Annotated in this window: 207 protein-coding genes, 4 tRNA genes, 1 pseudogene, 3 riboswitches and 1 other annotated feature; of the genes and pseudogenes, 144 read left to right on the top strand and 68 right to left on the bottom strand. The window is 41.6% G+C overall.

Annotation, left to right across the window (positions count from 1 at the left end):
- The first annotated feature begins 620 nt into the window (after positions 1-620).
- The 11 genes from rpmH to NSQ36_RS19055 all read left to right on the top strand — a co-directional run bounded on the left by rpmH (position 621) and on the right by NSQ36_RS19055 (position 10,943).
- Positions 621-755 (top strand): 50S ribosomal protein L34, encoded by a 135-nt coding sequence (gene rpmH / locus NSQ36_RS19105; protein WP_008360908.1) that lies wholly within the window; start codon positions 621-623, stop codon positions 753-755.
- Between the two features lie 78 nt (positions 756-833).
- Positions 834-1,193: a ribonuclease P protein component gene (gene rnpA / locus NSQ36_RS19100; RefSeq protein WP_003214983.1), complete on the top strand. Its 360-nt coding sequence runs from the start codon at positions 834-836 to the stop codon at positions 1,191-1,193.
- A 158-nt stretch (positions 1,194-1,351) separates the two neighbouring features.
- Positions 1,352-2,134 (top strand): YidC family membrane integrase SpoIIIJ, encoded by a 783-nt coding sequence (gene spoIIIJ, locus NSQ36_RS19095; RefSeq protein WP_095117972.1) that lies wholly within the window; start codon positions 1,352-1,354, stop codon positions 2,132-2,134.
- Positions 2,131-2,754: an RNA-binding cell elongation regulator Jag/EloR gene (jag, locus tag NSQ36_RS19090; protein ID WP_003215074.1), complete on the top strand. Its 624-nt coding sequence runs from the start codon at positions 2,131-2,133 to the stop codon at positions 2,752-2,754. Before spoIIIJ ends, jag begins: the two co-directional genes overlap by 4 nt.
- A 402-nt stretch (positions 2,755-3,156) precedes the next feature.
- Positions 3,157-4,536, top strand: coding sequence for a tRNA uridine-5-carboxymethylaminomethyl(34) synthesis GTPase MnmE (gene mnmE, locus NSQ36_RS19085; protein ID WP_253621942.1), 1,380 nt, complete (start codon positions 3,157-3,159; stop codon positions 4,534-4,536).
- 17 nt (positions 4,537-4,553) lie between these two features.
- Positions 4,554-6,440, top strand: a complete 1,887-nt coding sequence (mnmG, locus tag NSQ36_RS19080; protein ID WP_212046501.1) for a tRNA uridine-5-carboxymethylaminomethyl(34) synthesis enzyme MnmG — start codon at positions 4,554-4,556, stop codon at positions 6,438-6,440.
- A 13-nt stretch (positions 6,441-6,453) separates the two neighbouring features.
- Positions 6,454-7,173 (top strand): 16S rRNA (guanine(527)-N(7))-methyltransferase RsmG, encoded by a 720-nt coding sequence (rsmG, locus tag NSQ36_RS19075; protein WP_003215161.1) that lies wholly within the window; start codon positions 6,454-6,456, stop codon positions 7,171-7,173.
- Between the two features lie 105 nt (positions 7,174-7,278).
- The gene (gene noc / locus NSQ36_RS19070; protein ID WP_003214896.1) at positions 7,279-8,154 is read left to right on the top strand and encodes a nucleoid occlusion protein; all 876 of its coding nucleotides are present in this window, start codon (positions 7,279-7,281) and stop codon (positions 8,152-8,154) included.
- Between the two features lie 118 nt (positions 8,155-8,272).
- On the top strand, positions 8,273-9,097 hold the full coding sequence (locus NSQ36_RS19065) for an orthopoxovirus pf05708 family protein (RefSeq protein WP_253621943.1): 825 nt from the start codon (positions 8,273-8,275) through the stop codon (positions 9,095-9,097).
- A 237-nt stretch (positions 9,098-9,334) separates the two neighbouring features.
- A complete protein-coding gene (gene soj, locus NSQ36_RS19060; RefSeq protein WP_034620351.1) occupies positions 9,335-10,096 on the top strand; it encodes a sporulation initiation inhibitor protein Soj in 762 nt (253 codons plus the stop codon).
- Entirely contained in the window at positions 10,089-10,943 is an 855-nt protein-coding gene (locus tag NSQ36_RS19055) for a ParB/RepB/Spo0J family partition protein (RefSeq protein WP_253621944.1), read from the top strand. The genes soj and NSQ36_RS19055 overlap by 8 nt, the downstream gene beginning before the upstream one ends.
- Positions 10,944-10,968: 25 nt before the next feature.
- Here NSQ36_RS19055 and yyaC read toward each other — a convergent pair whose 3' ends face one another.
- Positions 10,969-11,595 carry a spore protease YyaC gene (gene yyaC / locus NSQ36_RS19050; RefSeq protein ID WP_253621945.1) on the bottom strand — a complete coding sequence of 209 codons (627 nt, stop codon included), beginning with the start codon at positions 11,593-11,595 and terminating at the stop codon, positions 10,969-10,971.
- Between the two features lie 72 nt (positions 11,596-11,667).
- Here yyaC and NSQ36_RS19045 point away from each other — a divergent pair, with 72 nt between their 5' ends.
- Entirely contained in the window at positions 11,668-12,723 is a 1,056-nt protein-coding gene (locus tag NSQ36_RS19045) for a hypothetical protein (RefSeq protein ID WP_081106482.1), read from the top strand.
- A 25-nt stretch (positions 12,724-12,748) separates the two neighbouring features.
- On the opposite strand, the gene NSQ36_RS19040 is transcribed toward NSQ36_RS19045, so the two are convergent.
- Together NSQ36_RS19040 and NSQ36_RS19035 are read right to left on the bottom strand one after the other, a co-directional pair.
- Positions 12,749-13,159 carry a hypothetical protein gene (locus NSQ36_RS19040; protein ID WP_003215287.1) on the bottom strand — a complete coding sequence of 137 codons (411 nt, stop codon included), beginning with the start codon at positions 13,157-13,159 and terminating at the stop codon, positions 12,749-12,751.
- A 15-nt stretch (positions 13,160-13,174) separates the two neighbouring features.
- Positions 13,175-14,494, bottom strand: a complete 1,320-nt coding sequence (locus NSQ36_RS19035) for a hydrolase (protein WP_050944672.1) — start codon at positions 14,492-14,494, stop codon at positions 13,175-13,177.
- A 294-nt stretch (positions 14,495-14,788) separates the two neighbouring features.
- Here NSQ36_RS19035 and NSQ36_RS19030 point away from each other — a divergent pair, with 294 nt between their 5' ends.
- From NSQ36_RS19030 to wrbA, 10 genes are all read left to right on the top strand, one after another.
- A complete protein-coding gene (locus NSQ36_RS19030; protein WP_012011910.1) occupies positions 14,789-14,995 on the top strand; it encodes a DUF951 domain-containing protein in 207 nt (68 codons plus the stop codon).
- Positions 14,996-15,211: 216 nt separating this feature from the next.
- Positions 15,212-16,312 carry a redox-regulated ATPase YchF gene (ychF, locus tag NSQ36_RS19025; RefSeq protein ID WP_003214682.1) on the top strand — a complete coding sequence of 367 codons (1,101 nt, stop codon included), beginning with the start codon at positions 15,212-15,214 and terminating at the stop codon, positions 16,310-16,312.
- Positions 16,313-16,420: 108 nt separating this feature from the next.
- Positions 16,421-16,708, top strand: a complete 288-nt coding sequence (gene rpsF / locus NSQ36_RS19020) for a 30S ribosomal protein S6 (RefSeq protein WP_003215073.1) — start codon at positions 16,421-16,423, stop codon at positions 16,706-16,708.
- A 36-nt stretch (positions 16,709-16,744) separates the two neighbouring features.
- On the top strand, positions 16,745-17,290 hold the full coding sequence (ssbA, locus tag NSQ36_RS19015; RefSeq protein WP_003215157.1) for a single-stranded DNA-binding protein SsbA: 546 nt from the start codon (positions 16,745-16,747) through the stop codon (positions 17,288-17,290).
- 40 nt (positions 17,291-17,330) lie between these two features.
- Entirely contained in the window at positions 17,331-17,570 is a 240-nt protein-coding gene (gene rpsR, locus NSQ36_RS19010) for a 30S ribosomal protein S18 (protein ID WP_008347556.1), read from the top strand.
- Positions 17,571-17,780: 210 nt separating this feature from the next.
- Positions 17,781-18,746 (top strand): ABC transporter ATP-binding protein, encoded by a 966-nt coding sequence (locus NSQ36_RS19005; protein WP_253621946.1) that lies wholly within the window; start codon positions 17,781-17,783, stop codon positions 18,744-18,746.
- A complete protein-coding gene (opuFB, locus tag NSQ36_RS19000; protein ID WP_253621947.1) occupies positions 18,739-20,256 on the top strand; it encodes an osmoprotectant update ABC transporter permease/substrate-binding subunit OpuFB in 1,518 nt (505 codons plus the stop codon). The genes NSQ36_RS19005 and opuFB overlap by 8 nt, the downstream gene beginning before the upstream one ends.
- Before the next feature lie 191 nt (positions 20,257-20,447).
- Positions 20,448-21,419, top strand: coding sequence for a ring-cleaving dioxygenase (locus NSQ36_RS18995; protein ID WP_253621948.1), 972 nt, complete (start codon positions 20,448-20,450; stop codon positions 21,417-21,419).
- A complete protein-coding gene (locus tag NSQ36_RS18990; protein ID WP_034620304.1) occupies positions 21,416-22,024 on the top strand; it encodes an alpha/beta hydrolase in 609 nt (202 codons plus the stop codon). The genes NSQ36_RS18995 and NSQ36_RS18990 overlap by 4 nt, the downstream gene beginning before the upstream one ends.
- Before the next feature lie 18 nt (positions 22,025-22,042).
- Positions 22,043-22,711, top strand: coding sequence for an NAD(P)H:quinone oxidoreductase (wrbA, locus tag NSQ36_RS18985; RefSeq protein ID WP_034620302.1), 669 nt, complete (start codon positions 22,043-22,045; stop codon positions 22,709-22,711).
- A gap of 48 nt (positions 22,712-22,759) precedes the next feature.
- Here the strand turns inward: wrbA and katX are convergent, their stop codons facing one another.
- Entirely contained in the window at positions 22,760-24,349 is a 1,590-nt protein-coding gene (katX, locus tag NSQ36_RS18980) for a catalase KatX (RefSeq protein WP_339206460.1), read from the bottom strand.
- A 104-nt stretch (positions 24,350-24,453) separates the two neighbouring features.
- On the opposite strand from katX, the gene NSQ36_RS18975 reads away from it, so the two are divergent.
- The 3 genes from NSQ36_RS18975 to NSQ36_RS18965 all read left to right on the top strand — a co-directional run bounded on the left by NSQ36_RS18975 (position 24,454) and on the right by NSQ36_RS18965 (position 26,611).
- On the top strand, positions 24,454-25,110 hold the full coding sequence (locus tag NSQ36_RS18975; RefSeq protein ID WP_137054094.1) for a hypothetical protein: 657 nt from the start codon (positions 24,454-24,456) through the stop codon (positions 25,108-25,110).
- A 148-nt stretch (positions 25,111-25,258) separates the two neighbouring features.
- A complete protein-coding gene (locus tag NSQ36_RS18970) occupies positions 25,259-25,753 on the top strand; it encodes an RNA polymerase sigma factor (protein WP_212046509.1) in 495 nt (164 codons plus the stop codon).
- On the top strand, positions 25,754-26,611 hold the full coding sequence (locus NSQ36_RS18965; protein WP_044139051.1) for a DUF3298 and DUF4163 domain-containing protein: 858 nt from the start codon (positions 25,754-25,756) through the stop codon (positions 26,609-26,611).
- 44 nt (positions 26,612-26,655) lie between these two features.
- Here NSQ36_RS18965 and NSQ36_RS18960 read toward each other — a convergent pair whose 3' ends face one another.
- Positions 26,656-27,585 (bottom strand): manganese-dependent inorganic pyrophosphatase, encoded by a 930-nt coding sequence (locus tag NSQ36_RS18960; protein WP_335353060.1) that lies wholly within the window; start codon positions 27,583-27,585, stop codon positions 26,656-26,658.
- Positions 27,586-27,887: 302 nt separating this feature from the next.
- Between NSQ36_RS18960 and NSQ36_RS18955 the strand changes: the two genes are divergently transcribed.
- The 3 genes from NSQ36_RS18955 to rplI are packed head-to-tail and all read left to right on the top strand — an operon-like array spanning position 27,888 to position 31,282.
- Positions 27,888-28,826: a YybS family protein gene (locus tag NSQ36_RS18955; RefSeq protein ID WP_335353061.1), complete on the top strand. Its 939-nt coding sequence runs from the start codon at positions 27,888-27,890 to the stop codon at positions 28,824-28,826.
- Between the two features lie 30 nt (positions 28,827-28,856).
- Positions 28,857-30,836: a DHH family phosphoesterase gene (locus NSQ36_RS18950; protein ID WP_003214961.1), complete on the top strand. Its 1,980-nt coding sequence runs from the start codon at positions 28,857-28,859 to the stop codon at positions 30,834-30,836.
- Positions 30,833-31,282, top strand: a complete 450-nt coding sequence (gene rplI / locus NSQ36_RS18945) for a 50S ribosomal protein L9 (protein WP_044139055.1) — start codon at positions 30,833-30,835, stop codon at positions 31,280-31,282. Before NSQ36_RS18950 ends, rplI begins: the two co-directional genes overlap by 4 nt.
- A gap of 40 nt (positions 31,283-31,322) precedes the next feature.
- On the opposite strand, the gene NSQ36_RS18940 is transcribed toward rplI, so the two are convergent.
- From NSQ36_RS18940 to NSQ36_RS18880, 13 genes are all read right to left on the bottom strand, one after another.
- The gene (locus tag NSQ36_RS18940; RefSeq protein ID WP_003214688.1) at positions 31,323-32,537 is read right to left on the bottom strand and encodes an MFS transporter; all 1,215 of its coding nucleotides are present in this window, start codon (positions 32,535-32,537) and stop codon (positions 31,323-31,325) included.
- Between the two features lie 22 nt (positions 32,538-32,559).
- A complete protein-coding gene (locus NSQ36_RS18935) occupies positions 32,560-32,706 on the bottom strand; it encodes a YycC family protein (protein ID WP_003214589.1) in 147 nt (48 codons plus the stop codon).
- Positions 32,707-32,778: 72 nt separating this feature from the next.
- Entirely contained in the window at positions 32,779-33,513 is a 735-nt protein-coding gene (locus tag NSQ36_RS18930) for an alpha/beta hydrolase-fold protein (protein ID WP_339206457.1), read from the bottom strand.
- A gap of 78 nt (positions 33,514-33,591) precedes the next feature.
- Positions 33,592-34,557: an ABC transporter substrate-binding protein gene (locus tag NSQ36_RS18925; RefSeq protein WP_003215121.1), complete on the bottom strand. Its 966-nt coding sequence runs from the start codon at positions 34,555-34,557 to the stop codon at positions 33,592-33,594.
- Between the two features lie 98 nt (positions 34,558-34,655).
- The gene (locus NSQ36_RS18920; protein WP_339206455.1) at positions 34,656-36,278 is read right to left on the bottom strand and encodes a helix-turn-helix domain-containing protein; all 1,623 of its coding nucleotides are present in this window, start codon (positions 36,276-36,278) and stop codon (positions 34,656-34,658) included.
- A gap of 124 nt (positions 36,279-36,402) precedes the next feature.
- Complete coding sequence (locus tag NSQ36_RS18915) at positions 36,403-36,630, bottom strand: MbtH family protein (RefSeq protein ID WP_003215360.1); 228 nt, start codon at positions 36,628-36,630, stop codon at positions 36,403-36,405.
- A gap of 20 nt (positions 36,631-36,650) precedes the next feature.
- A complete protein-coding gene (locus tag NSQ36_RS18910; RefSeq protein WP_339206453.1) occupies positions 36,651-43,799 on the bottom strand; it encodes an amino acid adenylation domain-containing protein in 7,149 nt (2,382 codons plus the stop codon).
- Between the two features lie 15 nt (positions 43,800-43,814).
- The gene (locus NSQ36_RS18905; RefSeq protein ID WP_251190551.1) at positions 43,815-44,723 is read right to left on the bottom strand and encodes an isochorismatase family protein; all 909 of its coding nucleotides are present in this window, start codon (positions 44,721-44,723) and stop codon (positions 43,815-43,817) included.
- 19 nt (positions 44,724-44,742) lie between these two features.
- Positions 44,743-46,362 (bottom strand): (2,3-dihydroxybenzoyl)adenylate synthase, encoded by a 1,620-nt coding sequence (locus NSQ36_RS18900; protein ID WP_251190552.1) that lies wholly within the window; start codon positions 46,360-46,362, stop codon positions 44,743-44,745.
- Positions 46,363-46,386: 24 nt separating this feature from the next.
- A complete protein-coding gene (gene dhbC, locus NSQ36_RS18895; RefSeq protein WP_251190553.1) occupies positions 46,387-47,568 on the bottom strand; it encodes an isochorismate synthase DhbC in 1,182 nt (393 codons plus the stop codon).
- A gap of 26 nt (positions 47,569-47,594) precedes the next feature.
- Positions 47,595-48,380, bottom strand: a complete 786-nt coding sequence (locus tag NSQ36_RS18890; RefSeq protein ID WP_003215196.1) for a 2,3-dihydro-2,3-dihydroxybenzoate dehydrogenase — start codon at positions 48,378-48,380, stop codon at positions 47,595-47,597.
- Positions 48,381-48,387: 7 nt separating this feature from the next.
- Complete coding sequence (locus NSQ36_RS18885) at positions 48,388-49,266, bottom strand: alpha/beta hydrolase-fold protein (protein WP_251190554.1); 879 nt, start codon at positions 49,264-49,266, stop codon at positions 48,388-48,390.
- A 567-nt stretch (positions 49,267-49,833) separates the two neighbouring features.
- Entirely contained in the window at positions 49,834-50,691 is an 858-nt protein-coding gene (locus NSQ36_RS18880; RefSeq protein WP_251190555.1) for a hypothetical protein, read from the bottom strand.
- A 109-nt stretch (positions 50,692-50,800) separates the two neighbouring features.
- Between NSQ36_RS18880 and NSQ36_RS18875 the strand changes: the two genes are divergently transcribed.
- The 3 genes from NSQ36_RS18875 to NSQ36_RS18865 all read left to right on the top strand — a co-directional run bounded on the left by NSQ36_RS18875 (position 50,801) and on the right by NSQ36_RS18865 (position 53,886).
- Positions 50,801-51,757 carry a DUF4885 family protein gene (locus NSQ36_RS18875; protein ID WP_050944654.1) on the top strand — a complete coding sequence of 319 codons (957 nt, stop codon included), beginning with the start codon at positions 50,801-50,803 and terminating at the stop codon, positions 51,755-51,757.
- Positions 51,758-51,978: 221 nt separating this feature from the next.
- Positions 51,979-53,343 carry a replicative DNA helicase gene (dnaB, locus tag NSQ36_RS18870; protein ID WP_003214779.1) on the top strand — a complete coding sequence of 455 codons (1,365 nt, stop codon included), beginning with the start codon at positions 51,979-51,981 and terminating at the stop codon, positions 53,341-53,343.
- 129 nt (positions 53,344-53,472) lie between these two features.
- A complete protein-coding gene (locus NSQ36_RS18865; protein ID WP_003214623.1) occupies positions 53,473-53,886 on the top strand; it encodes a VOC family protein in 414 nt (137 codons plus the stop codon).
- 32 nt (positions 53,887-53,918) lie between these two features.
- Here the strand turns inward: NSQ36_RS18865 and NSQ36_RS18860 are convergent, their stop codons facing one another.
- A complete protein-coding gene (locus tag NSQ36_RS18860) occupies positions 53,919-55,124 on the bottom strand; it encodes a cytochrome P450 (RefSeq protein ID WP_251190556.1) in 1,206 nt (401 codons plus the stop codon).
- 136 nt (positions 55,125-55,260) lie between these two features.
- Between NSQ36_RS18860 and NSQ36_RS18855 the strand changes: the two genes are divergently transcribed.
- The 4 genes from NSQ36_RS18855 to NSQ36_RS18840 all read left to right on the top strand — a co-directional run bounded on the left by NSQ36_RS18855 (position 55,261) and on the right by NSQ36_RS18840 (position 58,842).
- On the top strand, positions 55,261-55,842 hold the full coding sequence (locus NSQ36_RS18855) for a TetR/AcrR family transcriptional regulator (protein WP_251190557.1): 582 nt from the start codon (positions 55,261-55,263) through the stop codon (positions 55,840-55,842).
- A 216-nt stretch (positions 55,843-56,058) separates the two neighbouring features.
- Positions 56,059-57,348 carry an adenylosuccinate synthase gene (locus NSQ36_RS18850; RefSeq protein WP_339206447.1) on the top strand — a complete coding sequence of 430 codons (1,290 nt, stop codon included), beginning with the start codon at positions 56,059-56,061 and terminating at the stop codon, positions 57,346-57,348.
- Between the two features lie 135 nt (positions 57,349-57,483).
- Positions 57,484-58,617, top strand: coding sequence for a DUF418 domain-containing protein (locus NSQ36_RS18845; RefSeq protein WP_339206445.1), 1,134 nt, complete (start codon positions 57,484-57,486; stop codon positions 58,615-58,617).
- A 15-nt stretch (positions 58,618-58,632) separates the two neighbouring features.
- The gene (locus NSQ36_RS18840; protein WP_050944649.1) at positions 58,633-58,842 is read left to right on the top strand and encodes a hypothetical protein; all 210 of its coding nucleotides are present in this window, start codon (positions 58,633-58,635) and stop codon (positions 58,840-58,842) included.
- A gap of 29 nt (positions 58,843-58,871) precedes the next feature.
- Here NSQ36_RS18840 and NSQ36_RS18835 read toward each other — a convergent pair whose 3' ends face one another.
- A complete protein-coding gene (locus NSQ36_RS18835; RefSeq protein ID WP_012011881.1) occupies positions 58,872-59,396 on the bottom strand; it encodes a peroxiredoxin family protein in 525 nt (174 codons plus the stop codon).
- A 342-nt stretch (positions 59,397-59,738) separates the two neighbouring features.
- Here NSQ36_RS18835 and NSQ36_RS18830 point away from each other — a divergent pair.
- From NSQ36_RS18830 to NSQ36_RS18780, 11 genes are all read left to right on the top strand, one after another.
- Positions 59,739-59,814, top strand: a tRNA-Lys gene (locus NSQ36_RS18830).
- A gap of 6 nt (positions 59,815-59,820) precedes the next feature.
- Positions 59,821-59,892, top strand: a tRNA-Glu gene (locus NSQ36_RS18825).
- 81 nt (positions 59,893-59,973) lie between these two features.
- Positions 59,974-60,050 (top strand) — tRNA-Asp (locus tag NSQ36_RS18820).
- 27 nt (positions 60,051-60,077) lie between these two features.
- A tRNA-Phe gene (locus NSQ36_RS18815) sits at positions 60,078-60,150 on the top strand.
- Between the two features lie 350 nt (positions 60,151-60,500).
- Positions 60,501-61,208 (top strand): response regulator YycF, encoded by a 708-nt coding sequence (yycF, locus tag NSQ36_RS18810; RefSeq protein WP_003215017.1) that lies wholly within the window; start codon positions 60,501-60,503, stop codon positions 61,206-61,208.
- A gap of 7 nt (positions 61,209-61,215) precedes the next feature.
- Positions 61,216-63,054 carry a cell wall metabolism sensor histidine kinase WalK gene (walK, locus tag NSQ36_RS18805; RefSeq protein WP_339206443.1) on the top strand — a complete coding sequence of 613 codons (1,839 nt, stop codon included), beginning with the start codon at positions 61,216-61,218 and terminating at the stop codon, positions 63,052-63,054.
- Positions 63,044-64,423, top strand: a complete 1,380-nt coding sequence (gene yycH / locus NSQ36_RS18800; protein WP_339206441.1) for a two-component system activity regulator YycH — start codon at positions 63,044-63,046, stop codon at positions 64,421-64,423. Before walK ends, yycH begins: the two co-directional genes overlap by 11 nt.
- Positions 64,410-65,273 (top strand): two-component system regulatory protein YycI, encoded by an 864-nt coding sequence (gene yycI, locus NSQ36_RS18795; protein WP_339206439.1) that lies wholly within the window; start codon positions 64,410-64,412, stop codon positions 65,271-65,273. The genes yycH and yycI overlap by 14 nt, the downstream gene beginning before the upstream one ends.
- A gap of 6 nt (positions 65,274-65,279) precedes the next feature.
- On the top strand, positions 65,280-66,074 hold the full coding sequence (locus NSQ36_RS18790; RefSeq protein WP_044139071.1) for an MBL fold metallo-hydrolase: 795 nt from the start codon (positions 65,280-65,282) through the stop codon (positions 66,072-66,074).
- 81 nt (positions 66,075-66,155) lie between these two features.
- The gene (locus NSQ36_RS18785; RefSeq protein WP_339206437.1) at positions 66,156-67,343 is read left to right on the top strand and encodes a S1C family serine protease; all 1,188 of its coding nucleotides are present in this window, start codon (positions 66,156-66,158) and stop codon (positions 67,341-67,343) included.
- Between the two features lie 68 nt (positions 67,344-67,411).
- Positions 67,412-67,879: a GNAT family N-acetyltransferase gene (locus tag NSQ36_RS18780; RefSeq protein ID WP_226804528.1), complete on the top strand. Its 468-nt coding sequence runs from the start codon at positions 67,412-67,414 to the stop codon at positions 67,877-67,879.
- Between the two features lie 36 nt (positions 67,880-67,915).
- On the opposite strand, the gene NSQ36_RS18775 is transcribed toward NSQ36_RS18780, so the two are convergent.
- Positions 67,916-68,797 (bottom strand): ABC transporter ATP-binding protein, encoded by an 882-nt coding sequence (locus NSQ36_RS18775; protein WP_106030133.1) that lies wholly within the window; start codon positions 68,795-68,797, stop codon positions 67,916-67,918.
- Positions 68,798-69,484, bottom strand: a complete 687-nt coding sequence (locus tag NSQ36_RS18770) for an ABC transporter permease subunit (protein WP_050944642.1) — start codon at positions 69,482-69,484, stop codon at positions 68,798-68,800.
- A 192-nt stretch (positions 69,485-69,676) separates the two neighbouring features.
- Positions 69,677-69,947 (top strand) — a binding site (T-box leader).
- A 109-nt stretch (positions 69,948-70,056) separates the two neighbouring features.
- Between NSQ36_RS18770 and NSQ36_RS18765 the strand changes: the two genes are divergently transcribed.
- The 9 genes from NSQ36_RS18765 (at position 70,057) to NSQ36_RS18725 (ending at position 79,626) form a co-directional block, all read left to right on the top strand.
- Positions 70,057-70,917 (top strand): S-adenosyl-l-methionine hydroxide adenosyltransferase family protein, encoded by an 861-nt coding sequence (locus NSQ36_RS18765; protein ID WP_339206434.1) that lies wholly within the window; start codon positions 70,057-70,059, stop codon positions 70,915-70,917.
- A gap of 14 nt (positions 70,918-70,931) precedes the next feature.
- A complete protein-coding gene (locus NSQ36_RS18760) occupies positions 70,932-71,489 on the top strand; it encodes an ECF-type riboflavin transporter substrate-binding protein (protein WP_137054113.1) in 558 nt (185 codons plus the stop codon).
- A gap of 19 nt (positions 71,490-71,508) precedes the next feature.
- Positions 71,509-73,224 (top strand): ABC transporter ATP-binding protein, encoded by a 1,716-nt coding sequence (locus NSQ36_RS18755; protein ID WP_339206431.1) that lies wholly within the window; start codon positions 71,509-71,511, stop codon positions 73,222-73,224.
- Positions 73,215-74,045, top strand: a complete 831-nt coding sequence (locus NSQ36_RS18750) for an energy-coupling factor transporter transmembrane component T (protein ID WP_339206429.1) — start codon at positions 73,215-73,217, stop codon at positions 74,043-74,045. The genes NSQ36_RS18755 and NSQ36_RS18750 overlap by 10 nt, the downstream gene beginning before the upstream one ends.
- 161 nt (positions 74,046-74,206) lie before the next feature.
- Entirely contained in the window at positions 74,207-74,377 is a 171-nt protein-coding gene (locus tag NSQ36_RS18745; protein WP_008360116.1) for a CxxH/CxxC protein, read from the top strand.
- Positions 74,378-74,457: 80 nt separating this feature from the next.
- The gene (gene rlmH / locus NSQ36_RS18740; RefSeq protein WP_169056084.1) at positions 74,458-74,937 is read left to right on the top strand and encodes a 23S rRNA (pseudouridine(1915)-N(3))-methyltransferase RlmH; all 480 of its coding nucleotides are present in this window, start codon (positions 74,458-74,460) and stop codon (positions 74,935-74,937) included.
- A 230-nt stretch (positions 74,938-75,167) separates the two neighbouring features.
- The gene (locus NSQ36_RS18735; protein ID WP_339206427.1) at positions 75,168-76,448 is read left to right on the top strand and encodes a DNA methyltransferase; all 1,281 of its coding nucleotides are present in this window, start codon (positions 75,168-75,170) and stop codon (positions 76,446-76,448) included.
- Positions 76,429-78,690 (top strand): ATP-binding protein, encoded by a 2,262-nt coding sequence (locus tag NSQ36_RS18730; protein ID WP_339206426.1) that lies wholly within the window; start codon positions 76,429-76,431, stop codon positions 78,688-78,690. The genes NSQ36_RS18735 and NSQ36_RS18730 overlap by 20 nt, the downstream gene beginning before the upstream one ends.
- Positions 78,691-78,771: 81 nt before the next feature.
- Entirely contained in the window at positions 78,772-79,626 is an 855-nt protein-coding gene (locus NSQ36_RS18725; RefSeq protein ID WP_339207385.1) for an MBL fold metallo-hydrolase, read from the top strand.
- Between the two features lie 63 nt (positions 79,627-79,689).
- Here the strand turns inward: NSQ36_RS18725 and NSQ36_RS18720 are convergent, their stop codons facing one another.
- The gene (locus NSQ36_RS18720; protein ID WP_339206423.1) at positions 79,690-79,932 is read right to left on the bottom strand and encodes a hypothetical protein; all 243 of its coding nucleotides are present in this window, start codon (positions 79,930-79,932) and stop codon (positions 79,690-79,692) included.
- A gap of 14 nt (positions 79,933-79,946) precedes the next feature.
- Positions 79,947-80,195 (bottom strand): hypothetical protein, encoded by a 249-nt coding sequence (locus NSQ36_RS18715; RefSeq protein ID WP_339206421.1) that lies wholly within the window; start codon positions 80,193-80,195, stop codon positions 79,947-79,949.
- A gap of 149 nt (positions 80,196-80,344) precedes the next feature.
- Here NSQ36_RS18715 and NSQ36_RS18710 point away from each other — a divergent pair, with 149 nt between their 5' ends.
- The 3 genes from NSQ36_RS18710 to NSQ36_RS18700 are packed head-to-tail and all read left to right on the top strand — an operon-like array spanning position 80,345 to position 82,247.
- The gene (locus tag NSQ36_RS18710; protein WP_339206419.1) at positions 80,345-80,851 is read left to right on the top strand and encodes an LURP-one-related family protein; all 507 of its coding nucleotides are present in this window, start codon (positions 80,345-80,347) and stop codon (positions 80,849-80,851) included.
- Between the two features lie 17 nt (positions 80,852-80,868).
- Entirely contained in the window at positions 80,869-81,378 is a 510-nt protein-coding gene (locus NSQ36_RS18705) for a hypothetical protein (RefSeq protein WP_339206416.1), read from the top strand.
- Positions 81,375-82,247 (top strand): LysR family transcriptional regulator, encoded by an 873-nt coding sequence (locus NSQ36_RS18700; protein ID WP_339206414.1) that lies wholly within the window; start codon positions 81,375-81,377, stop codon positions 82,245-82,247. Before NSQ36_RS18705 ends, NSQ36_RS18700 begins: the two co-directional genes overlap by 4 nt.
- Before the next feature lie 40 nt (positions 82,248-82,287).
- Here NSQ36_RS18700 and NSQ36_RS18695 read toward each other — a convergent pair whose 3' ends face one another.
- Complete coding sequence (locus NSQ36_RS18695; RefSeq protein WP_050944629.1) at positions 82,288-83,184, bottom strand: PhzF family phenazine biosynthesis protein; 897 nt, start codon at positions 83,182-83,184, stop codon at positions 82,288-82,290.
- Positions 83,185-83,384: 200 nt separating this feature from the next.
- On the opposite strand from NSQ36_RS18695, the gene NSQ36_RS18690 reads away from it, so the two are divergent.
- Complete coding sequence (locus NSQ36_RS18690; RefSeq protein WP_050944628.1) at positions 83,385-83,948, top strand: Imm64 family immunity protein; 564 nt, start codon at positions 83,385-83,387, stop codon at positions 83,946-83,948.
- 46 nt (positions 83,949-83,994) lie between these two features.
- Here NSQ36_RS18690 and NSQ36_RS18685 read toward each other — a convergent pair whose 3' ends face one another.
- Entirely contained in the window at positions 83,995-84,705 is a 711-nt protein-coding gene (locus NSQ36_RS18685) for a GntR family transcriptional regulator (protein WP_050944627.1), read from the bottom strand.
- Positions 84,706-84,890: 185 nt separating this feature from the next.
- Here NSQ36_RS18685 and bglA point away from each other — a divergent pair, with 185 nt between their 5' ends.
- Together bglA and NSQ36_RS18675 are read left to right on the top strand one after the other, a co-directional pair.
- A complete protein-coding gene (gene bglA / locus NSQ36_RS18680; protein WP_339207383.1) occupies positions 84,891-86,330 on the top strand; it encodes a 6-phospho-beta-glucosidase BglA in 1,440 nt (479 codons plus the stop codon).
- Positions 86,331-86,481: 151 nt separating this feature from the next.
- Positions 86,482-87,462 (top strand): restriction endonuclease, encoded by a 981-nt coding sequence (locus tag NSQ36_RS18675; RefSeq protein ID WP_339206411.1) that lies wholly within the window; start codon positions 86,482-86,484, stop codon positions 87,460-87,462.
- A 4-nt stretch (positions 87,463-87,466) separates the two neighbouring features.
- Here NSQ36_RS18675 and NSQ36_RS18670 read toward each other — a convergent pair whose 3' ends face one another.
- Positions 87,467-87,628 (bottom strand): hypothetical protein, encoded by a 162-nt coding sequence (locus NSQ36_RS18670; protein ID WP_339207381.1) that lies wholly within the window; start codon positions 87,626-87,628, stop codon positions 87,467-87,469.
- A gap of 141 nt (positions 87,629-87,769) precedes the next feature.
- Between NSQ36_RS18670 and NSQ36_RS18665 the strand changes: the two genes are divergently transcribed.
- The 6 genes and pseudogenes from NSQ36_RS18665 (at position 87,770) to NSQ36_RS18640 (ending at position 93,757) form a co-directional block, all read left to right on the top strand.
- Positions 87,770-89,005 carry a TerD family protein gene (locus tag NSQ36_RS18665; RefSeq protein ID WP_339206409.1) on the top strand — a complete coding sequence of 412 codons (1,236 nt, stop codon included), beginning with the start codon at positions 87,770-87,772 and terminating at the stop codon, positions 89,003-89,005.
- 165 nt (positions 89,006-89,170) lie between these two features.
- Positions 89,171-90,892, top strand: a complete 1,722-nt coding sequence (locus tag NSQ36_RS18660; RefSeq protein WP_339207379.1) for a T7SS effector LXG polymorphic toxin — start codon at positions 89,171-89,173, stop codon at positions 90,890-90,892.
- 19 nt (positions 90,893-90,911) lie between these two features.
- Positions 90,912-91,238: a hypothetical protein gene (locus NSQ36_RS18655; protein ID WP_003215251.1), complete on the top strand. Its 327-nt coding sequence runs from the start codon at positions 90,912-90,914 to the stop codon at positions 91,236-91,238.
- A 51-nt stretch (positions 91,239-91,289) separates the two neighbouring features.
- A pseudogene (locus tag NSQ36_RS18650) lies at positions 91,290-91,620 on the top strand (tRNA-Val4).
- Positions 91,621-91,758: 138 nt separating this feature from the next.
- Positions 91,759-92,235, top strand: a complete 477-nt coding sequence (locus NSQ36_RS18645) for a hypothetical protein (RefSeq protein WP_339206407.1) — start codon at positions 91,759-91,761, stop codon at positions 92,233-92,235.
- Between the two features lie 328 nt (positions 92,236-92,563).
- Complete coding sequence (locus NSQ36_RS18640) at positions 92,564-93,757, top strand: MFS transporter (RefSeq protein WP_212045761.1); 1,194 nt, start codon at positions 92,564-92,566, stop codon at positions 93,755-93,757.
- Positions 93,758-93,800: 43 nt separating this feature from the next.
- On the opposite strand, the gene NSQ36_RS18635 is transcribed toward NSQ36_RS18640, so the two are convergent.
- The 3 genes from NSQ36_RS18635 to NSQ36_RS18625 all read right to left on the bottom strand — a co-directional run bounded on the left by NSQ36_RS18635 (position 93,801) and on the right by NSQ36_RS18625 (position 97,359).
- On the bottom strand, positions 93,801-94,703 hold the full coding sequence (locus NSQ36_RS18635) for a shikimate 5-dehydrogenase (protein WP_003215382.1): 903 nt from the start codon (positions 94,701-94,703) through the stop codon (positions 93,801-93,803).
- A gap of 18 nt (positions 94,704-94,721) precedes the next feature.
- Positions 94,722-95,903: an MFS transporter gene (locus NSQ36_RS18630; RefSeq protein ID WP_339206405.1), complete on the bottom strand. Its 1,182-nt coding sequence runs from the start codon at positions 95,901-95,903 to the stop codon at positions 94,722-94,724.
- A gap of 436 nt (positions 95,904-96,339) precedes the next feature.
- Positions 96,340-97,359 carry a LacI family DNA-binding transcriptional regulator gene (locus NSQ36_RS18625; protein WP_339206403.1) on the bottom strand — a complete coding sequence of 340 codons (1,020 nt, stop codon included), beginning with the start codon at positions 97,357-97,359 and terminating at the stop codon, positions 96,340-96,342.
- A 264-nt stretch (positions 97,360-97,623) separates the two neighbouring features.
- Positions 97,624-97,703: riboswitch (glycine riboswitch) on the top strand.
- 162 nt (positions 97,704-97,865) lie between these two features.
- On the opposite strand from NSQ36_RS18625, the gene NSQ36_RS18620 reads away from it, so the two are divergent.
- Complete coding sequence (locus NSQ36_RS18620) at positions 97,866-99,212, top strand: amino acid permease (protein ID WP_339206401.1); 1,347 nt, start codon at positions 97,866-97,868, stop codon at positions 99,210-99,212.
- Positions 99,213-99,258: 46 nt separating this feature from the next.
- On the opposite strand, the gene NSQ36_RS18615 is transcribed toward NSQ36_RS18620, so the two are convergent.
- Together NSQ36_RS18615 and NSQ36_RS18610 are read right to left on the bottom strand one after the other, a co-directional pair.
- Positions 99,259-99,939, bottom strand: coding sequence for a DUF3169 family protein (locus NSQ36_RS18615; RefSeq protein WP_339206399.1), 681 nt, complete (start codon positions 99,937-99,939; stop codon positions 99,259-99,261).
- Entirely contained in the window at positions 99,936-100,142 is a 207-nt protein-coding gene (locus NSQ36_RS18610; RefSeq protein WP_309216110.1) for a helix-turn-helix transcriptional regulator, read from the bottom strand. Before NSQ36_RS18610 ends, NSQ36_RS18615 begins: the two co-directional genes overlap by 4 nt.
- Before the next feature lie 171 nt (positions 100,143-100,313).
- Between NSQ36_RS18610 and NSQ36_RS18605 the strand changes: the two genes are divergently transcribed.
- Positions 100,314-100,937 (top strand): CoA pyrophosphatase, encoded by a 624-nt coding sequence (locus NSQ36_RS18605; protein WP_339206397.1) that lies wholly within the window; start codon positions 100,314-100,316, stop codon positions 100,935-100,937.
- 11 nt (positions 100,938-100,948) lie between these two features.
- Here the strand turns inward: NSQ36_RS18605 and NSQ36_RS18600 are convergent, their stop codons facing one another.
- Both NSQ36_RS18600 and NSQ36_RS18595 read right to left on the bottom strand, forming a co-directional pair.
- Positions 100,949-101,431 (bottom strand): DUF4188 domain-containing protein, encoded by a 483-nt coding sequence (locus NSQ36_RS18600; RefSeq protein ID WP_003215117.1) that lies wholly within the window; start codon positions 101,429-101,431, stop codon positions 100,949-100,951.
- Between the two features lie 4 nt (positions 101,432-101,435).
- Complete coding sequence (locus NSQ36_RS18595; RefSeq protein ID WP_251190582.1) at positions 101,436-101,987, bottom strand: PadR family transcriptional regulator; 552 nt, start codon at positions 101,985-101,987, stop codon at positions 101,436-101,438.
- A gap of 175 nt (positions 101,988-102,162) precedes the next feature.
- On the opposite strand from NSQ36_RS18595, the gene NSQ36_RS18590 reads away from it, so the two are divergent.
- From NSQ36_RS18590 to NSQ36_RS18575, 4 genes are all read left to right on the top strand, one after another.
- Entirely contained in the window at positions 102,163-103,041 is an 879-nt protein-coding gene (locus NSQ36_RS18590; protein ID WP_113387515.1) for a hypothetical protein, read from the top strand.
- Between the two features lie 344 nt (positions 103,042-103,385).
- Entirely contained in the window at positions 103,386-105,245 is a 1,860-nt protein-coding gene (locus NSQ36_RS18585; RefSeq protein ID WP_212045754.1) for a beta-glucoside-specific PTS transporter subunit IIABC, read from the top strand.
- Between the two features lie 4 nt (positions 105,246-105,249).
- A complete protein-coding gene (locus NSQ36_RS18580; RefSeq protein WP_339206394.1) occupies positions 105,250-106,716 on the top strand; it encodes a glycoside hydrolase family 1 protein in 1,467 nt (488 codons plus the stop codon).
- A gap of 30 nt (positions 106,717-106,746) precedes the next feature.
- Positions 106,747-107,595: a PRD domain-containing protein gene (locus tag NSQ36_RS18575; protein WP_137054136.1), complete on the top strand. Its 849-nt coding sequence runs from the start codon at positions 106,747-106,749 to the stop codon at positions 107,593-107,595.
- A 100-nt stretch (positions 107,596-107,695) separates the two neighbouring features.
- On the opposite strand, the gene NSQ36_RS18570 is transcribed toward NSQ36_RS18575, so the two are convergent.
- The 5 genes from NSQ36_RS18570 to NSQ36_RS18550 form a co-directional block, all read right to left on the bottom strand.
- Positions 107,696-108,874 carry a Rap family tetratricopeptide repeat protein gene (locus tag NSQ36_RS18570; RefSeq protein ID WP_226804505.1) on the bottom strand — a complete coding sequence of 393 codons (1,179 nt, stop codon included), beginning with the start codon at positions 108,872-108,874 and terminating at the stop codon, positions 107,696-107,698.
- A 641-nt stretch (positions 108,875-109,515) separates the two neighbouring features.
- Positions 109,516-110,280, bottom strand: coding sequence for an ABC transporter ATP-binding protein (locus NSQ36_RS18565; protein ID WP_339206393.1), 765 nt, complete (start codon positions 110,278-110,280; stop codon positions 109,516-109,518).
- Between the two features lie 13 nt (positions 110,281-110,293).
- On the bottom strand, positions 110,294-112,621 hold the full coding sequence (locus NSQ36_RS18560) for an ABC transporter permease (protein ID WP_339206391.1): 2,328 nt from the start codon (positions 112,619-112,621) through the stop codon (positions 110,294-110,296).
- Positions 112,618-113,871: an MFS transporter gene (locus tag NSQ36_RS18555; protein WP_310425102.1), complete on the bottom strand. Its 1,254-nt coding sequence runs from the start codon at positions 113,869-113,871 to the stop codon at positions 112,618-112,620. The genes NSQ36_RS18560 and NSQ36_RS18555 overlap by 4 nt, the downstream gene beginning before the upstream one ends.
- A 69-nt stretch (positions 113,872-113,940) precedes the next feature.
- Entirely contained in the window at positions 113,941-114,591 is a 651-nt protein-coding gene (locus tag NSQ36_RS18550) for a TetR/AcrR family transcriptional regulator (protein ID WP_050944607.1), read from the bottom strand.
- Positions 114,592-114,752: 161 nt separating this feature from the next.
- On the opposite strand from NSQ36_RS18550, the gene NSQ36_RS18545 reads away from it, so the two are divergent.
- The 7 genes from NSQ36_RS18545 to NSQ36_RS18515 all read left to right on the top strand — a co-directional run bounded on the left by NSQ36_RS18545 (position 114,753) and on the right by NSQ36_RS18515 (position 121,519).
- Positions 114,753-115,865, top strand: coding sequence for a sugar diacid recognition domain-containing protein (locus tag NSQ36_RS18545; protein WP_339206388.1), 1,113 nt, complete (start codon positions 114,753-114,755; stop codon positions 115,863-115,865).
- 117 nt (positions 115,866-115,982) lie between these two features.
- Positions 115,983-117,254: a GntP family permease gene (locus tag NSQ36_RS18540; RefSeq protein WP_339206386.1), complete on the top strand. Its 1,272-nt coding sequence runs from the start codon at positions 115,983-115,985 to the stop codon at positions 117,252-117,254.
- Positions 117,255-117,285: 31 nt separating this feature from the next.
- Positions 117,286-118,425 carry a glycerate kinase gene (locus NSQ36_RS18535; protein ID WP_339206384.1) on the top strand — a complete coding sequence of 380 codons (1,140 nt, stop codon included), beginning with the start codon at positions 117,286-117,288 and terminating at the stop codon, positions 118,423-118,425.
- A gap of 92 nt (positions 118,426-118,517) precedes the next feature.
- The gene (locus tag NSQ36_RS18530; protein ID WP_003215145.1) at positions 118,518-118,856 is read left to right on the top strand and encodes a zinc ribbon domain-containing protein YjdM; all 339 of its coding nucleotides are present in this window, start codon (positions 118,518-118,520) and stop codon (positions 118,854-118,856) included.
- A gap of 326 nt (positions 118,857-119,182) precedes the next feature.
- Positions 119,183-120,112, top strand: a complete 930-nt coding sequence (locus NSQ36_RS18525; protein ID WP_080984767.1) for an ABC transporter ATP-binding protein — start codon at positions 119,183-119,185, stop codon at positions 120,110-120,112.
- Positions 120,109-121,062 (top strand): ABC transporter permease, encoded by a 954-nt coding sequence (locus tag NSQ36_RS18520; protein WP_310026387.1) that lies wholly within the window; start codon positions 120,109-120,111, stop codon positions 121,060-121,062. Before NSQ36_RS18525 ends, NSQ36_RS18520 begins: the two co-directional genes overlap by 4 nt.
- A 28-nt stretch (positions 121,063-121,090) precedes the next feature.
- Positions 121,091-121,519, top strand: a complete 429-nt coding sequence (locus tag NSQ36_RS18515) for a DUF4064 domain-containing protein (protein WP_003214965.1) — start codon at positions 121,091-121,093, stop codon at positions 121,517-121,519.
- 45 nt (positions 121,520-121,564) lie between these two features.
- Here NSQ36_RS18515 and NSQ36_RS18510 read toward each other — a convergent pair whose 3' ends face one another.
- From NSQ36_RS18510 to NSQ36_RS18480, 7 genes are all read right to left on the bottom strand, one after another.
- Entirely contained in the window at positions 121,565-122,893 is a 1,329-nt protein-coding gene (locus NSQ36_RS18510) for a citrate:proton symporter (RefSeq protein ID WP_003214912.1), read from the bottom strand.
- Between the two features lie 298 nt (positions 122,894-123,191).
- On the bottom strand, positions 123,192-125,258 hold the full coding sequence (locus NSQ36_RS18505; protein ID WP_339206381.1) for a beta-galactosidase: 2,067 nt from the start codon (positions 125,256-125,258) through the stop codon (positions 123,192-123,194).
- A 23-nt stretch (positions 125,259-125,281) separates the two neighbouring features.
- Entirely contained in the window at positions 125,282-126,490 is a 1,209-nt protein-coding gene (locus NSQ36_RS18500) for a glycosyl hydrolase 53 family protein (RefSeq protein ID WP_137054148.1), read from the bottom strand.
- Between the two features lie 11 nt (positions 126,491-126,501).
- On the bottom strand, positions 126,502-127,344 hold the full coding sequence (locus NSQ36_RS18495) for an ABC transporter permease subunit (RefSeq protein WP_003215217.1): 843 nt from the start codon (positions 127,342-127,344) through the stop codon (positions 126,502-126,504).
- Position 127,345: 1 nt separating this feature from the next.
- Entirely contained in the window at positions 127,346-128,584 is a 1,239-nt protein-coding gene (locus NSQ36_RS18490) for a sugar ABC transporter permease (RefSeq protein WP_080984766.1), read from the bottom strand.
- Between the two features lie 138 nt (positions 128,585-128,722).
- Positions 128,723-129,988, bottom strand: coding sequence for an extracellular solute-binding protein (locus NSQ36_RS18485; RefSeq protein ID WP_310026377.1), 1,266 nt, complete (start codon positions 129,986-129,988; stop codon positions 128,723-128,725).
- Between the two features lie 172 nt (positions 129,989-130,160).
- A complete protein-coding gene (locus NSQ36_RS18480; protein ID WP_309216102.1) occupies positions 130,161-131,156 on the bottom strand; it encodes a LacI family DNA-binding transcriptional regulator in 996 nt (331 codons plus the stop codon).
- A 172-nt stretch (positions 131,157-131,328) separates the two neighbouring features.
- On the opposite strand from NSQ36_RS18480, the gene NSQ36_RS18475 reads away from it, so the two are divergent.
- Positions 131,329-132,228, top strand: coding sequence for a LysR family transcriptional regulator (locus NSQ36_RS18475; RefSeq protein WP_003214942.1), 900 nt, complete (start codon positions 131,329-131,331; stop codon positions 132,226-132,228).
- 222 nt (positions 132,229-132,450) lie between these two features.
- Here the strand turns inward: NSQ36_RS18475 and NSQ36_RS18470 are convergent, their stop codons facing one another.
- The 3 genes from NSQ36_RS18470 to NSQ36_RS18460 all read right to left on the bottom strand — a co-directional run bounded on the left by NSQ36_RS18470 (position 132,451) and on the right by NSQ36_RS18460 (position 136,117).
- Positions 132,451-134,127, bottom strand: coding sequence for a hypothetical protein (locus NSQ36_RS18470; RefSeq protein ID WP_212045741.1), 1,677 nt, complete (start codon positions 134,125-134,127; stop codon positions 132,451-132,453).
- 118 nt (positions 134,128-134,245) lie between these two features.
- The gene (locus NSQ36_RS18465; RefSeq protein WP_339206378.1) at positions 134,246-134,620 is read right to left on the bottom strand and encodes a hypothetical protein; all 375 of its coding nucleotides are present in this window, start codon (positions 134,618-134,620) and stop codon (positions 134,246-134,248) included.
- A 12-nt stretch (positions 134,621-134,632) separates the two neighbouring features.
- Complete coding sequence (locus tag NSQ36_RS18460; protein ID WP_339206376.1) at positions 134,633-136,117, bottom strand: lipase; 1,485 nt, start codon at positions 136,115-136,117, stop codon at positions 134,633-134,635.
- 108 nt (positions 136,118-136,225) lie between these two features.
- On the opposite strand from NSQ36_RS18460, the gene NSQ36_RS18455 reads away from it, so the two are divergent.
- From NSQ36_RS18455 to NSQ36_RS18420, 8 genes are all read left to right on the top strand, one after another.
- Complete coding sequence (locus NSQ36_RS18455) at positions 136,226-136,726, top strand: DUF1433 domain-containing protein (RefSeq protein ID WP_212045738.1); 501 nt, start codon at positions 136,226-136,228, stop codon at positions 136,724-136,726.
- Positions 136,727-136,810: 84 nt separating this feature from the next.
- Entirely contained in the window at positions 136,811-137,290 is a 480-nt protein-coding gene (locus tag NSQ36_RS18450) for a DUF1433 domain-containing protein (protein ID WP_212045737.1), read from the top strand.
- Positions 137,291-137,353: 63 nt separating this feature from the next.
- A complete protein-coding gene (locus tag NSQ36_RS18445; protein ID WP_212045736.1) occupies positions 137,354-137,836 on the top strand; it encodes a DUF1433 domain-containing protein in 483 nt (160 codons plus the stop codon).
- A gap of 97 nt (positions 137,837-137,933) precedes the next feature.
- Entirely contained in the window at positions 137,934-138,869 is a 936-nt protein-coding gene (locus NSQ36_RS18440) for a nucleoside hydrolase (RefSeq protein ID WP_339206374.1), read from the top strand.
- A gap of 92 nt (positions 138,870-138,961) precedes the next feature.
- Positions 138,962-139,819 carry a MurR/RpiR family transcriptional regulator gene (locus NSQ36_RS18435; protein WP_061410056.1) on the top strand — a complete coding sequence of 286 codons (858 nt, stop codon included), beginning with the start codon at positions 138,962-138,964 and terminating at the stop codon, positions 139,817-139,819.
- A gap of 184 nt (positions 139,820-140,003) precedes the next feature.
- On the top strand, positions 140,004-141,548 hold the full coding sequence (gntK, locus tag NSQ36_RS18430; RefSeq protein ID WP_339206372.1) for a gluconokinase: 1,545 nt from the start codon (positions 140,004-140,006) through the stop codon (positions 141,546-141,548).
- Between the two features lie 24 nt (positions 141,549-141,572).
- Positions 141,573-142,901, top strand: a complete 1,329-nt coding sequence (locus NSQ36_RS18425; protein ID WP_339206370.1) for a GntP family permease — start codon at positions 141,573-141,575, stop codon at positions 142,899-142,901.
- An 80-nt stretch (positions 142,902-142,981) separates the two neighbouring features.
- Complete coding sequence (locus NSQ36_RS18420; protein ID WP_339206367.1) at positions 142,982-144,088, top strand: DNA alkylation repair protein; 1,107 nt, start codon at positions 142,982-142,984, stop codon at positions 144,086-144,088.
- 31 nt (positions 144,089-144,119) lie between these two features.
- Here the strand turns inward: NSQ36_RS18420 and NSQ36_RS18415 are convergent, their stop codons facing one another.
- Positions 144,120-145,457 carry an amino acid permease gene (locus NSQ36_RS18415; protein ID WP_003215349.1) on the bottom strand — a complete coding sequence of 446 codons (1,338 nt, stop codon included), beginning with the start codon at positions 145,455-145,457 and terminating at the stop codon, positions 144,120-144,122.
- A 319-nt stretch (positions 145,458-145,776) separates the two neighbouring features.
- On the opposite strand from NSQ36_RS18415, the gene NSQ36_RS18410 reads away from it, so the two are divergent.
- A complete protein-coding gene (locus NSQ36_RS18410) occupies positions 145,777-147,291 on the top strand; it encodes a PAS domain-containing protein (RefSeq protein ID WP_137054160.1) in 1,515 nt (504 codons plus the stop codon).
- 42 nt (positions 147,292-147,333) lie between these two features.
- Here the strand turns inward: NSQ36_RS18410 and NSQ36_RS18405 are convergent, their stop codons facing one another.
- Complete coding sequence (locus NSQ36_RS18405; protein ID WP_226804475.1) at positions 147,334-148,317, bottom strand: Gfo/Idh/MocA family oxidoreductase; 984 nt, start codon at positions 148,315-148,317, stop codon at positions 147,334-147,336.
- 144 nt (positions 148,318-148,461) lie between these two features.
- Positions 148,462-148,821 (bottom strand): MerR family transcriptional regulator, encoded by a 360-nt coding sequence (locus tag NSQ36_RS18400; protein WP_003215283.1) that lies wholly within the window; start codon positions 148,819-148,821, stop codon positions 148,462-148,464.
- A 308-nt stretch (positions 148,822-149,129) separates the two neighbouring features.
- Here NSQ36_RS18400 and yidA point away from each other — a divergent pair, with 308 nt between their 5' ends.
- Positions 149,130-149,942 (top strand): sugar-phosphatase, encoded by an 813-nt coding sequence (yidA, locus tag NSQ36_RS18395; RefSeq protein WP_003215147.1) that lies wholly within the window; start codon positions 149,130-149,132, stop codon positions 149,940-149,942.
- 36 nt (positions 149,943-149,978) lie between these two features.
- Here the strand turns inward: yidA and NSQ36_RS18390 are convergent, their stop codons facing one another.
- Positions 149,979-150,986: a LuxR family transcriptional regulator gene (locus tag NSQ36_RS18390; RefSeq protein WP_212045731.1), complete on the bottom strand. Its 1,008-nt coding sequence runs from the start codon at positions 150,984-150,986 to the stop codon at positions 149,979-149,981.
- Between the two features lie 129 nt (positions 150,987-151,115).
- Between NSQ36_RS18390 and NSQ36_RS18385 the strand changes: the two genes are divergently transcribed.
- Positions 151,116-151,823, top strand: coding sequence for a class I SAM-dependent methyltransferase (locus tag NSQ36_RS18385; protein WP_327839455.1), 708 nt, complete (start codon positions 151,116-151,118; stop codon positions 151,821-151,823).
- Positions 151,820-152,917, top strand: coding sequence for a saccharopine dehydrogenase (locus NSQ36_RS18380; protein WP_339206363.1), 1,098 nt, complete (start codon positions 151,820-151,822; stop codon positions 152,915-152,917). The genes NSQ36_RS18385 and NSQ36_RS18380 overlap by 4 nt, the downstream gene beginning before the upstream one ends.
- Before the next feature lie 28 nt (positions 152,918-152,945).
- On the opposite strand, the gene NSQ36_RS18375 is transcribed toward NSQ36_RS18380, so the two are convergent.
- A complete protein-coding gene (locus NSQ36_RS18375; RefSeq protein WP_226804470.1) occupies positions 152,946-154,766 on the bottom strand; it encodes an acyltransferase family protein in 1,821 nt (606 codons plus the stop codon).
- A gap of 241 nt (positions 154,767-155,007) precedes the next feature.
- Here NSQ36_RS18375 and NSQ36_RS18370 point away from each other — a divergent pair, with 241 nt between their 5' ends.
- The 11 genes from NSQ36_RS18370 to NSQ36_RS18320 all read left to right on the top strand — a co-directional run bounded on the left by NSQ36_RS18370 (position 155,008) and on the right by NSQ36_RS18320 (position 165,325).
- Positions 155,008-155,883, top strand: coding sequence for an aldose 1-epimerase family protein (locus NSQ36_RS18370; protein ID WP_339206361.1), 876 nt, complete (start codon positions 155,008-155,010; stop codon positions 155,881-155,883).
- A 60-nt stretch (positions 155,884-155,943) separates the two neighbouring features.
- Positions 155,944-156,888: a sugar-binding transcriptional regulator gene (locus tag NSQ36_RS18365; RefSeq protein WP_003214694.1), complete on the top strand. Its 945-nt coding sequence runs from the start codon at positions 155,944-155,946 to the stop codon at positions 156,886-156,888.
- A gap of 83 nt (positions 156,889-156,971) precedes the next feature.
- Entirely contained in the window at positions 156,972-157,643 is a 672-nt protein-coding gene (deoC, locus tag NSQ36_RS18360) for a deoxyribose-phosphate aldolase (RefSeq protein WP_003215179.1), read from the top strand.
- Between the two features lie 166 nt (positions 157,644-157,809).
- Positions 157,810-158,991, top strand: a complete 1,182-nt coding sequence (locus tag NSQ36_RS18355) for a NupC/NupG family nucleoside CNT transporter (RefSeq protein ID WP_251190613.1) — start codon at positions 157,810-157,812, stop codon at positions 158,989-158,991.
- Between the two features lie 25 nt (positions 158,992-159,016).
- Positions 159,017-160,318: a pyrimidine-nucleoside phosphorylase gene (locus tag NSQ36_RS18350; RefSeq protein WP_050944579.1), complete on the top strand. Its 1,302-nt coding sequence runs from the start codon at positions 159,017-159,019 to the stop codon at positions 160,316-160,318.
- 181 nt (positions 160,319-160,499) lie between these two features.
- The gene (locus NSQ36_RS18345; RefSeq protein WP_003215380.1) at positions 160,500-160,943 is read left to right on the top strand and encodes a MarR family transcriptional regulator; all 444 of its coding nucleotides are present in this window, start codon (positions 160,500-160,502) and stop codon (positions 160,941-160,943) included.
- A 14-nt stretch (positions 160,944-160,957) separates the two neighbouring features.
- Positions 160,958-161,596, top strand: a complete 639-nt coding sequence (locus NSQ36_RS18340) for a nitroreductase family protein (RefSeq protein WP_003214802.1) — start codon at positions 160,958-160,960, stop codon at positions 161,594-161,596.
- A gap of 25 nt (positions 161,597-161,621) precedes the next feature.
- Positions 161,622-161,915, top strand: a complete 294-nt coding sequence (locus tag NSQ36_RS18335) for a putative quinol monooxygenase (RefSeq protein ID WP_339206358.1) — start codon at positions 161,622-161,624, stop codon at positions 161,913-161,915.
- 189 nt (positions 161,916-162,104) lie between these two features.
- The gene (locus tag NSQ36_RS18330; protein WP_339206356.1) at positions 162,105-164,486 is read left to right on the top strand and encodes an immune inhibitor A domain-containing protein; all 2,382 of its coding nucleotides are present in this window, start codon (positions 162,105-162,107) and stop codon (positions 164,484-164,486) included.
- 207 nt (positions 164,487-164,693) lie between these two features.
- Complete coding sequence (locus NSQ36_RS18325; protein WP_012011773.1) at positions 164,694-164,948, top strand: ORF6C domain-containing protein; 255 nt, start codon at positions 164,694-164,696, stop codon at positions 164,946-164,948.
- Between the two features lie 5 nt (positions 164,949-164,953).
- A complete protein-coding gene (locus tag NSQ36_RS18320; protein WP_050944576.1) occupies positions 164,954-165,325 on the top strand; it encodes a DUF1304 domain-containing protein in 372 nt (123 codons plus the stop codon).
- A gap of 34 nt (positions 165,326-165,359) precedes the next feature.
- On the opposite strand, the gene NSQ36_RS18315 is transcribed toward NSQ36_RS18320, so the two are convergent.
- Entirely contained in the window at positions 165,360-165,524 is a 165-nt protein-coding gene (locus tag NSQ36_RS18315; protein ID WP_003214630.1) for a hypothetical protein, read from the bottom strand.
- A 253-nt stretch (positions 165,525-165,777) separates the two neighbouring features.
- Here NSQ36_RS18315 and NSQ36_RS18310 point away from each other — a divergent pair, with 253 nt between their 5' ends.
- From NSQ36_RS18310 to NSQ36_RS18260, 11 genes are all read left to right on the top strand, one after another.
- Positions 165,778-166,434 carry a type 1 glutamine amidotransferase domain-containing protein gene (locus tag NSQ36_RS18310; RefSeq protein ID WP_251190614.1) on the top strand — a complete coding sequence of 219 codons (657 nt, stop codon included), beginning with the start codon at positions 165,778-165,780 and terminating at the stop codon, positions 166,432-166,434.
- A 140-nt stretch (positions 166,435-166,574) separates the two neighbouring features.
- Positions 166,575-167,702, top strand: coding sequence for a hypothetical protein (locus tag NSQ36_RS18305; protein WP_251190615.1), 1,128 nt, complete (start codon positions 166,575-166,577; stop codon positions 167,700-167,702).
- Between the two features lie 56 nt (positions 167,703-167,758).
- Positions 167,759-167,862, top strand: a riboswitch (TPP riboswitch).
- A gap of 87 nt (positions 167,863-167,949) precedes the next feature.
- A complete protein-coding gene (gene tenA / locus NSQ36_RS18300) occupies positions 167,950-168,636 on the top strand; it encodes a thiaminase II (protein WP_050944574.1) in 687 nt (228 codons plus the stop codon).
- Positions 168,633-169,232, top strand: coding sequence for an ECF transporter S component (locus NSQ36_RS18295; protein ID WP_251190616.1), 600 nt, complete (start codon positions 168,633-168,635; stop codon positions 169,230-169,232). The genes tenA and NSQ36_RS18295 overlap by 4 nt, the downstream gene beginning before the upstream one ends.
- A complete protein-coding gene (locus NSQ36_RS18290; RefSeq protein ID WP_251190617.1) occupies positions 169,207-170,805 on the top strand; it encodes an ABC transporter ATP-binding protein in 1,599 nt (532 codons plus the stop codon). The genes NSQ36_RS18295 and NSQ36_RS18290 overlap by 26 nt, the downstream gene beginning before the upstream one ends.
- Entirely contained in the window at positions 170,795-171,529 is a 735-nt protein-coding gene (locus NSQ36_RS18285) for an energy-coupling factor transporter transmembrane component T (protein WP_106035748.1), read from the top strand. Before NSQ36_RS18290 ends, NSQ36_RS18285 begins: the two co-directional genes overlap by 11 nt.
- 150 nt (positions 171,530-171,679) lie before the next feature.
- The gene (locus tag NSQ36_RS18280; protein WP_106032041.1) at positions 171,680-172,519 is read left to right on the top strand and encodes a methyl-accepting chemotaxis protein; all 840 of its coding nucleotides are present in this window, start codon (positions 171,680-171,682) and stop codon (positions 172,517-172,519) included.
- A 172-nt stretch (positions 172,520-172,691) separates the two neighbouring features.
- A complete protein-coding gene (locus NSQ36_RS18275; RefSeq protein WP_003215325.1) occupies positions 172,692-173,507 on the top strand; it encodes a YwqG family protein in 816 nt (271 codons plus the stop codon).
- 224 nt (positions 173,508-173,731) lie between these two features.
- Positions 173,732-174,565, top strand: a complete 834-nt coding sequence (locus NSQ36_RS18270) for a PRD domain-containing protein (protein WP_058013317.1) — start codon at positions 173,732-173,734, stop codon at positions 174,563-174,565.
- Between the two features lie 327 nt (positions 174,566-174,892).
- Entirely contained in the window at positions 174,893-176,800 is a 1,908-nt protein-coding gene (locus tag NSQ36_RS18265; protein WP_106029439.1) for a beta-glucoside-specific PTS transporter subunit IIABC, read from the top strand.
- The gene (locus NSQ36_RS18260) at positions 176,772-178,190 is read left to right on the top strand and encodes a glycoside hydrolase family 1 protein (protein WP_226804460.1); all 1,419 of its coding nucleotides are present in this window, start codon (positions 176,772-176,774) and stop codon (positions 178,188-178,190) included. Before NSQ36_RS18265 ends, NSQ36_RS18260 begins: the two co-directional genes overlap by 29 nt.
- Positions 178,191-178,244: 54 nt before the next feature.
- Here the strand turns inward: NSQ36_RS18260 and NSQ36_RS18255 are convergent, their stop codons facing one another.
- The 5 genes from NSQ36_RS18255 to NSQ36_RS18235 form a co-directional block, all read right to left on the bottom strand.
- Positions 178,245-179,369, bottom strand: coding sequence for a 5-methyltetrahydropteroyltriglutamate--homocysteine S-methyltransferase (locus tag NSQ36_RS18255; RefSeq protein ID WP_050944566.1), 1,125 nt, complete (start codon positions 179,367-179,369; stop codon positions 178,245-178,247).
- A gap of 87 nt (positions 179,370-179,456) precedes the next feature.
- A riboswitch (SAM riboswitch) is annotated at positions 179,457-179,569 on the bottom strand.
- 81 nt (positions 179,570-179,650) lie between these two features.
- Complete coding sequence (locus NSQ36_RS18250) at positions 179,651-180,970, bottom strand: gluconate:H+ symporter (RefSeq protein ID WP_251190619.1); 1,320 nt, start codon at positions 180,968-180,970, stop codon at positions 179,651-179,653.
- A gap of 51 nt (positions 180,971-181,021) precedes the next feature.
- Entirely contained in the window at positions 181,022-182,443 is a 1,422-nt protein-coding gene (locus NSQ36_RS18245; protein WP_050944717.1) for a four-carbon acid sugar kinase family protein, read from the bottom strand.
- Positions 182,444-182,450: 7 nt separating this feature from the next.
- Positions 182,451-183,344 (bottom strand): 2-hydroxy-3-oxopropionate reductase, encoded by an 894-nt coding sequence (gene garR, locus NSQ36_RS18240; RefSeq protein WP_251190620.1) that lies wholly within the window; start codon positions 183,342-183,344, stop codon positions 182,451-182,453.
- 198 nt (positions 183,345-183,542) lie between these two features.
- A complete protein-coding gene (locus NSQ36_RS18235; RefSeq protein ID WP_170965960.1) occupies positions 183,543-184,400 on the bottom strand; it encodes a MurR/RpiR family transcriptional regulator in 858 nt (285 codons plus the stop codon).
- Positions 184,401-184,561: 161 nt separating this feature from the next.
- Here NSQ36_RS18235 and NSQ36_RS18230 point away from each other — a divergent pair, with 161 nt between their 5' ends.
- Positions 184,562-185,239, top strand: coding sequence for a DUF3298 and DUF4163 domain-containing protein (locus NSQ36_RS18230; RefSeq protein ID WP_050944564.1), 678 nt, complete (start codon positions 184,562-184,564; stop codon positions 185,237-185,239).
- Between the two features lie 79 nt (positions 185,240-185,318).
- Here the strand turns inward: NSQ36_RS18230 and NSQ36_RS18225 are convergent, their stop codons facing one another.
- Positions 185,319-185,498 carry a hypothetical protein gene (locus NSQ36_RS18225; RefSeq protein WP_003215411.1) on the bottom strand — a complete coding sequence of 60 codons (180 nt, stop codon included), beginning with the start codon at positions 185,496-185,498 and terminating at the stop codon, positions 185,319-185,321.
- Positions 185,499-185,786: 288 nt separating this feature from the next.
- Positions 185,787-187,019, bottom strand: a complete 1,233-nt coding sequence (pepT, locus tag NSQ36_RS18220) for a peptidase T (protein ID WP_050944563.1) — start codon at positions 187,017-187,019, stop codon at positions 185,787-185,789.
- Between the two features lie 226 nt (positions 187,020-187,245).
- Here pepT and NSQ36_RS18215 point away from each other — a divergent pair, with 226 nt between their 5' ends.
- The 5 genes from NSQ36_RS18215 (at position 187,246) to NSQ36_RS18195 (ending at position 190,656) form a co-directional block, all read left to right on the top strand.
- The gene (locus NSQ36_RS18215; protein ID WP_034321782.1) at positions 187,246-187,569 is read left to right on the top strand and encodes a WXG100 family type VII secretion target; all 324 of its coding nucleotides are present in this window, start codon (positions 187,246-187,248) and stop codon (positions 187,567-187,569) included.
- 4 nt (positions 187,570-187,573) lie between these two features.
- Positions 187,574-188,770: a glycine zipper domain-containing protein gene (locus NSQ36_RS18210; protein ID WP_339206347.1), complete on the top strand. Its 1,197-nt coding sequence runs from the start codon at positions 187,574-187,576 to the stop codon at positions 188,768-188,770.
- A 12-nt stretch (positions 188,771-188,782) separates the two neighbouring features.
- A complete protein-coding gene (locus NSQ36_RS18205; RefSeq protein ID WP_310026312.1) occupies positions 188,783-189,541 on the top strand; it encodes a hypothetical protein in 759 nt (252 codons plus the stop codon).
- A 21-nt stretch (positions 189,542-189,562) separates the two neighbouring features.
- The gene (locus tag NSQ36_RS18200) at positions 189,563-190,090 is read left to right on the top strand and encodes a YfjD family protein (RefSeq protein ID WP_339206345.1); all 528 of its coding nucleotides are present in this window, start codon (positions 189,563-189,565) and stop codon (positions 190,088-190,090) included.
- A gap of 98 nt (positions 190,091-190,188) precedes the next feature.
- Positions 190,189-190,656, top strand: a complete 468-nt coding sequence (locus NSQ36_RS18195) for a helix-turn-helix transcriptional regulator (RefSeq protein WP_003214797.1) — start codon at positions 190,189-190,191, stop codon at positions 190,654-190,656.
- A gap of 59 nt (positions 190,657-190,715) precedes the next feature.
- Here the strand turns inward: NSQ36_RS18195 and NSQ36_RS18190 are convergent, their stop codons facing one another.
- Positions 190,716-191,063: a helix-turn-helix transcriptional regulator gene (locus NSQ36_RS18190; protein WP_003214932.1), complete on the bottom strand. Its 348-nt coding sequence runs from the start codon at positions 191,061-191,063 to the stop codon at positions 190,716-190,718.
- 207 nt (positions 191,064-191,270) lie between these two features.
- On the opposite strand from NSQ36_RS18190, the gene NSQ36_RS18185 reads away from it, so the two are divergent.
- From NSQ36_RS18185 to NSQ36_RS18160, 6 genes are all read left to right on the top strand, one after another.
- Entirely contained in the window at positions 191,271-192,260 is a 990-nt protein-coding gene (locus NSQ36_RS18185; RefSeq protein WP_106029444.1) for an asparaginase, read from the top strand.
- Between the two features lie 28 nt (positions 192,261-192,288).
- A complete protein-coding gene (gene aspA / locus NSQ36_RS18180; RefSeq protein ID WP_050944559.1) occupies positions 192,289-193,710 on the top strand; it encodes an aspartate ammonia-lyase in 1,422 nt (473 codons plus the stop codon).
- Between the two features lie 143 nt (positions 193,711-193,853).
- The gene (gene nhaC, locus NSQ36_RS18175) at positions 193,854-195,260 is read left to right on the top strand and encodes a Na+/H+ antiporter NhaC (RefSeq protein WP_044140314.1); all 1,407 of its coding nucleotides are present in this window, start codon (positions 193,854-193,856) and stop codon (positions 195,258-195,260) included.
- A gap of 297 nt (positions 195,261-195,557) precedes the next feature.
- Positions 195,558-195,983, top strand: coding sequence for a DUF5082 family protein (locus NSQ36_RS18170; RefSeq protein WP_050944558.1), 426 nt, complete (start codon positions 195,558-195,560; stop codon positions 195,981-195,983).
- Positions 195,984-196,020: 37 nt separating this feature from the next.
- Positions 196,021-196,284 carry a YwqI/YxiC family protein gene (locus NSQ36_RS18165; RefSeq protein WP_106050388.1) on the top strand — a complete coding sequence of 88 codons (264 nt, stop codon included), beginning with the start codon at positions 196,021-196,023 and terminating at the stop codon, positions 196,282-196,284.
- A 281-nt stretch (positions 196,285-196,565) separates the two neighbouring features.
- Complete coding sequence (locus NSQ36_RS18160; protein WP_003214784.1) at positions 196,566-196,991, top strand: DUF5082 family protein; 426 nt, start codon at positions 196,566-196,568, stop codon at positions 196,989-196,991.
- Between the two features lie 45 nt (positions 196,992-197,036).
- On the opposite strand, the gene NSQ36_RS18155 is transcribed toward NSQ36_RS18160, so the two are convergent.
- A complete protein-coding gene (locus tag NSQ36_RS18155) occupies positions 197,037-197,249 on the bottom strand; it encodes a hypothetical protein (RefSeq protein ID WP_223251185.1) in 213 nt (70 codons plus the stop codon).
- Positions 197,250-197,385: 136 nt separating this feature from the next.
- Between NSQ36_RS18155 and NSQ36_RS18150 the strand changes: the two genes are divergently transcribed.
- From NSQ36_RS18150 to NSQ36_RS18125, 6 genes are all read left to right on the top strand, one after another.
- Entirely contained in the window at positions 197,386-199,344 is a 1,959-nt protein-coding gene (locus NSQ36_RS18150; protein WP_251190623.1) for a BglG family transcription antiterminator, read from the top strand.
- Between the two features lie 89 nt (positions 199,345-199,433).
- Positions 199,434-200,744: a PTS transporter subunit EIIC gene (locus NSQ36_RS18145; RefSeq protein WP_339206342.1), complete on the top strand. Its 1,311-nt coding sequence runs from the start codon at positions 199,434-199,436 to the stop codon at positions 200,742-200,744.
- Between the two features lie 162 nt (positions 200,745-200,906).
- Complete coding sequence (locus NSQ36_RS18140) at positions 200,907-202,340, top strand: glycoside hydrolase family 1 protein (RefSeq protein WP_251190624.1); 1,434 nt, start codon at positions 200,907-200,909, stop codon at positions 202,338-202,340.
- A 12-nt stretch (positions 202,341-202,352) separates the two neighbouring features.
- Complete coding sequence (locus NSQ36_RS18135) at positions 202,353-202,676, top strand: PTS sugar transporter subunit IIB (protein ID WP_050944552.1); 324 nt, start codon at positions 202,353-202,355, stop codon at positions 202,674-202,676.
- 19 nt (positions 202,677-202,695) lie between these two features.
- Positions 202,696-203,025 carry a PTS lactose/cellobiose transporter subunit IIA gene (locus NSQ36_RS18130; protein ID WP_024423898.1) on the top strand — a complete coding sequence of 110 codons (330 nt, stop codon included), beginning with the start codon at positions 202,696-202,698 and terminating at the stop codon, positions 203,023-203,025.
- A gap of 65 nt (positions 203,026-203,090) precedes the next feature.
- Positions 203,091-203,945: a polysaccharide deacetylase family protein gene (locus NSQ36_RS18125; RefSeq protein WP_285859542.1), complete on the top strand. Its 855-nt coding sequence runs from the start codon at positions 203,091-203,093 to the stop codon at positions 203,943-203,945.
- Positions 203,946-204,064: 119 nt separating this feature from the next.
- Here the strand turns inward: NSQ36_RS18125 and fosM are convergent, their stop codons facing one another.
- From fosM to NSQ36_RS18105, 4 genes are all read right to left on the bottom strand, one after another.
- The gene (fosM, locus tag NSQ36_RS18120; RefSeq protein WP_226804446.1) at positions 204,065-204,490 is read right to left on the bottom strand and encodes a FosM family fosfomycin resistance protein; all 426 of its coding nucleotides are present in this window, start codon (positions 204,488-204,490) and stop codon (positions 204,065-204,067) included.
- A gap of 62 nt (positions 204,491-204,552) precedes the next feature.
- A complete protein-coding gene (gene ribD, locus NSQ36_RS18115) occupies positions 204,553-205,644 on the bottom strand; it encodes a bifunctional diaminohydroxyphosphoribosylaminopyrimidine deaminase/5-amino-6-(5-phosphoribosylamino)uracil reductase RibD (RefSeq protein ID WP_251190625.1) in 1,092 nt (363 codons plus the stop codon).
- The gene (locus tag NSQ36_RS18110) at positions 205,631-206,392 is read right to left on the bottom strand and encodes a GTP cyclohydrolase II (protein ID WP_003215082.1); all 762 of its coding nucleotides are present in this window, start codon (positions 206,390-206,392) and stop codon (positions 205,631-205,633) included. Before NSQ36_RS18110 ends, ribD begins: the two co-directional genes overlap by 14 nt.
- Positions 206,370-207,263, bottom strand: a complete 894-nt coding sequence (locus NSQ36_RS18105; protein ID WP_339206337.1) for a VOC family protein — start codon at positions 207,261-207,263, stop codon at positions 206,370-206,372. The genes NSQ36_RS18110 and NSQ36_RS18105 overlap by 23 nt, the downstream gene beginning before the upstream one ends.
- A 176-nt stretch (positions 207,264-207,439) precedes the next feature.
- On the opposite strand from NSQ36_RS18105, the gene NSQ36_RS18100 reads away from it, so the two are divergent.
- From NSQ36_RS18100 to isdG, 11 genes are all read left to right on the top strand, one after another.
- Entirely contained in the window at positions 207,440-207,772 is a 333-nt protein-coding gene (locus NSQ36_RS18100) for a helix-turn-helix domain-containing protein (RefSeq protein ID WP_050944548.1), read from the top strand.
- 370 nt (positions 207,773-208,142) lie between these two features.
- Complete coding sequence (locus NSQ36_RS18095; protein WP_137054189.1) at positions 208,143-208,601, top strand: NEAT domain-containing protein; 459 nt, start codon at positions 208,143-208,145, stop codon at positions 208,599-208,601.
- 20 nt (positions 208,602-208,621) lie between these two features.
- Positions 208,622-209,275: a heme uptake protein IsdC gene (isdC, locus tag NSQ36_RS18090; protein WP_034620342.1), complete on the top strand. Its 654-nt coding sequence runs from the start codon at positions 208,622-208,624 to the stop codon at positions 209,273-209,275.
- Between the two features lie 18 nt (positions 209,276-209,293).
- Entirely contained in the window at positions 209,294-211,111 is a 1,818-nt protein-coding gene (locus tag NSQ36_RS18085) for an NEAT domain-containing protein (RefSeq protein ID WP_339206335.1), read from the top strand.
- Between the two features lie 75 nt (positions 211,112-211,186).
- A complete protein-coding gene (gene isdE, locus NSQ36_RS18080; RefSeq protein ID WP_212045711.1) occupies positions 211,187-212,074 on the top strand; it encodes a heme ABC transporter substrate-binding protein IsdE in 888 nt (295 codons plus the stop codon).
- A 33-nt stretch (positions 212,075-212,107) separates the two neighbouring features.
- On the top strand, positions 212,108-213,094 hold the full coding sequence (locus NSQ36_RS18075) for an iron ABC transporter permease (protein WP_251190627.1): 987 nt from the start codon (positions 212,108-212,110) through the stop codon (positions 213,092-213,094).
- Positions 213,081-213,851, top strand: coding sequence for an ABC transporter ATP-binding protein (locus tag NSQ36_RS18070; protein ID WP_003214769.1), 771 nt, complete (start codon positions 213,081-213,083; stop codon positions 213,849-213,851). The genes NSQ36_RS18075 and NSQ36_RS18070 overlap by 14 nt, the downstream gene beginning before the upstream one ends.
- 26 nt (positions 213,852-213,877) lie before the next feature.
- Entirely contained in the window at positions 213,878-214,630 is a 753-nt protein-coding gene (srtB, locus tag NSQ36_RS18065; RefSeq protein WP_251190628.1) for a class B sortase, read from the top strand.
- 18 nt (positions 214,631-214,648) lie between these two features.
- Positions 214,649-215,587 (top strand): ABC transporter substrate-binding protein, encoded by a 939-nt coding sequence (locus NSQ36_RS18060; protein ID WP_251190629.1) that lies wholly within the window; start codon positions 214,649-214,651, stop codon positions 215,585-215,587.
- Positions 215,584-216,597: an iron ABC transporter permease gene (locus NSQ36_RS18055; RefSeq protein ID WP_251190630.1), complete on the top strand. Its 1,014-nt coding sequence runs from the start codon at positions 215,584-215,586 to the stop codon at positions 216,595-216,597. Before NSQ36_RS18060 ends, NSQ36_RS18055 begins: the two co-directional genes overlap by 4 nt.
- Before the next feature lies 1 nt (position 216,598).
- Entirely contained in the window at positions 216,599-217,720 is a 1,122-nt protein-coding gene (isdG, locus tag NSQ36_RS18050) for a heme oxygenase (RefSeq protein WP_106029455.1), read from the top strand.
- Positions 217,721-217,785 lie beyond the last annotated feature (65 nt).

Raw genomic sequence — 217,785 nt, 5'->3', positions numbered from 1 at the left:
AAGGCTTCTCCCCCCTCCTTTTCTTTTTAAAATGACCAGTATCAAACTGTTATAGAACACGAAAAAGAGCAAATGGTCATCACCATTCGTGCACATACATTGTTGAAAACAAATAATATAGTAGAAAAACGTCTTTTCGACAAATTACACAGCCTGTGGATAAACAATTCAACAACCTGTGTAATATCTTTCCACAGCTTATCCACAGATTGTGGATAACGCAAATAGGTCAGATAAGTAATTAAGAGTTAAAACACAAATATAATATCAAAATAAACGAGATGGTGCAATGGGTGTCACAAACTTATCCACACACTTTACATCCTGTTGAAAAATAATTATCCACATCGGTTATTTGTGTGAAAAAAATGTCGATAATGGATGTGGATAGTCTAAATATGCCGGAAAAATATCCACACCCTTGTTTTGGAGGCTTTTTAGGAGGAAAAAAAGAATAAAATGTTGGAAACTGAAAAAGAAGGTTTCTTCGTTTGATAAATTATGTTATGCTTATAAGGTTGATAATAAGAGTTTTATCATTGATATTGACAATCGATGGGTTACACAAATATAATGAGTTAGACTGTCTTAAACAGCTATTCCTCAGGGAGGTGTCATAAATGAAAAGAACGTTTCAACCAAATAACCGTAAGCGTAGTAAAGTTCATGGCTTCCGCAGCCGTATGAGTTCTAAAAACGGACGTCTAGTTTTAAAGCGACGCCGCAGCAAAGGTAGAAAAAAATTATCAGCTTAGGCCACTGAATAATGTCAGTGGTCTTTTTTACATAAAATCGTAATTGAACTGTCAGTTTTTATCGGAGTGGAAGAAAACATGAAGAAGCGAAACAGGCTAAAAAAAAATGAAGAGTTTCAAAAGGTGTTCAAAAAAGGTCAATCAATGGCGAACCGCCAATTCGTTATTTACCAGCTGGATCAACCAAATCAAGATGAACTGCGTTTAGGATTGTCTGTCAGTAAGAAGATTGGTAATGCAGTGATGAGAAATCGTATTAAACGACTGATCCGCCAGGTGTTTTTAGAGGAAGGTCATAAGTTAAAGCAAGAAAAAGACTACATTGTCATTGCAAGAAAACCAGCAAGTGAATTGACCTTTGAAGAAACAAAAAAGTCTCTCCAACATTTATTTAGAAAATCCGCTGTTTATCAACAACAACCGAAAAAGTCTTCGTAATAGAAACTTTCGTTGAATCAATTTTTAAAAGCGCTTCCTTCATCTAGTGAATTAAAATGAAACCACCACTTTGTAATGAAAAAATGTTACCATACTGATTAGGTGAGTCACTTTCGTAATCAATTCCAACTTAAATAAAGTTTGAAGTAATGGGAGGAATCTTGTTGAAAAGGCGATTATTACTAATATTTAGCTTGATTGGCGCATTGGTTCTATTGGCAGGATGTACACAGATTAATGAACCAATCACATCAGATAGTAAGGGATTCTGGAACTCATATATTGTTTACCCGCTATCTCAATTAATCACGTACATGGCAAATTTGACTGGTGAAAACTACGGGGTTGCGATCATTATTGTGACACTGTTAATCCGTTTGCTCATTTTACCATTAATGATTAAGCAGTTAAGAAGTACAAAAGCAATGCAAGCATTGCAACCTGAATTGAAAAAACTTCGTGAAAAATATAGCTCTAAAGATCAAAAAACTCAGCAGCAGCTTCAGCAGGAAACAATGGCCCTTTTCCAAAAGAATGGCGTCAATCCATTGGCTGGCTGTTTCCCAATTTTAATTCAGATGCCAATCCTAATCGGTTTTTATCATGCGATTATGAGAACAGCAGAAATTAAAAAGCATACATTCTTATGGTTTGACTTAGGCAGTCCAGATCCATTGTTCCTATTACCGATCATTGCGGGGGTAGCTACTTTCATTCAGCAAAAACTGATGATGGCTGGAAATCCTTCGGACAACCCTCAAATGGCGATCATGCTGTGGGTTATGCCGATTATGATCATTGTATTTGCTATTAGTTTCCCAGCAGCACTTTCATTGTACTGGGTTGTAGGTAACATTTTCATGATCATCCAAACATTAGTGATTAAAACTCCTCAAGTAAAATTAGATACAAAAGAAAAAGCTGGCGGGAATAAAAAATGAAGGAAATAACTGCTGTCGGTCGCACAATCGAAGAAGCAGTAGATTCCGGACTTAAACAAATGCAGCTTCTAAAAGAAGAAGTAGATATCACAATAGTTGATGAAGGAAATAAAGGGTTCTTAGGATTATTTGGCAAAAGACAAGCTGTAGTCAAATTGATAGAAAAGAGAAATGCTCTTAAATTAGCTACACAGTATTTAGATAATATTGTTAAATCAATTGATCCTAAAGCGAAGATTGTTTCCAAACAGGAACCGAAAAAGATTTCTTTCCACATTGATGGAGATAAAACGTCATTAATGATTGGAAAAAGAGGTCAAACTTTGTACTCTTTAGAAACCTTGGTACAGTTAGTGTTTAATCGCTATTCTGATCAGTATCATCATATTACCATTGATATTGGAGATTATAGGAAGAAGCGACAAGAAGCACTTGAACAATATGCCGTCAAGACAGCAAACAAAGTTTTAAAAACGAAGAGAAAGGTTCATTTAGAACCAATGCCTTCGAACGAACGAAAAGTAATTCATGATACGATCGCTGCTTTTTCTAAAGAACTAGCAACGGCATCGGAAGATACAGGCAGCAAGCGTCATGTTGTGGTGCTGTATAAAAAATAACAGAAAGGCTAGAATTCAGCAAAGCTGGATTTTAGTCTTTTTTTATTGAAAAATTGTGTTTTTATAGAAAATTCATCCTTTATTTCTAAAAAGTTAGGGTGTAATTTGAGTGGAAAATGCCATTTTCACAAGTAAACAAAGGCATCGGGGCGTTTAAATTTATTGGGTTTCGGTGTAAGATGTGAAGATAAGTTGAGAACGTCGTTATTCACATGTGGATAAGTTAAGTGTTAAAATAGATAGGATGCCAAGCTGTGGATAATTAGATGGAGGATACTTTCACTTCGCTTTCATTTATGGTATCTTTAAATTTTGGATTAAGCGTTTTTGATATAGAGATGGACAACGTCCATTTAATAGATAAAAGACTGTCTATTAAGTAGAGAAAGAGGTGATTGAGCGATGGATACAATTGCAGCCATTTCGACACCGATGGGTGAAGGAGCAATTGCGATTATTCGTTTAAGTGGGCCTGAAGCGGTACAGATCGCTGATCGGATGTATAAAGGGCCTAAGGAGAAAAAACTTGTATCAGTGGATTCTCATACCATTCATTATGGTCATATCGTGGATTCAAAGACTGATCAAGTAATAGAAGAGGTCATGGTGTCAGTACTTCGAGCGCCAAAAACATTTACGAGAGAAGACGTTATTGAGATTAACTGCCATGGCGGAATTGTAACGGTCAATAAAGTATTGCAGCTTGCTTTAAGAGAAGGAGCAAGATTAGCGGAGCCAGGTGAGTTCACAAAGCGTGCTTTCTTAAATGGAAGAATAGATCTATCGCAAGCAGAGGCTGTCATGGATTTGATTCGGGCAAAGACGGATCGTGCGATGAATGTAGCAATCACTCAAATGGAGGGACGACTCTCCGGTTTGGTTCAGCGACTGCGCGGCGAGATCCTAGAAACACTGGCGCATATTGAAGTCAATATTGACTACCCAGAGTATGACGATGTTGAAGAAATGACACATCGCGTTTTAGTGGAAAAAGCGACATCGGTCAAAAAAGAAATTGAGTCGCTGCTCTCGACCTCTCAGCAGGGGAAAATCCTTCGAGAGGGCTTATCCACTGTAATTATAGGAAGGCCGAATGTTGGTAAGTCTTCCTTGCTGAATAGTCTTGTACAGGAAACAAAGGCGATTGTCACAGATATTCCTGGAACTACGAGAGATGTCATTGAGGAATATGTGAATGTAAGAGGTGTACCTCTCCGTCTAGTCGATACTGCGGGTATACGTGAGACTGAGGACATTGTTGAGCGTATAGGGGTTGAACGATCTAGACAGGTCTTAAAAGAAGCTGACCTGATTTTACTTGTGCTCAATTATAGCGAAGAATTATCAGAAGAAGATATTAAGCTTTTTGAGGCTGTCTCAGGTATGGATATCATCGTAATTGTGAATAAGACAGACCTTGAGCCTAAGCTTGATGTAGAAAAGGTCAAGCAGTTAGCGAAGGATCGTCCGGTGGTCACTACATCATTATTACAAGAAAAGGGCATTGATGAGCTAGAAATGGCGATTCAATCACTGTTCTTCACTGGATCAATTGAAAGTGGAGATTTAACGTATGTAAGTAATACAAGGCATATTGCCTTACTTCAGGCAGCAAAACAGTCAATTGAGGATGCTCTTGAAGGAATTGCAATGGACGTACCGATCGACATTGTTCAAATAGATTTAACACGCTGCTGGGAACAGCTCGGTGAAATTATAGGAGATGCTGTTCATGAAAGCTTGATTGATCAGTTATTCTCTCAATTCTGTTTAGGAAAGTAAAGGGAGGAACATAAGAAATGGGTTATGAAGCTGGCAATTATGACGTCATCGTCGTGGGTGCCGGTCATGCTGGGGTTGAGGCTGCTCTTGCTTCTGCAAGACAGGGCGCCAAAACACTTGTATTGACTATCAACCTCGATATGGTTGCTTTTATGCCATGTAATCCGTCCGTAGGCGGTCCTGCAAAAGGGATTGTCGTTAGAGAAATTGATGCACTGGGCGGAGAAATGGCACGAAATATAGATAAGACACATATCCAAATGCGCATGCTGAATACGGGGAAAGGACCTGCTGTCCGTGCGTTAAGAGCGCAAGCAGATAAGTTCCAATATCAGCATGAAATGAAAAAAACAATGGAAAATGAACCGAACCTGACAATGCTTCAAGGGATGGTGGATCATTTAATTGTAGAAGATGATGAATGTAAAGGTGTCGTTACCCAAACAGGAGCAAACTATCATGCGAAGTCTGTTGTATTAACGACTGGGACTTTCTTAAAAGGCCGCATTATTTTAGGGGATCTATCGTATTCAAGTGGTCCAAATAACCAGCAGCCATCCATCAAATTATCGGATCACCTAGCAGAGTTAGGATTCGATTTGGTTCGCTTTAAAACAGGAACACCTCCTCGAGTGAATAGTCACTCGATTGACTATAGTAAAACAGAAATTCAACCAGGTGATGACGTTCCGCGGGCGTTTTCCTATGAAACGGTTGAATATATTACTGATCAACTGCCATGCTGGTTAACTTATACGAGTTTAGAAACACATCAAATTATTGATGAGAATCTTCACCGTTCTCCAATGTATTCAGGTATGATTAAAGGAACTGGTCCTAGATACTGCCCTTCCATTGAAGATAAAGTGGTTCGTTTCAATGACAAACCAAGACATCAAATTTTCTTAGAGCCAGAAGGTCGTAATACGCAGGAAGTGTATGTTCAAGGATTATCTACAAGTCTTCCAGAGGATGTACAGCAGCGCATGCTTTCCACCATCCCAGGGCTCGAAAATGTACAAATGATGAGAGCGGGTTATGCCATTGAGTATGATGCAATTGTGCCTACTCAGTTGTGGCCTACACTTGAGACGAAGAAAATTTCTGGATTATATACAGCCGGCCAAATTAATGGTACGTCAGGCTATGAGGAAGCAGCAGGTCAAGGGATTATGGCAGGTATTAATGCAGGAAGAAAAGCATTGGGTAAAGAAGAAGTCATTTTAAGCCGATCTGATGCATATATCGGTGTTCTCATTGATGACCTTGTCACAAAGGGAACAAATGAACCTTACCGTCTTTTGACATCCCGTGCAGAGTATCGTTTGCTTCTTCGTCATGACAATGCGGATTTAAGATTAACTGAACTTGGCTATCATATTGGATTAATTTCTCAAGAAAGATTCCAGGCATACCAGCAGAAAAAAGAAGCCATTGAAGCAGAGAAAAAACGTTTATATTCTGTCATCATTAAACCCACAGCAGAGACACAAGAATTTATTCGTTCACTTGGTGGAAGTGAGCTGAAGGACGGTATTCGTGCAAGTGATTTGATGAAGCGTCCAGAAATGAACTATGAATCAGTTGTGAAGTTAGCTCCTGCTGAAACACAGCTTCCTTCTGATGTGTGTGAGCAGGTAGAGATTCAAATTAAATACGAAGGTTATATTGAAAAGTCACTCCAACAAGTTGAAAAGCTGAAAAAGATGGAGAACAAAAAGATTCCTGATCGTATTGATTATGATGCCATCAAAGGAATTGCAACTGAAGCGAAACAAAAACTGAAAGAAGTCCGACCGCTTTCTGTTGCACAGGCTTCTCGTATTTCAGGCGTTAACCCTGCTGATATTTCTATCCTTTTAGTATATTTAGAGCAGGGACGTATTGCGAAGATAGCAGAATAGAAAGGATGTCGGCATGAACATTGAACAATTTACAGCAGCACTAGAGGAGAAAGGGATGACTCTTTCTCCTGTGCAGCTTGAACAATTTGAAACTTACTTCCGCATGCTTGTAGAATGGAACGAGAAAATGAATTTGACGTCCATTACTGAAAAGGAAGAAGTGTATTTAAAGCATTTTTATGATTCAATTTCCGCATCATTTTTCATTGATTTTCACAAAGTAACGACGATTTGCGATATAGGAGCTGGTGCTGGTTTCCCAAGCATTCCTCTTAAAATTTGCTTCCCTCATCTACATGTGACCATTGTTGATTCTCTTCAGAAACGAATTACGTTTCTCAATGAGTTAGCAAAAGGGTTAAACTTACAAGATACTACTTTTTATCATGATCGTGCGGAGACGTTTGGACAACGTAAGGAAAAGCGTGAAAGCTATGATCTTGTCACTGCTAGAGCGGTTGCGCGTTTATCCGTCTTGAGCGAACTATGTCTGCCCCTTGTAAAAAAGGAAGGATTGTTTGTGGCATTAAAAGCATCTGCTGCTGATGAAGAAATGCAAGCAGGGAAGAAAGCCGTTACTGTCCTCGGAGGAGAGGTTGTTGAAAAGCATTCCTTTGTCCTTCCTTTAGAAGAAAGCGAACGGAACATCATTGTCATTGAAAAGAAAAAGCAAACACCAAAAAAATATCCTAGAAAACCAGGAACACCTAATAAATCACCAATAGAAGGTTGATCATGTAAAAGGTCGGTTTTTCTTCAATATTTAAGATTTTACAGAAGGAAAAAACATGAGAAAATAGAATTATAAAAAGGTAGTTTTTAAAGGTGGTGTAGGTTCATGAAGCATTCACTCTCACGCTTCTTCGGGCTTGGTGACAAAGAACATCCTGAGCGTGAAACCGAAATAGAGGCAGAGATTGCTGAGCATGATACATTAAAGGAAGAGATACAGGAGCTCCCGGTCGACACAATTATGCCAAACCGTTTTCAGCCACGCACCATTTTTTCAGAAGAAAAGATACATGAGCTGGCCACGACGATTCATACCCATGGCATTATCCAACCTATTGTTGTCAGACCGACAGAAGAAGAAGGAAAATATGAACTGATCGCCGGCGAAAGACGTTGGAGAGCGGTACAGACTCTTCACTGGGAGAAAATCCCCGCTATTATAAAAGATTTTACTGATACGGAAACGGCATCTGTGGCATTGATTGAAAATTTGCAAAGAGAAGAGCTGTCTGCTATTGAAGAGGCTCATGCCTATGCACGTCTTTTAGAGCTTCATGATTTAACACAGGAAGCGCTTGCTCAGCGTCTAGGTAAGGGACAATCAACTGTTGCAAACAAATTAAGACTTTTAAAGTTGCCTGAAGAGGTACAACAGGCCATCCTAGAGAAAAAAATCTCTGAAAGGCATGCACGTTCACTTGTACCCCTAAAGCTTCCAGAATTACAAATCGCGCTATTGCAGGAAATCATCGAAAAGCAGCTGAATGTAAAACAGACTGAAGAGCGTGTAGTGAAAATGCTTGAACAAAAAACAGATCGCAAACCGAAGCCAAAACGTAAGGCGTTTAGTCGTGATACACGAATTGCGATGAATACCATTCGTCAGTCTCTCCATATGGTAGAAGACAGCGGGCTTAAAATAAATACCGAGGAAGAAGAATTTGAGGAATATATCCAATTAACAATTCGGATTCCTAAATAGAAAAAAGCTGATGAGAGCCACTCGTCAGCTTTTTTTATTGGTTCTACTTTATATTTACTTATTATTCACAAATTGGTAAAATATGATTTTCATAGAGGAAAGGAGGTGACATGACTCGATGAAAATGAAAAAGACGAATTTTGTTATTATTTGTTATTTACTATTTTCTTTTTCTCTTTTTACAAATGAAACAACCACATTTGCTGTGAATTCGCCAACGGTTCCTGCAGAAGAAAGTCCGCTGACCAAAAAAGAACTGAACGTCCTGAAGAAACAAGGTGTTGTTTCGAAGGAGATCACTTTAGATCAATTAAATCATGAGCATGAGTCTCAGGACGACACAATTGACCTGATTTCAGCTGGCGATCATTTGAAGGCTTATGGCTTACAACAAAACAAGCAGGATGAGTTTGTGACGGATGAAAAGCCGCACACCATCAAGCGCCTTTTAGGAAAGCCGTATCCTGGTACCGATATTTTGCCTAAAAAAGGGGATATATTGGTGACAAACACTGATGCTTTGAAGGGCATCGTTGGACATGCAGGTATCGTCATTAATGAGAAGAGCTTTGCTTCTATTCCAGGGTTTCGACAGCATCCTCAGCTTGATTTCATTCTTAACTGGTTTCGCTATAATGCCAATACAAAGGTCATTCGTATTAATCAAGAGAAAACAGCAGACCTAGCTGGGGAATGGGCGCGCGATTATGTGAAAGCTCATCCAAAGGCTCGATACTCCATCACCATGTCTATTCAATCACTGGACCCGACTTATTGTTCAAAGATTGTGTGGCAGGCCTATGCCAAAACAGGCGATGCTGTAGGACATGCGACATTTACCATTAAGACCCCCTATGGATTCTTAAAAAAGAGAAGCTATAAAACGGTGACCCCTAAGATTATTGTGAACGAAGGCCGTACAATTGGTGGATTACATTTTTGACAAGTGCCCCTCACTTATGATGGAAGTGAGGGTTTTTTATGCATATCTTTTTCTTCAAAAAAGATATATCGATATATTTTTTACTACGTTTAAGTTCGTCTTTTCATGTACGAAAATAGACATTTGCTGACGAATATATAATGGAGAAACAAAAAAAGCAAACGTTTCATACTTTTTTTGATAGAATAGGAAGTATGAATGAATGAGAAACTTGTTAAGTTGAAAGTGGGTGACATCGTGGGAAAAATCATAGCGATTACCAACCAGAAGGGCGGCGTTGGGAAGACGACAACTTCTGTTAATTTGAGTGCGTGTTTAGCATACATAGGTAAACGAGTGTTGTTAGTTGATATTGATCCGCAGGGCAATGCCACGAGTGGTATTGGGATTGAGAAGGCCGACGTAGAGAAGTGCGTGTACGATATTTTAGTTGATGATGCAGATGTTCTTGATGTGATTAAGACGACAGAGGTCGAAAATCTTGATGTCATTCCTGCGACAATACAGCTTGCAGGGGCTGAAATAGAGCTTGTGCCTACGATTTCACGTGAAGTGAGATTGAAGAGAGCACTTGAATCTGTTAAGCAAAATTATGATTATATGATTATTGACTGCCCGCCATCACTCGGATTACTGACGATTAATGCGTTAACAGCATCCGATTCCGTTTTAATCCCGGTACAGTGCGAATATTATGCGCTTGAAGGATTGAGCCAGTTGTTAAACACCGTTCGTCTCGTGCAGAAACATTTAAATACGGATCTCGCCATTGAAGGTGTCCTGCTGACAATGCTTGATGCACGAACAAATCTTGGGATTCAAGTCATCGAAGAAGTGAAGAAATACTTCAGAGATAAAGTCTATCAGACCGTGATTCCGCGAAATGTAAGACTGAGTGAAGCGCCTAGTCATGGGAAACCGATTATCTTGTATGATCCACGTTCAAGAGGTGCAGATGTCTATTTAGACTTAGCAAAGGAAGTGGATGCGAATGGCTAAAGGTCTTGGAAAGGGTATTAATGCACTATTTAACACTGTAGACTCAAATGAAGAAACGGTTGAAGAAATCAAAATAAAGGATTTGCGTCCAAACCCGTATCAGCCAAGGAAAACGTTTGATGAAGATGCATTGTCTGATCTCAAAGAATCCATTCAGCAGCACGGTGTTTTACAGCCAATCATTGTCCGTAAATCGATTAAAGGATATGACATTGTAGCAGGTGAACGTCGTTTCCGTGCAGCACAACAAGCTGGTCTGACAACGATTCCTGCGATCGTCAGAGAATTTTCAGAAACGCTGATGAGAGAGATTGCCCTTTTAGAAAATCTGCAACGCGAGGATTTAACTCCATTAGAAGAAGCGGAAGCCTATGCTTCCTTACTAGATCACTTAAGTGTGACGCAAGAGGAATTAGCGAAGCGATTAGGGAAGAGCAGACCGCATATTGCGAACCATCTCCGTCTTTTGACTTTACCGGATGAAGTACAAAAGCTGATTGCAGATGGAAAGTTATCGATGGGTCATGGAAGAACATTGCTTAGCTTGAAAAACAAAAATAAGCTGGCGCCATTGGTAAAGAAAATTGTGGACGAGGGGTTAAACGTACGTCAGGTTGAGAAACTTGTTCAGCAATTAAACGAAAATGTTCCACGTGAAACAAAGAAAAAAGAAGCACCAAAGGATCGAGTGTTGAAAGAAAGAGAGTCTTTCTTACAAAACTACTTTGGCACTTCAGTGTCGATCAAGAAACAGAAGAAAAAAGGAAAAATAGAGATTGAATTTCTCTCCAACGAAGATTTAGAAAGAATTCTCGAATTGCTTTCTAAGAGAGAATCATCAGAGTGACCATCTTGATACGAGATGGTCTTTTTTATATTCTCCCAGTGATATTTTGAATAGGAGCGAAGAGAGAACGGCTTTTTTCTCTTGTCCAATCCATTTGATCAATATGAGATAGACTTTCAGAAAGTGTATTGGCCATAGACATGACAAGATGAAGGCGTGTGTTTTGGAGAACGAAGTATTCCATAAAGCCGCTCACATTGACGATCCCATTAATATGAATATCTCCTACCTCTGGCAGTTCCTTTTGTACACCTGCTCCAGGCTTTAACGGTCCATCTCCAATTTGGAAGGAGCCTACACTTTTCACTCTTCCTAAACAGGCATCAATCGCTACAATAAACGGATGTTTATGAGCTTGTTCAATTTCGGCGAGCTTTTCTTTTAAATTGACCGCATGAACTGGGTCAGAGAGCGTGCCATATACATGAAGCTTTTTCAAATCAAGACCTGAAAGCTTTGTACCAACAAGTGGACCTAGAGAGTCGCCAGTTGAGCGGTCTGTTCCAATACAAACGATGGCAACGGGTCTTTTTCCTGCTTTCTGAAGATGCGAGAATAAAATACTTTTAAGCTGTTGAATGGCGTTTGTATCCGTATGGGACACGTATTCTTTCATCCTATTTCTAAAAAAAAGACCGTTCTTGCTATTCATAGGTCTCACTTCCTTGTCATAGTAGTTAGTAACAGTATACGGAAACAAGCTTAATTCTATACCTATGAGGTGATGATTGTGTGGAAGGCTGGTTCAAGGTGGACGCTTTTAATTTTAGGAAGCTTAATAGGAGCGGGGTATGCTTCCGGCCAAGAAATTTGGCAGTTTTTTGGTATTGATAGTGGACTAGCCATTCTACTGTTTACATTGATGTTCATGCTGTCTACCTATGTGGTGTTAAAAATCAGTTATGAGGTACGTGCCGATCACTTTGTGCCAGTGCTAGAGCGGCTTGTCGGTCCATGGCTGGCTAAAGTGTATGATGTTTTAATTGTCCTTTATTTATTCACGACAACGACAGTCATGATTGCCGGTGGCGGAGTGACGCTCGAGATGTATCATGTGCCATTTTGGGTGGGTATCGGTGCATTTTGTTTATTTTCATTTATGATTTTTTTCTGGGATGTGAAAGGGCTTTTATCTGTGAATGCTTTCATTATACCAATTTTGGTGGCGGGGCTCATCTATGCATTTGTTTTTTATTATATGAACCATGATCATATGTGGCGGATTGATTTTGGGCAGCAGTACAATTGGCCTGCCAGCATTGTCTTTGCTTCTTTGAATATATTATCTGTAGTCGCAGTGCTGTCTTCGGTTGGAAAAGAAATGAAGGGGCTTGGCGAGGCAAAAGTGGCGAGTATATTAAGTGGCTTGATTTTTGGGGTCATCTCGTACGTGTATAACGAAATACTGGTTGATATTTCTGGGAGCCTATCAGCAGAAGGCATTCCTTTGTTTACAGTATTAGAAGGAGCGCCGACATCATTGTTTGTGTTTATGACTGTTGTCCTTTGTCTAGCCATTTATACGACGACAGCGGCAGGTTTATTTGGTTTATCGAGCCGAATGCTCTCTTTTGTACCATTGCCCCGCTGGCTGGTTGTGTTCGTGATGCTTCTGTTGATGGCGCCTTTGACATCTCTTGGGTTTGCCGATTTAATTGCTTTCTTGTATCCGATATACAGCTTGCTGAATCTTTATTTGCTTGTCTGTTTAATGCTATATCCGATTTTAAGTAAAAAGATATTTTCTCGCCCTAAAAATTATATTGATAAAATAAAATAAGCACCTCTCTTTGTCAGAGCTGTGCTTATTTTATCCGAATAGAGTCAATGGCGTCTTTGATATCATCATAGACTGGCATTTGCTTGAGACGCTGAAGGCGTTCCTCTAATTCTGAAATGGCTTGTCCCTTTAAATGCTGGGAGATGTGTTGCTTGACAATGGTCGTCTGGTTGATCATGTCTTCGGTTTTAGACAATTGATACTCCAAGTGCACGCGAGTGTTTGCTAATTCGTCATGCAGTCGCATTTTGAGCAGCCGTTTTAGATCTTTTCGCTGTCCTTCTCTTCGTAGGGCCTGAATTGCGGCTATTTCTTCTGGGGACTGCGTTTGCGTTTGTGGTGCCGATTGATTTTCAAATACAGACATGGATCGGCGGGTACTCACATTTTGCAAGAAACGCTGGGCGTCACTAGGAGGTTTATTTTGATTGATCATGCGGCGACTCCTTTCTTAATGAATACCCATTTGCATCGCAAGGCGCCTATCTGCCTTGGCGTAATCATCACCCATTGTGTACATATGTCTTGAAAGGGAAGAAAGTTCTTGTTCGTAATCTCTCAAGGTGTACAGGGCATTCAGTTGTTTTTCGTGTGAATAAAAGGAGGAATGATGTTGTTCCATCCTCACTTCTTCTACCAATGCTTCCACATCACTTGAACTTAATAAATCATAGTGGCCAAAGCCGACGAGTCCTTTGAGCTCTTGTTTTACATGCTGGACGGCGTCTTTTACACTTTCATCGATCCCATCGATTTTATCAAATATAGTGTGTACTTCATGTTCAATCACACTTTGGAGATCGTAGGATGAATTTTTCAGTAAATGGGATTTTATGATAATTTCTAGACCGCTTTGTGCATATGCACGTCCAGAATGGATTTCTTGCAACAGCAAGGCTGTAAAACTTGTATTATGATCAAGCTGTTCATCTAAAATCCGGGCAGATCCATCTTTGTGGAATGAATACCCATTTCCTTTTAAACTCCCAGAAATAAGAGCTAAAAAGGCATTTGTATCAAAGGATTCGTTCCATTCTATATTCATAGACGCAAAAGCTGATTTTAAAAAGGTGTCAATTTCTCTTTGTTTATATTTAACGGATTCTTGGGCGTCGCCTTGCTGCCTTGGCGGTACGGTGTACTTCACTTGACCAACTCCATGATCATGGCGATTGAGTAAACCTACATAATGACTGGGTTGAATATATTCAGTCAAGATCCGTTTATATTGACCTTGCTGCGCTTTCTGCTGAATCGAAGGCGCCAAACTGCTCCATATATTTGGGCTATCAAAGGTGACGGCTTTTTTGACAGCTGGCTGTTCTGTTGCAACATAAGCACAAACAGCACCGGCAAGGGCTTGTCCAGTGAGATAGATACCTGCATTGGGATGCTTCTGGCTGACTTGCTCTATGTATTCCTTCCCTTTAAAAAAGACATGATCTTGATTGCTATCAAGGGACTTCCTTTCAATTGGATAGGCATAATCCGTTTTGAGCAATGACTGTGCCGCGGTGTGTACATCTTGTGGCGAGGTCACCGGCATTTGCTTTGGCATCGGACAGTGAAAAGCGACGATGAACTCGTCTGATTGTTCAGGCTGCATCGTTAAACCATATAATTGATGATCGACCTTGAGAAAATCATGGACAGTGAGCGTTTGCTGACCTATTTCTATCGTATGGTGCTGCTGGTAATTGTCTATGTTTCCAGCATGATCGGATATGATTTTATATTCTTTATCAGTTAATCTATCCTTTCGATTGACCATCGTACCTGCTCCCTCACATAACATTTATGCAGATATCATAAATCAAAAAATATGGAAAAACCACAGCGTTCTACCAATAAAAACCTTTTGACCTACGGTGTTTGTGACAATATTGAAAAAAAGCGGAGTTTAAGTAACTATTGGTCACAAATAAAATGATCTAAAAGAAGGGTTTTTTCTATAAAAAAGAATAGGATGAACGATTGAAAGAGGGTCTTTGCTTTGTGCATTGCTCTTCATCGCCGTTTTTTTGTACAATAGATTCAATGAAGTGAGCAAGAGAGGTGAAAGCTGATGGCAGACAAAGCGTTTGGGTTACATGACGTCGTTGAAATGAAAAAGCCCCATCCATGTGGTGTCAATCGGTGGAAAGTGATTCGGTTGGGCATGGATATTCGCATTAAATGTGAAGGCTGCGGGCATAGCGTCATGATCCCAAGAAGAGACTTTGAAAGAAAAATGAAGAAAATTCTCGTCAAGCATGAGGAGCCAACTGCTTAAGTAGGCCTCATGCTTTTTTGATGAAATTCTTCTTTTGTATAGAAGAATTAGATGCAAATTCCTGTTTTGAAGGATTGATTTATTCTTTTTGGCAATGTTTCTTCTATTGATAATGCATAACGGTTAGCTTGTCTTTTCATGTAAACCTACTTATAATTGCTCTAGGTTCATATTACGCAGTATAACGAGCACGTTTGATATAGAGGAGATGAAAGAATGGCTTTAACAGCTGGTATTGTTGGCTTACCTAACGTCGGGAAGTCAACGCTATTTAATGCAATTACACAGGCTGGAGCGGAGTCTGCTAACTATCCGTTTTGTACCATTGATCCAAACGTCGGAATTGTAGAAGTTCCAGACGAACGTTTGCAAAAACTAACAGAATTGGTGCAGCCGAAAAAGACAGTTCCGACTGCTTTTGAATTCACTGATATTGCTGGTATTGTCAAAGGGGCTTCAAAAGGTGAAGGTTTAGGGAATAAATTCCTTTCTCACATTCGTCAAGTAGATGCGATCTGTCACGTGGTGAGAGCTTTTGCAGATGATAACATCACACATGTATCAGGTAAGGTTGACCCTGTGTCAGATATCGAAACCATTAATTTAGAGTTGATTTTGGCTGATTTAGAAACAGTTGAAAAACGTTTGGCTCGTGTCAGTAAGCTTGCAAAACAAAAGGATAAGGAAGCGGTAGCTGAATTTGATATTTTGTCGAAGCTAATGAACGCATTTGAAGCTGGGAAATCGGCAAGATCTGTAGAATTTACAGATGAGCAGCAAAAGCTTGTGAAACAGCTTCATTTACTCACATCTAAACCAGTTCTTTATGTAGCAAATGTGAGTGAGGATGAAGTAGCAGATCATGACGGCAACGAATATGTGCAGCAAATCCGTGAGTTTGCTTCTAGTGAAAATGCTGAAGTCATCGTCGTATGTGCGAAGATCGAGTCTGAAATTGCAGAGCTTGAAGGAGAAGAGAAGCAGATGTTCCTTGAAGAGCTTGGCATCAAAGAGTCAGGTCTAGATCAGCTGATTCAAGCATCTTATTCACTTCTTGGTTTAGCTACTTATTTCACAGCAGGAGAGCAGGAAGTACGCGCTTGGACGTTTAAAAAGGGAATGAAGGCACCGGAATGTGCTGGAATCATTCATACGGACTTTGAACGTGGGTTTATTCGTGCTGAAACGGTTGCATATGAAGATTTACTTGCTGGTGGAAGCATGTCTGCTGCAAAAGAGGCTGGAAAAGTCCGTCTAGAAGGTAAAGAATATGTAGTGAAAGATGGAGACGTCATTCATTTCCGTTTTAATGTATAGGTTCTTGTCATAGGCCAAGTAATTTGTTATAATATACAATTGTGAGTAATATAATTTATTGCTCCTTGCCCGTATAGGGCCGCTTAGACCAAAAGGAGGTGCAATCAGATGAGAAAGTACGAAGTTATGTACATCATCCGCCCAACAGTTGACGATGAGGCTAAAAAAGCAGTTATCGAGCGTTTCAATAACGTGTTAACTTCAAACGGTGCGGAGATCACTGGAACAAAGGATTGGGGTAAACGTCGTCTTGCATACGAAATCAACGATTTCCGTGAAGGCTTCTACCAAATCGTAAACGTTCAATCTGACGCTGCAGCAGTTCAAGAATTTGACCGCTTAGCTAAGATCAGTGACGATATCATTCGCCACATTGTTGTTAAAGAAGAAGTATAAATCATTGAAATATATATTTAAAGGTGGTCTTTCAATATGCTAAACCGTGTTGTATTGGTCGGAAGACTAACAAAAGACCCTGAGCTTCGCTACACGCCTAATGGTGCGGCTGTAGCCACGTTTACTCTAGCTGTGAATCGTACGTTTACGAATCAATCTGGAGAGCGTGAAGCCGATTTCATTAACTGTGTTACTTGGAGAAGACAAGCCGAGAACGTGGCTAATTTCTTGAAAAAAGGAAGTCTTGCCGGTGTAGACGGTCGTTTGCAGACAAGAAACTATGAAAATCAGCAAGGACAGCGTGTCTTCGTGACAGAAGTTCAAGCTGAAAGTGTTCAATTTCTTGAGCCTAAGAGCGGCGGTGCTGGTTCAGGTGGATACAGCGGCGGTGGCAATAGCGGAGGCCAGTATTATGGCGGTAGCCAAAACGATCAGAATCCATTCGGAAATGAACCAAGTCAAAATCCATATGGCAATCAAAGCAACCAACAAAATCGTAATCAGGGAAATAGCTTCAATGATGACCCATTTGCGAATGATGGTAAACCGATTGACATCTCCGATGATGATTTGCCATTCTAATTGATCTGAAAAATTGACTAAAGGAAAGGTGTGAAAACAAATGGCAGGTGGACGCAGAGGCGGTCGTGCGAAACGTCGTAAGGTATGTTTCTTTACTTCTAACGGTATCACGCACATCGATTACAAAGATGTTGATCTTCTTAGAAAGTTTGTTTCTGAGCGTGGTAAAATTTTACCTCGTCGTGTAACAGGAACTAGCGCTAAGTATCAACGTAAATTGACATTAGCGATTAAAAAATCACGTCAAATGGCATTACTTCCATACGTTACTGGTGAGTAAGTCGTTGACTTAAAAGCGGAGAGCCTCGAGCTCTCCGCTTTTTTTATTGTCTCAAGAAGATCTCATCCGAACTGACTAGAGCTGTTTTTGGCGGGCTCCTTAGGGGAAGTATGTAAAAGAGAGTAAAAGTGACAGTTTGTTCTATACAAATATGGGGTCGATCTGTCATATTGGTAGTCTAGAAAATAATTGCAGTCAGGGCGTGGGAAGATGATTGAATTTAAGAAGGTATCGATGCAATTTTCAGATGAGCGTTATGCCGTTGAATCCGTTGATTTAGAGATTCAAAAGGGTGAGTTTTTTGTATTCATTGGACCTAGTGGAAGCGGGAAAACGACGACATTGAAAATGATCAATCGTCTCATTTCTTCTACAGAAGGTGAGATTTACATAAAGGGTCAAAATATAAATGATTATGATATGTATGAGCTGCGCTGGGATATTGGGTATGTTCTGCAGCAAATTGCTCTTTTTCCTCATATGACCATTGAAGAAAATATCGCTGTGGTGCCAGAGCTCAAGCAATGGAGTCGGAACGAGATTAAAAAGCGAGTGGATGAATTGATGCAGATGGTTGGGCTTGATCCTGCTATGTATCGACATCGGAAGCCGTCAGAGCTATCTGGTGGACAGCAGCAGCGTATCGGTGTGGCACGTGCACTTGCAGCTGATCCTGAGATTATTCTGATGGATGAACCATTTAGTGCGTTAGATCCACTAACGAGGGAGAAATTGCAGGATGATCTGCTTGATTTGCAGCGCCGTATTCAAAAGACCATTGTTTTCGTGACGCATGATATGCAGGAGGCGATGAGGCTTGGTGATCGAATTTGTATCATGAAGGAAGGGAAAGTGGTGCAGATTGGTCGTCCAGAGGAATTGGTTCAACACCCAGTCAATGCTTTTGTTCGGGAGTTTGTCTCCGGGGCTGCTCGCCATGTAGGACAACAAGCGTTTGAGCTAGAAGTCTTGGCTAGACCAATGGCTCACGAGGCTCTTTTAGGCTATGAAGTGATCACAGCACATACCACGCTGGATGAGGTCTTATCCCAATTGGCAAAGCATGAGGAATTGGCTGTGGAAAAGGATGGGGAGCGAATTGGACTAGTGAATCGTCAAGCGGTGATTCAGTTTTTAGCTGATTCTCCTAGAGAGAGGGGCGAGTCACATGAATGATTGGATCAGTGTGTTATTGGATCGAAAAGAACAATTGGGACACGCCTTGCTTGAGCATATTCAAATTTCGTTTATTGCTTTATTTTTAGCCATTTTGATTGCCATTCCCTTAGGTATCTATTTAACGAGGGTGCCAAAGCTTGCAGAATGGGTGATTGGGGTGACGGCGGTCTTGCAAACAATCCCGTCGCTTGCGCTGCTTGGCTTGCTGATTCCTCTCGTTGGGATTGGGCAAGTGCCTGCGATTATTGCGCTTGTCGTTTATGCCCTACTCCCTATTTTAAGAAATACATATACAGGTATTCAGGAGGTCGATCCTTCCCTGAGGGAAGCGGCGCTTGCCATGGGAATGAATCATCGTAAACGGTTATTAAAGGTGGAACTGCCTCTGGCCATGCCAGTTATCATGGCAGGTATCCGAACCGGGATGGTTCTCATTGTGGGAACTGCCACTCTTGCCGCACTGATCGGAGCTGGGGGATTAGGAAGTCTGATTTTGCTGGGAATTGACCGAAATGATATGTCACTCATTGTCATTGGCGCTATACCAGCAGCCTTACTCGCACTCTTATTTGATGTGGTGCTGCGTACATTTGAGAAAATTTCTTTTAAAAAGACTGTGATTTCTGTGACGGTTTTTGCTGTGATTGCAGGAGCTATTGTCGCGGGCCCAGCACTTTTTCAACAAGAAAAAAAAGAAATCACCATCGGTGGAAAGCTAGGATCAGAGCCTGAAATTCTGATCTCGATGTATAAGCTTTTAATTGAACAGGATACGGATATTCAAGTCAATCTTAAGCCTGGTCTTGGCAAGACGTCTTTTGTTTTTCAAGCTTTACGTTCTGGTGATATTGACATTTATCCTGAGTTTACGGGTACTGCAATTTCTGAGTTCCTTAAACAAACAGCGAAAAGCACAGATAAAGAAAAAGTGTATGAGCAAGCGCGGCGCGGTTTGGAATCATCCTTTCAGCTCCGCCTTCTTGAGCCGATGGCTTACAACAATACGTATGCTTTAGCCGTGCCTCAGTCGCTGGCTGATCAATATGATGTATCCAATATTTCTGATCTAGCTAAAATCAAGAATCGCATAAAGGCTGGATTCACCTTAGAATTTTCTGATCGACAGGACGGGTATCGAGGTATTCAAAAGACCTATCAATTTTCCTTTGATGATGTAGTGACGATGGAACCGAAGCTTCGGTATCGAGCGATTCAAAAAGGAGATATCAATTTAGTCGATGCGTATTCGACAGACAGTGAATTGAGGCAATACAAATTAAAGGTGCTTGATGATGATCAGCATGTTTTCCCGCCATATCAAGGAGCACCGCTGTTAAGGCAGGAGACATTAACGGAGTACCCTGAGATTGAGGCTTCTCTCAATAAGCTTGGTGGTCAAATCACAGACGATGAGATGAGAGAAATGAATTATGAAGTGAATGTGAATGGTAAGGATGCATATCAGGTAGCGAAAGCCTATTTAAAAAAGAAAAAATTACTGCGATAATCATGGAAGAGCAGGTCTGTTATGTAAAAGCAGACCTGCTTTTTTAAAAGGAAAAACAAAAATCGTTGACTTTTATTTAAAAACATCATATCCTTAATTCGAGATAAATATATTTTTTTGATTTAATATCTCGAATTCGAGATAATATAAAGACGTCAGTAAAGACATAATGAATAGAGGCTTGTTACTTCATGATTAGGAGGTCATTAGAAGTGAAGAAAACAGAAGGAATTCACCATATCACAGCAATTGTAGGACATCCTCAGGAGAACGTTGATTTTTATGCAGGTGTTTTAGGACTTCGTCTCGTGAAGAAGACCGTGAATTTTGATGATCCAGGTACTTACCATTTATATTTTGGAAATGAAGGAGGATCTCCGGGAACGATTATCACGTTTTTCCCTTGGCCAGGTGCACAAAAGGGACAAATTGGTGCAGGTCAAGTGGGCGTGACGACATATGTCGTACCGCCAGGCGCTTTCTCTTTCTGGAAGGAACGTCTTGAGCAATTTGATATTTCTTATGAAATGGTTGAACGCTTTGGTGAACCCTTTCTCTCACTTGAAGATCCACACGGCTTGTTGATTGAGCTTGTAGAGCGTGCGGAAGGGAAACAAAATGAGTGGACATTTAACGGAGTCACACCAGATGTCGCGATCAAAGGATTTGGCGGAGCTGTTTTGTTAACATCACAGCCTGAGCAAACGATGCAGCTGCTCGAACAAACAATGGGTTTTGAACGAGTTGGAGCAGAAGAGGACTATGTGAGATTCCGTTCGTTTGGTGAGATAGGCAATGTCATTGATGTGAACAAGACACCTGTTGCACGCGGACGTATGGGTGTTGGAGTGGTGCATCATATTGCATGGAGAGCGACAGATGATCAGGATCAATTAGATTGGCAAAGACATATTGCGCAAAGCGGGTATCAAGTGACACCTGTGCAAGATCGAAATTACTTCAATGCCATTTATTTTAGAGAGCTTGGCGGCATATTATTTGAAATTGCGACTGATCCTCCAGGGTTTGCACACGACGAATCAGTGGAAACAATGGGTGAAGCATTGAAACTGCCACCGCAATATGAGGCGCAGCGCAGTCAGATTGAACAAATTGTACTGCCTATTGAGGTAAGAGAAATCAAAGGGAAAGGAGATTTATGATGAAACATCTTTTTCGAAAAGGAAAGAATGAACAAAGACCTGTTTTGTTATTACTGCATGGTACTGGCGGGACGGAAGAAGATTTATTGCCGCTTGCCGATTTAGTAGATGCTGACGCATCCGTTCTTAGTGTGAGAGGGAATGTGTTGGAAAACGGTATGCCGCGCTTTTTCAGACGTTTAGCAGAGGGTGTTTTCGATGAGCAGGATTTAATTGAGCGGACAGAGGAACTTTATACATTTATCGGAGAAGCAGCAGATGAATATGGGTTCGATCGTCACAATGTCGTCGCTCTCGGATATTCCAATGGGGCGAACATTGCAGGAAGTCTTTTATTCCATTACGAGGATGCGTTAAAAGGAGCGATCCTGCATCATCCAATGGTTCCAAGACGCGGAGTTTCATTGCCTTCATTGGCGGGGAAACAAGTCTTTATCGCAGCTGGTGAAAATGACCCAATGTGCCGTCCAGAGGAATCACAGGAGCTTGAGCAATTGCTGCAAGGCGCAGGCGCTTCGGTCACACTACATTGGGAAAATCGCGGACATCAGCTAACGAGAGAAGAAGTCGATGCTGCGGCATTATGGTATCGTCGTCAATTTTAATGAAGGTAGGGAATATAGATGGGATTTTTACAGAAGCTTTTTGGGCAAACCAAACAAAAGGAGATGGAACAAATGGAAAACGTAAAATTAGCAATTATTTATTATAGTTCAACAGGTACAAACTATCAGATGGCAAAATGGGCAGAGGCTGGAGCGAAAGAAGCTGGCGCTGAAGTGAAAGTATTAAAGGTTGCTGAATTGGCACCAGAAGCAGTTGTAGCATCAAATCCAGCATGGAAAGCACATTTAGACGAAACAAAGGATGTCCCAGAGGTTCAATTAAGTGATTTAGAGTGGGCAGATGCCATCATCTTTAGCATGCCAACACGTTTTGGTAACCTACCGGCTCAAATGAAGCAATTCTTAGACACAACTGGCGGCTTATGGTTCCAAGGGAAATTGGCAAACAAAGCAGTGAGTGCGATGACCTCTGCACAAAACCCAAATGGTGGGCAGGAGCAGACCATTCTCAGTCTTTACACAACGATGTTCCACTGGGGAGCGATTATTGCCGCTCCTGGATACACAGATGACTCATTATACGGTGCAGGGGGCAACCCTTACGGCGTGAGTGTCACTGTTGACCAAAATGGAAAGATCCAAGAGGACGCAGAAGCTGCTGCAAAACATCAAGCAAAACGTACAGTCAATGTAGCAGAATGGATCAAAAAAGGTCAAAACGCTTAATCAATGAATACAAAAAGAATGCAGCCTAGGCGCTGCATTCTTTTTTATTTAATAAGGATCTGATGGTGTGCTGTTGTTGATCGCTTCGTCTACAGCTTGTGCGGCGCCTGTAGATCCTATAGGTCCGCTTGGCTGCTCTTGTTTAAAAGCTTTTAAGCCGTCAGCGACACGCTTTCCGTAATCAGGGTCAGCCTTTGTAAAGTTTTCGATCATTTGCTCTTGAATGTCTTTTTGACAGGTCGCAAGGGTGTTGACTAAGTTCTTAATCAATTCCTCACGTTCCCAATCATTGAAGCGGCGATACGTTTCTCCGGCTTGTCCGAAGTTGTTCGGGCGGTCAATGGCTTCCCGTTTGACGTCACCCTCTACAAAAGGCGTATGATCCTTTCCATCCTGCTTGGCTTCTTTTAATCCTCCGAGGATCGATGGTTCATAATTCACATGGGGATTTTGTCCTTTGCCTTGATCGACCTGGTATTCCATTTGCCCATCTCTTTGATTCGTGGCGACATGTTTTTTCGGTGCATTGATCGGCAGCTGTAAATAGTTCGGTCCCACACGATATCGCTGCGTATCAGAGTAAGAGAAGGTGCGCCCTTGAAGCAATTTATCATCTGAGAAATCCAAACCGTCTACGAGAACGCCAGTCCCAAAGGCAACCTGCTCAACTTCTGCGAAATAATTTTCTGGATTTTTATTTAATACCATCCGTCCGATCGGTTTCCATGGATAGTCATCCTTGTACCAAAGCTTTGTCGGATCAAGCGGATCAAAATCGAGGTGAGGGTGGGCATCATCTTCCATGATCTGCGCATAGACCTCCCATTCAGGATGATTTCCTTGCTCAATGGCTTCATATAAATCCTGTGTGGCATGATTAAAGTTTTCACCTTGTATCGCTTGAGCCTGTTCTTGCGTCAGGTTGCGAATCCCTTGCTTCGGTTCAAAGTGATATTTGACCAGCACTGCTTTTCCTTCATGGTTCACCCATTTGTACGCATGGACACCTGAGCCTTGCATGTGGCGATAGGTTGCTGGGATGCCCCAAGGTGAGAAGAGAAATGTCACCATATGCGTCGCTTCAGGAGATTGCGAAACGAAGTCGAAAATACGCTCGCCGTCCTGCCGATTGGTGACAGGATCAGGCTTAAAGGCATGAACCAAATCTGGAAACTTCAAAGCATCTCGAATAAAGAAAATTTTCAGGTTGTTTCCAACGAGGTCCCAGTTGCCTTCTTCTGTATAAAATTTAATCGCAAACCCTCTCGGATCGCGCAACGTTTCTGGCGAATGACCGCCGTGAATGACAGAAGAAAAACGGACGAAAACAGGTGTCTTTTTCCCTTTTTCCTGAAATAACTTTGCTCTTGTATAAGTAGAAATAGGTTCATCACCGAATGTGCCATAGGCTTCAAAATAACCGTGAGCTCCGGCCCCGCGCGCATGGACGACACGTTCAGGAATACGTTCGCGATCAAAATGACTGATTTTCTCTAGGAAATCGTAGTTTTCAAGCGTAGTGGGTCCTCTATTCCCAACGGTTCTCATATTTTGATTGTCTGTTACGGGATGACCTTGACGATTTGTTAAAGTGTCTTCTGACTCTGAAGATGGTTTAGGGTGTTGATCTTCTTTCAATTAAATCCCTCCTTCAATATCTCCCTAACAATATGGTCATCTTTCTCCCTATTTCATACAAGGATTGATATAATGATTGAAAACTTTCACGAGGAGCGAACCTGATGATTCGATTACACTGCCTTCATGCCCATCCGTCTAATCAGTCCTATATAGAAGAGGTGTTTGGTGATACCGATGTTGAGCTGCATCACACGGTCGATTCATCATTTATAGAACGTGCTACACAAGATCCCGATTTTAATCCTCACAAGCAGCAAACCTATGCCATCAACAAATTGATGAAAGAAGATGAAGCCGACATCATTCTGCTCACGTGTACACAATACATTGCCGCCTTGGGTGATCAGCAGCATCTCTTTAAGCAACCGATTGTTCCGATTGATGAACCGTTATTTGAACTGATTTGTCAGAGAAAAGGGCCTCTTCAACTTGTGTTTTCAAACCCGGATACAGTGGATGGGACAATGGAGCGGCTTGAATCATATGCAAAAGAGCACGGCAAACAGATTGATGCAGAGGTTATGGTGATGGAGGATATCTTTCACCTTTGCCTAAACGGTGACATGCATGCTTATGAGGAGCAAATTAAAAAGCAGCTCAGAAGATGTATGAAAAAAAGTGGAGACATTTGCGTGATGCAGCTATCGATGGTTTATGCGGCACAGCAGATGGAAAAGGAGACAGGCATTCCGATCATTCATCCGCTTTCCCCACTTAAACAGTTTGTCCATCAAACAATATCCGCTTTGAAGGAGTGAACCTGTCTGGTTCGCTCTTTTTGTATAGAAACGGAAATGGGATGACATGTTAAAAAATAATCGAGCGCAAACTATTTTCAAAAGGTGCGCGTCTATCCATTGTAAGAAATAACCGATGCGCATTTAAGATAAAGGAGCTCTTTGTAAAATGAAGAAACGAAAAATTGAGGATCAATTTGCTGATTACGTAATGGAGCATAAACACAGTTTTTATCGATTGTCCTATAGTTATGTCAAAAACCCAGAAGATGCGATGGATGTCGTTCAAGAGGCGATTCATAAAGCACTCAAATCTGTTCACCGATTAGAGGATGCGACCAAGATGCATAGCTGGTTTTATAAAATCGTGGTGAACGCAGCCCTAGACTTTTTACGAAAGAAGAAGCGGGTGCAGGTGACAGACGATGACACGCTTGAATTCTTATCACAGGGTGAATTAGATGTCTATGAAGATCAAGATGTCAGACGAGCCATAGAGGATTTGCCCGACATGTACCGGGTCATCATTATCTTGAGATTCTTTGAAGATTTAAAACTAGAGGACATCGCCCACATTCTCGAAGAAAACGAAAACACCATCAAAACAAGATTATATAAGGCGTTGCGGCTTTTAAAAGTAGAATTATCGCAGGAGGAAATATAAATGGATAAGTATTTGGAACAGTTAAAAGAGGAATATTTAGAAATCCCTATTCCGCCGGAATATGATGCTATGGTTGAACGGACATTAAAACGAAAAAACAAAAAACCTCATTTTCAGCAATGGACGATCGGACTTGTTGCTGCGGCTGCTCTATTTGTCACGACTGTGAATGTCAGTCCACAGGCGGCAAGAGCGATTTCGGAGATACCTGTCATTGGCGAGCTGGTGAAAGTCGTGACATTCACAGAATTTAAAAAGAGCGATCAAGGAACGAATATTGACCTTAAAACACCACACGTTTCAGGGCTTGGGGACGGAAAATTACAAGACAGCCTGAATCAAAAATATTTAGCTGAAAATAAAAAGCTGTATCAAGATTTTGAGAAGGAAACAAAGGGTTATAAAAATGGTCATTTAAGTGTAGAGAGCGGATATGAAGTGAGAACAAACAATGATCAAATTCTTTCACTAGGTCGATACAAGGTGACGACTCAAGCTTCTGCGGCAGAGGAAATGACGTATGATACGGTGGATAAGAAAAATCATGTACTCATTACATTACCAAGCTTGTTTAAAGATGACCGTTATATTGATGTGATTAGTGAAAATATTAAAGACCAAATGAAGAAACAGATGAAAGAGGATTCAAATAAGATTTATTGGATTACCAAGCAAGATACGGTTGATCCGTTTAAGAAGATTCAGCCAGATCAAAGCTTCTATATCAATTCAAAAGGCAAACTGGTGATTTCCTTTAATGAATATGATGTGGCGCCTGGTTACATGGGTGTAGTGGAATTTACGATTCCAACAAGTGTGTTAAAGGATGTCCTTGTAAGTGATATGTACATTCATTAAAAGAAGAAACAAGACTGCTGAACATGTCAGCAGTCTTGTTGTGTTTATGAAGAAAGTGCGTCTGTCAGTGCAGGTACGACTTGTTTCTTTCTTGATACAACACCTTTTAGTAAAGCGGTGTTGTTTTCAAGTGTGACGTTAAATGCTTTTTCTACTTTTGCAGCTTCGGCACCGAGTGCAAGTGCAAGAGAGTCATTTTCTAGGATGTCTGTGATCACTAGAACGAATAGATCAAGACCTTTCGCTGCGATGACTTCATTGATTTTCGCTTCAATATCAGCCTGTCTTGCTGTAACTTCTGCGATATCTACTGTATTGACTTGCGCAATTTCCACTTTGCTATTTCCTAGTGCGAATTCTTTTGCATCAATTGTAATTAGTTCTTGAACCGTTTTTTGGCTTAGGTCAGCGCCAGCTTTTAGCATGTCTAGGCCGTAAACTTCTGGATCTACCCCTGCGATTTTTGCGAGCTCATGCGCAGCATCAATGTCTTGTTGTGTGCATGTTGGTGATTTGAATAGCAAGGAATCAGAAATGATTGCAGATAAAAGTAAACCAGCGATTTCTTTTTCAATCTTCACTTGGTTCTCTTTGTACATTTTGTTTAAGATTGTTGCTGTACAGCCAACAGGCTCAGCGCGATAGTATAGAGGTTCACTTGTTTCAAAGTTGGCAATACGGTGATGGTCAATGACCTCAGTCACTTGTACTTGATCAATATCGCTTACACTTTGTTGGAATTCGTTATGATCGACAAGAATGACTTGCTTTGTTTCGTTTGCAGCCGTTTCAATGAAACGAGGTGCTTCTTGTTTAAAGAAATCTAATGCGAATTGTGTTTCTCCATTGATTTCTCCAAGTCTGACGGCTTCTGCTTCGACGCCGATTTTGTTTTTTAGATCAGCGTAAGCGATAGCAGAGCAAATCGTGTCTGTGTCAGGGTTTTTGTGTCCGAATACGAGTGTTTTTCCCATGTGAATTCTCCTTCTTACATTTATTGATGATGCTTCTATTCTAACAGCTTTTGACCTTGAATTCAGGGTTTATAGCTAAGAATAATCTAAAAAATTGTAACATGCTGTTTGAAAAGTTGCATGTACGAATCGAAATCAGTGTTCCACGTGAAACGCTCCTAAGATAGCCTGCATTTTACTTGCGATTTACCGCTATGGTAAAATAAAGGTTGGGGTAAGACATGGTGTAGCTTACATCGTACGTATACATAGAAGGACACATTGAGCAAGATATAGTAAAAGGATTAGATAGAGGTGAAGGTGTGAAACAAACAAAAGCGTTAGTAGAGGGCGCTATCATGATCAGTATTTTCTCTGTCATGACGCTGTTTTATTTGTATGTGCCGCTATTATCCATTATTTTCTTTCTAGCTGCTCCGATTCCGATCATCCTCTATACAATCAGGCACGGCTTGAAAAAAGGAATTGCTGCTGGCGCTATTGGGATAGTGATCAGCTTTTTAATTGGATCTATTAATGGACTCATGACGGCGCCAATTCTGATTGCTGTCGGATTAGGCATGGGTGTTTTCTACAGCAGACGGCAGCCTGGGAATGCCATCATTACAGGTGCGCTGATCTATTTATTTAGTTTTCTTATCTCCTTTGTTGTCAGTGTTCAGCTTTTTCAAGTCGATATCATGGGTATCGCGAAAGAGTCGATTGAGCAAATGATTCCGATGTTAGAGAGTGTCTTAAAGCAATCCGGCGCTTCTGAGCAGGACATTGCGAAGCAGCTGAAGCAGTTCAGAGAGATGCAGGATGCTGCATTGAGTGCTTTACCTGTCGCGCTGTTGATGTTAGTTACGCTGACGGCGTTCGTGAACCACTGGTTTGTGAAGCCTCTGATCAAACGGTTTGTCAAAGACATGCCAGCCTTGAAGAAATTTAAGGATATGCGGCTGCCAAAAAGCATGGTATGGTATTATTTACTCACACTGCTTTTGATGCTGATTCAGACGGAAAAAGGCAGCTTTTTATCGCTCGTTCAAACGAGTGCGTTTCAAATTTTATTTATACTGGTGCTTATTCAGGGATTTTCTTTTATCTTCTATTATTGCCACGAAAAAAGCATCTCAAAAGCGGTGCCCGTTTTCGCTATCGTGTTAGGGGTTCTCTATCCGCCAGTCGCTGTGATTGTGCGTATTATAGGGATTGCTGACATAGGCTTTGATTTAAGAGAAAAAGTAAAAAACAAATAATTCACTCTGAATGTTGAGGAGTTGATATCAGTGCCAAGCTTCTATAGAAAACCTGTCATCAAGTATCCGATCATCGCTTTGATTTTCCTTGCGGTGGTCACAGTCCTCCTCAACCTTTATTATAATTGGATCATAGGAGCGGTTGGTCTTTTAGTCCTTGCAGGTGTGCTCTACTTCTTAAAGTGGGCAGATACGCAAGTGCAAAAAGAGATTGATTCATATATTTCAACATTATCCTATCGAGTCAAAAAGGTTGGAGAAGAAGCATTAATGGAAATGCCAATTGGTATTATGCTGTTTAATGACCAGTATTATATCGAATGGACAAATCCATTTCTCGCCTCGTGTTTTCATGAAAGCACGCTTGTCGGCAGATCCTTGTATGATACATTCGAGTCCATTGTGCCTCTTATTAAACAAGAGGTCGAGACAGAAAATGTGACGCTGAATGACCGAAAATTCAAAGTCATTATTAAACGGTCAGAGCGCCTTTTATATTTCTTTGATGTCACAGAACAGGTACAAATTGAAAGACAGTACGAAAATGAACGAACGGTGTTATCTTATATCTTTTTAGACAATTACGATGATGTCACGCAGGGTCTTGACGATCAGGTGCGCAGCACCATTAATAGTGAAGTGACGTCTCTGTTAAACAATTGGGCACAGGAATATGGCATTTTCCTGAAGCGAATTTCGTCCGAACGATTTATGGCGGTTCTAAATGAGAGCATTTTAGCAGAGCTGGAAGCGTCGAAATTCTCTATTCTAGACGAGGTCCGTGAGAAAACAGGAGCGCATAGTGCGACGCTTACCTTGAGTATCGGGATCGGTGCATCCGTACCTTCTTTAAAAGAGCTTGGGGCACTTGCGCAGTCGAGTCTTGATCTTGCCCTCGGACGAGGCGGGGATCAGGTAGCCATTAAGCAGCCGAATGGAAAAGTGAAATTCTACGGCGGAAAAACGAATCCAATGGAGAAACGGACACGTGTACGCGCACGAGTCATTTCTCATGCTTTAAAAGAAATTGTTTCTGAAAGCGGAAATGTCATGATTATGGGGCATAAGTTCCCAGACATGGACTCAATCGGTGCATCCATTGGGATTTTAAAGGTCGCCCAGGCTAATGGGAAAGAAGGCTATATTGTCATTGATGCCAACCAGATTGGGGACAGTGTTCAACGTTTGATTAGTGAAATTAAGAATTATGAAGATCTTTGGTCACGTTTTATCACCCCAGAGGAAGCCATGGAGCTTGCGAAGGATGACACGCTGCTTGTGGTCGTGGATACACATAAACCGTCTCTCGTCATGGAAGAACGACTACTCAATAAAATTGAAAATATCGTGGTCATTGACCATCATAGACGCGGCGAGGAGTTTATCCGTGACCCATTACTTGTCTATATGGAGCCGTATGCTTCATCCACAGCAGAGCTTGTGACAGAGCTTTTAGAGTATCAGCCGAAGAAATTGCGCATTAACATGATTGAAGCTACTGCGCTTCTCGCAGGGATCATCGTTGATACGAAGAGTTTCTCGCTGAGAACGGGATCAAGAACGTTTGATGCAGCATCTTATCTTCGTGCGAAGGGGGCAGATCCTGTCCTTGTGCAAAAATTCCTAAAAGAGACCGTCGATCATTACATCAAACGGGCAAAGCTCATTCAGCATACAGATCTGTATCAAAATCAGGTGGCGATTGCTTCATTACCGTCAGACAGCTCGGAGTATTATGATCAAATCACGATTGCCCAGACGGCAGATTCCCTGTTGTCAATGAGTGAGGTAGAAGCGTCATTTGCTGTCGCTAGACGAGATGACAACACGGTGTGCATTAGTGCGAGATCATTAGGAGATATCAACGTCCAAATTATCATGGAAGCGTTAGATGGCGGCGGTCATTTAACTAACGCTGCAACCCAAATGTATGGTATAACCATTGAAGAAGCGGTAGAGCAGTTAAAAGCTGCCATTGATGAATATTTCGAAGGAGGGGTTCAAAGATGAAAGTCATCTTTCTAAAAGACGTAAAAGGCAAAGGGAAAAAAGGCGAAGTCAAGAATGTAGCTGACGGATACGCTCACAACTTTCTCATCAAACAAGGGTTAGCAGTTGAAGCAAACCCAACGAACCTAAGCGCATTGGAAGGGCAGAAGAACAAAGAGAAAAAGAATGCCATCCAAGAGCTTGAACAAGCGAAACAATTAAAAGAAACACTTGAGGCGCTAACAGTGGAACTAACAGCAAAATCAGGTGAAGGCGGCCGTCTGTTTGGATCTATTACAAGCAAACAAATTGCTGATAAATTGCAAAAAGATCATCAAATCAAAGTCGATAAGCGCAAAATCGAGCTGAATGACGCCATCCGTGCATTAGGTTACACAAATGTACCGGTGAAGCTTCATCCAGAGGTACAAGCAACATTAAAGGTACACGTGACAGAACAAGCATAAACCGAAAAGAACCCGTCTCATGAGGAGGCGGGTTCTTTTTTTATGATGGATCTGAAATATAGACGCTTCGTCCGGCTCGCATACCGGATATAAACATGAAAAATAGGATGATGATAAAGATGATAATGGATGGCGTCCATGTATGTGTGAGATCAAAAAGGATACCGATCATGAAAGGACCAACGGCGGCTAATAAATAACCGAGAGACTGCGCCATTCCGGAAAGGGCAGCGGCTTGCTCCATATTGGTCGTCCGTAATCCGATAAAAGTGAGCGCCAGACTGATGCTGGCACCTTGTCCAATGCCGATCAATAAAACAGAGATCACAAGAATAGGCGTCGATCCTCCGAGAAGAAGCCCAATCATGCCAAGTAAATACACAAGGACAAGGCCCAAGACAAGCGGTCTTTGTGTTTTTAATTTTTCCGCGAAAACAGGCGTTAAAAAGGTGGATGGCAGCCCAGCAAACTGCATAATGGACAGCATCCAGCCGGCTGTCGACAGGTTCATTCCATGTGATGTTAAAATATCAGGAAACCAGGCGATGCTGCTATAAAAAAGGAATGACTGCAAGCCCATAAAAAAGGTCACCTGCCATGCGACACGCGAACGCCATATCGGCTGCTCTGTGAGCGAAATGCTTTTGACGGCCGCTGTGTTCTGATGAAGAAGCTGCGGCGCCCAGACCATCATCGCGAGAAGTGCAAGGCCAGCCCATACGAGGAATGAAGTATTCCAGCCGCCAGGCATTGCATGGCTGAGCGGAACACTGACACCTGATGCAAGTGCCGCAAAGACGGACATCGAAGTCGTATACACGCTCGTCATCAAACCAGCATGTGCAGGAAATTTATGCTTCACAAGCCCTGGTAAAAGCACATTACATATCGCAATCCCGACACCGACAAGCGCGGTTCCCACCATTAAGAAGGTGATCGAGCCAAACGAGCGAATCACAATCCCAAATAGAAGGACAGCAAGCCCAAGCCAAAGGGTTCGTTCATTGCCAAGACGCTTTCCGATTTTAGGTGCAATTGGAGAAAGCAATGCGAATGAGAGCAGTGGTAAAGTGGTGAGAAAACCCGCAAGTCCATTTGAAAGCTGCAAATCGGAACGAATGGCGCCGATGAGAGGGCCGACGGACGTAATGGCAGGCCGCAGGTTAAATGCAATGAGTAAAATCCCAGCAATCAGCAGGATGGTTTGTCCCTTGCTGCGGGGATGTAATGTTGATTGTTCTAGTTGTTGTTCCATGAATGTAAACTCCTTTATTTCTTTAAGAAGAACGATCTTTCTTCTGTTCAAGTTCTGCTAGTTTAGCGATTAAGATATGCTGCGGCATATGCATGATTTGTTCAATGGGTACATTGAGTGATGCCGCAAGTTTTTGTGCCGTATCGGCTGAGATTTGTAATGGTCTCATACGCAAATCCCTCCTCTTTCAATCTATAGGTTCCAATATATCATATCGGCTTTGTGCCATGCAGATAAAAAATTAGAGTTCTCTTTGATAAAACCACTTTAGGGCTGATAAGAAATTTTTTTGAAATTGTTTCAGATGATGGCCCTCCCCTTGTTCGATGTGATAGTGCAGCTGCCATTCCTGCATCCCTTTCTGTAATAAAAGATCATGTAGTTGTTTATTGAATAAAGACATGTGCTGTTGAGCAGATGTTTTGCCTTTACCTTCTTCACTGCCCACAGACAAATAAATAAGGTGATCCACATACTGAATGCTTTGTTGTTTAGCAAACGGCAGAAAATCTTGATACCAAAATGACCCAGAGATAGATGCGATGTTTTTAAAAAGAGCAGGGTACATCAATAAAGTATAAATTGCAAATAGCCCACCTAATGAAGCACCTATGTGACTATGTTCATGACAGGTCTGTTTGACTGGATATTTTCTTTTGATATATGGGAGCAAGTCATTCGCTAAAAATGACATATACGTCTGTGCCTCGCCTTTAAAGTCAGGAAACCCAGAGTGCAGTGATGACGCCTTCCATGGTGTATACTCGTCAAGTCGATTGAAGGGGTGTATGCCGACAATGATGATTGGAGAGATGGTTTTGGCTTCGATCAGTCTTTCGATCTCTAGCAGGTGTGTTCTAAATAAAGAAGAGCCATCTTGTACAAAGACAGCTGGAACATTAATAGAGGTGTCATGTGGAACGTAAATATCAAGCTGACGCCCGTTAAACTCGTCATATAGAAACGTTCCGTTCATATGTATTCACTCCTCAAGATTCTCAAATAAGCTGAAAAGAAGACAAAGGGCTAAACATTAACCCTTTGTCTTCTTTTTTTAGTTGTTTTTCTCTAACCATTTGACGGCCTTATCAAGGAAGGTTGTTTTGCTTAGTGCAGTTCCTCCTTGAAGCATAGGATCAACGACATTTTCATTGATGTGCCCATTTTTCACAGCTTTTAGGCTTGTCCAAATTTTATTTTCCTCTAAGTCTTTTAATGCGTTAGGTTTCGATGAGTTTTCCTCTTTAGAGAACTGAACGAAAATATAGTCAGGATTGAGTTCGCCCAGGCGCTCCAATGAAATCAATGCTTGTGCTTTGGCTTTTTTGATATCACTTGGTGCTGTAAATCCTAAGTCCCCATATAAGGTAGAGTTGAAGTATACGTCTTCAGGGTACACGTACAGGTCGCCTTGTCTAATGCGTAAAATGACAGCTGTTTTGTTGCTGCTTTTGTCTTTCAGGGTTTCTTTCGCTTGTTTGAGGTCTTTCTGATAATCAGAAATGATGTTTTTCGCTTCTTCACTTTTTCCAGTAAGTGTACCGAGCAATAAAAGATTGCTTTCCCAGTCAGAAGAGACATGGGATACTGGGATCGTTGTTTGGACTTTATCCAATTTTTTAATTGTTGCAGGTGGAAACTTTGTTGATCCGAGTATCACGTCTGGTTTTAGTTTTAAGATTTTTTCTAGATTCGGTTCCGTTTTTTCACCGATGCCTTCTGTTTTCGCTGTGATGTCTTTAAATAATTCAGGGAATGTGCCGCCTACTGTAGAAGCACCAATAGGCTCGATATTAAGTAATTTGGCATCTTCCATTGATTCTAGGCTTCCAGCAATGACAATTCGTTTCACTGGCGTTTTGAGTTTGTACGTTTGATCTAAGTAATTGATGTTTGTTTCTGCTATTTCAGCTGACTTGCTTTTGGTTGTGTTTGAAGCAGGTTTATTTTCTGCAGCACCACAGGCAGCTGTGGTGATCGTCATGATACAAAGGATAAGCAATGCTAACCATTTTTTCATTTGTTTTCTCCTTTAACTGATAATTGTTCTCAATTAAAGATTGTATTAGGCTTTTGTCCTTTTATCCATAGACAATTCTCTGTCAAATGATGGACTTTTTACGGAAAAAAAGATAAAAGGTCCTGAATGACTCGTTTATGACTGGCTGCTGTGTATTCACGCCAAGGGTCAGATGCTAGTGGATAGACTGCTTGTTGCGCCACAGCTTTGAGATTTTGCCAATCTTCCTGTTGCTTTAACTTTTGATAAAAAGCAAGGGTTTTTGGCTCCTTATGCAAGTAGAGGAAGATGGCGTCTGGATCTAGCTGTTGTATGGAGCGAATGGTGATTTTCTTTTCTATTAGCTGTCCATCATTCTGAAAAGCTGGCAGAAGACCAATATCATGAAAAATCACTTCTGACATGGTGCGATTTACAGACAAGTAGAGTTGATCTTGAAAGATACGAAGAGGCAGGACGGTTTTTGGTGGATGATCAAAAAGGCATGTCTTTTTCGCCTGAATGACGAGCTCCTCATAATGAATCAACCATTCTTCTGCTTCCTTCGCTTCGTTTAGGAACATAGCTGTTTGTCTGAATTGAGTGCGCCAATCCAAATGGGTGAATGGAACAAAGTGAACAGGACAGATGGTTTTCAACACTTGTTTTTCTTCCTCTGTCACATGATCATTGGCAATGATCAGCTCAGGTTTTGTTTCCTTTAATTGCTGTAAATTGGCTTCAGCGTGCTCATTGATCCGATGTGCACTCAGGTGAATCGGGATTTCTTCTGCATGATGCTCAAAATCATGTGCTGTCCATTTAGGGTGAAGAGGGGCAGCATACGGGATGATATGAATGGGTGTGAGCTGACCGAGTATGGAATGGCCATAGGCTGCAATTTTCCGCTGACGGCTTTTCATATAAGTAGAAGGGGTCATGCCCGTTTTTTTCTTAAAGATGCGGCTAAAGTAATAGGGATCTTGATAGCCGATTTCCAGTGCAATGTCTTTGAGCTTTGCGTTGCCTTTTGCCATTAGCTGTTTGGCTCTAGCCATCCTTTTCTTGGTGATATAATCAGTGACACTCACATTAAAATGCTTTTTAAATAGCTCACTGTAATGATTGGCGCTGATGCCAGCCATTTGAGATAGACTTGTAAGGCTGAGGGGTTCTTCGGAATGTTGATCAATATATTGTTTTGTTTTGAAAAGGGCATGTGTCGTGTCACAAATATCTTCATTATGCAGTGTGAAAAGCTGCAGGATGAGCTGTTGAAAAAGGGATTGGCTTCTAAAAAAGCTAACGGATTCATGTCTTTTCCATTCCTCTGTCATTTCGGACAGTAAAGAATGAATTTGTTCAATTGAGCTAATATCGATAAATTGCCATACATTCAGTAAAGACCGGGCATGTTCAGTTGATACTTCTTCTATGTGTTGACCTTGCGGCGTGTACATTTGAAAGCGAAGCAGATAGAGCTCGTGTTTTTGATAAGGCTTTGTTTTTAACATAAATGTCTCATCAGACAGAATTGTATAGAGCGTTAGATTTTTCAATCGCCATTTTTGATCGTTCAGCGTGAGTAAGCCGCTGCTGCTTATGCTAACGAGGAGGCAAAATGTATCTGATAATTGCTGCTCCTTATGCGGAAGCTCTGCATTCTTTATTTTTTCAGCAAATGTCAATCGATAGATGAATTGTTCTGCCTTTGCCATTGTACGTAATTGATTATTTCCCATAAAACCACCTGATCTCTTATTGATTGATAAACATTCTCAATTAAATTGTAGCAGAAAGAGTTGGAAAGATGGTGATGTTTATTCTGTCAAAAAAGCACCCTGAGTCAGATCAGGGCGCGATGATTTAGTCTGTTTTTCCATGTGCTAGCGCAGGTTCTTTTGTTAAGCTTAATGGCCGTAAGTCCTGCCAGTGTGTCTGGATATAATCGATGCAGGCATTTCTAGTGTCTTCACCAAAGACCTTTTCCCACCCATCTGGCACTGGTGCAAATGATGGCCAAAGTGAATGCTGTCCTTGTTCATTGACAAGCACAAGAAATACACCGTCTTCACGATCAAAGGGATTTGTCATTTGTCATCTCTCCTTTATTCTTAGTGCTTTTGTTTGACCCGATGCAGAGAGTCGTCTAAGATGACACCAATTTCTGCTAGGGGTTTAGGCTGGCACATGTCTTTGTGCCGGCAATGAATGTCGTGCTGTTCAATGGTTCCGTTGATATAAGGTGCCCATGCTTCGGGATCAATTGGTGTAAACCAATCTGGGATAATGGTAGATCTAAAGAATAATATGTCCCCATGATAAGTTTTTGGCTGATATTCTCCGAGCAATCGAACTGAATTGACATAGGTTTCCTTTAGATTTCTAATGGCATCTTCATTTAAGCTTGCTAGTGCACTGCCGTCTTTCTTCAAGATGTCGACAGCACTTTTCATCGTGAGCGGTTCACCTGTTAAGGTATCTGGATCATAACCCCCGAGTGCAAGAAGAGCGATTAGTGCTTCTTCTTCATCGGGTGCTTCTTTAAGCGGTAAGAAATGGTTTGGATAGGCATCTAGCATCGCAACGAGAGCAATTTCTTCACCTTGCTGCTGGAGTTGTGTAGCCATTGCCTGTACAACGTTTCCGCCTAGTGACCAGCCAAGAAGATGATAAGGACCTTTTGGCTGAATCGTTTGGATGTGCTTGATGTAATCCGCAGCCATATCATCTAGTGTGTGCGGGTAGTCATCTTTTCTTGCGATTCCTCTTGCCTGTAATCCATAAATAGGGATGTCTTTCTCTAATGTATTCAAGAGACCTGCATAGCACCAGCTAAGACCACCAGCTGGGTGAACACAGAAGAGAGGATATCTTTCTCCATTTGTTCGTAGCGGCAGCAGGATTTCTAGTGCGTTTTCATCGCTTCCTGTTTCTAGTTTCTCTGCCAAACTTGCAACATTTGGTGCTTCAAACAACGTTCCGATGCTTAGTTTGACACCAAGTGCATCACGAATGCGGCTGATTAAACGAACCGCAAGTAAGGAATGCCCGCCAATGTCAAAAAAGCGATCGTCAATGCTGATTTTTGGCAAATCAAGCACCTCTTCAAAGAGGTGGCATAGAACTTCCTCTTTCGGGTTTCTTGGGCCGCGGCCATCCGTTTGCTGTATATGCAATTGAGGTGCCGGTAGTGATTTTTGATCAAGCTTCCCGTTTGCTGTAAGTGGCATCGTATCAATCTGTACATAAGCCGCAGGCACCATGTAATCAGGAAGACTGGCTGACGCAAAATGGCGAAGAGTCTCTGTATCGAAACGCTCTTCTTCAGTTGTGACGATGTATGCGACTAAGCGTTTGTCGCCAGGCTGATCCTCTCGCATAATGACTGCAACTTGTGCAACTGCATCGTGGCGTGATAGAACGGCTTCGATTTCTCCAAGTTCAATTCTAAACCCGCGTATTTTAATTTGATGATCAGCTCTGCCAATGTAATCAAGTGCCCCTTCTTCTGTCCAGCGAGCGAGGTCGCCAGTTCGATACATCCTTGTGCCAGGTGCTCCATAAGGATCGGCAGGGAATCGATCTGATGTCAGGTCAGGCCTGCCTAGATAACCTCTTGCCAAACCAGCTCCAGCTACATACATTTCACCTGTCGTGCCAGGTGGAACAGGTTGTAGGTATTCATCAAGTACGTACACGTGTAAATCAGGAATCGGTTCGCCTATTAAGCTGCTGGATTTCTTTGCGATCATGTCTCGATTGAGTACATTGTACGTAACGTGTACGGTGGTTTCTGTAATGCCGTACATGTTAATTAGCTTTGGCTTGCAGTCTGAGTGACGGCTGTACCAATCTTCTAATCTGCTAAGCTCTAATGCTTCACCGCCAAAGATGACATAGCGGAGTGATAATGCTTGACCAAGTGTTTGTTGTTCCTTGTCTATCTGCATGAGCTGATAGAAGGCAGAAGGTGTTTGATTAAGCACAGTCACACCTTCATCGACTAGAAGCTGCAGCATCTCTTCTGGAGAACGAGAGATGGTATGAGGAACAATGACAAGCCGACCGCCATATAAAAGGGGCCCCCATATTTCCCAAACTGAAAAGTCAAAGGCATACGAATGGAACATTGTCCAAACATCCTCTTCATCAAAATGGAACCAATGTTCAGTAGATGTCAGAAGACGGATGACATTTTGGTGTGGGATGACCACTCCTTTTGGTTTCCCTGTAGATCCGGATGTATAAATAATATAGGCCGGATGCAGAGGAGATAGCGGCTCAATTCTGTCTATATCAGCCGGATTGTGATTTGGCGTAATCTGTAATTGATCATTTGTTTCTTTTTCGTCTAACAAAATCAAATCGCAATCAGCAGGGAGATGCAATGCAGCTGCTTTTGTTGTGATGCTGCAAACTGGTTTGGCATCTTGTATCATGTATGCCAGCCTGTCTGCTGGATAATCAGGATCAAGCGGAACATAGGCTGCGCCTGCTTTATGAACGGCTAATAGGCTGACGAGCATATCGATTGATCTAGGCAGGGCAAGTGCAACGAACTGTTCTGGTCCAACGCCTCTTTCTATTAATAAATGAGCAAGACGATTGGCTTTGTTGTTTAACTCTTCATAGGTAAGCTGCCACTTGCCATCCGTTACTGCCACTCGATCAGGATATTGCTGCACCGTTTTTTCAAATAAGGTCGGGAGACGAAGTGCTTGGTCTAACTGAGCGAATGTCTTTTTGTCAGGTAGAAATGTTTGCCGCTCTTTATCTGATAAAATGTTCACTTGACCAATCGGCAGATGTGGGCGCTCAGCTATCTCTGTTAAAAAGCGCTTCATTCTGGCAGCGATTGCTTGAATGGTACTTTGTTTAAATACATCTGTGCTGAATTCAAACAATCCTGTTAATCCTGCTGCTGACCCAGTTTCAGTTCTTTGTTCTGTTAATTCGATGGTCAGATCAAATTTAGCTGATCCTACTGGTTTCACGTAAAGATCTGAATCAAGTTGTGTCAGCTTCATTTCCGCCTTCGGTGTATTTTGGAAGGCAAGCATGACCTGGAACAATGGATTGCGTGATCTGGAGCGGTTTGGATTTAGAATTTCCACTAGCCGTTCAAATGGCAGATCCTGATGCTCATAGGCTGCTAAGTCAACGTCTCGCACTCGCTTCAATAGCTCACTAAAGGTTGGATTACCAGCTGTATTTGTTCGTAATACTAGTGTATTCACAAACAATCCCACAATGTCGTCAAGTGCATCGTCATTCCGCCCAGCAATTGGACTGCCAATAGGGATATCTGTTCCCGCTCCAAGACGTGTCAGTAATGCTGCAAGTGATGCTTGAAGCACCATGAACAAGCTCACCTGATGCTGCTTTGCAAGTTCAAGGAGCAGCTGGTGTAAAGCGGGCTCAATCGCAAAGTCGATCGTAGCACCGTTGAAGCTTCCTTCCTGTGGACGCGGGTAGTCATAGGGAAGCTCCAGTTCTTCAGGCAGGTCATGTAAGGCACCTGTCCAATAGGTAAGCTGCTTGGCAAATAGACTATCCGTCTCTTCCTCACTGCCCAACAGCTTCTGCTGCCAAATAGCATAGTCAGCATATTGAACAGGTTCGGCTGGCAAGGAGATTGATTTTCCTTGTATACGGGCTTCGTAAGCAGCAGCTAAGTCTCGTGTCAATGGTGCAAGTGACCAGCCGTCACCAGCGATATGATGCAGCAATAGAAGCAGCACGGATCGATTTGCATCAAGTATGAATAATTCAGCTCGAAGTGCAGGCTCTTCTTCAATCTTAAAGCTATAGCGAATGGCTTCGTTTAACTGATTATCAATTTGTTGATCACTTGAAGCTGTGACGTGGAGTTCAGGCTGAACACTTTTCGGGTGTAAAATAACCTGTCTTGGCATGCCGTTCTTATTTGGAAAGATGGTTCTAAGGGTTTCATGTTTTTCAGTGATATCTGCTAAAGCACCACTGAGAGCTTTTTGATCTAATGTACCTGTCAGCTGAATGACAAGTGGAATATTATAAGTTGGACTTGGACCTTCAAGGCAATGAAGGAACCAGAGCCGTTTTTGGGCAAAGGATAATGGAATTTCATCTGGCTTTTTTTCTACCTGAAGCGGCGGCCGAATGTCCTTTGCTTTGTCTAAGTGCTGTGCAAGTTCAGCGACTCGAGGTGATTCAAAAATGGTGCTCATGCTTAGGTCTGCACCGAATGTATCGCGTATACGTCTAAGCAGACGAGCGGCAAGTAAAGAATGTCCGCCTAAATCAAAGAAACTATCATCTATGCCAATTTGAGATAGACCAAGGGTTTCTGCAAATAAACTACATAACATGTCTTCTTGGGGTGTTCTAGGTGTACGCTCAGAACTAACTAAAGACATATTTGGCACTGGCAATGCTTTGCGGTCGATTTTGCCGTTTGGTGTAAGTGGAAGTTCCGGCAAAAAGACAACAGCAGAAGGCACCATGTAGTCTGGAAGTAACGCAGCCACAAACTGCCTAAGCTCTGAAGGGTGAAGAGAAGAGTCGTCTGTTAGCACAACATACGCACAAAGCAGCTGTTGTCCAGGTTGATCCTCCCGAACGATAACGGATGTATGCTTTATGGCTGGGTGCTGCATAATAACTGTTTCAATTTCACCTAGTTCAATACGGAAGCCGCGAATTTTAATTTGATGATCAGCACGGCTAATATAATCAATCGAGCCATTCTCACGCCACCTGGCTAAATCACCCGTGCGATACATTCTCGTGCCTTTTGTGCCGAATGGATCAGCGACAAATCGTTCAGCCGTTAAGTCATATCGTCCAAGATATCCTCTGGATACTCCTTCACCTGCAATATAAAGTTCACCGATTGATCCTGCTGGGACTGGGTTTAGTCCTTCATCTAAAATGTAAATGCTCGTATTCCAAATGGGTTTGCCAATCGCCGGTCCACTATTCTCTCGATGTGCTGTGACATTTTCCATGGTAGACCAGATCGTCGTTTCTGTAGGTCCGTACAAATTGGTAATGTCGCATTGAAGAGATTGTAATGTGTGCAAAAGGGAGGCAGGGAGTGCTTCTCCTCCAACAAGAACACGCATACCTGTTATCACGTCAGGGTAATCATCTGCTAACGCATGCCACAACGTTGGTGTTGCCTGCATGATTGTGACATGATGAGAACGAATCATGTCTGAAAGCTTTGCTGGTTCTTGTATCGTTTCTTTTTTTGCTAATAATATAGCGGCACCATGTAAAAGCGGGAGGAACATTTCTAGCCCGGAAATATCAAAGGCAATGGTCGTTACCGCTAAAAGCTGGTCCCCTTGATCTAATAAAAATGAATCTTGCATAGACAATATAAAGTTGATCACATTTCGTTTTGTTACAACAACACCCTTAGGCTTCCCTGTCGATCCTGACGTGTAGAGGATGTAAGCCGGATGATGCGGGGAGCCTTCGTTCCAGGTCGGATTGAGATGCGGGCTGCCTGCTATCTCCTGATGAACAATTGAATCATCCAGTTGAACGATGTGCGGATGCTCCAAACCGTCTGCTGTCTCTTTGACTGTGAGCAAGCACGCCGGTTTGGCATCTTCTAGCATATAGGTGACACGATCGTTAGGGTAATCAGGGTCTAGTGGCAGATATGCGGCTCCTGTCTTGATAACGGCTAATAGACTTACGACCATATCGATGGAACGAGGCAGAGCAATTGCGACAAATTGTTCTGGTCCAATGTCGCGCTTTTTCAAATAATGAGCCAATTGATTTGCCCGCTGATTCAACTCTTCGTAGGTCAAAGTGATTTCTTCAAACTGTAATGCTTTTGCTTGTGGTGTTTTGCTGACTTGTTTTTCAAATAGTTCCCGTAAAGATTCTTTTGGTAATTCTCGTTTTGTATCATTCCAGTGCTTGAGAATGTTCTCTTTTTCTTCAGACAAAAGAAGGTTGAATTGACTGATCGTCTGATCTTGCTCTAGTCCGGTTATTTCCTCCAGCAATTGAAGAAAACGCTGCTGATGAGCATCAATTGTTTGCTCTTTGTAAACGGCAGGGTTTGCATCAAAGTCGATTTGAAATCCGTTTCCATCTGCGCGGTCGTATATGTTGATCGATATATCATCTACGGGTCCTGCTGAAAGATTATGTGCTTGACCAATGCTCTGATCGAACTTGAGATTATAATCAAATGGCATGATATTGATCTGCGGGCCGAATAATCGTTGATTTCTTCCGATGAGTTTAAAGTCTCTCCGCATGTCTTCATGACGATATCTTTGATGAGGACGAATGGCTTTCAGTTCATCAGATACTTGGCGAACAAGTGCTGAGAGCGTCATTTCTGGTTTGCATGTTAAACGAAGCGGTACCAGGTTCATGACCATTCCGGGTGTTTGCAAGGCGCACGATCCAAGGCGCATCATAACAGGTAATCCTAAAACAATATCATGTGCACCAATCATACGATGCATATATAGAGCGGATGCCGCAAGAATCATTTCATGCCACGTACCACCGAAAAATTGAGCATTTTTTTTCATTTTGCTTACCTTTTCGGCATCGAAGCTAGCCGTTTTGCGGATAAAATGATCCGACGTTCTTGGGGCAAGCTCAGCAAGGCTGACAATTTCAGGTTGATCAGCAAAGCGATTTTTCCAAAATGCTCGATCATCATCATACCGATTGGACTGTTGATAGGTGATCTCCTCTTGGACTACGTCAAGTAAGGCTCCAAATGTTTGAGGAGCCACAGGTGTCCCTTTCGATAGGGCTGAATAGACCTCAGCAACACGACGTGCAATGAGCGAAAAGGCGAATCCATCAATGGCAATGTGATGAATGCGCTGATACCAGATAAAACGGTCGTCAGCAAGTTGAAAAAGTACTTCACGGAATAATACATCTTTCTCTAAAGAGACTGGCGTTGCAAGGTCTGTCTTCATCCATGCTTTAGCCGCATCAAGCGGCTGTTTTTCATTTTGTAAATTGATAGATTGAAATGGAATCTCTTTCTTAGATATCAACCATTGCTTTGGACCGTCAGTATCCTCAACGAAGCGCATATACAAGGAATCTGCTTCTAAGACAGTCTTTCTAATGGCTGCTTCAAAGTGTACGGGATCAATAGGACCTTTAATATCTATATACTCAGCTGTATTGAAAATAGGGTTAGATGGATCAAGCTGCTGCGCATACCAAATGCCTGATTGGGCACCGGTTAGTGGGAATGAATCGACTGACTGGATCGACAAGGGTCTATACCTCCTTTACAAGTAATCGATATTTGGGATAGATGGCTGTTTTTCTGGGAAAAGAAGAGCTCGCCAAGACGTGAGCGTTGGATTAGCTGCAAGCTCAACGAAATTGACTGTCGCTCCTTGCTGTCTCCATTTTTCCGCTAGACTCATCATTCTAATAGAATCAAGTCCAAGATAGACGAGATTCTCGTCAAACGGTATTTCATTCGGCTCGATTTGGATATACTCAGCTACTTGGTGAACGATAGCATCAAAGGATAGATCATCACCGTCTGCTTCCTGTCCTGTTAAACGACGAATGATTTGGCTTGTCGTTGTGGTTACCGCACAGCGTTCAGCTGCATAGGTCATTGCCATTTTGTGATGCTTAAGTGAAAAGTCAGCGACGGCATCGGCGACAAAAAAGGTTTCAATATCGAGCATGAATGCTTCTGCGGCTGTCAGCATACAGCCAATATGTGCATATACGCCAGTAATGATCAGTTGATCACGCCCGCCTTCGTGAAGAATATCTAAAAAATTGGATTTTTTGAATGCGCTATAACGCCATTTTGTCAGCATTGTATCTGCTTCAGATGGAGCAAGCTGATCAATGATTTTTGTCAATGCTTCATCATTACCAAGTCCAGGCCCCCAAAAATCTGTTAATAAGGCACGATCCTTCGGGTCTTGGTCACCAGGTTGAGCTGTATAGACGACAGGAATGCCAAGTTCTTTGCATGTATCACGTAATTGTTCAATATGCTGCACTAACTCTGTGATCGGTGAAGTATCTTGTTGAAATGCATTTAAAAAATATTGCTGCATGTCATGTATTAGCAGGACAGCACGTTTCGGATCAGGGATCCAGTTCACTTTATTTTCGGGTAAATCTTGTATGCTTGGCATTGGATACGCAGGAATAGTAGGGATTGCCATGGTTTTCACTCCTCTTTTTTTATACGTTGGCAGTATGGATTGAAGCTAATTCTCTTAATGCTTTTTTACTGACTTTGCCTACACCTGTTTGTGGGAACGCCTCGATCCATTCAATGCGGTCGGGAATTTTATAGGCAGCGAGCCCGCGTTCTCTTAGAAATGACTTTAAGGCGTGTGGTGCTGGCTTGTTGTTTCCTTTCGCAATAACAAAGGCACATGAGCGTTCGCCAAGAAACGGATCTGGCATGGACACCATGGCGGCATCATGAATGTCAGGATGCGCAAGTAAATGATTTTCAACTTCTTCAGCGGCAACCTTTTCGCCGCCACGATTGATTTGATCCTTGTCTCTGCCTTCTACTACCACATTTCCTTCTTTTGTTAATCGCACGATGTCACCTGTTCTGTAAAAGCCATCGGCTGTAAATGCTTTCTTGTTTTGTTCATCGGCTTTATAGTAGCCGCGAATCGTATAAGGTCCTCTTGTTAAAAGGTGTCCAGCCACTTCATTCGGGACGGGCTTGTCCTCATCATCTACCACTAGTACCTCATCATATTCAGACATCGGGCGTCCTTGTGTGTGGATAATGACATGTTCAGGATCATTTAATCTGGTATAGTTGACCAGACCTTCGGCCATGCCAAAAACTTGCTGTAACTTACACCCAAGGGCAGGCATCACTCGTTTTGCTGCCTCGGCGCTTAATTTAGCACCACCGACTTGTAAAACCTCAAGACTCGATAAGTCATCTGATCGATGTGGAGCGGCTTCTAGCCAGATCAATGCAATAGGCGGAACGACTGCGGTAATTGTTGCCCGTTCTTTTTCAATGAGTGGAAAGACGACATCAGGACTTGATCCAGGTGCAAGAACGACTCTTCCACCTGCGTATAACGTCCCAAGGACTCCAGGCGAGCTTAATGGATAGTTGTGCGCAACTGGAAGTGTAGCTAAATACACACTATCTTTTGTGAGCTCGCACACCTCATTGCTTTTCCAAAGACTATACATATAGTCATCATGTGTACGAGGTATGAGCTTAGAAAGGCCTGTGCTGCCTCCTGATAACTGAAGAAATGCAATATCACTTGCCTCTACATGAATTTGAGGATCAAGTGCTGGGTCCTTGCGCAGATCATCCAAGTCAAGGAATTCCTCAGCCTTCCCTGCAACAATGACATGAGGTAATGAGGGAAGCTTTTCTTTCACTTGACGTGCGAGTGATCGATAATCAAAGCCATCATGGATATCTGGTATGACATATGCATCTGCTTCGGCAAACTCAATAAAATAAGTGATTTCGCTGCTTCTATGAGATGGCAGTGAGAAGACGGGTAAAGCACCGATTCGAAATAAAGCGAAAATGACTTCAAAAAAAGCAGGAATGTTAGGAAGCTGCACGACAACTCGACTGCCCTTTTGAATTCCAAGCTGGTGGAAACCGGCGGCAAGACTGCTGACGCGCTCATCAAGTTCTTGGTAGCTCATGTGCGTATCAGCGTATGTAATCGCAGTTTTATTCCTTAACGATATGGCGCGTTCACGAAGCATACCGCCAAAGGTTTCTCCACGCCAACAGCCGTTTTCACGGTAGCGTTTTGCAAATTCTTCTGGCCATGTAGGTGGTTGAACAAACATGTTTTTGTCATCTCCTATGTATTTTTATAGCTGGTGGATGCCCATCGCACGAAGCATCGTGTTAAATTTTGCAGATGTTTCGGCTAGCTCTTCTTCTGCCTTAGATCCTTTGACCACTCCTGCACCAGCAAAGAGGCGAAGGGATTGACCCTCAGCTTCTGCACAACGAATGGTGACAATCCAATCACCATCACCATTTGCATCTGCCCAGCCGATCATTCCTGTGAAAAATCCTCGATCGAAGGGTTCAATTGCTTGGATTGCTTCACGTGCATCTGCTGTAGGTGTTCCGCATACTGCGGGTGTTGGATGAAGGCTCAGCGCTAAATCAATTGAGGATACACTGGAATCTGCTAATTCACCTTTTACGACAGTAGATAAATGCCACATCGTTTCTGTTTGTATGACGGATGGTGATACAGGCACATCTAACTTACGACAGTAAGGAGCAAGCGCTTTAGTGACAGCGTCGACAACCACTGCATGCTCGTGTAAATCCTTCGCTGAAGTAAGGAGTTCATCGTGACGGCGCTGGTCTTCTACTGGATCTGAACTACGCGGCCGAGAACCAGCGAGTGGATTGGAAATCACAGATGAGCCCATTTTTGAAAGAAGCAGCTCAGGACTTGCCCCAAGAAGTGTGCGCTTTTGGGGAGATTTCGGATCAGCTACATTTGCAGCAAACGTATAGCCAGTCGTATTGTGACGAGCCAGCCGTTCGAGTATTGCTTTCGTATGAATGTCTTGATTTGATTTGAGATGGAGAGATCGAGAAATGACGATTTTGCTAAGCTCTCCTTTTTCAATTTTAGCTAACCCTTCGTTCACACCATTCATGTAGACTTCAGGAGAAGGGACAGGTGTCACCTCATAGGATGGCGATGTCACTTCCGATTCCTCATCACCTTGATGAAATTCGAGTGGATCACTAAACTGTACATGGATTGGCACATTTAAACGAACGGGTTGCGCCGGATCAAACGGAACAGCACCAGCAATAATTGGTGATTGAATACCAGCTTGTTTGGCAGTGTCAAATACGTGCGCTACCCTTGTGGAGAGTTCATTGAGCTGATTGGTTTCAATATACTGGAAAATCCCTTCTGCAAGTATTGTACGTTTAGGGGAAGCAAGGAAAAAAGCGCCTGGCTGATAGTCTTGAATCAACTGTACTTTTTCTTCTGACGGCAATAATGAATGTTTCATGAAAAGGCCTCCTTTTTGATGAAATGCTAGATTCCGAGTGTTGCGCCACCATCAATCGTGAGATTCTGCATCGTAATATGACTGGATTGTTCAGATGCAAAGAAGATGACTGCATCAGCGATGTTTTGAGGATCAGCGATTTTTTGTAAAGGAATACCGGTTTTATACGTCTCTAATGACCCTTTGATCACATGGTCTGCGCCTTGTTCATCAGACCATAAAGCCCATTGCATAGGTGTTGCGGTAGAGCCAGGAGAGACAACATTGCATCTGATTCCATAGTCTGCCAGCTCTAATCCAAGCGTTTTTGTAAAGGAAGTAGCTGCTGCCTTTGAAGCGGCATAGGCAGCCATATTCATTCTAGGAATGGCACCTGCGTTAGAACTGACGGTCACAATGACCCCTGCTGATCTTTTCATCATGTATTTGGAGACAGCTTGTGATACATAAAAGACACCATGTGTGTTGACTGCGAAGGTTTGTTGCCAGTCATCTGCACTAAGCTGGTCAATAGAACTGATTCGAAGAATGCCTGCTACATTGACTAGTAAATAAATGGGTCCAAGCTGTTTTTCAATTTGATTGATAATGTGCTGAACAGATGCTTGATCGGTAATGTCACCTGGATAGGCAAAGGCACGTAAGCCTTCATCATTCATTTGATGGACGGTGCTTTGAAGCTGATCCTCATTTGCGTCAACTGCTGCAATGATCGCACCTTCGTCGGCTAGTCTTTTTGCGACTGCTTGCCCGATACCTTGCCCTGCGCCTGTGACAAGGGCAATCTTTTGAGATAGACCACTATGTTTCATACGTTCACTACCTTTCTTTCATGTCTGTGGTTGTAAGATCATCATGATAGAGCGCAAAACGAAAAGCGTAATTCATCAGCACCGGTAAAACGGACGTATGTCCTTCTTCAGGGAACTCGTGATAGGCCGTATGTAAGCCATATGAGGATAAAGGCAGCATACGATTTGCTAGTGACTTTGCATGAGCATTCATTTGACATGGATGATGTTTTTCTAACTCACCTACACCTACAAGCAGCCTGACATTCATAGGCACCTGACGTATGCGGTTGGTGAATTGGTGTTCTTTTTCTAGAAATAAATTTTTGTTCCAGTGGATAGAAGGACTGCCTGCAATATATGTCTGATAAGCATCAGGGTGCTCAAATAGTGTGTGTAATACAAAAAGACCGCCAAGAGAATGCCCAAACAGTGTTTGACGACTTAGGTTGATCGGAAAGCGTTGCTCAATATAAGGCTTCACAGTCTTTTCTAAAAAAGAAAAGAAAGCAGAGGCCCCACCATATGTATGGATGGAGAAGTCTTTTCTTTTGCCCCCGATGGAAGCGTCAGGGCTGGTAAGAGTGAGATCATAATGCCTGAGCGGATGATAGGGCGCTTCTGTCTGATAGCCAATTCCAACAATGATGGCAGGTACAACACCTGTTTTTTCAGGTCTTCTTGACTGTAAACGAATGGCTTCGACCATTGTGCCAAAAAGTGAATTCCCATCAAGCACGTACATGACTGGAAAACCAGCCGCTGGAGGAGTAGTATTCGGTTTAAATATAAAAATTCTGTATGGGTGTGCTGTGATATCTAGTTGCTCCGTCCCGGGTATAAAAAAAGGACGGCTTTCTCCGAAAAAAGAATCCTCAGTACCCATTCCTTCAGGGCGTTTGGACATATGTGACAAATCTCCTTCCTCAAATTCGACTCTCATACGATGATAAAAGCAGGCTTGTAGCTATTGGATGAGTGTAGTACTTGAAGAATGGCTTCTCCAAATGAAAATGATTCTCAACTATCCGCAAGCAAAACAAATGATAATGGTTATCAATTATGAAGTCAAATGTTCATCAAGTTGTGTACTTGATTTTTTTATTATAATATTCAGAAAATAAAGGACTAACTCACTAACAAATGATTTGAAATAGGGAATATCGGACCTTGTCATTTAAAAATAGGAGAAATGTCAAAAGACCTTGACTGCCTCGGAATTTTTACCATTTTCTTCTGTTTGATACAGGAATAAATATGGGCTTTTCTTCTTGAAATGATTTTGAGGAAAAATAAGTCTATAGACTCATTTGTATTTTTAGGGACATTGAGGAGGATTTTGCGAAAAGTAGGTGATCTCATATCTCAAAACTGATTCAATAGTATGCACAGCTTTTTTAAGAGTGGCGAATGATAACAATTAAAAAAAGTAAGGGATGTACCCTTACTTTTTAATTCTGTAAACACCATTCAATTAGAATCCATCTGTGACATCATATTCGTAACGGATATCGGCTTTGACATTGCTCATAGTAGATCTCGCTGTAGCCTTTGCGTTGTACTTAAAGCTCCATTTTTGCGCGACTTTTAATTGATCTTCAAGAGAAATACGGTAAGAACCACTTGTTGCAGATGAAAAAATGGATTCGTTCCAAATCTTGTTTTCATCAGCCATCAGCTTGTGAGTAACATTTCCTTGGTTAGGCGATTGTGTACTCGTTGTTGAAATTGATTTAACGATTGCATTTATAGGGATAGAAGAATTGCTCGTTAAATCCATTGTAATGATAGAAGAATCAACTCCTAAAAAATTCAAAGAAGTGTTCCCCATGTTGGTAGCGGCTCCCGTAAAATTGAATGTTCCATTTCCAGATTTGATGCGATCTTGAATGGAGACAGTAAAATACATATTCCCCGTATATGTACCACGGGTCACTTTTACAAAATAAGTTTCTGAAGTAGAAGTAACGTCACCAGTATTTGCGAATATAAAGGGTGTTACTGAATCGGGATTAATTACTCTTGATCCTGGCTTAGAACTCTTCGAATTATACACCTCGATTTTCATCCCCGTATATTGCTTATCATATGAACTTCGCACATAAACCCTTTCACCCTTATTGATCGTGAACTGATAATACGCTTCATTTTCACCTTCAGGTAAGATTGTCGTATCTGGACGACTATATTTCCAATATCCCATTGAGCTTGCTGTGTTAGGACTGTTATTCCCCGTAATTGCTGCTTCTGCTGAATTAGGCGCAAAAAAACTAGTAACAAGCACTAATACCAATGCAGGTAATAAAAAACGTTTGAAGATAGTATTTGTCATATTTTAACCCTCCTTGTAATAATTACTATATCGGACCGAAACTAACAAATTTTAACTGAATTGCCGATATATTTAATAATCACTAATTTTTTTAAAAAGGAGAATCAAAATGAATATTAATACGTCATACATGGCAGGTGCTTCAAACAATCAGAACCGAATAGACTATAAGGGTCAATCAGCTATCAAAAGTACAAATGATGTAATGACCGAAGCTGATAGACGAATGAAAATATTAGATGAAAAATACGAAAAAATAAATGAACAAAATAAACGTTTCGAAAATCCCCATGGTCATATACACGATAAGTATCGAAATCCACGCTCTCCTTATTTCAGGAGTGATCTAACTAAAGTAGAAAGAGAAGCTGCATATACGATGGAGATTGGCTGGGCTAATTCTGGAAAAGGAGGGCAATATGACTTTAATGACGCCATCTTCCGTAACGAAAAACGGTACGATCCCACCCAAGAAAGCGTAGAAAAGAAAATATTCAATCGACAAAAGGTCAACGAACAATTGCAAGATTTATTCTCTAAAAACGGTATAACCATTCCTAAAAACACAAATTTAACTTTTACCATTGACCCAAATCATTTCAAATTAGTGGTGAGTGGATCAACAGATGAATCGCTGACCAAACAAATAGAAGACCTATTAAATACAAGCAACAATACAAGAGAATTGTTTTTCCATATTATGAAAAGTAGAAATGATGATTCTACTCAATTCACGCCTGATTCTCTTGCAAAGTTCCATCTTGTGAATCAAATCAAAACGGTCACAGGCTACAATTTAAAGGATTTAAGCATTGTAAATGGTCAATTTGTAACGGATAAAGGGACGAATATTTTTGATATATACAAAGAAGATCTCCTGAAAAACCCATACACAGCAGAACATGCACGAATTGCCGCTTCACATTACGGAGCACAGCTGTTTGATCTAGCGAAAAACGGGTTTGATTCTATTCCCGATTTGGTGTTATCAATTGGTTATCAAAACGGGTCTTTACATGACATTGGGCAAAAAGAAAATTATGGAGTGAAGAAAACGATCGATTAACAACATGTGAACGGTAACAGATACAAATCCCATTAGCGGCAATGAAGGACTCTATAACAATTGATGTTACAGGGTCTTTTCTATTGAGATGCGTTGGTTGGCTGTTCAACGAAACATCCTCATGGTAATTTTGACTATAGTCGATGTTTTTCACTTTTTTATTGATGAAAATGTTAAAATGATGAGTAGCGTATTTTTTTTATGAAAGGACGGTGCTTGGCATGACGGAACTTCTCGATGACCGGCTGCCGCCGCAAAATATAGAAGCCGAGCAGGCCGTATTAGGTGCTGTTTTTTTAGAACCATCTGCGCTCACGCTCGCTTCTGAGGTATTAATTCCAGAGGATTTCTATAGAATGTCGCATCAAAAGATTTACAATGCGATGCTTGTACTTGGTGATAGAGGGGAACCGGTCGATCTTGTTACGGTGACTTCTGAACTGGCCAATACAGATTTACTAGAAGAGGTAGGCGGGATTTCGTATTTAACCGATATTGCGAATTCTGTCCCAACTGCCGCAAACATTGAATACTATGCAAAAATTGTAGAAGAGAAATCAATTTTAAGACGTCTGATCCGCACGGCGACAACCATTGCACAGGATGGGTACACGCGTGAGGATGAAGTAGAGGATCTGTTGAGTGATGCTGAAAAGACCATTATGGAAGTGGCGCAGCGTAAAAACTCAGGAGCCTTCCAAAACATTAAGGACGTGCTTGTTCAGACATATGATAATATTGAACAGCTTCATAACCGAAAAGGCGATATCACAGGGATTCCAACAGGTTTCTCCGAGCTTGACCGGATGACAGCTGGATTCCAGCGAAATGACTTAATTATTGTAGCGGCTCGTCCATCAGTAGGGAAAACAGCCTTCGCATTGAACATCGCACAAAATGTTGCGACCAAAACGGACGAAAGTGTCGCCATCTTTAGTTTAGAGATGGGGGCTGAGCAGCTCGTCATGCGTATGCTTTGTGCAGAGGGGAATATCAATGCACAGAACCTAAGAACCGGTAATCTGACAGAAGAGGACTGGGGCAAGCTGACAATGGCGATGGGCTCGCTATCAAATAGTGGGATTTTCATAGATGATACGCCTGGAATCAGAGTAAGTGAAATTCGTTCGAAATGCCGCCGCTTGAAGCAAGAAAACGGTCTTGGCATGATCCTGATTGACTACTTACAGCTCATTCAAGGGAGCGGACGATCAAGCGATAACCGTCAGCAAGAGGTTTCTGAAATCTCTAGGGCATTAAAATCACTGGCAAGGGAGCTTGAAGTTCCAGTTATTGCCTTGTCTCAGCTTTCACGTGGAGTAGAGCAGCGTCAGGACAAACGTCCGATGATGTCTGATATTCGTGAATCAGGAAGTATTGAGCAGGATGCCGATATCGTGGCATTCCTTTATCGTGATGATTACTACGACAAAGAATCAGAGAATAAGAACATTATTGAAATCATTATTGCTAAACAACGTAACGGTCCAGTTGGTACAGTATCACTGGCGTTCGTCAAAGAATATAACAAATTCGTCAACCTGGAAAGAAGATTTGACGATGCGGGTGTTCCGCCCGGTGCTTAAAGCCCAGCTCAAGAAGCTGGGCTTTTTTTGATGGATCTACATCGAAAGAATGATTGAAAAACGGTCGAAATGAGGAGGAGAGAAAGACAGAGAAATCGTATACTAAAAGGAGAAAAGGAGTGATGACTGATGAAATTTCAACAGTTCGAAGCCGCTCAATTACGCATCGCACGCCCAACCGTCAACATGGAAGAGGTTGTGTCCTTTTATGAAGAAGGCTTAGGGCTCAAACGAATAGGCTCGTTTGATCAGCATGAAGGATATGACGGCGTCATGCTGGGACTTCCTCATCAGCATGTTCATTTAGAAATCACGAAGCATGAAGAAGAAGAAAGTCTGCCCTCCCCGCATCCAGAACAGCTTCTTGTGTTCTATATTCCAAATGCTGAGGAATTTCAGCAAATGAAAGAGAGGTTGATCTCATTTGGCGGACGGCAAGTCACCTCTACAAATCCATATTGGGAACGGGGAGGAGCAACCATTGAAGACCCAGATGGGTATCGCATTGTGCTCATGAACACAGATGGAATCACCCCCGTTTAAAAAAAGACTCCCATGCCCGGGAGTTTTTTCTGTTATGAACGAGGCGTGACGCGCAGTTTCAGCTCTTTCAGTCCATACATGCTGCTGCTTGTCATCGGAACGTAAGAAAGGAGCTCTAACGCCTCATATCGTTCGATTAAAGTCTTTATAGCTGTACATGCTTCAAGACGTGCGAGTGGTGCGCCAAGACAGAAATGGATGCCGTGCCCGAAACCAATATGAGGATTAGGGTGGCGGTGTATATCGTATTCGTGTGCGTTTGAAAATTGACGCTCATCTCGGTTGGCGGAAGCAAGAAACACAATCACATTGTCTCCCTTTTTCAACACTTTGCCTCCAAGCTCTGTATCTTTTGTGACATAACGGACGATCGTAGGAGCTGGTGCACGAAAACGGACGGCCTCCTCCACCGCGCGTGGGATGAGTTCAGGTGATTGGGCGAGCGCTTCATAGGCACCCGGCTGTTCTAACAAGCTGAAAATCATATTGGAGATCAAGTTGGTGGTTGTTTCGTTGCCGGCTAAAAGGAGAAGATTACAGAATGGTATTAGTTCATCCGCTGACAGTTTTTCTCCATTCTCCTCCGCTTGAATGATGAGGGAAATTAAATCATCACCGAGGTTGTGACGTTTCTTTTCAATGGTGTCTGCAAAAAACGCCATCATGTCAGCTTCTCCTTTGTCACGTGTTTTCTGCCATTCAGCTACATCCTCCTCATTTTCACTTTTAGGCATGCTGACGAGAATATCTGACCATTCTTTAAAGGATTGTTTATGCTCTGACGGCACACCTAAAAGCTCTGCAATGACAATGACAGGAAGCGGATAAGAAATGTCTTGCACTAGGTCAATCTCTTTTTTTCCTTCAAGTTGTGCCATGAGTTCATCCATTAATTCATGAATACGAGGCTCCCACAATTTCATGACTCGAGGGGTAAAGGCTTTGCTGACAATGGAGCGGATACGAGTGTGATTGGGAGGGTCCATCATCACCATTGTTTTCATCAGTGAATGCTTCCGCTGGTTCTTAGGAGGCTGACTCGAAAAGGTATCTTTATCGATTGTCACACGCTTTGCTTCCTCGTAGGTGAATACACTCCACGTTCGGCTGGCTTCGTCAAAATGAACAGGTGATGTCTGGCGCATGTTGGCATACCAATCAAATGGGTGATACGGGTCCTGCTTGTTTTTTCCTCTTAATAACGTTTTTTGCACGGCACTTGGGGTTGTTGTTTCCATGATCATCACTCCTTATAGGTTGTCAGATGCTTCCTTTTTTTCATTGTGTTAGATTAAAGTTAATTCATCAGCCTGGAGGATTCAACCAACAGAAAAGCGAAATCTGTTGAAGAAAATAGGAAGGGGAGAGCGCCTTGTGGCGGACTGCTACAGAGGGGATAAGCGCGCAACGGAATCAAAGCAGCAATTAAGAAAAGCATTATTTCAGTTATTAAGCGAGAAAGAATGGGGGAAGATTTCTGTACAGGATTTGACGAAAGTGGCGGGCATCCACCGCACGACCTTTTATCAGCATTATGAGGATAAATTTGATTTTGCCCAGCAGGTGATGGATGAGATGTTTGATGTGATGAAATGTGCCATTTTTGCGCCTGTACAAGAAGGTAATTTGGAAAAAGAGCATGCGGCATATGTGTATATTTTTCGATTTTATCAGCATTTGCAAGAACACGAAGAGGAGTATCAAATTCTCTTGAAGCGAGGACGAGAGCTCAATATTCATGGAACGGTTCGTGCTTTTTTTGAAGAAAGCTTTTCTTTGGGGGTAAAGGGGGTTGCAGGCTCAAAGCCTGATCCGCTTCTCGTTCCTATCGACATGCAGAAGCAATTCGTCATTTCGGCTTACGTTGGAACAGCTGAATGGTGGCTGAGGACAGGGAGACCGTACTCACCTGATTTTATGGCAAGCTCTATGATTCATTTAATTGAAAATCAATAGAAAGTAAGAATAATCAAAATTGTTGTTTTTACTCAAAATCTCCCTTTTTAAGCGCTGAAGAAGTGATTAAAGCGCTTTTTCTCATATTTAAAACGAACAAAATTTGATTTCGAGATATTAATGTTCGGATTTCGCGTTGACTTTTTCGTTTTGCATTGATAAAATAAATGTGTTTGAAAGAGATAACGTTTTGAAAGGTTAACGGAGGTGCACGATATGTCTTCAGTAGTCGTAGTAGGTACGCAGTGGGGTGACGAAGGGAAAGGGAAAATTACCGATTTCCTTTCAGAAAATGCAGAGGTGATTGCCCGTTATCAAGGGGGAAACAATGCAGGTCACACGATCAAATTTGATGGAGTGACTTACAAGCTACACCTCATTCCGTCCGGTATTTTTTATAAAGAAAAAACTTGTGTCATCGGTAATGGAATGGTGGTTGATCCTAAAGCGTTGGTCACTGAGCTTGCGTATCTTCACGAACGGAATGTGAGTACAGATAACCTCAGAATCAGCAATAGAGCCCATGTGATTTTGCCTTACCATTTAAAATTGGACGAGGTAGAAGAAGAGCGGAAAGGGGCTAACAAGATCGGTACGACGAAAAAAGGAATCGGACCAGCTTATATGGACAAAGCAGCTCGTATCGGTATCCGTGTCGCAGATCTATTAGATCGTGAAGTATTTGAAGAGAAGCTTGCACGTAATCTAGAAGAGAAAAATCGTCTTTTAGAGAAAATGTACGACGCAGAAGGCTTCAAGATTGAAGATATTTTAGACGAGTATTATGAATATGGTCAGCAAGTGAAAAAATATGTCGTGGACACATCTGTTGTCTTGAATGACGCACTAGATGAAGGCCGCCGCGTGCTATTTGAAGGAGCACAAGGTGTGATGCTTGATATCGATCAAGGGACATATCCATTTGTTACGTCATCTAATCCAGTGGCTGGAGGAGTGACGATTGGTTCTGGTGTAGGACCAACGAAGATTCAACATGTGGTCGGCGTATCAAAAGCGTACACAACACGTGTTGGAGATGGCCCATTCCCGACAGAACTCCATGATGACATTGGCGATCAAATCCGTGAGGTTGGCCGTGAATACGGTACAACAACTGGACGCCCGCGCCGTGTTGGCTGGTTTGACAGTGTGGTTGTCCGACATGCTCGTCGTGTGAGCGGGATTACAGATCTATCTCTTAACTCAATTGATGTATTGACAGGGATTGAAACATTGAAAATCTGTGTCGCTTATAAATTGAACGGAGAAATCACAGAAGAATTCCCAGCAAGTCTAAATGAACTAGCGAAATGTGAGCCTGTCTACGAAGAAATGCCAGGATGGACAGAGGATATTACAGGCGTGAAGAATTTAAGCGAACTGCCTGAAAATGCCCGTCATTATTTAGAGCGTATTTCACAATTAACAGGTATTCCACTTTCCATTTTCTCAGTCGGACCAGATCGTTCACAAACGAACGTTGTCCGCAGCGTGTACCGTCCATAATCATAGACTGATCAGACACCAGTAAAATTGCACATTTTACTGGTGTCTTTTTGTTTAAAAATTTCTTAATTTCAGTAGAACAAGCTTCGATCATTACCAAAATATGATAACTGTATAGGGGGAAGGAGCGTTCTAGTGAAAGAAAGAATAAGATTATTAGATATTTTAAGAGGTTTCGCAATATTAGGCACATTGGGAACGAACGTCTGGTTTTTTGCCTATGCAGGGGATACCTTTGCGACAGATCAGATTGCAGATGAATATGAGAATGGCAGTTTTCTAGAAAGCCTTGTTTCCATGTTCGTCTATGGGAAAATGCTCTCGCTGCTTACTATCATGTTCGGTGTAGGGCTAGAACTCAAATACCAGCAGGCCAAAAGAAAAAACACGCCTTGGCCAGGTACATATTTATGGATTCTTTTATTTTTATTTATCGAAGGCTTTGTCCATTTTGCACTTGTGATGGAATATGATGTGCTCATGAGTTACGCTGTCACCGGTTTGCTTGTGGCATTTATTGTGCGAGGAGGGAGCAAGCGTATCAAAAGAGGCATGATCTTCTCTGGAGTCATTCATCTGCTTGTTTTGTCCTGTCTGATGGTGTTCGCCCTCTCTGAAATGGAAACAGCATCGTATGATCAAAGCAGTGAACCGGCGCTGGAAGAGCAGCTACCAGAGACATGGATCTCACAGGTTCAAGAACGATTACAACACTTTTTCATGTACCGGGGGGAAGCGATCTTTATCATTCCAATGAACACATTTCTGTTTTTATTAGGTGTGCGGATGATGAGAGCCGGTGTTTTTTATGCAAACGAACGCGGGCAATCTCTACGGAAAAGATTATTCCGAATCGGTCTGTGGGTGGGTTTGCCGCTGAATGCACTTGTCTTCGTTCCGAACGAACTAGTGGAATTCGTTGTGCGCTATGCGTTTTCGCCATTCCTCTCTCTTTTCTATATTGCTGTTATTGCGAAGCTCCTAGCTCACACGGAGTCATGGTTCATGTGGAATTGGTTTGAATATGTAGGGAAAATGGCGCTCAGCTGTTACATCCTGCAAAATGTCATCTGCTCGGTTCTTTTTTATAGCTGGGGATTGGGTCTTGGCGGGCAAATCAACGCCCCTCTTATCGTATTGGCATGGCTGCTCATTTCTCTTCTGCAAATCGCCATATCAGCATGTTGTCTAAAGGTTTGGAGAATTGGTCCAATGGAATTTATTCGTTCGCGGGCACTTCGCCGGGTGACAATGAAGAAAGCAGGATAAAGGGGAATCGTTACAATGTTTTTCAAAAAAAGTACGAAAAAAGAACAAGCGAATGCACATAAAGCAGCAGGGCCGGCATTTATCTTTTATCTTCTCGCATTAGGAGGACATTCGCTTTACTCTTATTTCCAGGGTGATAAACCACCCGTCACTTTTGTGATTCTCATGTCGGGTCTTCTTGTGTTTTTCGTCGCAGACTGGATATATCATAAAAGGAATTCATAAAAGAAGCCCTCGTCATGAGGGCTTCTTTCTTATTTCACGCTTTTATATTGGCCTTTTAAGTTTTTGCGGATGTACTGAATGATTTTGCGCAGTTCGTTGGCATGCGGTCTGCCAAACGGACTTGTTTGTCTTTGCTGATAGAGGACTTGGCCCTTTTCGTTTAATAAGAAATAGGCAGGTTCCCCGTGCACTCCGTGATCTTCATAAGGAGCATCTTCTCCGTGATAGTGGACTTCATATGCTTTTAATGAAGTGAGGTCCTTGTCAGACATGATTGGGAAGGATAGTCCTTCTTTATCGGCAAATTCCTTCAAGTCATCAGAATGATCCGTTGAAATCGCCATTAAGTGGATATCCTTGTCTTGAAAGTATGACTGCTGCTGTTCGAGCTCTTTCAATTCTTCTACACATACTGGGCACCATGAGCCTCTAAAGAAGACGATGAGGTGCCAGCTTTGATGCTCCTCTAAATGTTTGTGAAAATCAATATGTTCGCCCTGAATGGTTGGAAGTGAAAAATTGGGCATTTTATCTCCTAATTTGAATGAACTCATACTGCTTCCTCCTTTTTCAATCACAATGTCACTTGTTTCATGTATAACCAATTCCGGGAGGTCTAAAACGTTTCTATGTGCTTGAATAGGTAGTGATCATGAAAAGAGGCAGCAAAAATGAAGGCGGTTGCAAGTAGAAGGGATTTGGCAGGAGATTTCAAATCCGACACTTTTTTTAAAAAAATGTCGAAAAACGTATTGCCATATGTAATTACTCTATGATATTATAAATCTCGTTGTTGCAAAGGTCTCTGAAACTTGTTAGGATGCGATGTTCCAGCTTTTTTAAAGCGATTGGTTTGACGCAATACAACTTCTTCAGAATTACTTTTCACAAACCGAGAGCCATTAGCTCAGTTGGTAGAGCATCTGACTTTTAATCAGAGGGTCGAAGGTTCGAGTCCTTCATGGCTCACCATGTATTGGCCCGTTGGTCAAGCGGTTAAGACACCGCCCTTTCACGGCGGTAACACGGGTTCGAATCCCGTACGGGTCATTGATTTACTTTAGCGTTAAGCTAATTTTTCCTCACTTGCTTGGAAGAGCACCACGATTGCTTTTTCGGGCAAGTTACTGAGGTCCGGTAGTTCAGTTGGTTAGAATGCCTGCCTGTCACGCAGGAGGTCGCGGGTTCGAGTCCCGTCCGGACCGCCATTTATACTTATTCATCTTTTTGATGATGGCTCGGTAGCTCAGTTGGTAGAGCAACGGACTGAAAATCCGTGTGTCGGCGGTTCGATTCCGTCCCGAGCCACTTCCAAACGCATCTGCAATCGCAGGTGCGTTTTTATTTTATGAAAAGAAGGCATAAAAAGGGAGAAGCCGGACCTAGGTAGGGCCCGGCTCCATAAGAAGAAGACGTTACATCTATATAGACGATCAGTGACTGGAAAAGTTTCAATAAAAAAGGAAAAAAACCATCATTTTTTTGAGTATCGTCTTCCTATCCAACGATTGCTAGAAAAGAAAGCCGTTATTATTTTTATCTTTGCCACGTAAAACGTTATAATAGACAGTGAACCTTTTTTGCTCAAATGAAAAAGGTCTGATGAGACATGCAAAAATGGAATGACATAGATGCTAAAAATGCAGGAGGAAATCACAATGGAAAAAAAGATTCTTGTCGTAGATGATGAAAAACCGATTGCTGATATATTGGAGTTTAACTTAAGAAAAGAGGGCTATGAGGTTCATTGTGCATATGACGGCAATGAAGCCCTTGAAATGGTAGAAGAAATCAAACCGGACATTATTCTGCTCGACATTATGCTACCGAACAAAGATGGCGTTGAGGTATGCCGTGAAGTGAGAAAGAAATATGACATGCCGATTATCATGCTGACAGCAAAAGACTCTGAAATTGATAAAGTCATCGGTCTTGAGCTTGGCGCAGATGATTATGTGACGAAGCCATTTAGCACGCGCGAACTGCTTGCCCGTGTGAAAGCGAATTTGAGAAGACAAATTGCTACGCCGCAGACAGAGGAAGAATCTGAATCAAATGATATTGAAATTGGATCACTTGTCATTTATCCAGATGCGTATGTGGTGTCTAAGCGCGAGGAAACGATTGAATTGACGCACCGTGAGTTCGAATTGCTTCATTACTTAGCGAAACATATCGGACAGGTTATGACACGTGAGCACTTGCTGCAAACCGTATGGGGCTACGATTACTTCGGGGATGTCCGTACAGTAGACGTCACCGTCCGCCGTCTTCGTGAGAAAATTGAAGACAACCCTAGCCACCCGAGCTGGATCGTGACAAGACGAGGCGTCGGCTACTATTTAAGAAACCCAGAGCAGGACTAAGATTCTTATGAATAAAGTAGGTTTTTTTCGCTCGATTCACTTTAAATTGACCTTAATTTACGTGCTGCTGATCATCGTCGCCATGCAGATCATTGGCGTGTACTTTGTGAAGCAGCTAGAGCAGTCCTTAATTAATTCATATGATAATTCCTTGAATCAGCGAATCTACTCGTTATCGTATTACCTAGAACAAGATTCATCGAAAAGCAAGGCAGAATTAAAAGAGGATGCTCAAAAGATATTAAACGACTTTAACAACAAAGATGAGTCTAATGAAATTTCTGAAGTCAGCTATATCGATGAAAGCAGAGAGGTGATTGCCTCTGTGAATAACGGCAGTCAGGAGATTGCCGGCAAGAAAATCACAGATCAAATCATTAGCCGGATTTTCGCAGTAGGCAAAGACTATGAAAAGAAATTCTATGACCCAGAATCCAATAAACGGGTGCGTATTTCTGCGACAGCCGTGAAAAATGAAAACCAAGAAACTGTCGGTGTGATTTATGTTGTGTCTTCGATGGAGAGCGTGTTTAACCAAATGCGAACCATTAACACCATTTTGGCAACTGGCACACTAATCGCACTTGGGACGACCGCACTACTTGGGATCTTCATCTTTAGAACAATCACTCATCCTATTTCGGATATGAGGAAGCAAGCGATCGAGCTCGCCAAAGGGAACTTTTCCAGAAAGGTTCGAAAGTATGGACATGATGAGATTGGCCAGCTTGCGACGACCTTTAACCATCTGACGAGAGAGCTGGAGGAAGCGCAGCTGATGACGGAGGGTGAGCGGAAAAAGCTTTCTTCGGTCATTGCCTATATGACGGATGGCGTCATCGCAACGAATCAAAACGGTGCGATTATTCTATTAAACAGTCCAGCATTAGAGCTGTTAAATGTTTCACGTGAAACAGCTCTAGAGATGCCGATTACGTCCTTACTGGGCCTCGAGGACACGCATACCTTTGAAGATTTAGTCGAAAATCAAGATTCCATGCTGATAGAAATCGAACGCGAAGATCAGCTGTCTGTTTTGCGTGTAAATTTCTCAGTGATTCAGAAAGAGCACGGGAAGATTGATGGTTTAATTGCGGTCATTTACGACGTCACAGAGCAGGAGAAAATTGATGCAGAACGCCGTGAATTCGTCGCAAACGTATCACATGAACTGCGCACACCGCTGACGACGATGCGAAGCTATCTTGAGGCACTGGCTGAAGGGGCAATTGGTGATAAAGAGCTTGCGCCAAGGTTCCTCAGTGTCACGCAAAATGAAACAGAGCGTATGATCCGTCTTGTTAATGACCTGCTGCAGCTGTCTAAGTTCGATAGCAAGGATTATCAATTCAACCGTGAGTGGACGAATTTTATCAGGTTTATCTCATTGGTCATTGATCGTTTTGAAATGACGAAAGAGCAGCATGTCGATTTTATCCGCAACCTTCCGCAGCGTGAAATATACGTGGAAATTGATCAAGATAAAATCACACAGGTGCTCGATAATATCATTTCCAATGCCATGAAATACTCGCCAGAGGGTGGACATATCACGTTTACCGTTGATCTGGATGAGGAGAAGGGCCTTGTGTTATTCAGCGTCACAGATGAAGGAATTGGTATTCCGAAGAAGGATATGGATAAAATCTTTGAACGTTTTTATCGAGTGGATAAGGCGAGAACAAGAAAGCTTGGCGGCACCGGCCTAGGACTTGCGATTGCAAAAGAAATGGTTCAGGCTCATGGCGGAGATATTTGGGCTGACAGCATTGAAGGAAAAGGAACAACGGTGACCTTTACCCTTCCGTACAATGAAGAACAAGAGGATGATTGGGATGAAGCGTGAGACCTTTAAAACCATAATATTGACAATCCTGATTGCGATCAGTCTTGTGTTTACGTGGAATATTTGGATGTTCCAGCCCGTCATGCAGGACCAGGCAGATGCCGGCACAAGGGTCGTGGAAACGAAGAAGATTTCAAGCGACGAGCCAAAAAGTCTTATTGATGTCGTAAAGCCGCGCGAGATGTTCATCCATTCAAATGGGGAGCATTTTAAAGTCGATCAAAAGGAACTTTTTCAAAACTTCTGGAATGATGTGAGCCTTTGGGATGTGAAAGAGATTTCGGATGTGTCAGATCAATATTCGGAGCAGAAATTTAAGAATTTCTTCTATGGAAGCGGAGGACAGGGGAAGACATTGGATCTTGTGTTCAATGACCCGATTCCGATTGATATTTTCCAAGCGTTGTTTAAATGGCCGAACAAGTCCATTGAATACAACTCGTTTGACCGGATGATTGTGCCGTTCTCCCAGCAGGACAAGGCCAATAAGAAAGTCTATTTGGTTTCATATAGCAAGGAAACGGTGCTTGAGCTGACAATAGAATCCGCTAACTATCGGAATCTAATGGACAGTATCGCAGCCGCTCAAAACGAGATGCCGCACTATGATCTCTATACATTCTCAGCGAATTCGAAACGAGATTTCCTCCTTCCGAGAAAGCAAAAGCAGCTTGAAGCAAAAATGTTCTTTATCGAAACGATTAAGACAAGCAAATTCAAGGACGCTTTGTTTACGGATCCGAGTCTAGTCGGCGAGGAGTCTAATTTAAACCGGACGGTGTACACAGATGGCACAAGCCGCCTTGAAGCCAATCAAAAAGACCACCGCATCCAATATCAGCACCGCAATATCAATTCCAGCACCGTTTTCCAAACGGGAGATTTAATCAAGCGAAGTGTGAAGTATTTCAATGATACGGGGAGCTTTACTGATGACTATCAATACTTTGGCATCAACAGCAATCAGCAGCTGTCGTTTAATATGTTTATGGATGGCCTGCCGATCGTCAACAGTACAAAGCATCCATTTGGGATGACCTCTCTTGAAGTACAATGGGCGAATGATGACATCTTGAATTACAAGCGTCCAAACTATATTTTAGGCAACAAAGCGAGTCAGAGTGAACAGGTCAAGCTGATGAATGGGACAGAGCTGAAGGACTTAATCCTCAAGCAGACGAAATATGATGATCTGGAGAAAATTGAGCAAATTTTCCCGGCGTATCAAGCCGCTTCAACCGCATCAGATCAAGATCAAGCGATGTTTGTCTGGCTAGATCCAGTATGGTGTATGAAATATAACGGCAAAACCGTGATTCTATCGCATGATTTGTTGACAGAGGGGAGCGAGAATCATGGAGTGGAATAAGACCAAAACGATCTTTATCCTAGCCTTTCTCGTTCTCGATATCTTTCTAGGATTTCAATACTTTGAAAAACGGTCAACCGATCATTTTGCGATTATCGAAAAAACGGATACGCTGGAAGAAATGAAGGCAGATGGGATCAAATATGGCAATCTATCAGATGAAGCGAAGATTGGCTACCGCATTACAGCTGAAAAGAAGCAATATACGAAAAAGGATGTTGACGAATTAGCTGATCAAAAGGCGAAAAGCACATTCCCGAAAACAGACAAAGATGATCCTGTCACGCTGCTTGAAATGACCTTCACTAAACCAGTGGCCTTGCCGAAAAAAGATATGAAAACAGCGGCGGCAAACCTTGTGAACCAGCGTTTGCTGGATGGGAAGAATTATAAGCTGTGGAGTATTGATGAAGAGACAGGGAAGATCGTCTTTTTCCAAACGTATAAAGGGAAATACATCTTCCAAGAGGGCCTTGTTGACTCCGAAACCATCGGAAAAATCACCCTAGATCTAAATGATAAAAACGAGGTCGTATCGTATCAGCAGTCGATGGTGACATCCATTAATGAAGTGAGAAAAGAAACCCTTGTGCCAGCGCTTGAAACCGTGAAGGATTTATATACGCAAAACATGCTGAGCCAAAACACGACCGTGAAAAAGGTAGAGCTAGGCTACTATACGCAATACCCAGGTGCAAGCACGCAGGTCATGGTGCCTGTATGGCGAGTCGAGCTTGAAGGCGTATCAACTGGTTCAAAGAAAAAGACAGAGGAAGAATATTTGATCAATGCCATTGATGGCTCTACACTTGATCATATAGAGAAAGATGACAAATCTTCAATGGAGTGAGAGAACATGAGCTTGCAGTTCAGTGTACTAGCGAGCGGCAGTACGGGGAACGCTTTTTATTTAGAAACAGACGAGCATGCCTTTTTAGTGGATGCTGGGTTAAGCGGCAAACAGATGGTCGAGCTGCTTGGTCAAATCGACCGCAAGCCTGAAGACTTGGACGGCATTTTTGTGACACACGAGCACTCAGATCATATTAAAGGGCTCGGTGTCATGGCAAGAAAGTACAAGCTCCCTGTCTATGCAAATGCGAAAACATGGAAGGCGATGGAGACTCATATCGGGAAGATTGACACAGAGCAAAAATTCCATTTTGATATGGAAACCGTCCAATCCTTTGGCGGTCTTGATGTTGAGTCCTTTGGTGTGTCACATGATGCAGCTGAGCCCATGTTTTACGTGTTCCATTATGGCGGGCGCAAACTTGCCCTAATGACGGATACAGGCTATGTCAGTGATCGTATGAAAGGCATCATTCAGTCAGCCAATACATTTGTATTTGAGAGCAATCATGATGTTGGTATGCTGCAAATGGGCCGATACCCGTGGAGCATTAAGCGTAGAATTCTGAGCGATGTCGGACATGTTTCAAATGAAGATGCGGCTCTTGCGATGACAGATGTCATTGGAGATGCCACCTCACGCATTTACTTGGCTCATTTGAGTCAGGACAACAACATGAAGGATTTAGCCCGTATGGCAGTCCAGCAGACGCTTGAAATGAAAGGCTTTGTTGTCGGGGATGGCTTTGATTTATATGATACGGACCCGAAAAAAGCAACCCCGCTTTGCGCCGTATGATTTTTACAATCGTATGATTAAGATAAGAGCTTCTTACCAACACTATATACATCATCTATTCACTGAAAGGAAGGAAACATAGTGGATTATCGCGATGTAGAGTGGAAGCCGAGACGAAGCAGAAAAGGATATTTCCTATCTGGTCTGATCGGTGTATTGGTAGGAGCTTTTTTAATGGGATTCTCTTTCCCCTATGTAACAGGACAGAGCGGCAGTCCCTTTGGGTGGCAGCAGAACGGAGATGGGCAAGCAGCACAGGGCCCTTTAAAGACCGTCAATGTGAACGTCAATGATGCCGTCACAAAAGTCGTATCTAATATGTCGGATACGGTTGTAGGCGTCATTAATATCCAAAAGTCGAGCTTTTGGGAAGAAGGCGGAGAGGCAGGCAGCGGGTCAGGTGTGATTTATAAGAAAAAGGGTGACACCTTTTATATTGTGACCAACCATCACGTCATCAAAGGTGCCAACCAGCTTGAAGTGAGTCTTCAGGATGGGACAAGAATTGGCGCCAATCTTGTCGGAAGCGATCAGCTCATGGATTTAGCAGTTCTCACCGTCAAAAGTGATAAGATCAAGCAAACCGCAGCCTTCGGTAATTCAGACCATGTGAAGCCCGGTGAGCCAGTGATCGCCATTGGAAATCCATTAGGGCTTGAATTCGCAGGCTCTGTCACACAAGGTGTCATTTCTGGAACGGAACGTGCCATTCCTGTGGACTCGAATGGAGACGGTCAGGCGGATTGGAATGCGGAGGTACTGCAAACAGATGCCGCCATCAATCCAGGTAACAGCGGTGGAGCCTTGATCAATATGGACGGAAAAGTGATCGGCATCAACTCAATGAAGATTGCAGAATCAGAGGTTGAAGGCATCGGGCTTTCTATCCCGGCGAATCTCGTCATCCCTGTCATAGAAGATTTAGAACGTTACGGAGAAGTGAAGCGTCCGTATCTAGGTGTTGGCATGAAATCTCTAGCAGATATTGCGAGCTATCACTGGGAGGAAACGTTGAAGCTGCCATCTAACGTCACATCAGGAGTTGTCGTGATGAGTGTCGAGTCTTTGTCTCCAGCAGGAAAAGCGGGGCTCAAAGAGCTGGATGTTGTCACCTCCTTTGATGGCAAGAGTGTACAGAATATCGTAGACCTTCGTAAGTATTTATATCAAAAGAAAGTCGGCGACAAAGTAAAGGTGCAGTTTTACCGAAGTGGAAAGAAAACATCAGTAGAAATCAAACTTTCTCAAACCGACCGATTCGGCGGCTAACCAGTTCCTTGATGGGACTGGTTTTTTTTGCATGCTCATCATATGATGGAGGAAAGGGGGCGGTATGATTGGTTACACTACAACCAATGACACAAGCGGATTACGATGCATTGATGGAGAAGTCCATTCAGCGGTACGCAGAAGAAAAGGTACTCGCAGGGACATGGGAAAAGGAAGAATCACTTGCGAACGCAGAAGAACAATTTGGTCGGCTCCTTCCTGAAGGTCTACAGACAGAGCATCATGAGCTATGGAATCTCTTGAATGGGGAAGAAGCGATTGGCTGGGTTTGGCTTTGTTATGACCCCAATCACCCGCAGAAGGAAGGATTCATTTATAACTTTTTCTTATTCGAAGCTTTTCGAGGGAAAGGCTTTGCAAAGCAGGCCATTGCTGCATTAGAGGAGCAGGCAAAGTCATTAGGCGTGCAAAAACTCTCGCTTCATGTCTTTGCTCATAATCAAATTGCCCGTTCGCTGTATGAGAAGACGGGATTTGAAGAAACCGGAATCTATATGAGTAAACCTTTATCATAAAGAAGAAGCACCGTGCGGATCGCATGCGGTGCTTTTTTATGAGGAACTCATGGCATCCTGAGCCGTAACTCTGTATAAATCAACTTTGCATTTCACGAAAGCGCGGATGATCGATGGGACTTGGGCTTCTGAACGAATCAACAATGAGGTCTCGTCATCACTGATCACAAGATCTGTTCCAACAGTTTGTAAGTACTGCGTGAGAACAGGCTTCACCTCATCATCAATCCACGCATGCTTGAAGGTTGCACGTATGTTTGAGGATGTGATGGTTTTCTCTTGAGGATGTGTATGGGGGGACACTAATTTTCCTTCAGAAATAAAAGCAGTTTTTGTACAAATACTATTTGTGAACCTTGGGTGGTCAGCCGTTAATAAGACGGTTTTCCCTTCATGTTTTAACGTGTCAATGACCTGCTGGATGTGCAAGATTGAATCTGCGTCAATATCAGCAAAAGGCTCGTCGAGTAAAATAAATTCGGGGCGATGGGCGATAGCCTGCGCCATGCCGAGCCGTTTCTTCATACCAGGTGTGAACGAACCGACCTTTTCCTGATGATAGCGATCTAAGCCGACAAATTCGAGCAGTTCTTCATAATCACTCGTTTTCTGGCGCGTCCCGGTGATTTTTGATAAGTAGGCAATATGTTCAAGTGCCGTAAGCCCTTCATATAAATCCGTATATTCAGGCAGAACACCGATATGCTGCCTCACCTTTTTTAATGAAGGCATATCCATCATCGTGAACGTCCCAGAGGTTTGCCGGGAAATTCCCGTAATGATATTGAAAAACGTCGTCTTACCAGAACCCTTCGGTCCAATGAGCCCGAAAATATCACCTTGATTGACATCAAGGGTAATGTGATCTATCGCGACTTTTGTCCGATATTTTTTTGTGAGTTCTTTTGTATGTAGCATTTAGACATCCCTCCTTTGAAATAGGAGTGCTGTTCCAATGAGTAAGATAACGGTCAATGCTGTATTCAAGAGTACATAGGTCAGCGGCTCACTCAAGCGCACATAATAATAAGGCGTCATATATTGGAACCAATGAATCAATCGTTCTGAAGAAAGAACAGATATCATACTGACGATTGGGAAAAGAAAGGAAAACAACATCCCAACAAACATTGATTTCTGTGGGGTTGGAAAGAGCATGGACAAAAATAAAGCACATGAGATACCGACACTGATAAAGGTTAAGATTTTTAACGCATCAGAGAACAGGAAACGATGTGAAATCACCATATTCAGTACGTATGTCGTCATGATACAGCTAAGCCAAAACAGCATCAGTCCAAGATATTTCCCGATAATAATGTTCAAACGAGTGGTTTTACTGACGAGAAAACGAATGGTTTTCAAATGAATTTCTCGGCTTAAAATATCGTGAGACAATAAGAAAATAAGGAAGAAACCAAATAACGACATCACCAGTTCATTCCCAATGGAATAAGGATCCTTTGCCTCCCATTTGTCCTGATGAGCAGCAATAAACGGTAGAGTTGAAACAAAAGTAGATAAAATGAAAATAATAACAATTGTTAAAATGGATTTTGTGCTTTTGAAGAGCTGCTTAAACTCATTCATACAGATGGTCCACACACGCTGTACCTCCCTTCATCTTTATTATACCGCTAGAAAGGAAAGACACCATATCTTGCTCTTTAACATTTGTTTAAATTTTATAAAAAGAAGACTCTTTCAACACCAGTTGACTCATTTTTGAAAATGTTCAGAAAAATATCTTGATTTATCAAAAAACATCATGTATGATAGCTTTAATTCAAGATAGTTAAACAGGCAATGACGAGAGAAAGTACAATCATCAATTTTTCCACAGAGAGCTTCGGCAGCTGAAAAGAAGCAAAAATAATGATTCGAAAAATGGTCTCTGAGCCTCGTGCTGAACATATCTATGATATTAGTAGGACACGACGAGAGTTGGTACTCGTTATCAAAACCACAGTATATGAGCCGGATTGGAGCTTTGTACTTGTAGAGGCTGTTTAGCGCGAGCAAACAGTAAATAAAGGTGGTACCACGAGACAAATACCTCGTCCTTATGATTCAAGATAAGGATGGGGTATTTTTTATTGTCCACTTTTTTCATACAAATGTTCAAATGTTCCACGTGAAACACCACATCCATTTTTTCAAATGAAAGGGAGATTGACATGAGTGAACATGCATTGGTTTTACAATCAGATTTCGGTATTGATGATGGGGCAGTCAGTGCCATGTACGGAGTGGCAAATACGGTTAGCAGCAGCATCCGCCTTTTTGATCTAACACACAATATTCCGCAGTATGACATTTGGGAGGCATCTTACCGCCTGCTCCAAACCGTCACATACTGGCCGGAAGAGACAGTTTTCGTTTCCGTAGTTGATCCAGGCGTAGGATCAGAAAGAAAGAGTCTTGTCGTCAAAACCACAAGCTCGCACTACATCATTACCCCAGATAACGGGACACTCACGCACGTCGCGCAGGATATTGGCATAGTAGAAGCCCGTTATTTAGATGAAACCATTAACCGGCTGCCGAAGTCGGGAAAATCACATACGTTCCATGGAAGAGACATTTACGCCTATACAGGCGCGAGAATTGCATCAGGTGTGATTTCTTTTGAAGAGGTTGGGCCAAAGGCGAATATTGATGATATTATCCATCTTCCAGTCGTACAGGCTTATGCGGAAGAAGATGTGATCACAGGGACGATTGATATTTTAGATGTGAGGTTCGGAAACCTTTGGACAAACATTCATCACACGTTATTTGAGCAGCTTTCAATCAATTATGGGGATGCAATAGAAGTTACCATTGCCAACGGGCCAAAAAATGTGTATAAAAATATCATGACCTATGGACGATCTTTTGCCGATTTAAAGGTAGGCGAACCACTCGTATATGTCAATTCACTCGATCATTTAGGCGTGGCGATCAATCAAGGGTCATTTGCAAAGGCTTATAACATCGGAACAGGCACAGGCTGGCGCCTTTCGATTCGCAAAGCTCCGCGCATTATATACGAATAAGAGGAGGATACATCATGGCAGGTAAACAACTTTCAACGAAAACTGTCGTTGCCATCGGAATTGGCGCAGCCGTCTTTGTGATTTTAGGACGCTTCGTCTCCATTCCAACTGGGATTCCGAATACACAAATTGAGACATCGTATGCATTCCTTGCATTAATGGCCGTGCTATTTGGTCCTGTTGCAGGCGCACTGATTGGATTTATTGGTCATCTTATTAAAGATGCCACCACATTCGGCCCTTGGTGGAGCTGGATTATCGTTTCAGGTGTTGTTGGTTTATTGATCGGCTTGATTTCAAACCGTTTAAAAGTAGAAGAGGGCGACTTTGGCTGGAAAAAGATCGTGTTCTTCAATGTAGTGCAAATCAGTGTGCAGGCAATTGGCTGGTTTGTTATTGCACCATTACTCGACATAGCAATTTATGCTGAGCCAGCAAAAAAGGTATTTTTCCAAGGCTTTACCGCAGGAATCTCAAACATCATCACAGTCGGTGTATTAGGAACCATCATCATTGCAGCTTATGCAAAAACGAGAAGCAAAAGCGGCAGTCTATCGAAAGAAACATCATGAAGCAAGGTGGAACACATAAATGAAGAAACCGATGATTCAATTCGAACATTTCGGATTCCAATATCGCAGTCAGGCAGAGCCGACATTGAAAGATATCAACCTGACCATCTATGAAGGCGAAAAAGTCCTCATCGCAGGCCCGTCTGGATCGGGAAAAAGCACACTAGCCCATTGCATCAATGGGCTAGTTCCTGCGTCTTATAAAGGTTCTATGGAAGGAAGTCTTCACATCGGCGGGAAAAATGCAGAAAAAGAAAACATTTTCTCTCTTTCACAGCTCGTCGGAACGGTGCTGCAGGACCCTGATGGACAATTTATCGGGCTGACCGTTGGAGAAGACATCGCATTTACACTTGAAAATGATCAAGTCACACGCGAAGAAATGAAAACACGTGTCGAGGAAGCAGCAAGATTAACAGAGGTAGACGGCAAGCTGGCATCGTCCGTGCATGAGCTCTCAGGCGGTCAAAAACAACGTGTCGCCATCGCAGGCGTACTTGTCAACGATGTCGACATTTTGCTGTTTGACGAACCACTTGCAAGCCTTGACCCCGCAACAGGTAAAGAAGTGATCGATCTCATTGATCGACTACAAAAACAAACGAAAAAAACCGTCGTGATGGTCGAGCACCGATTAGAGGACGTCCTCTTCCGCCATGTGGACCGCATCATCGTCGTCAATGACGGCACGATAGCAGCGGATATGACACCAGATGAATTGCTTGCCTCAAATGTATTAGAAGCGGCGTATTTACGTGAGCCTTTATATGTAAAAGCTATGAAATATGCAGGCATTCCGGTTGCACCGGGAGATCAGATCGCTGATTTACAGCGTCTCACCTTAGACGACGAGGCAAAAGAGAAAATCGAGCAATGGATGGAAGCATCTGAGCCGTCAGTAGAGCAGATTGCAGCACAGGATTTACTAGAAGTGCGCGAGCTGAGCTTTGACTATCCAACAAGACCAAATACGCTGAGCAACATCTCTTTTACCGTCAAAAAAGGAGAAATGATCAGCATCGCAGGAGCCAATGGCGCAGGCAAGACAACACTATCCAAGGTGCTCTGCGCGTTTGAAAAGCCAACAAAAGGGACCATTCATCTAAATGGCGATGACATCACAGGAGATACGATCAAACAGCGCTCCGAACGAATCGGCGTCGTCATGCAAAACCCAAATCAAATGATTTCAAAACAAATGATTTTTGATGAGGTGGCACTCGGTCTCGTTTTAAGAGGGGTAAAGGAAGACGAGATCAAGGAACGGGTGGAGCGGGTCCTGAAAGTGTGCGGACTGTATCCATTTCGGAATTGGCCGGTCTCAGCCCTCAGCTTTGGACAGAAAAAACGTGTCACCATCGCGTCTATTCTTGTTTTAGAGCCAGAAATCCTTATCCTAGACGAACCAACCGCAGGACAGGACTTTAGACATTACACAGAGATGATGACGTTTTTAGAGCAATTAAATCAGCAGGGTGTCACGATTTTCATGATCACCCATGATATGCACTTGATGCTCGAATACACGACAAGAACTATTGTCATTTCTGATGGAGAAAAAATCGCAGATGATACACCTGCTAAAGTGCTGACAGATCAGCTGCTTGTCCAAAAGGCGAGCTTAAAGGAAACGTCGCTGTATGAACTGGCACTGAAAGCAGACTGGCCAAATCCAAATGAGCTCGTGGATCGCTTCATTGAGGTGGACAGAAAGGAGCGAATGACATGGCTGTAGACATGCTGTCCTATATCGACCGCCCGTCGCCGATTCATCGGCTGACAGGTGCAACCAAACTCATTTGCTTTATCCTCTGGTCATCCGCAGCGATGCTCACGTACGATACAGGCGTATTATTGTTTATGTTAGTTGCCAGTATCGTGTTCTTTCAGCTATCAAACGTACGATTTCGTGATATCTCTTTCGTAGTGATTGTCTTGGCGATTTTTCTTGTCATCAATAACATCGCCATTTACGTCTTTGCGCCTCAGCAAGGTGTCGCCATCTATGGAGCGAAGCACGAGCTGTTTCACATTGCAGGTTGGTACAACGTCACACTTGAACAGCTTTTCTATCAATTGAACATTACACTCAAATACGTGACCGTGATGCCAGCAGCGCTTTTATTTATCGTGACAACAAATCCAAGTGAATTCGCCTCATCGCTCAGCAGAATCGGGGTCAGCTACCGGATTTCGTATTCTGTAGCGATTGCTCTGCGCTATATTCCAGATATTCAGCGTGATTTTCGAACGATCGCGATTTCTCAGCAAGCAAGAGGTATTGATTTATCGAAGAATGAAAAACTGGGAAAACGGATTAAAAATGCGCTGTCGATTGTGATGCCGCTGATTTTTTCTAGCCTAGAGCGGATCGAGACCATCAGCAATGCGATGGAGCTGCGCGGGTTTGGGAAACATAAAAAGCGCACATGGTTTACGGCGAAAAACTTTCAAAAAGCAGATTATGCGGCGTTATTGTTTGTTGGTGTGGTATTGATCGTGTCGCTAGTGATTACATTTGTTAGAGGAACGAGATTTTACAATCCGTTTCTATAGAAGGAAGCCTTCACAGGAGTGGAGGCTTTTTTATTTGGTTTGTGGATAAAAGGTGTGGAAAATGGTAAAAGACTATTAACATGTGAATAAATCGGTTATATTGAACATTGAGCGAAATACTTGTGAATAACCAGACAATATATTGGAGGAATTAGAAACTTATGAACAAATCACTTTATGCTTGTGCAGAACATATAGAAACCGTACTAGACATGTACATAGATGATCACGAAACACCGCCAGAATTCAGAAAAATCGAACATACACACAGCTTATCCACAACCTGTGAATTGTGCGATGAACCTGCAATATATATAGTGGGGAACGAATGATCGGACACAAAATACACAAATTTTATCCACAATTGTTGATAACTTATATGAATAACTTGTTCTTAAGGTGGGGATGACCTGTGAATATATCAATTATCACAGTAGGAAAATTAAAAGAGAAATATTTAAAGCAAGGCATTGCCGAATACACAAAACGATTACAGGCATACGCAAAAATCGAGATCATTGAGCTCGCAGACGAAAAAGCACCCGAGAATCTCAGCGAGCAAGACATGAAAATCATCAAAGACAAAGAAGGCGAACGCATCCTAAGCAAAATCCACCCAGACGCCCACGTCATCGCCCTCGCCATCGAAGGAAAAATGAAAAGTTCCGAAGAATTAGCCGATACAATAGATAAGCTGGCAACATACGGAAAAAGCAAAGTATGTTTCGTCATAGGCGGATCCCTTGGCCTAAGCGACGCTGTCATGCAGCGCGCGAATGAGAAACTGTCGTTTTCGAAAATGACGTTCCCGCATCAGTTGATGAGGCTGGTGTTGGTGGAGCAGATTTATCGGGCGTTTCGGATTGTGCGGGGGGAGCCTTATCATAAGTGAATGGGGTGTCTTTCATACCACTTAAAATGATGCAACTATCGAAATTTGGATAGTGAGGGATTTACTACGAAAGTTAACAAAATTTTATTTTTATTTATAGGATAACTATTCAATTTATTGTAAAATAATAAGGTGCACAAAATTTTAATGCATCTTTTTGGAAGATTACTAAATTCTATATTTATATAATTTAGAAGAATAAAATCACAACTATAAGTAGGGATAATACATTGACAGTTAAAAAGGAATTAGATAAAAAAAGTATTGGGTATTGGGATTTTACAAGTTCAAAAAGCACAGGAATACATAAGGTTTGTTCTTATCCAGCTACTATGGTACCCGATATGCAGAAAGAACTAATAGAGATAGTAATTGAAGAAGATAAGACGGTAAAAAACATTTTAGACCCTTTTCACGGATCAGGTGTTACCTTAGTTGAAGGAGCTAGTTTGGGTTTAAACCCAATTGGATTTGATATTAATCCATTGGCTAATTTAATGTCTCTAGTAAAATTACAGGGAATAAACAAAAATATAATATCTTCGTCAAATAGGAAAATAAAGAACAGAATCTGCACTCCAAATTATGATTTTCCAGTTCATAACTTTAATAGAATAAACAAATGGTTTAGAAGCGATATAATTAATAGTCTAAGCTTAATTAGACATGCTATTCAAAAAGAAAAATATAAAAATATACGTCAATACTACTGGGTGTGTTTAATTGATATAATTAAGAAATATAGCAACACTAGAACCTCAACATTTAAATTGCATGTGAAAGCTGAAGAAGATATAAATTCATTGAAAAATAACGTTATAAATAATTTTTTAGAATCAATTAAAACCAATTATATGTATATACCTAATTACTCCAGAAACAAAAAAATTAATTTAGCAATTGGGGATACAAAGAAATTACTGATGGGTCTAGGACAAGAAAGTATAGACTTAATTTGTACCTCACCGCCTTATGGAGATAATGGAACAACTGTGACTTATGGACAATTTTCTATGCTGCCTCTCTATTGGATTGATAAGAAAGATTTAGGGAATTTTGATGAGAATTTATTAGAGAATTATTCGAGTATTGACTCAGCTAGTTTAGGAGGTATTAAAGGAAACGAAAAATTGGTTAACTATAATTCAAGTTTAATTAATGAATATGTCAATAGTATTACTAAAACTAAACAAAAAAAAGTTAAGAGATTTGTATTTGATTATCTAGAGGTATTAGAAAAATTAGCAACCGTCTTGAAAAAGGATAAGTATATGATATTAACATTGGGTAATCGGAGGGTAGATAATAAAATTTTACCTTTAACAGAAATAACAAAACAATTTTTAGAAACTAATCATATAAATGTAGTAGCAGAGCTACAGAGAAATATTCCTAAAAAGAGGATGCCGCGTAAAGTGTCTAGTGTAAATAATAATTCAGTAAGTTCTATGAATGTTGAATATATTTTAATTTTGAAAAAGGAGAAATATTATGGATTTGACTCATTCTGAAATTAAAGTCAGTGGGAATATTATCAGTGAATTATCTGAAAAGATACCAACAAATATCATAGCTTTAAATGAGTTAATAAAAAATGCGTACGATGCTGGATCACCTATGGTTGAAATATACCTGAACTCTGGTAATAATACTCTTAAAATTATTGATAATGGTGTAGGTATGGACGGAGATGATATAAATAAACTTTTTCATATATCAGCAAGCAATAAAGTTTTTGGAGAGGAAAATGAGATTAATGGTTTTAAAAGGTTAACCCAGGGATCCAAAGGTTTAGGCTTTTTATCTGTATTCAAATTTGGTAACAAAGTTACTTGGATAACTACGAAGAATGAAAGGTTAGAGTTTTCAGTTGAATTTTCTGATTTACTCAAAGAAGATGACATTACAAGATATTCATTTCCTATTCAACATTTACCCTTAAAAAGAGATTATACACATGGAACAATAATTGAAATTGAAATGAATGAATATAGCGTAAAATCTCTAATCGATTATTTTTCTGAAAAAGTTAATTTAAATAAGGTATTAAACTCATTTATTGATAAAGATTTTTCTATCTATTTAGATATTGACGGTGATAAACATGTTACTGATCATTCCATAAACTTGGATAAAGAATATAGGGAAAAACAGCTTTTTAGAGTAAAATACAATGATACTGATGAGAAAATTATTTTTAATTATAAAGGTAAAAAAATATATGAGGTGGATTATCCATTCAATGGGTATAGAAAATACTCGTTGAATATCGATATTCAAATTTACAATTTAACTGGTGGTAGAAAAACTAATATTAATCCTTTATTTTATAAATCTAGTGACGGTCAACTCACTCCATTAATTTATGTAAATAATAATTTATTTAATAACTATTCTATCTTTAATCCAGATGTTATGAAAGCCGTAAAGTATCAATCAGTTCTACCTCAAATGATTGGGTATATATCTATTAAAAGCAGCGATAAAGATATAAGCTTTAACTCAGATAGAACTCAATTCTCTCAAAACAATCTAACAGATGATATCGTGTCATTTTTAGATTCTATTAATAAGAAAATACAAGAGATTGGTTCTAAGTTAAAACGAGAGTTAAGCCAATCGTATAATTTTTTATCTGTAAGTAAAATTAATAAAGAAAGAATGCTAGAGAACTTCAATGCGGATACTTTAATTAAGCATGATTTATTACTTAAAGAATTGGTTGCAAATTCTATCTCTGATAGTGAAATCACTTATGAATTATTTGATAATAAACGAATTATTACAATTATTCCTAAAGAGAAGAAAAGAACAAAACAAATATTTGATATGAAATTGGGAGAAGATATTAAAGTTGAATTAAAAGATATAAATAGTATAAAGACCACAATAACATTAAATAATCAGATACAGAAGGAATTTGATAAAAATAAACCTGGCTTATGGATAATAAGAGAAGAAAATGATGACGAAATAAAAGAGTTTACAATAAATATTCAGAGTCCTCAAAAGCCAAAAGTTGAACAGCTAATTACTGACTTAAATATTCACCAAACTTATAAATACGACGAATTATTCTCAATCATAAATAGCTTTGGAGAAAAGGATAAGGGAGTAAGACCAGAGTTAATCCATGATGAAGGCTCTGATATATTAGATTCTAAAGATGGAATCACGTTCGGTACAGTTAGAGAAGCGAAATTGAAAGTAAAGGTTATAGATAAAAAAACGGAATTAGATTATTTAGGGGAATTTTATTTCCGAATAATTAATCCATCAAATAAAATCACAGATATTGCAGAAGATAATGATGATTTTATTGAAATGCCTGTATCTAAATCACTATATTTCTCAAATAGCATAATAGAGTATATAAATGAATTAAATATGTTATATACAAAAGATGAATATAAATATACTTTTGTTTCATCAGTCAGAACTTTAGTAGAACTTGTTGTGAATGATATCCTAGATAAGAAGAACATTGAAAAACAAGAATCTTTATTAGGAAATTATAATACAGTTCATAATTTATACAGTGAATTTATTGGGGAATTTACAAATGTTAAAGATAAACAAGTTATTTCTAATCTATTCCGAACAATAGATACAGAAAGAGAAATAAGCGGCTTTATCGCATTTTTAAATCTAAGTACACATGGAAGTGCTCGAATGATTACAAAAAAACAAGTAGAGCTTAAAAATACAGAAATCAAATTACTCTTAGAATTTTTAAACTTCTTATCAAAATAAGGAGAATATTAAATAGAACTATCTTTAAGCAATAGATTATACTCTACAAAATTATAATTAAAGAAAGAGGGTATCACTACGATCACTACGCACACAATCAAAAAAATAGGCCAAACCTTCTCCTACATCACACCAGTATCACTCACCGACCGCCCCATCCTAGGCATGGTCGTAGGCAATAACAAAACATTAATGATCGATGCTGGTAACTCAAAAGATCATGCGAACTATTTCATCCAAAGAAATTTAAAGCATGAGAACGCCACGCCTGATATGGTTGTCCTCACGCATTGGCATTGGGATCATATTTTTGGACTGCCTGCGCTGCCTGATACGGTTTCAATTGCTTCTGCAAAAACCAGAAAGGAAATGGAGAAGCTTCTTCCGTTTTCTTGGTCAGATGAGGCGATTGATGAGCGGGTGAGGGAAGGAACGGAGATTGAGTTTTGCGCGAAGGCGATAAAAGAAGAATATAAGAATCATCGAGAAATTCAGGTGGTTTTACCGGAAGTCACGTTTGACCGTCGGATGGAAATTGATCTTGGCGGGGTCACGTGTATCGTGCAACATGTTGGGGGCGATCATGCCGCAGATTCAGTGATCGTGTATGTGAAAGAAGAGAAAATCCTGTTTCTTGCTGATTGCATTTATCCGAAAATGTATGCCGAAAAAGTACATTATACGATGAAGGAAACATTGCGTCTTTTAGATGAGTTAGAAGCTTTTGATGCAGATACGTATATTCCATCGCATCAAAGACCGTGGACAAAAGAGGAGTTTCGTCAGGAAGCGGACAAGCTTCGGGTGATTGCGAAATACACTGATCTTTATGGTGGAGATCGGCAGAGAATCGTGAGTGAATATCAAGCACATTTGAACAGAGAACTGACAGAAGATGAAGTAGAAACCATTGCTTACTTTGTAAATGGTTATTAAATACTAACTAAATAAAAAAGTCTCATTTGAGTGATTTCCCTCAAACGAGACTTTTTTTAATTTCTACGGCAAACCTACAACATCTTCTGCATCACAAACTGTGACAGACATGTTTTTTGCATTAATCATAATGACACAATCCCAAGTCGGCTTCATTTGCAGTTCATTATTCTCATCAATACGGATAATTCCTTTAAATTCAACGGTCTGTTCTAGAAAAACCATTTTCTTTTCTGTATCATCTTTGACTGCTGTTAAATGTTCAGGATAGTGAACCGTCCAATCAAAAAAAGTGGTTTCCTTCATCATTCCTCCTGTTTTCATTCGTACACATCTCCGAATACTTCTTCTGTTTGCCGGATTGTTAGAGTTCTGTTGGTTGGATCAATTGTAATGACACAATCCCAAGTAGGTTTGATTTGTAGCTCGTTGTTTTCATCTATCCAGATCACACCGATTAATTCAATGGATGGCTCTAAAATGACCATCTTCTTTTCATGATGATCTGTTATTGCCGTTAAGTTTGCTTGTAATTGAATGGTCCAATCAAAAAACGTGATTTTTTTCATGAGTTCCCCTCTCAATTTTGTTTATATTTCCATTATAACTTGCATGAGTTCTGACATGTTATTTGATCATTCTATTTTTTGGTATAATTAGATGTAATTAAAGAATGGATAAAAGACTGATAAATGTTTAAATTTAATCGGAGGTACGTATGAAGCAACTATATATGAAGCAGAAAGTATTTAGTCTGAGCGGCAGGTTTACGGTAAAGGATCAGCAGGAGAACGATGTGTATGTGGTCGAAGGCAGTTTTATGAAGGTACCGAAGACGTTTACCATTCTGAATACAGAACGAGAAGAAATTGCTGTGATTACGAAGAAAATGTTTAGCTTTTTACCGAAGTTTTTAGTAGAAGTTGGTGGTCAAGAGGTATTGACGATCAAAAAAGAGTTTACGTTCTTTAAAGCAAAATATTCAATTGATGCTGCTGGGATTGAAGTACAAGGTAACTGGTGGGATATGAATTTCCAGGTGCTCCAGAACGGCGAAGTGATCGGTCAGGTGAAAAAGGAATGGTTTACTTGGGGTGACAGCTATAAGGTTGATATTTTGAAAGAAGAGATGGAGCCTGTGATCATTGCGCTCGTTGTTGCGATTGATTGTGTGAAGGCTGATGAAGCTGCGTCTAGGTCTTCGTCGTCGACAACAACAAATTAATTGGAGGGTTAAATAAATTGAACAATCTCACTCGCATCATAAGATTGAGAAATGCAGAGTTATGGGAGTATGAATTTCTCGATAAAAAAGAAATCATTATTTATTTCTCCATTACAGATTTAAATAGAAAAGCAACGACTCATGATAATCCACTAGCTATCCAAGAAGAATTGGATGAGAGAGATAATTACATTTCTATTGATGTTCATAGTAATGTCGATCTCAAAAAAACACTTGAAGAAGATACCTTTGATGATTTTATCACCACGATCTCTTCTTTAGTAGAGCATATGCACGATTTTCACAATGCTCATGTTTTTACTAAAATGCATGTTCATGACAAAATCGATTTAACTGATTTTCAGTTAGAGACAGATGAAGATTTGCATGGCGATGAAAAAGAACAGGTCTATACATTTAAACGTTTATGGATTCAGCAGTCTTGCTTTGAATTAATAGAACAACAGTTAAATCAAAAAATCAAAGAAATATCTAACAGTAGATTTTGCCAAGATCTAATGAGGTGACCAAACTGATCACATTCCAATACAAAGTATTTCTAACAGTCGTTGAATGCGGTAGTTTTACAAAAGCCGGGGATAAACTTGGGCTGACGCAGTCTGGAGTCAGTCATAATATTGCGAAGCTTGAGTCAGAGTTAGGGATTGTGCTGCTTCGGCGGAATCGAAACGGGCTGGCGTTAACGGACGCAGGTGAGCGGGTGATGCCGCATATTCGGCAAATCATTCATCATGCGTCATTGCTTGAACAGGAGGCGGCGTTGATTCAAGGGATGGAAGTGGGGAGTATCAAGATCGGAACGTTCTCTAGTTTTTCTTCAAAAATGCTTCCGCAGCTGATTCACCGTTTTACCAAAGGGTATCCCAATATCCAGGTAGAGTTATATGAAGGTGGTTATGAGGAGATTGAGGATTGGATTGCGTCTGGCACGATTGATGTTGGTTTTTTAACGCAGCCATCAAGAGAATTTGAAACTGTTCCACTTTTCCAAGATGAATTGGTGGTGCTCATGCAAGAGGATCATCGCTTCCATACGAAGAAAGTGATAGAAGTTGACTCGTTACATGATGAATCATTCATTATGCCAAAAGCGGGCTGTGATCTGCTCATTAAGAAATTATTAAAAGAAAGAGGCGTGAAGCCTCAAGTTTTGTTTGAAATTGGAGACAACAATACGCTCATTTCTATGGTTCAAGAAGGGCTCGGAGTGACCATCATTCCGACATTAATTTTGCCGCCGCAAATGTCTCATACGAAAGTCATTCCACTTGAGACAAGCGTCTATCGTGAGATCAACTTGGCGTTCAAATCATTCAAAGCAGCATCCCCATCGGCTAAAAGATGGATCGAAGTGGTCAAAGATCATTTCAAGTAAAATCAGCTTGAACGAGATGCCTCCCATTCAAGCTGATGGTTTATAAGGTCAACACACCGCGAATAGTGATAACCGCCGCGCCTGCCACTTTGATCTCAGGCTTTGATTCATTCGGAATGACCGTGATACGAAGGATGCCAGGTCTGCCGATGGCATCCCCTTGGGCAATGTGCAGGAGAGTGGTTTCTTGCTGAGAAATGATACCTTCCAAATAAAGATAGCCAGCCAATGCTCCGTTTGCTGCCCCCGTCACCGGATCTTCGGGTATACCGATCCCAGGTGCAAAATCCCTCGTGTAAAGATCAACCTCTTTTGTGGTGTGAAATGAATAAAGGTGAGTCGTCGTGATATTTTGTTCTTTATTCATTTTCCCTAAAGCGGCTAAGTTCGGTGCCGTTTGGTCAATGTCCTGTTGGTGCTTCATCGGAACGAGAAGATGCCAGTTTCCGGTGTTTGCTAATTTGATAGGATAAGATGGATCAATGCGGTCACTGCTGACACCAAGCATGTCACTCAGCTCTTCTAAATCGATGACAAAATCTCGCGTCTTCGGTGTCACCTGCGTCATTTCTACATCAACGACCTTGTCATTTTCTTCGTGCCATACAACAGGAACATTGCCAATCTTCGTTTCTAACACGACCCCTGTTTTCTCTTTTGCCAGCCCAAGCTCCGTCGCCAAAAGCCAAGTCAATCCAACAGTCGCATGCCCGCAGAAATTAACCTCTTCCGTCGGTGTGAAGTATTTGACCCGATAATCAGCTTCTTTATCATGTGCAGGCAGCAAGAAGACAGATTCCGGTAAATTCAACTCCTTGGCGATATTCTGCATCTCATCCTCCGTTAAAAGATCACCATCCAACACGACCCCAGCAGCATTTCCTCCAAATTTCTCAGTTGTAAATGCATCGACATGGTACACCCTAATGTCTCTCATATAATGAATCCTCCTATACACTCTTGTTACGTTTATCATAAGTTTGTTCAATGCATTCGTAAAATGAATCTTTTTGATACTTTAAATCGGAGGTGTTCATGTAAGGGGATGAGTTTTCTCAGAATACAGGTTTGAGTAAAGTATAATGAAAGAAAAAATAAAGCGAGGGATGCATGATAGCTATGGGTGGATACATCAATATGGGAATCGTTTTTTATGAGGCCATTCATTTACCAAATACTTTTCGCCAATTGTCTGATTATCTAGCTCAAAAAGAAATGTCTATTACCAAAGTAAAGTTTAGTCAGGATCCTGATGGCGAAATGTGGATTGAACATAGAATAAAAGAAAATACCATCAAAGACGATGTCTTTGATGGTTATTATATGGAGTTTGTATTGTCGGGATCGAAGCTAAATGATATGACCATCAACATACAAAAAGAAGCAGGTTACGTAGGGTTCGTTATCTCTTTAAAGTGGACAGAGGTTGTTTCTCATGATGTCATTCGTCTTCAACAGGGGATCAAACGCTGTCTTGTGGATCTTTATCATACGCTTACGTTTGAATATGCTTTCACTGGACATGAAATTGAAGTAGAGATTCATCCAGATGAGTTCGAAAAGTGCCTGCAAGAACAGCATGCTTTTCCGGTTGCTCTAATTGGCAAAAGAGATCATATAGACATTTATTATGGTGATGTGGCGATTGACGGCATTTCTTCTCAAGAAAGAAGGAGGGAATGTGTAAAGATTGAAAGGTAAATCGTAAGAAAGCCTCCTGATTGTCTCAGGAGGCTTTTTCCATCCATCACCCATAATAATTATTCGCCTGAATAAAAAATTGGGATTGCATGTAGTTATATGTGATTTTCGAGAAATCGAAAGGCTGGCCGTTTGTGAGATGAAAGACGGTTTCGACGCGGAGAGCGGGATCGTCTTGTTTGAGGCCGAGGTGTTTTGCTTCGGTTTCATTCAGTTTGCCCACTTGTAAGTACATATCGGAAAAGCCGACTTTGAGCCCAAGGCCTTCACTGATGAATTTAAAAACAGAATCGGCGGCAATTTCTGTGTTGAGATAGGGAATGATGGTTTTTCTGTAATAGGATTCTTCTAGACATAAGGTTTGTCCATTGATGTAACGGATGCGTTTGAGGTAAAAAACATCCTCATCTTGTTCAATATTCAAATTAAGCGCTGCTTCTTCAGGCGGTTTGATGGTGTCTAGCATTAAAACCTCTGAAGTCAGTTGAAATTCCTCTAAATCTTTTTTAAACCCTTGATTGGATAAAAGGCTGATGTAGCCCTTGCGTCTGTGTCTTCGAACAAAGATGCCGCTGCCCCTCACTTGATAGATAATTCCTTTTCTTTCGAGTAGGTCTAATGATTTGATAATGGTGCTTTTGCTCACAGCAAATTGGCTCATGAGGGTTTCAAGTACAGGAAGCTTGTCCCCTTGCTGCAGCTCATGGGTGACAATATATTTTTCAATATCGCTCGCAATTTGTTGATACTTTAACATAGCCATTCCTCTTTGTTTTCACGATTTATTGTCTTTGATTATAGCACATACCGATTTTTCTTTGATATGTTAATTGAAATGATATATGTATTGATAAATTGTACCGGTATAATTATAATGTACATATACTAGTGGTGATACAGCCAACGGACGTCATGATCACAATTGTGAAATAGGAGGAATATATAATGACATTACCAAAAGATTTTCTATGGGGCGGAGCATTAGCTGCACATCAATTCGAAGGTGGATGGAATGAAGCAGGAAAAGGCCCAAGTGTTGTGGATGTAATGACAGCTGGTGCCCACGGAGTACCGAGACAAATTACGGAGTCGATAGAAGACAGCAAATTTTATCCGAATCATGAAGCAATCGATTTCTACCATCGTTACAAGGAAGATATCGCGATGTTTGCCGAAATGGGGTTAAAATGCTTGCGTACATCGATCGGCTGGAGCCGAATTTTCCCAAAGGGAGATGAAGCGGAACCGAATGAAGCTGGTTTACAATTCTATGATGATGTATTTGATGAACTGCTCAAGCATGGCATCGAGCCTGTGATTACACTGTCTCACTTTGAGATGCCGCTTCATTTGGCAAGAGAATACGGCGGATTCAGAAGCCGAAAAGTCGCTGAATACTTCGCGAAATTCGCTGAAGTGTGCTTCAATCGTTACAAGGACAAAGTCACATACTGGATGACATTTAATGAAATCAATAACAAAATGGATGTCAACAACCCGCTGTTCCTATGGACAAACTCAGGGGTATCAGTCAAAGAAGGCGAAAATGCCAAAGAAATCATGTATCAAGCAGGACATCATGAATTACTAGCAAGTGCATGGGCAGTAGCAAAAGGCAAAGAAATCAATCCTGCTTTTCAAATTGGTGCAATGGTATCTCACGTACCAATCTATCCGTATTCCTCAAATCCAGAGGATGTCATGCTTGCTGAAGAATATATGAGACAACGCTATTTCTTCCCAGATGTACAAGTTCGGGGCTACTATCCGAGCTATGCACTTAAAGAATTCGAAAGCGAAGGCTATCATATTCCGTTTGAAGAAGGCGATGAAGAAAGCTTAAGAAAAGGCAAAGTAGATTATCTTGGCTTTAGCTACTACATGTCGACAACAGTTAAAAGTGATGCAGTGTCTGATAACGACGGAGACATTGTCAACGGAGCCCTTCCGCATGGTGTAGACAATCCGTATATCAAATCAAGTGACTGGGGCTGGTCCATTGACCCGACTGGCTTAAGATATACGTTGAATCGTTTTTACGATCGTTATCAAATCCCGCTCTTCATCGTTGAAAATGGGTTTGGTGCCATTGATCAGGTGGAGGAAGACGGTTCCATTCATGACCCAGAACGAATTCAATATCTCGCTTCTCATATCGAAGCACTGAAAAAAGCCATCGAATACGACGGTGTTGACCTGATTGGCTACACACCGTGGGGTATCATTGACATCGTGTCATTCACAACAGGTGAAATGAAAAAACGCTACGGCATGATCTACGTTGACCGCGACAACGAAGGCAACGGCTCAATGAAGAGACTCAAAAAAGATTCGTTTACTTGGTACCAAAACGTCATTGCCACGAATGGTGAAGAAGTGTAATAAAGGAAAAAATAGAAGCCCGGGTGAGCGTGGTATATGCTTATTCGGGTTTTTGCACTCTTTCGGAAAAATTGGTGTGTATATCCTTTTGTTCACTAGATATAAGTCTTATAATTTAGTAAGAAAGAAGAGTGAAATGGGGAGATTGTAAATGACGAAATGGTGGATGGTTCGTGCAGGTGACCAGAATGATTTAATTCCGATGTGGGAAGAGAAAGGGTTAGCATCAATCGGTTGGCCGAAATTAGGTAATCCAAAACAATATCAAACAAAGCAAGAGATGAATGCCCGAGCTGATGTCATCTTCGCCGAGAGCAAACCTTTTACAAGAAGAAGCTGGGTTAGTCAGGTATGGAGGTTTAGTAGAGAAATTCAAAAGGGAGATCGAATTATTACATACATAAAAGAAAGCCGTGAATATCGAGTTGGTACGGTGACTGCTCCACATTTTTTTGATGAAGCAGCAGGGGATAAAATGTATCCAAATCATATTCAAGTCAACTGGGAACCAATCGCAGTGAAACGAGATTCTCTCAGTCAATCAGCTAAAAACAGCCTCGGTTCTATATCAACTGTTTTTCGTGTAGATGATTGGGGGAAAGAAATTGAACACCTACTTAAAAACCCTACTTCTATACCAACATCCGAAGATGAAACCGAAGAAGATGAAATTATTGAAGATTTAGTCAGCAAAGCAACTGTGATGATTGCAGATAAGGTGGATAAATTGGATCCGTGGAAGATGCAAGACTTAGTCGGGGGCTTACTGCAAGCTATGTCATACAATGTTCGTGTGAGTCCAAAAGGTCCTGACGGCGGTGTAGATGTATTAGCTTATAAAGATGCATTTGGATTTGAAAAGCCTATTATTAAAGTACAAGTCAAGCATCGAAAAAATTCAGCCAGTGCACCAGAAGTGCAGCAATTATTAGGAGCCAACCCCATGAATGCAAATAGTTTATTTGTTTCTACTGGCGGATTTACCTCTCATGCAAAAGCTGTTGCGAAGCATAATGAAGTTCATCTATTGGACTTAGAAGAACTCGTCAATCTTATTGTACATTGGTATGAGGATATGCCAACAGAGACAAGATCTTTATTACCTTTGAAAAAAATGTATGTGCCTGAGTGATTTTTTATTGTTTAAGTTTTATTAATGCCTGAATACAAAGAAAAAAGAGGGTTATGGCGATAAAATAGTTCATTGAGTTGTGAAAGATCTTAATGTTCAAGGATATTTGAAGAAGGATCCAAAGGCCGAATATCACCATAATAGCAGGAATGATTCTTTTATACACATTGTTTCGAGAGTGGTTTGTTTTTAGGTATCGCAGCAGAGGTTGAAAAGAGATAAAGATATGAATAGGTTTCATTACATGATTTGGTATAATTGATCTATAAAAACGTTAAATGGTAGATGAAGAATAGGAGTTGTTGTAATGAATCACACTCTGCAAATGGGAGCCAATACCGTACTAAACTCTCCAAAGGGACAGGTATCCATCAGCTATGAAGTGTCATCTGAAATTGATATTTCTTTAACGGCGTTTCTTTTAACAGATTCGGATCAGGTTGAAGGAGATCATGGCATTATTTTTTACAATCAACCAGAGAGTGCTTCGGGTGCAGCGGCACTTTTACCAGCGGAGGTATCAGGTCAATTGAAAAGGCATCAATTGAATTTTGATATGAGCAAAGTGCCTGCTGGAATCACAAAGATGGCTATTACATTAACAGAAGATCAAGGAACGGGCTTTTCTCAAGTGAAGCATTTGCAAGCAGAAATTCGAACAGGTGACGAGGTGTTTTATCTAACACCAGTAAACTTTACAAATGAAAAGGGCATTGTCGTAGTAGAGCTATATATAAGAAATGGTAACACGAAAGCACGCTCAATCTGGCGTGGCTTCGATTCTGGACTGGAAGGGCTATGCAAGCTTTATGGTGTGGAGGTTGAACCTGATGAACAGGATATTTCTACACCTCAATTGGCTCCTGAAAAACAATCAATTGATGACCCTGCTCAAACGAATACAATGGCTAAAGAGAAAGTTGTTGCACCTATCAGTTTAGAAAAAGTTCAAGGTAAAATTAGTCTAGACAAAGGTCATAAACCGATCATAATAGAGAAAACGCCTGAGATCACAGCGACAGTATCTTGGGAATCCGGCACCGATTATGATATTTATGCATTGGTCTACACAAAGTCAGGAAAGCAAGTAGATGTGGCTATGTTTGGTGCGAAAGGAATTTCTGCTCTCAAAAGTTACGGCAACGGAGCTGTTGAGCATATGGGAGATGTCGGTAGAGACCATGAATCAATGAAAACAGAAGTTATTAAACTACGGTTAAATGATGATATCCTTGCTGTCGTTCCGGTTGTTTATTCTGCTCAATCAAACGGGACAGGTTCTTTTTATAGATATAGAGTATCTATGAGTATCGATAATCATCAAGGAACGTCTGTGACGATTCATTCCAAACATGCCAATGACAATGATCGTATTTATTCTTGTGTGCCAGGTATGCTTCAAAATACAAATGATGGTGTGATTATCCGCCCACTTGAGCTTTATAGCAAACCAAACTCTGAGCGGAGACCTAAATTAAAAATGAAGTCTTCTAATGAAATTGAGGTATTGATGGATAAAGGACCTGTCAATGATTATAAATAAAACGGATGTATGGCTAGACAGAGCAAAGTGGCTTGTCTAGCTTATTTTATTTAGCCCGTTAAATAGAGAGTCTATTCTGTTTTTTATGTCAATTAACCTATTTTTCCGTTTTGGTGGACACGGTAAAATAGACTTTATGATCAATAATAGAGGGAGTGACTTCTTCTGGGGAAGATACTTGATGCAAAAGCACTAACAAGTGCCATGGATGCAAGGGCAAAACACTACCAGGAACTCCGTGAACAAATGGTAGATTTAAAAAAAGCATTACAAGGTGTTTCTAATCTTGGTGACGACTTCACTGGAAAAGGTGCCGATAACATTAAAAGCTTTTATAAAGAACTGGCTGGAAATGTAGATATGTTTATCAGCTTCATTGATAAGCAAAAAGCCTTTCATGAAGGTGTTTCTGGGACACTAGATGATACAAACTTTGGCGGCGACACCTTTGTAGAAGAACACTTTTTAGACAACGCTGTACATATGGGCATCAAAAATGCCAAAAGCATTGTGAAGGATCAAAAAAAGGCGCTTAAAACGATTTTTCAAGACATCGACGACCTCATTTCACTGGAGGTATTTGATAGTCAAACCTTTGATGAAAAAATTGCAGATGCGGAAGACGAACGAAAAAAGACAGTGAAAGATCTAAGAGAGCTTGATCAAAATTTAAAAGATGAATATGCTTTGTCAGAAACGGAGCAGCAAGCTACAATGGCATTGTATACGGAAATGATGAATGCCACAAATGACGGAAAAGCCATTTCGCCTATGAATTTTGACAAGAAAGCGTATCAAAATAGTGAAATCTACAAGGCAAAAAGCGATATTGAGAAGCAAACTTCTGAATATCTGAAAATCAAAAAAGAACAAGAAGAGGCCCGTGAGATTGCAAAGAAACAAGAAGCACTCGCCAACCGCCCTTGGTATGAAAAAGCACTCGATTATGGCGGAAATATTGTGAATGAACTGACTGGCGTGAACGATGCAAAACGTGCCGCAACAGGTGTTGACCCGATCACAGGTGAAGAGCTCACCGCAGGACAGCGCGTCGCAGCAGGCGGTATGGCAGCAGCAGGTTATATCCCAATCGTCGGATGGGCAGGTCGTATTTTCAAAGGTGGAAAAGCCGTCTATAAAACAACTCAAGCCACATCAGCCGCAGTCAGAGCAGTCGACATTTACAAGACATCGCAAAAATCCTTTGACGCCTTAAAAACATCTCAAAAAGGCTTATATGGTCTTACCGCCACAAACGGCTTCAGCGAAGCGATTACAGGTAGAGACATGTTTGGGAATAAGATCTCGAAAGAACAGCAGGAAGCAAGTATGAACGCGGCTCTTGGAATCCTTTTGCCGTTTAGTAAAAAGAGCATCAATGGTAGTCTGAGGATCGGAGAACAAAAAGTTGCTGAGAAAATAATAGCAGAAAGAACCAAAGGATTAGATTTAAGGAAGCACCCTATACAAAGAAAGCAGTTAAGCACTAAGAAGATGAAAGAGCTGAAAGACAAATTTGAGAATAGGACGATTACGAAATTAGAATATGAAAATTATAAATGGAATAAAAAGTTTGCCAAACATAGAAACACTGGTGTGAATGAGTTTTGGTATCAGGAACGTCAAAGGATTTTGAATAAAGAGGATCCAACCAGAAACTGGGATAAGCAGCAATTAAATGATATTCTAAATGGTAAGAAGCCTAAAGTAGATGGAAAAACTGTGCAAGGTCACCATTCTTACAGTGCATCACAATATCCACATTTAGCGAACAAAGGCGAAATTATATATCCAGCTACACCAAATGAACATTTTAATGGTTGGCATGGAGGTAATTGGAAGAATAGTCTACCTGGAGAAAGAATTAAACCTATTGACGATTTCTAATCTATGGAGGAGAAACTAAATGCCTAAAATGAAAATGCGAATAGAGAAAGATGATGATCAAATCAAATATATCTCGATTCTAAGAAAACATACAGATAAAAGTATTTCTGAAATAAAAGAAGCAATAAATAAAAATGATTTTATTTTATCTTATAATTTATTAGATATTGATGAATTGAAAGAGATGAAAAACATTATAAGTTTACTAGAAAAAGCTGGAGCTAAAATGCATATTTATGAAGATAGTCGAGAGGTTAGTGTTGAATTTTTAGATAATCTTATTGAATCTTATTTAGATACAGAAAGGTATCTAGAAGAAGTGGATGAGCAAATAAATGAAGATTAATTTTTGTGGCTTTGAGACAGATGACAAGTTGGACTGTATAAATTAGTCACTATAAACCCTTCATATGAATTTAAGGAAGATCAATTTGGTGACTGACTTAGCAATAATACTCCCAGAAGAAATAAGTATTTTCTCAGATTTTATCCAAGATATTTCAACAGAAGAAGTGGATGAGTATATAGAATATATTCAAAATGTTATAGATGGAGTTTATGAAAACTTTGAAATTACATTGAATGCTACCAGTGCAAGTATCAAAAGAGAAGAGACAATCGTTGAACATCATTATAGAATTGAAGAACCTCATGAAAATAAAATTGAAACAAAAGAATTCATAAGGCTGTTGTTAATTTGGAAAGAGAAAATACCAGAAATATCCTAAGATTAAATATCATATTGACGATTAGAATAATGATTCAGGCACTTGATTAGTCCTTTAGGCTACAAGTGCTTTTGTTTAATTAGAGATCTTAAGATGTTTGAATACAAAAAGTAAGGTAACCCTAAAATGGTGATATCTATGAATAACAACAGAAACTCAAAAATCGAAACCTTAAAAAGAAGAGGCAGAAGAAAGCATTTAATAAACGAATTAAGCTATATGACACTTCCAGAAAACGCATTTTTAGATATCGAAGAAAATCAATTGTTTTGTCAAAAGGTTTTTACTTTCCTTCAATCAAGAGAAGAGAAAGTTCAAATATATGGAAACCACTACCGAGAGCATATTGAAAAATCTGAACAAATGTTAAAGGAATTGGTTAAAAAGGTAAAAATAACACCTACACAAGGCAGATTACTATTTTTTCGAGATCGTGAAATTGAAGCCCTTTTAGTGAATGTGAATGAAGTCTTTATTCATTTAAATCGCCTTCTTGAGCAAACAAAATTTTTAAGTGGATATGGTGATTTTCTTTTAGTCGCAGAGGATTTTCGTTTTGGTTTATGCATAGAGCGAACGGAATATTATTATGAGCTAAGTATTTGGGGGTTATAATAATTAACGATGAATAGAGTTGACACATCTTTTAGGGAGTGGAATGAACCACTCTTTTTTCCTAACGATGGAGTCATACGCTTGATCGATGATTTTCTCTCAAATTTAAGCAATTCACTATCATTACCTTTCACATTCATATAAAATAAGAGCAGTGAAAAATTGAAGACATGCTTGATACATGAAGGGCATGTAAGCGGTGAGCTGCATGACATGATGAGATGTATGAACGTGAAGGCTGCAAAGCTGTTCTTCCTCACATATGAGATCTTATAAGCGTAACCATTATTTATCACTTCATTGCGATGGTGTTGAGGGGTGTGTCAGGATGAGGAATCCGTATGTGAGAACGGCTTCTAGTCTTTATATCAATTATTTTTTATTAGGGATGGTCAATATTATATTGGCTTCCAATATGCCATTTTTAATCAAACAGTTAAATACCAATAGTGCAGGAATTAGTTATATGATTTCGGCGCTTGGCATTGGCAGGGTACTCACGTATGGTTTATCGGGCGTGCTGTCAGATCGTTTTGGGCGAAAGCCGGTCATTTTGGTTTCGGGTGTGCTGATGGCGGTGTTCCTCATCGGAATTCCGTTGTCTCCAAATTACCAAATCGCGTTTGCGTTTGCGATTTTGGCAGGGGTCGCGAATTCAGCGATGGATGCAGGGACGTATCCTGCATTAATGGAGGCTTTTCCGCAAAACTCGGGATCTGCGAATGTGATGGTGAAGGCCTTTATATCAATTGGGGCAACCATCTTGCCATTGGCGATTTTCTTTTTAGCAGAGCATGATTTGTTTTATGGAATAGCATTTTTTGTTCCTGCTCTGATCTATCTTGTGAATGTCTTGATGTTGTGGACCTTGCCATTTCCGAATCATCGCAAGGTGGAGCAAGTCCAGGTAACGGAGCATGACGGACTTCCGCGCTTCTCGACAGAGCCTACATTTTGGAGAGAAGGGATCGCACTCATTGTGATCAGCTTTACGTCAAATGGGCTATATGCGTTGCCGCAAATTTGGCTTCCTACTTACGGTGAGGCCATATTGGGGATGACATCGGGCAGTGCTGTGAAACTGCTTAGTTACTATAGCATGGGCGGGCTGCTGTCTGTCGTGATGCTCGCATTTTTGTTGCGCCGTTTTGTCCGTCCGGTCACTGTGCTGCTGATCTATCCAATCATTACACTTGTTTCTATTTGTGTGCTCTTGGTCGTGAAATCCCCAGTCATCGGAACCGTCAATGCTTTTGTATTGGGATTTTCAACAGCAGGAGTTTTTCAGCTGACGTTAACTGTGATGGCTGAATTCTTCTGGAAAAACAAAGGAACGATGACAGGAATTATCTCCACAGCGGGCGGTGTGTCGGCTATCGTCATTCCGGTCGTAACAGGTTTAATTCAGAGTCACTTGTCCATTTTACAAATCTTTATGTTTGATGCAGTGGTGGCTGTTGCGGCCATTATCGGCGCACTGTATATCCTGTATCGATACCGCCAAATCATGGTACATGATTAAAAAAAAAGACGACCTCCGCTTAGGAAGTCGTCTTTCTTTTGTATTAGAAACGGTCGTTTTCAAAAAGAATCTGTTTCACTTGATCAACTGGCATATCTTCACCAGTAAAGAGTTTGTAAGCAAGTGCACCTTGCCATAGCATCATGCCAAGACCGTTAATGGTTTTGGCGCCAGCTTCCTGTGCTTGAGCAAGGAGCTTTGTTTTTTGCGGATTGTATACAACATCTGTCACGATTAAATCTTCACGCAGAACATCAAGCGTATCATCAATGATGCTGAGCTGATCTAGTGGTTTCATGCCAAGGCTTGTCCCGTTTGCTAGGATCGCACTTTCTGCTACTTCACGGCGGAACGCGTCTTTGTCTTCAAGTGGGAAAATGTTCGCTTTGACACCAAATGATTTCATTTCTTCGTTGATGTACGTCACATTTTCTTCAGCTTGAACAAAATATTGATCATTACGAGCAAAAATACTAATTTCACGAATACCAGATTGTGCAAGCTGAATCGCAATCGGAGTAGCGGCACCGCCTGAGCCAACGAGTGTGACCTTTTGTCCAGCTAATTCAACGCCATGCTCAATCAAGTTTCTCACGTAGCCAAGACCATCTGTGTTGTAGCCAATCAGCTTGCCATCCTTGTTCACAACGGTGTTGCTTGCACGTGTGTATCTTGCAGAATCGTCTAGTTCATCTAAGTAATCCAATACTTTCATTTTGTTCGGCATAGAGACGTTAAATCCAGCAGCACCCATTGCTTTCATACCGTATACGGCTGCTTCTAGTTCATCATTCCCTACTTCAAATGCGAGGTAAGCATAGTTGATCCCTGTTAGTGTATAGCCAAGGTTATGCATCCGTGGTGAAAGGCTGTGCCCGATTGGTGTAGCAAGAAGACCGACTAATTTTGTTTTCCCATCAATATTTCGTTCATGTATGTTTGTCATGATTGACATCTCCTTTAATTATCTAAATAATTTTTTCATGCGTCCAAGAACAAAGACCGCTAGCAATACGCTCATAACCGCAATGATCATATCGAAAAATAACGTCATTTTAATATCGTACGTGCTGACCAACCCACTTGTAATGAGCGGCACGAGAATAAACGCGGAGCTTGCCGCAATGTTGACGTAGGATGAAGCCGTTGCTTTGTTTGTCGGGAATAGTTTCATCATGATACTCATCGCCAGCTGGAAGATTCCCGCTGTAAATAGCCCTAAGAAAAAGGTGCTGACAATCACAATGCTGTATGTTTCGATTTGAAATAATGAAAGCATCGCAAGGAATGCTCCAATTGGATAAATAATTGCAACCATAATAGGTGAAATGAATTTATCTAAGACGATCGACAGCAAGAGAACAGACACCAGTGCACCGATACTAAAATAAGATAGAAGCTGTGTGGCTTGTTCTGTGCCAAGTCCGATTAATTTTAACCCGAGCTGCGGAAGCCATGTCTGCCATACGACAAACAATGCAGTCGACGTGAACCCCATGAGCACAACAGCTAAGCCTTCACCAAGCATTTTAGGTTCTTCCTTCATTTGTTCCTGTACTGGAAGGTCATCCTGTGAAGAGACTTGCTTATGGTTCGGGAACGGCATAAAGATTAAGTAAATCCCAACAAGTAAATAAAGAAGCCCTAGTCCAAAGAACGCCCAGCCCCAGAAGATGTCATGTGCAATAAGGAATGCCAGGATAAATGGAAGAACAGTCGCTCCAATTGAAACGGACGCCTTCACTAAAACAGAAGCTGAACTTGCCTTTTTAGGAAACGATTCTGTCAAAGCAGGATATGTTCCCGAATCAAGTAACGAGTTTGCAATCCCAGCAGAAATCGCAAAGATAAATGCTAGTGTATAATTCGTTGTCGTTGGAATACCGATTAAGAATAATAAGTAAAGAAAGTTTCCTGTAATAATGACAGGCTTACGTCCCCAGCGGTCGGCTAACCGGCCTGAGAAAAAGAGAGCAACCAGTTTACCAATTCCGATCGCCGATACAAGCAAGCTGATTTTCGGAATATCCACATGGTAGCGTTCAGATAAGCTGTCCATGTTGGAAGCTACAATAATATTGATCATGCCGAGCATGAAGTAGTTTAAATACATGCCAACAGACGATTTAATATAAGGATTTTTCATGTTCCCACTCCTATATTTGAAACCCCTTTAGGGTCAAATTCTTATATACCCTTTGTTATTTCCTTAAAAGTAAATAATATTAAGCCCATCACAACACCCCTTGTGTGATTGATGAAAAAATAATGAATATTCATCTGTTTTTCAATTAAGTACATCGTTCTACTAAAAACTAAAAATAAAAATAGAATTGATAAGAAAGTGAATCTTCATAATTTGATCAGAATCAGAAAATTCCACTTTTAACTGATGTTGATTAAAAAAACGATACTCTGAAATAGGTATAACGATATACTAAAAGAAGCAACGAGATAAATATACTCCTGTGTTTTAAATGTGTCAAGTTTATGACTTTGTGATTTAAAAAAATAAAAATGAAACAAAGAAATAGTTGACTTGATCAATAAAAAAAGAGAATTGCTGCATGCAATTCTCCCTTTCATGATGATGAGGTTTCTCTAATATGAAGTTGAGGTTTTAAGATCACTCGCTGCAGCTCTTCATCCTGTTCGTTCATTTTATGATATAAAAGGTTCGCTGCTTTTACCCCGATGGATCGGGGGAAGGAGGAAACAGTGGTGAGCGGCGGGTGGTACATCTCCGCTTCAGGAACATTATCGAATCCAACCACATCGATATCTTCACCAGGCTTGATGTCCCGTGCTGACAGTTCTTGAATGACTCCAAATGCGACTAGATCACTAAAACAAAAAATAGCAGTAGGAGGCTCAGGCTGATCAATCACTTGGGCAAGCGCTTCTTTCCCGCCTTCACGAGTAGGTTCTATGTCAATAATAAGAGAATCATCAATCATCAGATTTTCTTCGTCATGGGCTTTTTTGAAACCTTTCATCCGCTCAATCCAAGTCGATGAGGTCTTGATGCCGCCTAAGAAGGCGATACGCCGATGTCCCTTTTGAAGAAGATGACGAATCGCCATCCAAGCACCTTGTTCATAATCAACGCCGACATAGTCACATTGCACATCTGATAATTCACGATTTGCCAGTACTTTTGGGGTGCGAATTTGATTTAATTGTTTGACCGTTCGTGCAGAGCTTTTTGAAGCTGGGTTTAAAATAATCCCGCCCACTCGGTGCTCTACCATTGTGGAAATGAGCCGCTCCTGTTTATCGACACTGTCAAAGGTCGTACCAAGTAAAACAGTATAGCCCAGTGATTCAAGCGTGGTTTGCACGCCAATTAAAAACTCAGAAATAAAGGTGTTAGAAATATCCGTGACAATCACACCAACGATATTTGAGCTTTTTGACCGCATGTTGGCAGCAACGCGGTCGTATACGTATCCTAAGTCCTCCATGGATTGCAGTACTTTTTTTCGAGTGGCTTCAGAGATTCTAGGATTATTTCGAACAACAAGTGATGCCGTTGAAGTCGAAACACCGGCATGCTTGGCGACTTCCTGTAATGTGACACGCTGTTTGTTCATTTTTTTCATTTGTTTTCACCAACTTCCATGGATTTCCTAACTTTGTTCTTGATCAAGAGGGATTTCTCCAGCAAACGAGCCGAACATCTTTTGATTTATTATACATGAATCAAGAGGGATTGATGAAGTGAAGTTATATGGCTACCACCGTCAATCATAAAAGATTTCCATTGACAGCTTTCTTTTAGAGGCGTAAAATATGAAATTATTCAGAAATAGCAACATTTTAATTAAATAACGAAGGCTATGAATGCTGTGGGTCACACTATGGCAGGAGCAGCTTCTGGAGAGACCGCATGAATGTGCGGCGCCGAAGGGTTCACAATCTCAGGCAAAAGGACAGAAGAGTACGAAATATTGTATTTGTAATGCATGGATGACGCCGTGTATTGCTTTTCGCTATTTTGCTATTCTTTTATGACCGAGAGATTGGAGCGCATCCAATCTCTTTTTTTATGGACTTTTTGAGAGTTCATTATTTCAGTATAAGATCGTGTCGTAGGAGGGCGTTAGCATTGGAACAACAAGAATTGAAACGAGATTTATCAAACCGCCATGTTCAGTTGATTGCAATTGGCGGAACCATTGGAACTGGGCTATTTTTAGGCTCTGGAAAGGCCATTCAATTGGCAGGTCCATCGATCATTTTTGCTTATTTAATTGTCGGGATGGCGATCTTTTTTGTCATGAGGGCACTTGGTGAATTGCTCTTATCGAAGAGAGGCTATCAGTCATTAACCGATATTGCAGAGGACTACCTTGGTCCGTGGGCATCCTTTGTGACAGGGTGGACGTATTGGTTTTGCTGGATTATGACCGCGATGGCGGATGTTATTGCTGTCGGAGTGTATGTGCAGTATTGGTTTGATATCCCGCAATGGATTCCTGCCATCATTTGTTTGTTAATTTTACTAGGATTTAATTTATTAACGGTGAAGCTTTTCGGAGAAATGGAATTTTGGTTCGCACTCATTAAAGTGATTACGATTCTATTATTGATCGGCGTTGGAATTGTCCTTTTAATCATTGGTTTTCAAACAGATACAGGGCCTGTGACGGTAACAAATCTTTGGTCACACGGCGGATTATTCCCTCATGGTGTCACAGGCTTCTTACTGTCATTCCAAATGGTCATCTTTGCGTATGTGGGAGTGGAACTGGTCGGTGTGTCCGCAGCAGAAACAGCCAATCCGCAAAAAAACATCCCGTCTGCGATTAATAAAATTCCATTAAGAATTCTATTTTTCTATGTGGGCGCCATTTTTGTCTTACTATGTATCAACCCATGGACTGAGCTCAGTGCATCAGAAAGTCCTTTTGTAAAAACCTTTGGGCTGATTGGAATTCCAGTAGCAGCGGGACTCATTAATTTTGTTGTCTTGACGTCTGCAGCTTCGGCTTGTAATAGCGGTATGTTCTCGACGAGCCGAATTTTGTATAATCTCAGTCATCAAAAACAGGGCCCACCTTCCTTTGGACGTCTGAATAAGCACGCTGTTCCAAGTAATGCACTATTCGTTTCAACAATTGTGGTATCGGTCGGTGCTCTCTTAAGCAAGTTAATTCCGGAACAAGCCTTTGGTATTGTCACAACCATCAGTGCCATTTGTTTCATTTGGGTATGGAGTATTATTTTAATTTGCCATTTGAAATATAAAAAAACAAAGCCTGAACTGCATGCAGCATCTACTTTTAAAGCACCGTTCACACCTTTTGTAAACATTTGTGTTCTTGTCCTTTTTGCTGCCATTCTTGTGATCATGCTGTTTGCGGATGCAACACGCCCGGCGCTCTTGTTAACACCGGTTTGGTTTGGTTTCTTATTATTGATTTATGCACGAAAGAAACGCCGTGCGTCATAATGGACGGAAAAGCACAGCCTTTGCATTGGGCTGCGCTTTTGTTCATTTAACGATTTCTAATCCTGAACATATAATTTGCATTCAAAATGATTAAAACAAGTCCAATCACGATGATTGAGAAGAGTTGAGAGTGATTGGCTCCAAGGGAATACACAATCAGAATAAACATGGCACTGGTCAATAAGATGTTCATCATTTGATACGTGTGAAACAGTCCGCCAAGCATCACATGCTTTTCACCTTCGTCAGAAATAGCGAGCAGCTTTTTACTATAATCTTTGTCAGACGGGCTTGGGAGATTGCGATTAGGGTAGACAAGTTGTAGAACGGATATCGCTACATAAGAACTGATAATGGTGACGATAAATAAAGCAACATTGACGAGAATCAGCCAAATAGGCTGTTCGGTAACGATAGCCATACCGGTGGCAATTATGGATAAAATGGTACTCACCGTATTGGCTAAAGTAGAATCAGTAAAGGTGCGATACTGTTTTACTTCGAGTTCATCCTCTTCATCTCCAGATACCGAAAGTGATACTCTTTTCTTCATACGTGAAATTCCTGAAAAACAATAAACAATCAATATAATCGTCAAGCCGCTGATGACAAGAGTCGCTTCAAAGGCAACATCAAGAAGGGTCATCTCAAATTCAGCTGCAAGCAGACAGTAGGCACCAAGAAAGCCAAGGAGAGCACCTGAGAGCAGTTTGTATACAGTTTTCATGATAGTTCATCCTCCTCGAATAGAAAAATACGTTCAATGGGTTCCTGAAAAATTCGTGAAAGCTTAACAGCGAGCAAGAGAGACGGCATTAATTCATCGCGTTCCATTAAGCTGATGGTCTGACGAGAAACCTTTGCACACTTGGCAAGCTCAGTTTGGTTCAAACCATCACGTGCACGAAGCTCTTTTAGCCGATTTTTCATTCTGTCACCTCAATTTTGATCTGAATCTTTCTTTGATTGTAAAACATGTTATTCAAATTGACAAGTAAAGTTGTCAATTTGATAAAAATAATTGTCAGATAAGATCATCTTTCTTCAAAAGGTGAACCATGATACGCTAAAAGAAAGAGAAACAGAAAATAGGTGATGCCCGTGTTCATTGACCAATTAAAAAATGACTTACATCAATCTCAACCGTTATTTATTGGAGAAGAAACAGCGTTCAAAGCTGCAGTCCTTGTCCCTTTGGTGCAAGTAAACGGAGAATGGCATATTTTATTTGAGGTGCGATCGCTCATCATGAGAAAACAGCCGGGAGATATTAGCTTCCCTGGTGGCAAACTCGACGGCAGCGAAACAGCACAGGAAGCTGCATTGCGAGAAACACATGAAGAGCTGGGCATTCCGCCAGAATCGGTGGAGATTCTTGGACAGCTTAGTCCTTACATTGCGTCTCCATCCTTCGTGGTCTACCCATATGTCGGGATCATTGATGAACAAAAAGTGAAACACTCCTTCAATCAAGAAGAAGTAGAAGAGACCTTTACCGTGCCTCTATCATGGCTAATTCAATATGAGCCGTACCTACATCATGTATCCGTTCAGCCAACACCTGCTGAGGATTTCCCTTATGAAAAAATCATGAATGGTGAGAAGTACCGCTGGGGAAGCCGTTCGATAGAGGAATGGTTTTATGATTATGAAAACTACACCATTTGGGGATTAACAGCCCGCATATTAAAACATTTTGTGAACGTTGCAAAAAGAAATTCCTAGAGATTCGCTCTCTAGGAATTTGTTGTTTTCAGCCGTTCTTTCGCTGTTTGTTTTCCTTTACCAATTGGAATAGGCGCTCTCGCTTGGCTCAGTCCATAGGAAGGCATATTCACATAGACGGATTCATACGAGCCGGCTTGAATTTGGTAGGTTTCATGATAAATACCCACTGCGTCATTGTTCTGAGCCCTCTGATGGAAGTTCTTCCAAGCCGCCAAATGTTTTTCCATCTTCGCATAAGCCAGAAGGTCATCTGTTGATTTCCAATATTGGATCATCGCTGTCGTACGTAAGCCAAAGTAATTCTCTGTCCCGAGGAAACCAAGCTCATCTTGATGGGTATACAGCTCTTTGATCATGCCAGGCATCGCCATGAACACAGGCATCCATTGATGAACCGCCCAGCGTTTGTTGATCCGCATGCCGATAATAAACACAACAATCGAGTCAGAATTCTCTGTTGTAAATCTGCCAGCACGTATGTCTTTTTTCATTCATTTACCCTTCCTTCTTCATCAAATGGGATGTTTCCACGCACCAATCAATTCCTGCTTGAGCCACTCTTTTTCCGTAATCTAAAGTAAACAGCCAATACTTCGCATCTGCTTCATCTGGATAAAGCTCTTGAATGTTTTCTTCAATCGAAACATAGGTCTCATAACGGATACGAAGCTGCCTTTCATAATCCTGTAGCAGTACCAGCTTTTTCTCAATCGAAAGATATTGACCGAAGAATAACTTTAATAACACTTCATTTCGTTCCGTTGGTAACTGATCGAGAGGCTTTGCCAGCCACTCTCTTAACGTCTCCAGCCCTTTTTCAGTCAAATGATATTCTCGCTTGTCGGAGCGACCTGACGTAGAAGCAGGTGAAACCTCAGCAAGGCCTTCCTCGACTATTAACTTTAAAGCTGGATAAATTTGTCCATAACTAATTTTCCAAAAATGATGCAAGCTCGTATCAATTAATTGCTTCACTTCATACCCAGACTTACAATCTGTCGTTAAAATACCTAAAATCGCATACGTCGTATCATTGTATTTTTTCATATCAGCACACCTATCTAAAAGATATATCATTTAGATATATAATAATTGATATTCAGTGGAAAATACAAGCAGGTTTTAAAATTTTATAAAGGAGGTGATGAGATAACAGATTTTGTTCATTGTGTTTTGACATGATAATGGAGAAAAAATACACATGTTAACAGAGGAGGTACGTATGAGCAAATTGAAAATGTGGATCGTGTCTATCCTAACAGTGCTAGTCATTGGTGGAGGCAGCTGGACAGCATATCAAGCAATTGCACAAAAAAATTCATTGAACCATTCCTATGCATTTGCGTATAAAACGAAAGATAGAATGAGCTGGTTTAAGGTATCTGAGAGTAAAGGGAAAGTAACGGGGCATTTGAATGAAAAGTATGTAGAAGAAGTGAGATGGGATCCGCATATCTATAAAAAACAATTTGTCTTATCCGGCAGTTCAAAAGAAAACGGGTATGAATTCAAAGTCACACAAGGTAAAGAAACGATCGTATACGAAGTTCATTTTTCAGGTAAAGACCTTTCAGTGAAAAAACAAGGCGAAAAGAAAAGCACGATTTATAAGGCAATCAATCAAAGAAAGCTAGATAAATATCATAAAGATATTCAAAAACGATATGATTATCTATTCGATACCGCGGAAAATAGGTTTTATGATAGTATGAGAAACTTCAAGGAGAAAGTGGCGAAGATCTATGGTTTTCTCTATACGGCAAAGGACAAACAACTATTTTTACAGGTGAAAACGATGCATATTGAGCTTGGATGGACCGGCTCCCTTCTAATAACAACTGTTCCTGAAAAAGAGTGTAAGCCTTATAAAGAAATGAGATTAGAAGTTTCGGGTGAAACGGATGGAAGAAATTTTTTTATGGGCTATGAGCCCTCAATTGAAGATGGAATCATTCAAGGTTCCACTGATCGAGATGTAAAATCAATCAAACTTCCATTTAAAATGACAGGCGGTACCGTAGAGTTAAAAGCGGTCACGAAAAAGGAATATCAAAAACAAGCGAATGCTTTCAAAAAGCAGGCGGAAGAAAGAAAAAAATAGATGGTGGAAACCAGATGAGTAAACTTATCTGGTTTTTTATCATGGAGATAGTTCTTATTGATGATAAAAGGATATCGATGTATAAACAAGCGAGAAAGATTGTTTCAATTAAATTAAAGAAAATCAATTTAGGTATATAGACCTTAATAAATTTCAAAAAAATAAATGTTGACGCTTTCATATAATCGATATATACTAAAAACAAATCCAATATAAATAAATTAGACATGTGACTGGTCATGCAGGCAGGATCTAAAAACGATGAGTTTCTTTAATTTGTCGTTTTAGGTCCTTTTTTTATTGCCAAAATATAGGTCTCATGTATGAGAAAAGGGGGAGAAACAATGGATTACACACAGGTTGCCAAAGACGTTTTAAAGCATGTTGGTGGTAAAGAAAACATTGCGCATCTTGAGCACTGTTCCACAAGACTTCGCTTCACACTAATTGATCAGAAAAAAGCAGATGTACCAGCACTAGAAAAAACACCAGGTGTCATAGCTGTCAGAATGTCAGGACAATGCCAAGTGGTGATTGGGAATGACGTGATTGAAGTGTATCAAGAGGTAACAAGACTAATGGGCAGCAGCTCATCGGGGCAAGTCGTGCCATCTAATCAGCCAAAAGAAAAAAGAAAAATAGGCACAGTTCTGTTAGATTTCATTGTCGGTGTCTTCCAGCCGCTTGTTCCAGCTATCGCAGGCGGAGGGATTTTAAAATCATTTCTTCTCCTTTTCTCTCTATTAGGCTGGATGGATGCAAAGGGTCAAACCTATCAAATATTGAACATGGTAGGGGACGCACCTCTTTACTTCCTGCCTTTACTAGTCGCTGTAACGACGGCGAATAAACTAAAGGTAAACCCATTGGTCGCATTATCAGCAGTCGGTGCGCTTCTTCTTCCGAACATGACGGCTATGCTTACTGAAGGTGCGCAATTGCTGTCATTCGACGTAAAAAATATAGCTTATGCGTATCAAGTGTTCCCAGCAATCCTTTCTGTATTGCTGTACGCTCAAATGGAAAAATTCTTTACACGATTTTCACCAAAACCAATTCGGATTTTCTTTGTTCCAATGATGTCATTAGTCATTACTGTACCAGTTACATTACTTCTATTAGGACCGATTGGTTTTACAGCAGGACAAGGTTTTTCATCCATCATTCTTGCAATGTTTAATACAGTAGGATGGGTAGCTGTCGCGATTTTAGCAGCAGTCCTTCCATTCATGGTCGCATCAGGTATGCACAAAGCGATGGTCCCTTATGCAGTCACAACGATGGGTACCCTTGGGAAAGAAGCACTTTATTTGCCAGCATCACTTGCGCATAATATTGCGGAAAGTGGAGCGTGTTTCGCTGTAGCACTACGCACAAAAGACAAGGTACTCAGATCAACAGCCATTTCGGCAGGGATTTCAGCATTTTTTGGTATCACAGAGCCTGCTTTGTATGGTGTGACACTTCAAAATAAGCGAGTCCTTGGAAGTGTCATGATTGGTTCGTTTGTTGGCGGGATCTTCATTGGATTAGTTGGTATACAAGCCTTTGTACTTGTTGGCCCTGGATTAGCAAGTATGTCGATGTTTATATCAGATGAGCTCCCACGAAATCTAATGTTTGCTGTCATTGGAGCAGTCATTTCCTTTATTGTCGCCTTTATCGCTGCTTTTGTATTAGGTAAGGATAAAACAGTAGAAGAAAAGACAAATGATCAAGCGGCATTTGCTGAACAAATTGGAGCAGGTGAAACATTCAAAAGTCCTGTGATTGGTCAAATGATCTCTCTATCTGAAGTAAAAGATGATATTTTCTCTTCAAAGGTCATGGGAGACGGAATTGCCATTGTCCCTTCAGAAGGAGCGCTTTACGCACCAGTAGATGGTGAGGTGACCATGCTGTTCGAAACAAATCATGCACTTGGTATGAAAACGGACCAAGGGGTTGAAGTACTATTCCACATTGGCATTGATACCGTTCAACTGCAAGGACAGTATTTTCATCCAAAAGTGCAGGCAGGAGAACGTGTTCAAGCAGGAGATTTACTGATTGAATTTGATGTAGAAAAAATCATAGCTGCAGGTTATGATCCAGTTACACTTGCTGTCATCACAAATACAGATCAATATGATATAAAGGTACAGCCATTACAAGAGGTCAATCGTCAAGATACATTGATGGTTGTCACACAATTAGGAGGCTAAACATATGACAACAATTAAAGGTTTTCCAAAAGGGTTTTTATGGGGCGGCGCAATTGCCGCCAACCAGGCAGAAGGCGCCTGGAATATAGATGGAAAGGGACCATCAGTTGCAGATATTGCAATGTATCGTTCCAATTTAAGTGTAGAAGATTATGAAGGACATCTTGTTGTGACTTCTGAAAATATAGAACGTGCAATAAAAGACCCAGATGATAAAAAGTACCCTAAACGCAGAGGGGTTGATTTCTATCATCACTATAAAGAGGATTTGGCTCTATTTGCTGAAATGGGCTTTAAAACACTTCGCATTTCTATTGCGTGGAGTCGGATCTTCCCTACTGGAGAAGAAGCTGAACCAAATGAAAAAGGGCTGCAATTCTATGATCGTGTATTTGCCGAAATGAAAAAACTCAATATAGAACCGATTGTGACACTCTCTCATTATGAAATGCCTTTAGCCCTTAGTGTGAAATATAATGGCTGGGTGGAAAGAAAAGTGGTCGATCTCTTTGTGAAGTTCGCCAATGTTTGTTTCGAACGTTATCAACATGATGTGAAATATTGGCTCACCTTTAATGAAATTGATAGTATTCACCGCCACTCATTTATTACAGCAGGAATTATTCCTGATCGTTGCCCAGAAGGTAAAGTAGAAGAGACGGTGTATCAAGCGCTTCATCATCAATTTGTTGCATCTGCTCTTGTAACAGCTGATTGCCATCGTATTATTCCAGGCAGCCAGGTTGGGTGTATGCTGACAAAATTGACAACGTATCCGCATACGTGTCACCCGAATGATGTGGAACAAGCCTTAAAACAAAACTTAGAAAACTATTTCTATGCAGATGTTCAGGTGTTTGGCGAATATCCGCCACTGATTACACGGATGCTTGAGAGAAAAAATATTCATATTCAAATGGAAGCAGATGATCTCAACATTCTAAAAGAAAACACAGTCGATTTCATCTCATTTAGCTACTATATGTCTTTAACTGAATCAGCTCAAGAAGGGTTAGAACAGACAGAAGGAAATACGATTCGAGGAGTCAAAAACCCTTATCTGCCTTCAACTGACTGGGGCTGGCAAATTGATCCGGTTGGTCTGAAAATTTCTTTAATCGAACTGTATGATCGCTATCAAAAACCTCTTATCATTGTCGAAAATGGAATGGGTGCAAAGGATAAAGTTGAAAGTGATGGCTCTATCCATGACGACTATCGGATTAACTATTTTAAAGAGCATTTCCGTCAGATGAGAGAAGCGATTGAAGAGGGCGTCGATCTCTTTGGATATACGAGTTGGGGCTCCATTGATATTATTAGTGCAGGTACATCACAAATGTCAAAACGCTATGGCTTTATTCACGTAGATCAAGATGATGATGGGAACGGAACATTAAAACGATCTCGAAAAGACTCATTTTATTGGTACCAAAAAGTCATTGAGACAAATGGTGAAGCGCTTGATTGAACACCACAATCATGAAAACAGGTGATGACGATGTTTAAAATCAAAAAAGTTTTAAACTCGAGTGTGGTCCTGGCTGAAGATCAGAACCAACAGGAGATGGTTTTGTTTGGCCGTGGGATTGGCTATGGACAGAAACCGGGTCAAATGATAGAAGAGAAAAAAGCGGACCAAGTCTTTATGTCAGTCGATAACATGAGAGCAAAAGAATTTCTTCAATTGTTAGATTCTATGCCTCAAGAGTTTATCGATTTAACTCAGCGCATCGTCCAATATGCAGAAAAACGGTTAAATTCAAATCTAAATTCAGGCGTTTATTTTACCTTAATGGATCATTTGAATTTTGCTGTTGAACGACATAAAAAGAATATTAATATTACGAATCGCGTGTACTGGGAAATCAAAAATTACTATACTGAAGAATTTGAAGTAGGGAAGTACGCTCTTGAGTTAGTAAATGATACATTGGGCATACAATTACCAAAAGAAGAAGCTGCCAATATCGCCTTTCACCTAATCAATGCATTAGGTGAAGAATCCGATTCAAAAGATAGCATGAAATATGCCAAAATGATCGGGAGCATTGTCAATCTTGTGCGCTATACATTGAATATGAAAATGGACCAAGAGAATATTCATTACAGTCGGTTCATTACACATGTGAAGTTCTTTGTAGAGAGGTTGTATGCAAATAAATTACTGTCGGATCAAGAAAATGAGTTGTTTGAACAAATTGCACACTTGTATCCTCAGGCGATGGATGTTGCTTTTAAAATCAAAGATTATATTAAACAGGTGCATAGTATCGTCATTCCTAATGATGAGCTTACTTATCTTGCGGTACATATACACCGCCTCATATCTTATCAGCAATTAAAATAATGGTGGAACCACTTGCCTTGTGATCAGGCAAGTGGTTCTTTGCTGTGATCAATTTTTATATTAAGTTCCGATAGGTCGTTCTGTTGTGCCAGGATTCGTCTCATTTAACGAATTGAAAGACACTGTTTGTCCGAAAACAACGATGGTTAAAGCAAGGATCAATAAACTCATTTTTTTCATTAGAATTCCTCCATTCAAATATAGGATGGTTCATGTGATAGGCTTCCTTCAAAAAGAGATAGGCTTGATGAATGGCACCTAAATCTTCAAAGTGTTTTGCAGCTAGTGCACTTAATTCACAGGCACCTTCAGCATCCTTTAATTCTTTTAGAATGCTGATTTCCTCGAAACAGGCTTGAGCTTTTTGAGACATATCCTCAGTAAAATATAGATGGTAAAGCAAATTCATTTTTGCTGTATAGATGGGGCATTTCTCTGATTCGTGTTTTTGGTTGACCAATTCGAAGTAATAGAGAGCTTGTGTTCTTTCATCAATAGAGAGCAGCTCTTTGACTAACATAAACATGGTGTGATGGAAATAGCACGATGAGAGGTAGTTTTCATCACTTAGAGCCTTTTCTAGAGCATCGATACATTTTTTCGATTCTCCAGCTTCGGCATACAGAATACTGATATTATGAAAAAGCTGTGAAGTTAGAAAATGATCATTTAGATTGTCAGCGATGTGTAATGCTTTTTTGTAGTAGTTTTCTGCTCTTGTGAAGTCGCCAATATCCATATAATTAGCAGCGGCGATGACAATGGCTGTCGCTAATCTTCTTTCATATCCTTCATGACTTTTGAAAATATCTATAGCATTCTGAATATAGTGAAGAGAAATTAGGCTTTGACGAAGTAGCATATATAAGTTTGCGATTTTCGTATGGAATTCAGCTACTTCTATTTCATCCGGAATGTTTTGCAGTTTTTTCTCGGCAATTTTAAACAGTCCAATGGCTGATGCATAGTCTCTGTTATATGAAGCGTAAAGGGCTTTGTATAGGTAAAAATAGTATTCAATTAAGTCGTTTGTTTTAGAGGGACAATCTAGCTCTGTCTGTTCATTCAGTTTTTTACCTCTTCGTTCATATATCATGAGTTTATACTTGCCTTCTAGCAATGAATAATAAGTCAATACCTCCTGATTCTCTTCCATTTCTTGAAGCAATTGCTTTAATTCTGTGTACATTGCGTTAGCACTTTGTACATCATGTTTGCGAATCGCAATTCGCCAATCATTTAAACGGTTCCCCACCTGTTCAGCAGAAATGATAGCCATGAAATTTCACCTCTTTAAGATCCTTTCACCTGTTTCACTAAAAAACGATATCACAATTTTTGGAAGAATATAATCATTTCTGTGAGGTGATTGCCAAGAGGTAATAAAAAGGACCTATGGTCATGTGATGTACGAAATTGTAATGGTGATTGAATGTTTATACAAATGATTAAAATCTTTTTTTAATCGTCTAAAAAAGAAATATATACAATGGATTTTATGATTATGATCAAAAATATCACTGGTATATTACAAATAAAGAGATTTTAGTTAATCGGTGAGTAAGTTGGAAGGTCGATCTATTAAAGAAAATCAGTTATGATGATGCTAGATCAAATTTGGAATAGAAACGGATAGAAGCAGACAAAAATTAGTCTGTTGGAAAGGATGTTGATATGAAAAAAAGATTTAAAAACTTAAATTGGCAAATCACAGTGATTATGGCGACGCTGTTACTGGTTTTAGTGACTCTGTATATGTCAAAGAGATACTTTTATAGCAAAGAAATCGAATTGCTGACAGAATCTTGTCAACAAGTAGGCGGCAAAATCATACTAGAGACTAATAGTTTGTCTATGGATTATTCATTTGAGTGCCAGGAAAAGTAAAACAGGCAGAAAGGCTGCCTGTTTTATTCCAACTTAAAACCCTAAATCTTGAAGCCATTGATTTAATCTGGTCTCCCGTTTCTCGGCAGTTGACTCATCATCATATCTCCCTAAATGTAAGCTAGCCGTTATTTCTCCGTCATTCATAAACATGATTCTTTCAGAACGAAGAGCAACCTTTGGGTCATGTGTGACAAGCAGTAGTGTCGCTCCTTCAGAATGGATTTTCGAAAATATATTCATCACTTCCTTCGTTGCATGGGAGTTAAGAGCACCTGTTGGTTCATCAGCGAAAAGAATGTCTGGTTCATTCATAAGTGCTCGACAGATAGAGGCTCTTTGAAGCTGACCTCCTGATACTTCTGACAAATATCTATCTGCTAAATGATCAATATGAAGTTTCTCCATTAAATATCTAGCTCGCTCATTCACTTCTTTTCTTGGCTTTTTCTTTGTTAAGTAAGCTGCAGCAATGATGTTATCAAATAGAGTAAGATTTTTTAGTAAGTGGCTGTGTTGAAAGACAAATCCCATATCTGTTAAACGCAGAGCAGTTAACTGTTTATCTGTCATTTCTGATAATAAACTGCCTTTATATTTGATCTCTCCTGTTGAGGCTGATTCTATCCCGCTAAGCTGATAAAGCAAGGAGGTTTTCCCGCATCCGGAAGGTCCCATAATGGTCATAAATTCCCCGGGATTTATCGATAAATGGATATCTTTAAGAATGATTTGTTTCTGTCCTTTTAAAGAATCAATTTGCAAAGATAATCGCTTTGTTTCAATCAAGTGTTCCATGTGAAACATCTCCTTATGAAAGTGTATGACGTGTAGTTTGACTAGTAAAAAACGTCTTCAATAACGAAGCAGTTAAAGCTAAGCTGACAATCAATAGTGTGATTGGGTACACAACTGACACCCATTGTGGTGCCAGCCACTGGAGGCTTGATGCCCCTAAGGATGCTCCACCTACACTCATTAAAGCTGGTCCAATCGTGTGGACAGCGATCGTGCCAATAAATGTGCCCAAAAAGATAACGACGATAAAACTTGTGATATATTGTACTGTTACATCTTTTTTAGAAAATCCAATCGTTCGTAATAAATGGTTTCGGCTTGAATCTTTTGCTTTTAACATGTGCAGAAACATGAATAACATCAAACTGGCGGTTCCAAAAGCAGCTAATGTAGACAAAAATGCAACGACTTTTACTAAAGATGCTGTGCTGCCGATTGTTTGATGAACGTAATCTTTCATATCTGTCACTTTTGCAGGAGATATCTCTTTTTCAAATACTGTCTTTTTCTTCGCAATTTCTACTCCTTGGTTTAGTTGGATTTGAATAGTTTTCCAAAGAGCTGTTTGAGGAAATGGCTGTGATATTGCTTTTGCTGTTTTCCCGCCGTTGGTGACATCCTGATAAATGCCAGTCACAGTTTTTTGAATTTCCTGCCCGTTTGTTACGAGAGTAATTTTTTCTCCAACCTTTTTCTGAAGTGAATCTGAGCTGAGCACTGATAAGGCAATTTCTTTATTCTTTAAAGGCTGTCGCCCTTGTAAATAGGTGAGAGGAAATGCTGAGAGATTACCTGTTTCTAAATAGAGTGTTTCTAATGAATTCTCCTTTGATTTTGCCTGAAGAGAAGTTGTTTCATATATGGCTAATGCATGAATATCTCGATCTTCACGGATCATTGATTCTATTTTATTAGTATTTTCCTCTAGATGATTTCCTTGTCGTATATCAATTCGAAGGTCACTTTGACCAGAGCCAAGATATGTGATGAAATCCGGCGATTGTAAGGTGTACCATAGCTGAATAGGCAGCAACATCAAAAATGTACAAAGGGCCATAATACAAGTAATCGTTGTGTACAACTTCTTTCGTGATAACAGATCTTTTAAACCAAGCCAAATATTGACTGATATGAACCTGTTTTTCTTGAGATGCAAGGGTATTTGTTTTTTATCATTCGTTGAAATGACGCTACCTTGAAGTGCTTGAGCGGCTGATACTCGACCAAACTTTCTTAGGACAGTATAGCTGCAAGAAATGATGATCATTGCCATCACAATAGAAACACAAAGCGGGATGAACCAATAAGTAAAAGAAGGCTGATTCCCCATGTATCGCTGAATATTGGCTGTAAACATATCACCAAATATAAGAGTTAACCCATATCCTGCTATACACCCTATACCAGCAAGGAAGGCATACTTTCCAACGTATAATTGCTTGATTTTTGTTAAAGGAATCCCAAGCACCTTCAATATTCCAATTTCACGTTCGTCCTCTTCTATAGAAGCCGTCATAGCAAGATGAAGAGAGAGAAGAGCTATACCGATGAGCAACATGCAAACAAGTAGGAGAATGGCAATCACCATTCCATCTGTCAATGCGTTCAGCATACGCAGCAAAGGTAATGTGACAGCTGGACCTTGTTGTGGAAGCTGTGATGACTGGTAGATTGCTTGAAAGGCATCTGCCTGCGCGGCATCATGCAGTAAAAATTCAATTAAATATTCCTTTTTATGAAACACTTGATTCATTGCGTCCCAATCCTTGTGATGAAGAAGGAATCTTTTCGAACTAACAAGACTGGGGTTCATTTGTGCATCTCGCAAGAATGCTTTAATACGGAAAGAGAATTGATTAGACCCTTTCCCAATCAGTAACGTTTCTCCTATTTTGAGATGATATCTTTGCTGAAAATAGATAGGGACAGCCACTTCACCTTTACTGACAGTGAGCTTTTCATTTTGTTCATTTAAAAGAAAATCAAAATAACGATTTTGTTTCACAAATAAATGATCCATCACACCTGCTTTGGCGGGTTCGTTTCCGAACTTGATATTTGCATGTTCAATTGGAATCATTGGGACGATTTGATGTGCTTTTACCATGGACTGCTTGCTTGAGAATGCCTCAATATCTTTTTCCTTTAGGCTGCCGTCATGCATTTGGACAAAGTCTGGTGCCTTGGCTGAATGGAGCAGATTAGAAATGGAGCCATTCAGTTGTACTGTCATTTGAGCGGCGCTTGTTGCTAGAAATGATGTCATCATAATGCATATGGTTAAACCGATGGAAATGAGACGGTGGCGGGTTAAGTCCTTCTTTATAAACGTCAGTCTCATGAGGCTGATTCTCCTTCATGTTGCAGCATATTTTTTGTTAAATAGGCAAGGGCAAACATGAAAGTACTGACTATTAGTACTGTCACATACATGTTTGCTGAAAACGTATTGAACAAGAACCCATACATCATTTGACCAAGCGGGGCAGCACATTGAGAAACCATTGTCAGATTGGCCATCACTTTTCCTAATTGACTATTTGGCGTTTTCTTTTGAACATGTGAAATCACAACGATTGAAATCAATGTAAGCAGCATAGCAATCGGAAGACATCCTGCTAGAAAGAGAAAATAAGCTGGATAAGTGCCAAATTGAAGAGCTGTGTTGGATGTAGAGAATGCCACAGGTAGCAAGATGATCGCGATGACGATCAGCCAGCGATATAAAGTAGGGATGCGCCAATGCTTTGCTACAAGTCCAACTAGCAGAGCTCCTGCGATGACAGCGAACTCAATCAAGCCCATGCCTACACCATACATGATGTCACTGCTTTTCATTGTGACCCTTAAAATGATTGGACCACCTACGATAAAAAAGGGCGTGAGGATGAAATTTAACATTGCAGCAAGCAACATGGCTCTTTTTAAAAATGGCTGACTGCCAATATAGGAAAATCCCTGTTTCATATCTTTTACAAGCACTTTGCCCATAGTTTCCGTTAGGGGGCTAGGTGAGAAGGATATGTTTAACCGTAAAAGCATGCATGCTGATAGAAAAAACACGATGGCACTGGCACCTATAATGGATTGACTTCCAATCAGTCCGTACAGAACCCCGCCGATAATAGGAGCGAGAACACCTGAAAGTGCCTGCACGCCATTGACGATCCCGTTTGCTTGTTCTAATTGTTCCTGTTTTACTAACTGTGGAATGCTCGACATCACAGCGGGAGCATAGAACGTACTCATCACACCAAGAAGCACCATGACCGCTCCGATCATAAAGAGTGAATCATTGCCTGAGAATAACCAAAAATAAAAAGCCAGAATCATGATGCCGGTGAGAACATCAAATAAAATCATCAAGTTCCTTCTGTTAAACCGGTCAGCGATTGCGCCTGCTAAGGGGGAAAGAAGGAGCGGGACATTGGATAAAGCGAACAGTAAGGCATATAAGTCAACACGCTGAGTCATATCCAGCACGTGTAAAGATAGAACAAACCGAATTAAGGAAGACCCAAAAACGGAAATAATCTGTCCAAGCACGAGGTAAATAAAGTGGGATGAACCTCTTTTAGATAATAAAGCCATGGGTACCACTCTCCTTCTAGACCGACCGTCAGTCTATAGTGTATGCAGGATTGGTATTGAAGTGACCAATCACTGATTATGTTCATCAAGTTCTCCAGATAAACGTTTCAGAAGAAAGGAGAAGCTCCCCTTTTCTGCATGTAATGAGGATTCGAGGATATCGATAAAAGCTAGCGCGCGCTGCATACTCTCTTCGGCTGTCCATTGAAAAAGGCCCTCATCAAATATGACCTGTGCAGAAGCAAGAAGGAATTCCACCGTTTCTTGCGGGTACTTTGTTTTGAATGTCCCTTCTTCCACCCCTTGCTGAATGACATCAGCTAAAACGGGTGATAGTTCTTTAATCGCTTTGATTAAGCTTTTTTGGTGCATCTCTGCATTAGAAGGCTGATGGAATTGTTCAATCATGCCCTGTTTATTGCTTCCTTGCTGAGGCGATTGCGCCATGATAATGCGAAATAGTTTGTCGACGACTGGAAGGTCTGGCTCAGCCGCAATACGCTTCGCCACGATGATATCTGCTTTGATAATCCTGTCAATAATGGCATCCATCACTTCTTCTTTGGATGAAAAGTAATAATAAAAAGTGCCTTTTGCAATGCCAACAGCTTTCAGAATGTCGATAATCGTTGTTTGCTGATAGCCTTTGGTAGAAAAAAGCTCTTCGGCTGCGTTTAAGATGTCATTTTTACGTTCTTCAGGATGTTTAACTGTTCTCATAAAGCCATCCTTTCTTTTGACTAGACTGTCGGTCGGTCTCTTGATTTGATTAAACACTTTTCAATGTATCTTTGTCAATGCCTCATTTTTAAACACTTTGCATTTATTGTGCAATGACACTATGATACATTGAATGAAAATACCTTCAGGAGAGATGCCTCATGCAATTTTTAACCACTGAATTGGCACAAGAAATGGTTGAACGTACGATGCGTATTTTAGATAAAAACATCAATGTGATGAATGCGGATGGTGTCATCATTGGTTCTGGTGAACGAAACAGGATTGGTCAGAAACATGATGGTGCACGACTTGTTCTGACAAGCGGGGACAGTGTGGAAATTGACCACGAGGCGTCCTTACACTTAGAAGGAGTGAGACCAGGAATCAATTTGCCTATTTGCTTTCGTGAACAAGTAGTTGGTGTGATTGGCATTACTGGTGAGCCAGAGGACATTCGGCATCATGCCGAGCTGGTGAAAATGGCGGCTGAGCTGGTGTTAGAGCAGTCTTTTCTGCTTGAACGAGTTCAGTGGCGGCAGCGAATAGAGAGTGAAATTGTCAATCAGTTAATTTCTGATTCGGACGTTGGTGATCATCAGCTAAAGAACCGAGCTGCATGGCTGGGAATGGATTTAGATAAACGCCGAATGGCCATCATTTTTCAGCCAGTTCCATCCTCAGAAGACGCTGTGCATAAAATGATTCATGCGATTCAATACGATAAGAATGTGGATGATTTGCTTGGCATGACCTTTCGTCATGAATTGGTTCTTTTAAGGCAGCCGATTTCTGATCATTTTTTAAAGCATGTGGTTGGGCAGCTGCAAAGAACAATGGAAAAAGCAGTAGGAGGCCAGGTGCTGGTGGGGATAGGGACTGTCGCCGCCAACATAAGCCAGCTGTCATTGTCCTTTGAGCACGCAAGAGATTCCTTGAGGTTGGGGAAGGCTCTTGATCCGAAGGAAAGTATTTATTTTTTTGAATCTTATCAGCTGGAAAGGCTATTGATTACTGCAGGAGCTGTTGAAGAAAACAGTAGTTGGGTTGACTTTTACAAGCCAATAATACAAGAAGCGGAGCTTGCCCACACATTAAGAATTTACATTAAAGAAGGCGGTGATTTACAAAGAATTGTTGATCGTTTATTTATTCACAGGAATACATTGCGATATCGTTTAGATAAAATACAAGCTTTGACTGGAAAAGATCCCCGTCATGTGAAACAGTTGATGGAGCTTTATATGGCGCAGTTGATGAGTCAACTATCTTAATTGTGCATATGCACAATTGAATAAAGGAATAAATGAAAAAAGTTCATCTAGATTCACAACCCGATCCCAGTTAGTAAACGCTTACAATTTAAGAAAGACATTTTGGGGGGATCGAAAATGAGTGGAGATGTGACAGTAAGTACACTAGGAGCCATGACGGCACTTGTGGTTGCGATTGTTCTTATTCTAAAAAAAGTATCACCTGCATATGGCATGCTGGCAGGTGCTTTCATAGGCGGCTTGGTAGGCGGTGTAGATATTGTTCAGACCGTCAACGTCATGATGGAAGGCGCTAAGGATATGATTCCAGCTGTCCTCAGAATTATGGCGGCAGGTGTCTTGGCTGGCGTTTTAATTGAGTCGGGTGCAGCTTTATCTATCGCCGAGGCGATCGTGAAGAAGCTTGGAGAGGCGAGGGCGTTATTAGCACTTGCACTGGCAACCATGATTTTAACAACAGTGGGTGTTTTTGTAGATGTTGCTGTTATCACGGTAGCGCCTATCGCACTTGCCATTGCCAAACGGGCAAAGCTGTCAAAAACGGGGATTTTACTCGCCATGATTGGAGGCGGGAAGGCAGGGAATATCATGTCACCGAATCCAAATGCCATTGCCGCTTCTGATGCTTTTGGTGTACCGCTTACTTCAATGATGGCTGCGGGTGTCATTCCGGCTGTGTTTGGATTGGCTGTTACATATGTGTTAGCTAAAAAGCTTGCAAAAAAAGGGACACCTGTTCTTGAAGAGGAAACCGCGTTAAGCAAAGTTGAAGAGCCAGCTTTTTTTCAAGCACTTACGGGTCCGCTTGTCACCATTTTATTGTTGGCTTTAAGACCGCTTTTTCAAATCAATATAGACCCAATGATCGCCTTACCGATCGGAGGCATTATAGGCGCTCTTTTCATGAAAAAAGGGAAGTTTCTCAATGATTATGCGATGTCAGGGCTTCATAAAATGTCGGGTGTAGCGATTATGTTATTAGGGACAGGCACACTAGCAGGAATTGTATCAAATTCTTCCTTAAAAGATGTGTTTATTCAAGCACTCGATGCTTCGGGATTACCACCGTATTTACTTGCACCAGCTTCAGGGATATTTATGTCAGCCGCCACTGCTTCGACAACAGCAGGAACGGCGGTAGCGAGTGGCGTATTTAGCGGTACACTCATTGGGCTTGGTGTATCGGCTCTTTCAGGAGCAGCCATGATTCATGCTGGTGCAACTGTGCTTGATCATATGCCGCATGGGAGCTTTTTCCATGCAACAGCAGGAAGTGTTCAAATGGACATCAAAGAGCGGTTGAAACTCATGCCTTTTGAATCGTTAATTGGTTTGACATTAACTGTCGTGTCGACCATTATTTTCGGCGTTTTTCAGTTGTTTGGCTGATGACATTTGATAAGAAACGAGGGACTTTAGGATGAAAATTGTGATTGCACCAGATTCATTTAAAGAAAGTTTATCTGCATATGAGGTAGCATGTGCCATCGAACGAGGATTTCATGCGATTTTGTCAGACGCTGAATATATTAAACTTCCCATGGCAGATGGAGGAGAGGGAACTGTTCAATCACTAGTTGATGCGACCGGCGGGTACATGATCAATCAAGTAGTCACAGGCCCGCTTGGTGACCCTGTCGATGCCTTTTTTGGCATGTTAGGAGACGGTGAGACGGCCGTTATAGAGATGGCCGCAGCCTCTGGGTTACACCTTGTTCCGCAAGAAAAACGCAATCCGTTACTTACGACATCGAAAGGAACTGGGGAATTAATGCTTGCGGCACTAGATCAAGGAGCAAAGCATGTCATCATTGGGCTTGGCGGAAGTGCAACAAATGATGGCGGCGTTGGGATGATGCAAGGATTAGGTGCGGCTTTTCTTGATCAAGCAGGACAGGAGCTATCGCCAGGCGGTGGAGCCCTTCATCAACTAGCTTCTATTGATCTATCTGGACTTGACCCAAGACTGCAATCCGTTCGGCTGGAGGCAGCCTGTGATGTGGATAATCCTTTAACAGGTAAGAGAGGAGCGTCTGTCGTATTTGGTCCTCAAAAAGGTGCAGATGAAGAAATGGTTCAAGTGTTAGACAAGAATTTAGCTCATTTTGCTCACATAGCAGAAAAGCAGTTTACTGTATCCTTTGAAGATGCAGCGGGGGCAGGAGCGGCAGGAGGACTTGGTGCGAGTTTATTAGGCTTTTTACACGCCGATTTGCAAAGAGGAATTGACATTGTGCTGAAGGCTGTTCAGTTTGATGATGTCATCAAGGAGGCAGACCTAGTCATTACTGGGGAAGGCCGAATTGACCAGCAGACCATTTATGGAAAAACCCCAATCGGTGTAGCCAAAGCAGCAAAGCAGTATCACCTGCCTGTGATTGGTATCGCGGGCTCCCTCTCAAAAGACAGTGCTGTCGTACATGAGCATGGCATTGATGCACTTTTTAGTATCGTTCCAGGTATAACTTCTCTTTCTGAGGCAATGAGAGATGGGGCTATTCATGTAGAAAGAACCGCTCGAAATATTGCGGCTGCTATATCAATTGGAAGAAATAAGTAAACGATGAAAAATGTTTCCTTTTCTATCACATTCTTTCTATAGAAATGTGGTAAAATTGTATGAAATGCTATAGAAAGTTGGAGGAAACACAAATGTCTAATCTACCAAATTGTCCTTCATGCAGTTCAACGTATACTTATGAGGATGGCAGTCTGCTGGTTTGTCCTGAATGTGCGCATGAATGGTCACTTGAACAAGAACAAGCGGCAGAGGAGCAGCTTGTGGTCAAAGATGCGAATGGAAATCTATTAAGTGATGGGGATACGGTCACTGTCATTAAAGATTTAAAAGTAAAAGGCTCTTCTTCCGTTTTAAAAATAGGAACGAAGGTCAAAGGCATTCGTTTAGTGGAAGGCGATCATAACATTGATTGTAAAATTCCTAGCTTTGGCGCAATGAAGTTAAAATCAGAGTTTGTGAAAAAGGTATAATAACGAAAGGAGGCTGTCAGTAGAGGCCTCTTTTTCATTTCTTTATTCATAGGTGAAAGGAATAATCTTAAAAAAAATTCCATACATATATACCTGTTGAAAAAGGTTCATTTTAAAAAAATCAAGCCTCTTTTCACATAAAAGATTGTTGTTTTCTTAACCCTACCTTAAAAAAGGCAGAGGATTCTCTAAATTTTGCCTAATCCCCTTCACAACTTTTGGGCATTGCTGTACCATATGGAAGTGTTCTTCTATTTTTAACGGATCATGGTGTTTATCAGGGAATAAGATGATAGATGATACTTAGACAAAGAAGGAGAGGTAACGTGACGAACGTTTTAGAACTGCATAATGTATCTAGGCATATTCACGGGAAAAAGATCGTTCAAGACTTGAGCTTTTCTGTCCAAGCGGGCGAAGTCTTTGGCTTCTTAGGACCAAACGGCGCAGGGAAAACAACAACCATTCGTATGATGGTCGGTCTTTCTCCAATTACATCTGGTGACATTCTGATTAATGGCCATAGTATTCAATCCTCATATCAGCATGCCATCCAAGATGTTGGTGCCATTATTGAAAACCCAGAAATGTATAATCATTTAACGGCAAGACAAAATCTTGTTCACTTTGCCAGAATGAATGGGAAAGTGGATGAAGGGCGAATTGATGAGCTGCTAGAGCTGGTCAGCTTACAGCACGTGAAACATAAGCGTGTCCGAACGTTTTCATTAGGCATGAAGCAGCGTTTAGGCATTGCGCAAGCACTTATACATAGACCGAAACTACTGATATTAGATGAGCCGACCAATGGACTTGATCCAGAGGGAATTCGCATGATACGAGATTACTTGAGAAGGCTTGCAAAGGAAGAAGGGCTAGCTGTCATTGTTTCAAGTCACCTCATGTCAGAAATGGAACTGATGTGTGATCGTTTTGCGATTATCCAAAAAGGAAAGCTGATTGCGATTGAGGATCAGCGTGCAGAGACGAATCAAGACGATTTGGTCAATTACCGAATGAAGGTCGCATCTGGTGAGCTGGCAGAAGCGCAGAAGCTCATCGGCGCATTTGAGGAAGGCACGACTGTAAGAGAAGAGGAGCAGTATTTATTCTTCTCCTTGCCAGAAGAGAAAATGCCGGAATTGATTCGTCATTTGAGCGGCGCGTCCATTCATTTGTACGAAATCAAAATAGAAAAACAAACCTTAGAAGATAAGTTCTTAAGCTTAACAGGTAAAAAGGAGGCAGACGTATGATACGCCTCATTCAAAACGAGTGGATGAAGATCAGTTATCGTGTTGGAACTTGGATTATGGTTGGACTTCTTGTTTTAGGTATGATCGCCACGCTGATCTTTGTAGTGAAAACAAATGACAAAGATCAAGCTTCAGGTGATTGGAAAACCCAGCTAGAAATGATGAATACGGAGAACAAGAAAGAGCTCAAAGAGACAGAGAATGGTTTCTTTAAAAGAAGCCTTGAAAAAGAGATCGCTATTAATGATTATCGAATCAAGCATAACTTGCCGCCAGCTGATCAGTTTAGCCACAGTGTATGGGATTATGTGAAAACAAACGCCAATTTACTTCAGCTAGTAGGTGTGTTTGTGATCATTATTGCTTCCACTATTGTGTCGGCTGAATACAAGCATGGTACAATCAAATTATTATTGATTCGTCCACCATCAAGGCTAAAGATCCTAATATCTAAATATATTACAGTACAGCTGTATGCTCTTTTACTTGTTGTGGTGCTATTTATCTTGTCCTTCATATTGGGTGCTATTTTCTTTGGACTTAGCACTGATTATGTGAATTTGGTGTATCACAATGGTGAAGTGATTGAACGTTCGCAGTTTGCAAATATGATCTATTATTATCTTGCTCATTGTGCAATGTTTGTCGTTTTGGGAACCCTTTCGTTCGCCATTTCTACAGTATTTAGAAGCGAAGCTATCTCCATTGCCATTAGTGTGTTAGCTTATATTGTGGGTGGATCAGTTACAGGTATTTTAATGCTCTTCTTTGATTGGTCAAAATATTTGTTATTTGCAAACGATCCATCCCAATACTTTATGGAACAGGTTACTCTTATCGAAGGTATGTCTCTAGGATTCTCATTAATCGTCCTAGTCATCTATTGGGCTATTTTCTTAGCCATTGCCTTAATTGTCTTCCAAAAACGAGAAGTGAAAACAGGCAGTTAAATTTTAAAAATTTTTAGGAGGTTTACACATGATTAGTCGTAAAGGTGAAAAAATTATGGGGATTATTAGTATTGTCCTCAATGCCATTGGTGTTGGATTTGGAGCATTAATCCTCTCGGTAGGTCCATCATTTTATAATGAAATTAATGAAGTGCTACAAGAGGAAGGCGAAACATTACCGATTGAAACGCTTCAAGCTTCAGTTAATGCATTTGGTACGCAGTTTATGGTCGTTTCTGGAATTGCAGCAGTGCTATCGATTGTCGGTGTTATTCTCTTGAAAACAGACCGCCGTGCCGTGATTTCAGGTGTTCTTTTCTTGGTGTCTGCTGTGACTCTTTTAATTGGAACAATCGGTCTTGCATTCGCTCCAATGGTTCTATTGTTTATCATTGGATTAATGTCTCTTATTAGAAAGCCGAATACAGACATTCACACAAGTGAATATCCTTCATAATACAAAGAAAAAGACATGCGTCGTTGTACGCATGTCTTTCTTTTTTTAAATGATACCGATTAGCATCGCCACGAACAGAAGGATAATACTGAATCCCCACATCCAAAAGAAGGAGTAGCGGATATGTTTCCCCATATCCACCCCTGCCAGGCCTACAGCGAGCCAAACAGCAGGTGCAAGCGGACTGACAAAGGTTCCGATAATATTCCCAATCATCATGGCATATGCCGCTGAAGTACCAGATACGCCAACCTCAGATGTAATGGATTCAACAATTGGCAGAAGGGCGTAATAATAGGCGTCTGTACTAGTCAGCATATCGAGCGGCACTCCAAGCATCCCGACAATAATATGTAAAAATGGCAGTAAGAAAGCTGGTAAAATATGAATACTGTCGACCGCAATGGCTTTCAGCATCCCTGTACCTTCAAGAATTCCTAAAAATGAACCTGCGGAGAAAATAACAGCCGCCATCATCAGTGCACTAGGTGCGTGCGCCTTGATTCTTTCCATCTGTAAATTTACATTCGGAAAGTTAATCAACAGTGCTAGTGACAGGCCAATCATAAACATATAACTAGCAGGAATTACGTTTAACACGAGAAGTACCACAACACAGACAAATAGAATAAGGTTCACCCAGATGAGATGATAACGCTTTAAAGAAGCGTCACCTGTTTCGCTAATAGACTGAATGGCACGATCCCAATCGGCGCCTTCTAGTTGAACAGCAGCTACTTCGTTTGCAGCAATTTTCACCCGAATTCGTTTTTCTTCCCTCTTTCCTAAAAAGAACGCCATTCCTAACACGAGCACCACCCCAATGAGCTGGATCGGAATAAGCGGCACCCAGAGTTCAGATGGATCCATATTCAAGACGCTTGCTGCCCGTCCAGTCGGACCAGCCCAAGGAATCATATTGGTTAATCCAGCACTCGTCCCAATTAATAACAGCAGCAAGTAAGGACTCATATGTAATTTTTTATAAAGTGGCAGCAGTGCAGGTACAGTTAATAAAAAGGTTGTAGCCCCTGCTCCATCTAAGTGAGCAATGATCCCAATTAAAGCAGTTCCCATTGCAACTGTGACAACATTTCCTTTTGTCAGCTTAATTAATGCTTTAATTACAGGTTCAAAGAACCCTGTATCTTGTAAAATGCCGAAAAATAAAATGGCGAAGATAAACATGGTCGCCACCGGCAATACTTTGATAATTCCTTCTTCAAAAAAGGTTTGAATGTCATTTATCCCAAATCCCGCAATCAGTGCTCCTATTAAAGGCACCATGACCATGGCGACAATTGGACTTGCTTTCCCCCAAATCAGCAATACAACAATCGTTAAAATAATCAACAATCCAACAAGCGTTAACATAAGACCCTCCCCCTACAATAAACCGTTTACATTTGTTTGCTCTTTTTATCACAATGCAGTCCCACAGCTGCATTGAAAAAAAGGGTATCAAAAATATGAGCATTAGGCAACCGCTTTCATACCTATACAATGGTAAAAAAGGATGGTGAATCCATTCGTGGTGCGGTATCAAACATGTCAAAAAATTTAGATAAAATATAAAGGTTCATATACATTTCTACTAATAAATATATTTATATAGGTATTTAGAATTATCTAAATAAAAAGAAGCGTCCAATGAATGAACACTTCTTTTAAATTATTTTTTCAAGATGATGTACTCGTAAGGATCAAGCTGAAGCTTCTCTGGCACCTGCTCATCAGTCAGCATATTTTCATAGCTTTCCGCTGAATCTAGTGATATGTTCTGCTGCTCTTCTGTAAAATTCATCATAAACACATATTCCTGAGTGCCATCTGTTCGTTTTTGTACACTGACTCCCTCTGGAATCACCGCTGATAGGACGGGCTGTATCTCCATTTCTGCGATGAGTTCCTCGTAAAACTCATCATAAAAAATCTCCTCATTTTCGGAAGCCATATAGTATGCTTTTCCATCTCCAAAAGGATGGACAGTCAGGGCTGGCTGTCCTTCGTAGCAGCCGTTCTCAAAATGTCCTAACACAGAGGCCGTTTCAGGATGTATGGATTCGCAATATTGCCCGACATGGTAGGTGCGTCCATTCCCTGTGGTCATTAATACATGTTCATCTGGCATCAATGTGTTGATTTCCTCAGCCCAGATGCCAAGTACATGGCGGAGAGGACCGGGGAAACCGCCGAGGAAACAGAGGTCATTTTCGTCGACCATACCGCTCCAGTATGTCGCTATAAAAGTGCCGCCCCTTTTGACAAAGGCTTCGATTTTTTCTGCGACGCCTGGTTTGATCATGTAGAGCATTGGACCAACGAGCACCCGATAGGATGAGAAATCCTTTTCCATGCCGACAATGTCAACAGGAATGCCTTTTTTCCAAAAGCTTCGATAGTGAGTTTGACAAGCCTCTACATAGCGTTTGTTTGTATTATTTAAGCCTTGTGCATCATCAATGGCCCAGTGGTTTTCCCAATCATATATGATGGCGACTTCTGGTTGAACGGATGTCCCCGCGATGGGTTGCAGCTGCTCCAGCTGTTTCCCTAGATCAGCGACCTCTTGAAACACGCGCGTATGTTCATGTCCGGAATGATCGACTACCGCGCCATGGAATTTCTCGGAGGCACCTCGCCCTTGGCGCCACTGGAAGTAAAGCACGGAGTCTGATCCGTGGGCAATCGCCTGTATGGCAGAAAGGTGTGCCATGCCTTTGTGTTTGACCTTATTCACTTCATGCCAGTTCACAAGGCTCGGTGTACTCTCCATCACGAGAAATGGCTGCCCGTCCTTTAATGAACGATATAAGTCGTGAACGAAGGCAACGTTTGACGCTAATTCAGCGGTTGTTTCCCTGCCGCTATGCCATGCTGGATAGCTATCCCATGAAATTACGTCGACCTCTTTTGCAAATTGATGATAATCCAGTCCAAGAAATGGGCGCATATGCGGGTAGTCGCCCATAAAGTTGGTGGTCACTGGAATATGGGGCGTCAATTCCCGAAGCGGTTCAATTTCATTTTGATAAAAATTGATCGTTTGCGCTGTGACAAAGCGTTTCCAATCTAGGTTCATCCCGTGAATCATGTGCTCCCCGTGCGGTGCAGGTGACTCGATTTGTGACCAATCACTATACGTGTGGCTCCAAAATCCTGTCCACCATGCTTGATTCAAAGCTTCAAGGTCATGATTGTACTTGTCTTTCAAAAAGTCTCGAAATGCTTCCTGGCAGAGATCACAATGACATTCGCCACCGTACTCATTCGAAATGTGCCACATGATCAGTGCTGGGTGATCCTTGTAGCGTTCAGCGAGCAAACGATTGAGTGTATTCGTTTTTTCTCTATAAACCGTTGAGGTGAAGCAATGATTATGGCGAAGTCCATGTAAGTTACGCTGACGGTTCGCTTCGACGCGCAATACCTCTGGATATGCTTGTGACAGCCAAGCAGGTCGTGCCCCGCTTGGCGTTGCAAGAATGGCGTGTGCCCCCTGTGCTGCCAAGCGGTCCATGATGTCATCCAGCCATGTAAAATCATATTGACCTTCTTTTGGCTCTAGCTTACTCCATGCGAAAATGTTGATGGAGAATGTTTGACAGTGTGCAAGCTTCATTAATCGAAAATCTTCGTCAATGATCTCCGGCATATGAAGCCATTGATCTGGATTATAATCGCCACCATGCAAAAAGCCTTTCACATTGGGGTGAACGAGTGGGTAACGCTTTCCCATTTTGTCACGTCCTATCCTTTTAATTACGGTGTCATTTGTTTAAATACGTCTAGAGAAGGCAGTGCTTTTCCGTTGAAATCAAACATCGCTTGATTTTCCCAAGCATTTCCGGCCGTACCGGTTGTTTGGATATAAGCCAGCCCATATTGACTTGACCACGGGGCGCCTTTCGCTGGGATCCAAAGCGGCTCCCAATAAAAGAACCCTTTCCCGCGATTGTTTTTCACTTGTGAAATTTTTTCTGATAGATCTCGTATAAAAGATGCCTGGCCTTGAGGTGAAGCTGGGTAGCCAGCAGTATTGACTGAATCTTGGTTAAATGAGTTTTCTAGGTTGTCGCCATTTGCTGTTGTAAAACCGTAGGCGGTTTCTACCACGATGACGTCTTTGTTATAGCGGACGCTAATATCATTCATATTGTTAGTAAGACCGCTAAATCCGCCGTCCCAATACGGGTAATAAGATAGACCGATCGTATCGAATGAGACGCCTCGTTTGTTGATTTCATCAAACCACCAGCGGGAGGCGCCATTGTCCCCACCATGGGCAAGGTGAAGCATAATTTTGATATTTGAATCGACAGAGCGGACTGCATTTGTGCCAGCCTTTAGCAAAGCGGCGAGCCGGTCAAATTCACCGCCGCCTTCACCCCAGCTTTTGCCGTTCGGCCACAGCATGCCTGAGTTCAATTCGTTTCCGACCTGTACCATGTTCGGCAGTGCATTTTGGGCTCTCATCGCTTTGAGTACATCCCCTGTGTAAGTGCCAACCGCTTTTACTAAATCGTTTTGTGAAAGAGATGCCCATGCTTTCGGTTTGAACTGTTTACCAGGATCAGTCCAGAAATCACTGTAGTGAAAATCAAGCAGCACTTTCATATTTTGTGCTTTTGCGCGTTTCGATAAAGCGATGGCTGTATTGAGATCATTTGTCCCGCCATTATAGGCACGGCCTTGATTGTCGTATGGGTGGTTCCACAGTCTAATACGCACATAGTTGACGCCTTTTTCCTTTAATAGCTTGAGCGGGTCCACCTGTTTTCCATTTTGGTCGAAGTATCTGCCGCCGCTTCTCTCCACTTCCGCAAGCATGGAGATATCGGCTCCTTTAATGAAATCACCTTGCAGTCCATTGATCGGCTGAACGGAAATTGCATCCGCTTTTGCTTCAGGTAAAATCCCTAATCCCATCAAAAAGAAAACGACAACCGTGACGAGCATCCATTTCTTCATCAAATCTCCCCTTATCCTTTTGTCCCGCCTTGTGTGAGGCCGGACACAAATTGTTTTTGTAACACAAGAAACAATAAAGCGACTGGAATCGCAATGAGTAAAGCCCCGGCTGCAAAGGTCGTGTAGCTGGCCCCCATTTTGTCTGACACAAGATTGTACAGACCGATCGGGAGTGTATACATTTCGGGTGAGCGGACAATGACACTGGAGATGATGAAATCACCCAGTGGTCCTGTAAATGAGTTGATGGCGACAACCGCCAAAATAGGTTTAGCAAGCGGCATAATAATTTGGATGAAAATTCGAAAATGCCCTGCGCCGTCCATTCTGGCTGATTCATCAAGATCCTTCGGAATCGCATCAAGATAGCCTTTCATTAAATACGTATTCATCGGAATTTGTCCGCCTGCATAAATCAAAATCAGTGCAAGATGGCTGTTAATCAGCCCAAGCATTTGAGCCAAAACGAAAATCGCAATCAGCGCTGAAAATTGAGGAATCATTTGCAGCAGTAAAAAGAGCATCAGCCCATTTTTCCGTCCTTTGAAACGGAATCTAGAAAAGGCATAGCCTGTAAAGCTCACAAGAATCAGCGTTAACAACATTGTGGCAATACTGATCTTCATGGAGTTCCAATACCATTTTGCATAAAGTGCTCCCGGGCCAAAGAAGAGCTCGGTAAAGTGACTGAACGTTGGATTCTTCGGAAACATACTTGTGCTCATAAGGCTGTTTCCAGGATTAAAGGAAGCACCGATCGTCCAAAGCAGTGGATATAGAATACAAATGGAGGCAATGAAAAGGATAAAATAAGTAATGCTCAGGCGAATGAGCTTGTTTTGTTTTGATCCCATATCACATCATGTCCTCCTCTTTGAATGAATTCGTTCTCTTAAACTGCCAGAGTGCAATGGCGATGACAAAGATTGAAAGTAAAATCGTGACAGCCGCAGCGAGTGCATATTGAGAGGACTGCATCGTGAGTTTATAAATCCAAGACACCAAGATGTCCGTTCCCCCAGCGGTTGACCCCGCAACAGGCGGTCCCCCGCCATTAAATAAGTAGATGATATTAAAGTTGTTAAAATTAAACGTATATTGTGTGATGAGGATGGGTGCAATGGAATAGAGAACAAGCGGTAACGTGATGGACCGGAATTTCTGAAAAAAATTGGCTCCATCAATGGTCGCAGCCTCATATAAATCCTCGGGAATCGCCTGCAAAACGCCTGTTGTCATAATGAAAACGAAAGGAAATCCAAGCCAAGTCTGCATCGCAATGAGGGCAATTTTGCTCCAAAATGGATCTGTTAGCCATGGTTTTGGATCAATCCCTATCGATGCAAAAAGTGTATTGTTAATGGCCCCAAATGTATCATTGAACAGTCCAGCAAACACCAAAATGGTCACAAAGCCCGGAACAGCCCAAGGGAGAATCAAAATGGTTCTAAAAAACCGTTTTCCCTTTAAATCCTTCTGATTGAGCAGAACCGCTAAAAAGATGCCGAGGGCACATTGAAGGGTCGACGCGGCCAAAGTCCATACGACGGTCCAGCCAAGTACATCAATGAAGGTGTCTCTCCAAATATCAATGGAAAAGATATTTTGAAAGTTCTTGATTCCTACCCAGTCGATCAGATTGGCAGGAGGCGAGTGATATAAATCATAGTTCGTAAAGGCAAGCGCAAAGCTGAACATAATAGGAAAGACAACAGAAAATAGAAGTAAAAAGAAAGCAGGAGTGCTCATTAAGTAAGGAAAGCCTTGATCGATGAGCTGATGATATTGAGCACGGATGGAATGAAGTGGTACCCCTTGATCCCGTTTCTTTCCATTCATAAAAGCATCACGCATCATGAGTACATAAAAGCCGATACCAAAACCAGCTGTTAACAGCGCAATAATCCCCTTTGCTAAAAGAAAAACAGAGTTGTCACGAGGCAGCATTGTCCCAAGTGTGAACAGTCCCCAGAAGCCAATATTGAATAAATCATAAAATACAATCAAAAAAGCGGCGCCGAACAGGAAAAAGAGTGCCCCTTTGCCGTACTGTTTGTTATATATCTGCCCCATCCCGGGTATAAAGGAGAACATTAGCGCCCGTCTCCGGTGTGTCTTTGATTCCACTATGTGTGTGCGGTCTAGTTCAAGGTTACCCGTCACGTCTAACACCTACTTCATATAAAATTAGATCAACTACGGGCAGTTTGATAGACTACCCGCATTTGATGGTTATTTGGAGTGATTTGCTTTAATTTGAGAGTCGATTTGATTGACCGCATCATCAAGTGCCTTTTTCACATCTGTACGACCAGTTGCAATCAGTCCTAATGCACTATCAATCGGCTTCCACACCTCTTCCATTTCAGGATTGTTCGGTGTCAGTGTGGCGTATTTCGTTTGTTTAGAAACAGCATCCGCATTTGCGTTTTCCGTAATGGTTGGATCTTTCATCAGTTTTTTCACTGGTGGAATTTCCTCTGTTAATTCAAAGCGCTTCTTTGAATTTTTTTCGTTCGTGATAAATTCAACAAATTTCTCAGCAAGTTCTTTATTTTTAGAATAAGAGGAGACGTTGTAGCTTTTTACACCTAAGAATGAGCTCATATGTTTTCCGTTAGGGAGTGTTGGCAGCTCGGCTACACCATAGTCAATACCCGCCTCTTTATATGGACCAAATGACCAAGGACCAGAAATGACGGCTGCTGCTTTTTTCTCTGTAAATAAGGAGTTGAGGACATTGATTCCTTGTTCACCAATGATGCCTTTCGGGAAAAGTCCTTCGCTAAAGAATTTTTGAATGTATTCTCCGCCTTGGATGGCGCCATCGTTGTTCAAACCAATGTCATTAACATCATAAGAGCCGCCGCTTTTCTGCTTGAAAATATAGCCCCCAGACCCGCCTAAAACACTTTGTGCATAGTAAATTTCATCCCATTTCGCAACAAAACCGTACTTTCCGTCTTTTGTCAGCTTTTTCGAAAGATCATACCAGCCATCAAGTGTCGTTGGTGCCTTTTTGACAAGATCTTTGTTATAAAAAAGGACAGTGGTTTCAACGGATTTTGGCAGACCATACAGTTTGCCATCTACCGTTTGTGATTGAATCGATTCGTCTGTGAAGGAGTCGATCACTTTTTGATCTGGTTTGATTTCTTGTAATAGCCCCTCAGTGACAGCTGATCCAATTTGATTGTGAGGCATCGTGATGACGTCTGGACCTGTCCCAGCTGCTCCATCTAGACGGAGAGCTTCGATTTGGTCGGCATAAGCTTTTTCGACCACTTTGATTTTCACATCATGTTGTTTTTCGAATTCTTTTACAGCGTCTTGAATCCCCTCAGTTTTTTTGACATCCTCCCACACTAGTAAGGTCTTTGTACCTGTAGATGCTGGCTGTGTTCCGCTTGAATTGTCATCTCCCGGTCCGCAAGCTGAAAGCAGAAGTACAGCAGTCCCAACGACTGCTGATAATGTCGCCCATTTTCCCTTTTTCATTGGTAATCCCCTCTCGTTCTTTTTTCACAGATGATAAGAAAACGCTTTCTTAATGTGAGAATATCAACTTGAGTAAAAAAAGTAAACATATTTTATTAAATTTATTAAGTAAAATTTTTTACTGGTGTAGAGAGAAAAGAAGCCCTCCACATTGGATGGGGCTTCCGGTTGTTTATATCGTACTTTTTCGAAAGACAGGTTCTGAGGCAATCAGCACAGTTTTCGGTAATGTTCTGCCGTCTACAAGTCTTTCTAACAGTAAATCAACTGCTGTTTCACAAAGTAAAGACGTGTGGATATGATACGTGGTGAGCGGTGGTGACACATATTGAGACACATGAATATCGTTGATACTAAAGACGCTCACGCGGTTCGGCAGAGAAAATCCGCGCTCGTTTAATGCTTGTAAGCAGCCGATGGCAAGAGGATCACTAGCGACACAAAAAGCGGAAGGCAGGTCATCACCAAGCTCATCAATCGCCTTCATCATCAGCGCATAACCTTCATCTACTGAGAAATGGTGACCGACATAGACAAATCGTTCATCAAGGACATTGTGAGCCATCATATATTCACGGAAAGTCGTTTCTCGAATATCTGGAATATGCATATTCGTATTCAGATCTAGGTCTGTGCCGCCAATGAATCCAATGGATGTGTGTTCTTTTTCAATAAAAGAATCGATGATCTTTTCAACAATTCGTTTCAGGTTTGGCTTTACAGAATCAATACGGTCTTCATCTGGTGAAGTATCAATAAAAACGATATGCTGGGTGATCTCATATAATTGGTCAAGCTCTGACGTTTTAAATCGGCCGATGGCAATGATCCCTTCTGTAGAAGGATCAATGGAGTGAAGCCCATCAGATGGATTGTAAGCGGTGACATTTAAACTCCGAGTATTCGTAAGTTCCTCGATGCCCAGACGGATGGATTTAAAATAAATATCTTCAAGCTCTTCCTTTTCGGTCATCCAATAGAGAAAGGCGATTTTTTTTAATGAATGTTTGAATGTTTTCTTTTGATAGGACAAAGCTTCAGCGGCGGCGTATACTTTCTCGCGTGTTTGATCCGTGACAGATAGGTTAGGATCTTGGTTCAGTACGCGAGATACAGTCGCAATGGATAATCCAGCTTTTTCAGCAATGTCCTTTATTTTAGCTGCCAAATCAGCACCTCCTATAGAAAATATCTCCTTATAGTATAGAGTCTTTAAAAAAATTAGTAAATATTTTTATTAAATTTTTTTCAGTTGAGCGCTTCTTTACGCACTGGGAAGGAATTAGTAAGATATATATATGAAAGGTTTTGGATTAAGATTTCTGATAGGAGAGGGACCGATGTATTACGATGCACTGAAGACATTTGTGACAGTTGTGGAAGAGAAAAACTTTACAAAGGCAGCCCAAAAGCTGCGGATTTCTCAACCAAGTGTCAGTCTTCATATTAAGAACTTGGAGCAGGAATTCCAGACCGTTCTGCTGAATCGTTCGCCAAAGCAATTAACTGTTACACCAACTGGGGATATGCTGTACCATCGATCAAAACAAATCATTCGTTTATATGAACAGGCGAAGCAGGATATTTATGAGCATCATCATCTGGCAAGAGGGAAGCTGACAATCGGGGCGAGTTTTACCATTGGAGAGTACGTGCTGCCGCAAATATTGGCAGAGTTTCATCAGCTCTATCCGCATGTGGACATTGAGGTGGTCATTGATAACACAGAGGCGATCGCCAGTCATGTCCGCTTATTCCATGTCGACATCGGTTTGATCGAAGGACAGACGAATGACAAAGAACTGACAGTAGAAACTTTTCTAGAAGACGAGCTCTATATCGTCGCGCCATTAGATCACCCCTTTGCTAAGAAAAAGGATGTCACGATTGATCAATTGCAAAACGAAACATGGATCACGAGAGAAGAGGGATCAGGTACCGGAGAATACTTACAGCACGTCCTGAAATCAAATGGACTGAAAGCACGGACATTTGTGACGTTTAGCAGCAATCAAGCGATTAAAGAGGCTGTGATTCATGGAATGGGGCTTTCTGTTTTATCTAAATATGTCCTCCAACGAGGCAGCATTGGCGGTGAATTGGCTGTCATTTCTGTGAGGGGAATGGATTTCAAACGTAAATTCTCCTATGTCGAGTCACCCATGACAGGGGGAAATAAAAATAAGGAATTGCTTGTTGAATTGTTAAGGAAAGAGAGAAAAGACGCTTCTCCTCAGTAGGAGAAGCATCTCAGCGTGTAGACAAACCCTCGCATTCGGTGTCAGGTCTTCGCTCCGGTGCTCACGAATGTCCAATTCGCTCCGCTCCGGTACTCGCCCTTCCTAGACTGCAAAGGTTTTCTATCACGCTGAAAAGAAGACAAAGGGCTAAAATCAAGATCATTTTAGCCCTTTGTCAATAATCTGAAAAGACGCTTCTCCTCAGTAGGAGAAGCATCTTTTTTATAACCCTTTAATGTTGATCTCATCAACTGGAAGGAAGATTTCACCCGTATCTGTGTATTTCATGGTGACCTGATCGCCTTCTTTTAAATAAATGACGAGAGGTTCTTTTTCAGATGACATGGTGTAGCTTTTTCCATCGTCTAGCAGGAAGGTAACGGTTGTATAATCACCGGTCTTTTCTTTGTAGACTCGTTTGACTTTCCCTGTCGTTTCTTTCTTTTCCTGCTTAGAGGAACTGTTAACGGTACCGCCGCCTTTTTGCAGAGCTGTCTTATAGGCTCTCAGTGCTTCGTTTGGTGTAGAAGCGTACGCAGCGATTTCAGGATTGGCTGCAGACACGATAAAGTAGTTTTGCAGGAATCCATTTGAATCGAGAACCGGCGTGAGCCAGCTGGCTTCTCCATAGAAATTATACAGAATTGGCATGCGGCCTTTCCATTTCTTCTCGATGAAACGTTTCTCGATAATTTGCAGAGCGCCTTGAGAATCCATGTAGGACGCTTCAAGATTTCCGGTATAATAAGTCGCTTTTCCTGTCCGGGCATTTGTCAGGGCATATCCAAGCATCGAATCAACGCCCTCTTTCGGACTTGTGAAATCTGTGAAGTAGTACATATCTCCTTTTGAATCAAACACTGGACTCACATTGGCTTCTGTTCCTTCATCTGAAGGCAGCTTCACATCTGATTTTCCAAACATACTGTTCCAGAAACCGTGAATATAGTTTCCGAAATAACTGTTTTGCAGACTGACCGCTTCTGGTGAAACAGCCCCATCAATAAAAGCAGGTACTTGATCTAGAGCATATTTCTTCGTTGCACCTGTTTTGGCATCAACAACGACCACACCGGAAGCTTTAAAGCCGTTACGGGCAGAGATAAAATCGCCATACGTGCGAATGTAATAAGGCTTTCCGTCATCATTGATTTCCAGCTGTGTGTCGCCGTAGAAAATCAAATCAGGGTATTGAAGGCGAATATGCCGCTCAATTTCTTTGTTGAAATAAGAGGAAGGTGTGTAAACCATCTCTGTTTTCACAAACTTTGGATTGGCAGATGAGTCGGTCGCACTTAATGTAAAGTAACCCGGCGTACTCCCTGAACGAATCCATTTAAAGAAATCCGAGAATTCCACTGGGGCGATGTACACATACTCACCGTTGACCTTCTGGATTTGCAGGCTGCCAAGCTCATAGTAGCTTGTGTTCGGAACCTGTCCGAACGATTTCTTCATTTTGTTCCGAGCAAATTGAGGCGGGACACTTGCAGGTGTTTCCGTCTCATCAAACGCTTTGATTTCGACTTTTTGATCCATTTTGGAGACATCAAATTTCTCATTCGCATTGAATAGAAAAGCTGTCGCCATATAAACGCCGAGCAGTAATAAAATAAGAAACAGCACGCCTTTGATCTTACGCTCCAATCCAACTGACAAAAAGGCGCCTGCTGCTGTCACAACAAGTCCAATCAACCAGAGGGATGAAGGGTTACGATCCAAATTGGTCATATAATAGAAAACAAAAATACCGACCATGAACAGCAAAGCAAGGCCTGCAATCCACATTAGCGGAACCTGCTGTTCTGTCCCTTTCTTTCTAACGATCAACTTGAGTGGTGTGAGCAAGAGGGTCAAGACAAGACCGATCACAACCGAAAACAACAAAATATATCCCACAAACAGATCTCCTTTCAAATCAATCACTCTTTTAGTATATACGAGTGAGACGAGGAAAAGATTCATCGGACGGAAGGTTCATCTAAATGCCAATCGAGTCGATGGCGGATTGAACATCTTATTTCAGTTTGTAAAACTTGAGTCTTTGCTCGATTTTCTCTGTTAAGGCGTCAATGGCTTGTCCTGACATATGCGTATGGATGCGCTTTTGATGTTTATACACTTTGTTCTGAAGTTCATCAATTAGATCTAAAATTTTTCCCGCTTCTTGGCGGTCTTCTGCAAATTCATGTTGAAGCTGATGCCGGATGGCTCTGATTAGCGCTGTTTTCTGCTCTTCTTTGATCTTTGCTTTCAAAGCAGCCAGCTCTGCTGGTGTCATGTCTTCAGTGCGAAAGTTTGTTTGAGAAAAGACGGAGCTTGATGTATGCGTATCTGTCATTCGTTGCAAGAAACGGTCTGCATCTGTTGGTTGTTTCTTTGAAAATTCCATTCCTCGTTCTCCTTAAGAAATGCCCATATTCTTTGCCAGGGCTGTATCTGCATCATGGTATTCTTTCCCTAGCTGGCTCATATCATCTGATATTGAGTCCAGCCACCTTTTTATATTCATCGCGCTATCAATCGCTGTATCATACTCTTTGACGGAATAGAACTCATTCTCAAGTCCCTCTGTTTTTAAGTGGCGAATTACAGCATCCACATCTGATGCCGTCAGCTGGTCATAGGAACCAAAGCCAACAATCTGTTTGTATCTCGAGCGTACCCGTTCCACAGATTGATCCACTTTGTCATCGAGTTTCTCGATTTTGCGAATGATTTGCTGTATATGGTGCTCGGCATATGTCGAGAATTTACGACCTGTGTTCATGAGAACATGCGACTTGATTAAAATTGCCACCACACTTTGCGGGTGAACATTCGACTGACTCAATTGATGTAACATGGCGGCAGTGAGAGAAGGGTTTTTTTTCAACATATCATCAATGGTTTCAACGGAGCCATCTGATGAAAAGGCATACCGATCTAAGCCATGGCTGCCGGCGAGGGCTTCAAGGAATAAATTCGCATCCAGTGAAGGATTCACACTCATTGCCCGATTGAGGAGATCTTTCATGAATTGGACGGCTTTGGAGGAATCCTCGGAGTAATCGACGCCTTCAGGTAAAGCGGCATCATACATCACTTTCACACGACCGATTTCTGTCGTATGTCGATTTAAAAGAGAAAGCCCGTCATTGAGATTGATATATTCTGTTAATCTACTGCGGTAATCACCTTTTAATGCTTTGGCTTGGAGGCCATCCGATAGATTGGGGTAAATATTCGGATTCTCAAAGGTGACCCCGCCTTTAATAAAATCATTTTTAACAAGAACATAGGACGCATTCGATCCGCCAAGTGAATGCCCTGTCACATACATCTTGGCATTTGGCATTTTCTTATGTATTTCTTTCGCATAACGATCCGCTTGAACCATTTGATTCTCTGCGCCATTTTCAAAGGGAATATTTTTAATCAGATACTTTGTATCCGAAACCATCCAATCTTGAACAATTTCATTTGTATAGGCGGTTGTGCCTGTTGTCAACTTAGTCGTCACTTCCTGTGAACCCTTCGACCGACTAAAAGGAGGCAGCTTCGTCAAAATGGTAGAAAGAAGATCATCTGACTCTTTTTTTCCATGTTTTTTAATGGTATCTTTATATTGGCCAGCGCCAATCGGTTCTGACCCGCGGTAGGCGATGACTGCGTTTTTGATTTTGGTGAGGTCTTTTCCTCCATCGGAGCGATCAAAATCTTCTTCGGAAACGATAGTTAGTGCATTAAGACCTTTAGTTGTTTCTTTATAATCAATAACATACATGGTCTTGTTTTTACTAATGTCTATTTCACTAGAAATTCTATAGTAATCTATTTTATAAGCTGCATTGGAAATAAGATTATAGTCTTTAGCAGAAAGTTCGTTTTGGGCTACGGTTTTAGACAAAATTGTCACTCCTGTAATATTTATCTTATATATTATATGATATTGTATGATAGATATCTATAAAAAGAGGATTAAAATCCTCTAGATTAACAAAGGTGGATTTATCTAATGAAAAACACAATCAAAGTTGTGATTATATTATTTACTATCGTTATTATTCTAATAGTTTCTCTTATTATCCAACAAGATAAGAAAGATAAATCGAATGATTCAGGAGGGGAAACTGTTGTGAAAGAGAAAAGTGATCAAGAAAAAGCAGAAGAGTTCGCAGAGAAAATGAAACCAAAAATAGAAGAAAGATTACATAAAAAAGATATCCATCATTTTATAGAAAAAATAACATTCAAAAAAAAGGTATCCATTAGTCCAATGGGATATGTAACAGTTGATGGTTATATAAATGATGATCCTGAAAAATTTTATTTCTCAGCATCCTTAATGCATAAATCTAACGAAATTGGTTCTATGAGCTTTTCCCCAGAGTTGTCATATCGTTTTAAAGACTGGAATAAATATAAAGATGAGCCTGAGATAAAAGAAAACTACCTTAATAGACTCTCTGAAAAAGAACGGGAGCAATATCTAAAGGACATTGGAGAAAAAGAGTAAAGCAGGTACTCACCTACCTGTTTTTATTTGTGTCAATTTCATTGGTAGATTGATTAAAGGTTCATAAAGGAGTTTTTATTTTTTATGAGAAATACAATGAAATTTTCTATATTAATTGTGGTCGTCATCATCTCAGTAACTGCTTTCATTGTAGAGTACATTAATCAGAGTTTGTCGGATGATGTAGTGGAAGAGAAGAGCGATGAAGAAAAAGCAGAAGAACTCGCAGAGAAGATGAAGCCTAAGATAGAAGAGCATTTACATAAAAGAGACATTCATCACTTTATTAAAACCATAACGTTTGAAAAAGACGTGACCATCAATCCTATGGGGGATATTATAATCGATGGCTATATAAATAATGAACCGGAGAAGTACGGATTTTCAGCTTCTTTACAATATAGAGCTAAAAAAATAGGTTCAATGAGTTATGATCCTGAGTTGTCATATCGTTTTAAAGATTGGGATAAATTTAAGGATGAACCAGAATTAAAGGAAAACTATCTTAAACGACTCTCTGAAAAGGAACGAGAACAGTATCTTAAGGATATTGGAGAAAAATAATAAAACAGGTAATCACCTACCTGTTTTTTATTTTTCATTATTAAGAAGGAGGCAACGGTAGACATGAAAAACACAATAAAACTTGTATCTGTTTTGGTCGTTATCATCATTGTCTCAGTGACTTCGTTAATCACTCAGCACAATAAGCAAAGTAAATCAAATGATGTGGTAAAAGAAAAGAGCGATCAAGAAAAAGCAGAAGAGCTCGCAGAAAAAATGAAGCCTAAAATAGAAGAATTTTTACGCAAAGAAGACATCCATCAATTTATTAAGACCATAACGTTTAAGAAGAGGGTGACTATTAATCCAATGGGCTACATCGTAATTAGAGGATATATAAATGGTGAGCCAGAAAAGTACGAGTTCTCCGCTTCATTAAAGTATAGAACAAAAGAAATCGGTTCGATGAGTCATTCCCCCGATTTATCAGACCGCTTTGAGAACTGGGATGACTTTGAACCTCAAGTAAAAGAAGATTTTCTAAATAGTCTTTCTAAAAAAGAACGCGAACAATATCTGAAAGACATTGGAGAAAAAGAGAAATAACAAGTCGACAAAGCCGATTGATTCCCTAAATCAATTTCAAAAATAATATGCTATCATTCCCCTAACAACACTTTCAAATAAGGGAGAGATTTCAACCATGGCAAATAAAAAGAAATTGATCTTGGACGTAGACACTGGAATAGATGATGCCATCGGGATATTGCTGGCAGTGAAAAGTAATCGGTTTGATATGTTGGGGATTACAACGGTGTGTGGGAATGTGTCTGTCGATGCGGCTACATTGAATACGTGTAAAGTGCTTGAGCTGGTTGAGGCAGATGATATTCCTGTCATCAAAGGTGCAGCAACGCCTCTTTTAAGAGCGCCCCATTATGAACATCGGGTGCACGGAGAGGATGGGATTGGCGGTGCTTTAAAGGATGCTCAGCCTATGAAAAAAGCAGATGCTGGTTTTGCGCCTGATTTTATCATCGACCGGGTGATGCAGTATTCGAAGCAGGTTACGCTTGTGTTGACAGGACCTTTAACGAATTTAGCCCTTGCAGTGAAAAAATGTCCTGAGCTGATTCATCACGTGAAAGAAGTCATTTTTATGGGTGGTGTCGTTGAAGGACAGGGGAATGTCACGCCGGTTGCGGAATTTAATACATATGCAGACCCAGAAGCGGCAAAGTTAGTGCTGAATGCAGGGTTCCCTACATTAACTCAAGTGGGATTAGATGTCACGAGACAGGTCTTGCTTACGGATGAAAGAATCGATGCGATTCAGAATGAAACAGTAGCCCATTATATTAGAGAGAGCACAAGCATTTACCGTCAGCGCTATTTTGAGCGGAATGGTGTATGGGCGTGTGCCATGCATGATCCGCTTGCTGTCAGTCTTGCCATTGACAAGCAGCTCGTGAGCACACAGGCCTTTCATGTGGATGTCGAGACGAAGAGTGAGTTTTGTGATGGACAGATGATCTGTGATTTTCAGCATCAATGGGAGAAAGAGCGCAACGTTCAAGTGTGTACGGATGTAAATGCTGACGCTTTCTTTGATTTATTGATCAAAACAATGAACGCTTAAAAAAGAAGTCTGTGCAAACAGGCTTCTTTTTTATAAGATGGGAACATGAGGAAATGTATGCGTTCACATGAATAAGGGAGGAGTGAAGTCAATTGGCTTCTGTTAGTTTAAGTAGTATTGAAAAAATACGAGCAGCAAGCAGAGGGTTGCCGCCAAAGCTGAAAGCAATTGCAGAGCATATTACGAGTGAGCCCCGCGACATCATCCATTTGTCTATCGTGGAACTTGCGAAAAAGACCGCAAGCTCAGAGGCAACGATTTTTCGTCTTTGTAAAAGGCTTGGATTTGAGGGCTTTCAAGATTTGAAGATTGCTATTGCCCAGGAAATAGACCAAACAAAGCCTAATTATGTAGATGAAGAAATGAGTCTTGATGATGATATGGCTGTTTTTATGCAAAAGGTTTTTCAGACGAATATATCTGCATTAAAGGATAGCTTTCAATTATTGAATCCAGGGGATGTAGAAAAGGCTATCCAAATCATTCATGAAGCAAAACGCTTAGAGTTTTATGGGAGTGGTGGGTCTGGCCTCATTGCGACTGACGCTTTTCATAAATTTATGAGGACAGGCATCAACTGTATTGTTCACACAGATTCTCACTTTCAAGCGATGTCTGCTGGTCTTCTTGACCGGCACAGTACAGTGATCGGTATTTCTCATTCTGGACGTAATAAAGATTTGCTTGATGCGATGAAAACTGCAAAGGAAAAAGGAGCCAAAACCATTGGCATTACAAGCTATCAGCGCTCTCCATTGAGCCAGCTTGCAGATGTCACGTTGTATACAGCAACGCAAGAAACGGCTTTTCGAACAGAAGCAATGTCCGCAAGACTTGCTCAGCTGACGGTCATTGACGTTCTATATTTTGCACTTGCTCATTTAAGGCAGCAGGAAACAATAACGAATTTAAAACAAATGCGAGAAACCATTTCACAAAAAAGGGTGTAATGATTCCAAAAATAAATTTTTCTGATAATGAAAAATGCTGATGTGGTAACGATTGTGAGCTTTTTATTGAAAATAATTTTCTTTTCGGTCGTTGAATGTCGAAAAAATTATTTTTATAATGGGATTTAGCAGGCATTCAAAAACTACATATGTGACTTCAAATCAATGATTGGGCGTGATACAGATGAAGGGGAACCAGGCGGTAATTGGTTTGGATATAGGAACAACAAGTACAAAGGCGGTTCTGTTTGGACCTCAGGGGAAGGTATTATCGAAGCATTCAGTTCCTTACGAGCTCATTCAGCCCCAGCCAGCATGGGTTGAGCAGGACCCTGAGAAGATATTAGAAGCCGTCATTGCGAGTGTAAGAGGTGCATTGACGGAAGCAGCATTTGATGAAGAAAATCTTATAGGCATCGGGATCAGTACAGCGATGCATTCCTTAATTGTGATGGATCAGGATGGAAAGACGCTAACGAACAGTATCATTTGGGCAGATAACAGAAGTGCAGAACAAGCGAAACGAATTAAATCAGATATGGATGGCTTCCACATTTATAAAAGGACAGGTACTCCGATTCATCCAATGTCACCGCTTTCAAAAATACGTTGGATGAAAGAAATGGCACCACATGTCTTTAAGAAGGCAGCAAAATTTATTTCGATCAAAGAATATATTCTTTATCATTTTTTCGGTCAGTATGTCGTCGATTATTCAATCGCTTCAGCAACGGGACTGTTCCAATTGGAAACGCTTCGATGGGATGAGAAGGCGCTTCGTATTGCTGGAATTGAAGCCTGTCAACTATCTGAACTTGTCCCAACGACATATCAACTGAAAGGACTTCAGCCAGAGATTGCACTGCGCATGGGCATTAAAGAAGATACACCATTTGTCATTGGTGCGAATGATGGCGTTCTAGCGAATTTAGGTGTGGGCGCGATTGGCAAAGGAGAGGTGGCTGTTACGATTGGGACAAGCGGTGCTGTCCGTACGGTTGTAGACAAACCAATTACAGATGAGCAATCAAGAACGTTCTGCTATGCCCTGACAGATAAGCATTGGGTTGTAGGAGGACCGACCAATAATGGCGGGATCATGCTGAGATGGCTGAAGGATGAATTCGGGTCATCAGAGGTGGAGGTAGCAAAGCGTCTAGGTGTGGACCCTTACGATCTGATGATGGACATCGCGGAAAAGGTTCCAGCTGGTTCTGAGGGTCTGCTGTTTCTGCCATTTTTATCAGGTGAGCGGGCACCTTATTGGAATCCAAATGCGAGAGGCACCTTCTTTGGAATCGGTCTTCAGCATAAGCGGGAGCATTTTATTAGAGCTGTGTTAGAAGGCGTCATTATGAGTGTTTTCTCGATCGGTGTTGCCTTAAGAGATTTAACCGGTTCAGCAAAGGATGTCAGAGCTTCGGGCGGATTTGCACGATCTCCGCTGTGGCGGCAAATTTTAGCGGATACGATGGGTAGAGAAGTGCTTGTTCCAGAAAGCTACGAGGCGTCAGCACTGGGGGCTGCTGTCCTTGCACTTTATAGTTTAGGTCATATGGAAGAGATAGAAGAGGTTCAAGAGTGGATTCGAATCTCTGCTCGTCATGAACCTAATATGAAAAACAATGAAACTTACATAGAGTTGTTTTATTTATATGAGCGCCTCTACGACAAACTGAAGGATGAATTTGATGTCATTAGTGCGCTGCAATTAAAACAAAATCGTTAAACATCAGGGAAAAGGTGGGAGAACATGCTTTTATTCATTGTGATTGCGGCGATTGTCCTTTTACTCATTCTCATTACAGTCGCTAAGTTGAATCCGTTTGTGAGCTTAATTATTACTTCGATGCTAGTAGGCTTTGCGACGGGGATGGATTTGCAGGAAATCATTCAATCGATTAAAACGGGATTAGGCAATACGTTATCATTGCTGGCTATTGTTCTAGCGCTTGGTACCATGCTTGGGAAAATGATGGCTGAATCAGGGGGAGCAGAGCGAATAGCGCAAACTCTAATCGGGCAGTTTGGGACGAAAAATGTGCATTGGGCAATGATGTTTGTTGCTTTTATCGTGGGGATACCTGTCTTTTTCCAGGTCGGTTTCGTTCTTCTCATTCCTTTACTTTTTACAATTGCCATTGAAACAGGCATCTCGCTTGTGACCATTGGGATCTCGTTAATCGCTGGCCTGTCTGTCGTGCATGGGCTAGTCCCGCCTCATCCAGCGGCAATGGCAGCCGTTGGCATCTATCATGCCAACGTGGGGAAAACCATTTTCTTCTCTATTATTGTGGGATTGCCGACAGCGATTATTGCTGGACCGCTATATGGTAAGTGGATTGGAAAACGTATACATAAACCCGTTCCGGAGATGCTGAGAAAGCAATTCACTGAACGCAATGAAGATCGAAGGCTCCCCGGCTTTGTGAATACGATGTTTACCATATTGGTGCCGGTGATTCTGATGCTTCTTGCCACATTGGCGGACATTATCTTACCAGAGGACAATATGTGGTTTCAGGTATTCAAGTACATCGGAGATCCGATAACAGCATTGCTGATTGCAACGGTTTATTCTTTCTTCAGTCTTGGCTTTATGCAAGGAATGAGCCGTGACCGGGTGCTTTCCTTTAGCAATGAGTGCTTAGGTCCGATCGCTTCCATTTTGCTTGTTATTGGAGCAGGCGGAGCTTTCAACAATGTGCTCATTGATTCGGGTGTTGGTGATTATATTGCAGATTTAGCCAAACACTCGCCGATTTCACCGATTTTGCTTAGCTGGCTGATTGCTGCAGTGATTCGTGTGGCAACAGGATCTGCGACGGTATCCATGATGACGGCAGCAGGTATTGTAGCACCAATTGCTGCAACTATGCCGGATGTGAGCAGGGAGCTGCTTGTGTTAGCAACAGGAGCGGGTTCGTTAATTTTATCTCACGTCAATGATTCTGGTTTTTGGCTGATCAAGGAGTATTTTGGTATGACCATTAAAGAGACGTTTTTGACATGGACGGCTATGGAGACGATCATTTCCGTTAGTGCCATTGCATTTATTATGATCATTAATATGTTTATATAGCGAACAACAGCCTAGTTCTTTGGAATTGGGCTGTTTTTAATACCACTTTCTTCAGATTGGGGTAAAATAATGATATTGAAATGTGGGAGGTGGACACGATCGAACCATTAAAACATGTGTACAATGAATTATTTATCCAAGAATTAGCGGAGAAACTTACGCAGGCTTCAACTGTATTTGATGCTGAGCCATTCCAGCGGCTCGTATTTCAAGAGGATTGGCAGCAGCTTGAGTTAAAAGGACGGATGAGACGAGTCACTGAATCGATGCATGCCTGTCTACCAGAGGATTATGAGCAGGCAATTGAGGTACTGCGTCAGGCAGCCCCGCATTTTTCAGGACTTAGTGCGCTTGTATTTCCAGACTACGTCGAGACGTACGGCCTTGCACACTGGGACCTCTCGATCAAGGCGCTCGAATTCTTCACACCCTTTTCCACTTCTGAATTTGCCGTTCGGCCATTTCTGATTCAAGATCAGGACAAAATGCTGGCGCAAATGCTCGTATGGTCTCAGGATCAAGATGAGCATTTGCGGAGGCTGGCTAGTGAAGGCTGCAGACCGCGTCTGCCATGGGGCTTATCTGTCCCTTCGCTTAAAAAGAATCCTTCGGTCACGCTGCCCATTTTGGAAAACTTGAAGGCAGACCCGTCGCGGTATGTGCAAAAAAGTGTAGCGAATCATTTAAATGATATTTCTGCAATTCAGCCAGATATGATGAAACAGACGGTTCAAAGCTGGTATGGAACCAACAAACATACGAACTGGATTGTCAAACATGCATCTCGTACCTTACTCAAAAAAGGAGATCCAGATATTATGGCGTTATTTGGCTATGGGGACGATCCATCCGTTCAGGTAACGGATTTGAAGATCATACAAAATCCTATTCGGATCGGTGAGAAAATGACATTTCATTTTACCCTACAAGCCGATAAGCCGCTAAAGCTGCGTGTAGAGTATGCCATAGACTACGTCAAAGCTCGGGGGACCCGCAATCAAAAGGTATTTAAAATCACAGAGTTTGAAACAGACGCAACGTTACATAGAGAATTCGTCAGGTCACAGTCTTTTCAAAATATGACGACAAGAAAACACTATGAAGGAACCCATACATTAACAATCATCATCAACGGCATCCCGAAAGCGTCAGTTGATTTTGAAGTGACAGAAGACAGCAGCTCATGAAAAAACCCGCCTCATTGGCGGGTTTTAGCGTTTAAGCCTTCTTTTTCATTAAGAATGAAGCGATGATGGCTGCGACTAAGAAACCGATGCTGATAATCGAGCTAGGCAAGTTTTCTTGTCTGAATAGAAACATCACAAAACTCACACTTAGTACAAGACCTGCAAATAAAGTCAAATACGGAAACAGCCACACCTTAAAATAAGGCTCCTGTGGATATTTTGGGCGAAGTTTCAGATGTGCCATGCAAATGCTAATCCAAATGAGTGAAACAGCAAAACCAGGAATGGCTAGCATATAACTGAAAATTTGCTCTGGGTATAAGTAAGCAAAGAATGTCCCGATGAGAAGAAACAGAACGGTCACCCATAAACTCAAAATGGGTACGCCTCTTTTATTGACCTGTGCCAGTTTTTTCGGACCGCCATCTGATTTAGAGAGAGAATGCATCATTCTCGTCGTGCCATAAATGCCAGAATTGGCCGCCGATAGAACGGCTGTAATCAATACGAAATTAATGAAGTGAGAGGCGCCTTGCATACCGGCTGCTGAAAAGACTTGAACAAATGGGCTGTTATTTGGATCAATTTGATTCCAAGGAATGAGTCCACAGATGATCAAAATCGGCAAAGTGTAAAATAAGATAATACGCCACATCATACTTTTAACAACACCAGGCAAGACCTTTTCGGCATCCTTTGTTTCTGTAATAGTCAGCCCGATCAATTCAGAGCCCCCGTAAGAGAAAATAACAACTAATAAAGAGGCAAAGATCGCACCCCATCCGTTCGGGACGAAGTTTTGATAGTTGGTGAGTGCAGATGTGCTTTGTTCGTTCGGAATGATCCCAAATAATAGGGCTGCACCAAGAATAATAAACACAATAATAACGAAAATCTTCATTCCAGCGAACCAAAACTCAATTTCACCAAAGTATTTTACATTATTTAAGTTAATTCCAATGACTAAGAGTGAGCAGAGTAAACATAGTGCCCATAGCGGCACGTTCGGTAACCAGTATTGAAGCAGGCTGCCTGCCGCAATAATCTCGATGACACACACAGTGAGCCACATGAAACAGTAAACCCAGCCGACGACAAATGAAAAACGTTGACCAAGCGCAATCTGTATCAGGTCGCGAAGGTTATTTCCTGGATAGACAATCGCCATTTCAGCTAAGGCTGCCATCACGATGAGCAATAATAATCCGGCAAATACATAGGAAAAGATGACCCCAGGACCTGCTAAACCGATTGTATCGGCACTTCCTTTAAAGATTCCTGTACCAATGACCCCGCCCAATGCAATCATGCGAATGTGACGCGGTGATAAAAGCTTTTTTAATTCTTGTTGTTCCTGATTCGCGCTCATGACGTTCTCCTTTTTTAAAAATGCTTATGTTCCATTTTCTTTTTTCGGGACGTCAGTGTCAATATAAAAAAAGAGATTTTTCAGACAAAAAAGTCGGTTGATTCTATCAAATGAGCCGTTTTCTTCCATAAGTCCTTTCTATGACCCATCCCCAAAATCTGAAACTTCGTGAAAAAATGAACATTTGCCTTCATTCTGACATAAACAATTTTCAGTTTTTGTCGATATATCAACTGTATTACTAAAGTCCTAATAAAGAATTGTTTATAACTGTAAAATATTTCAAAAAAGCATGAAGAAATGAAAGGAGTTATGAAAGATGTTTATGAGAAAAGCAAATGATTCATCGTCGGGAACCCTTTTAAATGAGAGCAGTCGATTAGTAGAACGAATTGAGAAGGGAGACCTTTCAGCAAGAATAGATACTGCTGCATTCTCTTCAAGTCAAACGATTGAAGCAGTAGCCCAAATAAATGAAGCTTTGCAAAAGATGCAGGAAGTTAATGAAGATATTCAAATGCGTATGAATTTAGTGACAAAAGCCATTCAAGTTGGTTTATGGGATATGGTCGTGATCGCTGGAGATCCGGTCAATCCAAAAAATGAATTCACATGGACGGATGATTTCCGCAAAATGATCGGCTTTCAAAACGAGCACGATTTTCCGAACGTTTTAGACAGCTGGGCATCTCGAATTCATCCGGATGAACAAGAATATACCTTAAATGCATTCTCTTCGCATTTATCGGATCATTCGGGACGTACACCATATGATATCGAATATCGCTTGAAGTTGAAAAACGGAGATTATCGCTGGTTCAAAGCAACTGGCACGACCATTCGTGATCGAAATGGTGTCCCTCTTCGTGTGGCGGGAGCTCTTTTTGATATTCATGATCAGAAATTGAAAGAAGAAGAACTGCAAGCATTCGTGACGAGATATGATTTGATCAACCGTGCGCTTGTGGAAGCTCCTTGGGACATGGTCGTAGAGGCCGGCGATCCAGTCAATCCATACAATGAGTTCTGGTGGTCCCCGCAGTTCAGAAAAACGCTTGGTTTTACGGACGAAAAGGATTTCCCGAACGTATTAAGCAGCTGGAGCGACCGCCTGCATCCTGAGGATCAAGAAAAAGCTCTCCAAGCCTTTGCAGATCATTTAAATGATCACTCTGGACGCACACCATTTGATATTGATTACAGATTGCAGAGTAAAAATGGCGAGTATCGCTGGTATCATGCTGGTGGTGAAACCATTCGGGATGAAAAAGGTGTACCTCTTCGTGTGGCAGGAACCATTCGAGACATCACGTTAGAAAAAAACAAAGAGAAAACAGCCGATGAAATGGCTTCACAAGTAGAACAGCTTTCAAGTTCAATCAGCGAAATGGTATCAGGCATTAGCTCTGTGACAAATCAAGCGCAGGAGCTGGCTGTCGCTCAAGAGCAGTCAACGTCTGCCGCACACTTAGCAAAAAATAGTGCAGATGAGACGAAAAATATTTCTGACTTGATTAAAGAAGTAGCGAACCAAACGAACCTGCTTGGTCTAAATGCTGCGATTGAAGCGGCCAGAGCTGGTGAGCAGGGACGAGGATTCTCGGTCGTTGCAGATGAAGTGCGTAAGCTGGCGCTTCATAGTGCCAATGCAACGGAGAATATCGAATCTAGTTTGACGGAAATGAAAACGCAAATTGATGAAATTCTTGAAAATATCTCGAATATGACAGCTCTTACGCAAACACAGGCTGCTTTAACAGAGCAAGTAAATGCTGCAGTCGATGAAGTGAATCACATGTCTCAGCGTCTTGTGGCGTATTCAAAGAGTATTTAATTGTCAGAAACCGCCCTCTCGTGTAGAAGGCGGTTTTTATCATTAAAATTGATCTGCTGGGAAAACAATACCTGCATCATTTCTTGCAGCATCAAGGACTTTCATCACAGAAAGACTCTCATCAAGCCATGCATAGCACTGTTCATGATTATTTGTTTCAATGATGTGCTGAAAAGCCTCTGCTTCATAAAACAGGCGGTTTGAATTTGTTTGTGCATTAAGTGAGATCACCTGGTCATTCACATGAAGCAGCACTTCCTCACAGCCATTCGCCCCATTTTTCACATGAATGAAGCCCTTTTCTCCTTGAATCAATGCAAAATTCATGCTGCTTGTATCCTTACTGCCGACACTTGTCGCAATGAAATCATTGTAGGTGAAAGTCAAAACACCAGATGTATCGATGCCATTGGGATGACGGTTTGCCTGGTAGCGGATCTGTTCCGGTGATCCGAAGAGATTCATGATGAAATGGACATTATAGATATTAATATCCATCAACGCTCCTCCTGAGAATTCAGGGTTAAAGACATTTGGCGTTTCGCCGGCTAGCAGCTGATTGTATTTGCTTGAATATTGACTATAGTTGCATTGAACCAGTTTGATTTTACCTAATTGATGAAGGTGTTTTTTGATTAAATGATAGTTTGGCATATGAACGGTCGTAATGGCTTCAAATAGGAGAAGCTGCTTTTCCTTTGCGAGTGCGATTAAGGCTTCCAGCTCTTTGACATTAGAGGTGAAAGGCTTTTCGCAAATCACATGTTTTCCGTTTCTTAATGCAGCCGTGGCATGCTCGCTATGTAATCGATTCGGTGATGCAATATAAACAGCGTCAATGTTTGGATCTTCTAGCATAGCCATTAAATCCGTATAAGTCGTTTTTACACCAAATTGGTCTGCGAGCTTCTTTGCCGTTGCTTCCTTTCTTGAATAGACGGCATGACAAGAAGCGCCATGAAGCTGTTCAATCGCTTGCAAGAAGCTTTCCACAATCACACCTGTTCCAATGGTTGCAATGTTCATTCTATTCAAAACCCCTTCCACTCGTTTGATATCAAGTAAAGCTGTCTCTAGTATAACTGATGTTTGAATCGTACGCGCACTTGAGACCTGGGCGTAGAGGGGCGCCAGTGGCAAACACTGGCACATCTTTGGCAACCCTTACAATTAGCTGATGTTCGCTAATGTTTGTTTTGTTAATAATTGAATGGCAGCTTTCCTCTTCTTTAACTCTTGAATGGAGTGTTGAATATCCTCAACTTTTTGTTCGAGCAGCTGTTCAGCTTCTGTCTTTGATTGTTTTTCAAATAGCGATTTAATAATTTCACGAATTTCTTTTAGTGAGAAATCTAGCTTTCTTGCTTCTGTGATAAAGGATAGCATGAGTACATATTTTTTATCATATAAACGATAGCCGTTATGTGCTCTCTTTGGTTCGGGGAGCACACCCTCATTTTCATAAAAACGAATGGTTTCAATATGCACACCAGACATTTTTGACAATTTACCTCTAGTAAACGTAAGCATTCCCTGCACCTCCTTTCTTTGCTATCCATCATACAATTAGATTTGCTAGTTTCAAAATATTCAGTGGTGAACATTTGTCTTCATTTCCCTGTTGGAAAAGGGTAGAAACTCTATTTAAAGCAGGATGAATAGAATACGATATAATAGAGAAGGCATATGACAATTTTGTTACAGTGAGAACAAGTAGACAGCGTGATGAAAAAACGATAGGCTAAAATAGGTAAATAGTAATGATATAACCTGTCATCATATAGATGATGGCTCAAAATAGTGCAGCACGTTTTTTGCTGAGAAAAGGGGACCAGTGAATGTATAAATTAGTTGCAATTGATATGGATGGTACGTTATTAAATGATCAACATATGGTGCCGGATGAGGTGTTTGAAGCCATTCAACAGGCGAAAGCAGAGGGCGTTAAAATTGTGTTATGTACAGGACGGCCTATTGGCGGAGTGAATCGCTATTTAGATGATCTCCAGCTCAATCAAGAGGGAGATTATGTGATTGCCTATAATGGGGCGCTCGTCCAAAACAGTCACACAAATGAAGTGGTGTCAGAACTGACGTTATCCTATGAGGATTTAACTTCTTTATATAAGCTGAGCCGTGAGCTCGATACACCGATGCATTATTTCGATTCCGCTCATTTGTACACACCGAATCGTGATATTAGTGAGTACACAGTACTTGAATCTTATTTAACAAAGCTGCCGCTTAAATATTTACCTGTTGAAGAGGCAGACCCTTCAATGAGACTGCCGAAGATGATGTATATTGATCAGCCAGAACGGTTGGAAAAGACGATACAAGCCATTCCATCTGAAGTAAAAGACAAGTACATGATGGTGAAAAGTACAGATTTCTTCCTTGAAATCCTGCATCCTGAAGTCAGCAAAGGGAATGCCGTGAAGCTTCTAGCGAAAGAGCTGGGGATTGCTCGTGAAGAGGTCATGGCCATTGGTGACAATGGGAACGACGTATCGATGCTGGAATTTGCGGGCTGTGGTGTTGCCATGGGAAATGCCATTGATGATGTCAAAGCAGTAGCGGATGTTGTGACAAAGTCCAATAATGAAGCCGGCGTTGCACATGTCCTGCATGAGTTAGTTTTAGGGAAATAAACGAAAAAGCGGTCTACCAGTGAGGTAGCCGCTTTTTTATATGTGAGAGAAAAAGTAAACAAGCATCCGTCTGCTGCTCAAATTTGTCTTTTGTAGCATCGCCTTCACATGATCATGGACGGTATGGGTTGAAATAAATAAAGTGCTGGCAATTTCCTTTGTAGACTGTCCTTTTAATAAGCAGTCGAGGACGTTCATCTCTCTTTCTGTCAGCTTGTACGTTTTTGCCGCATAAGGAAGAATATCATTGGTTTGGGCTCTCTTGATGTGAATCATGACAGCCTCTTCCTGACCGGCTGCCTGCGCTAATCGAAATGCTTGAAGCGAGAGGAACAGCCCCGTAGGCAATCTCGTCATGCTTGCCGCTGTTTGGTCGATGCCGCCGTATAAAAGTTTTGCCCCTAATGCTCTAAACGGGCGCGGCATAACCGCCCTGTCATGGATTTGTTCAAAGGCTTGAAACGTCTGAAGCCAATGAAGACCCGTCTCATTTCCATAAAGAAGGTTGTAATCGTGCGAGAGAATGAGGAAGCCTTGCTGCTCCGCCGCCGCGTCCTCTTCGGTATCTCTTTTCCTGAAAAGTTCATCTCTCAGCTTGGCTGCGAGTCTAGGCGTTTGTTCGATGACCGCTCGAATATCTTGTTCTTGAAAAGGTTCCTTGTTCTTTAGACGATAGAGGCTGGCAATGCCCCAGCATTCTCCTTGAATCACAAGAGCTGCCCGCAATTCATCAGACCATCCTTTAGGTAACAAAATGTCTTGGTAGCGCTCACTGCTAAGGTATTCTCCGCTTTGGACTAGGCTCGCAGCATGAACGGGGCCTTTGGCTAGAGACTCATGCTGATGTACGTCCTTTTTTAAGAACTCATTTTGAAACAGTTGGTCATGAATGTCTTCAATCGGTTCATCTGTGAAGGACCCTGTCGAGAGGAGAGTGGCTGGATCAATGGTCGTGATACAGGCGGCATCAAAATCAAGGACGGCAGCAAGCTCGTCCCGAATGTGTTGTCTCAGTTGCTGAAAATGAGTGGCTGGATTGGTCACATGATCTCCTCCTCAAAAATCCCCACTTTTAGGGATCGTGTTTTATGTTGTCTCTTTTTACAATAAAGATGTCATATCGTTAGTGTACAGGAAACGATGTAAAGCGGAAAGGAACTGGAGGAGAAAGACATGAAAGGAAACCAGCATTGGCACGATCCCGTTGCTGAGTCATATGCAGCGACGATTGCCTATAAAGTACCCGGTTATCAGCTATTGCATGAGTTGACAATAGACGTATTAGAAACTGAATTAAAGGGAGCGGCTCCCCGCATCCTGACTGTTGGAGCGGGCGGGGGCGAAGAGATCATCAATATGCTTCAAAGAAAAGAAGGCTGGCTCATCACAGGGGTCGATCCGTCACCTTCTATGCTGGACATGGCGAAACAGCGAGTTGCACAGCTTGAGATGGAGGCGCGTGTCACATGGCATGAGGCCTCATTAGATAAGGTTTCAGCTGAACCTGTTTACGATGCAGCGGTGAGCTTGCTTGTCATTCATTTTATAGAAAAGCGCCAGCTCTTTTTAGAAGAGATTTCCCGCAGGCTTCAACCAGATGCGCCGTTTATGTTGGCATTTATACAGGGAGAGATGAAGTCCCAAGCATTTCAACAGGAGCTTCACATGCTTTCTCTTTTCATGCAGCGGCAAGGTCTAGAAAAAGAAGTGTTTACGTCCTTTAAAGACAGGCTGGGAAGCGCGACACACCCTGTTCCCGAGGAAGAGATAAAAGATCATTTAATCAAAGCAGGATTTGAAGACATCAGACCTTATTTTCAGGCAGGAATGATTAAGGGGCTTGTTTGCAAGCGAGGTCGTAGAGAGGCGGATGAGAAATGAGATCACAGGTGATGGTGATAGGCGGCTATGGACATGTTGGACAGCAAATATGTCTTCAGCTAAGCGAAGTGTATCCCGGACAAATTGTAGCGGCAGGCAGAAGCTATGAGAAGGCAGAGATATTTTCACGCCAGACAAAAGGGAAAGTTCTTCCCTATCAACTAGATGTCAGTGAGCCGTTATTTTCGGACTGGGTGGATCAAACAAAACTGGTGATCATGTGCCTTGATCAAGAAGATCCGTCATTTGCTGAAACAGTTCTGCGGTCAGGCATTGATTATATAGATATTTCTGCGAAAGGGGCGTACATGGAACAGATGGCAAAACTGGATCACCAGCACACCAGTGCAACGGCTTTACTCAGCGTCGGGCTTGCGCCTGGCCTTACGAATTTATTGGCAGCGAAAGCAGCATCTATGCTCTCATCAGTGAATCAAATAGATATAGGGATTATGCTTGGATTGGGTGATCAGCATGGAAAAGCCGCCATTGAATGGACGCTTGACAATGTCCATACTGACTATGTGGTTACTGAGCATCATCAGCGTAAAAGAGTCAAAAGCTTTACTGGAGGCAAGCGTATAGATTTTGGTGTGAAACTTGGAAAGCGGCAAGCCTATCAGTTCCCCTTCTCTGATCAGCAGACATTGCCTTTGACGCTCAGCGTGCCTTCTGTGACAACAAGGCTTTGTTTTGATTCTCGCGCGGCAACGCGGGCATTTGCTGTCACAAGGAGCCTTGGAATGACGTCCCTTCTCACTGTGCCGAAAATCAAGGAACGAGCCATTTCTATGATTCAATCTGCTCAAATGGGAACAGATCAATATGCAGTGAAAGTGGAGGCGACAGGAATGGAGGGGAACAAGATTCATCAAGCAGCGCTTGGAATAAAAGGGCATGATGAGTCTCAAGCAACAGCTCAAGTCGCCTCTGCTGCGGCACTGCATTTATTGGGCAGGCGGTTTCAGACAGGTGTGTTTCATATCGAACAATTATTTTCATTAGCGTATGAGAATGGTGATTTTGCGTTGGTGGATCAAAAAACGAAGGAAAAGCGTGTGTTAGCGCTGAAAGCCAGCCTTTTAACGTCATAAAAGAAGACTAGCAGGATGCTAGTCTTTTTTATGACGATGACACATCTCCTTTTTTCTTGATGCTAGCTGTAATGAGCTGTGTCAATGTATCAGAGCCTTTTGTTGAAAGGTGAACACCATCAGGCTGAAAATAAGAAGGCTGTCCAGTAGCGGCTGAATGCCAATCGACCAGGGTCACATTGGAATGTTGATCGGCCACTCGCTGAATGACTGCATTCACATCGCTTTCCCAAGACCTTGGGACTCTCGTGTTCACAAGGAAAATGTGCGCCTTTGAAAATTGCTGAATGAATGCTGTCAATGTGCCCTCAGTAAAATAGCCATTCGTGCCAAGCTCAATGATAACAGCGGCATCAGATTGATTAAATGAAGCATACTGAGGAGCGATGCTGACGGCTTCGTTCATTTGTCTGCCAACCTTTGCATCGATGGTGATTTGTGCATATGTCTTTTCAAGATTCGGCGCTATGTCCAGCATGACGGAATCACCAATAGCAAGAATTTGGTGAAACTGCTTCTGATCTGCTGCTTTCTTCTCATGTTTTTCCTTCTTTTTTTTCGTTTTCGATTCCGTAGAGTCTCCTGCTTTTTTCGGTGCCGTCTTAATTTGTGTCACTTCCTTGGCATGTGGAGACGTATGGGACGAACTGGACATGCCAATGGTAAATAAGATTAAAAGAGCTGCAGTGATTCCAAGGAACACTTTATGAGACGTAGACCATTGTTTGAATCCCTTTTTCCAAATAGACCAAGAGGCAAAATATTGTGTGAAGCCAAGCCGGCGAATCGGCTGTTCGATGAAGCGGTAAGAGGCCTCTGCGATAAGTAAGATGGCAATGATCTGCAATGCGACACGCCCCATAGAAGGCTGTCCAATTTCAATGACAGGGGTGGTCAGCACGATGATGGGATAATGCCACAGGTAAATACCATAAGAACGCTTTCCAATCCAGACGAGCGGCTGATAGGAGAGCCATTTTCCTAGTAGGCTTGCAGGGTGGCAGATGCACGCAATTAAAATCGCTGCATTAAGACAGAATAAAAGCATGCCGCCTTGATAGAGAAAGCCGTCAAATTCGTCCACTGCATAAACACATAGAAGAAAAACCGCAAACGAACCAAAACCAGCGATATGTAAAATACGTCTGCCAACAGGAAGGAGCTTTTTGCTGGACAGTCTTTGCATGGGCCATACAAATGCTAGGCTGCACCCAATCAGAAGCGCAAATGCACGAGTATCTGTTCCATAATAAACCCTGCTTGGGTCCGTATCGGGTGAATAAAGGATTGCCATCCATAAGGCGGAGACAAGTGCAAGGCCAAAGGTGATCATTGGCAGATGGGATCTATTTTTCACCCATTTTAGCCCAGCAATCAATAGTACCGGCCAAATGATATAAAATTGCTCTTCTATCGCCAAAGACCACAAATTTTTCAGTGGAGATACAGCGTTGAAGCTATCAAAATAAGACAGCTGATGGAAAATGTACCACCAGTTACTGACATAAAAAAAGGACGATAAGGCATCGCCACGAATGGACAATAGTGCATTCGAACCCGCAATTGCACACCAGCTGACGGTTAAGAAAATCATCACGTAAGCAGCTGGAAGGAGCCTTCTGATTCGGCCCATCCAAAATGGTAAAAGCTCTTGATAACCCAAATCCTGCTTATGTAACAAGATCGTTGTAATCAAGTAACCAGAAATCACAAAAAACAAATCAACGCCAAGAAACCCGCCGCTTGCAGGTCCAATATGTAAGTGATAAGCAATGACCGCCAATACAGCAACGGCTCTTAGCCCATCTAGTCCTAATATATAACGTAAACGATTCTCCTTGCTGCTCATGAAAATGAATCCCCCATTTATGTCAAAACGCTTCTTTTTTGTTGTCACTCCAAAAGAGCAACGATTCTTTTATTTTATATAAGATTAGACGAATCAGCATCACATTTTGTTGGCGAATTTCTGTCTTTTTTTAAAATTTTTATATAAAGATAGAATTGATGGTCAGGAAGGCTGCCTTATTTTTATACTCAAAACCAAAATCCCTGTCATAATAAAAGAAGATGGAAAGGGGATGTGTGAAATGAGAACAATTGAAAATGATCAGTTATTGATTCAGATCAATGAGAGGGGTGCCGAGGTCAGAGAGGTGTTTCATAAGGAAAGTGGACGTCAATATATGTGGTCTGGCGATCCTGCATACTGGGGCAGGGTGTCGCCTGTCTTATTCCCGATTGTTGGACGATTAAAGAATGACCAATACAAGATAGATGATCAAACCTATGAGCTCACGCAGCATGGATTCTTGCGTGATGTTGATTTTGATTTACATGAAGAAACGAAACATACAGTGACCTTTCAATATGAATCAAAAGGCCTCCACATCGAGCAGTATCCCTATGAATTTACCGCCCGTATTCGATACGAGCTGTCGGAAAATGGTCTGATGATTTCCTGGGAAATTGATAATGTCGGAGATGACACGATGTATTTCTCCATCGGAGGTCACCCCGCATTTCAAGTTCCGCTAATTGAAGGAGAGCGCACAGCAGATTATTCCCTGACATTGACGCCTTCTACTGAGCATCTTCCTGTCCAATATGAACTAAAAAATTCACTTGTCAGGGAGAAAGAAAAAAGCATTCAGCTTAAACCAATTCAGCTTCGACCAGAGCTTTTTCAGCATGATGCGATGATCTTTAGTCATATCAATCGAGTGTCATTGGTGTCTCAGGCAGGTCACGGGGTTGAGGTTGATCTCACTGGTTTTCCGTTCGTTGGTATTTGGTCACCTTATCATCAAGAAACGGGCACAATGGCTCCTTTTGTTTGTATTGAGCCTTGGTACGGTATTGCCGATGTTGAAGGGACGAATGGGCAGTACAAGGAAAAGTTCGGTATTCAAACTTTAGAGAAGAATGAGACCTTCCAAGCCGCCTATACTATTTTTTTCAAATGAACATTTGTGCATGATAAGTTGAACAATTTGTTATGATAGAAGAAAAAAGGAGGCGTACGAATGGATCGGGAGAAACAACAACTGAGTATTGAAGCGGCAAGGCTGTATTATTTATCGGATTACAGCCAGCAGGAAATTGCCAAACAGCTCGACCTGTCGAGACCAACTGTATCTCGGCTGCTTCAATATGCGAAGGAGAAGGGGTACGTCCAGATAACGGTAATGGACCCGTTTGAAGACTTGAATGAGCTGTCTTCATTGCTCAAGGAAAAATATGACCTGCTCGAAGCTCATGTGGTGTTTTCGCCCAAAGATGATTATCCAACGATCACTGAATACTTGAGCCAATTTGGTGCTGAGTACTTGCAAAACACAGTAAAAGACGGTGATATCGTTGGTGTGAGCTGGGGAACCACCATGTATCAAATTGCTCAAAAGATGCAACCTAAACAGGTCAAAGGTGTAGAGGTTGTCCAGCTGAAGGGTGGGATTAGCCACTCCCATGTGAATACATATTCTGCGGAAACCATCCAGCTGTTTGCCGAGGCCTTTCAAACAGCACCGCGCTATTTACCGCTTCCTGTTGTATTTGATAGTGCTGCCGTCAAGGAGATGGTTGAACAGGACAGACATATTCAGCGCATCATTGAAATGGGCAAACAGGCGAATATTGCTGTGTTCACTGTTGGAACGGTAAGAGATGAAGCCCTTTTGTTTAGACTTGGTTACTTCCGCGAAGAAGAAAAAGCACTGCTCAAAGCATCCAGTGTTGGGGACATCTGTTCGCGCTTTTATGATCAAGAAGGACGCATTTGCAGTGAAGCGATTAACAACCGTACGATTGGCGTGGAGCTTGATGATTTAAGAACAAAAGAACGCTCTATTCTTGTTGCTGGCGGACATCGCAAGGTTGCTTCTATCCACGGTGCACTAAGAGGAAAATATGCGAACGTATTGATGATTGATCAGCATACAGCAAAGGCTCTTTTAAATGTCACAAAATAGATGAACAAAATTTCATAACTATGTTTACAAATGTTCATCGGTCATATATGATGAAAGTATCATAATTAAAAGGAAGTGTAAGCATGACGATAGCAAATCTTATTGATCATACAGCACTAAAACCAGATACATCGAAAGCTGCAATCATGCAGTTACTTGAAGAAGCAAAGACTCATCAGTTCGCATCTGTTTGTGTGAATCCAACATGGGTGTCTCTTGCGGCGAAAGAACTAGCAGGAACAGGCGTTGATATTTGTACAGTCATCGGTTTCCCGCTAGGTGCAAACACAACAGCAGTAAAAGCATTCGAAACAAAGGATGCAATTGAGAACGGTGCAACCGAAGTGGACATGGTCATCAATATCGCGGCATTGAAAGACGGCGAATATGATGCAGTTGAGCAAGATATTCGTGCAGTTGTAGACGCAGCAAAAGGGAAGGCACTTGTGAAAGTCATTATTGAAGCGTGCTTACTCACAGATGAAGAGAAAGTCAAAGCTTGTGAGCTTTCAGTGAAAGCTGGCGCTGATTTTGTGAAAACATCGACTGGATTTAGTACAGGCGGTGCAACTGCTGAGGACATCGCATTAATGCGTAAAACAGTAGGACCTGACATCGGTGTGAAAGCATCAGGCGGCGTGAGAACAAAAGAAGATGTTGAGGCAATGCTAGCTGCAGGCGCTACCCGAATTGGTGCGAGTGCAGGCGTTTCTATTATCAAAGGGGATCAATCAGCTCCTTCGAAAGACTATTAATTCATACGATCCTATGGTAGGATAACATTCGTGACTCATAAATGATGAAAAAGTCATATGCGGAAGGATCTCACTTATGGGAATTTCTTCCGCACTTTGTTTGCGAAATAGGGTTTGTTCCATACAAGCGCATTAATGTAAACGAATTCATTCGAGGAGGAAAAACATGAAATACGTGATTGGTATCATCGGTTTGCTGGTGATTCTCGCCATTGCATGGCTGGCTAGTAACGGCAAAAAACGAGTAAAATTCCGTCCAGTAATTGTCATGATTGTACTGCAATTTATTTTAGGTTATATTCTGCTCAATACAGGTGTTGGAAATTTCCTAGTCGGTGGCTTTGCAAGGGGATTCCAAATGCTTCTAGGCTATGCCGGTGAAGGAATCAACTTCGTATTTGGCGGATTAATGAATGATAAGGCGTCAACTTTCTTCATCAATGTCTTACTGCCGATCGTCTTTATTTCGGCATTGATCGGTATCCTGCAGCATTGGCGTATCCTCCCGCTTATCGTACGCGGAATCGGGTATTTGCTTAGTAAAGTAAATGGAATGGGGAAACTAGAATCCTACAACGCAGTAGCGTCTGCGATTTTAGGTCAATCAGAAGTCTTTATTTCCATTAAGAAACAGCTCGGATTATTACCTCAACAACGTCTTTATACATTGTGTGCATCTGCGATGTCAACTGTATCGATGTCCATTGTCGGTGCATACATGCAAATGATTAAACCAGAGTATGTTGTAACAGCACTCGTGCTGAACCTATTTGGTGGGTTTATTATTGCGTCTATCATCAATCCTTATGAAGTGGCTAAGGACGAAGACATGATTGAAATTGTAGAAGAAGAAAAGCAATCCTTCTTTGAAATGCTTGGCGAATATATTATGGATGGTTTCAAAGTAGCGATTGTTGTCGCTGCGATGTTGATTGGATTCGTTGCATTAATTGCGATGATTAATGGAATCTTTACAGCTGTCATCGGTGTTTCTTTCCAAGATGTACTTGGATATGTGTTTGCCCCATTTGCTTTCCTTGTCGGTGTACCTTGGAGCGAAGCTGTACAAGCAGGAAGCATTATGGCAACCAAAATGGTATCTAACGAATTTGTGGCAATGCTTGCTCTAACTGGAGAAGGTTTGCATTTCACTGCTCGTACAGAAGCGATCATTTCTGTATTCCTTGTATCATTTGCGAACTTCTCTTCTATCGGTATCATTGCTGGAGCAGTCAAAGGATTAAACGAAAAACAAGGGAACGTTGTCGCACGCTTTGGATTAAAGCTTCTATTTGGTGCAACACTTGTCAGCTTCTTAACAGCAGGCGTTGTCGGTTTGATTTACTAATTTAAGAAAAGGAATGGTGAAAACAATGAGAATGGTAGATATCATTGCGAAAAAACGTGACGGAAAAGAATTATCTTCAGAGGAAATTTCTTTCTTTGTCAAAGAATATACGGACGGAACAATTCCTGACTACCAAGCAAGTGCCTTGGCTATGGCGATTTTCTTCCAAGATATGACGGATCAAGAACGTGCTGACTTAACGCTCGCTATGGCGAACTCGGGAGACACGATTGACCTCTCTGCCATTGAGGGTATTAAAGTAGACAAGCACTCAACAGGCGGTGTAGGTGATACAACAACGCTTGTACTCGCTCCTCTTGTGGCTGCACTTGATGTACCTGTTGCGAAAATGTCTGGCCGCGGCCTTGGACATACAGGCGGTACAGTGGACAAGCTTGAAGCGGTAAAAGGCTTCCACGTAGAAATTACAAAAGACGAATTCATCGAGCTTGTGAACCGTCATAAAGTAGCGGTCATTGGTCAATCAGGCAACCTGACACCAGCGGATAAAAAGCTTTATGCCCTTCGTGATGTGACAGGAACCGTTAACTCCATCCCGCTCATTGCAAGCTCTATTATGAGTAAGAAAATTGCTGCTGGCGCAGATGCGATCGTACTAGATGTGAAAACAGGTGCAGGTGCTTTCATGAAAACACCTGAAGACTCTGAGAAGCTTGCAAAAGCCATGGTCCGCATCGGAAACAACGTTGGCAGACAAACGATGGCTGTCATCTCTGATATGTCTCAGCCGCTAGGATTAGCGATTGGAAATTCCCTTGAAGTGAAAGAAGCGATTGATACGCTTAAAGGCGAAGGCCCTGAAGACTTAAACGAGCTTGTGCTCACTTTAGGAAGTCAAATGGTCGTTCTTGCGAAAAAAGCAGAAACGCTTGATGAAGCAAGAGAAAAGCTAATTGAAGTCATGAAAAACGGCAAAGCACTTGAGAAATTCAAGGAATTCTTAGAAAATCAAGGTGGGGACGGCTCGATTGTAGATCAGCCGAAAAAACTGCCGCAAGCCCCTTACCAAATCGACGTTCCTGCAAAGGAATCAGGTGTGGTTGCTGAAATCGTCGCAGACGAGATCGGTGTTGCAGCGATGATTCTTGGAGCAGGACGTGCGACAAAAGAGGACGAGATCGACCTATCTGTCGGCATCATGCTGAACAAAAAAGTCGGCGATCGTGTTGAAAAAGGAGATTCACTCGTGACACTTCATGCAAATCGTGAAGATGTTGCGAATGTCGTGGAGAAAATTTATGACAACATCCGCATCGCAGATCATGCTGATGCACCAACTCTCATTCACACTGTGATCACAGAATAAAGAAAAAAGGACAAAAGTGCTTCGCCGCTTTTGTCCTTTTTTTGTTCATTTCTTTTTCTATTGAGATAAAAAATTTCACTTTATGAAACAAACCTCTTGCATTCATTAAATAATGGGTGTATATTAGTTGACGAGTCAATGATTGATATATCAACTAATTGATCTGAATAGAAAAGAGGGGATGGCATTGACTGCATTTTGCTCTGAAGAAGCAGAGGTATTATACCGTTTGCAGTGTGTGAACCGTATGATGGGCGTGAAGTTCGAAGCATGCACGGGCATCAGCCAATCAAGACTAGAGTTGCTATCACTGTTATTCCAAGCAGACGAAATCAGCCAGTCAGATTTGCAGAAAAAAGTAAATATTGATAGTGCGGCTGTGACGCGTCACTTAAAACAGTTAGAAGCAAAAGGAATGGTCACGCGCAGAAGAAAGCCAGAAGATAATCGAGTCACACTTGTTCGTCTGACAGAAGAAGGCAGAACAAGAATCGAAGCTTCTAAAAAAGAAAAAGAACGATTTATCTCAGAAATGCTTGAAAACGTAAGTGACGAAGAACGAAAGCTTCTCACTGATGTGCTCAGCCGAATACAACAAAACATCGAAAAGATTCAAACAACCTAAAGGAGTGTTTCAACATGGCTACAACATTAAAAACTAACGATTTTATGGAAATTTTGAAAGGACGCCGTTCTATTCGTAACTATGACCCAGCTGTGAAAATCAGCAAAGAAGAAATGGCAGAGATTCTAGAAGAAGCAACAACTGCACCATCATCAGTGAATGCACAGCCTTGGCGCTTCATGGTCATTGACAGCCCAGAAGGTAAAGAAAAGCTTGCACCACTTGCAAAATTCAACCAAACTCAAGTGTCAACATCAGCAGCTGTCATTGCAGTATTTGCAGATATGAAAAGCAATGAATACTTAGATGAAATTTATTCAAAAGCAGTAGAGCATGGCTACATGCCGCAAGAAGTGAAAGAAAGACAAATTGCTGCACTAACTGCACACTTTGAGGTACTTCCAGAGCAAGTGAATCGCGAAACAATCTTAATTGACGGTGGAATTGTGTCTATGCAGCTTATGCTTGCAGCACGTGCACACGGCTATGATACAAATCCAATTGGCGGTTTTGATAAAGAAGTCATCGCTGAAACATTTGGCTGGGATAAAGAACGTTATGTACCAGTGATGCTGTTATCAATTGGGAAAGCTGCTGACGAAGGTTATGCTTCTTACCGCTTACCGATTGAACGCATTACAGAGTGGAAATAATATCTTTTAAAAAGGAGACGATTAGATGATTATTATTCATGCAGGGATGACCATTCATCCAGAAAAAGAAAACGTATTTCTAGAAGAAATCAATGCATTAATGAAAGCTTCACAAGCCGAAGAAGGCAATATATCCTACAAGCTGTTCAAGGATACAGATAAGGAACATACCTTCTTAATGGTAGAAGTGTGGAAAGATGACGCTGCGGTTCAGAGCCATAATGCGAGTGCACATTTCCAAGCTTTCGTAGCGAAGGCAAAAGAATTCTTAGCCGCTCCACTTGACGTTGTTGCCTTTCAAGGCCAGCAACTTTCATAGTAAAACAACAAACACCCTAGGCGTTTATCGTCTAGGGTTCTTTTATTTTCGACACCTTGTTCCACCCATTTCATTCCCGTATTGTGCATTTTCCACAAAATTTCTGAAAATAAAATGTTTTTCGACTTAAGTATATTAGAATATGCTAGAATGAGATATTATTTATTACCAAATTAGGGAGGAACCAAAATGAAAAAAGGGAAATGGACGAGCATTGCACTAACGGCTGTCCTCGGTTTAGGCACATTGACAGCTTTCAGCACCCCACTATCTGCCCACACTACAGAAAAGTCAACATCCTCAGACGGCGGTCATTATTCAGGTATTCCATTCGATGCAAGTGTTGTGAATGAAGACCGTCTCATCAAAGCCTTGAAAAAACAAGGAAAGATCAAAAAGAATGCCAATGAAGCAGAAACCCAAAAAGCATTAAAGAAATATCTAAAGAAAAAAGAAGAATCTGCTATGAAACAAAGTGCAAGCACCTTAACAGAAGAGCCTGAATTTCTGAAAGAATACAAACAAAAGGTACATAACAAATTAGCCAAAAAGAAAAAGTTAAAGAAGCATAATGGAAAAGAAAGCAATCATGTAAAACCGGTCAAAAAGGAAAAGTATAAAGGCGAAGTTCGCAATGATAAGGTATTGGTTTTATTAGTAGATTTTAAAGATTATAAGCATAATAGTATTAAAAAAGAAGAGACTGATATGTACTATGACAAGTACGATCAGCAGCACTATCAAGACATGCTTTTCGGAAAAAATGGCTACATCGGTCCAGATGGGAAACGAAAAGTATCCATGAAGCAATATTATGAGAAACAGTCTGGCGGCAGTTACACGATCAGTGGAACGGTGGCTGGCTGGTATACAGCGAAGCATGAAGCAGCCTATTATGGCGGGAACGTACCTGATGAATCAGGCAGTGACGGCAGACCGCGTGAATTGGTGAAAGAAGCACTCGAAGCAGCAGCAAAGGACCCGAACATTGATCTCGGTGAATATGATCAATGGGACCGCTATGATATGGATGGCGACGGCGTTTATAACGAACCAGACGGCATCATTGACCATCTGATGGTCGTTCATGCTGGCGTAGGTGAAGAAGCTGGCGGCGGACAACTTGGCTCTAATGCGATTTGGTCGCACCGCTGGTCACTTGGTGATGTATTTGAAATTCCAAACACTGAATCTGAAGTCGGACAAGGCGGAAAGTTAGGCGCGTTAGATTACACCATTGAGCCTGAAGATGGCGCGGCAGGCGTATTCACACATGAATTCGGACATGATCTTGGTCTTCCTGATGAGTACGATACACAGTACACAGGAGGAGGCGAGCCCGTTTCCTACTGGTCGATCATGTCAAGCGGAAGCTGGGCAGGTAAAGTCCCTGGAACGGAACCAACAGGCTTTAGTCCATATGCGAAAGAAATGCTTCAAAACTTACATGGTGGTAACTGGCTTACTGGACAAACCATTGATGGTAAAACATTAAAGAAAAGCAAAACAGTGCTGATTGATGAAGCAGCAACAAAAGGAACGAACCATGATGCGGTTCGGGTAGATTTACCAGATAAAGAGATTGTTGTCACAAAACCTGCTCAAGGACAAAATTCGTACTTCAGCGGAACGGGTGACAATTTAAATGCGACCATGACGACAACAGGTATCGATTTGTCGAAAGGGAGCAAAGCAGAGCTGACATTTAAAGCATGGTACGATATCGAAGAAGATTATGATTATGCGTATGTAGAAGTTCGTGAAACAGGAACTGATCAGTGGAAGACCATTGCTGGTAACATCACGAACGATCGAAATGAAGCTGGAGCGAACGAAGGCAATGGAATTGACGGAAAATCAGACGGATGGGTAGATGCAGCATTTGATCTTTCTGCTTATGCAGGGAAGAAAATTGACCTGCAATTCCGCTATACAACCGATGCAGGCTATTCACTGCCAGGCTTATTTGTAGATGATTTAAACATCACTGCAGATGGGACTAAAGTGTGGTCAGATGATGCCGAGGGCACATCTACTTTCACCTTTAACGGATTCTCGAAATCGAATGGAAAACAATATGCAGCTCAATACTATTTACTAGAGTGGCGCTCATATGCTGACGTCGATAAAGGGTTAAAGCATATCAAACGAGGGGCAAGCCTCATGAGCTATAATAACGGTTTGGTCGTGTGGTATGTCGATCAATCCTACAGTGATAACTGGGTAGGAAAACACCCAGGGAACGGTTTCCTTGGGGTAGTAGATGCAGATCAGCAAGTATTGAAGTGGAGTGACGGCTCCATTGCAGCCACAGGTTTCCAAGTACATGATGCAGCATTTTCTTTGAATCCAAGTACGCAGCTCAATATTGATTATACAGCGACAACTGGCTTAACGTTGGTAGATCGCTATATTCGCCCGACTCGTACATTTAGTGATAAAAAGAATTATGTGAATCCAAATAATCCAGATGCAGGGCGTGATGTCCCAACATACGGTCTATCCTTTAAAGTTGTTGGACAAAGTAAGGATCGTTCTGTTGGAAAGGTATTAATTTCTAAAAGTAACTAAACAGAAAGCCGGATTCTACCATTGAATCCGGCTTTTTGCTATGGTAATAAACTGTTTTTGATGAAAAGGGCGGCTTTTTGGTCGAATGTCTGTTCTTTTTTATTTTGATATCCGAATGAAATCATTATATAATAGAGACTGGAAGGTTTTTCTTTCATACATGGTTCTTTTTAGCTGTTAAAACAAAGGAAAGGATGAGCGTTACCAATGAGTTGTGTCACTGCTAAGCAATTAAAGGTGATTAGAGGGACGATGCAGACTTTTTGCAGCCATTTGGAGTATGATGGTCACGGTAAGCTTCATATCAATACCATCATGGCTTTTATTAAAAAGGAGTTTGGTGTGAGAAAAATGAAAGACATTCCACAAAGCCGCTTTACTGAAGCGCTTGAATTAATACAAGACTTTGATTTATACACGGATAAAATAGAGATTCGTGATCGTCTATCAGAAAGGAATTAACTAAATTGAATATTTTGGCAATAATACTAGTAGGAATTGTCGCATTAGAACACCTTGTCATTATGTTATTAGAAATGTTTTTTATGGAATCAAAGATGGCAAAGAGATCCTTTAAGCTGCCAGAACACTTGCAAAAGGATCCAAATGTAAAAGTGATGTTTGCCAATCAGGGGCTTTATAACGGGTTTTTAGCTGCAGGACTGATTTGGGGGCTCATTCTCGGATCGAATACTGTTGGATATATGATTCAGCTATTTTTCATTATTTGCGTGATCATCGCTGCGGTATTTGGCGGTGTGACCTCTAATAAATCAATCATCGTCAAGCAAGGAGTACCAGCGCTTCTTGCATTAATTGCGCTTATCCTGGCAATTTAACCATAAATAAAGTCGCCCGAGTAAAGGGCGGCTTTTATCTTTTTCGAAGACCCATTAGACGAATAATGGATGTCAGACATAGCGCAACGGCAACAGCCAAAATAATTTTTCCATACATGACCCCTGTTAAGTTCATCAAAAAGACGGCCAATATGATACAGAGCGTGATGATGATCATCACAATCGAATAGGTTTTCATCTCTTTTCCACTCCTTTAAAAGTCCCCTCACATCCGTGAGGTCTATCCATCTTACCTCATATGATATCACTCAATGACAATTTTACATGAAATTCCCTACCAATAGAATGTGACATATTGATTAGATTAATGACATGCCATATTTTTCAGAAAATCGGGTATACCATAAAGAGTTGCACCGAAGTTCAATTGCTTGATATTTAATTGTGCAAAATGTAAAATGAAAACATGATAAATCGAAAGGATGATCAAGGTGAGTAAGAAAGTGTTATTAGTATCGACAAGCAGTTCAGAAATGAACGGACATCCAACAGGCTTATGGCTAGAAGAGTTGGCAGAGCCATTTCATATTTTTAAAGAAAATGAACTAGACGTTCAAATTGTCTCTATTCAAGGTGGAACTGTCCCTATTGATAAAAATTCAATTCCAGAAGGTGTTCCAGCGCAATATGAAGATGTATATGAATTACTTCAAGACACAAAGGCGCTTACAGATGTGAACCCAGCTGATTATGATGGCATCTTCTTTGCGGGAGGACACGGCCCAATGATCGATTTTGCGTCTAATCAACTGGTAGCCGATGCAATCTTAGCTATTTCAAACAAAAATGGTGCAGTTGGAGCTGTTTGTCACGGCGTTTCAGCATTCATTGATGTGAAGGATCAAGATGGCAAATCATTTATCGAAGGTAAAAAAATCACAGGCTTCACAAACGAAGAAGAGGAAGCTGTTCAGCTGACATCAAAAGTTCCATTTTTATTGGAAACAAAACTTCGTGAGCAAGGGGCAGCGTTTGAAAAAGGAGCTGCCTTTGCACCATACGCTGTAGTTGACGGACAAATCATTACTGGACAAAATCCAGGTTCTAGTGCAGAAACAGCACGCCTGTTTGTTAAAACCATTTCATAAAGTGATCAAAAAACCAGTCGTAGCAAATATGGCTGGTTTTTTGTCATAAAGGTTCCCTAAAAAAGACCAAAACAATGAATGGAATATGGTAAAATATTCACAGGGTAAAAAACCCAATTTAGGAAAAAGGGGATGTTCCTGTGAGAGCATTTTATGGAAAAATCACTGCAACTTTATTATCCATTCTACTCGTCACAACAGGTTTATTTTCACCAGTATTAAAAGCAGAAGAAGCACCGAAATCAGATGGGAAATTGTCACCACTGACGGAAAAAGCCATTCAGCAAGTGCAAGACTCGTTTTTGAAACAGGATGAAGGAACCGCTATCCAAAAGAAGCAGCTAAAAAAATCTTTTAAAGTAGATAAGAAAAATGGAATCAGTATCAAACGAAAAGCCGCTAAAGATGGTAAGATGCGTACATCTTCCGTTCGCTCCATTGATGGACTAGCCATCAACCAATCGGTTGTCTTATCAGAGGATGACCCAGTCGATTTATGGTTGTTAAGTACGACTTCACCTCAGGCACTCATCAGCCGAATTACCTCTTCAAATCCCGATTATTTCGTACAATTATTTGTTGTTGATTATGAAACTGGACAAGCTTATCCGACGGACTTGATTCAGCCAGCAGGCAGTCTCCTTGGTTTGACCAATTTACCAGCAGGTGACTACGCATTCGGTATCACAAGCGGTGGAAATTTCGGAGACTCTTACACGTTACAAGTGAATGCAAAAAATCCACCCAATTTCACAGGGGCTGTTTCCCTCTCTTCCACCCTGCAATACTTTGTAGCTGAGTATGCGAATGGGGATGTTTTCGCTAATGGTACAAAAGTGTATAACAAACAATCTAAGACCGCCGATTATAAATGGGAGCGTGTATTTTATTTCTCCTATGACGGAAAATATGATCAGAGAACCCATTCTGTTGAAAGTGTGAAAGTGAAAAGTATTTCGGCACCAGTATCGTACTCTGCTCCTTATGCGAGTTCATCTGAGGCCATTCTCGTCTACTTAGATGTGGAGACGTTATTTATGTATCATGAATCATCGTTTGCTAGCGGGCAATACTACCATAGTAGCTTTGTTGATACACTTGGAAAGACAACGCCAAGGCGTTTAGATATTGATGATATGACAAATTACGGCGATCATATTTTAGCTGTTGATTTGAAAACGGGAAAACCAATTGATTTCTTCAGTGTCCTTAATTTTTACTATGCTGCAGGGATCGAAAAGCTGCCTACGATCAGAACGTTGAATTAAGAAAGGCGGTTGACAGCAAATCTCTACATGTGTAGAGTAAAGATAATTAAATGACAAAAGTCCACTAGGGGAGTCATGTATGACTGAGACAAGAGAAAATCTTGGACCCTTTGAACCTGATCTAGTTTGTACTAGCGGAGGGAAGTGGAGCTGGACCTCGTCTTATTCATGATTGAATCGATAAGAAGGCCGCTCCATTTGGGGTGGCTTTTTCATTTATTCAACTGAAGAAGAGGAGGCTTTTTTTATGACGTTTTCAGCGCAATTAAGAGAAGAAACAGAACCATTATTTGAAGCCATTTATCAGCATCCATTTGTCAGAGGGCTGGCAGCAGGAAAGCTGGAAAAGGAACAGATCATTCATTACGTCAAACAAGATGCAGAATATTTACATGCTTTTATTAAAATTTATGCAGCGGCTCTTAGCAGATGTACAGACAAAGGAGATATTGCCTTTTTCCATCAGCAGATTGCGTTTGTACTAGATAGTGAGACACACCCTCATCAAAATCTTTGCCGAGTGGCAGGTGTATCATATGATGAGCTCCAAGGTGCCCCGCTTGCTCCGAGTGCTCATCACTATATTCATCATATGCTGCAAGTTGCCAAGGAAGGCACGCTTGGAGAAATCATCGCTGTCCTGCTTCCATGCCCTTGGACATATTGGGAAATCGGGAAACGAATGCTCGCAGATGTGCAGCCTGACCCATCACATCCTTTTTATGAGTGGATCACATTTTATGGAGGGTTAACCGACTCTATTACAGTAGAGCTTTGCAAGCGGCTCGATCAGCTGGCGGAAGCAGCAAGTGAGAAAGAAAAGGAAAAAATGAAACAGCACTTTATCTTAAGCTGTCAGCTTGAGTACAAGTTTTGGGATATGGCGTTTACGGTGGAAGATTGGCCAGTTCCATTGGAGGTGCATTCATCATGACATGGAAGATGAAAGAAGTTGTCCTTGCTGTCATTTTATCCGTTGCATGTGGTGTCATCTATTTAGGGTGGTCCACACTTTACTTACCCATTACAGCACTTGTTGGCCCAGCAGGAGGCAACATCATGTTTGGCATTTGGGTGATTGCCAGTCCAATCGTCGCGTATATCATCCAAAAGCCGGGAGCTGCCCTGATTGCAGAAACAGCCGCTGCCGCAGTGGAATTACTAACAGGCAGCCACTTCGGTCTTGCAGCCCTGCTGATTGGTGTATGCCAAGGGCTTGGGGCAGAAATTGCTTTTGCTCTTTTTGGTTATAAACGATATCGCATGTGGACACTGATGCTGTCAGGTGCCTTTGCAGCTGTTGGAGCAATGGCTTACAGCCTCGTTGCGAATGGCTTTGGTTATTACACGCCTCAAGTTTTACTCGTCACACTGATGACTCAAATCATCAGCGGAATGATACTGGGCGGATGTTTAGCAAAAGTAGTGGTGGACGCATTATCTAAAACCGGTGTATTGAATCAATATGCCATCATGAAAGAAAAACGAAACAAAGGTGAACAGCATGGATTCATTTCTCGCGTGCAATAATCTCACTGTCCGTTTTTATGAACAGCCTCAGCCCGTGTTGCATCAAATCTCTCTTTCCATTCAAAAAGGAGAAAAGGTGCTTATTTTAGGACCAAGCGGCAGCGGTAAATCCACGCTCATCTCCGTTCTGGCTGGCATCATTCCAGAACATTTAGAAGCGGACATGCAGGGCGAAGTGATATTGCAAAGACATACAGGCGTCATGTTTCAGGACCCTGATTCCCAGTTTTGTATGCATCGCGTCAATGAAGAAATTGCCTTTAGCTTAGAGAACCGTTCTGTCCCTCGTGACGAGATGGATGGCATCATTCAGCAGCTCATGCAAAAAGTCCAACTTGATGTCGATCCGAATACAGACATCCATACATTATCTGGCGGCATGAAGCAGCGGTTGGCGCTTGCTTGTTTACTAGCGTTAGAGCCAGATGTGCTGTTCTTTGATGAACCGACCGCACAGCTTGATCCAGCAGGAAGAATGGAGATATTTCAGCTTCTACAGCAGCTTGCAGCTGATCAGCGACAAACCATGATTTTTGTAGAGCATGTGCTAGATGGTGTCATTGAATGGATGGACCGGGTGATTTTATTAGACGATCAAGGCAGCATCTTAGCAGATGGGTCTCCAAAAGATGTATTGACGACATATGAAAAAGAAATGAAAGAGGCAGGAATTTGGAGGCCGAAATTATTTCCAGAGAAATGGTCTACCATCCTTCAAGATCCATTTCATCCAATGAGTCACAAGCTTATGCAAACCTTTGAAGCAAGAAAGAAGCAGAATGAAAAAGTGCCTTCGACTAAGCGGAAGACCATCATTCGTTCAGAAGATCTTCAATTAAGCTACGGGAAAAAGAGGATTATGAGTGATCTTCAGCTTGATATCAAAGCAGGGGATTGGGTGGCGATCATTGGGGAAAATGGAAGCGGGAAAAGCACATGTCTTAAACATTTGGTTCGTTTAGAGCCAACGAAAAAAGGCCACATTTTTTTAAAAGAGACACTCCTTAAAAAGTGGTCAGACCGAGAACTATATGAAAAGGCAGGCTTTGTGTTTCAAAATCCGGAGCTTCAATTCATACAAGATACAGTGTTCGATGAAATTGCATTTGGTGGAAGGCAGCGTAATTGGCAAGAATCCGTTGTGCAAGAAAAAACAATTCAGCTGTTGAAAGAGTTCGGTTTAGAAAAACATGCAAAAGCTCATCCTTTCACTTTAAGCTTAGGTCAAAAAAGAAGGTTGAGTGTGGCCACAATGCTCCTTTTTGATCAGGATGTCCTATTGTTAGACGAACCAACTTTCGGACAGGATGAAAGAACAGCGAAGGAATTAATCAGGCGCTTGAAAGAGCGTCAACGCCAAGGTACCACAATTTTAATGGTCACACATGATATGGACCTTGTCGATGAGTGTGCCGATCAAGTGCTTCTTTTTCATCAAGGAAAGCATGTGTATGATGGCACGCCTTATGATTTGTTTTCAAATCAGGACTTTGTCGATGCTTATCAGCTGAGAGCCCCGCTGCATTATCGCTATGTGGCTGAAAGAAAGGACGTGCTGACGATTGCAAAGTAATCATTCCTTTCTTTCCACTGTGAATCCAGTCATCAAATTACTCGCTCATCTACTTGCGATGTGTTGTCTCATGGCGATATCTGATCCTAAAACAACCTTCATCATCTGGCTGTTTGCACTTTGTGTTGGACTTGTCTTAGGCGGATGGAATTTGAAGTATCTTTTCACAAGACTTGTCCCTTATCTGCTCTTTTTTATTCTCGTGTTCTGGATGATGGCGGCCTTTGGCAAGGGGGATCATACTGTTTGGAAATGGGCATGGTTTCATATGACAGAGGAGAGTTTAAGAAATGGACTCACCATCGCTCTCAGAATGCTTGGCTTTGTGACATTTGGTCTTTTGTTTACGTCCACAACAGATTTGACAGCATTTATGATGAGCCTCATTCATCAGTGCAAAATGTCGCCAAAATGGGCGTATGGAATGCTTGCTGGCTTCCGGTTTATTCCGTTATTTCAAAGTGAATTAAAGCAAATGAAGGCGGCACATAAAATCAGAGGCTATAAGCAAAAAAACAGCTGGAAAGCCTTTATGCGTTATGCACTTCCACTTTTTACACAGGGCGTACGAAAATCAGAACGTTTGGCCATTGCGATGGAAGCAAGAGGCTTCACAGGTGAGAGGGAGCGGACGTATTATCATGTCATCAGCACTTCATGGATCGACTATATGTATCTTTTGCTCATCGTTATCAGTGTCTTGATATGCATGTCTTTTTCTTAAAAACCCCCCACATTCTCTTGATAGAATGTGGGCTTTTTATATGTCTTAGGTCATTTGATTGATATTAGTACACATTACAGGCTGTAATAGATCTTATAACGAACCGATAAAGAGAATGTACTGAGAAAAAGAGAGGATGAACGTGAGCGAATGTCACAGAAAATTGATAACATAATAGACGCTTTACCAATCATTGGACTAGCTATGAGAGAACAACTAACCTTTTCTGTTTTAGGGAAAGAGAAGGTTCTTTATTATCAGCAACACGGAAACATTGACCTAGGGTTTAAAGCTGGAGATATCGTAGCTCCAGGATTCGAAAACTTTTCTATGTTGAAAAATGGGAGAGAGCCATCGTTTATCCAAATTCCGAAAGAAGTATACGGGATTCCAATGGATATTGTAGCCGTTCCAATTAAAGATGAAGCGGGTCAAGTAGTCGCTGCTTTCTGCGTTGCCTATGATCAGACCAATCAACAACGATTAGATGACATCATGACAGAGAGCAACCAAGCTTCCGAAAAACTAGTCGCAATGGTACAGCAAGTTGCTGCACATTCAGAGGAACTACAAGCGACAAGTGAACAAATTCTACAAAACACGAAAACCACTGTAGAAAATTCCTCTAAAATCAATCAAGTGTCCAATCTTATCAAAGGTATCTCTGATCAAACGAACTTACTTGGACTCAACGCATCAATTGAGGCTGCAAGAGTAGGTGAAGCAGGAGCAGGATTCGGAGTGGTCGCAACGGAAGTGAGAAAGCTGTCAACTCACGCCAAACAAGCGACGACTGATATTGAAACAGCGCTAAAAGATGTACAGGGGTCGATTAAAGGAATGGAAGAAGAAATAGCACAAATTGTCGCTTCTTCTGAGCATCAAGCAGAGCTTGTAGGCACGTTCACAAAAATTATTGAAGGTCTTCATGAAACAAATGAAACGATGAAATCACTCGCAGAAGACTTAGTGAATTATCAAGTGAAATAAAAAATAGATTGACCACAACCTCCAGATCAATCGGAGGTTTTTTTCGTTTTAAGGTAAGGAACTTGTTAGGATATTGACCGATTGATCGCTGACAGGCAGTGTACACTTCTGTATGATAGAAAAAGAGATACTACCCTGGTCAGTAGACCTATTCATAAGGAGGAAGACCATCGTGACACAATCAGCGAAGCTACAAGAAATCATAGCACCTTACCGTAAAATGTTAGATCAAACGGAACAGCCAACGATTCAACTAAAGATGAAACAAGGAAAAACAGGACCATACGACAGCAAAATTGCAGGTGATCCTTACTTCCCTAAAAACGATGAATATCCAGTTGATGGTGAAGGACACCCTATGAAGCTTTTGGCACAAATTAATTTTGGCCAGCTGCCGAAGCTGAAGGATTATCCAGAAACAGGACTTCTGCAAATTTTTATTTCTGTGCATGATGATCTTTATGGGATGAATATTGACCAAAAAACAGAGCAAAAAGATTTTCGGATCAAATTTATTGAGGAACCTTTCTTGGCAGAAGAAGAGTTGTTGACTGATTTTTCTTTTGTGAAAATTCCTGATGATTTTTATTTTCCTGTAACGAAGGAAGGCGCCATTACAGGTGAACGATCAAGTGAAACGATTAGTGTAGAAGATTTCCGCTTTGAGAAAATCACAGGTAAGCGAAGCTGGGACCTATTCGAAGATATAGAAGGTATTGATGGAGATGAAGCAGATGCCTTGTTAGATGAATTTTATGAGACAGAGAGTGGCTTTGGTCACAAATTGGGTGGATATCCAGGCTTTACACAAGAGGACCCGCGTACCTACGAAGACCAGGAACATACCGTTCTGTTATTACAAATCGACTCAGATGATGAAGTGGACATGTTGTGGGGAGATTGCGGAATCGCCAACTTTTTTATCAAACCAGAAGACCTCAAGCGAAAAAATTTCGAGAATGTCGTCTATAATTGGGATTGCTCCTAATTTTGTAAAAAACACTCTTTATAGAGTGTTTTTGTGTATGTTTTTAGACTTTTTTGCCCCTATTTCGTCATTTTTGAGAGGTAATATGTCATTCTTTCTAGTTGACCGTATCAAAAAAAAATGTAAAATCATCTTAAAGTCCTCTTTTTTGAAAATAATAATAACATGACATATCAATCAACAATGAGATGCTCGAAAAAGCGGAATGTACTGGGGGGTATCAATTGATCATTTCGAAAGTAATCAATAATAATGTGGTCAGTGCGTATGATGACGAGCAGCATGAACTGGTCATTATGGGCAGAGGGATCGCTTTTCAAAAGAAAAGTGGAGACCCGATTGACGAAGAACGTATTGAGAAAGTATTTTCCATTCAAAATAAAGATATATCAGAAAAATTCAAAACCCTGCTTTATGATATTCCAATCGAGTATATGCAAGTGTGTGAGGCGATTATTGATCATGCGAGAACAACCCTTAATAAAAATTTGAATGACAGCATCTATGTGACACTGACAGATCATATCACCTTTGCTATTGAACGTCATCAAAAAGGAATGGACATCAAAAATGCCCTGCTCTGGGAAATTAAGCGGTTGTATAAAGATGAGTTTATGTGTGGTGTAGAAGCGATTCGGATTATTCAGGACAAGCTCAACATTCATCTTCCTGAGGATGAAGCCGGTTTTATTGCGATGCACATTGTCAATGCAGAGCTCAATGAAGAAATGCCGAACGTGATTCAAATTACCAAACTCATTCAAGATATTTTAAATATCGTCAAGTATCACTTTCAAATTGATTTAGACGAGGAATCATTAAACTATTTCCGTTTTGTCACGCATTTGAAGTTTTTTGGACAGCGTCTGTTTAACGAAACACAAATGGAAAATCAGAATGAATTCCTGTATGAGGTCGTAAAAGAGAAAAACACTGCAGCTTTCCAATGTGCTGAGAAAATTAACGATTATGTTCAAAAAGAACACAACCGAAGTCTCATAGAAGATGAGATGCTATATTTAACTTTGCATATCGACAGAGTGATAAAAAGAAAATAAATTTAAAAAGAAAGCGTTGACATCATAAAATTAACATGATACTTTATAACTATAAACAACATAACCCACAATCTTTTAGGATTGTTACTGGTCAAGCAGGCAAAACCTAAATCATTGTCCCTATCTTTGATAAGGCATGATTTAGGTTTTTTTATATCCAAAGACTTATAAAAATTAAATAACGATCAATCGCTATGAAGGATTGTTACTGGTTAAGCAGGCAAAACCTAAATATCGATTAATGTCTGAATCGCTATTTTTCGGACATTAATGGATGTTTAGGTTTTTTCTATATCATGATTTAATCAACGATTGGAGGGTAATACAATGAACCACAAACAAACAGCAAAAGAAGTTCTAGAGCTTGTCGGCGGTGAAAAGAATGTTAAGCAAGTCACGCATTGTATGACAAGACTTCGCTTCAACTTATACGATGAAGGCAAAGCGGATAAGGAGAAGCTGCAATCAACAGACGGGGTCATGGGTGTGAATCAAAGCGGAGGTCAATATCATGTTATTATTGGCAATGATGTTTCAAATGTCTATCAAGCGATGATTGCTGACTCAGGCCTGTCAACAGATGTAAAATCAGGCGGTACAGAAGAAGCGTCAAAACAAAATGTGATATCTAAGCTTTTCGATTTTATCTCTGGTGTCTTCACACCGATTCTTCCAGCCATTGCTGGTGCCGGTATGATCAAAGGGATCTTGGCACTCATGCTTACGTTCCAGTGGATATCGGATAAAAGCAGCACATATGCAATTTTAACAGCTATCGGCGACGGAGCCTTTTACTTCTTACCGATTCTGCTTGCTGTAAGCGTAGCCAAAAAAATTGGCACAAATCAGTATATCGCCGCTGCCATTGCAGCCGCCGCACTGCACCCGCAGTTAACGGCTTTACTAGGCGCAGGAAATACAGAATTTCTAGGGCTACCAGTGGTTGCCGTTGTGTACTCTTCATCGGTCATTCCGATTCTACTCACCATCTGGCTCGGCTCATATGTTGAAAGATTCGCGGAAAAATATAGCCCAAAATCATTGAAGATCATCCTTGTTCCAACGGTCACACTTCTTGTCGTAGTACCAATTATGCTTATCGCAGTAGGACCGCTTGGTGGGATTATCGGAAATGGCCTTTCAGGTGGAATTGATTTATTGTTCAAACATGCAGGTATTTTGGCCGGACTCTTGATCGGCGGCTTCATGTCACCATTGATCATTACGGGCATGCACTATGCACTACTTCCAATTATGATCAACAACATTACGTTAAACGGTTTTGACTTCATTCTTCCAATGATGTTTGTAGCAAATATGGCACAAGCAGGCGCAGCATTCGGTGTCTTCTTAAGATCAAAAAACAAAACATTCAAATCATTGGCGATGTCTACAAGTATCACTGCATTAATGGGTATTACTGAACCTGCTATGTATGGTGTGAACATGCGATTGAAAAAACCGTTCCTTGCAGCCCTCATTGGTGCAGCAGCAGGCGGCGTGTTCATGTCAATCTTTAAAGTAAAATCATATGTGATATCTGGATCAGCAGGTCTCCCGGGTCTCCCGACATTCATTGGCCCAACATTTGTCTACTCTATCATCGGCTTAGTAATCGCCTTTGTCGCAGCAACGATCATGACACTTGTTCTAGGATTCAAAGATGTACCAGTGAAAGATGATACAAAAGCAGACAAACCAGAAGAAAAGAAAGACACAGCAGCACTTCAAAATGAAGTGGTACAAAGCCCGCTTGAAGGTCAATTAAAGCCGCTAAATCAAGTAAATGATGCAACATTCTCTAATGAAATCATGGGTAAAGGTACAGCTATTGTCCCAGCAGTTGGACGTGTAGTAGCACCATTCAACGGCAAGGTTGAAACCATTTTTCAAACGAAACATGCCATTGGCTTAAAGAGTGACCAAGGCACTGAGCTTCTCATTCATGTTGGAATTGATACGGTGAAGCTCGGCGGAAAACATTTCACAAGTCATGTAGAGTCAGGCGATCTTGTTCAAGCAGGAGATGTGCTCGTTGAATTTGATATCGAGGGCATTCAGCAAGAAGGCTATGATGTCACCACACCAATTATTGTGACTAACACAAACGATTTTGCACAAGTTGATGCGAAAACAGAAGGCACGATTTCAGTACAAGAGACACTGCTCACAGTCAGTGTAGAAGAAAATGAGGAGGGCATTCAACATGAACAAGTTAGAAAAAACATTTCCTAAAGGTTTCTTATGGGGCGGCGCTGTTGCGGGCAACCAAATTGAAGGTGCTTATAATAAAGATGGAAAAGGCTTATCGACAGCTGATGTATCACCGCACGGTATTATGCATCCATTCGATGAATCAATGAAAGACTTGAACTTATATCATGATGCGATTGACTTCTACCATCGCTATAAAGAAGATATTGCACTCTTTGCAGAAATGGGATTCAAATGCTTCAGACTATCCATTTCTTGGCCACGTATTTTCCCAAATGGCGACGATGCTGAACCAAATGAAGCAGGCCTTGCTTTTTATGACAGAGTATTTGATGAACTGCATAAGCATGGAATTGAACCAGTTGTCACGATTTCTCATTATGAAATGCCGCTTGCACTTGTGAAAAACTACGGCGGTTGGAGAAACCGTAAGCTTGTCGATCTTTATGAAACATACGCGAAAACGTTGTTTACTCGCTATAAAGACAAAGTGAAATATTGGATGACCTTTAATGAAATCAACGTCGTGTTACATGCGCCTTTCACTGGTGGCGGACTTGTATTTGAAGAGGGCGAAGACGAGAAAAGCATTCAATATCAAGCAGCGCATCACCAATTTGTTGCAAGTGCTTTAGCTGTCAAAGCAGGACACGAAATCATTCCTGATGCGAAAATCGGCTGTATGATCGCAGCGATGACAACTTATCCGTACAGCTCAAGACCAGAAGATATGTTTGCAGCGATTGATCAAGATCGTAAAACATTGTTCTTCTCAGATGTACAGGCAAGAGGCTACTACCCAGGTTACATGAAACGATACTTCCGCGAAAATGGAATTCATATTGAGATCCAAGATGGTGATGAAGACATCCTAAGAAACCATACAGTGGACTATATTGGCTTCAGCTATTACATGAGCTTTGTGACAAGTACAGATCCAGAGGTTCTTGGACAAGTGACTGGTGGTAACCTATTTGAAGGCGTGAAAAACCCTTATCTAGAAGCAAGTGATTGGGGCTGGCAAATTGATCCAAAAGGACTTCGTACAACACTAAACCAACTATATGACCGTTACCAAAAACCATTGTTTATCGTAGAAAATGGACTGGGAGCTGTCGATCAAGTAGAAGAAGACGGATCCATTCAAGACGATTACCGGATTGATTACCTCAGAAGCCATTTGCTAGAGGCGAGAGAAGCCATTGCAGACGGAGTAGACTTGATGGGTTATACAAGCTGGGGCCCAATTGACCTTGTCAGCGCATCAACAGCTGAAATGAAAAAACGGTACGGCTTCATTTATGTCGACCGTGATAACGAAGGAAAAGGTACATTAGATAGAAAGAAAAAGAAAAGCTTCGATTGGTATAAACAAGTGATTGCGACAAATGGTGATCATTTAGATGCATAAAAGAAAAAAGACAAACCATTCATACTGCGGTTTGTCTTTTTTTTGTCAAGGGGACTATGAAGTCCACACTTGATCTGCAATCTCAATCACATGACGAAGCTTTTCCCATTGCTGCTCTTCTGTTAACAAATTGCCTTCCTCCGTTGAGGCGAACCCGCATTGCGGACTCAAGCAAATCTGGTTAATGTCGACGTATTGAGCCGCTTCCTCGATTCGTTTTTTAATCTGTTCAGCAGGCTCAAGCTCACCATATTTTGAAGTGACAAGCCCTAGTACGATTTGGAGGTTTGGGTTCTTCACATAGCGAAGGGGTTCAAAACCGCCAGAACGATCGTCGTCGAATTCTAAAAAGAGACCATCCAGATCTAAGCCGGCAAAAATCGTTTCTGCCGCTGCTTCATAACCGCCTTCAGCTGCCCACGTCGATTTAAAGTTACCACGGCAAATGTGCATAGTGATCACCAAATCCTCTGGACGATCGGCAACTGCTTCATTGATTGTTTTTGCAAATGACTCACGCAGTTCATCTTCTTCTCGGCCAAAGGCTTTGATTTGTTCATGCCCTTTTTCAGAAAAGAACACGGCCCATGCTGTATCATCCAGCTGCAAGTAGCGGCAGCCTGCATCATAAAAAGCACGGATGGCTTTCTTATACGCCTGTGCCACATCATGGTGGAATGCCTCTAGGCTGTCGTATACTCCTTCTTCAAGCTTTCCACGGAAAAAGAGCATATTCGGACTTGGAATCGTCATTTTAGCCGTATGATCCCCAGCGATGCTGTGAAGGAATCGATAATCCTCCAGCATTGGATGATCTGTAAAATCAATCTTGCCCGTTACCTTGATGCCCCGTGCTTTTGTCGTCGTATTGTGGAATTGAATACCTTGATCTGCTTCAAATCCTTCGACCCCATCGAGCCCCTCAAGAAAGTCAAAATGCCACCAAGCACGTCTGAATTCGCCATCTGTGACAACCTCTAATCCAATTTCCTTTTGCTTCTCAACAATACGAGTGATTTCTTCATTTTCAATTTGTCGGAGCTGCTCTGCTGTCAGTGTGCCGTCTGCTTTTTGCTTGCGTGCTTCCTTGATACGTTCTGAACGAAGTAAACTGCCTACTTGATCTGCGCGAAATGGCGGTTTCGTTGTTTTCTTTCCAATGGTTTGTACTTGTGTCATGCTGAATCCCTTCTTTCTACAGGTTAAAAATCAAATAAAAAAGCTCTTCCTTGGATAAGGAAGAGCATCATATACTGAGAGAACTCTGCCTTATCTTCAAACAAGCATCTGCTTGCTTAAGGAATTAGCACCATTCTGTTCCGAGGAACAGCGGTTGCCGGGTTTCACAGGGCCAGTCCCTCCACCACTCTTAATAAGGTTACCTTTTGATTCAATTTTCTTAATAAACATAATTATTCAACTTTTCCGAGAGAAAGTCAATGGTTTTTACAGTTAATTTTCTACATGAACAAATCAGCGACGAGAACACCCGCTAGTCCGACAAGTGAAAGAACGGTCACCATCAATGTCCACGTTTTAAAGGTTTGGGCCATGGACAGGTTAAAGTATTCTTTGTAAATCCAGAAACCCGCATCATTCACGTGAGAGAACGTAATACTGCCAGCACCTGTTGCGATCACCATTAATTCTGGGCTCACACCTGTCAATCCAATCAAAGGAGCAGAAATGCCAGCCGCTGTGAGACCGGCGACGGTGGCTGATCCTAAAGATATACGAAGGACCGCAGCAATCAACCAGGTGAGAAGCAGTGGAGAAAGCGTGCTTCCTTGCATGATTCCTGCAATGTATTGATCAACCCCGCTATCAATGAGCACCTGTTTAAAGGCGCCGCCACCTGCAATAATTAATAAAATCATGGCAATAGAACCGATAGAATCTGTGATCGACTTCATCACATCCTGCATGCTCTTGCCTCTGCCAAGTCCAAACGTGTAGATAGCAAGAAGCACGGAGATTAACAGTGCAATCGCCGGTTCACCTAAAAACTCAGCGGTTGGCAGTAATGGGGAGGACGGGAAGAAAATTTCTAAAACTGCTCTGAATGTCATGAGCAATACAGGCAAAACAGCGGTGAAAATACTAATGCCAAAGCTTGGCATTTCTCCTTCTGTAAATTCCTTTGGATTAAATAAGTTCTTTGGAATATGTGCGTGCAACTGATCTTTTTTAAATAGTTTCGTAAAGAGAAGTCCACCTACTAAAACAGCAGGAATCGCTAAAATAATCCCAACTAATAAGGTTTGTCCCATGTTTGCTTGAAAGACATTTGCAATGGCAGTCGGCCCTGGGTGAGGAGGGAGGAAGCCATGTGTGGTGATGAGTGCAGCAACGAGAGGCATGCCCACATAAAGCACAGGAAGTCTTGCAGCTTGTGCGATTGTAAAGACTAGTGGAATTAAGATAATGAATCCGGTTTCATAAAATAGAGCAATTCCGATCACAAATCCAGTCAGCATCGTTGCCCATTGAATTTTTCCAATACCGAATCGGTCAATGAGTGTCATCGCAATACGCTGAGCTCCGCCAGAATCAGCCATCAATTTACCAAGCATCGCCCCAAAACCGAGAACAAGTGCGAGGTGCCCGAGCGTACTGCCGAGTCCTTTTTCGACGGAAGCAATCGCTTCAAGCGGAGACATTCCTTCTAAAACAGCAACAATTAAAGAAACAATAATCAAAGATATGAAAGCGTTTAACTTAAAGACAACCATGAGTAAAAGCAATAATAAAACGCCAAGTCCGATAAACACTAACGACATGATCTTTCCTCCTTTGTGGTGCATAAGGGAGCGCGAAAACGCCCCCTATGCTTATCCTTCTAGTATGTCTACAGCTTCTTTTAACGTATCCCTTGAACCAACATTTCCCGGGAAAATCACATAAGACATGAAAGGGAATTTACTATCTTCGCCTGTTTGCCAAACGGGAATGCCTGGTCTGATCTGCCCTGCCACAGTTGCGCGTTTCACGTGAAGTCCTCTAGTTCCAATATCGCTGGAGGTAATGCCACCTTTGGCAATGAGATACTTAGGGCGAATTGTGAGACGCTGGACAATGCTTGTCACAGCATCACTAATTTTTACAGAGAGCTTTAATTCTTCCTCCTGACGATCATCCCCAAGATCAAGCCGTTCTCTTCTTGTATAAACCGCCACAGATTGACCAGATGCTAATAATGCCTCGGTTTGCTGAATCACGCGGTCAATTTCTTGTTGAAATGCTTCAGGCTCCAGCACGAGGTGTGTATTAAATTCAATAAAAGCTACCTCTTTATTTTGTTGAAGCGCTTTTAATTGATCTGTTGTCTTCTTCACATGAGAACCAATCATAATGAGACCACCGTGCGGGCTTTGTTCTTGTATCAAGTCATGTCTTGTTAATAAGGCACGATCCCCTATACCGCCAAGAACTTTTGTAAGTGCCGCCGCACTTCTGAACATGAGTTGCTTTCCTGCTTGAATGGCCTTAATGAGAGCAGTGACAAAGACTTTGACATCGTCATAGTCCACAGCGTTTACAACCACCTTTTTAAAATCGGTCACACTCATGAGCTGTTTTTTTATTTGATCAATTCGTAAAGCCCGTAGATCATCTAACGAAATGTAGGTGGTGTTCTCTTTTGTGAACGAACCGTCTGACTTTTCTTCAATCCATTCTCCGAGATGAGATGACTGAAAGCCGAATGTGCGATCTCGTGCAAATTCTGTTTCACCAGCAGGAATTAATTCGTGTCCTTCTTGGACGTAATGAATATTGTTGATCGTCAAGCGTCCACCTTCTTGGAAAAAAGGAAGAAGGATTTCTCCATCGAATTGGCGTGAGCTTTGTTGTTCAATTGTGGTTTTGAGTACTTCAGTTTCCAGCGGAAAGTGTCCACGAAGAGTGGAATCTCCTCGGCTGACAATGATGAAATTCTGATCAACCCGTTCCGCTACCTTCACAATTGTTGAAGCGATTGTTTCGTGCACAGCGGTCGTTTCCTTCTCTGTCATGCTGCGAGAATTGGTCAAAATAAAGAACATGCGGCTGTCTTCAAGAAAACCGGCTTCGATGCTTTCTTCTGACCAATCGGTGAAAACAGAGACGCCATGTACGGTTTGAATCCCTGTTGGATCATCATCTAATACAATGACTTTATGATGAAAGCTGTTCAGTGCTTGTTCGTATGCTGATTGAATGATCTTTGCATCCGCTTTCGGAATGGCATTCAGTATGTCAGTGCTTTTCTTCATGACCATCTCATCCTTTCTTCACTTCGACATGAGCCATTTTTTCGTAATATTGAACGATGCCGCCATGGTCAAGCCCAGATTTTCCGTCCGCTTTGAGGGCGTGGAAGATTTCAAGCAGCTGGCTAGAAAGCGGGAGAGGAACTCCGATATCATGAGCAGTTTCCATCACATTGGTTAAATCCTTTAAGTTGATGTCGATACGTCCGCCTGGTTCAAAGTTTCGTTCTAAGATGAGAGGGACCTTTGCATCGAGAACGGCACTTCCTGCCAGCCCGCCGCGAATGGCTTCATACATTTTGTCAATGGCAATGCCCGATTTAGCGGCAAGAACGAGCGCCTCGGACATAGCGGCAATATTTAAGTTGACGATGATTTGATTGGCGAGCTTCGCTGTTGTTCCGCTTCCATTTGTGCCAACTAATACAACTTCTGTGCCCATCGCAAGCAGGACATCCTTCACTTGCTCAAAGATGGTTTCTTCGCCGCCAGCCATGATGGCAAGTGTTCCGTCTATTGCCTTCGGTTCTCCGCCGCTGACAGGTGCGTCGATAAATTCCACCTGATGCTGTTTTGTAAGAGCAGCTAAAGCTCTAGAAGTAACAGGGGAAATTGAGCTCATATCTACGACAACAGTGCCAGGTTTAGCTGTAGTTAAAATGCCATGATCACCTGCAACAACTGCCTCTACATGCTCTCCTTTAGGAAGCATTGTGATGATGATATCGCTTTCAGAAGCGGCATCAGCTGCTGAAACAGCACCTTTTGCTCCGGCTTCTTGTAACGCTCGAATCGCTTCCTCATTTAGATCGAAAACAGTCACAGTATGACCGGCTTTTAATAGATTGAGTGCCATAGGATTTCCCATAATACCTAATCCAATGAATCCAATTTTCTTTGTCACATTGAACGCCTCCTATATAGAAAACCCTTATAAAAAGCGCTTTCTTTTTCTTTTGTTAGTATATATACTATCTCTTTGTTTTAATAGTAGTAAATAAACTATTGTTCATTTAATGTACATGACGTGATAGGAACGTGTCAACGGAAAATATGAGAAAAGTCACAAAAAAAGACCGGAATCAGCTCCGGCCTTTTGCGTTCATGTTTTATTTTTAGCTACGGCTAATCGAGATTGTTTCACGTTTTCAATGGCATCTGATCCTAGTGCTAAAACAGCGGCGACGTATAGTACATCAATGATTACAAGCTGGTTAATACGGGAGATCATAGAGTCAGAGCGATAGGTTGTCTCCCTGGAAGAACTGAGCAGATGAAAGTCAGATCGCTTTGCGAGCTCTGATTTCGGATAGCTGGTGATAGAGGCAACCTTTGCTCCCTTTTCTTTAGCAAATTGCACGGCATCAAGAATTTCTCTACTCTCTCCTGAATGGGAGATCGCAACGATAAAATCGTGTTCCGTGGCGTGAGTAGCAATCATGTTCATCATATGCGGATCACTGCATAGACTCACTTCAAAACCAAGCTGGAGGAACTTATGATAAGCATCTCCAGCAATAAAGCTGGATGCACCGGCTCCAAAGAAGACGGTTTTATGTGCCTGCTTCATTTGTTCAATGAATTGTGTGACGGCTTGGTCTTCTAATATATGCTTCATATCTTGAATAGAGTTTGTTGTTAACTCTATGACCTTATGTTTAATGTCAGCTACACTATCGGATGCCTCGATCTCACCGTATATGGATTGAGGCGTATTGGTTGCAATATCCTGTGCGACATGGACACGAAACACTTGGTACGATTCATAGCCAATTTTTCGTAGAAACCGAAAGATCGTCGTTTCACTAGTATTGCATTCAGCAGCGAGTGCACTAATGGAATGAAGCACAACTTTCTGAGGATTTTCTAAAATGTAATTGGCAATCTTTTTTTGGGTCGGAGACAAACTATGAAACGTCGTCCGAATGTGACTAAAAATATTCTCTTCTATGATAAACACCACACTTCATCTAGCATTCTACATTAAGCATACAGGAACTTATGAAAACGGTAAATAAACCCGAAGTGGGAAAAGAAAGAATAAAATGTAAATACTGCTTTTTTTGGTTCTTTTGTCATGGTATACTCAATTGGTAATAGACAAAAATGGGGGTTTTTACTATGACAATGAAAAAAGGCCTAACGATCAGTCTGATCATTTTTTCACTGATTGTTTCGTTGTTTGCGCCAGTTGGATCTGCGGATGCCAAACAAGCAAAAAAAGCAAAAGTAAGCACACACTATTATAAAAAGAAAAAAACATTCAAATATGCACAGGTGAAAAACCTAAGCAAGGCGCATATGAAAACCATCAATCGTGATTTAAAAGAAGATATCGCATTCTCTTATTCTACGTACTTGTTCTTAAAGGACGAAGCGAAAAAGGAAGGCTTTGGGAAGATCACTTACGAGAGATCGTTTAAAACGAAATTTAACAATGGGAAGAAGCTCAGTATCTTAAACTATGATTACATGAATGATGGTGGAATGCATGGGGATACGATGGTTTCCAGCATGAACTATGTGTTGACAAAGAAAAAGACAAAGCAGCTGTTCTTGACAGACGTTGTGAAAACGAAGAAAAAGCGTACGAAAGTGAGAGATTATGTCTATAACTATACAAAGAAACATAAAAGTAAATTCTATGCGAACCTGAAAAAAAGAGACATTGAAATCAACTACAACACGCAGTATTACTTCACGAAAAAGGGAATTGCTGTTGTCTTCCAGCCATATGAAATTTCACCTTACTATGTAGGAATTCCTGTGATTCAAGTTCCTGCGAAGGTGTATAAATAAAAGGAAAAACGACCAATGAATCTGGTCGTTTTTTTATGTACTCACACAAAAGAGCCCCATATGAGGCTCTTTTTCAGATTTATACTTGTTTAGGTGCATCGTTTAGTGGGTGACGGCGTTTTCCGTTGTAGTGGCGGCGCATACGAAAGATTTCAAACTCCGAAAGCTCTGCGCTTTTTCGTTTTGGTGTGCGGTTATCTTTTTTGAAAGAGAATAGTAAGTAGCAGCAAAGTGAAGCGATAATCAATAAAATCATCATATGACATTCCTCCAATTCATCCTATTCTTTAAGTGTAGACAGGGTGAGTGATGTTTATAACTGAAAATATGCAGCAGAATCGGTTTAGTTCTTAAGGTTTAGGTGATCTGCTAATTTAGGTCTAAAATACTGGTTGTTTTTAACTATTATATTTCCAGTTATTGCACTCGTCAAGAAGAATTTTTCTGGGGTTGTCTCTATTAGTACGAATAAATGTCATAAAAGTTTCAGAAAATTGTAAACTTTTATTAAAAAACCGTTCCCGAACAGGAACGGTTGTAAACATATTTATGCTTTTTCTTCAAATAGACGGGCGATTTCAACGATGACTTCTGTTGCTTTCACCATGTTCTCGACAGAAATAAATTCATATTTACCGTGGAAGTTTTCCCCGCCAGTAAAGATGTTTGGAGTTGGAAGACCTTTATATGAAAGCTGGGAGCCATCTGTACCGCCGCGGATCGGTTCGATTACAGGTGTCACTGAGCGGTTTTCCATTGCTTCATGGGCAATATCCACAATATGTTTCACCGGCTCAATTTTTTCTCTCATATTATAATATTGATCTTGAATTTTGAGATTGATGCTGTTTTCTCCGTAAATGGCTTTTAAGTCATTTGCTATTTTTTCAAATAGTGCTTTGCGTTCGTTAAATTTGTCTTTATCAAAATCACGAATAATATATTGCAGCTCTGCTTCTTCGACTTCTCCTACAAACTTCGTGAGATGGAAAAATCCCTCGTAGCCTTCTGTGTATTCCGGAGATTCATCAGAAGGAAGCTTGTTATGGAAGAGCATCCCAATCTTCGCAGCGCTGACCATTTTGTCTTTTGCTGTCCCAGGGTGGACGTTGTTTCCTTTAATGGATACTTTCGCACCTGCTGCGTTGAAGCTTTCATATTGCAGCTCCCCGAGCGGTCCTCCGTCAATTGTATACGCATAGGAAGCGCCAAAGGCATCAACATCAAATTTGTGCGGCCCTCTGCCAATCTCTTCATCGGGTGTAAAGGCGACGCGAATTTTTCCATGCTTGATTTCTGGATTTTCAATTAAGTAATGCATGGCGGTCATAATTTCTGCGATACCAGCTTTGTTATCTGCACCAAGCAAGGTTGTGCCATCTGTTGTGATCAGCGTATGTCCTTGATACTTTTGTAAATTTGGAAACTGTGATGGAGATAAAACGATATGTAGTTCTTCATTTAAGGTGATGTCGCCGCCTTGATAGTTTTCATGAAGCTGCGGTTTCACATTCTTGCCGGTGAAGTCAGTAGCTGTGTCGATGTGAGCCAGGAAGCCAATGGTCGGCACGTCTTTGTCTGTGTTAGATGGGATCGTTCCCATGACATAGCCGTTTTCATCCATTGTCACTTCTTGAATCCCGATGGATTTCATTTCTTCAACTAGTTGTCTCGCTAAGTTCAACTGTCCTTCAGTCGATGGGCAACTTTCCTTATCTGCATCCGACTGCGTATCTACCTTCACATAACTTGTGAAACGCTGAATCATTTCCTCTTTCATGTATACGTCACTCCTTTTGTAGAATACGTTCATTTTATCATGTCTTGAATGCGCTTCATAACAAGAAAGGCTTTCTCTGGCAATTAGAGAGGAAAAAGACCTACTTTCATTTGGTGATGTGTTGAATGGTTCTTTAGGGTGATTTTTTTGGGTGTCTTTTTATTTATAATGAGGACATATAAAATCATCCATTTGTACGTTAAATTGGGAGAAAGGGGTGCGAAAGTTGGATTCTAGTCAAACGCTGGCACTCGCTCAAAAGTTTCAGGAAGCAGCTGATGAGATTCGGCAGTCAAAGCAGCTGCTGGAGAATCGGCTCAAGGCAGTAGGATCAGGCTGGCAGGGAGAAGCAAGGAATAAATTTGATCAAAGCTTTGAGGAAACAACGGCACGCTATGATCAATTCGAAAAGGACTTGCTTGAAACAAGTCAGGAACTGCGCGATGCAGCGGTCAAAATCGAGGAACGGAAAGCTGAAATAGCCAGAATGGAAGAGCTTGAGCGAAAGAGACGAGAAGAACGGAGAGAAAGAAACCGAGAAGGGAGATGATGTGATGGCACGTGACATAGTGGTTGATCCAGATCAGCTGACAGGGCTTGCGAATGATGTTGTAGGCGAACTTTCTACCATTGAAACGAAGCACCGCGATTTACATAGTGAACTGGATGGTCTCATTTTAGGCTGTGATCCTCGGTATAGTAGCTGTTTTTCAGGCGTCGGGGATGCATGGGGAGCAGGACAAGCATTGATCAGTAAATTGAGCAGTGATGATATTACGATTCGTCATGCAAAAGATAAAATGGTCGAAGCAGACGATATTTTACGGAAATTGTACAGTATCTATGATCAATATGGTACACTCACGAGCTTAGCTGGTATTGTGATGATGCAGGCGAAATACTACGGGCTTGGGATGACGACTTTCATTAAAGACAATGGCCGTTATGCAGCGCAGCATTCAAAGCTGCTGCTTGATCTGACCAGCCGGGTAGAAGGAACGAGATTTGACCGGCTAGCAAGGATTTGGCTGAGTAATAAAGAATTATTAAAACGATCAAACTGGTCGATGGCTGATTTGGTCCATAAGAAATTCACAAAATTTTATCCTGACGATACAGTTGCATTCACGAATAGTGTCCGTGACTTTACAAAAGGAAGTATCAATTGGAAGGACACGGCTGCGATCAAGTCTGTTTTGAAAAATGGATCAAGATTCGCGAAAGGAAATGCCATCATTGCAACGGTTGTCACTGGCGCAACGGAAACGGTCGGCTGTGGTTTGAAAATTGCTGAGAACTATGCAGAATTCGGTGATCAGCCAGAAGTCCTGAAGCGTGAAAATGCTAAGGCTGTTGGAAATGCAGTGAACAATACGGTCTTTATCGCTGGCGGGTCTGTCGCAGGTGCCGTTGTCGGAGGAGCTCTTGGAAGCTTTGCAGGACCGATTGGAACCGTCGTTGGAGGAGCCATTGGTTCCGCAGTCGGTGGATTTATAGGAGAAAAAGTTGCCAAGCTGACATCAGGCTTTGCTGAGCAGGTTGCAGTGAAATTAAAGGACCCAATTCATGCGGTCGTGGATAAAGGGAAACAAGCATTCGAGCTGGCGGGTAAAGGTGTGAAGGCAGTTAATGACACCATTGATCATGCAAATCAGGTGATACATAAAGGGATAGAAAAAACAAAAGAAACCGCAGATTCGCTCATAAAAGGTGCAGGCGATTTCTTTAAGGGTGCATTTTCTTTTGGATAAGGAGAGATCAAGTTGGATCAGCTAAGTCTAAGTATTGAGGAACTCATCTTTAGTTTTTACAGTGAAGGCTATTTTGAACAGGGCATGTCCTTAAAGGAAGCCTATTATCCTGATGTAGAGGACGAGCGCCTAGGGTTTTTATTTGAAATTGCATGCCGCTCTTTGCTCGCAAAAGGTGTACTTGAATTTCGAAACAGACAATATCGTTATAAAGCGGAATACCGTCATTTCATCCAGGCGATGAATGATGCATCTCACACCGTCAAGGCATCTCGATTTGGGGAAGAAGATGAAGAAGTCAGCACCTCCTTTCACACGACACAGATGGGCGTATATGCGCACCATACACTTTATGATCAACAAGTCCATCAGATTCAAAAACTGAAAGATGACCAGCAGGCAGAGGAGCAAGTGACTGCCTTTTTCAATATACAGATGAGTGATCATCCTGCACCTGTCGTCACCCTGCAAGCAGAGGAATTTGAAAAGCTATTAGAGCAAGCAAGTGAGGCGAAGAATGAGTGGCCCTCCTTCCTTCATCGAGCAGAGAACGAAGAACTCGTGCAGGCATTTGTTTCTGATGTACAGACAAGAAAAGGAAAGATGGACTCCCTCATGAAGGTCGTCTACGACAAAAATAATACGCCTGATGTGGAATCCATGTTATTTGTCATTCCAGGTGAGAAACAGTCGTGGCTTGTGTCGGGAATAAAAGAAAGTGAATTTCGCGTGGAGACGGCTCATAGAGACGGATTACGTTCTATATTCTAATGGAGAAAAGGAGAATGACGCTTGAATCCAAGTGAAGTAATAGAAGTGAGAAGCAGGACCTTTTTAAGGGTATGGGCATTCTTAGCAACGGGCGGCTTCGGTATCATTGGTATTTGGTTGTTTTCGGAAGCTCTTACATTTGAATCGAATTATACATTGTTTTTATTTTTAGGCGGACTATTAGGCATTGTCTATGGCTTGATCTCTTTTTTGTTGATTCTGCCGGCTTTTACGAAGAGGAGAAATGTGATTTTTCGCATTCAGCGCGGAAAAAATGGTGCTGTACTGTATCGAGAGCGGACGATCCCTTTTCATGACATTCAATCCATTGATATGCGCAGGCATCGGTACAGTGTAAGGGGATTTCTCTTCATGGATGTGCTCATTCGGAAAATGGATGGGAAATTGATCAAGATTCCAGCGTACAGTATTTTAGATGAAGAAGTATTCGAGCAAACCGTCAAACAAGAGATCTATCCATATTTAAATCAGGCAGCCCAAGAGAATTGGAGACAGCAGCATGGTCAGGTCGAAGAGCAGATCAATTAGATAGTATTTGCCAATATTCTAAAGGATGAGGCGCCACTTTTTCGAAGAAATCGTGTATGATGTCAGTAAAGACTGAACACTCGGAGAGGTGATGAGAGATGGATAAAGAGATGGTAATCGACCTCGTCACAGAACAAATGACACGGATTCGAAAAGAAAAGAATTATACGCAGGACCGCATGGCTGAGGTACTTGGTTTATCGAAACGGCATTTGCATCAGGTTGAAAAAAATAGGCTGCGCCTCAACTGGACGCAAACGGCGGCCGTATGTGCATTATTCAGAGATAGTGACATTTTAAAAGGGACACTAGGGGATGATCCGCTTGAGATTCTGGAAGTCGTGGCACATGATGAATTGCATCTATCGGTGGAACGGACAATCGGCGGAAAGGTTTGGTGGCGGACTTCTATCAAAAAAGGCACATTTCGTCTTCAGCAAAATGTGCTCAGTCAGCATTACCGCATCTTAGATGATGAGAATTATCGCTATTATAGTTCATTTAATAAAGAAGAAGCGAAGCGGCGGTTAGAGGAATTAAGTCAGCTGTCTTCTCCTTATTCTTAAGCAGCTGAAAAAGGAAAGAGAGGCACCCGATTAATAGGGGCCTCTCTTTTCTATGTTTTTTATACTTTTAGGGTGTTTTTCGCCCGAATAAAGGCAACAAGCTGTTTGATTTCTTCATCATTTAGGGGAACGCCGTCTACAAGAATGGTTCCTTCTTTTGCTTCCGTCAGTTCAATTTTGATGTCAGAGATTTTACGTTGTATCTCTGGCTCGTCCGTTCTACCAAGTAAAAAATCAATGGACGTATCATACAAATCAGCCAGGCGCTTCACTGCTTCAAGCGAAGGTCGTCGGTACCCAGATTCGTAACCGGCATAGGTGCTTTTGGCGATACCTAGGCGATCTGCCGTATGCTGGAGAGACCATTTTTTCTTTTTTCTAAGAGTGGTTAAACGATCGAGTATCATTACATGAACGCTCCTTTATATACAACAACAGTATATCATATTTTGTGATAGAATGTACGCGTTATGCGTAATAATTTCTTGATTAATTCGCGTTATGTGACTATAATGGCAATGAAGGTACGCGTAAAGCGTATATTATAGAATAGCACAAGCTAGCTTATAATATGTGTGACAAACGAAGTAATTTTACTGAAAGAGGTGGACCTGTTGAAGAAATTATTGCTTTTAACCACTGGTGGGACGATTGCATCTGTAGAGAGTGAAAATGGTTTGGCTCCAGGTGTTAAAGCTGAGGACCTTTTAAGCTATTTAAACGAAATTAATGCAGAGTACACAATGGACACAAAGTCCCTAATGAGTATAGATAGTACAAATATGCAGCCTGAATACTGGGTGGATATCGCAACAGCCATTTATGAAAATTATGATCAATATGACGGCTTTGTCGTCACGCATGGAACCGATACAATGGCCTATACATCAGCAGCACTATCTTATATGCTGCAAAATCCGGATAAGCCAATTGTCATTACAGGCTCACAAATCCCGATTACGTTCAAGAAAACAGATGCGAAGAAAAACATCACCGATGCGATTCGCTTTGCATGTGACGGCGTAGGCGGCGTGTATGTTGTCTTTGATGGCAGAGTCATTCAAGGGACACGCGCAATCAAACTAAGAACGAAAAGCTATGATGCATTTGAAAGTATTAACTATCCATATATTGCATCGATTGAAAACCATCAAATTGAATACAATAGCAAAGTAAAAAGATCGTCAATGAAACCGCTTCAATTAGACGCATCCTTAAACACTGACGTTTGTCTCTTGAAATTGCACCCAGGTCTAAAGCCTGAGTTCTTAGATGCAATCAAAGGTGTTTACAAAGGAGTCGTCATCGAAAGCTACGGCAGCGGCGGAATTCCTTTCGAAGGAAGAAACCTTTTAGAGAAAATCAACGAATTGCTCGAAGAAGGCATTTCTGTTGTCATCACAACTCAGTGTCTTGAAGAAGGAGAAGACATGAGCGTGTATGAAGTAGGACGCAAAATCAATCAAGAACTAGTGGCACGTTCACGAAACATGAACACAGAGGCCATCGTGCCGAAACTCATGTGGGCACTAGGTAAAACAACAGACCCAAGAGAAGTGAAAAAGATTATGGAAACGCCAATCGCAGAAGATTTAGTGATTTAACTATTCTATAGAAAGCAGGTCATATCAGATGGTTCAAGCAACTTATCGCTATGAGAAGGATTTTCTTGGAGAAAAAGAAATTCCGGCAGACGTGTATTATGGGGTTCAAACCCTTCGTGCAAAAGAAAACTTCCCGATTACTGGATATCGCATGCACGAGGAACTAATTAGAGCCTTTGCCATCGTGAAAAAAGCAGCAGCTCAAGCCAATATGGAAGTTGGACGTTTATATGAAGGAATTGGAAATGCCATCGTACAAGCCTCTGATGAAGTCATTGAAGGCAAGCTGCATGAGTACTTTATTGTAGACCCAATTCAAGGCGGCGCAGGAACGTCGATGAATATGAATGCCAATGAAGTGATTGGAAACAGAGCGCTAGAAATCATGGGACATCAAAAGGGTGAATACATCCATTTAAGCCCAAACACACATGTAAACATGTCACAATCAACGAATGACTCGTTTCCAACATCTATCCATATTGCTGTATTGAAGCAGTTAGACATTCTGCTTGAGACAATGCAAACGATGCAGGACGTATTCAAAAAGAAAGCGAAAGAATTTGATCATGTGATCAAAATGGGACGTACGCACCTACAGGATGCTGTTCCAATTCGTTTAGGACAGGAATTTGAGGCTTACAGCCGCGTGCTCAGCCGTGATATTAAGCGGATCAACCAATCAAAGCAGCATTTATATGAAGTCAATATGGGTGCAACAGCTGTTGGGACAGGCCTAAATGCAGATCCTCGTTATATTGAGATCGTCGTGAAGAAGCTAGCCGATATTTCTGGTCTTCCGCTTGTAGGCGCAGAGCATCTTGTGGATGCAACGCAAAATACAGATGCTTACACAGAAGTGTCTGCTGCATTAAAAGTATGCATGATGAACATGTCTAAGATTGCCAATGACCTTCGCCTAATGGCTTCTGGTCCGCGTGCAGGTCTTGCTGAAATTGCATTGCCAGCTCGTCAGCCAGGATCATCCATTATGCCTGGGAAAGTCAATCCAGTCATGGCAGAGCTCATTAACCAAATCGCATTCCAGGTCATTGGGAATGACCACACCATCTGTCTTGCCTCTGAAGCAGGTCAGCTTGAGTTAAATGTGATGGAGCCTGTTTTGGTCTTTAACTTGCTTCAATCTATTAGTATAATGAATAACGGATTCCGTTCATTCACAGATCATTGCTTAGTGGACATTGAAGCAAATGAAATACGTTTGAAAGAATATGTCGAAAAAAGTGCAGGCGTGATCACTGCTGTGAACCCTCACTTAGGCTATGAAGCCGCGGCTAGAATCGCAAGGGAAGCCATTTTAACAGGACAATCGATCAGAGATCTTTGCTTGCAAAATGATGTGTTAACAGAAGAAGAACTTGATATTATTTTGAATCCATTCGAGATGACAAAGCCTGGCATTGCGGGTGCAGAGCTCCTAGAGCGATAGTAATATCAAAAATTTTATTTTATTAATATGTAGAATTGCCTGTGAAATAGAGAAAAACAGGCAATTCACTTTCTTTCGAATTGACACACTTTTTTCATAATATTTTGAAAACGCTTAACGCACGCACAAAGGGAGGAAACACAATGAAATCACCACGTCTGCCGTCTATTTTAGAAGTCGTGTTTGTACTTGGCTTGTTTTTAGCAATTGTTTTATCTTTTACTCTTTATTTCAAATTGGATATTCAACTGGCATTGTTTATCTCATGGTTTATGGTCATTGCTTTAGGTATTCGATTAGGACATTCATACAAAGATCTTCAAAACGCCATTACAAAAGGGATATCGAATGGTTTAGAGGCTGTTTTGATTTTAATTGCAGTAGGTGCACTTGTTGGAACATGGATTGCCGGCGGAGTGGTACCAACATTAATTTATTACGGACTGGAATTTATTCATCCTAATATTTTCTTACTAGCTACGCTGATCATCTGTTCCATTATGTCTGTTGCTACAGGTACATCATGGGGGACAGTTGGAACTGCAGGTATTGCCATGATTGCAATTGGTGAAGGATTGGGAATTCCATTACCTATCGTGGCTGGAGCCGTTTTATCTGGAGCCTATTTTGGTGATAAGTTATCTCCTTTATCTGATAGTACGGTGCTCGCTTCCTCACTTTCAAAAGTGGACGTGCTCGCACATGTTAGAGCGATGATGGTCTTATCCATTCCTGCCTTTGTTATTACAGCCATTATGTTTACAATCACCGGATTTATGTATGGCGGAAAAAATATTGATCAAGGCAAAGTAGAGTTTTTGAAACAAGCACTGCAGGACACATTCACCATTAATATTTGGATGATTATTCCGGCGTTGATTGTTGTACTATTACTTGTCTTGAAAAAACCTTCAATGCCTGTTATTGCTATTGGCGCACTTCTTGGTGCTGTCTGGGCAATGGCATTCCAGGGAATGAATCCAGCCGATGCACTTGGTACAGCTTATAATGGTTTCTCTATTAATTCAGATGTTGATTTCTTAAATACGCTGTTAAATCGTGGCGGTATTGTCAATATGTTAGGATCTCTAGTGGTGATTATTCTCGGACTTGGTTTCGGTGGAGTACTTGAATACTTGGGCGTATTAAAAGTCATCGTCGCTACATTCGAGAAGAAATTGCATAATGCAGGAAATGTGACTCTATCAACACTTGTTGTTGCATTCTTCGCCAATATCTTTGGCTGTGCGATGTATGTATCATTAATTCTTACACCGAAAATTATGGAAAAGAGCTATGATAAATTAAAGTTAGACAGACGAGTTTTATCCAGAAACTCAGAGGTCGGTGGTACGCTGACGTCAGGAATGGTTCCTTGGTCAGATAACGGGATTTACATGGCGGGAATTCTAGGCGTATCGACATTCTCTTATTTACCATTTATGTGGTTGAGCTTTGTTGCCATTGCTCTTGCTATTATTTACGGATACACAGGGAAATTCATCTGGTACGTTAAGAATCCACAAGAATCAGAAGAATCAGCTTCATAAGCCGTTTACAAAAGCCGCTCCTCAACCGGGCGGCTTTTGTTTGTCCTAGGTCTGTATAACTATATGTGGCATATAGCCAAGAATCAGGAATTAAGACCCCTTATAAAAGAGGTCTTAAGGGGTAATGTGAAGCAGAATGAAAGCATATTTATCCCATAAAAAAGGCACAAATACCTATTCAAACATGAGTCTTTGAACCTTATAATAACAATATTGGAAAAAGTGCTATTCACCTTACGCTCGTTTAGAGGATCTCTAAGCAGCGTTTTTATTTTTTGTCAGGAGGAGGAACCCATAATGAGCTTATCGGATATGCTGTCTGCCCTAAACGGTGGCATTACAAGTAAAAAAGCAGAAATCGAAGAGAAAATCGCTCGACTGAAAAAGGCGAAAAGTAAGGTCGAACGTGAACAAGATGCGGCAGAGACAGACCTGAAGCAAATCAAGCAGCCAAAGCTTGGGACCTCTTGGAAAGGTGAGCGAAGCCAGGATTTCAAATCAGAGCGGAATGAAGCACATGATGCGCTGCAAACGATTGTGAACGACAAGTACCCACGCTACGTGAGCCGCATCGAATTCAAAATCAGTACGTTAGAAGCCGAACAAGCTGCGTTATCCTTTGCCAGTTCCTTAGCAGGAGACGCCGCACGTCTTGCTGAAAAAGGAGAAGACGCAGTAGAGGACGCCAAACGCTTGATCTCAAAAGCATGGAGCAGCTTATAAGCTACCTTCATGCTGAACAAATCTGGAGGATATCACGATGGGACAAATTAAGTTAAACTACCAAACAGTTATGGATCAACTAGATGAAGTCTCCCAAGCAGTCGAAGCATTAACGATGAAAAAAGCCGCAGATAAAGCAGGTGAAAACAGCCTTGAATTTGTGACCAAGTGGACGGCGCGCGAAGCAGAGGTGAACGAAATGGTTTCAAGTTTTAAAGAAGCCTTAATCAAAAATGTTCAGGACACGCGCTCTAATGTGAAAACCTTAAAAGAACAGGACGAAGCGATTGCGGCAAAATAATGGCAATCATTTTTCTAATGGGTTTCATGGGATGATACGAAATATAGTTCTAAGGGATCATATATAATTCGGGAAGTACGACCTTGTGTTATTCCGATTTTCTTCCAAACACGTCACTAAAAGGACACCTTTTCCCTATTTAAGACTGAGGCTTTTCACCTTATACTATACTTAATGAAAGCAAAACGATAGAAATGTCAGGTTTGGAAAAATCAAGTGAGTCGATCGTTTCCAAGGCTCTGATCTGTGCTTTCGTATGAGGTCCGATAGAGGTGGATGACATGAGTTTATCCGAGATGCTACACCATCTGCATATGGGAATTGAAAACAGACGTGCAGAATTTGATGACATGATCTCTCGGTTAAAGACAGCCAAAAGCAATATTCGAACAGAACAAGATCTTGCGCAGTCAGACATAAAGGAAATCAAGAAACCTGCTCTAGATTCGTCATGGAAAGGTGAGAGAGGAACCGACTTTCATCGCCATCGAAAAGATGCCTATCATGTAATGCATGACATCGTGAACAATGAGTATGAAAAATATATCGCCGAGATTGATCAAAAAATATTGCACTTTGAATTAAAAAAAATGGAGCTGGCTGTTGCCAGTAACTTTGCCGGAAGAGCCCAGGACGTGATGGAAAAGGGTGAGGATTTTGCACTCGATGTTAAACATCTGATTGAACGGGGCTGGAAGGCTCTTTAAAATAATAAAAACAGCCATCTCATCAGCGAGCGGCTGTTTTTTTGTTTAGTCACATCCACCACCACTATCCCCGGAATCTCCCCCGCAGGAGGCATCAGAAGCGTGATGAGTATAAGAATCAGTATAGGTACTTGTTGTTGAACTGTGATGTGAAGAACGCTTCGCAGACGTACGTTGATCCTTTGATGTGAATAAATGGGCGATGATTGCTCCTAAAGAAGCCAATATCATAATAACAACAAACATAAAAGAACCCATGATGCATCCCTCCTCTTGTTTCCTATTCATACGAATGAGCCATATCGTGGTTCCCGATTTGAAAGAAAAACTGGGCAAAGAGTTCTACTTTCGTTTATGATGATAGGCAAAAGTAAATGCCAAGGGAGGAGAGCCTATGCTATCTCTACGTCAGGAGGAGCTGCTGAAACGACTGATGCAAGCGGAACAGGAACTGACTAGTGAAGAAATTGCCCGCATGATTGGCGTCACATCAAGAACGATCCGAACAGATATGAGAGCGCTTAAATCTGTTTTGGATGAACATGGAGCCGTACTTCATATCAAACGCGGGGCAGGGTATACATTGACCGTAGAGGATTATGGGTCTTTTCGTACATTTTTGAAAAAGTCGTTGAGAGAAAGAAACGAAAAAAAGGAGCAGACCATTCCCAATCAGCCTGAGGACCGTGTAGCCTATCTATTGAAAAGGCTGCTTCTGTCAGCAGACCATATTAAGTTAGACGCGCTCGCAGAGGAATTATTTGTGAGTGAATCGACAGTAAAAAATGATTTGAAAGCCGTCAGACATTTGTTTTCATTACATGGCCTTTCTGTGTCACATCGTCCTAAATATGGGCTGCGGCTGACAGGGGATGAAATGAAATTAAGATATTGTATGGCTGAGCATGTGTTTCAGCAAGCGCATGCGAACCCTGCGCTGTTACCTGAAGAAACGTATCAATTGATTCAGGATATCGTGCGTTCACGTACAAAAGTAAGCGGACTTCATCTGTCAGAAATCGGTTTAAGTAATTTAGTCACCCACATCGCCATTGCATGCAAACGAATTGAAGAGAAAAAACTGGTCATGATGCCAGAAACGGAATTAAAAGAGATTCAAGTGCAGCCTGTTTTCCAAGTAGCTCAACAAATGGCAGAGGATATTCGGCATGTCCTAGCGATTGATTTTCCATTATCTGAAATGGCGTATATTGCGATTCACTTGATGGGAGCGAAAATGATGGCATACGGAGATACCGGTCATACGCTATGTCATCTTCTAGACGAAGATCACTTTCGCTTCATCCACCAACTGCTTGCTTATGTAGAGGAGCACATGTCACTTGATATTCAATTTGATAAAGAGTTAATCGTTGGATTAAGTCTTCATTTACGTTCCGCTATTCATCGTTTTAGGTACGGTATGAACATTCGTAACCCTTATTTAACGGACATTAAAAGGTATTATCCCATTGCATTTGAAGCTGGCGTCTGTATGGGTAGATGGCTGAGAGAAAAAGAGGGAATTGAGATTCATGAGGATGAGATTGGGTATTTGGCGCTTCATATCGGTGCTGCAATCGAGCGGACAAAATCACAGCATGTGAGAAAGAGATGTCTGATTGTATGTGCGACGGGTGTCGCCAGCAGTCAGCTCCTTCTTCATAAACTGACAGCGGCTTTTAGCGGAAAGCTGGAGATCGCTGGCACTGCAAGTGTTGGAGAAATTCCTTCGTTTGATTTGAGAAGCATTGATTTTATTATTAGTACCATTCCGCTTCAGAACACGTTGCCGGTACCAGTGATTGATGTACATACCATTCTAAGTGACGATGATATTGTGCGGCTGAAACGGTTTGTTCAGGGCGCGCAGGATACAGGGGTTTTGCGGTATGTGAGTCCGGCGCTGACATTTTTTCAGCAAGACCTTCAATCAAGGGAAGAGGTACTGCAATTTTTCGTAAACGTGCTCAAGGAACAGGATCGCATCCCGGAAGAGTTTGAACAATTATTGCTGGAAAGAGAGCAAGTGTCACCGACATCGTTCGGTCATTTGGTTGCGATTCCTCATCCGATGAAGCCGGCAACAGATGACACGTTTTGTGCGATCTGTACGTTGAAAAAACCGGTGCTGTGGGGTGAAAATCGGGTACAAGTCGTTTGTTTGTTAAGTATCCAGAAGACGTATCAAAAAGAATTGCAATCACTTTATCAATTTCTTGTACGGCTGACAGAGCGCAAGGAAGTGGTGGAGCAACTCATCAAGGCCGCTTCATTTGAGGAACTGACGGCGGCGCTTCAAGTATTGGAGCATCCGAATGAAAAAACGGGACACCCATTTCCGCATCTGTGAGGAAAAAGATTAGATGTTAATGAAAGCGCTTTTAAAATAACATCAAAAAGGAGGATGATCACGAGTTTTTGCAAAGGGGGAGACAGATCATGAGCTTTAAGGAGAAAGCGGCAGATGTCATGGGGAATGTGGCTTATCGTATCACGAATCAAAAATATATTATGGCGATTAAACAGGCATTTGTCACACTGATGCCAATCATCATTACAGGGGCTTTTGCTGTATTGGTGGCAAATATGATCATGAGCCCGGAAACAGGGCTTGCTCATTTTGAGATGTTCAGATTTTTAGCGGAGCTTCAGCCAATTATGAAGGCAATCAATTATGCCACGCTGAACTTTTTAACGATTGGGGCTGTGTTCCTCATCGGGATAGAGCTTGGGAAAATCAACGGGCACAAGTCCCTGTTCCCAGGGCTGATGGCATTGATTTCATTTATATCTGTTATTCCAACGACACTTCTACTTGAAGTGGATGGATCGATGCGTGAGGTTGTAGATGTACTGGCAAGGCAATTTTCCGATCCAAAAAGTTTATTTTTAGGGATGATCATTGCGATCGTATCTGTGGAAATTTTTTGTAAGCTGACCAAGGTGAAATGGCTGCAAATCAAGATGCCAGATTCTGTTCCATCGAATGTGGCAACATCTTTTTCATCACTTTTTCCTTCGATCATTACGATTACGATCATTAGTTCATTCGGCTTTGCATTTCACCGTTTGACAGGCATTTATTTGCATGAAGCAGTGTATAACGTGGTGCAGCGCCCACTAGAAAGTGTTGTACAGGGTCTGCCGGGGATTTTAACATTGATGTTTGTGGCGCAATTCTTCTGGGTGATCGGCATCCATGGCAACCAGATGATCAAACCGATCCGGGAGCCGCTCTTATTAGGATCAATTGCAGTGAATATGACAGCATTTCAAGAAGGAAAAGAGATTCCGAATATCATCACGATGCCATTTTGGGATGTGTATATGAGCATCGGTGGTTCAGGTGTGACCATTGGGCTTTTGATTGCGATTTTTATTGCTGGAAGAAGGGAAGAGATGCGAAGTATTGCCAAGCTCTCATCTGGGCCGGGCCTCTTCAACATCAATGAACCCGTTATTTTTGGCTTGCCCGTCATGTTAAACCCTGTGATGGCAATTCCATTTATCGTCACACCACTTGTGACAGGAACGATTGGTTACGTTGCGACAGCTACAGGGTTTGCTGGAAAAGCCGTCGTGATGGTGCCGTGGACGACACCACCGATTGTGAATGCATGGCTGTCCACCGCTGGCAGCATGGGGGCTGTCATCACACAGCTCATCTGTATTGTGGTCGCAGTCTTCATCTATTTGCCATTTGTCCTCTTGTCTAACCGCAAACCAGAAGCGGCACCAGATTCAGAATAAAAGGAGAGGCATGCATGAATATGCAATGTAGGTGGTTATGATCCCATTTCACTTGACCGTAAATATACGAAAAAAGGGCAGGAAGTCAATTGTGAAGGCTATGTATTTGCAATGAATTTGGGAAGGACTTCACGTTCAAACGAGGAAAGGGAAGGTGGCGACATGAACAGAATCGAGATTCCAAGAGATTTTATCCTAGGTGCTGCGGCCTCTGCTTGGCAAACGGAGGGATGGAAGGGAAAGCAAGCGCATCAGGACTCGTACATCGATTTATGGTATAAGAACGGGTATCACGTGTGGCACGAAGGATATGGCCCGGCTGGTGCGACGAACTTTTACGAGCGCTATCCAGAAGATGTAGCTCTCATGAAAGAAATCGGTCTGACTCATTATAGGACATCGATCAATTGGTCGAGGTTTCTCATCGATTACGAGAAGGGGATTGTGGATGAAGCATATGCCCGTTACATTGATGATTTGATCAATGAATTAATCGCAGCAGGTGTAGAGCCGATGTTTTGCTTAGAGCATTATGAGCTTCCAGCCGTGCTGCTTGAAAAGTACGACGGATGGTCATCAAAGCATGTCGTCGAGCTGTTTGTTCTCTATGCGGAAAAGGTGTTTGAGCGATATGGAGACAGGGTCAAGCATTGGTTTAGCTTTAATGAACCGATTGTTGTCCAAACACGCGTGTACCTAGATGCTATACGTTATCCCTTTGAGCAAAATACGAAGAAATGGATGCAGTGGAACTATCATAAAGCGCTGGCAACAGCAAAAGTAGTGAAGCTGTTTCGGGAGATGGGATTGAAGGAATCAACAGGTGCAAAAATTGGGGTGATTCTCAATCCAGAAGTGACGTATGCAAGATCCTCTGCTCCGCATGATCAAGAAGCGGCACGGATATATGATTTGTTTTTCAATCGAATGTTCTTAGATCCCTCCATCAAAGGAGAGTATCCAGAAGGACTGCTTGATGTGTTAAAAAAGCATGAGATTCTTTTCGATGCGACAGAGGAAGAGCTTCAGGTCATCAAGAATCATACGGTTGATGTCGTTGGGCTCAACTTATACTATCCGCATCGTGTCAAAGCACCGAGTAAGGCGTGGAATGAGATGACACCATTTCACCCGTCTTATTATTACGATATGTTTGAGCTTCCAGGAAGAAAAATGAATCCATTCAGAGGATGGGAAATTTACCCGGACATTGTCTATGATATGGGCATGAGAATTAAAGAAGAATACGGAAATATTGAGTGGTTTGTGGCCGAAAACGGCATGGGCGTAGAAAAGGAAGAACGGTTTAAAAAAGAAGACGGTATCATTGATGACCAGTATCGCATTTCATTTATCAGCCAGCATTTGAAACGGGCACTTCAAGCGAAAGCAGAAGGCTCAAATTGCACGGGCTATATGCTGTGGGCTTTTACGGATAATGTATCGCCGATGAATGCCTTTAAAAATCGCTACGGATTAGTCGAAATCCAGCTGGAAAATGAACGGAATCGTCAGTTGAAGGCATCAGCGTATTGGTACCAGACATTAATTAAAACAAGGGAACTGAAGACCCAAACAGAAGTCAACTATCGATAGGAGTGTTGGGATATGAAACGAATCATTCTCGCTTGTGCCGCAGGAATGTCGACATCCATTGTAGTGTCCAAAATGAAGGCAGCCGCAGAAGCGAAGGGGCTGGATTATGAGATATACGCCATACCTGAAGGGGCTATTGCGGATGAATTAGAAGAGCATGGAGAAGATGTGCAGGTGATTTTACTTGGACCGCAAGTAAGCTTTATGAAAAAGGCAGCAGAAAAAACAGCGGCACCTTACCAAATACCTGTTGATGTCATCAATGTGAGATTATACGGAACAGCGAACGGAGAAAAAATACTAGAGCATGCTCTGAAACTAGCAAATGAATCTTAAGTAATTGGAGGAGAAGCAGATGACGGTATTAGAGGAAATGCAGGGAGCAGCCTTTCAAATCATTGCTCATGCAGGCGAGGCAAGAAGTCATTATGTTGAAGCGATTCGTCTAGCAAGAGCTGATGATTTTGAAAAAGCACAGCAGTTGATTGAAAAAGGGGAGGAAGCGTTTCGAAGCATCCACAACCTGCACTTGTCGCTGATCCAAAAAGAGGCGGCAGGTGAGCAGCTTCCCTTTTCTTTACTGCTGATACATGCAGAAGATCAAATGCTCACAACAGAGACCATTCATCTGCTTGCCATCGAAATGATTGAAATGTGTAAAAAAATGAACACCCTGTCAAAATAGATATCAGGTAGTAACCAATTTCTGTTATAATCATTCGATAGATAGAGAGAAAGCAGGATTGGTGAATGAAAAAAACATGTATGTTGATTGCGGTTGGTCTTGTGGCGCTGCTCATTTCGGGTTGTATGGGAACGAAGGAGCAAACGGAAGGAAACCAGCAAGTAGTCAAAGAGGAAAAGGGTCAATTACAAGCAAAAGAAACAAAACAGATTCAGCAGAAAGAAGAGGCAGAGATAGATACACAAAACTGGATTAAGCAAAAGGAACCGGTAGAGCTTCCGATTTTGATGTATCACAGCATCTCCAGCGGTAACTCGCTTCGTGTACCAAAGAGCGAGTTTGCGGCTCATATGAAATGGCTGAAGGACAACGACTATGTCACGCTGTCGCCAGAAGAAGCGTACCACGTCTTCACAACAAATACGAAACCAAGTGAAAAGTGTGTCCTCATTACATTCGATGATGGATATACCGATAACTATACAAAGGCATTTCCGATTTTAAAGCAGTATGGAATGAAGGCAACGATTTTCATGATTGAGCAATCCATTGGCCGTCCGAACCACTTAACGGATGAACAAATGGATGAAATGATAGCAAATGGGCTATCAATTGAGAGTCATACCATTCATCATTTAGAGCTCAATCGTTTATCAAAGAAGCAGCAGAAAGAGGAATTAAAAGGGTCAAAGGCATTCTTTGATCAACGTTTTTCTCAGCGTACGAGAATGGTCAGCTATCCTGTCGGGCGCTATAACGAAGACACGCTAAAGCTGGCGAAGCAAGCCGGTTATCAAATGGCTGTCACCACTGAACCAGGACATGCGAAGAAGGAACAGGGCATGATGTCCTTGCACCGTGTTCGCGTGTCACCGGGACTTTCACCCGAAAGCTTTGGCAGGCTGGTAGAAGGGAAGTAATTATCAATGTTTCACATGAAACATTTTACGACAAGTTTCACGGTGATGATGGGTGAATCGACATTGGCGGTTCAAAAGCGAAACAGAACTTTCATGTAAATGGAAGTTCTGTTTTTTTATCATTCATCAAAAAATTTCATATGTGCTTTTTCTTGTTTGTAATAATCGATTCGATCTTTCATGGTACCTGTATGAAACTCAAATTTATGTCCGTCAGGGTCCGTAAAGTAGATCGACTGATGATCTTTTTCATCTCTTGGGCGACCTGGTAAGATGTTGACATTCAAATGTTTTAGCTTGTTGTACATGTGATCTATATCCTTTTCATCGATTGAAAAAGCGATGTGTGTGTAAGAGTGCTGGATGTCTTGACGAGGAATGTCCTTTTCCACATTCAGTGCAAGCCATAGCCCATTTAAATCAAAGTAAGCTGTTTTTTCTCCTTTTACTAATAAACTGGCGTCAAATACTTTTGTGTAAAAATCAATAGAGGTTTCTAAATCAGAAACAGAAAATAACAAATGATTCATTCCTTTTATCGACATCACATTCACCTCAAACTGTCATTTTAAAAAAGCCTGTAGATGGGGTCTACAAGCTTTTTTGTTTATTGATAAACGGGATAGCCCGTTATTTTAATATCTTTCCCAAGTGTTTCTAATGAGAGCTGATCCAATTCAATGGCATCACTCATGAGACGTATGCCTTCGCCTCCGAAAAAGGAAGGAGACAGTCTTCCGCCAATGAGTTTAGGTGCCATATAAATGACCAATTTATCTACAAGCTGCTGTTCTAAAAATGAAGCATTGATCTGGCCGCCGCCTTCAATCATGAGGGAGGAGACATTTCTTTCTCCCAGCATTTGAAGTACTTCTTGCAGGGGCACCCGCGTCTCGCTGTCTGTTACAAAGACGCTTACGCCGGCTGCTTCTAAAGCGTCTCGTTTTTCCTCATCGGCTTGTTTTGTTGTAAAGATCCATGTAGGTGCCATCTGATCAGTGACGATCTTTGCTGTCAGCGGTGTTGAGAGCCTAGAGTCTAAAACAATTCGAATCGGATGATGCCCATTTGGAATCCGTGCAGTTAGTGAAGGGTCGTCATGAATAACAGTTTGAGCACCGACCAAAATCGCATCATTGATGCTGCGGATATGATGAGCATCATAACGGGATGTCTCAGATGTAATCCATTTGCTGTCAGACGTAGCAGACGCAATTTTTCCGTCTAAGGTAATACCTGTCTTGAGCGTCACGAAAGGTGTTTTTTTCGTAATAAAATGATTAAACACTTCATTCATGAGAATGGATTCCTGCTCAAGTACGCCTGTAATCACTTGGATGCCAGCATCTTGTAAAATGGCGATTCCGCGGCCAGCGACAAGCGGGTTCGGGTCAAGTGCTGCCACGACAACGGTTTCGACGCCTGCTTTCACAAGTGCCTCCGCACAAGGACCTGTACGGCCATGGTGGGAACAAGGCTCGAGGGTCACATAAATAGTGGCTCCTTTTGCCTTGTCTCCAGCCATTTTAAGTGCATGAATTTCAGCATGTGGTTCACCGGCTTTCATATGAGCACCGACTCCAACAATTTCATTATCGCGCACAATCACAGCCCCGACGAGCGGGTTCGGTGATGTCTGGCCTTTCATTGCCCGTGCATTTTCTAGGGCTAGATTCATATATCGCTCATGATGTGGCAATCGTACGCACCTCTTGCTCCGCCTTCATGTGACCTGAGCGGTTGATTTTTGTCTGCAAGTATTTTTCATTAAACTCTGAGACATCACCCCAAAGCGGAATACGTCCAGAAAGAGATAAACCTGCATGGCTGATGGCATCTGTCTTTTTCGGATTATTGGTAATGAGTCTGACTGGCTTTGTACGAAGTGTTTGAAGAACCGCGATGGCTTCTTCATATTGACGCGTGTCATCTTCAAAGCCGAGTGCTTCGTTCGCTTCTACTGTATCGTAGCCGTTTTCTTGAAGGATATAAGCCATGGCTTTCGTGAAAAGTCCAATACCTCGGCCTTCATGGTTGGCTAAATAAAACAGGGCACCTGCACCATTGTCCTCAATCATTCGCATGGACTGCTTCAATTGGAATCCGCAGTCGCAGCGCTTGCTTCCGAAAATATCACCAGTGTGACAAATGGAATGCATGCGGATAAGAGCTTCGTCAGCGTGCTCGAAATCTCCATACACTAGCACGCTTGACTGCTGATGATCGGCAAGCTGGCGGGACGAGAGGCTTTCAATTAAAGCTTCATCTGACAATGGCTCTAACCCGTCGTCTTTTAACCATGAATACCAGTTGAACATCACCGTTCTGCCGTCTAAATTCACTGGCAATTTAATGGGTCCAGTGATATATATATACCCGTCTTCTTGCTGTACTCGTTTGATTTTATCTTTTAAAATGGCTGTTTTAAGATCTGTGTGTTTGTCCATATTCTGCACCTTCTTTTTTGTCTGTTTCTTCAATCTGTAAACGAACGAGAACGCCAAATGGATCAACAAATTCGTTACTTTTCCCTATTGTTTTCACTTGAGTGCCTGCTTTTGTTAGGCGCTCAACGACGGACTGTCTGTCTGCTTCTTGTGGGAATACGAGTGTATAGCTTCTAATTCCTGAAAAACGTGGATCAATGGCTCCTTTTCTTCCGCGTCCCCATGCATTAAAGGCAAGGTGATGGTGGTACACACCAGCGGCGATAAATACGCTTGCTGGTGGAGCCATTCGGATATGAAAACCGAGCGTATTGACATAAAAGGAATCAGCTTCTTCTGGGTTCAGATGGAAATGTAAGTGTCCCATTACTGTGTCAGCCGGAAGTCCTTTCCACGTCGTATCAGCGGCTTCTTGCAGGAGACCATCTCCATCAAGAGGTGCATTTCCGCCACCTTTCAGTTCTCCATTCTCACCTACCCAAACGTCCTCAGGGCGATCAGCATATATTTCTACGCCAATGCCGTCAGGGTCACTTAAATAAATGGCTTCACTGAAAAAGTGATCGCTTGCTCCAATTAAAGGATAGCCTTTTTTGATCACATGTGCCAGCCATGTGCCCAGGTTTTTTCTGGTAGGTAATAAAACAGCAAAATGATAAAGTCCTGGCTCGTGATCAGGTTTCTCTTTTAGATGTGCATCTTCTTTTAACAAAAGGATTGGTTCCTTTGCATTGCTGCCAAGTGTCACTGTGGAATCTGTCTTTTCTAATATAGAAAATCCTAAAATGTCTGTATAAAAAGGTAAAGAACGCTCAAAGCTGGATACATGTAACTCTGTTACACCCAATCTTAGCTCCTCAATTGTCTTCAAGCTCGGTCATCTCCTTCATGATATATGCATCGGCATGTTTAAATGTTTTTGAAAATATATAAAAATGAATACCTTGTTACTTAAAGTAACTAAACTATATAATAGTTAGTAACTTATTTCAAGTAATTAATTGTGTTATAATGAAAAAAAGAGAGAAAAGCGGGAGGGAGTAAGGTATGGCTCAAGTAGATGGCTGCCCAATCACAGATGCCATGGAGATTCTAGGCAAGAAGTGGGTCATTCTCATCATCAATCAGCTTCTGACAGGCCCTAAGCGTTTCTGTCAGCTTGAAAATGAAATGAACATCAGCGGCAGATTATTATCTGAAAGGCTGAAGGATTTAGAGGCTGAAGGACTCGTTGAGAAGAACGTATACCCTGACATTCCAGTACGGATTGAATACGAATTAACAGCGCAAGGGAAGAAAATAGAGCCGATTATTCGTGAAATGTATGCTTGGTCTTTAGAACGTAAAAATAGCAAAAAAGGGGAACATGTTCCTTCCTAATCGATTTCGATCAGTCTGTCTGATCGAAATTTTTTTGTGCGATTTTCCAGAAATCTAAGTCAATAGTATGAAAAATGATGTTGACAATAAATTCACTCATCATATAAGATCAAGAAGAAGAGGGTTCTTTTCCCTGTAATGGAATGGAGGTCATGCCATGGTATCATGAATGGGACAGATTGCCTAAAACACGTGTCAAACCATCATTTAGAAACAGACATCTTTGGCTTTTAGGAAGCAAAGATTTATTTTTTCAACTCAATTGATAATGATTATCATAATCATCTATAAGTGTGATCAAGCGCTTATGAAGGTTATTTTTTTTATTATCCGTTGAGAATAATTATCAATATCATTTAGGAGGGTTCACATGAAAGCCATTCGTTCAACATCACACGTATTATTGTTCTTTAGCTTTGTTCTATTATTTGCTCTAGCCCCGATTAGCTCAGCCTCAGCAGCAGGCTTAGCAGATGGTCAACATTCAGCACAATATGTGGTATGGAAGGCAGATAGCGATTCGACTTCAACAGCGAATACGTATTTTGAAAAACCAGCCAAGCTTGTCGTGAAGGATGGAAAAATCAAAGCACAAGTCACGTTAACGAATAGTTCTTGGATCACTAGCTTTAAAACACTTGAACAAGGTGTCTACAAAGATGCGAAGGTGATCAGTACAAACACAGCTGCGAATAAGAGAACAGTAGAATTCAACGTGAACAACCTGACAGAAGTCGTACCAGCAAAAGTGAGCGTGACTGTACCGGTCATCGGATATACAGGTAATTACGACATCCGTATCAAGTTTGATGCAGCATCTGTTCAGTAAAAAGGGAGGAAATTCGCTTGATGAAAAAAATGATGAGGCTATCAGTCTTCATGACCGCTTTATTATTGGCACTCATGCTGCCTTTTTCAAACGCACAGGCTGCCACGTTAAAGGATGGTACATACTCCGTCAACTATACTGTGCTCAAGGCTGAAGGAAATGCGGTCTCTATGGCAAATGACTACTGGCTGAAGCCAGCAAAAGTGATTGCAAAAAATGGGAAGCTGACAGTACAAATGACCATTAAAAATAGCAGCTGGGTGACGGAATTTAAAGTTCCGGGAAATGGCGGCTATGTTGATACAACGGTTCTCTCAACCAATAAAAAAGCCAACACAAGGATTGTTCAGTTCCAAGCTCAGAGCTTGTCTAAACCAATCAAATCAAAAATTCATGTCACTGTAAAATCTGCTGATTATGATCATGATTATACCATTCAGCTGAAATTTGATGAGAGCAGCATGAAATCACTTTCGTCTAACAGCACAAACAAATCAGCGGGTGAAGCAGAAAAGCAGCAGCCATCAAAAGAATCAACGAAAACATCTGATTCATCCACGACAAAACAAGAAGAGAATCCTCAAACTGGTGATACAAACCAGACAGGGTGGCTCCTTGTGCTTGCTCTATGCTCAGGCGGATTTTTAGCAAGAAAGTGGATCATTAAGCATTAAGGAAGGAAGTGTCACCATTTGAAACGTCTTTTTCATCTAAAGGCAGCCATTCTGCTCGTTTTATTCAGTTTATTAACTGCATTTCAGATTCCTCAAGGAACGGCTCAAGCTGCATCATTTGTTGATGGTGAATACACGGTCGGATTCACTGTTTTAAAAAATGGCAGCACAGAAGCGTCCATGATGGATACGTATACAGAAAAGCCAGCTAAGCTGATTGTGGAAAATGGCAAGACGACTGCCTATGTCACACTGAAGCAAAGCAAAGAGATTACAGATTTCAAGGTTGAACAAAATGGCGCTCTTGTCACCACTGAAACCGTCAGTGAGGATGAAGCTGCCAATACACGTGTAATCAAGTTTGATGTTGCCGACTTATCAGCCAAATTAAACGGCTGGGTGAAAATTTATTGGGATTTAGGCGGCTTTATTTATGACGAAGCATATGACGTACAGCTTGCATTCGATCAAAGCAGCCTAACGCTCGTTACACCTGCAAAGCCAGACGATAACGAAACAAAACCAGATGACCAAAATGGCACAAAGCCAGACGATAACGAAACAAAGCCGGATGACCAAAATGGCACAAAGCCAGACGATAACGAAACAAAGCCGGATGATCAAAATGGCACAAAGCCAGACGATCAGCAGACAACACCAGACAATAACAATGGTACAAAGCCAGTAGATTCTGCGCAAAATCAACTGAAAGATGGCGAGTACCGCATCAATTACAGTGTGCTCAAAGGGGATGAGGACGAGGCATCTCGGATGAACCAATACTTCTCACATCCTGCATCCTTAACCGTCAAAAACGGAAAGCAAACCATTTCCTTTACGGTGAAGGACAATACGTCTGTTGCTTCTTTGAAAATAGAGAAAAACGGCTCTTATCAAGAAGTGAAGACCGTCAGCACAGATCAAGCAAAGAACACAAGAGTGGTGTCATTTGATGTCGTTGATTTGAAAAAAGCGGTCAAAGGAAAAGTTCACATTGTAGTAGCGGCCGCCCACTATGACCAAACTTACGATATTCGTTTTCAATTCGATGCAAAGAGTATCGCGCCACTTAAAGGCGGACAGGTAGAGGAAGAAACACCTGCTGCACCAGAAACACCAAAACCAAACACACCATCACCAGAAACAAATAACGGCGGAGCTCCTCAAGAGACGGCTCAGCTTAAAGATGGTGTATACAAGCTTCCTTTCTCAATGAAGAAAGCAGACAAGGATGAGCTTTCTCGTATGAACGATTACGTCGTGAGCCCTGCGACATTGGTTGTGAAAAATGGCCGCCATTTCGTTTCATATACAGTGAAGAATAGCTCAGCTATCACGTCCTTCCAAGTAGGAACAGGTGGCAAGTTTGAAGAGACGCTTGTTGCAAAAACAGATCAAAAATCAGATACACGAGTGATTCAATACGAAGCCAAAAGCTTAAGCACGGCTCAGGCAGCACGCGTGAAAATTGATATTCCAGCTGCGAATTATCATGAGCAGTACGATGTCAAACTTATCTATGACACAAAAGGAATTGCTCTTGGTGAAGGAAGCGGGATTCGATCGATCATCGGAGACGATGAGAGTATCGGCTTTGTCAAAAATCCAAATGATCGCGATTCTCAATCAAATCAACCAAATCAACTTGAGAATTTAGCGCCAGAGGAAACAGGCGCAGAGCAGCTGACATTTACTCCATCAGATGACCAAACCAAGTCTGAGACTGGACAGCTGAATCCAAAAACAGGAGATACCTCTCTTCTTTGGGTGTATATTCTTTTATTCGGCGGGTCATTATTCGTACTCGTCAGAAAGTATCAAACAAGAACAAGATAGATGGTTTAGTTGAAGTGAGATGCGCCGAGATCATCGACGCATCCACTCTCTTTTTTCGAAAGGGGGCTTCTGTTTTTGAAGCATCGAATGTTATGTACCTTGATCGCTGCCCTTAGTGTGTGCGTGATCTTATCGGGCTGCTCACAGTCAGCTGAAAGCTCAGCAAAAGGCAAAAAAAACGCAGATTCAAATGCGCGCATTGTGGCAACAACTGTAGCTGCTGTGGAGATCATGGATGCCTTAGAGATCGATCTTGTTGGGGTGCCAACAAGCCAAAAATCCTTGCCAGCTCGTTATAAAGGACTGCCAGAAGTCGGCAATCCAATGAGCCCAGACATGGAAATCATCCAATCACTTCAACCGACAGATGTCCTGTCCGTTACAACCCTTCAATATGATTTAGAGACACCCTTTCAACAAGCAGGTGTCCCTGCCACATACTTAAATCTCGAGAGCATGGCTAACATGGAGAAGGCGATCACGAAGCTCGGAGATCAGTATGACAGAAAGAAACAAGCCGAGCGCATTGTGTCTGATTTTGAGCAAAAAAAGAAAGACATACAAGAGAAGACGAAGGGAAAACGAAAGCCATCCGTTCTGATTTTGCTTGGTGTACCAGGCAGTTATTTGGTGGCGACAGAGCATTCATATATTGGTGATCTTGTGCGGATCGCAGGCGGAGAGAACATTGTCAAAGGCGAGAAAATGGAGTATTTGGCTTCCAATACGGAGTATTTACAAAAAGCCAATCCAGATATCATCCTCCGGGCCGCACATGGGATGCCAGATGAAGTCGTCCGCATGTTTGATCAAGAATTTAAAACAAATGACATTTGGAAGCATTTTCATGCAGTCAAGCAAGACCGGGTGTATGACCTCGAAGAAAGCTTATTCGGGACAACGGGCAATTTAAAGGCAGCAGAAGCACTAGATGAACTAACGCGTATGCTGTATCCGTCATAAGCGGCGAATTTGAATGATAAAAGGACGTTTAAGATGAAAAAAACAGGGATTTTATTTCTGACAGTCAGTGTCTTACTGGTGTGCGTGTTTATTTATTCCGCCATTACGGGGAGCATTCATGTCACCCCGATTGAATTATTGGAAGGGCTCATCACCGGTCAACATGCACAGGTAGAAATCATTAAAGATCTCAGAATTCCTCGCATGCTCATTGCAATGTTTACAGGGGCCGCTTTATCTGTCTCCGGTGTACTGCTGCAGTCGGTCATGAGGAATCCATTAGCTGATGCCGGCGTCATTGGGATTTCATCAGGAGCCAGCTTCTTTTCTTTAATGGCCATAACAGCACTTCCTCAATTTTATTTCTACTCTCCTTTATTTTCGGTGTTAGGTGGAGCCATTGCGTGTTTTCTCGTGTATGTTCTGTCTTGGAGGGGTGGATTAAGCCCCATCCGCATGATTTTGGTTGGGATCGCCATCAATGCCATGTTTACTGGAATGGCTGAAGCATTTGTGACCATTTGCAGCTATTTCAATATCACGATCAATCAGTCAGGACAGTCGAATCTCACGATGAAAACGTGGGGAGATGTCCGTTTAATCGGAGTCTATGGCGTCGTCGGCCTTGTCGTAGCCCTTTTCTTTAGCAGATGGTGTAACCTCTTGGCTCTTCAGGACAAGACAGCGAAAAATTTAGGATTGCGTGTGACCAGAATGCGCCTTTTGATTTCCATCACAGCTGTATTGCTTGCGGCGGTGACAGCAGCGGTCGCAGGCGTGATTGCGTTTGTCGGTTTGCTTATCCCACACATTTCAAGAAGACTTGTCGGCTCGGATCACCGGGTACTCATTCCATTTTCTGCGTTAAGCGGGGCTTTGCTGATTCTGACGGCTGATACGCTCGGCAGGACGCTTGTCGCGCCAAATGAAATTCCTGCTTCTACGATCATGGCCGTGATTGGCGGGCCATTTCTGATCTTTTTACTAAGAAGGGGGGACCGTCTCCATGGACATTCGTGAGGTGTCATTCTCATATGACCAGCAGAAGGACATCGTTCAATCGGTCACAACACACATTGAAAAGGGGAAAATCACAACCATTATCGGTCCGAATGGCTCAGGGAAATCTACACTGCTTTCATTGATGGCGAATAACCATGCGCCAAACAAAGGGCAAATTCACTTAGACGGCCAAGCACTGAATGCATTTAAGCCAAAGGAGCTGGCAAAAAAGCTGGCTGTCGTCCATCAGCAAAATGAAGCGCCGCTTGATTTAACGATCGAGAGGGTCGTGGCATTCGGCAGAACGCCGTACCAGACGATGCGCGGAGGAGACAAGGAAGAGGATGAGAGAGCGATAGAGTGGGCGCTTTCCAGTACAAAGCTAACGGAAAAACGAAAGGTGCCGCTCGCCTCACTGTCAGGTGGTGAGCGGCAGCGAGTATGGATTGCGATGGCACTTGCGCAAAAAACGTCGATCCTTTTCTTAGATGAACCGACAACCTATTTGGATATCTATTATCAATTTGACATTCTTGAGCTGATCCGTGAGCTCAATGTCGTACATGGACTAACAATCGTTATGGTGCTACACGACATGAATCAGGCTGTCCGCTACAGCGATGTCATCATTGCGATGAAGAATGGCCGGATTATGAGTGAAGGACAGCCAAATGATGTGTTAACAGAAGAAAATGTGCGGCACATTTATGATGTGTCCGTCACGATTAAACAGGATGCAGAAACAGGGATGTATATCGTGCCTGTTGGTATATAAGCTGTGCAAAAAGCAGGTGAGACAGTGTGAAAAGAGGAAAACGGGTCTGGCAGCGGATGCTGACGATCGTCTGTTTAGGTGTATTCATTTATAGCGGGTCAGCCATTGGCTTAGAGCTGTTCGGCTATTATCAAAATCGTCAGGTGCTTGCAAAGGCTCAGACGATGTATGGACATGAGCAAGGAATGAATGAAAGCCGGGGGCCGGGAACCATTCGTACGTCATTTGATGAACTGCGGAAGGTAAACGATGACATTGTCGGCTGGATCAATATGAAGGACACGATGATTCAGTACCCAATCGTCCAATCTCGCGATAATGCGTTATACTTAACCCGTAATTACTTAAAAAACGACACCCGGGCAGGCAGTATTTTTATGGATTATCGCAATGACGTCTTGCATGAAAGCTCGAATACTGTGGTGTACGGACATCGGATGAGGGATGGGTCCATGTTCGCTGGACTCACAAACTATTTAAAAAAGGATTTCTTCGATGAGCATCGGACATTTCAGTACGATACGCTGTATCAAAGCTATGAAGCGGAGATTTTTGCCGTGTATGAAACAACGGTGGACTTCGATTATATTCAAACCGATTTTCGAGATCTTGGCGAATATGCGCACTACTTGCAAGCTGTGCGGAAAAAATCAATCTACCAAACGAAAACAGACGTGTCCACAGATGACCTCATTCTCACTCTATCGACCTGTGATCATGTGCTTGCACCGAAAAACGGGCGTCTCGTGGTACAGGCAAAGCTAAAGAAAGTTTACTAGAAAAGGAGAGACAGACGGTTGAAATTTTCACATGTGATCTTCGTGGGACTTGTCTCGATGCTTCTCCTCGGCGGATGCAGTCAGGCAGCACCTGTAGAGAAAGGGAGCGGTCAAGGTGCGCTGAAGATAAAGGACTTTGCCGGCAGAACGCTGTCGTTTGAGGACTCCCCTCAGCGTATTGTCTCATTATCGACTGGAGACATGAGCATCCTATATGCCTTAGGCGGTGAGGTGGTCGGTCGTCCGGCCGCCGAATTACCAGAGAGCTTACAACAGGCTACATCAGTCCAAACAATTGGTACCACACATCAATTTGATGTAGAGCTCATCACAAGCTTAAAGCCCGATGTTGTACTTGGGAATGAACAATTAAACAGCAAGGACATCTCTACAATAGAAGGAATTGGTTCACAGCTTCTTTTGACAAGTGCCAATTCAGTGAAGGACATCCAGCGCCAAATTACGTTATTCGGAGATTTGCTAGGGAAGCAGCAAAAGGCAAAAGCGCTTAACAAGCAAATCGATCAGCGGAAAAAGCAGGTCAAACAGCCTCAGAAAAAAGTGAAGACACTCGTTGTATACGGGGCACCTGGCACATATATGGCGGCACTTCCTCAATCCTTAAGCGGAGATTTACTGCACATCGCTGGAGGGACGAACATTGCTGAGAATGAACCAGCACTCGAGAAATTCCCTCAATACGCTCAAATCAATGCAGAAAAGGTCATCGAAGCTGATCCTGATCTTATCCTGCTTATGACCCACAGCAATCCTGAAGATGTGAAAGCGGGCTTTATGAGTGAAATGAAACAGAATGCCGCATGGCACGATGTATCAGCTGTCAAACATGGACACGTCGAGATTCTGCCTAGTGATCTATTTGGGACGAATCCAGGCGCAGACGTGATGAGAGCGATTGATGAGCTAGAGAAAAGATTGAAGCGATTGTCATCATGAAAATGAATGCAGAATTAGATTTTCAAAAAAGACAGTCGAGGCGAAGATGGCTGATACCCGGACTATTCATCTCGTTAGTTGTAGGCGCATGCCTAGGGCTTGCATTAGGTTCTGTTCAATTATCACTGCAAGATTTACTCGCTGCTTTGACGGGATCAGGTCAGCCTGTCCATGAGAAAATTGTGATGGATTTACGCCTACCGCGCGTTCTCATCGGTTTCATCGTTGGGGCCTGTCTTGCAGCATCAGGGGCGATTTTACAAGGAGTCGTCCGAAATCCACTCGCTGACCCTGGCATCATCGGTGTGACGGCTGGCGGCGGATTGGCTGCTGTGCTTAGCATGATTGTGTTTCCGCAATTCACGTTTTTGCTGCCAGCCGCTGCTTTCCTTGGCGCTTTATTAGCGGCACTTGTGGTGTATATGCTCTCATTTGATCAAGGGGTTTCACCGCTGAAGCTGATTTTGGCGGGAGTGGCAGTCAATGCCCTGCTTGGGGCGGTGATGAATGGGTTTATGGTGCTTTATAGTGAGCGTGTGCAGGCTGTTCTGCCCTTTTTATCAGGAGGATTAAATGGACGGAGCTGGCATCATCTAACCTTCGTGTCGCCCTATGCGCTTGCTGGGTTGTGCCTTTGTTTTTTTGCCATCAAGCCGGCAAATCTTCTTTTGCTTGGCGATGAATCGGCTCAGCTGCTCGGTCTCAGAGTAGAGCGCACCCGGTTTTTCTTAATTGCACTGGCGGCACTTTTAGCTGGTGCAGCAGTAAGTGTGAGCGGCTTAATTGGATTTGTCGGACTAGTCGTTCCTCATTTTATCCGTCTTTTAATTGGAGATGACTACCGGTATCTGCTGCCGATCTCGATGCTGGGCGGAGGCGTGCTTGTGGTTTTTGCAGATACAGCCGCAAGGGTATGGTTTACGCCAGTTGAACTGCCTGTCGGTATCCTACTTGCCTGCATCGGTGCACCTTTCTTCCTCTATTTATTAAAAAAGAAAGGGAGGGGTTAAGTTGGATGTGATCGCTATGGATGACGTGAGTCTCAGTCAAGGAGGCTTTCAGCTGTCATCTATTTCAGCAGCTGTTCCTAAAGGAAGCGTGACAGGAATTATTGGACCGAATGGATCAGGGAAGTCGACTTTTATTAAAGCAGCCGCACGTCTTACGTCAATCGAAAGCGGCACGATATACATTCACGATATACCGCAAAAAGAGATGACAGCTCAGGAGATCGCAAAGGAAATCGCCGTTCTCATGCAGTCGAGAACAGCCATTCCATCTATGACCGTACGGGAGCTGGTCGCACTTGGACGCAGTCCGCATCGTTCGATCTGGAAAAAAAGCTCGAAGACAGATCAAGAAGCGATTGAGTGGGCGCTTGATGTGACCAATAGCCGGATCAATGAAAATAGAATGCTGCATACATTGTCTGGCGGAGAAAGGCAAAAAGCGTATATTGCGATGGCGCTCGCTCAGAAGACGGAGACGATTATTCTGGATGAGCCGACAACTTACTTAGATATTGCGCATCAGCTTGATTTACTAGAGCTGCTCAAACAGCTGAATAAGACGCATGGAATCACCATTTTAATGGTTCTTCACGACCTGCAGCAGGCAGCAAAATATTGTGACCGCCTTATTGCGATGAAGCGTGGTCAGATTTATCAAATAGGGACACCAAAAGAAGTATTAACAGAAAGCTTTTTCAAAGAGGTCTTTGGGATTCAGGCTGAGGTTCACTTAGACGGTGAGCATCCGCTTATTATTCCAATCGCTTCGATCCAACAACAAAAGGGAGATGAACAAAACATGATCATTGTCAACAACCAGGTAAGAGTAGAAAAAGGCAGTGCCGACCACCTCGTCAAGCGTTTTAACAAGCAGGGACAAGTAGAATTCATGGAAGGATTTTTAGGCATGGAAGTATGGGTCACACAGCAGACAACCGATTACGATGAAGTGACCATTCATACACGCTGGAATCGAAAAGAAGACTTTGTGAATTGGACAAAATCTCAGGCATTTGGTGATGCGCACGCTCATGGAAAAGCGAAACCTGAAGGTCTATTAAAAAACAAAATTACGTACTATGAAGTGCAAGTCACTAGACCAGCCTTACAGAAAAAAGCCTAAAAAAGAAACACAGCGCTGCAACTCACGTGCAGCGCTATTTTTTTACGTTTTTTTACTTTCTGTCA

It is taken from the genome of Bacillus sp. FSL W8-1143, assembly GCF_037965155.1.
In the GTDB taxonomy this organism is placed as follows: domain Bacteria; phylum Bacillota; class Bacilli; order Bacillales; family Bacillaceae; genus Bacillus; species Bacillus pumilus.
The sequence above is the reverse complement of the archived record's forward strand: the minus strand, read 5'-3'. Positions and strand labels throughout refer to the sequence as shown.

Bases quoted from the DNA above. Each gene is read 5' to 3' on its own strand.
- rpmH (WP_008360908.1), top strand. From the start codon at position 621: ATGAAAAGAACGTTTCAACCAAATAACCGTAAGCGTAGTAAAGTTCAT.
- rnpA (WP_003214983.1), top strand. From the start codon at position 834: ATGAAGAAGCGAAACAGGCTAAAAAAAAATGAAGAGTTTCAAAAGGTG.
- jag (WP_003215074.1), top strand. From the start codon at position 2,131: ATGAAGGAAATAACTGCTGTCGGTCGCACAATCGAAGAAGCAGTAGAT.
- mnmE (WP_253621942.1), top strand. From the start codon at position 3,157: ATGGATACAATTGCAGCCATTTCGACACCGATGGGTGAAGGAGCAATT.
- mnmG (WP_212046501.1), top strand. From the start codon at position 4,554: ATGGGTTATGAAGCTGGCAATTATGACGTCATCGTCGTGGGTGCCGGT.
- rsmG (WP_003215161.1), top strand. From the start codon at position 6,454: ATGAACATTGAACAATTTACAGCAGCACTAGAGGAGAAAGGGATGACT.
- noc (WP_003214896.1), top strand. From the start codon at position 7,279: ATGAAGCATTCACTCTCACGCTTCTTCGGGCTTGGTGACAAAGAACAT.
- NSQ36_RS19065 (WP_253621943.1), top strand. From the start codon at position 8,273: ATGAAAATGAAAAAGACGAATTTTGTTATTATTTGTTATTTACTATTT.
- NSQ36_RS19055 (WP_253621944.1), top strand. From the start codon at position 10,089: ATGGCTAAAGGTCTTGGAAAGGGTATTAATGCACTATTTAACACTGTA.
- yyaC (WP_253621945.1), bottom strand. From the start codon at position 11,595: ATGAATAGCAAGAACGGTCTTTTTTTTAGAAATAGGATGAAAGAATAC.
- NSQ36_RS19045 (WP_081106482.1), top strand. From the start codon at position 11,668: ATGATTGTGTGGAAGGCTGGTTCAAGGTGGACGCTTTTAATTTTAGGA.
- NSQ36_RS19040 (WP_003215287.1), bottom strand. From the start codon at position 13,159: ATGATCAATCAAAATAAACCTCCTAGTGACGCCCAGCGTTTCTTGCAA.
- NSQ36_RS19035 (WP_050944672.1), bottom strand. From the start codon at position 14,494: ATGGTCAATCGAAAGGATAGATTAACTGATAAAGAATATAAAATCATA.
- NSQ36_RS19030 (WP_012011910.1), top strand. From the start codon at position 14,789: ATGGCAGACAAAGCGTTTGGGTTACATGACGTCGTTGAAATGAAAAAG.
- ychF (WP_003214682.1), top strand. From the start codon at position 15,212: ATGGCTTTAACAGCTGGTATTGTTGGCTTACCTAACGTCGGGAAGTCA.
- rpsF (WP_003215073.1), top strand. From the start codon at position 16,421: ATGAGAAAGTACGAAGTTATGTACATCATCCGCCCAACAGTTGACGAT.
- ssbA (WP_003215157.1), top strand. From the start codon at position 16,745: ATGCTAAACCGTGTTGTATTGGTCGGAAGACTAACAAAAGACCCTGAG.
- rpsR (WP_008347556.1), top strand. From the start codon at position 17,331: ATGGCAGGTGGACGCAGAGGCGGTCGTGCGAAACGTCGTAAGGTATGT.
- NSQ36_RS19005 (WP_253621946.1), top strand. From the start codon at position 17,781: ATGATTGAATTTAAGAAGGTATCGATGCAATTTTCAGATGAGCGTTAT.
- opuFB (WP_253621947.1), top strand. From the start codon at position 18,739: ATGAATGATTGGATCAGTGTGTTATTGGATCGAAAAGAACAATTGGGA.
- NSQ36_RS18995 (WP_253621948.1), top strand. From the start codon at position 20,448: ATGATTAGGAGGTCATTAGAAGTGAAGAAAACAGAAGGAATTCACCAT.
- NSQ36_RS18990 (WP_034620304.1), top strand. From the start codon at position 21,416: ATGATGAAACATCTTTTTCGAAAAGGAAAGAATGAACAAAGACCTGTT.
- wrbA (WP_034620302.1), top strand. From the start codon at position 22,043: ATGGGATTTTTACAGAAGCTTTTTGGGCAAACCAAACAAAAGGAGATG.
- NSQ36_RS18975 (WP_137054094.1), top strand. From the start codon at position 24,454: ATGATTCGATTACACTGCCTTCATGCCCATCCGTCTAATCAGTCCTAT.
- NSQ36_RS18970 (WP_212046509.1), top strand. From the start codon at position 25,259: ATGAAGAAACGAAAAATTGAGGATCAATTTGCTGATTACGTAATGGAG.
- NSQ36_RS18965 (WP_044139051.1), top strand. From the start codon at position 25,754: ATGGATAAGTATTTGGAACAGTTAAAAGAGGAATATTTAGAAATCCCT.
- NSQ36_RS18960 (WP_335353060.1), bottom strand. From the start codon at position 27,585: ATGGGAAAAACACTCGTATTCGGACACAAAAACCCTGACACAGACACG.
- rplI (WP_044139055.1), top strand. From the start codon at position 30,833: ATGAAAGTCATCTTTCTAAAAGACGTAAAAGGCAAAGGGAAAAAAGGC.
- NSQ36_RS18940 (WP_003214688.1), bottom strand. From the start codon at position 32,537: ATGGAACAACAACTAGAACAATCAACATTACATCCCCGCAGCAAGGGA.
- NSQ36_RS18935 (WP_003214589.1), bottom strand. From the start codon at position 32,706: ATGAGACCATTACAAATCTCAGCCGATACGGCACAAAAACTTGCGGCA.
- NSQ36_RS18930 (WP_339206457.1), bottom strand. From the start codon at position 33,513: ATGAACGGAACGTTTCTATATGACGAGTTTAACGGGCGTCAGCTTGAT.
- NSQ36_RS18925 (WP_003215121.1), bottom strand. From the start codon at position 34,557: ATGAAAAAATGGTTAGCATTGCTTATCCTTTGTATCATGACGATCACC.
- NSQ36_RS18920 (WP_339206455.1), bottom strand. From the start codon at position 36,278: ATGGGAAATAATCAATTACGTACAATGGCAAAGGCAGAACAATTCATC.
- NSQ36_RS18915 (WP_003215360.1), bottom strand. From the start codon at position 36,630: ATGACAAATCCCTTTGATCGTGAAGACGGTGTATTTCTTGTGCTTGTC.
- NSQ36_RS18905 (WP_251190551.1), bottom strand. From the start codon at position 44,723: ATGGCAATCCCTACTATTCCTGCGTATCCAATGCCAAGCATACAAGAT.
- NSQ36_RS18900 (WP_251190552.1), bottom strand. From the start codon at position 46,362: ATGTTTGTTCAACCACCTACATGGCCAGAAGAATTTGCAAAACGCTAC.
- dhbC (WP_251190553.1), bottom strand. From the start codon at position 47,568: ATGAAACATTCATTATTGCCGTCAGAAGAAAAAGTACAGTTGATTCAA.
- NSQ36_RS18890 (WP_003215196.1), bottom strand. From the start codon at position 48,380: ATGAAACATAGTGGTCTATCTCAAAAGATTGCCCTTGTCACAGGCGCA.
- NSQ36_RS18885 (WP_251190554.1), bottom strand. From the start codon at position 49,266: ATGTCCAAACGCCCTGAAGGAATGGGTACTGAGGATTCTTTTTTCGGA.
- NSQ36_RS18880 (WP_251190555.1), bottom strand. From the start codon at position 50,691: ATGACAAATACTATCTTCAAACGTTTTTTATTACCTGCATTGGTATTA.
- NSQ36_RS18875 (WP_050944654.1), top strand. From the start codon at position 50,801: ATGAATATTAATACGTCATACATGGCAGGTGCTTCAAACAATCAGAAC.
- dnaB (WP_003214779.1), top strand. From the start codon at position 51,979: ATGACGGAACTTCTCGATGACCGGCTGCCGCCGCAAAATATAGAAGCC.
- NSQ36_RS18865 (WP_003214623.1), top strand. From the start codon at position 53,473: ATGAAATTTCAACAGTTCGAAGCCGCTCAATTACGCATCGCACGCCCA.
- NSQ36_RS18860 (WP_251190556.1), bottom strand. From the start codon at position 55,124: ATGGAAACAACAACCCCAAGTGCCGTGCAAAAAACGTTATTAAGAGGA.
- NSQ36_RS18850 (WP_339206447.1), top strand. From the start codon at position 56,059: ATGTCTTCAGTAGTCGTAGTAGGTACGCAGTGGGGTGACGAAGGGAAA.
- NSQ36_RS18840 (WP_050944649.1), top strand. From the start codon at position 58,633: ATGTTTTTCAAAAAAAGTACGAAAAAAGAACAAGCGAATGCACATAAA.
- NSQ36_RS18835 (WP_012011881.1), bottom strand. From the start codon at position 59,396: ATGAGTTCATTCAAATTAGGAGATAAAATGCCCAATTTTTCACTTCCA.
- yycF (WP_003215017.1), top strand. From the start codon at position 60,501: ATGGAAAAAAAGATTCTTGTCGTAGATGATGAAAAACCGATTGCTGAT.
- walK (WP_339206443.1), top strand. From the start codon at position 61,216: ATGAATAAAGTAGGTTTTTTTCGCTCGATTCACTTTAAATTGACCTTA.
- yycH (WP_339206441.1), top strand. From the start codon at position 63,044: ATGAAGCGTGAGACCTTTAAAACCATAATATTGACAATCCTGATTGCG.
- yycI (WP_339206439.1), top strand. From the start codon at position 64,410: ATGGAGTGGAATAAGACCAAAACGATCTTTATCCTAGCCTTTCTCGTT.
- NSQ36_RS18790 (WP_044139071.1), top strand. From the start codon at position 65,280: ATGAGCTTGCAGTTCAGTGTACTAGCGAGCGGCAGTACGGGGAACGCT.
- NSQ36_RS18775 (WP_106030133.1), bottom strand. From the start codon at position 68,797: ATGCTACATACAAAAGAACTCACAAAAAAATATCGGACAAAAGTCGCG.
- NSQ36_RS18765 (WP_339206434.1), top strand. From the start codon at position 70,057: ATGAGTGAACATGCATTGGTTTTACAATCAGATTTCGGTATTGATGAT.
- NSQ36_RS18760 (WP_137054113.1), top strand. From the start codon at position 70,932: ATGGCAGGTAAACAACTTTCAACGAAAACTGTCGTTGCCATCGGAATT.
- NSQ36_RS18755 (WP_339206431.1), top strand. From the start codon at position 71,509: ATGAAGAAACCGATGATTCAATTCGAACATTTCGGATTCCAATATCGC.
- NSQ36_RS18750 (WP_339206429.1), top strand. From the start codon at position 73,215: ATGGCTGTAGACATGCTGTCCTATATCGACCGCCCGTCGCCGATTCAT.
- NSQ36_RS18745 (WP_008360116.1), top strand. From the start codon at position 74,207: ATGAACAAATCACTTTATGCTTGTGCAGAACATATAGAAACCGTACTA.
- NSQ36_RS18730 (WP_339206426.1), top strand. From the start codon at position 76,429: ATGGATTTGACTCATTCTGAAATTAAAGTCAGTGGGAATATTATCAGT.
- NSQ36_RS18720 (WP_339206423.1), bottom strand. From the start codon at position 79,932: ATGAAGGAAACCACTTTTTTTGATTGGACGGTTCACTATCCTGAACAT.
- NSQ36_RS18715 (WP_339206421.1), bottom strand. From the start codon at position 80,195: ATGAAAAAAATCACGTTTTTTGATTGGACCATTCAATTACAAGCAAAC.
- NSQ36_RS18710 (WP_339206419.1), top strand. From the start codon at position 80,345: ATGAAGCAACTATATATGAAGCAGAAAGTATTTAGTCTGAGCGGCAGG.
- NSQ36_RS18695 (WP_050944629.1), bottom strand. From the start codon at position 83,184: ATGAGAGACATTAGGGTGTACCATGTCGATGCATTTACAACTGAGAAA.
- NSQ36_RS18690 (WP_050944628.1), top strand. From the start codon at position 83,385: ATGGGAATCGTTTTTTATGAGGCCATTCATTTACCAAATACTTTTCGC.
- NSQ36_RS18685 (WP_050944627.1), bottom strand. From the start codon at position 84,705: ATGTTAAAGTATCAACAAATTGCGAGCGATATTGAAAAATATATTGTC.
- NSQ36_RS18675 (WP_339206411.1), top strand. From the start codon at position 86,482: ATGACGAAATGGTGGATGGTTCGTGCAGGTGACCAGAATGATTTAATT.
- NSQ36_RS18665 (WP_339206409.1), top strand. From the start codon at position 87,770: ATGAATCACACTCTGCAAATGGGAGCCAATACCGTACTAAACTCTCCA.
- NSQ36_RS18655 (WP_003215251.1), top strand. From the start codon at position 90,912: ATGCCTAAAATGAAAATGCGAATAGAGAAAGATGATGATCAAATCAAA.
- NSQ36_RS18645 (WP_339206407.1), top strand. From the start codon at position 91,759: ATGAATAACAACAGAAACTCAAAAATCGAAACCTTAAAAAGAAGAGGC.
- NSQ36_RS18640 (WP_212045761.1), top strand. From the start codon at position 92,564: ATGAGGAATCCGTATGTGAGAACGGCTTCTAGTCTTTATATCAATTAT.
- NSQ36_RS18635 (WP_003215382.1), bottom strand. From the start codon at position 94,703: ATGACAAACATACATGAACGAAATATTGATGGGAAAACAAAATTAGTC.
- NSQ36_RS18630 (WP_339206405.1), bottom strand. From the start codon at position 95,903: ATGAAAAATCCTTATATTAAATCGTCTGTTGGCATGTATTTAAACTAC.
- NSQ36_RS18625 (WP_339206403.1), bottom strand. From the start codon at position 97,359: ATGAAAAAAATGAACAAACAGCGTGTCACATTACAGGAAGTCGCCAAG.
- NSQ36_RS18615 (WP_339206399.1), bottom strand. From the start codon at position 99,939: ATGAAAACTGTATACAAACTGCTCTCAGGTGCTCTCCTTGGCTTTCTT.
- NSQ36_RS18610 (WP_309216110.1), bottom strand. From the start codon at position 100,142: ATGAAAAATCGGCTAAAAGAGCTTCGTGCACGTGATGGTTTGAACCAA.
- NSQ36_RS18600 (WP_003215117.1), bottom strand. From the start codon at position 101,431: ATGAAAAAAGACATACGTGCTGGCAGATTTACAACAGAGAATTCTGAC.
- NSQ36_RS18595 (WP_251190582.1), bottom strand. From the start codon at position 101,987: ATGAAAAAATACAATGATACGACGTATGCGATTTTAGGTATTTTAACG.
- NSQ36_RS18590 (WP_113387515.1), top strand. From the start codon at position 102,163: ATGAGCAAATTGAAAATGTGGATCGTGTCTATCCTAACAGTGCTAGTC.
- NSQ36_RS18585 (WP_212045754.1), top strand. From the start codon at position 103,386: ATGGATTACACACAGGTTGCCAAAGACGTTTTAAAGCATGTTGGTGGT.
- NSQ36_RS18580 (WP_339206394.1), top strand. From the start codon at position 105,250: ATGACAACAATTAAAGGTTTTCCAAAAGGGTTTTTATGGGGCGGCGCA.
- NSQ36_RS18575 (WP_137054136.1), top strand. From the start codon at position 106,747: ATGTTTAAAATCAAAAAAGTTTTAAACTCGAGTGTGGTCCTGGCTGAA.
- NSQ36_RS18570 (WP_226804505.1), bottom strand. From the start codon at position 108,874: ATGGCTATCATTTCTGCTGAACAGGTGGGGAACCGTTTAAATGATTGG.
- NSQ36_RS18565 (WP_339206393.1), bottom strand. From the start codon at position 110,280: ATGGAACACTTGATTGAAACAAAGCGATTATCTTTGCAAATTGATTCT.
- NSQ36_RS18560 (WP_339206391.1), bottom strand. From the start codon at position 112,621: ATGAGACTGACGTTTATAAAGAAGGACTTAACCCGCCACCGTCTCATT.
- NSQ36_RS18555 (WP_310425102.1), bottom strand. From the start codon at position 113,871: ATGGCTTTATTATCTAAAAGAGGTTCATCCCACTTTATTTACCTCGTG.
- NSQ36_RS18550 (WP_050944607.1), bottom strand. From the start codon at position 114,591: ATGAGAACAGTTAAACATCCTGAAGAACGTAAAAATGACATCTTAAAC.
- NSQ36_RS18545 (WP_339206388.1), top strand. From the start codon at position 114,753: ATGCAATTTTTAACCACTGAATTGGCACAAGAAATGGTTGAACGTACG.
- NSQ36_RS18540 (WP_339206386.1), top strand. From the start codon at position 115,983: ATGAGTGGAGATGTGACAGTAAGTACACTAGGAGCCATGACGGCACTT.
- NSQ36_RS18535 (WP_339206384.1), top strand. From the start codon at position 117,286: ATGAAAATTGTGATTGCACCAGATTCATTTAAAGAAAGTTTATCTGCA.
- NSQ36_RS18530 (WP_003215145.1), top strand. From the start codon at position 118,518: ATGTCTAATCTACCAAATTGTCCTTCATGCAGTTCAACGTATACTTAT.
- NSQ36_RS18520 (WP_310026387.1), top strand. From the start codon at position 120,109: ATGATACGCCTCATTCAAAACGAGTGGATGAAGATCAGTTATCGTGTT.
- NSQ36_RS18515 (WP_003214965.1), top strand. From the start codon at position 121,091: ATGATTAGTCGTAAAGGTGAAAAAATTATGGGGATTATTAGTATTGTC.
- NSQ36_RS18510 (WP_003214912.1), bottom strand. From the start codon at position 122,893: ATGTTAACGCTTGTTGGATTGTTGATTATTTTAACGATTGTTGTATTG.
- NSQ36_RS18505 (WP_339206381.1), bottom strand. From the start codon at position 125,258: ATGGGAAAGCGTTACCCACTCGTTCACCCCAATGTGAAAGGCTTTTTG.
- NSQ36_RS18500 (WP_137054148.1), bottom strand. From the start codon at position 126,490: ATGAAGAAATGGATGCTCGTCACGGTTGTCGTTTTCTTTTTGATGGGA.
- NSQ36_RS18495 (WP_003215217.1), bottom strand. From the start codon at position 127,344: ATGGGATCAAAACAAAACAAGCTCATTCGCCTGAGCATTACTTATTTT.
- NSQ36_RS18490 (WP_080984766.1), bottom strand. From the start codon at position 128,584: ATGTTCTCCTTTATACCCGGGATGGGGCAGATATATAACAAACAGTAC.
- NSQ36_RS18485 (WP_310026377.1), bottom strand. From the start codon at position 129,988: ATGAAAAAGGGAAAATGGGCGACATTATCAGCAGTCGTTGGGACTGCT.
- NSQ36_RS18475 (WP_003214942.1), top strand. From the start codon at position 131,329: ATGTATTACGATGCACTGAAGACATTTGTGACAGTTGTGGAAGAGAAA.
- NSQ36_RS18465 (WP_339206378.1), bottom strand. From the start codon at position 134,620: ATGGAATTTTCAAAGAAACAACCAACAGATGCAGACCGTTTCTTGCAA.
- NSQ36_RS18455 (WP_212045738.1), top strand. From the start codon at position 136,226: ATGAAAAACACAATCAAAGTTGTGATTATATTATTTACTATCGTTATT.
- NSQ36_RS18450 (WP_212045737.1), top strand. From the start codon at position 136,811: ATGAGAAATACAATGAAATTTTCTATATTAATTGTGGTCGTCATCATC.
- NSQ36_RS18445 (WP_212045736.1), top strand. From the start codon at position 137,354: ATGAAAAACACAATAAAACTTGTATCTGTTTTGGTCGTTATCATCATT.
- NSQ36_RS18440 (WP_339206374.1), top strand. From the start codon at position 137,934: ATGGCAAATAAAAAGAAATTGATCTTGGACGTAGACACTGGAATAGAT.
- gntK (WP_339206372.1), top strand. From the start codon at position 140,004: ATGAAGGGGAACCAGGCGGTAATTGGTTTGGATATAGGAACAACAAGT.
- NSQ36_RS18425 (WP_339206370.1), top strand. From the start codon at position 141,573: ATGCTTTTATTCATTGTGATTGCGGCGATTGTCCTTTTACTCATTCTC.
- NSQ36_RS18420 (WP_339206367.1), top strand. From the start codon at position 142,982: ATGTGGGAGGTGGACACGATCGAACCATTAAAACATGTGTACAATGAA.
- NSQ36_RS18415 (WP_003215349.1), bottom strand. From the start codon at position 145,457: ATGAGCGCGAATCAGGAACAACAAGAATTAAAAAAGCTTTTATCACCG.
- NSQ36_RS18410 (WP_137054160.1), top strand. From the start codon at position 145,777: ATGTTTATGAGAAAAGCAAATGATTCATCGTCGGGAACCCTTTTAAAT.
- NSQ36_RS18405 (WP_226804475.1), bottom strand. From the start codon at position 148,317: ATGAACATTGCAACCATTGGAACAGGTGTGATTGTGGAAAGCTTCTTG.
- NSQ36_RS18400 (WP_003215283.1), bottom strand. From the start codon at position 148,821: ATGCTTACGTTTACTAGAGGTAAATTGTCAAAAATGTCTGGTGTGCAT.
- yidA (WP_003215147.1), top strand. From the start codon at position 149,130: ATGTATAAATTAGTTGCAATTGATATGGATGGTACGTTATTAAATGAT.
- NSQ36_RS18385 (WP_327839455.1), top strand. From the start codon at position 151,116: ATGAAAGGAAACCAGCATTGGCACGATCCCGTTGCTGAGTCATATGCA.
- NSQ36_RS18380 (WP_339206363.1), top strand. From the start codon at position 151,820: ATGAGATCACAGGTGATGGTGATAGGCGGCTATGGACATGTTGGACAG.
- NSQ36_RS18375 (WP_226804470.1), bottom strand. From the start codon at position 154,766: ATGAGCAGCAAGGAGAATCGTTTACGTTATATATTAGGACTAGATGGG.
- NSQ36_RS18370 (WP_339206361.1), top strand. From the start codon at position 155,008: ATGAGAACAATTGAAAATGATCAGTTATTGATTCAGATCAATGAGAGG.
- NSQ36_RS18365 (WP_003214694.1), top strand. From the start codon at position 155,944: ATGGATCGGGAGAAACAACAACTGAGTATTGAAGCGGCAAGGCTGTAT.
- deoC (WP_003215179.1), top strand. From the start codon at position 156,972: ATGACGATAGCAAATCTTATTGATCATACAGCACTAAAACCAGATACA.
- NSQ36_RS18355 (WP_251190613.1), top strand. From the start codon at position 157,810: ATGAAATACGTGATTGGTATCATCGGTTTGCTGGTGATTCTCGCCATT.
- NSQ36_RS18350 (WP_050944579.1), top strand. From the start codon at position 159,017: ATGAGAATGGTAGATATCATTGCGAAAAAACGTGACGGAAAAGAATTA.
- NSQ36_RS18345 (WP_003215380.1), top strand. From the start codon at position 160,500: ATGGCATTGACTGCATTTTGCTCTGAAGAAGCAGAGGTATTATACCGT.
- NSQ36_RS18340 (WP_003214802.1), top strand. From the start codon at position 160,958: ATGGCTACAACATTAAAAACTAACGATTTTATGGAAATTTTGAAAGGA.
- NSQ36_RS18335 (WP_339206358.1), top strand. From the start codon at position 161,622: ATGATTATTATTCATGCAGGGATGACCATTCATCCAGAAAAAGAAAAC.
- NSQ36_RS18330 (WP_339206356.1), top strand. From the start codon at position 162,105: ATGAAAAAAGGGAAATGGACGAGCATTGCACTAACGGCTGTCCTCGGT.
- NSQ36_RS18325 (WP_012011773.1), top strand. From the start codon at position 164,694: ATGAGTTGTGTCACTGCTAAGCAATTAAAGGTGATTAGAGGGACGATG.
- NSQ36_RS18315 (WP_003214630.1), bottom strand. From the start codon at position 165,524: ATGAAAACCTATTCGATTGTGATGATCATCATCACGCTCTGTATCATA.
- tenA (WP_050944574.1), top strand. From the start codon at position 167,950: ATGACGTTTTCAGCGCAATTAAGAGAAGAAACAGAACCATTATTTGAA.
- NSQ36_RS18295 (WP_251190616.1), top strand. From the start codon at position 168,633: ATGACATGGAAGATGAAAGAAGTTGTCCTTGCTGTCATTTTATCCGTT.
- NSQ36_RS18290 (WP_251190617.1), top strand. From the start codon at position 169,207: ATGGATTCATTTCTCGCGTGCAATAATCTCACTGTCCGTTTTTATGAA.
- NSQ36_RS18280 (WP_106032041.1), top strand. From the start codon at position 171,680: ATGTCACAGAAAATTGATAACATAATAGACGCTTTACCAATCATTGGA.
- NSQ36_RS18265 (WP_106029439.1), top strand. From the start codon at position 174,893: ATGAACCACAAACAAACAGCAAAAGAAGTTCTAGAGCTTGTCGGCGGT.
- NSQ36_RS18260 (WP_226804460.1), top strand. From the start codon at position 176,772: ATGAACAAGTTAGAAAAAACATTTCCTAAAGGTTTCTTATGGGGCGGC.
- NSQ36_RS18255 (WP_050944566.1), bottom strand. From the start codon at position 179,369: ATGACACAAGTACAAACCATTGGAAAGAAAACAACGAAACCGCCATTT.
- NSQ36_RS18250 (WP_251190619.1), bottom strand. From the start codon at position 180,970: ATGTCGTTAGTGTTTATCGGACTTGGCGTTTTATTATTGCTTTTACTC.
- NSQ36_RS18245 (WP_050944717.1), bottom strand. From the start codon at position 182,443: ATGAAGAAAAGCACTGACATACTGAATGCCATTCCGAAAGCGGATGCA.
- NSQ36_RS18230 (WP_050944564.1), top strand. From the start codon at position 184,562: ATGACAATGAAAAAAGGCCTAACGATCAGTCTGATCATTTTTTCACTG.
- NSQ36_RS18225 (WP_003215411.1), bottom strand. From the start codon at position 185,498: ATGATGATTTTATTGATTATCGCTTCACTTTGCTGCTACTTACTATTC.
- pepT (WP_050944563.1), bottom strand. From the start codon at position 187,019: ATGAAAGAGGAAATGATTCAGCGTTTCACAAGTTATGTGAAGGTAGAT.
- NSQ36_RS18210 (WP_339206347.1), top strand. From the start codon at position 187,574: ATGGCACGTGACATAGTGGTTGATCCAGATCAGCTGACAGGGCTTGCG.
- NSQ36_RS18195 (WP_003214797.1), top strand. From the start codon at position 190,189: ATGGATAAAGAGATGGTAATCGACCTCGTCACAGAACAAATGACACGG.
- NSQ36_RS18190 (WP_003214932.1), bottom strand. From the start codon at position 191,063: ATGATACTCGATCGTTTAACCACTCTTAGAAAAAAGAAAAAATGGTCT.
- aspA (WP_050944559.1), top strand. From the start codon at position 192,289: ATGGTTCAAGCAACTTATCGCTATGAGAAGGATTTTCTTGGAGAAAAA.
- nhaC (WP_044140314.1), top strand. From the start codon at position 193,854: ATGAAATCACCACGTCTGCCGTCTATTTTAGAAGTCGTGTTTGTACTT.
- NSQ36_RS18170 (WP_050944558.1), top strand. From the start codon at position 195,558: ATGAGCTTATCGGATATGCTGTCTGCCCTAAACGGTGGCATTACAAGT.
- NSQ36_RS18165 (WP_106050388.1), top strand. From the start codon at position 196,021: ATGGGACAAATTAAGTTAAACTACCAAACAGTTATGGATCAACTAGAT.
- NSQ36_RS18160 (WP_003214784.1), top strand. From the start codon at position 196,566: ATGAGTTTATCCGAGATGCTACACCATCTGCATATGGGAATTGAAAAC.
- NSQ36_RS18155 (WP_223251185.1), bottom strand. From the start codon at position 197,249: ATGGGTTCTTTTATGTTTGTTGTTATTATGATATTGGCTTCTTTAGGA.
- NSQ36_RS18150 (WP_251190623.1), top strand. From the start codon at position 197,386: ATGCTATCTCTACGTCAGGAGGAGCTGCTGAAACGACTGATGCAAGCG.
- NSQ36_RS18145 (WP_339206342.1), top strand. From the start codon at position 199,434: ATGAGCTTTAAGGAGAAAGCGGCAGATGTCATGGGGAATGTGGCTTAT.
- NSQ36_RS18140 (WP_251190624.1), top strand. From the start codon at position 200,907: ATGAACAGAATCGAGATTCCAAGAGATTTTATCCTAGGTGCTGCGGCC.
- NSQ36_RS18135 (WP_050944552.1), top strand. From the start codon at position 202,353: ATGAAACGAATCATTCTCGCTTGTGCCGCAGGAATGTCGACATCCATT.
- NSQ36_RS18130 (WP_024423898.1), top strand. From the start codon at position 202,696: ATGACGGTATTAGAGGAAATGCAGGGAGCAGCCTTTCAAATCATTGCT.
- NSQ36_RS18125 (WP_285859542.1), top strand. From the start codon at position 203,091: ATGAAAAAAACATGTATGTTGATTGCGGTTGGTCTTGTGGCGCTGCTC.
- fosM (WP_226804446.1), bottom strand. From the start codon at position 204,490: ATGTCGATAAAAGGAATGAATCATTTGTTATTTTCTGTTTCTGATTTA.
- NSQ36_RS18110 (WP_003215082.1), bottom strand. From the start codon at position 206,392: ATGGACAAACACACAGATCTTAAAACAGCCATTTTAAAAGATAAAATC.
- NSQ36_RS18100 (WP_050944548.1), top strand. From the start codon at position 207,440: ATGGCTCAAGTAGATGGCTGCCCAATCACAGATGCCATGGAGATTCTA.
- NSQ36_RS18095 (WP_137054189.1), top strand. From the start codon at position 208,143: ATGAAAGCCATTCGTTCAACATCACACGTATTATTGTTCTTTAGCTTT.
- isdC (WP_034620342.1), top strand. From the start codon at position 208,622: ATGAAAAAAATGATGAGGCTATCAGTCTTCATGACCGCTTTATTATTG.
- NSQ36_RS18075 (WP_251190627.1), top strand. From the start codon at position 212,108: ATGAAAAAAACAGGGATTTTATTTCTGACAGTCAGTGTCTTACTGGTG.
- NSQ36_RS18070 (WP_003214769.1), top strand. From the start codon at position 213,081: ATGGACATTCGTGAGGTGTCATTCTCATATGACCAGCAGAAGGACATC.
- NSQ36_RS18055 (WP_251190630.1), top strand. From the start codon at position 215,584: ATGAAAATGAATGCAGAATTAGATTTTCAAAAAAGACAGTCGAGGCGA.